203 protein-coding genes and 2 tRNA genes (2 of these 205 only partly in view) are annotated in these 226,376 nt (G+C 66.1%); 78 read left to right on the forward strand and 127 right to left on the reverse strand.

Translation table 11 applies throughout. From position 1 onward, the window contains the following. Both AC5RWX_RS03360 and AC5RWX_RS03365 read left to right on the forward strand, forming a co-directional pair. Positions 1-37, forward strand: partial view of a serine/threonine-protein kinase gene (locus AC5RWX_RS03360; RefSeq protein ID WP_493943415.1) — the end only. The gene continues 1,616 nt to the left of window position 1, outside the view; only the last 37 of its 1,653 coding nucleotides appear in the window; its start codon lies off the left edge, out of view; its stop codon occupies positions 35-37. 46 nt (positions 38-83) lie between these two features. After that, positions 84-2,315 (forward strand): ATP-binding cassette domain-containing protein, encoded by a 2,232-nt coding sequence (locus tag AC5RWX_RS03365; protein ID WP_493943416.1) that lies wholly within the window; start codon positions 84-86, stop codon positions 2,313-2,315. 380 nt (positions 2,316-2,695) lie between these two features. Here AC5RWX_RS03365 and AC5RWX_RS03370 read toward each other — a convergent pair whose 3' ends face one another. From AC5RWX_RS03370 to AC5RWX_RS03400, 7 genes are all read right to left on the reverse strand, one after another. Beyond that, positions 2,696-3,199: a pilus assembly protein TadG-related protein gene (locus AC5RWX_RS03370; RefSeq protein WP_493943417.1), complete on the reverse strand. Its 504-nt coding sequence runs from the start codon at positions 3,197-3,199 to the stop codon at positions 2,696-2,698. After that, the gene (locus AC5RWX_RS03375) at positions 3,196-3,645 is read right to left on the reverse strand and encodes a hypothetical protein (RefSeq protein WP_494077048.1); all 450 of its coding nucleotides are present in this window, start codon (positions 3,643-3,645) and stop codon (positions 3,196-3,198) included. Before AC5RWX_RS03375 ends, AC5RWX_RS03370 begins: the two co-directional genes overlap by 4 nt. Before the next feature lie 79 nt (positions 3,646-3,724). Beyond that, positions 3,725-4,069: a TadE family protein gene (locus AC5RWX_RS03380; protein ID WP_493943419.1), complete on the reverse strand. Its 345-nt coding sequence runs from the start codon at positions 4,067-4,069 to the stop codon at positions 3,725-3,727. A 103-nt stretch (positions 4,070-4,172) separates the two neighbouring features. After that, positions 4,173-4,361 carry a hypothetical protein gene (locus tag AC5RWX_RS03385; protein ID WP_493943782.1) on the reverse strand — a complete coding sequence of 63 codons (189 nt, stop codon included), beginning with the start codon at positions 4,359-4,361 and terminating at the stop codon, positions 4,173-4,175. Positions 4,362-4,455: 94 nt separating this feature from the next. Then, on the reverse strand, positions 4,456-5,397 hold the full coding sequence (locus tag AC5RWX_RS03390; protein WP_493943420.1) for a type II secretion system F family protein: 942 nt from the start codon (positions 5,395-5,397) through the stop codon (positions 4,456-4,458). After that, positions 5,394-6,251 (reverse strand): type II secretion system F family protein, encoded by an 858-nt coding sequence (locus tag AC5RWX_RS03395; RefSeq protein WP_493938710.1) that lies wholly within the window; start codon positions 6,249-6,251, stop codon positions 5,394-5,396. The genes AC5RWX_RS03390 and AC5RWX_RS03395 overlap by 4 nt, the downstream gene beginning before the upstream one ends. Next, a complete protein-coding gene (locus AC5RWX_RS03400; protein ID WP_493938709.1) occupies positions 6,248-7,474 on the reverse strand; it encodes a TadA family conjugal transfer-associated ATPase in 1,227 nt (408 codons plus the stop codon). Before AC5RWX_RS03400 ends, AC5RWX_RS03395 begins: the two co-directional genes overlap by 4 nt. Before the next feature lie 207 nt (positions 7,475-7,681). Here AC5RWX_RS03400 and AC5RWX_RS03405 point away from each other — a divergent pair, with 207 nt between their 5' ends. After that, on the forward strand, positions 7,682-9,493 hold the full coding sequence (locus AC5RWX_RS03405) for an ABC transporter ATP-binding protein (protein WP_493938708.1): 1,812 nt from the start codon (positions 7,682-7,684) through the stop codon (positions 9,491-9,493). A gap of 117 nt (positions 9,494-9,610) precedes the next feature. On the opposite strand, the gene fdhA is transcribed toward AC5RWX_RS03405, so the two are convergent. The 9 genes from fdhA to AC5RWX_RS03450 form a co-directional block, all read right to left on the reverse strand. Next, complete coding sequence (fdhA, locus tag AC5RWX_RS03410; protein WP_493938707.1) at positions 9,611-10,825, reverse strand: formaldehyde dehydrogenase, glutathione-independent; 1,215 nt, start codon at positions 10,823-10,825, stop codon at positions 9,611-9,613. 86 nt (positions 10,826-10,911) lie between these two features. Then, complete coding sequence (locus AC5RWX_RS03415; RefSeq protein ID WP_493938705.1) at positions 10,912-11,682, reverse strand: MIP/aquaporin family protein; 771 nt, start codon at positions 11,680-11,682, stop codon at positions 10,912-10,914. Between the two features lie 348 nt (positions 11,683-12,030). After that, positions 12,031-13,107 (reverse strand): non-hydrolyzing UDP-N-acetylglucosamine 2-epimerase, encoded by a 1,077-nt coding sequence (gene wecB, locus AC5RWX_RS03420; RefSeq protein ID WP_493938704.1) that lies wholly within the window; start codon positions 13,105-13,107, stop codon positions 12,031-12,033. A 27-nt stretch (positions 13,108-13,134) separates the two neighbouring features. Beyond that, on the reverse strand, positions 13,135-13,878 hold the full coding sequence (locus tag AC5RWX_RS03425; protein WP_493938703.1) for a glycosyltransferase family protein: 744 nt from the start codon (positions 13,876-13,878) through the stop codon (positions 13,135-13,137). Between the two features lie 236 nt (positions 13,879-14,114). Next, positions 14,115-15,260 (reverse strand): glycosyltransferase, encoded by a 1,146-nt coding sequence (locus AC5RWX_RS03430; RefSeq protein WP_493938702.1) that lies wholly within the window; start codon positions 15,258-15,260, stop codon positions 14,115-14,117. Further along, positions 15,253-16,365, reverse strand: coding sequence for a glycosyltransferase (locus tag AC5RWX_RS03435; RefSeq protein ID WP_493938701.1), 1,113 nt, complete (start codon positions 16,363-16,365; stop codon positions 15,253-15,255). The genes AC5RWX_RS03430 and AC5RWX_RS03435 overlap by 8 nt, the downstream gene beginning before the upstream one ends. Then, positions 16,362-16,745, reverse strand: coding sequence for a DUF2304 domain-containing protein (locus AC5RWX_RS03440; protein ID WP_493938700.1), 384 nt, complete (start codon positions 16,743-16,745; stop codon positions 16,362-16,364). Before AC5RWX_RS03440 ends, AC5RWX_RS03435 begins: the two co-directional genes overlap by 4 nt. A 4-nt stretch (positions 16,746-16,749) precedes the next feature. Further along, a complete protein-coding gene (locus tag AC5RWX_RS03445; protein WP_493938699.1) occupies positions 16,750-17,415 on the reverse strand; it encodes a glycosyltransferase family 2 protein in 666 nt (221 codons plus the stop codon). A gap of 52 nt (positions 17,416-17,467) precedes the next feature. Further along, complete coding sequence (locus tag AC5RWX_RS03450; protein ID WP_493938697.1) at positions 17,468-18,604, reverse strand: glycosyltransferase; 1,137 nt, start codon at positions 18,602-18,604, stop codon at positions 17,468-17,470. Here AC5RWX_RS03450 and AC5RWX_RS03455 point away from each other — a divergent pair. Both AC5RWX_RS03455 and AC5RWX_RS03460 read left to right on the forward strand, forming a co-directional pair. Continuing rightward, complete coding sequence (locus AC5RWX_RS03455; protein WP_493938695.1) at positions 18,591-18,794, forward strand: hypothetical protein; 204 nt, start codon at positions 18,591-18,593, stop codon at positions 18,792-18,794. The genes AC5RWX_RS03450 and AC5RWX_RS03455 overlap by 14 nt on opposite strands. A gap of 47 nt (positions 18,795-18,841) precedes the next feature. Further along, positions 18,842-19,981, forward strand: coding sequence for a glycosyltransferase (locus AC5RWX_RS03460; protein WP_493938694.1), 1,140 nt, complete (start codon positions 18,842-18,844; stop codon positions 19,979-19,981). Positions 19,982-20,198: 217 nt separating this feature from the next. On the opposite strand, the gene AC5RWX_RS03465 is transcribed toward AC5RWX_RS03460, so the two are convergent. The 5 genes from AC5RWX_RS03465 to AC5RWX_RS03485 form a co-directional block, all read right to left on the reverse strand. Continuing rightward, a complete protein-coding gene (locus AC5RWX_RS03465) occupies positions 20,199-21,377 on the reverse strand; it encodes a glycosyltransferase (RefSeq protein WP_493938693.1) in 1,179 nt (392 codons plus the stop codon). Continuing rightward, complete coding sequence (locus AC5RWX_RS03470; RefSeq protein WP_493938912.1) at positions 21,377-22,408, reverse strand: Gfo/Idh/MocA family protein; 1,032 nt, start codon at positions 22,406-22,408, stop codon at positions 21,377-21,379. The genes AC5RWX_RS03465 and AC5RWX_RS03470 overlap by 1 nt, the downstream gene beginning before the upstream one ends. Before the next feature lie 53 nt (positions 22,409-22,461). Further along, on the reverse strand, positions 22,462-23,556 hold the full coding sequence (locus AC5RWX_RS03475) for a DegT/DnrJ/EryC1/StrS family aminotransferase (protein ID WP_493938691.1): 1,095 nt from the start codon (positions 23,554-23,556) through the stop codon (positions 22,462-22,464). Continuing rightward, positions 23,553-24,173: an acyltransferase gene (locus tag AC5RWX_RS03480; RefSeq protein ID WP_493938690.1), complete on the reverse strand. Its 621-nt coding sequence runs from the start codon at positions 24,171-24,173 to the stop codon at positions 23,553-23,555. Before AC5RWX_RS03480 ends, AC5RWX_RS03475 begins: the two co-directional genes overlap by 4 nt. Positions 24,174-24,237: 64 nt before the next feature. Beyond that, positions 24,238-25,527 carry a nucleotide sugar dehydrogenase gene (locus AC5RWX_RS03485; RefSeq protein ID WP_493938689.1) on the reverse strand — a complete coding sequence of 430 codons (1,290 nt, stop codon included), beginning with the start codon at positions 25,525-25,527 and terminating at the stop codon, positions 24,238-24,240. Positions 25,528-25,682: 155 nt separating this feature from the next. On the opposite strand from AC5RWX_RS03485, the gene AC5RWX_RS03490 reads away from it, so the two are divergent. Further along, on the forward strand, positions 25,683-29,603 hold the full coding sequence (locus AC5RWX_RS03490) for a type VII secretion EssC family protein (protein ID WP_493938688.1): 3,921 nt from the start codon (positions 25,683-25,685) through the stop codon (positions 29,601-29,603). On the opposite strand, the gene AC5RWX_RS03495 is transcribed toward AC5RWX_RS03490, so the two are convergent. Further along, complete coding sequence (locus AC5RWX_RS03495; RefSeq protein WP_493938911.1) at positions 29,575-29,991, reverse strand: hypothetical protein; 417 nt, start codon at positions 29,989-29,991, stop codon at positions 29,575-29,577. The two genes, AC5RWX_RS03490 and AC5RWX_RS03495, sit on opposite strands and share 29 nt — an antisense overlap. 267 nt (positions 29,992-30,258) lie before the next feature. Between AC5RWX_RS03495 and AC5RWX_RS03500 the strand changes: the two genes are divergently transcribed. Continuing rightward, positions 30,259-30,507, forward strand: coding sequence for a WhiB family transcriptional regulator (locus AC5RWX_RS03500; RefSeq protein ID WP_086994524.1), 249 nt, complete (start codon positions 30,259-30,261; stop codon positions 30,505-30,507). Positions 30,508-30,588: 81 nt separating this feature from the next. Here AC5RWX_RS03500 and AC5RWX_RS03505 read toward each other — a convergent pair whose 3' ends face one another. From AC5RWX_RS03505 to AC5RWX_RS03520, 4 genes are all read right to left on the reverse strand, one after another. After that, positions 30,589-32,061 (reverse strand): sensor histidine kinase, encoded by a 1,473-nt coding sequence (locus AC5RWX_RS03505; RefSeq protein ID WP_493938687.1) that lies wholly within the window; start codon positions 32,059-32,061, stop codon positions 30,589-30,591. Between the two features lies 1 nt (position 32,062). Beyond that, positions 32,063-36,895: an NAD-glutamate dehydrogenase gene (locus AC5RWX_RS03510; RefSeq protein WP_493938686.1), complete on the reverse strand. Its 4,833-nt coding sequence runs from the start codon at positions 36,893-36,895 to the stop codon at positions 32,063-32,065. 70 nt (positions 36,896-36,965) lie between these two features. Continuing rightward, positions 36,966-38,288: a CpaE/TadZ family protein gene (locus tag AC5RWX_RS03515; RefSeq protein WP_493938684.1), complete on the reverse strand. Its 1,323-nt coding sequence runs from the start codon at positions 38,286-38,288 to the stop codon at positions 36,966-36,968. Continuing rightward, positions 38,285-38,932: a CpaB family protein gene (locus AC5RWX_RS03520; RefSeq protein WP_493938683.1), complete on the reverse strand. Its 648-nt coding sequence runs from the start codon at positions 38,930-38,932 to the stop codon at positions 38,285-38,287. The genes AC5RWX_RS03515 and AC5RWX_RS03520 overlap by 4 nt, the downstream gene beginning before the upstream one ends. Before the next feature lie 237 nt (positions 38,933-39,169). On the opposite strand from AC5RWX_RS03520, the gene AC5RWX_RS03525 reads away from it, so the two are divergent. Beyond that, the gene (locus AC5RWX_RS03525; protein WP_493938681.1) at positions 39,170-39,385 is read left to right on the forward strand and encodes a helix-turn-helix domain-containing protein; all 216 of its coding nucleotides are present in this window, start codon (positions 39,170-39,172) and stop codon (positions 39,383-39,385) included. 4 nt (positions 39,386-39,389) lie between these two features. Here the strand turns inward: AC5RWX_RS03525 and AC5RWX_RS03530 are convergent, their stop codons facing one another. Further along, positions 39,390-39,950, reverse strand: coding sequence for a hypothetical protein (locus AC5RWX_RS03530; RefSeq protein ID WP_493938680.1), 561 nt, complete (start codon positions 39,948-39,950; stop codon positions 39,390-39,392). Between the two features lie 156 nt (positions 39,951-40,106). Between AC5RWX_RS03530 and AC5RWX_RS03535 the strand changes: the two genes are divergently transcribed. Next, the gene (locus AC5RWX_RS03535; RefSeq protein WP_493938678.1) at positions 40,107-40,847 is read left to right on the forward strand and encodes a LysM peptidoglycan-binding domain-containing protein; all 741 of its coding nucleotides are present in this window, start codon (positions 40,107-40,109) and stop codon (positions 40,845-40,847) included. Positions 40,848-40,885: 38 nt separating this feature from the next. Next, positions 40,886-41,512 carry an Rv3235 family protein gene (locus tag AC5RWX_RS03540; protein WP_493943422.1) on the forward strand — a complete coding sequence of 209 codons (627 nt, stop codon included), beginning with the start codon at positions 40,886-40,888 and terminating at the stop codon, positions 41,510-41,512. A gap of 15 nt (positions 41,513-41,527) precedes the next feature. Here the strand turns inward: AC5RWX_RS03540 and secA are convergent, their stop codons facing one another. The 7 genes from secA to mtrA all read right to left on the reverse strand — a co-directional run bounded on the left by secA (position 41,528) and on the right by mtrA (position 51,518). Then, positions 41,528-44,251 carry a preprotein translocase subunit SecA gene (gene secA / locus AC5RWX_RS03545; RefSeq protein ID WP_493938675.1) on the reverse strand — a complete coding sequence of 908 codons (2,724 nt, stop codon included), beginning with the start codon at positions 44,249-44,251 and terminating at the stop codon, positions 41,528-41,530. 39 nt (positions 44,252-44,290) lie between these two features. Next, positions 44,291-45,547 carry a winged helix-turn-helix domain-containing protein gene (locus tag AC5RWX_RS03550; protein WP_493938674.1) on the reverse strand — a complete coding sequence of 419 codons (1,257 nt, stop codon included), beginning with the start codon at positions 45,545-45,547 and terminating at the stop codon, positions 44,291-44,293. 29 nt (positions 45,548-45,576) lie between these two features. Further along, on the reverse strand, positions 45,577-46,299 hold the full coding sequence (gene hpf, locus AC5RWX_RS03555; protein WP_493938673.1) for a ribosome hibernation-promoting factor, HPF/YfiA family: 723 nt from the start codon (positions 46,297-46,299) through the stop codon (positions 45,577-45,579). Positions 46,300-46,501: 202 nt separating this feature from the next. Then, complete coding sequence (locus tag AC5RWX_RS03560; protein ID WP_493938672.1) at positions 46,502-47,329, reverse strand: ComF family protein; 828 nt, start codon at positions 47,327-47,329, stop codon at positions 46,502-46,504. 108 nt (positions 47,330-47,437) lie between these two features. Continuing rightward, the gene (locus tag AC5RWX_RS03565; protein WP_494096961.1) at positions 47,438-49,165 is read right to left on the reverse strand and encodes an LpqB family beta-propeller domain-containing protein; all 1,728 of its coding nucleotides are present in this window, start codon (positions 49,163-49,165) and stop codon (positions 47,438-47,440) included. Then, complete coding sequence (gene mtrB, locus AC5RWX_RS03570; RefSeq protein ID WP_493938670.1) at positions 49,146-50,840, reverse strand: MtrAB system histidine kinase MtrB; 1,695 nt, start codon at positions 50,838-50,840, stop codon at positions 49,146-49,148. Before mtrB ends, AC5RWX_RS03565 begins: the two co-directional genes overlap by 20 nt. After that, positions 50,841-51,518 (reverse strand): MtrAB system response regulator MtrA, encoded by a 678-nt coding sequence (gene mtrA / locus AC5RWX_RS03575; protein ID WP_493938668.1) that lies wholly within the window; start codon positions 51,516-51,518, stop codon positions 50,841-50,843. A gap of 192 nt (positions 51,519-51,710) precedes the next feature. Here mtrA and AC5RWX_RS03580 point away from each other — a divergent pair, with 192 nt between their 5' ends. The 6 genes from AC5RWX_RS03580 to AC5RWX_RS03605 are packed head-to-tail and all read left to right on the forward strand — an operon-like array spanning position 51,711 to position 58,221. Next, a complete protein-coding gene (locus AC5RWX_RS03580; protein WP_494096962.1) occupies positions 51,711-53,294 on the forward strand; it encodes a glycerophosphoryl diester phosphodiesterase membrane domain-containing protein in 1,584 nt (527 codons plus the stop codon). Continuing rightward, the gene (locus AC5RWX_RS03585) at positions 53,291-53,974 is read left to right on the forward strand and encodes a DUF4129 domain-containing protein (protein ID WP_494096963.1); all 684 of its coding nucleotides are present in this window, start codon (positions 53,291-53,293) and stop codon (positions 53,972-53,974) included. The genes AC5RWX_RS03580 and AC5RWX_RS03585 overlap by 4 nt, the downstream gene beginning before the upstream one ends. Then, positions 53,971-55,236: a DUF4350 domain-containing protein gene (locus tag AC5RWX_RS03590; protein WP_494096964.1), complete on the forward strand. Its 1,266-nt coding sequence runs from the start codon at positions 53,971-53,973 to the stop codon at positions 55,234-55,236. The genes AC5RWX_RS03585 and AC5RWX_RS03590 overlap by 4 nt, the downstream gene beginning before the upstream one ends. Then, positions 55,233-56,258 (forward strand): AAA family ATPase, encoded by a 1,026-nt coding sequence (locus tag AC5RWX_RS03595; RefSeq protein WP_494096965.1) that lies wholly within the window; start codon positions 55,233-55,235, stop codon positions 56,256-56,258. Before AC5RWX_RS03590 ends, AC5RWX_RS03595 begins: the two co-directional genes overlap by 4 nt. 7 nt (positions 56,259-56,265) lie before the next feature. Beyond that, entirely contained in the window at positions 56,266-57,558 is a 1,293-nt protein-coding gene (locus AC5RWX_RS03600) for a DUF58 domain-containing protein (RefSeq protein ID WP_493938662.1), read from the forward strand. Between the two features lie 3 nt (positions 57,559-57,561). Continuing rightward, positions 57,562-58,221: a DUF4166 domain-containing protein gene (locus AC5RWX_RS03605; RefSeq protein WP_494096966.1), complete on the forward strand. Its 660-nt coding sequence runs from the start codon at positions 57,562-57,564 to the stop codon at positions 58,219-58,221. Between the two features lie 35 nt (positions 58,222-58,256). Here AC5RWX_RS03605 and AC5RWX_RS03610 read toward each other — a convergent pair whose 3' ends face one another. From AC5RWX_RS03610 to AC5RWX_RS03630, 5 genes are all read right to left on the reverse strand, one after another. Next, complete coding sequence (locus AC5RWX_RS03610; protein WP_494096967.1) at positions 58,257-59,315, reverse strand: uroporphyrinogen decarboxylase/cobalamine-independent methonine synthase family protein; 1,059 nt, start codon at positions 59,313-59,315, stop codon at positions 58,257-58,259. 1 nt (position 59,316) lies between these two features. Further along, positions 59,317-59,682, reverse strand: coding sequence for a chorismate mutase (locus AC5RWX_RS03615; protein ID WP_493938658.1), 366 nt, complete (start codon positions 59,680-59,682; stop codon positions 59,317-59,319). Between the two features lie 72 nt (positions 59,683-59,754). Then, on the reverse strand, positions 59,755-60,891 hold the full coding sequence (mnmA, locus tag AC5RWX_RS03620; protein WP_494096968.1) for a tRNA 2-thiouridine(34) synthase MnmA: 1,137 nt from the start codon (positions 60,889-60,891) through the stop codon (positions 59,755-59,757). 85 nt (positions 60,892-60,976) lie between these two features. Further along, positions 60,977-62,200 carry a cysteine desulfurase family protein gene (locus AC5RWX_RS03625; RefSeq protein ID WP_494096969.1) on the reverse strand — a complete coding sequence of 408 codons (1,224 nt, stop codon included), beginning with the start codon at positions 62,198-62,200 and terminating at the stop codon, positions 60,977-60,979. A gap of 46 nt (positions 62,201-62,246) precedes the next feature. Beyond that, positions 62,247-62,912, reverse strand: a complete 666-nt coding sequence (locus tag AC5RWX_RS03630) for a helix-turn-helix transcriptional regulator (protein WP_493943431.1) — start codon at positions 62,910-62,912, stop codon at positions 62,247-62,249. 179 nt (positions 62,913-63,091) lie between these two features. Here AC5RWX_RS03630 and AC5RWX_RS03635 point away from each other — a divergent pair, with 179 nt between their 5' ends. From AC5RWX_RS03635 to AC5RWX_RS03660, 6 genes are all read left to right on the forward strand, one after another. Continuing rightward, a complete protein-coding gene (locus AC5RWX_RS03635; protein ID WP_494096970.1) occupies positions 63,092-64,327 on the forward strand; it encodes an NAD(P)/FAD-dependent oxidoreductase in 1,236 nt (411 codons plus the stop codon). Next, a complete protein-coding gene (gene folP, locus AC5RWX_RS03640) occupies positions 64,324-65,268 on the forward strand; it encodes a dihydropteroate synthase (RefSeq protein WP_494096971.1) in 945 nt (314 codons plus the stop codon). Before AC5RWX_RS03635 ends, folP begins: the two co-directional genes overlap by 4 nt. After that, on the forward strand, positions 65,265-66,062 hold the full coding sequence (locus AC5RWX_RS03645) for a pyrimidine reductase family protein (protein WP_494096972.1): 798 nt from the start codon (positions 65,265-65,267) through the stop codon (positions 66,060-66,062). The genes folP and AC5RWX_RS03645 overlap by 4 nt, the downstream gene beginning before the upstream one ends. 191 nt (positions 66,063-66,253) lie before the next feature. Beyond that, positions 66,254-67,180 carry a J domain-containing protein gene (locus AC5RWX_RS03650; RefSeq protein WP_494096973.1) on the forward strand — a complete coding sequence of 309 codons (927 nt, stop codon included), beginning with the start codon at positions 66,254-66,256 and terminating at the stop codon, positions 67,178-67,180. Positions 67,181-67,288: 108 nt separating this feature from the next. Further along, on the forward strand, positions 67,289-67,756 hold the full coding sequence (locus tag AC5RWX_RS03655) for a tRNA (cytidine(34)-2'-O)-methyltransferase (protein ID WP_493943437.1): 468 nt from the start codon (positions 67,289-67,291) through the stop codon (positions 67,754-67,756). A 73-nt stretch (positions 67,757-67,829) separates the two neighbouring features. Then, positions 67,830-68,414: an anti-sigma factor gene (locus AC5RWX_RS03660; protein WP_493938647.1), complete on the forward strand. Its 585-nt coding sequence runs from the start codon at positions 67,830-67,832 to the stop codon at positions 68,412-68,414. A gap of 106 nt (positions 68,415-68,520) precedes the next feature. Here the strand turns inward: AC5RWX_RS03660 and AC5RWX_RS03665 are convergent, their stop codons facing one another. From AC5RWX_RS03665 to AC5RWX_RS03680, 4 genes are all read right to left on the reverse strand, one after another. Then, positions 68,521-69,249, reverse strand: coding sequence for a PIG-L deacetylase family protein (locus AC5RWX_RS03665; RefSeq protein ID WP_494062360.1), 729 nt, complete (start codon positions 69,247-69,249; stop codon positions 68,521-68,523). 23 nt (positions 69,250-69,272) lie between these two features. Next, on the reverse strand, positions 69,273-70,217 hold the full coding sequence (locus tag AC5RWX_RS03670; RefSeq protein ID WP_494096974.1) for an electron transfer flavoprotein subunit alpha/FixB family protein: 945 nt from the start codon (positions 70,215-70,217) through the stop codon (positions 69,273-69,275). A 33-nt stretch (positions 70,218-70,250) separates the two neighbouring features. Next, positions 70,251-71,066, reverse strand: a complete 816-nt coding sequence (locus AC5RWX_RS03675; RefSeq protein WP_493938645.1) for an electron transfer flavoprotein subunit beta/FixA family protein — start codon at positions 71,064-71,066, stop codon at positions 70,251-70,253. Between the two features lie 151 nt (positions 71,067-71,217). Further along, the gene (locus AC5RWX_RS03680; RefSeq protein WP_493956367.1) at positions 71,218-72,729 is read right to left on the reverse strand and encodes a S1C family serine protease; all 1,512 of its coding nucleotides are present in this window, start codon (positions 72,727-72,729) and stop codon (positions 71,218-71,220) included. Between the two features lie 332 nt (positions 72,730-73,061). Between AC5RWX_RS03680 and AC5RWX_RS03685 the strand changes: the two genes are divergently transcribed. Both AC5RWX_RS03685 and AC5RWX_RS03690 read left to right on the forward strand, forming a co-directional pair. Next, positions 73,062-75,134: a TPM domain-containing protein gene (locus tag AC5RWX_RS03685; RefSeq protein WP_494096975.1), complete on the forward strand. Its 2,073-nt coding sequence runs from the start codon at positions 73,062-73,064 to the stop codon at positions 75,132-75,134. A gap of 75 nt (positions 75,135-75,209) precedes the next feature. Further along, the gene (locus AC5RWX_RS03690; RefSeq protein ID WP_493938641.1) at positions 75,210-75,977 is read left to right on the forward strand and encodes a PspA/IM30 family protein; all 768 of its coding nucleotides are present in this window, start codon (positions 75,210-75,212) and stop codon (positions 75,975-75,977) included. Positions 75,978-76,047: 70 nt separating this feature from the next. Here AC5RWX_RS03690 and AC5RWX_RS03695 read toward each other — a convergent pair whose 3' ends face one another. From AC5RWX_RS03695 to AC5RWX_RS03710, 4 genes are all read right to left on the reverse strand, one after another. Beyond that, positions 76,048-77,163 (reverse strand): hypothetical protein, encoded by a 1,116-nt coding sequence (locus AC5RWX_RS03695; RefSeq protein WP_494096976.1) that lies wholly within the window; start codon positions 77,161-77,163, stop codon positions 76,048-76,050. A gap of 155 nt (positions 77,164-77,318) precedes the next feature. Next, positions 77,319-77,392 (reverse strand) — tRNA-Met (locus tag AC5RWX_RS03700). 45 nt (positions 77,393-77,437) lie between these two features. Further along, positions 77,438-80,440: a UPF0182 family membrane protein gene (locus AC5RWX_RS03705; RefSeq protein ID WP_493943444.1), complete on the reverse strand. Its 3,003-nt coding sequence runs from the start codon at positions 80,438-80,440 to the stop codon at positions 77,438-77,440. A gap of 192 nt (positions 80,441-80,632) precedes the next feature. Then, positions 80,633-81,763 (reverse strand): YlbL family protein, encoded by a 1,131-nt coding sequence (locus AC5RWX_RS03710; protein WP_493956370.1) that lies wholly within the window; start codon positions 81,761-81,763, stop codon positions 80,633-80,635. A gap of 276 nt (positions 81,764-82,039) precedes the next feature. Between AC5RWX_RS03710 and AC5RWX_RS03715 the strand changes: the two genes are divergently transcribed. Further along, a complete protein-coding gene (locus AC5RWX_RS03715) occupies positions 82,040-83,473 on the forward strand; it encodes a zinc-dependent metalloprotease (RefSeq protein ID WP_493956371.1) in 1,434 nt (477 codons plus the stop codon). On the opposite strand, the gene AC5RWX_RS03720 is transcribed toward AC5RWX_RS03715, so the two are convergent. Then, positions 83,470-84,132 carry a M48 metallopeptidase family protein gene (locus tag AC5RWX_RS03720; RefSeq protein WP_494096977.1) on the reverse strand — a complete coding sequence of 221 codons (663 nt, stop codon included), beginning with the start codon at positions 84,130-84,132 and terminating at the stop codon, positions 83,470-83,472. The two genes, AC5RWX_RS03715 and AC5RWX_RS03720, sit on opposite strands and share 4 nt — an antisense overlap. A 151-nt stretch (positions 84,133-84,283) precedes the next feature. On the opposite strand from AC5RWX_RS03720, the gene AC5RWX_RS03725 reads away from it, so the two are divergent. Then, positions 84,284-85,357, forward strand: coding sequence for a TOMM precursor leader peptide-binding protein (locus AC5RWX_RS03725; protein WP_493943448.1), 1,074 nt, complete (start codon positions 84,284-84,286; stop codon positions 85,355-85,357). A gap of 35 nt (positions 85,358-85,392) precedes the next feature. Here AC5RWX_RS03725 and AC5RWX_RS03730 read toward each other — a convergent pair whose 3' ends face one another. After that, positions 85,393-87,525 carry an ATP-dependent DNA helicase UvrD2 gene (locus AC5RWX_RS03730; RefSeq protein ID WP_494096978.1) on the reverse strand — a complete coding sequence of 711 codons (2,133 nt, stop codon included), beginning with the start codon at positions 87,523-87,525 and terminating at the stop codon, positions 85,393-85,395. Then, on the reverse strand, positions 87,522-88,469 hold the full coding sequence (gene nudC / locus AC5RWX_RS03735) for an NAD(+) diphosphatase (RefSeq protein WP_494096979.1): 948 nt from the start codon (positions 88,467-88,469) through the stop codon (positions 87,522-87,524). The genes AC5RWX_RS03730 and nudC overlap by 4 nt, the downstream gene beginning before the upstream one ends. 162 nt (positions 88,470-88,631) lie before the next feature. On the opposite strand from nudC, the gene AC5RWX_RS03740 reads away from it, so the two are divergent. Next, positions 88,632-90,032, forward strand: a complete 1,401-nt coding sequence (locus AC5RWX_RS03740; RefSeq protein WP_494096980.1) for a macrolide 2'-phosphotransferase — start codon at positions 88,632-88,634, stop codon at positions 90,030-90,032. A 34-nt stretch (positions 90,033-90,066) separates the two neighbouring features. On the opposite strand, the gene AC5RWX_RS03745 is transcribed toward AC5RWX_RS03740, so the two are convergent. From AC5RWX_RS03745 to AC5RWX_RS03755, 3 genes are read right to left on the reverse strand one after another with little or no spacing between them, the layout of a single operon-like run. Beyond that, positions 90,067-93,423 carry an ATP-dependent helicase gene (locus AC5RWX_RS03745; RefSeq protein ID WP_494096981.1) on the reverse strand — a complete coding sequence of 1,119 codons (3,357 nt, stop codon included), beginning with the start codon at positions 93,421-93,423 and terminating at the stop codon, positions 90,067-90,069. Next, positions 93,420-96,674, reverse strand: coding sequence for an ATP-dependent helicase (locus AC5RWX_RS03750; RefSeq protein ID WP_494096982.1), 3,255 nt, complete (start codon positions 96,672-96,674; stop codon positions 93,420-93,422). The genes AC5RWX_RS03745 and AC5RWX_RS03750 overlap by 4 nt, the downstream gene beginning before the upstream one ends. Beyond that, entirely contained in the window at positions 96,671-97,045 is a 375-nt protein-coding gene (locus AC5RWX_RS03755; RefSeq protein ID WP_493943455.1) for an MGMT family protein, read from the reverse strand. Before AC5RWX_RS03755 ends, AC5RWX_RS03750 begins: the two co-directional genes overlap by 4 nt. 119 nt (positions 97,046-97,164) lie before the next feature. Here AC5RWX_RS03755 and AC5RWX_RS03760 point away from each other — a divergent pair, with 119 nt between their 5' ends. The 4 genes from AC5RWX_RS03760 (at position 97,165) to AC5RWX_RS03775 (ending at position 100,796) form a co-directional block, all read left to right on the forward strand. Further along, positions 97,165-97,863: a 3'-5' exonuclease gene (locus AC5RWX_RS03760; protein ID WP_493943456.1), complete on the forward strand. Its 699-nt coding sequence runs from the start codon at positions 97,165-97,167 to the stop codon at positions 97,861-97,863. Between the two features lie 183 nt (positions 97,864-98,046). Next, entirely contained in the window at positions 98,047-99,039 is a 993-nt protein-coding gene (locus tag AC5RWX_RS03765) for a methionine ABC transporter ATP-binding protein (protein WP_493938626.1), read from the forward strand. Next, positions 99,036-99,770 carry a methionine ABC transporter permease gene (locus AC5RWX_RS03770; protein ID WP_494077073.1) on the forward strand — a complete coding sequence of 245 codons (735 nt, stop codon included), beginning with the start codon at positions 99,036-99,038 and terminating at the stop codon, positions 99,768-99,770. The genes AC5RWX_RS03765 and AC5RWX_RS03770 overlap by 4 nt, the downstream gene beginning before the upstream one ends. A 186-nt stretch (positions 99,771-99,956) precedes the next feature. Next, entirely contained in the window at positions 99,957-100,796 is an 840-nt protein-coding gene (locus AC5RWX_RS03775; protein WP_494077074.1) for a MetQ/NlpA family ABC transporter substrate-binding protein, read from the forward strand. A gap of 99 nt (positions 100,797-100,895) precedes the next feature. Here AC5RWX_RS03775 and AC5RWX_RS03780 read toward each other — a convergent pair whose 3' ends face one another. From AC5RWX_RS03780 to hemE, 9 genes are all read right to left on the reverse strand, one after another. Then, positions 100,896-102,041, reverse strand: a complete 1,146-nt coding sequence (locus tag AC5RWX_RS03780) for an AI-2E family transporter (RefSeq protein ID WP_494096983.1) — start codon at positions 102,039-102,041, stop codon at positions 100,896-100,898. A gap of 167 nt (positions 102,042-102,208) precedes the next feature. Then, positions 102,209-103,543 (reverse strand): glutamate-1-semialdehyde 2,1-aminomutase, encoded by a 1,335-nt coding sequence (gene hemL / locus AC5RWX_RS03785; RefSeq protein WP_494096984.1) that lies wholly within the window; start codon positions 103,541-103,543, stop codon positions 102,209-102,211. 72 nt (positions 103,544-103,615) lie between these two features. Continuing rightward, the gene (gene hemB / locus AC5RWX_RS03790) at positions 103,616-104,590 is read right to left on the reverse strand and encodes a porphobilinogen synthase (RefSeq protein ID WP_494077077.1); all 975 of its coding nucleotides are present in this window, start codon (positions 104,588-104,590) and stop codon (positions 103,616-103,618) included. Next, a complete protein-coding gene (locus AC5RWX_RS03795) occupies positions 104,587-105,507 on the reverse strand; it encodes a uroporphyrinogen-III synthase (RefSeq protein WP_494096985.1) in 921 nt (306 codons plus the stop codon). The genes hemB and AC5RWX_RS03795 overlap by 4 nt, the downstream gene beginning before the upstream one ends. A 2-nt stretch (positions 105,508-105,509) precedes the next feature. Beyond that, complete coding sequence (gene hemC, locus AC5RWX_RS03800; protein WP_494097050.1) at positions 105,510-106,475, reverse strand: hydroxymethylbilane synthase; 966 nt, start codon at positions 106,473-106,475, stop codon at positions 105,510-105,512. Between the two features lie 2 nt (positions 106,476-106,477). Next, on the reverse strand, positions 106,478-107,611 hold the full coding sequence (locus AC5RWX_RS03805; RefSeq protein ID WP_494097051.1) for a ferrochelatase: 1,134 nt from the start codon (positions 107,609-107,611) through the stop codon (positions 106,478-106,480). A gap of 56 nt (positions 107,612-107,667) precedes the next feature. Continuing rightward, entirely contained in the window at positions 107,668-108,375 is a 708-nt protein-coding gene (gene hemQ, locus AC5RWX_RS03810; protein WP_493938618.1) for a hydrogen peroxide-dependent heme synthase, read from the reverse strand. 63 nt (positions 108,376-108,438) lie between these two features. Beyond that, entirely contained in the window at positions 108,439-109,914 is a 1,476-nt protein-coding gene (gene hemG / locus AC5RWX_RS03815) for a protoporphyrinogen oxidase (RefSeq protein WP_494096986.1), read from the reverse strand. A 2-nt stretch (positions 109,915-109,916) separates the two neighbouring features. Further along, positions 109,917-110,978, reverse strand: coding sequence for a uroporphyrinogen decarboxylase (gene hemE, locus AC5RWX_RS03820; protein WP_493938614.1), 1,062 nt, complete (start codon positions 110,976-110,978; stop codon positions 109,917-109,919). A gap of 192 nt (positions 110,979-111,170) precedes the next feature. Here hemE and AC5RWX_RS03825 point away from each other — a divergent pair, with 192 nt between their 5' ends. Beyond that, on the forward strand, positions 111,171-112,502 hold the full coding sequence (locus AC5RWX_RS03825; protein ID WP_494077080.1) for a glutamyl-tRNA reductase: 1,332 nt from the start codon (positions 111,171-111,173) through the stop codon (positions 112,500-112,502). A gap of 63 nt (positions 112,503-112,565) precedes the next feature. On the opposite strand, the gene moeB is transcribed toward AC5RWX_RS03825, so the two are convergent. Continuing rightward, positions 112,566-113,750: a molybdopterin-synthase adenylyltransferase MoeB gene (moeB, locus tag AC5RWX_RS03830; protein ID WP_494096987.1), complete on the reverse strand. Its 1,185-nt coding sequence runs from the start codon at positions 113,748-113,750 to the stop codon at positions 112,566-112,568. Positions 113,751-113,864: 114 nt separating this feature from the next. Here moeB and AC5RWX_RS03835 point away from each other — a divergent pair, with 114 nt between their 5' ends. From AC5RWX_RS03835 to AC5RWX_RS03845, 3 genes are read left to right on the forward strand one after another with little or no spacing between them, the layout of a single operon-like run. Then, positions 113,865-114,485, forward strand: a complete 621-nt coding sequence (locus AC5RWX_RS03835) for a TetR/AcrR family transcriptional regulator (RefSeq protein ID WP_493938611.1) — start codon at positions 113,865-113,867, stop codon at positions 114,483-114,485. Between the two features lie 58 nt (positions 114,486-114,543). After that, complete coding sequence (locus AC5RWX_RS03840) at positions 114,544-114,768, forward strand: DUF3107 domain-containing protein (protein WP_493938610.1); 225 nt, start codon at positions 114,544-114,546, stop codon at positions 114,766-114,768. 5 nt (positions 114,769-114,773) lie between these two features. Then, positions 114,774-115,073: a hypothetical protein gene (locus tag AC5RWX_RS03845; protein ID WP_493938609.1), complete on the forward strand. Its 300-nt coding sequence runs from the start codon at positions 114,774-114,776 to the stop codon at positions 115,071-115,073. A gap of 6 nt (positions 115,074-115,079) precedes the next feature. Here the strand turns inward: AC5RWX_RS03845 and AC5RWX_RS03850 are convergent, their stop codons facing one another. Next, the gene (locus AC5RWX_RS03850; RefSeq protein WP_493938607.1) at positions 115,080-115,415 is read right to left on the reverse strand and encodes a 4a-hydroxytetrahydrobiopterin dehydratase; all 336 of its coding nucleotides are present in this window, start codon (positions 115,413-115,415) and stop codon (positions 115,080-115,082) included. 127 nt (positions 115,416-115,542) lie between these two features. After that, positions 115,543-116,238, reverse strand: a complete 696-nt coding sequence (locus tag AC5RWX_RS03855) for a ferritin-like fold-containing protein (protein WP_493938606.1) — start codon at positions 116,236-116,238, stop codon at positions 115,543-115,545. A gap of 51 nt (positions 116,239-116,289) precedes the next feature. On the opposite strand from AC5RWX_RS03855, the gene AC5RWX_RS03860 reads away from it, so the two are divergent. The 3 genes from AC5RWX_RS03860 (at position 116,290) to AC5RWX_RS03870 (ending at position 120,747) form a co-directional block, all read left to right on the forward strand. Then, a complete protein-coding gene (locus tag AC5RWX_RS03860; RefSeq protein ID WP_494096988.1) occupies positions 116,290-117,876 on the forward strand; it encodes an RNB domain-containing ribonuclease in 1,587 nt (528 codons plus the stop codon). Between the two features lie 325 nt (positions 117,877-118,201). Further along, entirely contained in the window at positions 118,202-119,833 is a 1,632-nt protein-coding gene (locus AC5RWX_RS03865) for a DEAD/DEAH box helicase (protein ID WP_494097052.1), read from the forward strand. Further along, a complete protein-coding gene (locus tag AC5RWX_RS03870; RefSeq protein ID WP_494096989.1) occupies positions 119,833-120,747 on the forward strand; it encodes a DNA-methyltransferase in 915 nt (304 codons plus the stop codon). The genes AC5RWX_RS03865 and AC5RWX_RS03870 overlap by 1 nt, the downstream gene beginning before the upstream one ends. A gap of 130 nt (positions 120,748-120,877) precedes the next feature. Here AC5RWX_RS03870 and AC5RWX_RS03875 read toward each other — a convergent pair whose 3' ends face one another. The 3 genes from AC5RWX_RS03875 to AC5RWX_RS03885 form a co-directional block, all read right to left on the reverse strand. After that, on the reverse strand, positions 120,878-121,009 hold the full coding sequence (locus AC5RWX_RS03875) for a putative transporter small subunit (RefSeq protein ID WP_240691681.1): 132 nt from the start codon (positions 121,007-121,009) through the stop codon (positions 120,878-120,880). A 10-nt stretch (positions 121,010-121,019) separates the two neighbouring features. Then, positions 121,020-122,717: a sodium:solute symporter family protein gene (locus AC5RWX_RS03880; protein WP_494062385.1), complete on the reverse strand. Its 1,698-nt coding sequence runs from the start codon at positions 122,715-122,717 to the stop codon at positions 121,020-121,022. Positions 122,718-123,110: 393 nt separating this feature from the next. Then, positions 123,111-123,974, reverse strand: a complete 864-nt coding sequence (locus AC5RWX_RS03885) for a PHP domain-containing protein (protein ID WP_493938600.1) — start codon at positions 123,972-123,974, stop codon at positions 123,111-123,113. Positions 123,975-124,049: 75 nt separating this feature from the next. Between AC5RWX_RS03885 and AC5RWX_RS03890 the strand changes: the two genes are divergently transcribed. After that, a complete protein-coding gene (locus AC5RWX_RS03890; RefSeq protein ID WP_494096990.1) occupies positions 124,050-125,621 on the forward strand; it encodes an aminopeptidase P family protein in 1,572 nt (523 codons plus the stop codon). Between the two features lie 121 nt (positions 125,622-125,742). Here AC5RWX_RS03890 and AC5RWX_RS03895 read toward each other — a convergent pair whose 3' ends face one another. Continuing rightward, on the reverse strand, positions 125,743-126,696 hold the full coding sequence (locus AC5RWX_RS03895; protein WP_494096991.1) for a YflT domain-containing protein: 954 nt from the start codon (positions 126,694-126,696) through the stop codon (positions 125,743-125,745). Between the two features lie 174 nt (positions 126,697-126,870). Here AC5RWX_RS03895 and AC5RWX_RS03900 point away from each other — a divergent pair, with 174 nt between their 5' ends. From AC5RWX_RS03900 to AC5RWX_RS03910, 3 genes are read left to right on the forward strand one after another with little or no spacing between them, the layout of a single operon-like run. Further along, complete coding sequence (locus AC5RWX_RS03900) at positions 126,871-128,148, forward strand: magnesium transporter MgtE N-terminal domain-containing protein (RefSeq protein WP_493938594.1); 1,278 nt, start codon at positions 126,871-126,873, stop codon at positions 128,146-128,148. After that, on the forward strand, positions 128,141-128,740 hold the full coding sequence (locus tag AC5RWX_RS03905; protein ID WP_493938593.1) for a DUF1003 domain-containing protein: 600 nt from the start codon (positions 128,141-128,143) through the stop codon (positions 128,738-128,740). Before AC5RWX_RS03900 ends, AC5RWX_RS03905 begins: the two co-directional genes overlap by 8 nt. 6 nt (positions 128,741-128,746) lie before the next feature. Next, entirely contained in the window at positions 128,747-129,898 is a 1,152-nt protein-coding gene (locus tag AC5RWX_RS03910) for an Mrp/NBP35 family ATP-binding protein (RefSeq protein ID WP_494096992.1), read from the forward strand. A gap of 72 nt (positions 129,899-129,970) precedes the next feature. On the opposite strand, the gene AC5RWX_RS03915 is transcribed toward AC5RWX_RS03910, so the two are convergent. The 3 genes from AC5RWX_RS03915 to sigE all read right to left on the reverse strand — a co-directional run bounded on the left by AC5RWX_RS03915 (position 129,971) and on the right by sigE (position 132,185). Further along, positions 129,971-130,396 (reverse strand): twin-arginine translocase TatA/TatE family subunit, encoded by a 426-nt coding sequence (locus AC5RWX_RS03915; RefSeq protein ID WP_493956395.1) that lies wholly within the window; start codon positions 130,394-130,396, stop codon positions 129,971-129,973. A gap of 98 nt (positions 130,397-130,494) precedes the next feature. Beyond that, entirely contained in the window at positions 130,495-131,571 is a 1,077-nt protein-coding gene (locus AC5RWX_RS03920) for an anti-sigma factor family protein (RefSeq protein ID WP_494096993.1), read from the reverse strand. Positions 131,572-131,579: 8 nt separating this feature from the next. Then, positions 131,580-132,185, reverse strand: a complete 606-nt coding sequence (gene sigE / locus AC5RWX_RS03925; RefSeq protein WP_493938586.1) for an RNA polymerase sigma factor SigE — start codon at positions 132,183-132,185, stop codon at positions 131,580-131,582. A gap of 303 nt (positions 132,186-132,488) precedes the next feature. Between sigE and AC5RWX_RS03930 the strand changes: the two genes are divergently transcribed. Then, positions 132,489-133,121, forward strand: a complete 633-nt coding sequence (locus tag AC5RWX_RS03930) for an O-methyltransferase (RefSeq protein WP_493938584.1) — start codon at positions 132,489-132,491, stop codon at positions 133,119-133,121. A gap of 79 nt (positions 133,122-133,200) precedes the next feature. Here AC5RWX_RS03930 and AC5RWX_RS03935 read toward each other — a convergent pair whose 3' ends face one another. The 5 genes from AC5RWX_RS03935 to AC5RWX_RS03955 all read right to left on the reverse strand — a co-directional run bounded on the left by AC5RWX_RS03935 (position 133,201) and on the right by AC5RWX_RS03955 (position 137,601). Beyond that, positions 133,201-134,802, reverse strand: a complete 1,602-nt coding sequence (locus AC5RWX_RS03935; RefSeq protein ID WP_494096994.1) for a leucyl aminopeptidase family protein — start codon at positions 134,800-134,802, stop codon at positions 133,201-133,203. Positions 134,803-134,814: 12 nt separating this feature from the next. Next, entirely contained in the window at positions 134,815-134,994 is a 180-nt protein-coding gene (locus tag AC5RWX_RS03940; RefSeq protein ID WP_127511285.1) for a DUF3117 domain-containing protein, read from the reverse strand. Between the two features lie 175 nt (positions 134,995-135,169). Continuing rightward, positions 135,170-136,414 (reverse strand): hypothetical protein, encoded by a 1,245-nt coding sequence (locus AC5RWX_RS03945; RefSeq protein WP_494096995.1) that lies wholly within the window; start codon positions 136,412-136,414, stop codon positions 135,170-135,172. Further along, complete coding sequence (locus tag AC5RWX_RS03950; protein WP_494096996.1) at positions 136,411-136,785, reverse strand: DivIVA domain-containing protein; 375 nt, start codon at positions 136,783-136,785, stop codon at positions 136,411-136,413. The genes AC5RWX_RS03945 and AC5RWX_RS03950 overlap by 4 nt, the downstream gene beginning before the upstream one ends. A 33-nt stretch (positions 136,786-136,818) precedes the next feature. Then, on the reverse strand, positions 136,819-137,601 hold the full coding sequence (locus AC5RWX_RS03955; protein WP_493938578.1) for an LOG family protein: 783 nt from the start codon (positions 137,599-137,601) through the stop codon (positions 136,819-136,821). A gap of 165 nt (positions 137,602-137,766) precedes the next feature. Here AC5RWX_RS03955 and AC5RWX_RS03960 point away from each other — a divergent pair, with 165 nt between their 5' ends. From AC5RWX_RS03960 to AC5RWX_RS03975, 4 genes are all read left to right on the forward strand, one after another. Continuing rightward, positions 137,767-138,585 (forward strand): amino acid ABC transporter ATP-binding protein, encoded by an 819-nt coding sequence (locus AC5RWX_RS03960; RefSeq protein WP_494096997.1) that lies wholly within the window; start codon positions 137,767-137,769, stop codon positions 138,583-138,585. 54 nt (positions 138,586-138,639) lie between these two features. Continuing rightward, the gene (locus AC5RWX_RS03965; RefSeq protein WP_493938575.1) at positions 138,640-139,503 is read left to right on the forward strand and encodes a glutamate ABC transporter substrate-binding protein; all 864 of its coding nucleotides are present in this window, start codon (positions 138,640-138,642) and stop codon (positions 139,501-139,503) included. Positions 139,504-139,570: 67 nt separating this feature from the next. Continuing rightward, positions 139,571-140,266, forward strand: a complete 696-nt coding sequence (locus AC5RWX_RS03970) for an amino acid ABC transporter permease (protein ID WP_493938574.1) — start codon at positions 139,571-139,573, stop codon at positions 140,264-140,266. Further along, positions 140,263-141,126 carry an amino acid ABC transporter permease gene (locus AC5RWX_RS03975; protein WP_493938572.1) on the forward strand — a complete coding sequence of 288 codons (864 nt, stop codon included), beginning with the start codon at positions 140,263-140,265 and terminating at the stop codon, positions 141,124-141,126. Before AC5RWX_RS03970 ends, AC5RWX_RS03975 begins: the two co-directional genes overlap by 4 nt. Before the next feature lie 101 nt (positions 141,127-141,227). Here the strand turns inward: AC5RWX_RS03975 and dapE are convergent, their stop codons facing one another. Further along, positions 141,228-142,316 (reverse strand): succinyl-diaminopimelate desuccinylase, encoded by a 1,089-nt coding sequence (gene dapE / locus AC5RWX_RS03980; RefSeq protein ID WP_493938570.1) that lies wholly within the window; start codon positions 142,314-142,316, stop codon positions 141,228-141,230. A 77-nt stretch (positions 142,317-142,393) separates the two neighbouring features. On the opposite strand from dapE, the gene dapD reads away from it, so the two are divergent. Next, a complete protein-coding gene (gene dapD / locus AC5RWX_RS03985; protein WP_493938568.1) occupies positions 142,394-143,365 on the forward strand; it encodes a 2,3,4,5-tetrahydropyridine-2,6-dicarboxylate N-succinyltransferase in 972 nt (323 codons plus the stop codon). 21 nt (positions 143,366-143,386) lie between these two features. Then, on the forward strand, positions 143,387-144,247 hold the full coding sequence (locus AC5RWX_RS03990) for a hypothetical protein (RefSeq protein ID WP_494096998.1): 861 nt from the start codon (positions 143,387-143,389) through the stop codon (positions 144,245-144,247). A gap of 15 nt (positions 144,248-144,262) precedes the next feature. On the opposite strand, the gene AC5RWX_RS03995 is transcribed toward AC5RWX_RS03990, so the two are convergent. Then, positions 144,263-144,874 carry a hypothetical protein gene (locus AC5RWX_RS03995; RefSeq protein WP_493943486.1) on the reverse strand — a complete coding sequence of 204 codons (612 nt, stop codon included), beginning with the start codon at positions 144,872-144,874 and terminating at the stop codon, positions 144,263-144,265. 181 nt (positions 144,875-145,055) lie between these two features. On the opposite strand from AC5RWX_RS03995, the gene galE reads away from it, so the two are divergent. Then, complete coding sequence (gene galE, locus AC5RWX_RS04000) at positions 145,056-146,069, forward strand: UDP-glucose 4-epimerase GalE (protein ID WP_494096999.1); 1,014 nt, start codon at positions 145,056-145,058, stop codon at positions 146,067-146,069. A gap of 465 nt (positions 146,070-146,534) precedes the next feature. On the opposite strand, the gene AC5RWX_RS04005 is transcribed toward galE, so the two are convergent. The 3 genes from AC5RWX_RS04005 to fdxA form a co-directional block, all read right to left on the reverse strand. Beyond that, positions 146,535-147,818 carry a citrate synthase gene (locus AC5RWX_RS04005; RefSeq protein ID WP_493938560.1) on the reverse strand — a complete coding sequence of 428 codons (1,284 nt, stop codon included), beginning with the start codon at positions 147,816-147,818 and terminating at the stop codon, positions 146,535-146,537. Between the two features lie 162 nt (positions 147,819-147,980). Then, positions 147,981-149,108: a succinyldiaminopimelate transaminase gene (dapC, locus tag AC5RWX_RS04010; RefSeq protein ID WP_494097000.1), complete on the reverse strand. Its 1,128-nt coding sequence runs from the start codon at positions 149,106-149,108 to the stop codon at positions 147,981-147,983. A gap of 5 nt (positions 149,109-149,113) precedes the next feature. Next, the gene (gene fdxA, locus AC5RWX_RS04015; RefSeq protein ID WP_127511272.1) at positions 149,114-149,437 is read right to left on the reverse strand and encodes a ferredoxin; all 324 of its coding nucleotides are present in this window, start codon (positions 149,435-149,437) and stop codon (positions 149,114-149,116) included. Between the two features lie 91 nt (positions 149,438-149,528). On the opposite strand from fdxA, the gene AC5RWX_RS04020 reads away from it, so the two are divergent. Continuing rightward, entirely contained in the window at positions 149,529-149,780 is a 252-nt protein-coding gene (locus tag AC5RWX_RS04020; protein WP_494097001.1) for a putative acetyltransferase, read from the forward strand. Here AC5RWX_RS04020 and AC5RWX_RS04025 read toward each other — a convergent pair. Further along, on the reverse strand, positions 149,768-151,072 hold the full coding sequence (locus AC5RWX_RS04025; RefSeq protein WP_494097002.1) for an MFS transporter: 1,305 nt from the start codon (positions 151,070-151,072) through the stop codon (positions 149,768-149,770). The two genes, AC5RWX_RS04020 and AC5RWX_RS04025, sit on opposite strands and share 13 nt — an antisense overlap. Before the next feature lie 67 nt (positions 151,073-151,139). On the opposite strand from AC5RWX_RS04025, the gene AC5RWX_RS04030 reads away from it, so the two are divergent. Further along, complete coding sequence (locus tag AC5RWX_RS04030; RefSeq protein ID WP_493943495.1) at positions 151,140-151,634, forward strand: ArsR/SmtB family transcription factor; 495 nt, start codon at positions 151,140-151,142, stop codon at positions 151,632-151,634. A 22-nt stretch (positions 151,635-151,656) separates the two neighbouring features. Here AC5RWX_RS04030 and AC5RWX_RS04035 read toward each other — a convergent pair whose 3' ends face one another. From AC5RWX_RS04035 to AC5RWX_RS04050, 4 genes are all read right to left on the reverse strand, one after another. Continuing rightward, entirely contained in the window at positions 151,657-152,157 is a 501-nt protein-coding gene (locus AC5RWX_RS04035) for a hypothetical protein (protein ID WP_494097003.1), read from the reverse strand. Between the two features lie 10 nt (positions 152,158-152,167). After that, positions 152,168-154,090, reverse strand: a complete 1,923-nt coding sequence (typA, locus tag AC5RWX_RS04040; protein WP_493938552.1) for a translational GTPase TypA — start codon at positions 154,088-154,090, stop codon at positions 152,168-152,170. 132 nt (positions 154,091-154,222) lie between these two features. After that, positions 154,223-154,759 (reverse strand): hypothetical protein, encoded by a 537-nt coding sequence (locus AC5RWX_RS04045; RefSeq protein WP_493938551.1) that lies wholly within the window; start codon positions 154,757-154,759, stop codon positions 154,223-154,225. Between the two features lie 134 nt (positions 154,760-154,893). Then, positions 154,894-156,714: an ABC transporter ATP-binding protein gene (locus tag AC5RWX_RS04050; RefSeq protein WP_494097004.1), complete on the reverse strand. Its 1,821-nt coding sequence runs from the start codon at positions 156,712-156,714 to the stop codon at positions 154,894-154,896. Positions 156,715-156,794: 80 nt separating this feature from the next. Here AC5RWX_RS04050 and AC5RWX_RS04055 point away from each other — a divergent pair, with 80 nt between their 5' ends. After that, complete coding sequence (locus tag AC5RWX_RS04055; protein ID WP_493942299.1) at positions 156,795-157,418, forward strand: PH domain-containing protein; 624 nt, start codon at positions 156,795-156,797, stop codon at positions 157,416-157,418. 41 nt (positions 157,419-157,459) lie between these two features. On the opposite strand, the gene AC5RWX_RS04060 is transcribed toward AC5RWX_RS04055, so the two are convergent. From AC5RWX_RS04060 to AC5RWX_RS04085, 6 genes are all read right to left on the reverse strand, one after another. Further along, on the reverse strand, positions 157,460-158,488 hold the full coding sequence (locus AC5RWX_RS04060) for an ABC transporter permease (protein WP_493942298.1): 1,029 nt from the start codon (positions 158,486-158,488) through the stop codon (positions 157,460-157,462). Further along, positions 158,485-160,026, reverse strand: a complete 1,542-nt coding sequence (locus AC5RWX_RS04065) for an ABC transporter permease (RefSeq protein ID WP_493942297.1) — start codon at positions 160,024-160,026, stop codon at positions 158,485-158,487. The genes AC5RWX_RS04060 and AC5RWX_RS04065 overlap by 4 nt, the downstream gene beginning before the upstream one ends. A gap of 209 nt (positions 160,027-160,235) precedes the next feature. Then, the gene (locus AC5RWX_RS04070; RefSeq protein ID WP_494097005.1) at positions 160,236-162,047 is read right to left on the reverse strand and encodes an ABC transporter family substrate-binding protein; all 1,812 of its coding nucleotides are present in this window, start codon (positions 162,045-162,047) and stop codon (positions 160,236-160,238) included. A gap of 389 nt (positions 162,048-162,436) precedes the next feature. Further along, the gene (gene selB, locus AC5RWX_RS04075; RefSeq protein WP_494097006.1) at positions 162,437-164,239 is read right to left on the reverse strand and encodes a selenocysteine-specific translation elongation factor; all 1,803 of its coding nucleotides are present in this window, start codon (positions 164,237-164,239) and stop codon (positions 162,437-162,439) included. A 1-nt stretch (position 164,240) separates the two neighbouring features. Then, entirely contained in the window at positions 164,241-165,575 is a 1,335-nt protein-coding gene (gene selA, locus AC5RWX_RS04080; RefSeq protein ID WP_494097007.1) for an L-seryl-tRNA(Sec) selenium transferase, read from the reverse strand. A gap of 36 nt (positions 165,576-165,611) precedes the next feature. Beyond that, positions 165,612-165,706 (reverse strand) — tRNA-Sec (locus AC5RWX_RS04085). Positions 165,707-165,747: 41 nt separating this feature from the next. Here AC5RWX_RS04085 and selD point away from each other — a divergent pair. Next, positions 165,748-166,761, forward strand: coding sequence for a selenide, water dikinase SelD (gene selD / locus AC5RWX_RS04090; protein ID WP_494097008.1), 1,014 nt, complete (start codon positions 165,748-165,750; stop codon positions 166,759-166,761). A gap of 12 nt (positions 166,762-166,773) precedes the next feature. On the opposite strand, the gene nrfD is transcribed toward selD, so the two are convergent. The 4 genes from nrfD to AC5RWX_RS04110 form a co-directional block, all read right to left on the reverse strand. Beyond that, positions 166,774-167,856 (reverse strand): NrfD/PsrC family molybdoenzyme membrane anchor subunit, encoded by a 1,083-nt coding sequence (gene nrfD / locus AC5RWX_RS04095; protein ID WP_494097009.1) that lies wholly within the window; start codon positions 167,854-167,856, stop codon positions 166,774-166,776. Continuing rightward, complete coding sequence (locus AC5RWX_RS04100; protein ID WP_494097010.1) at positions 167,853-168,851, reverse strand: 4Fe-4S dicluster domain-containing protein; 999 nt, start codon at positions 168,849-168,851, stop codon at positions 167,853-167,855. The genes nrfD and AC5RWX_RS04100 overlap by 4 nt, the downstream gene beginning before the upstream one ends. After that, the gene (gene fdh, locus AC5RWX_RS04105) at positions 168,852-172,151 is read right to left on the reverse strand and encodes a formate dehydrogenase (protein ID WP_494097011.1); all 3,300 of its coding nucleotides are present in this window, start codon (positions 172,149-172,151) and stop codon (positions 168,852-168,854) included. It lies immediately after the preceding gene. A gap of 72 nt (positions 172,152-172,223) precedes the next feature. Next, positions 172,224-172,592, reverse strand: coding sequence for an iron chaperone (locus AC5RWX_RS04110; protein WP_494097012.1), 369 nt, complete (start codon positions 172,590-172,592; stop codon positions 172,224-172,226). 204 nt (positions 172,593-172,796) lie between these two features. On the opposite strand from AC5RWX_RS04110, the gene AC5RWX_RS04115 reads away from it, so the two are divergent. Both AC5RWX_RS04115 and AC5RWX_RS04120 read left to right on the forward strand, forming a co-directional pair. Then, positions 172,797-174,239 (forward strand): amino acid permease, encoded by a 1,443-nt coding sequence (locus AC5RWX_RS04115; RefSeq protein WP_493942514.1) that lies wholly within the window; start codon positions 172,797-172,799, stop codon positions 174,237-174,239. Positions 174,240-174,361: 122 nt separating this feature from the next. Next, positions 174,362-174,877, forward strand: a complete 516-nt coding sequence (locus tag AC5RWX_RS04120; protein ID WP_493943510.1) for a cupin domain-containing protein — start codon at positions 174,362-174,364, stop codon at positions 174,875-174,877. A 16-nt stretch (positions 174,878-174,893) separates the two neighbouring features. Here the strand turns inward: AC5RWX_RS04120 and AC5RWX_RS04125 are convergent, their stop codons facing one another. From AC5RWX_RS04125 to AC5RWX_RS04135, 3 genes are read right to left on the reverse strand one after another with little or no spacing between them, the layout of a single operon-like run. Beyond that, positions 174,894-175,637, reverse strand: coding sequence for an ABC transporter ATP-binding protein (locus tag AC5RWX_RS04125; protein WP_494097013.1), 744 nt, complete (start codon positions 175,635-175,637; stop codon positions 174,894-174,896). Then, positions 175,630-176,739, reverse strand: coding sequence for a FecCD family ABC transporter permease (locus AC5RWX_RS04130; protein WP_493956425.1), 1,110 nt, complete (start codon positions 176,737-176,739; stop codon positions 175,630-175,632). Before AC5RWX_RS04130 ends, AC5RWX_RS04125 begins: the two co-directional genes overlap by 8 nt. Next, positions 176,729-177,862 carry an ABC transporter substrate-binding protein gene (locus tag AC5RWX_RS04135; protein ID WP_494097014.1) on the reverse strand — a complete coding sequence of 378 codons (1,134 nt, stop codon included), beginning with the start codon at positions 177,860-177,862 and terminating at the stop codon, positions 176,729-176,731. Before AC5RWX_RS04135 ends, AC5RWX_RS04130 begins: the two co-directional genes overlap by 11 nt. Before the next feature lie 200 nt (positions 177,863-178,062). Between AC5RWX_RS04135 and AC5RWX_RS04140 the strand changes: the two genes are divergently transcribed. After that, positions 178,063-178,836 carry a DUF6390 family protein gene (locus AC5RWX_RS04140; RefSeq protein ID WP_494097015.1) on the forward strand — a complete coding sequence of 258 codons (774 nt, stop codon included), beginning with the start codon at positions 178,063-178,065 and terminating at the stop codon, positions 178,834-178,836. A 20-nt stretch (positions 178,837-178,856) separates the two neighbouring features. On the opposite strand, the gene AC5RWX_RS04145 is transcribed toward AC5RWX_RS04140, so the two are convergent. The 13 genes from AC5RWX_RS04145 to AC5RWX_RS04205 all read right to left on the reverse strand — a co-directional run bounded on the left by AC5RWX_RS04145 (position 178,857) and on the right by AC5RWX_RS04205 (position 189,182). After that, positions 178,857-179,315, reverse strand: a complete 459-nt coding sequence (locus AC5RWX_RS04145; RefSeq protein ID WP_494097016.1) for a hypothetical protein — start codon at positions 179,313-179,315, stop codon at positions 178,857-178,859. A 46-nt stretch (positions 179,316-179,361) separates the two neighbouring features. Continuing rightward, complete coding sequence (locus AC5RWX_RS04150; protein ID WP_493941565.1) at positions 179,362-179,619, reverse strand: HypC/HybG/HupF family hydrogenase formation chaperone; 258 nt, start codon at positions 179,617-179,619, stop codon at positions 179,362-179,364. Between the two features lie 12 nt (positions 179,620-179,631). Next, positions 179,632-180,174 carry a hydrogenase maturation protease gene (locus AC5RWX_RS04155; protein WP_494097017.1) on the reverse strand — a complete coding sequence of 181 codons (543 nt, stop codon included), beginning with the start codon at positions 180,172-180,174 and terminating at the stop codon, positions 179,632-179,634. Next, positions 180,171-180,290, reverse strand: a complete 120-nt coding sequence (locus AC5RWX_RS04160; protein ID WP_494097018.1) for a DUF6893 family small protein — start codon at positions 180,288-180,290, stop codon at positions 180,171-180,173. Before AC5RWX_RS04160 ends, AC5RWX_RS04155 begins: the two co-directional genes overlap by 4 nt. Then, complete coding sequence (locus AC5RWX_RS04165; RefSeq protein WP_494097019.1) at positions 180,287-181,735, reverse strand: hypothetical protein; 1,449 nt, start codon at positions 181,733-181,735, stop codon at positions 180,287-180,289. Before AC5RWX_RS04165 ends, AC5RWX_RS04160 begins: the two co-directional genes overlap by 4 nt. Continuing rightward, positions 181,732-182,388: a DUF6084 family protein gene (locus tag AC5RWX_RS04170; RefSeq protein ID WP_494097020.1), complete on the reverse strand. Its 657-nt coding sequence runs from the start codon at positions 182,386-182,388 to the stop codon at positions 181,732-181,734. Before AC5RWX_RS04170 ends, AC5RWX_RS04165 begins: the two co-directional genes overlap by 4 nt. Then, positions 182,385-183,038: a DUF5947 family protein gene (locus AC5RWX_RS04175; RefSeq protein WP_494097021.1), complete on the reverse strand. Its 654-nt coding sequence runs from the start codon at positions 183,036-183,038 to the stop codon at positions 182,385-182,387. Before AC5RWX_RS04175 ends, AC5RWX_RS04170 begins: the two co-directional genes overlap by 4 nt. Position 183,039: 1 nt before the next feature. Beyond that, positions 183,040-183,972 (reverse strand): NifU family protein, encoded by a 933-nt coding sequence (locus AC5RWX_RS04180; RefSeq protein ID WP_493941571.1) that lies wholly within the window; start codon positions 183,970-183,972, stop codon positions 183,040-183,042. Between the two features lie 6 nt (positions 183,973-183,978). Continuing rightward, positions 183,979-185,769, reverse strand: coding sequence for a nickel-dependent hydrogenase large subunit (locus AC5RWX_RS04185; RefSeq protein ID WP_493943521.1), 1,791 nt, complete (start codon positions 185,767-185,769; stop codon positions 183,979-183,981). 32 nt (positions 185,770-185,801) lie between these two features. Continuing rightward, positions 185,802-186,860 (reverse strand): NADH-quinone oxidoreductase subunit B family protein, encoded by a 1,059-nt coding sequence (locus AC5RWX_RS04190; protein ID WP_493941573.1) that lies wholly within the window; start codon positions 186,858-186,860, stop codon positions 185,802-185,804. 29 nt (positions 186,861-186,889) lie between these two features. Continuing rightward, positions 186,890-187,732, reverse strand: a complete 843-nt coding sequence (hypB, locus tag AC5RWX_RS04195; RefSeq protein ID WP_493941574.1) for a hydrogenase nickel incorporation protein HypB — start codon at positions 187,730-187,732, stop codon at positions 186,890-186,892. Then, positions 187,733-188,062, reverse strand: coding sequence for a hydrogenase maturation nickel metallochaperone HypA/HybF (locus tag AC5RWX_RS04200; protein WP_493941575.1), 330 nt, complete (start codon positions 188,060-188,062; stop codon positions 187,733-187,735). 103 nt (positions 188,063-188,165) lie between these two features. After that, entirely contained in the window at positions 188,166-189,182 is a 1,017-nt protein-coding gene (locus tag AC5RWX_RS04205) for a HoxN/HupN/NixA family nickel/cobalt transporter (RefSeq protein ID WP_493941576.1), read from the reverse strand. Positions 189,183-189,435: 253 nt separating this feature from the next. Between AC5RWX_RS04205 and AC5RWX_RS04210 the strand changes: the two genes are divergently transcribed. Beyond that, positions 189,436-190,080 carry a dihydrofolate reductase family protein gene (locus tag AC5RWX_RS04210; protein ID WP_493941577.1) on the forward strand — a complete coding sequence of 215 codons (645 nt, stop codon included), beginning with the start codon at positions 189,436-189,438 and terminating at the stop codon, positions 190,078-190,080. Between the two features lie 185 nt (positions 190,081-190,265). Further along, positions 190,266-190,793: a hypothetical protein gene (locus AC5RWX_RS04215; protein ID WP_493941578.1), complete on the forward strand. Its 528-nt coding sequence runs from the start codon at positions 190,266-190,268 to the stop codon at positions 190,791-190,793. 112 nt (positions 190,794-190,905) lie between these two features. Here the strand turns inward: AC5RWX_RS04215 and AC5RWX_RS04220 are convergent, their stop codons facing one another. Together AC5RWX_RS04220 and AC5RWX_RS04225 are read right to left on the reverse strand one after the other, a co-directional pair. Beyond that, positions 190,906-191,469 carry a dihydrofolate reductase family protein gene (locus AC5RWX_RS04220; RefSeq protein ID WP_493943522.1) on the reverse strand — a complete coding sequence of 188 codons (564 nt, stop codon included), beginning with the start codon at positions 191,467-191,469 and terminating at the stop codon, positions 190,906-190,908. A gap of 17 nt (positions 191,470-191,486) precedes the next feature. Then, positions 191,487-191,924, reverse strand: coding sequence for a VOC family protein (locus tag AC5RWX_RS04225; RefSeq protein ID WP_493943523.1), 438 nt, complete (start codon positions 191,922-191,924; stop codon positions 191,487-191,489). A gap of 114 nt (positions 191,925-192,038) precedes the next feature. Here AC5RWX_RS04225 and arfB point away from each other — a divergent pair, with 114 nt between their 5' ends. Continuing rightward, positions 192,039-192,479 carry an alternative ribosome rescue aminoacyl-tRNA hydrolase ArfB gene (gene arfB, locus AC5RWX_RS04230; protein WP_493941581.1) on the forward strand — a complete coding sequence of 147 codons (441 nt, stop codon included), beginning with the start codon at positions 192,039-192,041 and terminating at the stop codon, positions 192,477-192,479. Positions 192,480-192,599: 120 nt separating this feature from the next. Here the strand turns inward: arfB and AC5RWX_RS04235 are convergent, their stop codons facing one another. The 6 genes from AC5RWX_RS04235 to pxpA all read right to left on the reverse strand — a co-directional run bounded on the left by AC5RWX_RS04235 (position 192,600) and on the right by pxpA (position 198,892). After that, positions 192,600-193,991, reverse strand: coding sequence for an MFS transporter (locus AC5RWX_RS04235; protein ID WP_493943524.1), 1,392 nt, complete (start codon positions 193,989-193,991; stop codon positions 192,600-192,602). 687 nt (positions 193,992-194,678) lie between these two features. After that, complete coding sequence (locus AC5RWX_RS04240) at positions 194,679-195,656, reverse strand: 5-oxoprolinase subunit C family protein (protein ID WP_493943525.1); 978 nt, start codon at positions 195,654-195,656, stop codon at positions 194,679-194,681. Then, complete coding sequence (locus tag AC5RWX_RS04245) at positions 195,646-196,545, reverse strand: 5-oxoprolinase subunit B family protein (protein WP_493941876.1); 900 nt, start codon at positions 196,543-196,545, stop codon at positions 195,646-195,648. The genes AC5RWX_RS04240 and AC5RWX_RS04245 overlap by 11 nt, the downstream gene beginning before the upstream one ends. Continuing rightward, on the reverse strand, positions 196,542-197,897 hold the full coding sequence (locus AC5RWX_RS04250; RefSeq protein ID WP_493941886.1) for an acetyl-CoA carboxylase biotin carboxylase subunit: 1,356 nt from the start codon (positions 197,895-197,897) through the stop codon (positions 196,542-196,544). The genes AC5RWX_RS04245 and AC5RWX_RS04250 overlap by 4 nt, the downstream gene beginning before the upstream one ends. 2 nt (positions 197,898-197,899) lie before the next feature. Beyond that, a complete protein-coding gene (locus tag AC5RWX_RS04255) occupies positions 197,900-198,139 on the reverse strand; it encodes an acetyl-CoA carboxylase (RefSeq protein ID WP_493941877.1) in 240 nt (79 codons plus the stop codon). Positions 198,140-198,151: 12 nt separating this feature from the next. After that, positions 198,152-198,892: a 5-oxoprolinase subunit PxpA gene (gene pxpA / locus AC5RWX_RS04260; RefSeq protein WP_494097022.1), complete on the reverse strand. Its 741-nt coding sequence runs from the start codon at positions 198,890-198,892 to the stop codon at positions 198,152-198,154. Between the two features lie 155 nt (positions 198,893-199,047). Here pxpA and AC5RWX_RS04265 point away from each other — a divergent pair, with 155 nt between their 5' ends. Both AC5RWX_RS04265 and AC5RWX_RS04270 read left to right on the forward strand, forming a co-directional pair. Beyond that, entirely contained in the window at positions 199,048-200,556 is a 1,509-nt protein-coding gene (locus AC5RWX_RS04265) for a PucR family transcriptional regulator (RefSeq protein ID WP_493941879.1), read from the forward strand. A 239-nt stretch (positions 200,557-200,795) separates the two neighbouring features. Further along, on the forward strand, positions 200,796-201,398 hold the full coding sequence (locus AC5RWX_RS04270) for a biotin transporter BioY (RefSeq protein ID WP_493941880.1): 603 nt from the start codon (positions 200,796-200,798) through the stop codon (positions 201,396-201,398). Positions 201,399-201,634: 236 nt separating this feature from the next. Here AC5RWX_RS04270 and AC5RWX_RS04275 read toward each other — a convergent pair whose 3' ends face one another. Next, positions 201,635-201,859, reverse strand: coding sequence for a hypothetical protein (locus AC5RWX_RS04275; protein WP_494097023.1), 225 nt, complete (start codon positions 201,857-201,859; stop codon positions 201,635-201,637). Positions 201,860-202,125: 266 nt separating this feature from the next. After that, positions 202,126-202,386 (reverse strand): hypothetical protein, encoded by a 261-nt coding sequence (locus AC5RWX_RS04280; protein WP_493941882.1) that lies wholly within the window; start codon positions 202,384-202,386, stop codon positions 202,126-202,128. 367 nt (positions 202,387-202,753) lie between these two features. Between AC5RWX_RS04280 and AC5RWX_RS04285 the strand changes: the two genes are divergently transcribed. The 3 genes from AC5RWX_RS04285 (at position 202,754) to AC5RWX_RS04295 (ending at position 206,117) form a co-directional block, all read left to right on the forward strand. Continuing rightward, positions 202,754-203,014 carry a hypothetical protein gene (locus AC5RWX_RS04285; RefSeq protein WP_494097024.1) on the forward strand — a complete coding sequence of 87 codons (261 nt, stop codon included), beginning with the start codon at positions 202,754-202,756 and terminating at the stop codon, positions 203,012-203,014. A 168-nt stretch (positions 203,015-203,182) separates the two neighbouring features. Beyond that, entirely contained in the window at positions 203,183-204,454 is a 1,272-nt protein-coding gene (locus AC5RWX_RS04290; protein WP_494097025.1) for an aspartate aminotransferase family protein, read from the forward strand. A gap of 172 nt (positions 204,455-204,626) precedes the next feature. After that, a complete protein-coding gene (locus AC5RWX_RS04295) occupies positions 204,627-206,117 on the forward strand; it encodes an NAD-dependent succinate-semialdehyde dehydrogenase (protein WP_494097026.1) in 1,491 nt (496 codons plus the stop codon). Positions 206,118-206,160: 43 nt separating this feature from the next. Here AC5RWX_RS04295 and AC5RWX_RS04300 read toward each other — a convergent pair whose 3' ends face one another. After that, positions 206,161-206,814 (reverse strand): GntR family transcriptional regulator, encoded by a 654-nt coding sequence (locus tag AC5RWX_RS04300; protein WP_493943785.1) that lies wholly within the window; start codon positions 206,812-206,814, stop codon positions 206,161-206,163. 543 nt (positions 206,815-207,357) lie between these two features. On the opposite strand from AC5RWX_RS04300, the gene torT reads away from it, so the two are divergent. From torT to AC5RWX_RS04350, 10 genes are all read left to right on the forward strand, one after another. Then, the gene (gene torT / locus AC5RWX_RS04305) at positions 207,358-208,503 is read left to right on the forward strand and encodes a TMAO reductase system periplasmic protein TorT (RefSeq protein ID WP_493942478.1); all 1,146 of its coding nucleotides are present in this window, start codon (positions 207,358-207,360) and stop codon (positions 208,501-208,503) included. Between the two features lie 66 nt (positions 208,504-208,569). Then, complete coding sequence (locus AC5RWX_RS04310; protein ID WP_494097027.1) at positions 208,570-210,096, forward strand: sugar ABC transporter ATP-binding protein; 1,527 nt, start codon at positions 208,570-208,572, stop codon at positions 210,094-210,096. Between the two features lie 8 nt (positions 210,097-210,104). Beyond that, on the forward strand, positions 210,105-211,163 hold the full coding sequence (locus tag AC5RWX_RS04315; RefSeq protein WP_494097028.1) for an ABC transporter permease: 1,059 nt from the start codon (positions 210,105-210,107) through the stop codon (positions 211,161-211,163). Then, complete coding sequence (locus AC5RWX_RS04320) at positions 211,160-212,566, forward strand: acetyl-CoA carboxylase biotin carboxylase subunit (RefSeq protein WP_494097029.1); 1,407 nt, start codon at positions 211,160-211,162, stop codon at positions 212,564-212,566. The genes AC5RWX_RS04315 and AC5RWX_RS04320 overlap by 4 nt, the downstream gene beginning before the upstream one ends. Continuing rightward, entirely contained in the window at positions 212,563-213,579 is a 1,017-nt protein-coding gene (locus AC5RWX_RS04325) for a carboxyltransferase domain-containing protein (protein WP_493956452.1), read from the forward strand. The genes AC5RWX_RS04320 and AC5RWX_RS04325 overlap by 4 nt, the downstream gene beginning before the upstream one ends. A gap of 10 nt (positions 213,580-213,589) precedes the next feature. Further along, entirely contained in the window at positions 213,590-214,564 is a 975-nt protein-coding gene (locus AC5RWX_RS04330; RefSeq protein ID WP_494097030.1) for a 5-oxoprolinase/urea amidolyase family protein, read from the forward strand. Next, a complete protein-coding gene (locus AC5RWX_RS04335) occupies positions 214,561-215,343 on the forward strand; it encodes a LamB/YcsF family protein (protein WP_494097031.1) in 783 nt (260 codons plus the stop codon). Before AC5RWX_RS04330 ends, AC5RWX_RS04335 begins: the two co-directional genes overlap by 4 nt. Positions 215,344-215,388: 45 nt before the next feature. Next, positions 215,389-216,063 (forward strand): GntR family transcriptional regulator, encoded by a 675-nt coding sequence (locus tag AC5RWX_RS04340; protein WP_494097032.1) that lies wholly within the window; start codon positions 215,389-215,391, stop codon positions 216,061-216,063. A gap of 29 nt (positions 216,064-216,092) precedes the next feature. Then, positions 216,093-216,305, forward strand: coding sequence for a biotin/lipoyl-binding carrier protein (locus AC5RWX_RS04345; RefSeq protein WP_493941777.1), 213 nt, complete (start codon positions 216,093-216,095; stop codon positions 216,303-216,305). Between the two features lie 175 nt (positions 216,306-216,480). After that, positions 216,481-217,803, forward strand: a complete 1,323-nt coding sequence (locus AC5RWX_RS04350; RefSeq protein WP_494097033.1) for an aminotransferase family protein — start codon at positions 216,481-216,483, stop codon at positions 217,801-217,803. 83 nt (positions 217,804-217,886) lie between these two features. Here the strand turns inward: AC5RWX_RS04350 and AC5RWX_RS04355 are convergent, their stop codons facing one another. Continuing rightward, positions 217,887-219,761 carry a Na+/H+ antiporter gene (locus AC5RWX_RS04355; protein ID WP_494097034.1) on the reverse strand — a complete coding sequence of 625 codons (1,875 nt, stop codon included), beginning with the start codon at positions 219,759-219,761 and terminating at the stop codon, positions 217,887-217,889. A gap of 141 nt (positions 219,762-219,902) precedes the next feature. Next, positions 219,903-221,210, reverse strand: a complete 1,308-nt coding sequence (locus tag AC5RWX_RS04360) for a hypothetical protein (protein ID WP_493943539.1) — start codon at positions 221,208-221,210, stop codon at positions 219,903-219,905. A 547-nt stretch (positions 221,211-221,757) separates the two neighbouring features. On the opposite strand from AC5RWX_RS04360, the gene AC5RWX_RS04365 reads away from it, so the two are divergent. The 3 genes from AC5RWX_RS04365 to AC5RWX_RS04375 are packed head-to-tail and all read left to right on the forward strand — an operon-like array spanning position 221,758 to position 223,793. Further along, the gene (locus AC5RWX_RS04365; RefSeq protein WP_493943541.1) at positions 221,758-222,450 is read left to right on the forward strand and encodes an MSMEG_4193 family putative phosphomutase; all 693 of its coding nucleotides are present in this window, start codon (positions 221,758-221,760) and stop codon (positions 222,448-222,450) included. Positions 222,451-222,474: 24 nt separating this feature from the next. Next, on the forward strand, positions 222,475-223,026 hold the full coding sequence (locus AC5RWX_RS04370) for a DUF3090 domain-containing protein (RefSeq protein WP_494097035.1): 552 nt from the start codon (positions 222,475-222,477) through the stop codon (positions 223,024-223,026). Next, the gene (locus tag AC5RWX_RS04375) at positions 223,026-223,793 is read left to right on the forward strand and encodes an SCO1664 family protein (RefSeq protein WP_493943543.1); all 768 of its coding nucleotides are present in this window, start codon (positions 223,026-223,028) and stop codon (positions 223,791-223,793) included. The genes AC5RWX_RS04370 and AC5RWX_RS04375 overlap by 1 nt, the downstream gene beginning before the upstream one ends. A 339-nt stretch (positions 223,794-224,132) precedes the next feature. Here AC5RWX_RS04375 and AC5RWX_RS04380 read toward each other — a convergent pair whose 3' ends face one another. After that, positions 224,133-226,376 carry the 3' portion of an excinuclease ABC subunit UvrA gene (locus tag AC5RWX_RS04380; protein ID WP_494097036.1) on the reverse strand. Its footprint extends 357 nt past the window's final position, so only the last 2,244 of its 2,601 coding nucleotides appear in the window; its start codon lies beyond the right edge, outside the window; its stop codon occupies positions 224,133-224,135.

Consider the following 226,376-nt stretch of genomic DNA (forward strand, 5'->3'; position numbering starts at 1 on the left):
CGACGAGGTCGCAAAGTCACTGCACCGGACAGAGTAAGGGGTACGCTATGCCGGGCCACAAGCCACAGTCCCCGGACGGAACGATGTTGTACGTACAGCTAGATGGACGTGAATGGAGCTTCGCGCCGTTACAGGTGATCGTCGTGGGCCGGGACGTGGGCTCAGACGTCCGCGTCGATGACGAGCGTGTCAGCCGCGAGCATGTCCGGCTTTGGCATAGCGACGGCGAGTGGTGGGCTGCCGACCAGGCCAGCCGTAACGGCACCTGGGTCGTCGGGGCAGACAGGGCGATGGACGGTCCGGTGCCGCTCACCGCCAGCGGCCTTCAGCTTCGTCTCGGCGCCTTGGATGGACCCGAGCTCGTCCTAAGCACCGAATCGCCCGGGCACCCCACGACACGGCGCGTGGTTACTATCGGGCGGTCGCACTCGTGCGACATCGTCGTAGACGACCCGCTCGCCTCCCGACACCATGCCAGCATTGAGATCGGCGAACTTGCCGTCCTGCGCGATGCCCGGAGCTTCAACGGCACTTTCCTCAACGGCGAACCGCTCCGTTATGACGCGACGCTCAGCCCCGGTGATCTTATCGGCGTCGGGTCAAGCACGCTGACTTGGGACGGGGCCGAGTTGGCCGCACGACCATTGCAGCGTCCCGTGTTCAGCGCACGACATTTGGAGGTCACCACCAAGACAGGCGCGCACCTGATGGACGATGTGTCGATCACCGTACCGGCCGGCACGCTGGTGGCGGTCATCGGGCCGTCGGGCGCAGGTAAGTCGACACTTCTCGGGGCCCTCACCGGGCTCCGTCCTGCCACCCGCGGGCATGTCACATGGAACGGGCGGGACCTTTACACCGAGTACGCCCAGCTCCGGTTCCTCGTGGGACTGGTGCCGCAAGAAGACATCCTCCACAGGCAGCTTACTGTCCGGCGGGCACTCCAGTTCGCCGCCCGACTGAGGCTCCCGCCCGACACGACAGCCGCCGAGCGGGACCAGCGGGTGAACCAGGTCCTCGCCGAGGTGGACCTGACAAACCAGATCGACCAGCGGATTGATTCGCTTTCAGGTGGGCAGCGCAAGCGGACCTCGATCGCCTTGGAGCTACTCACTGCACCCCAACTACTGTTCCTAGACGAGCCCACCTCAGGACTCGACCCCGGCTTGGACAAGCAAGTCATGGGCAGCTTGCGTTCTCTCGCCGATGCCGGCCGCGTCGTGCTGGTGGTCACCCACAGCGTCTTGGCCCTGGATGAGTGCGACCGCGTGCTCGTCCTCGCCCGCGGCGGACGGGTGGCGTTTTTCGGGCCGCCGGCTGACGTGCTCCCCTTCTTCGGGGTGGACAGCTACCCAGCGGCGTTCGCCGCACTCGAGGACCAGACGTGGGTGGGCCGGTACGCGCGCTCCCCCGCCCGCGACGCGTATGTGGGACGGACCGCGGTGGCCGAAGTGCCGGTCCCGGTGGCGGATGCGCCGGCGCCGCCGCGCGCGGCCCCGGTACTCCAGCTTTGGACGTTGATTCAACGTAACATCGCCGTCGTCGCCGCAGATAGGCTTTTCGTTGTACTCCTCGTCGGGATGCCTATGCTGCTCGCGCTAATGGCGCATGCCTTTCCCGGAAGGGCGGGGCTGTCGGTGCGGGAAGCCCAAGGTGATCTTCTTCAGGTCCAGCAGAGGCTTGTCGTCCTCGTGGTCGGCGCCGCGCTCATGGGTACGGCGCTCTCCGTGCGGGAACTGGTTGTGGAGCGACCGATCTACCGAAGGGAACAAGCCGTTGGCCTTTCTCCATCTGCGTACCTACTGAGCAAGGTCGTGGTGCTCGGTGCACTGGTGGCCTGCCAGTGCGTGGTGTTCACCATGCTCGCCCTCCTCGGCCTCCCGGGACCGGACGACGCCCGGATACTGGGTAATGGACGCTTGGAGGTCGCGGTGGCGGTGGCGGCAGTCGGAGTCACAATGACTGTAGCCGGCCTGGCGATCTCGGCCGCCGCGACCTCTACGGAACAAACCATGCCCGCGCTCGTCGCCTTGGTGATGGCCCAGCTCATTCTGTGCGGTGGGCTGTTCAAACTCGCGGGACGTGCGGGCCTCGAGCAGGTATCCTGGCTGCTTCCCGCTCGCTTCGGCTACGCGGCCACGGCGGCCACAGTGGGGCTTGAACAACCTCCTGCGCCCGAGGTCGACGCGCTCTTTGAACCGACCGCCGGGCAATGGCTCATCGACCTCGGTTTGCTCGGTGCCCAAACCCTGGTATTCCTCGCCTTGGCGGGTTGGACGCTGCAACGCTCCGTAACCCGAAACCCGTGGCGCTGACCCTTTGTCCCGCCCTCCCCTAGGTCGCCGTCGCGACTGACTCTTCGCGGCCTAGGTGCATTGTCGTGAGCGAAGCCAGGGGGTCGTATTCCGCCGAATCGTACGGCTCGTGGAGGATAACCTCGGGCTCGGGTGTCTTCATGCCGCGTTGAGCCTTTTGAGACAGCGGGCGCCTTGGAAACGTCGTGCTTTTCGTGGGGCACGAAGCTTATAGCGATGGAGACCATGAGCTACTGAATCTGTGGAGCTGCTGCCGACGAAGATGGCTGCACCCCAGGCGATGACGATCGGCTAAGAGAACCGGAATTGACCCAACCCAACATCCGAGGCGCCCCTCTAGAACATTCACCCTGCTGGCCGCGGCCCTGCCTGCTCGCGCGTCAGCGTCTGAGCTCAGAGCGTGCGTCGCTGAAGACCGTCACCGGGATGCCGGCCGGGACCAGGAAATTGACCACCGGTGGCCGGACCACCGCGCTAAGCTCGACGTGCGCGGTACGCCGCTCTGGGGATCCGGTGCCGGCGCCAACGGTCAGCTGGTCGAATCGCCCGTAGGCTTCAGTCTCGGACAAGTAGCGCAGGACTGATCCCCGCACCGATGCGCCGTTCAACGACGGGACAGGAGCGCCCCCGCCCGTCTCGACGTCGGCCAGGGCGAAAGTATCAGCTGCTGCGAGCGCTGCACCGTCTGCGACGGATAGCAGCTTTTTCCTTTCGACGTAGACGGTGGATGCCCCCATCACCACGGTCAGAATCAGCAGGCTCAGTACGACGAAGCCGATGAGCAGAACCAGTACTTGGCCGCTTTCACCGCTCCTCCCCCGCAGTTTGCTGCCTGCCTTAGGGCCACGTGGAACTCTGGTACCTGCAGGTCTCTTGGCTGTCATCCGTACCGTTCCACGATCTGGGTTGCCGAGGAGTTCACGGTTGCCATGCTCAGTCCAGTGCCGCTGAGCAGCGGCAGCGGCACCAGAATCGAGACTTCCGCCGTGACCAAGGAGCCGGGTTCCAGACACGCACCATTGCCGCAGCTAATCCTGACATTGAGTTGATCGGCGCCAATACCGAAGTCTCCCGCGGCCAAGAGCGCCGCCTGATGTGCTGCTTGACCTCCAGCTGTGGCCTCCTCGGACCCGGCATACACTTTCGCGGCCTGGTCCGCCGCGTTGACGACAGCGAACGAGGCGGCCTGAATCTGCGAAACGGCGATGACGAAATAGACCACCGGCACCAGGAGCAGCGTTCCAAGGAAGACAAACTCAACGACCGCACTTCCCGCTTCCCCGCCTCTGCCGTCGCCCAGACAGTCGCTCAGCCGCCGTCGCAGGCGCATCATCGCGCCCTTCCGACCGGTCGGCGCTTCGGTATGGGCTCGGCGGACCACAGCCCCCGGGCGCCCACCCACTGTGCGGTTAGCGTGGAAGCGCCGCATGACCGTCGACCTCCAAGGCGCCGTGTGGGCCGACCAGTCCAAGCGCTGGGAAGGGTGCCCGGACCGTGACCCGCATGGTAAGCACGCCGGACCGGACGACCTCCTCGACGTGGACATCCTGGGCATAATCGTCGGTCAGCGCTGCGGTGATCAAGGCAACCGTCCGCTCCTGCGCGTCCGCGGCGCCTCGATCTGCCAAGGTTCCATAGCGGGCACCGGACCCTGCGGCGTCGATCAGCGTGTTGCGGACATGCAGGACCAAAGTCAGCTGCATGATCGACACGAAGATCAGGGTGAGGACGCCACCGACCAGCACGAAGTCCACGCTCGCCGACCCGCGGTCCGAGCGATCCTGATCCCCGGGACTACGGCCGACTGCGGATTCGGTGGACTGCTGCAACCGGCGGGCCCTACGACTCGATCCCACGTCAGGGCTGCGTCACGCGACCAATGGCGTCATTGAACAGCCCTTCCAAAGCCGGTTTGGCTAGAGCCAGGATGCCTGCCACGAGGACCGCCGACATTAAAGTGATCATCACCCACCCCGGGACGTCTCCGCGTTCGCCGTCCACGGACCGAACCGACTTTCGAAAGCGATCCAGCCCTCCGCTCCACATCAGCGTCATCATGGCAGCGACCCTAAGCGATAGTTTCGTCATGTCCTCGTTCCTTCCCAGTTAGCGACTTGGCTCATCAGGTTCCATTTGTGCTTCACCACCCGAGATTGATCAACGCGATTCCCGGGAACACGGCAAACAAGACCGTGAGCGGTAAGACGCCGAACACCAACGGGACCATCATGCCGATTTCCTTTTTTCCGGCCGACTCCATCAGATTCCGTTTCGCCATATCGCGCACGTCCTGCGCCTGTGCCCGCAGCACATCAGCCAGCGGGGTTCCGCGTTCAACAGCAACCGTGATCCCGTCGACGAAGCGCACCAGCGCAGGCAAGCGGGTCCGGTGTGAAAACTCCTGCAACGCCGTTAGCACTGGTGTACCGGAGCGGGTCTGGGCGAGCACCACGGCAAATTCCTGAGCCAGCTCGCCGCGAGCGCTGCGGCAGATTCTCTCCAGTGCGCCGGTCGCGCTTTCTCCGGCGCTGACCGCAAGTGCCATCAACTCCGCCAAACTGGGAAATTCCGCCAGCATCTTTGCCTCGCGACGACGAATCTGGGCCGTCAAGAGGGAGTCCCGCAGCATGAACCCGCCACCGGCCAGCCCGACGGTCAGAATCACCGCAAGTACTGGATCCAGCAAGCCTCCTGCCGCCGATGTGATCATCCAGGCGATGCCGATGAGGAAACCGCCCACCGCCCACAGCACTTGCTCGGCGCGAAAATCAACCGTGCTTTGCTTGCTCCCGGCTTGCAGCAACCGCTTTGAGAGCAAGGTCGACCCGTAATTGAATCGCCCCAGCCATGCGACCGAATCCCGGAGGACCGGCCGGAAAATCCGCTCCAAGGGACCGAACGGCGTGACATTTCCCGGCCCGCTGTCCAACAGCCGCGACTTCAGCTCAATCGCCTTGAGCTGCGGTGCAATACGATCGGCAAATCTCGTTGCTCGGAAGAACGGCAACCGGCTGGCCGTCAGCCACAGACCCACCCCGAGGGCAGTGCCGATCAACACAGTCCATGCCCCCGTCTGGTTCATCGGAGTACCCGCTCCTCTTCTGGCAGCGAGCCGATGCGCAGCATGAGGCGGTAACACACCAGCGACACCACCAGGCCGCCTAGCAGGACGGCGGCTCCAGGCGGGGTGTTGTAGGCCGCCACCGCCTCCGGCCTGGTGGCCAACAGCATCAAGATGATCCAGGGGGCAGCAACGGCGAGCCGGGCAGCGTTGACCGTCCACGACTGGCGTGCCTCAAGTTCGCTGCGGGTCCGTGCGCTGTCGCGCAGGAAGTCGGCCAGGGTCCCAAGCAACCTGCCCAGATCGGTACCGCCAACCTCACGCGTCATGCGCAGCGCCTCGACAATTCGGTCAGCCACGGGATCGGCCAGCCTGGCTTTGAGCCGTTCCAGCGCATCGTCAAAATGCCCGCCTGCCCGATAATCGGCCGCGAACCCGCTAAAGGCCGGCCGCAACTCCACCGGTCCGCGTGTGCCCAACTGAACCAGCGCCTCGGGCAGGGACAGTCCTGCTCGGATCGCCGACCGGAGATGGTCGACGACGTCCGGCCAGATCTCGCGTAAAGCGGCGGTGCGGCGGCGCGCCCGCCAACGCACCAGAACGAGCGGAAGCCAGCCTCCGAACAAGCCGAAACAGGCCGCGATCGGGCCCGACGCCGTCAGCGCAAACACGATCAGGAAAGTCGCTGCTGCCATGGCCACACAGCTGGCCAGGAGCGCCCTCGACGAAACCTTTTCAATACCCGCTTGATTGATCAGCAACTGGAGCCGGCCAAGCCGCTTCTGCCGCGGGGGTCTGACCGGCGGTCTTTCCCAGCAAGACCACCAGATCAAAAACAGCCCGATACCACCTACAAGTCCCGCCGCTGCCGTCATGGCACGGGTTCCAGCAGTTGCATGACTTCGTATCCGGCGCGCACAAACTTCTCCTCCGCTGGACTTGCGGAGGGACTAACCTGCAACTGGCCACCCTGCCGGCTGAAAACGGTGGACGTCTCGATGACGCCGTTCTCCACTCGGCGGCCCAGCGAAACAATCTCCACGACCTGCCTCCGGCCGTCAGCCCTTCGGGCACAATGGACGACGAGATCGATGCACGAGGCCACAGTTGGGACCACAAAGGCTGACGAGATGTTCTGACCCGCCAACAGCGGCAGCGTACAGATCTTGGTAATGGCGTCGTGAGCACTGTTCGCATGCACCGTACACATGCCAGGCATTCCGCTGTTAAGCGCCACGAGCATGTCCAGGCTTTCGGCTTCCCTGACCTCTCCGACAATCAACCGATCGGGCCTCATCCGCAGGGCCTCTTTGACCAAGCGCCGCAGCGGTATGGCTCCTTCGCCTTCCAGATTCGGTTGTCGGCACTGGAGTCCGACGACGTCGCGCAGGGGCAATTGCAGTTCGAAGATCTCTTCCACGGTGACAACGCGCTCCCGGCTGCCGATAGCGGCCGCCAGGCAATTGAGCATCGTGGTCTTCCCCGCCTGAGTAGCTCCGGAGACAAGGATGTTCAGCCCGCTGCTGACTGCCGCCCCAAGGAACCGGGATGCTTCAGGCGTCAACGATCCCAGTTCCACCAAGTGCTCCAACCGGGACGCGCGGGCGATGAACTTCCTGATGTTGACGGCCCAGTGTTGGCGGGTGATGTCGGGAATGACCACATGCAGCCGCGACCCGTCTGGCAGGGCCGCATCGACAAAGGGCGAGGACAAGTCCAAACGGCGGCCGGAGGACTTGAGCATCCGCTCCACCAGATCCCGCACCTGCTGTTGCGTGAGCGTCACCGACGTCAGCTCGGATTCGCCGCCTCGGGCTACATACACTTCCGACGGCGAGTTGATCCAGATTTCCTCAATCGAGGGATCGTCCAGTAGCGGCTGCAAGGGTCCGAAGCCGGCCACGGCATCGAAAATGTACTTGCGGGCATGGTCCAAATGCCCGAGCGGAGGAAGGGATCCCAGCAAGGACCGTTCGTCATAGTCGGTCACCGCAGCTTCGACCAGCCGGCGGACCTCCGGACCTTGGCGGGCAGGGTCCAGTCCACGTTGGCGGATCAGTTCGCGGACCTCACCCTCGACAATACGGATGCCATCCATCCGTTCCCCCTTTTCAACCCCCAAGCACAACCGCCCCGCGAAGTTGAGACCGGCGGGCAGCCGCTTGCACTGAACCCTAGGTGACCAATCTTCCGGCGGGCTAGCCCCGGCAGCCGGATTGTGGAAAACCCGTCCCAACTTTCATCAGCCACTGGTCAGAAGGTGCCGCGGGTGATAAAGGCGCGATGCAATAGGCTGAGGGGCAGTATGAAAAGCATCTACGACGTCCTTGTGCCGCTGTTGCGTACCTTGCCGGCCGGCAGCCGGCGTTTCCTCACCGGCTACGGCACGGCGTCCGCGGGGCTGGCCCTGCTGGACGTGGTCGCGCTGGGTTTGATCGCCGCGCTCCTGCCGGCCCTGGTGGGAAGCTCCGACGCGGAACTGCCGCTGCTGGGCAACGTCGCCGAAAACGGCATGGCGCTGCCGATCCTCACCTTCATCTGCCTCCTGATCGTGCTCAAGGGCATTTTGGCGGTGCTGCTGCTGCGCATCGCCACCAAACGCTTCGCCCGCCATGAGGTGGCCATCGGCGACCGCCTGTTTGCCGCCTATCTGGCCTCTCCGTGGGAGAAGCGGCTCGGCCGCAACTCAGCCGAGATAGTCCGGTCGGTCGATGTCGGCGTCGGGATCACGGTCTCCGGCGTGCTGATGCCGGCGATGAGCCTCTTCGGCGAGCTGGGCACGCTGGCCGCGGTCGTCGTCGTGCTTTTTGTGGCGCAGCCGCTGATCGCGGTGGTGACCATGATCTACCTGGGGCTGGTGGCGCTGCTGCTGGCGAAGGTGATCTCGCCCCGCGCCGTGGCGATCGGCCGGGAGAACCGGGAGTGGTCCAACCGGACGGCCAAGACCCTGTACGAGGCGCTGGGCGCGCTCAAGGAAATCACGCTGGCCGGCCGCGGGCCCGAGGTGCAGGAACAGGTGCACGGCACCCGCACCAAGTCCTCGATTGCGCGCGCCGGCGCCATCCAAATTTCGCAGATTCCGCGCTACGTGCTGGAGACCGCGCTGGTCCTGGGCTTCGCACTGCTGGGCGGCGTGGGTTACCTGACCGGCGGACCCGCTGGCGCGGTCAGCGCCGTCGGCCTGTTCGCCGTCGCGGGATTCCGCTTGATCCCCTCGCTGACGCGCATGCAGGCGGTGCAGTCCTCGGTGAACACCAGCGCATCCTTTGCCCGGCAGATCGTCGAAGACATTCACGAGGGCGAAGCCGAAATGAACCGGCAGCGCGATGAGCGCCCGCAGCACGAACTCCCGGACAACGCCGCGGACATAGAGCTCAGAGACGTCGCCTTCAGCTACCCGGGTGCGGCGGCACCGGCACTGCACAACGTGAACATCAGGATTCCGGCCGGCAGCCACGTGGCCTTCGTCGGCGCATCCGGGGCCGGCAAATCAACCATGGTGGACCTGCTCCTGGGGCTCCTCGAGCCGAGCCACGGACACATCATGGTCGGCGGCGAACCGATGGAGTTCGTGCTGGACTCCTGGCGCAGGCGCATTGGCTATGTGCCGCAGGAAGTCTCGCTCTTCGACGCGTCGATCGCACAGAACGTGGCCTTGGCGTGGGACCAAGCCCGGGTGGACTCGGAGCGCGTGACCATTGCCCTGCGCCGCGCACAACTGCTGGACACGGTTTTGGAGCGCGACGGCGGCCTGGACGCCCTGGTGGGTGAGCGCGGCATGGCGCTCTCCGGCGGACAGCGGCAGCGGCTCGGCATTGCCCGTGCGCTCTATGACAACCCCCGGGTGCTGGTCATGGACGAGGCCACCTCCGCCCTCGACACCGCCACCGAGGCGGCCGTAACGACGGCGATCCGGCAGCTGCACGGCGACGTCACCGTCATCACCGTGGCGCACCGGCTGGCGACGATCCGGGACGCGGACATCGTCTTCTTCATGCGCGGCGGAACGGTGGCGGCCGCCGGCACCTTCGACGAGGTGGTGGCCAGCGTGCCGGATTTCGCGGAGCAGGCTGCCCTGGCGGGCCTGGGCAAGAAACCGGTAGACGAACACCGGTAAGAGACGGTCAGCGACGGCAGACCTCAGCCGCGACGGACGGCGACTGCAAGCGTCAGCGGCAGCTGCCCTCGGGCCCCCGACCGAGATGCAGCCGCCGCCGCTTATCTGGAGGGGCGCCTATGCGGCAACCATTCCGTGCGGATCGATCACATACTTCTTGGCCGCTCCCTGGTCGAATTCCCGGTAACTCTGGGGCGCCTCGTCCAGGCTGATCGTGGTGGCATTCACGGCCTTGGAAATGTTGGCCTTATCGGCCAGGATCAGGTCCATCAGCCTGCGGTTGTACCGCTTCACCGGGCATTGCCCGGTGGTGAACGAGAGCGACTTCGCCCAGCCGGTGCCCAGCTGCACACCGATCTGGCCGACCTTCGCGTTCTCGTCGATGCCGCCCGGATCTCCGGTGACGTAGAGCCCGGGGATGCCCAAGGCGCCGCCCACCTGTGTCACCGACATGATGTCGTTCAGCACCGTCGCCGGCGCCTCCTCGGCGTCGGGCCCATGCCCTTTGGCCTCGAACCCGACCGCGTCCACCGCCGCATCAACCACGGGGACGCCGAGGATCTGCTCGATCTTTTCCGGCAACGAGCCTTCCTGGCTCAGATCGATTGTCTCGCAGCCGAAGCTTTCGGCCTGCCTCAGCCGGTCGGCGTTCATGTCGCCGACGACGACAGCCGAGGCGCCCAGCACGTGCGCGGAGAAGGCCGCGGCCAGTCCCACCGGCCCCGCTCCGGCGATGTAGACCGTGGAGCCCGTGGTGACGCCGGCGGTGAACGCACCGTGGTAGCCGGTCGGGAAGATGTCGGAGAGCATGGTCAGGTCCAGGATCTTCTCCAGCGCCTGGTCCCGGTCCGGGAACTTGAGCAGGTTGAAGTCCGCATACGGCACCATCACGTACTCGGCCTGGCCGCCGATCCAGCCACCCATGTCTACGTAGCCGTAGGCCGCGCCGGGCCGGGCGGGGTTCACGTTGAGGCAGACGCCGGTTTTGCCTTCGTTGCACATCCGGCAGCGGCCGCAGGCGATGTTAAAGGGCACCGAGCAGATATCGCCCTCCTTCACGAAGAGCACGTCGTCACCGGTCTCGACCACCTCGCCGGTAATTTCGTGACCGAGCGACTGGCCAACCGGTGCGGTGGTGCGCCCGCGCACCATGTGCTGGTCGCTGCCGCAGATATTGGTCGCTACCAGCTTGAGGATCGCGGCGTGCGGTGCCTTTTGCTGGATTCCCATTTTGTTGGCGACTTCGGAAGGCAGTTCCAGCTTTGGGTAGTCGATCGATTCAACCGCAACTTCCCCTGGGCCCTTGTAGACGACTACACGATTTCCCGTCATGGTCTTTCCTCTCGTTTTTCATCCCGAAACCGCGCTAAAGTCGACGGACCTTGCGCAGCCGCATTTTGTTATTTCTCGACGTGTTTTTATCCTTTGTCGGAACCGGGTTTATCGTCCTTTTCCACCGCTCTTGGCGGTAGGTCGGCGCGTGGCTCGCCCTCGGGGACTTCGCGCGGGCGGACGACCAAATCGTAGGCAACGGCGGCGGCACAGCTGCCGATGAAAGGACCCAGTATGTAGAGCGGGTACTGGGACCATTCGACCGCGCCCCCGAAGATGGACTGCACGAGGTTCGGGCCGAAGGTCCGGGCCGGGTTGAGCGAACCGCCGGTCAGCGGAGCCATGACCAAAATGGCTCCCGCGACAGCGAGCCCGATGATCCAGCCCGCCCAGCCCTTCGGCGCCCGCTTGTCCACCGCCACCGCCATGATCGAGAGCATGAGCAAAAAGGTTCCCACCGCCTCCGCGACAATGCCTTGGCCGTAGGAGACCCCTTCACCCAACGTGGTAGCACCTCCACCAAAGTCCACGGCCTTCGTGCCGAATGACGCAACCAGCAGGAGGCTGCCGACAGTCGCGCCGATCAGCTGGGCCAGGAAGTAGGGAACTACTTCCACCCAGGAAAAGCGTCTGGTCACCGCCAGCGCGAAGGTCACGGCGGGATTGATGTGCGCACCAGAGACCGCCAGGAAGGCGTAGATGGCCACAGCGATGGCAATGGCAAAGCCTAGGGCAATAAACCCTACGCCCGGATAGGTCAGGTCCCCGGCGCCCACAGTCAGCGCCCCCAGCACCGACCCGACCCCAAAAGTCACCAGAATCGCCGTACCGATTACCTCGGCCGCAAGCCGTCGCATTAAGGTCGGAGTCATTTTGCACCATTCCATGTAGCAAACGAGGAAATGTTACGAAAATGGAACGAGGTGGAAGTGCTGAGAGTCTATTCCGGGCTTCCGAAGGGCGTCAATAGGAGCAGATAATTGGCATCCATTAACCAGAACGAGGGAGTGTCCTGCCATGCTGTGCCCCCGGAGCAGCGGCCGGGCGGACTACCTGTCCGGCCGTAGATCCCGGCCAGAGGTCGCGCAAAACGCCGGTCGTGGTGCTCTTGCAGCCAGCTCCGGCAGCCAAGAGCGAAAGTGCTCGCCGGTTGTCCAATACGGTCATGGCCGCTGCAGCGCTATGGCCGTGCGGGCTTTTCGGGTTCAGTCGCCCCGGTATGGATGGGGGCTTTCCAGCAGAGCGGACACGACCCGCACCGCAGCGTGACCGTCTCCGTAAGGCTCGTCATTGGTAGAGATTGGCTGCGGACGCTGCACCGTCCGAGCCAGCTGGGACAGATCGTCGCTCACCAACTGGTTCCAGCCGAGCTCGACTGTTTCCACCCATTCGGTTTCCGGGCGGACGGTGGTACAAGGCGTGCGCAGAAGGAAGGCTTCCTTTTGCAGACCGCCCGAATCGGTGACTACGCCCGCGCTGTTGCTCACGGCGTTCACCAAATCGGGATATGCCAAAGGGGCAGCGACCTGCAGGTTCCCCATGGCGAGATCGATACGGTGGCGCGCAGCCAGACCTTGAAGGCGCGGGTGGGCCAGCAGCAGTACGGGTTTGTCGAGGGAAGCCAGAGACGCCACGATGGCTCGAAGGCGGTCGGCGTCGTCGGTGTTATCCGGTCTGTGAATGGTACACACGTAGTAGTTATGCGGCGTCAGCCCCGCCGGCAGCGCCCGCTTCTCGCGCAATACCCTGTCGCGGACCTGGAAGAGAACGTCGGTCATGACATCGCCTACCCGCAGGCTGCGGGCGCTCAGGCCCTCCGCCGCCAGATGCTTCATGGCTACCTCTGTGGGGGCCAAGAGGAGGTCGGCGGCGTGGTCCGTCAAGACCCGGTTATGTTCTTCAGGCATCCGCCGGTTGAAGGAGCGGAGGCCGGCCTCGAGGTGCGCCAGCGGCAGATGTAGCTTCACCGCTGCAACAGCCGCTGCCAGGGTGGAATTGGTGTCCCCATAAACCAAGACCCAATCCGGCCGTTCCTGCTCCAGCACGCCCTCGATTCCTGCAAGCATGTCAGCTGTCTGTTTACCATGGCTGGCAGAACCTACCCCCAGGTTGTGGTCCGGGACGGGGATTCCCAAGTCGCGGAAGAACACATCCGACATCAGCTCGTCGTAGTGCTGGCCGGTGTGCACAATAACGTGTTCTGCCCGGCCGTTCATGGCTTCCGCGATCGGGGCAAGCTTAACGAACTGGGGGCGCGCTCCGACGACGCTGAGAATCCGCATCCTACAAGCCTACTGGGCTGCAGGTATCTATCCCTGCACTGCGGCGATGGACGCGTACAAATCCACCAACTGCGCGACTGCCTTCCGTGGCGAGTGGTGGGCCTCTATCCAGGAAGTGCCCCCTAGACTGGCTGAAGCTGCCCGAGGATCTGTCAGGACCCAGCGGATCTGTTCAATCAACGCTTCGGCTTCCCCCTGCAGGACCGGAACCGGGGCCGGGTAGAAACCTCGGCCTAGCGGCGACATCGCCACGGGCACGCCCATGGCCACGGCTTGGAGTTCGCTCATGGCCAGGATGCCTGCACTTTGACCGACTACGCAGTGCGCCTCAGCGAGCCACCTGAGGTAACGCTCCTTGGCCATGCGCGGGACCAGACGGACACCAGAGGCGGCGGCTTCGGCTGCCCCGTCGCCCCAGTCCAGGCCCTCGAATTCGACGTCATCGCCAAGCGCCTGGACCAAGGACCGAGCCAAGTCGAGTTGACGGCGGCCCCCTTTGGACGTCTCCCATCGCGAGGCGAAGACGATACGCTGCCGTTGCGAAGGGTTCCAGGCCGGCAACGACTCCGGGTCCACCGGGTTCGCCAAGTAAAGGGCGTCGGGCCGTGCCCTGCGCGCATGGGCAGCCAGGTCCGGCGTGGAGTAGAGCACGGCAGCGGCGTGGTCGGCTCCCCACTGGATGGGCGCATGCCGGGCAGGATCGTAAAACTGCGTCCGTATGTCTGTTCCGTGGAAGTGCAAGACGAAGGGCTTGTACGGGCGGGACCGCACGATACCTACCCGCGATCCCGAATGCACGTGAAGGAGGTCCGCGCCCAGGATGCCGACGGCTCGCCTGACCTGCCATGTTGCTTGACGCAGGGAATTTCGCAACTGCCGTACGTCGCGATCGGGTGGCGGAACATCAAACTGCTTCCAAGGCAACGATTGCTGGCGTGCGTACCGCACCAACGTGCCGCCAACGTCGGCAGCATCGTAAAGATGAAGGACGCGCGGAGATTTAGGTTTCACCCCGCCACTCGCCCGGATGCTGTCATCAAGGCGTGGATAGACGACTCCCACCCCTTGTTCTGGTATTCGGACGACAGTTCCCGCGCTGCCTGGTGTGCGTTCTGTTTCCAGTCATCCACCCGCTCCGGGGTCAAGCCCAGCAGGACTTCCCGCAGGCTTTCGGTCGAGAAGCTGGACGCGGCAACTCCCAGTCCGTGCCGTTGCAGCAGTTCCTCCATGGCCGGCGAAGGCCCAATGATCAGCGCAGTCCTCGCCTGGACGGCTTCAAAGAACTTGTTCGGCAGGGCCTGGGCAAGGTTGAAGTTCGTCGGCGGGAGATAGGCGATGGCCACGTCGTACTCTGCCACGGTATCCACGAGCTTGTCGTACGGGACAGGGTCGCGGAAACGCACCTGTGGGATCTCAGACGCCAGGCGTTTCAGTTCGGCGACGTAGTCGGGCTCATTGGGCATCACGATGAGGTCGAGTTCCAGGTGCTTTGGTGCGTCCCGGAATGCCTCGATGATGTCCTCGATCTTTCGGTAGCGCTGTCCGCCTGCGCTGTGGATCAGGCGCATGGTGTCGGGCGTCTTGCGCGGGGCCTTGTCCACGTAGGGCGCCGCATTGGTCACCACGTCTGCCTTAACGCCGAAGTCGGCTTCGTACTGCCGGGCAATTCCCTTCGAAACGGTGGTGACCGAGGCGGCCTTGCCTAGGTACATGCGGCAGATCCACCGCATGTAGGGAGCCACGAGGACGCGCCAGGCAGGCTTGTCGAAATGCTCTTTCGGCCCGAACTCATGCAGGTCTGCGTGCACGCCGTGAGTACTGCCGAGGCTCACGGCGAGCGGGACGGTGTTCAGGTCGTTGGCAAGGATTGCGTCGAAGTTCCGTCCGCGCAGCAACCGGAACGCTTCGGCCACACCGCCGATGCTCCAGTAAACGTCCGTGTACCGCCGCAGGGCTAAGCGTTGTGGGTCCCGCGGCCATCCCACCAGCTGGTCGTTGATTTGGATATGCTCCGCCACACCGTCCGGCGAGGGCCCGTATCCGCACGTGATGACGTTGTATCGGGCTTTGAAAAGGTTGATCTGCTTGAGTACGCGCGGATCTCGGCGCAACGGTGACAATGAGAGAATCAGCAGGGTTTGGGGCTCAATCACAGGGCCGCCTTTCGTCCGGATCCAAGTAGCGTGCCATAGCCGCCACTACGACAGAGTTGGCATTGGTCCGCAGCGGCGCTTCGCGCCGGACGTTCGCGAGCCAGCGCCGGGTGAAGGTGCGCTGCAGCGCGTTCGCGGCCGCGCGCCGTCGTAATTCAGCCGCTATTGCCGTGCCGGAAGCCGCATCACGCAGCACCAGCAGCAAGCGTTCGTCCGGGGCGCTGAGCAGGCGCGGCGCGCCGGGTGCGGCGGCGGTCAGCGAACGTAAGACGGCGGAAATCGCCTTCCGGTCCTCGGCTTCCCAGGCGAACTCCGCACCTCGGCGGACGGCCGCGCTGATCACGTGGCCGCGCAGCAGCTTCACCGCGATGGCTTCCCGCTGCGCGGCGGGCAGCGCCGGAAACCAGTCCCCGGAAACCAGCGCAGTGACGTCCCGGAACTGGCTGTCCAGCGGCAGCACCGCGGACGTCACGCGTTCGTCTGCGTCCTGCCCCACCAGGTAGGCCGGGGCGTGGGCCGGATAAGCGATTTTCTCGCCGGAGAACCAGAGCCGTAGGCCGAATTCCAGGTCCTCGCCGGTGCGCAGGCTCTGGCTCAGCCGCAGCCCCAGCCGGCTGAGCGCCTCGCGCCGGATCAGTCCCAGCGGCGCGGTCCGGTAGGCCAGCCGGTCGCGCAGCGGATCCACCAGCGGTCCGCGGAACACGCGGGCGCGCGGGGTCAGGATCCGCGGGCCGCCGCGGTAGCGGAGCGGTGCGATGACGGCGGCAGCGCCGGTGGCTCGGGCGGCATCCAACCAGGCGGACACCGCTCCCGGCTCCAGCGTGTCGTCCGAGCCCATGATGCCGACGAACCCGGCCCTCGCCTGGTCCAGGCCATAGTTGAACGGGCCGGCCGGGGACGGAATGCCGTCGGCCAGTTCGAGCAGCCGCACAGTCTCCGGAAGGCCCGCCAGCTGTCCGCGCACTGCGCCGGGATCCATGTTGTGGCACACCACCGTAGCGCCGACACGCCCCGGCGCCGCGGCCAACACGGATTCCACCGCCCGCCTGACGGGCCGGTCCGCGGTGTGCACGGCAATCACGATTTCGGCTTCCGGCACCGTCATGCGCCGCTCCCCGGCCGCGCGGGGTCATCGGGTCCGGCCGCATCCTCCGGGCGCGGCGCTTCATCCAGCGCGATCCGGCGGGCCAACTTGGTAATCCGCTCCTCCAGCTGGCGGGTGCGTTGGAACGAACTGGCCATGAAAATCAGGAAACACACGATCAGTCCGTACAGCACCAGGTCGGTGCCGCGGCCAATGCCCAGCATATTCGCTGCCGCGGTGAGCATGCCCGGGAAGAACACGGACAGCGCCGCCATCACGGCGAAGAGCACCAGCACGATCCGGCGCACCGCCTGGTGACGCGCATTCTGGCCCCCGCGCATCAGCGCCAGCGCGCCGAGCATGACGGCCAGGACCAGGACAATTTGGACGACTATGAGCATGGGTTCACCGGAAGAAGAGGTCTGCGAGGATGTTGACGCCATTGAGCAAGGACTGCCCCTTGGACTTGGAATATTCCGTATAGACAATGTGTACCGGCTGCTCCACCACCCGCGCCTCGAGCGCGGAGAACTGATGGATCAGCTCGGACGCGTGCGCCATCCGGTTCTGCCTCAGATGGATTTTGCGCACCACCTCGGCGGACATCGCGCGCAGTCCGTTGTGGGCATCAGTGAGATGGTAGCCGGTGGACAGCCTGGACTGGACGGCGGCCGTGCGCAGCACCAGCCGCTTGAGCGCCGACACCTCACCCCGGCCGTCGAGGAAACGGGAGCCCAGCACCACGTCCGCCTCGCCGTCCCGGACCCGGTTCAGCATGGCAGCGGCATCCTGCACCCGGTGCTGGCCATCGGCGTCGAACGTGATGACCGCGTCCAACTCCGGGTCCTGCACGGCATATTCGAATCCCGTCTGCAGCGCGGCACCTTGGCCAAGATTCACCGGGTGGACAACGACGACGGCGCCCGCCTTGCGTGCCATGGCGGCGGAATCGTCGCTGCTTCCATCGTCAACGCAGACCACGTGCGGAAAGGTCTGCAGCAACTCCTGGATGACCGAGCCGACAACGGTGGCCTCGTTATACATCGGCACGACGACCCAGCAGCGACTCACCCAGCTAGTATTCCACAACGGGAATGGTCCAGGCCGCCGCGGCACCGGCCGCTCATGGCCGCCGGGGCGCGGGCGCCTGCGCAGCCAGATCCTGATAGTGGCGGTCCAGCTCCCGGGCGCTGCCGGCGAGGCTCCGCTGGTCCACCACGAACTTGCGGGCGTCCCGGCGCATGGCGAGATACTCCGCGCTGCCCAACTGCAGCAGTTGCTGCAGCCCGTCCTGCAGTTGGCGGAAGTCCGCTTCCGGTGCCAGCAGCCCGGTGACGCCGTCATCCAGCATTTCGGGAATGCCGCCGCTGCGGTATGCCAACACCGGCGTCCCGCAGGCCTGGGCTTCCAGCAGCACCAGGCCGGCCGCTTCCCGCGCGCCGCCGGCCTCCTGGCTGGGAGCCACCAGGATATGTGCCTGCTGCATCCAGGAGCGAACACCGGCCCGGTCCTGCCGGCCCACGAAATCAATGTGTGGATGGCTGGCGGCGTGCTCGGCCACGGCGTCGCGCAACGGTCCGTCGCCGATCACGACCAGCCGGTGTCTGGCTTTGCGCGAGACCGCCAGCGAGGCGTCCAGCAGATCCCGGATCCCCTTCTGCATGTTGAGGGTGCCAACAAACAGCACCACCGGCATCTCATCGGACTGATGGCGGGTGGGCACAAAATAATCCGTGTCCACGCCCTGATAGTGCACCTGGATCTTTTCGGTATCGAGTTCCAGGTCCGCTGCCCGCCCGGCCATGTAGTTGCTGACCACCAGCAGCCGGGAACTGTGGGCCGCGGCGGCCAGGACGTTGCGGTGGTGCCACCGTGCCATCATGGTGTCCGCCGGGTTCGCCAGGGACACCAGGTCGGAGCCGTGCATGGTGGTGATCAGCGGGGCTCCGGAAACGGTGGAGGCCTTGACCGCCGGCTCCGACCAGGTAGCGAAGTGCTGGTGGATGAGGTGCGGCTGGAAGCGGGCCACGGCCACGGCCATGGACCGCATGAACGCGGGCATCACCAGCTCGCGGCGGCGGAAGCCCAGCCCCGGGGCCGGGACGAAGTCGGTGACCGGGACGGTGACCGACGGGTCCTCGATCTGGGCCACCAAGGTGAAAACGTGGAAGTCGTGCCGGTCCTTCAGCCGCTCGGCGTGCGCCGTGGCAAAGTACGTTGGCGGAATCCGCAGCGTGCTCTTGGTGATGGCGATCTTCACGAGGCTCCTGGACCTTTTCGGCTGCAGCCGGCTGGATCCGGCTTCCATCGCCATCCTAGCCCGGCGTCCTTCGCGCCAGCTGGGGCATCCGCACCGCGGCAAGGTCAGGGCGCACGGCGGCAGCAGTGTGCGGCGGGTCCGGCGCGCCGGATACCCCGCCGCGCACAGCCACTGGATTGCCGGACGGTAATCTTTCAATGTCCGGCATTCGCCCGGCATCGGTGACAAGGAGCAGTGGTGGCCCAGCAGATCCTGTGTATCTCTTTCTCGGATATCCAGGCCGATTCCCGCGTGCTGCGGCAGCTGAAGCTGCTGGCCGAAGCCGGTGAAGTCACCACGCTCAGCTACGGCGCACGTCCGCCCGGAGCCACCCACCACCTGGAAATCGACGCCTCGCTGCCGTCGCTTCCGCAAACGCCGCTAGGCGTGCTGCTGCTGGCACTGCGCCAGCATTCCGCGGTGGAACTCAGCGCTCCGGCGGTCAAGCAGGCCCGCGCGCTCGTTGCCGGTCGCCGGTTTGACCTGGTCGTCGCGAACGAAGCGCGGGCGCTGCCGCTGGCCCACGCCGTCGCGCAAGGGGCACCGGTCTGGGGCGACATGCACGAGTGGGCGCCGGAGGAACGCTCGCATGTGCTGCCGTGGAAGCTGCTGGTGGCCCCGTATATGCGCAGCATCTGCGCCAAATACCTGCCGCGCACCACCGCGATCACGGCCGTAAACGCTTCCATCGCCCGGATGTACGCGGAGCAGTTCGGCTGCACCGTTGAAGTGGTCCGCAACGCCGGGCCGTTCCGGCATTTGGAGCCGTCCCCGCCGCTGCCCGGAAAGATCCGGCTGGTCCACAGCGGCGCCGCGGTGCCCGGCCGCAATCTGGAAGGCACCATCGAGGCGGTCAAGATGCTCGACGACCGCTTCACGCTGGATCTGTATCTGGTGAAGGCGCGCGACGGCGGACGCTATTGGCAGCAGCTCAAGGACCTTGCCGCAGGCGACCCCCGCATCACCTTCCACGATGCAGTGCCGCCGGAAGAGCTGCCCGCCACCCTCAATGCCTACGACGTGGGGGTCTTCTCGCTTCCGCCGCAGACCATGAACCACCACTTCATGCTGCCGAACAAGTTCTTCGACTTCGTCCAGGCCCGGCTGGCGCTGGTGTTCAGCCCGTCCCCGGAAACGGCAGCCTTGATGAGGACCTACGATCTGGGCGTGGTGACCGAGGACTTCAGCACCGAATCGCTGGCGCGCGCGCTGGCATCGCTCACCACCGAGCAGGTGGACAAGTACAAGGCCAACGCGCACGGCGCCGCCGCAGCATTAAGCTCGGCCGAAGACGAAGCAGTCACCCGCGGCATCCTCGCCGCCGTGCTCACCCCCTGACCCACGGGTGCGCTGGCGCGGGCCTGGCTGCTCAAGCCCGCCCACCTGAACGACTGCGCCGATAATGCCCACCGCCAGCCCGAAAGTGGGCGTTATCGGCAGAGTCGATGGGAGGCGGCAGCCCGTGTGGGAGCCGGCAGCCCGTGTGGGAGCCGGCAGCCCGTGTGGGAGCCGGCAGCCCTTGTGGGAGCCGGCAGCCCGGCGTCTAGCCGGCAGCTCAGCGCAAGCCGAAGGCTTCGGCGGCGTCGGCAATGGCTGCGGCTGCCCGGTTCCCGACGCTGCGCAGCGAGTAGTTCCGCTCCACCCAGTCGGACAGCCGGCGGCGTTCGGCGTCGTCCACGGGCTCTTCCAGCGCAGCGGCCATCGCCTCGGCCACTTGGCCTGCGTCCCAGTCCACGTTCTGCCCCAGCTTGTGGTCCGCGACCAACTGCCGCAGCGGCCCGACGCCGGCGTAGACCACCGGCGCGCCGCAACTGAGCGAGACGAAGGCTTTGGTGGCGAAGGCGAAGTCGTAGCCACGGGCCGGCCGCACCGAGGCGAGCCCCGCAGTGGCGGTGCGCAGCGCGCGGGCGATGGTGCCGCCGTCGGCCGTTCCCATGAAGCGGATGCGCTCCCCCGCCGGTGCCGCACGCCGGCGCAGCTCCTCCAGTTCCACTCCGCCGCCGTACATCAGCAGCCGGGCATCCGGGTAGCGGTCCATGATCTTCAGGAACCCGTCCACGAAGACGCCGGCGCCCTGGATCTCGGACATGGTCCCCGCGTAGACGAAGGTGGGGCCGGGATGCGCATCCCCCGGCCCGGCCAGGCTGAAGGTGTCCGTGTCGATGCCGGTGCCGACCTCTGTCACCTTGGCCCGTCCGCCGGTCAGCCGGGCCAATGCCAGCGTCACGCCGGCGGAGATGCTCAGCACACCGGACGCGCCGGTGATCACCCAGCGCTCCACCGCCCGCAGCACCGCGACGACCCGCGGGTCCACGCCGATCCCGGCCGCAGCATCAGAGCTGACGTCGGCGGAGAAGTAGACGTACGGGCGGCGCCGCAGCGCTGCAGCCAGCCGGACCACCACGCCGGTGGTCGGCGGCGGTTCCACCAGCAGCAGGTCGAACGGTTTCTGCGCCAGTAGGCGGAAGAACAGCGGAAGGTCGAAGCTGGCGTACTGGAGGTAGCCGCGCACGGCGCCGCTGGCATCCCGCAGCACCGGCCAGCGCCGGATCCGGACACCCGCGCCCGAAGCTTCACCCTCCGCAGCGCGAAGTCCCCGCGGCGGCCGGGTGGTCAGCACTTCCACCTCGTGGCCGGCCTCGGTCAGCGCCCGCACGGTGGCGGCCAGCCGGTAGGCGGCGGCGCCGGCTTCCGGGAGGTATATCCGGGTGGCCAGCAGGATCCGCAGGCCCATCAGGCGTGCAGCCCGACGGTGCGGGATTCCTTTGCGCTGGCGATCATGGCTTCGGCCACGCGCAGCGTGTTCAGCCCCTCCCGCATGGTGACGATGCCTGCGGCCGGACGGTCGCCGGCGGCACCGCCGTCGTGCTCCGCAGCCGCGGCACCCGGGGCAGGTTGGGGCAGCAGCCCGCGGTTGGCCAGCACGGCATCGCGGAACGCTTCGTGTTCTACCTTCAGCGGTTCCCGCTTGGGGATGGCCAGGCGGGTGATGTTGCCTTCGGAGACGCCGCGGAAGTTGGCCACGGACTCCCACTCGGTGTTGATGGTGCCGTTTTCGTGGAAGGTCAGGTCGGCGGTCAGGGTGTCGGCCACGAAGGCGCCGCGTTCGCCGGTGACCACGGTGACGCGTTCCTTTGTCGGCGACAGCCAGTTCACCAGATGGCTGGTGATCACGCCGTTGTCCAGCAGGCCGGTGGCCGCCACCATGTCCTCGTGCTCGCGGCCGGTGCGGATGGTGGTGTTGGCGCTGACGGATGCGTAGCCGGCCTGTGCCAGCCAGGCGGTCAGGTCGATGTCGTGCGTGCCGAGGTCTTTGATCACGCCGACGTCCGCGATCCGCGCTGGGAAGGGTCCCTGCCGGCGGGTGGCGATCTGGAAGATCCGGCCGAGTTCGCCGGCTTCCAGCCGTGCGCGCAGCGACTGCAGCGCGGGGTTGTAGCGTTCGATGTGGCCGACGGCGCCGACCAGCCCGCGCGATTCGAACGCGTCCGCCAGCTTCTCGCCGCCGGCAACCGTGTCAGCAATCGGCTTCTCCACCATCGTGTGGATGCCGGCCTCAGCGAGCGCCATCCCGACGTCCACATGCAGGCCGGTGGGGACAGCGCACATGGCGATGTCGATCCCGGCGTTGATCAGTTCCTCGACCCCGGAATAGACCGGCAGGCCGGGCGCTGCGCCGTGCGGGTCGCCGTAGGCGTCGGCGACCGCGACCAGTTCCACGCCGTCGGTTTCGCGGAGCACGCGGGCGTGGTGGCGGCCCATCATGCCCAGCCCGATCAGGCCGGCGCGGAGCACTGTCTTCCCGCTTCCTGCCACGGTCAGGCACCTGCCTTCGCGAGGGCGTTGACCGCGGTGGCGATCCGGTCCAGATCCTCGGCGTCCAGCGAGGGGTGCACCGGCAGCGAGAGCACCTCGGCTGCCGCTGCCTCGGTCACCGGCAGCTCCGCAGTGACGTTGAAGGAAGGCAGCCGGTGGTTCGGGATCGGGTAGTAGACCCCGGAGCCGATGTTGTATTCGTCTTTGAGCGCCGCGGCGAAGCGGTCCCGCTCCCCCGCACCGATCCGCACCGTGTACTGGTGGTACACGTGCACCGCGCCGGCGGCCACCTGCGGCGTGCCGACGCCGGCCAGGTTCTCGTCCAGGAACGCGGCGTTGGCCTGGCGCTGTGCGGTCCAGCTGCCGACCTTGCCGAGTTGCACCCGGCCGATCGCGGCGTGCAGGTTGGTCATCCGCGCGTTAAAGCCCACCAGTTCGTTTTCGTACTGGCGCTCCATGCCCTGGTTGCGCAGCAGCTTCAGGCGCCGTGCCACCTCGTCGCTGCCGGTGGAGACCATGCCGCCTTCGCCCGAGGTCATGTTCTTCGTCGGGTACAGGCTGAACATGGCGAACTCGCCGAACGTGCCTACCCGGCGGCCGCCCAGCGAGGCGCCGTGTGCCTGCGCGGCGTCCTCGAACAGCAGCAGCGCCTTGTCGGCGGCCAGCGCACCCAGCGCCTCCATGTTGGCCGGATGCCCGTACAGGTGCACCGGCATGATCGCCTTGGTCCGCGGCGTGATGGCGGCGGCGACCGCGTCTGGGTCCAGGCAGTAGTGCTCCGGCTCGATGTCCGCGAACACCGGGGTGGCCCCGGTCAGCGCCACCGAGTTGGCGGTGGCGGCGAAGGTGAACGACGGCACGATCACTTCATCCCCGGGCCCGATGCCGGCGGCCAGCAGGCCCAGGTGCAGGCCGGAGGTGCCGGAATTGACGGCCACCGCGTGCCGGCCGTCCAGCAGCACCTGCGAGAACTCCTGCTCGAAGGATGCCACCTCGGCCCCCTGGGCGAGCATGCCGGAGAGCAGCACCGCGTCCACCGCGGCCCGTTCCTCGTCGCCGATGATCGGCTTGGCCGCCGGTATGAAGTCCTTGCTCACTGCTGTTCTCCTCGCGTTTGCTGGCCCATTTCCTGCAAGCTGCCCTCATCCTCCCGGTACCGTTCGCCCGTGCCCGGACACACCCAGACCGCAGGGTCCGCCGGGTCCTGGCCCAGCCGCTGCCCGGCCCGGCCTACCCAGCCGATGCGTTTGGCGGGCACGCCGGCCACCAGTGCAAAGTCGGGCACGTCGCGGGTGACCACGGAGCCGGCGGCCACGGTGGCCCAGGCGCCGATGGTCACCGGCGCCACGCAGACCGCCCGGGCGCCGATCGACGCGCCGTCGCGGATCTCCACGCCCACCGGCGTCCAGTCGTCCGCGCTCTTCAGCGACCCGTCGGGCGAGACGGCCCGCGGATAGGTGTCGTTGGTCAGCACCACCGCCGGGCCGATGAACACGCCGTGGCCCAGCCGCGCCGGCTCGTAGACCAGCGCGTAGTTCTGCACCTTGCAGTTGTCCCCGGCCTGCACGCCGGTGCCAATGTAGGCGCCGCGGCCCACAATGCAGTTTTCGCCCAGCACCGCATCCTCGCGGACCTGGGCCAGGTGCCAGATCTTCGTGCCCTCACCCAGCCGGGCGGAGTCGGCCACATCGGCCGAATCGGCGATGAACGCCATAGGTTCCCTCTTTCCGCTCACGGCCGCAGCCGCCGTCGTCAATTCCGTTCTGCTGCCGGTGCCCTCAGGCCTTGCCGATCACCCGGTACGCCACGCCCGGCCAGCGCTGGGCCGAGCTGATCCGGCGGCCGTCGATGAACACCTTCACGCCGGGCAGGTCGTCCGGGCCCAGCTCCGCGTACGCCGCGTGGTTGGCCTGCACCACCGCGGCGTCTGCCGGCTCGCCCAGCTGGTAGGGGGTGAAGCCCAGGGCGCGGAGTTCCTCGTCGCTGAACAGCGGATCATGGACGACGGCGGTGCCGCCCCGCGCAGTGATCGCCTCCACCGCGCCGAACACCCCGGAAAACGCCGTTTCCTTCACGCCGCCCCGATAGGCCGCGCCGAGGACCACCACGCGGGCGCCGGCCAGATCGCCGTAGGCGCCCTCGAGCAGTCCGATGGTGTAGTCCGGCATGCCGGCATTCGCCGCGCGCGCCGCGGCCACCACCGTGGCCGACGGGTCGTTCCACAAATACAGCCGCGGATACACCGGAATGCAGTGCCCGCCGACGGCGATACCGGGCTGGTGGATGTGGCTGTACGGCTGGGAATTGGACGCTTCGATCACCTGGTAGATATCGATCCCCGCGGTGGCGGCGTAGCGGGCGAACTGGTTGGCCAGCCCGATGTTCACGTCGCGGTAGGTGGTCTCGGCCAGCTTGGCCAGCTCGGAGGCCTCCGCCGAGCCCAGGTCCCAGACACCGTTGCCGCGCGGCAGGTCGGGGCGGTCGTCGAAGTCCAGCACCGCCTCGTAAAACCTTTGGGCCACCGCGGACCCGGCCTCGGACAACCCGCCGATCAGCTTGGGGTACTTGCGCAGGTCCTCGAAGACCCGCCCGGTCAGCACCCGCTCCGGGGAAAAGACCACGTGGAAGTCCTGCCCCTCGACCAGTCCCGAGCCCGCCTCCAGCATCGGCTTCCACCTGGTCCGGGTGGTGCCCACCGGCAGCGTGGTCTCGTAGGACACCAGCGTGCCCGGGGTCAGATGCCGGGCCAGCTCCTGCGTGGCGGCGTCCATCCAGCCGAAGTCCGGCTTGGCCTCGGCGTCGACGAACAGCGGCACCACCAGCACCACGGCGTCTGCGCCGGGCACCGCCTCGGCGTAGTCGGTGGTGGCGCGCAAACGGCCCGCAGGCACCAGCTCGGCCAGCTTGTCCTGCAGTCCCGCCTCGCCGGGGAACGGCTCGGTGCCCGCATTGACCAGGTCCACCACGGCAGCGTTCACATCCACCCCGATGACCTCGTGCCCCTTCGAAGCAAACTGGACGGCCAACGGCAGCCCGATCTTTCCCAGGGCAATGACAGCGATCTTCAAGAGCTAAGGCCTTTTCTCGTTAGGTCAACGTGACGGCCGCTTCCGGCCCAGAGTCAAGCGTATCGCTTGAACCGGATGGCCAGAGGTCCCGCCGGTTATCCACAGCTAGGCCTTCGGAGGGGAAAGCGCCCGGACATTCTGCCTAGGTTCGTGTCATGGTCCTTCATCTGACGCTGGCGGCCGCACCCGGAATCCCGGCCGCCGCGGCCGCCTGGATCGCCGACCATTCCGATGCGGTCTGCGGGTTGGAGTCCGGAAGCAGCGCCGCTCCGCTGGCCGAGTGGCTGCACGGGCAGCTGGCCCGTGTGGGCTTTACGGTGGCCGGCCGCAGCCTGGCTTCACTGACTGCCGGGGTGCACCCGCTGGTCGACGGCGCCGTCGTCGTCTGCGCCCCCGAGGACGCCTGCTTTCCGCGTCGGGATGCTGCTCCGCTGCCGCCGCTGCTGCTGGCCGTGACCGCAGGGCCCGACGCCGGCCGGATGTTCAACCTGCACCGCGGCTGTTCCACTGTTGGCCGACACGCCTGCGCGCTGACGATCGCGGATCCATCGTTGTCCCGGCTGCATGGCTGGCTGGACGTGACCGACCGCCACGTGCTGCTGCGCGACGCCGGCTCGGTCAACGGCATCGTCTGCGGCGGCAAGCGCACCGAGCAGGTGGTACTGGCCGCGGGACGCAGCGCGTGGATCGGCAACAGCCAGCTGCGGCTGGTCGTGGGCAGCGAACCCGGCGAACCGTTCCAGCCGGACGCTGGGCTGGACCTTCCGGTGCCGGTGGCGGAGAAACGTCCGGAACCGCGCAACACCACGACGTTGTTGCTGGCCGGCCTCCCTCTCATCGCCGGCCTGGCCCTGGCCCTGCTGACGGGCATGTGGTTTTTCCTGGTCTTCAGTGCCATGTCGCTGCTGGCCGCCGCGGTGCCCTATACGGCTGGGCGCCGCCAGCGCCGCCGCTACCGGGCGGCAGTGGCCGCGGCGGCGGAAGCCGATGCCCGCCGTCGTCATCTGGCGGCACCGGACGCTGCCGCCCTCACGGTTTCCCTGCTCCGGTCCGCGGCACGGACCCGCAGCCCAGCCAACCGGCCGCCCGTCAACCAGCCGCCTGGGCGCCAGCCACCTCCGGAGCACGTCTGGCTGCGCCTAGGGACGGCCAGCCTGCCGGCACATATCGGCTCGGCCGAGGCACCGGTTGCGGAGCCTCCCCTGCTGGAGAACATTCCGCTCTGCGTGGATCTGCTGGCCGAGCACCGGCTGAGGTTCGAGGGAACAGCGTCGGGGCTGGACGGCCTATTGAGGTCGGTGCTGCTGCAAGTGGCTGCCCGGGCCGGCGGAACGCCGCAGGTGGTCTGCTATGCCGTGCCTGAGCCGATCCGGTCGTCCGCGCGGTTCCTTCCCGGAGTCCAGCTGGCGGAGCGGCCTGGACAACTGGCCGGGCTGCTGTCCGCCGGAAGCGGCAGTGCGGTGCTGCTGGTGGCCGAACGCCATTCCGAGGCAGCCCGGGTGCTGGCGGACTGCGCGGCGCCGGCGGCGGAGCTGTGGTTCGGCGGTCCAGCCGGACCTGGGACGCGGATCGTGGTCTCGGGCGCGGACAGCCGCCTGATCCGCGACGGCGCAAACATCCGGTTTTCGGCCGACCTTGCCACTTCCTTGGTGCTGGATCGCTTCGCGCGGCTGGCTGCGGCGGTTTCCGGCCAGCGCCCGCAGGCCATCGGGTCCGTGCCCGCCAGCTGCCGCCTGCAATCGATGCTCCAGCCCGAACCACTCGCCCAGCGCTGGGCCCGCGGCGACCGGGGTCCCGGCCTGACCGCCCTCCTCGGTACCGGGGTTAACGGCCCGCTGGTGCTCGACCTGGCCGAGCACGGCCCGCATCTGTTGGTCGCCGGAACTACCGGAGCCGGCAAGTCCGAACTGCTGCGCAGTCTGGTGCTCTCGCTGGCCCTGACCAGGTCTCCGGACACCGTCAACGTCCTGCTGGTCGACTTCAAAGGCGGCTCCGGGCTCGGGCCGCTCGCCCGGCTGCCGCATTGCGCAGGACTGCTGACTGATCTGACGCTGGAAGCAGTGAACCGGTCGTTGGCCTGGCTGCAGGCGGAAGTGCGTCGCCGCGAAACGCTGTTGGCCGGCCTCGGCCTCAGTGACATCGCAGCCTGCAAACCGGGAACGTTGCCTCGGCTCGTCGTCGTGGTGGACGAATTCCGGATGCTCGGCGAGGACGCGCCGCAGGCGCTTCCGGAACTAATGCGTTTGGCCACGGTCGGGCGCGCCCTGGGCATTCACCTGGTGCTGGCGACACAGCGGCCGCAGGGTGCCGTGTCCTCGGACATCCGCGCCAACGTCACCGCCATGATTGCGCTGCGGACACAGAATGCGGCCGAGTCGCGGGACCTGCTCGACTCGCCGGTGGCGGCCGACATCCCGGTGACCGCACGGGGCAGGGCCTATCTGCGCATCGGCACGGGAGAGCCCGTGCTGTTCCAATCAGCTGCCAGCATTTTGCCTGGCGCAGGTGCGGCTGCTGTCTTCCAGACCGTGGACGAATGGCTGCGGCAGGAAGAGGAGACAGCGCGAAACGACGCGGACGGCATACGACGGCTCGGGCAGCTGGTGGCGGAAGCCGCCGGCGTCTCCGGCGGCCTGGGCTTAGCGGGAGCCAGACAGCTGCTTCCAGCCCTGCCGTCCAGTCTGGCCGTCTCCGATCTGGCCGTCTCGGATGTGGCCGATGACCGGCTCCCGCTCGACGCAGGCGGGAGCATCGCCGTCGGGCTGCTGGACTTGCCGTCGCGGCAACGGCAGGAGCCCCTGCACTGGTGGCCGGAGCGGGACGGGCATCTGGCCGTGCTCGGTGTCGAGGGCAGCGGGCACCGGGAGTTCCTTCGGGCGCTGGCGGCACAGCTCCTCGGCAGCCCGGCGGAACGTCATTGCTATGTTCTGGACGGTGACGGATCGCTGGGTCCGGTCTCGCGCGCAGAGCGCACGGGTGCTTACGTCGGACCCGAGGACGTCGAGCGCGCGGCACGGGTCCTCCGCCGTCTGGCCGACGAGGTTTCCGCCCGGCTGGGCAGCCTGGCCGCGGCGGTGGATCCGGCCGGACCGGCCGCCGGCGTTCCCTTGGTCCTGCTGGTCAGCGGATGGGGCCGCTGGCTGGGTGGCTTCCGCTCCGGCCGGCTCGGCTGGGCCGAAGACTGTATGCAGGACATCGCCCGCGATGGCCCAGCGACGGGAGTGGCCCTCGCGGTGACCGGCGAGCGGGAGCTGGCCAGCAGCCGGTTCCTGCCACTGATGTCCAACAGGCTGCACCTTCCGACCGGCGCCGGGCCAGAAACCTTGATGAGCTGGCCGCGGCTGCCTCCGATGGAACCGGTGCCCGGCAGGGCGCTGGCCCAAGGGCGGATCGGCGGCGAGGGCGGTGTCTGCCAGTTGATCACCGACCCGGCGGGCACTCCCCCACCAGCCACCGCCCGCACCCGCCCGTTCCGGGTGGAAGCACTTCCTCGATCAGTTCCCGCCAGCGCACTGCCACGCGTCTGGCACGGGAACCCGGTGATCGGCGTGGAAGGCGACGACCTCGAGCCTTCGACGCTGCAGCTGCCGGCCGGCGAGGTGTACCTGGTCCTCGGCCCGGAAGGCAGCGGGAAAACCAACCTGTTGGCCCTCCTGCAGCAGGCGCTCGACGGGCTGCGGCCCTGTTCGGCACCGCCAGACGGCGTCAACGTTGACGGTTTCTGGGCCGGCCACGGCCCGGTGGCGCGGGGTACCGTGCTGCTGGTGGACGACGCCGCCGGCCTCGGCGCCCGGGCCCAGGAAGCGGTCGCCGCCCTGGTTGCTGCCGGCGCATCCGCCATCGCGGCAACCTGCCCCGGGCCGCTGCTGCTGCAGCAGTTTCCGCTGGCCCTGCAGGCCAGGGCCGCTGGGCGCGGCATAGCTTTGTCTCCGCAGGCCGGCGCGGATGCAGATTTCTTCGGGGTCAGGCTCGACGACGGATGGAGACCGCCGGGACGTGCCTACCGGATCGGCTCCGGAAAGGCCGTGCCGTTGCAGGTCGCCCTGGCTACAAAGCGCGTGGAGCGGCACCCTTGATCAGGAAAGCCGTCACCGGCTTGGTCAGCAGCAGGACAAAGGAGGCTCCGGCCGCCGCCAGCAGGATCGGGCCAATCACCACCTGGCCGCCCTGGATCATTGAGATGGCCACCACCACAACGAACACCTGCCACACGAGGGCCGCGGCCCTGGTCCAGCGGTAGCCGCGGAACAGAAAATGTCCGACCACCAGCAGCCAGATGCCGAAGACCAGCATCAGGACCAGCAGGAAGATGCTGCCGGCCATCGACATGGGGGTGTGCGTGGCCAGTCCGTAGCCATACAGTGCGGCTCCCGCCAGCAACGCGAGGGCCTCCAAAACGACGGCTGCGGCAATGACGTTGACGGCCATCGGGCGGGAGGCAGGGCTTGACGACGGGGCAGGCATTGACACATTCGCACCCTACCTTAGATAGTCAGATATCGGCTTTCGGGCCGGGGCCGCACTAACCAACCCTGTGATGAATGACTCACGATCTGCGGCCGCTTAAGTCGGCATGACCCCTTGTTTACGTGGATTTAACATGAAACGCTGGATGGCGAAGCAAAGGGGGCCTGTCTGGCTCCCTTTTCTATGAGTTTGTTCGTGAATGTTTTCACGAAAGCAACCAACCGGATATGAACCGGACACCATTTAAAGGAGTATGTGATCAGCATGGATTGGCGTAGCCGCGCGGCATGCCTGGATAAGGATCCCGAACTATTTTTCCCCGTGGGGAATACCGGGCCAGCACTCCTGCAGATCGAAGAGGCCAAGAGCGTTTGCCGACGCTGCCCGGTAATCGATACCTGCCTGCAGTGGGCGATCGAGTCCGGACAGGACGCCGGCGTCTGGGGCGGTATGAGCGAGGATGAGCGCCGTGCGCTCAAGCGCCGCGCTGCCCGGGCCCGCCGGGCCTCCTGACCCGAACCCAGGTTTCTTCAGAGGCCGCTGCCGATTCCGGCAGCGGCCTCTTGCGTTCCCGGGGGCACAGCATGCTCCGGCTCAGCGGGCCGTGTTGTTGAGCACCAGATCGATCCGCACGCAGGTCCCGCCGCCGTCGCGGGGCGTCCATTCGATCCGGCCACCCAGTTCGCTGGTGACCAGGGTCCGCACAATCTGCAGCCCCAGACCCTCCCGCCGAGGTTCCTCGGGCAGTCCCACCCCGTCGTCTTCCACCGAGACGGTCAGCAGTTCTTCTTCGCCGCGCCTGGACCGCCGAGCAGTCAGCAGGACTGTGCCGTGCCGCCCGGCCAAGCCGTGTTCGACGGCGTTGGTCACCAGCTCGTTGATGACCAACGCCAGCGGGGTAGCGAATTCGCTGGGCAGTTCCCCGAACTCGCCGCTGCGTTCGGTGCGGACGGCTTGGGTGGGCGAGGCGACCTCGGCCGAAAGCCGGAACTGACGCCCGATCAGTTCGTCGAAGTCGACGTTCTGGGCCAAACCCTGGGAGAGCGTCTCATGGACCAGCGCGATCGTTGCCACGCGCCGCATCGCCTGCTCAAGCCCCTGCTTGGCTTCGTCGCTGACCATCCGCCGTGATTGCATGCGCAGCAGGGCCGCCACTGTCTGCAGGTTGTTCTTCACACGGTGATGGATCTCCCGGATGGTGGCATCCTTCGAGACCAACTCCATCTCCCGCCGGCGCAGTTCCGAGACGTCCCGGCACAGCACCAGGGCGCCGAAACGCTCGCGCTCATTCCGCAGCGGTATCGCCCGCAGCGAGAGCGAGACACCATGGGATTCGATCTCGGTGCGCCACGGCATGCGTCCGGTCACCACCAATGGCAGTGTCTCGTCGACCATCCGCCGGTCCTTGAGCAAGGCCGTGGTCACTTCGGCCAGGGAACGGCCCTCCAACGACTCGACGTCGCCGAGCCGACGGAACGCGGAGACACCGTTGGGGCTGGCGTACTCCACCACGCCGTCGGCATCCAGCCGAATCAGTCCGTCTCCGACACGTGGCGCGCCGCGGCGCGACCCGGTCGGAGAGGCGAAGTCCGGCCACAGTCCCAGCGTTCCCATCTTCAGCAGGTCGTAGGCGCACTGTCGGTAGGTCAGCTCCAGCCTGGACGGCATCCGCGAGCTGGACAGGTCCATGTGCGAGGTCACGATGGCCAGGGTCCGGCCATTGCGGACCATGGGCACCGCCTCCACGCGCATGGCCATCTCCGTGGTCCAGTCCGCCTCCGACGACCGTTCAATGGTCTGCGACTCCCGCGCCGCGTCCACCAGCGGCTTCAGGTCCGCACGGATCCGTTCCCCGACGAAGTCGCGGTGGAACACCGTGTGGGTGGTGGACGGGCGCACGTGTGCCAAGGCCACATAGCTGCCGTCCGGCGTCGGGAACCACAGGGCCAAATCAGCGAACGCCAGGTCCGCGATCAGTTGCCAGTCGCCGACCAGCAGATGGAGCCATTCTGCATCGCCCGGTCTGAAGTCGGCGTAGTCGCGGATGGGGTCGGTGAAAATCGCCAAGCTACCGCCGCACTGTCGAACGCATCAGACGCAGAGCCACGGACAAGGAGGCCATGTCGTCGTGCTCGAGCTTGTTCACTTCTTCGAACATGTCCCTGGCACGCTTGATGTTCTCCGCGTTGGCCAGCTCCCACTCGTCGAGCCTGGCTTCCGCCTGCTCCCCTGGCTGGGTGCTTTGCATCACCGCAACGGTGATATCGGTGACCGTGGTGTACAGGTCATCGCGCATGGCGGCCCGGGCCAGCGACTGCCAGCGGTCCTCCCGCGGCAAGGCCGTGATGCGCTCGAGCAGATCGTCCACGGCGAACCGGTCGTAGACGGTGAAATAGACCTGCGCGACCGACTCCACCGGCTCGTCCACCTGCCCGGCGATGCGGGCGACGTCGAGCAGGCCGAAGCTTTCGAACTGCTCAGCCCACTGCCGCGCGATCTCTTCGGGCAGCCCGCGTTCTACCGCGCTGGAGAACCATTCCTGCACCCGTGCCAGGTCGTCACCGCGCAGGTACTTGACCAGTTGGTTGCGCAGTGGATCCATCTGCGGCTTGAACGCGGCGATACCGTCTGCCACCGGCTTACCGCTGTCCACGTGGTGGATGTACCAACGCACCGACCGGTCTAGCAAACGGCGCATGTCCAGGTGGACGGTGCACCACAGGTCCGTGGGGAAGCTGGCCGGCAGCTCGTTGAGCTCCTCCACCAGCTTGTCGAATTCAAAGATCTCCCGCAGCGCCACGAACGCCCGCGCTACGTCGGCCTCCGAGACCGAGGTCTCCTCCATCACCCGGAACGCGAAGGTAATGCCGCCCATGTTGATCATGTCGTTGGCCACCACGGTGGCAATGATTTCCCGCCGCAGCGGATGCCCGGACAGCTCGTCGCCGAACCGCTCGACCAATTCCTGCGGGAAATAGCCCTGCAGCACCCGGTCGAAATACGGGTCGTCGGCCAGATTGCTGGCGCTCAGGGCCTGGGTCAATTCGATCTTCGCGTAGGCCGCCAGCACCGACAGTTCCGGCGAGGTCAGGCCCAGGCCGGCGTCGAGCCGTTCGTGCAGCTCCTCGGTGGTCGGCAGCGCTTCCAGCTGCCGGTCCAGTTCCGCGTGGTTCTCCAGCCAGTCCATCAGGCGTTCGAAGCTCGGGCTCGCCTCGGTGATGCGCTGGCGGTCATTGAGCAGCAGGATGTTCTGGTCGATGTTGTCCTGGATCACCAGCCGTCCGACTTCCTCGGTCATCGAGTGCAGCAGGCCGGCCCGCTCCTCCACCGGCAGTTTTCCGGCGGCGACCATCTGGTCCACCAGGATCTTGATGTTGACCTCGTGGTCGGAGCAGTCGACGCCGGCCGAGTTGTCGATGGCATCGGTGTTGAGGATGATCCCCTGGCTGGCCGCTTCAATCCGCCCGCGCTGGGTCATGCCCAGGTTGCCGCCTTCGCCGATCACCTTGACCCTCAGCTCGTTGCCGTTGACCCGGATGGGGTCGTTGGCCTTGTCGCCGACCTCGGCATTCGACTCGGTGGACGCCTTCACGTAGGTGCCGATGCCGCCGTTGTACAGCAGATCCACCGGTGCCCTCAGGATGGCCTGCAGCAGTTCCGGCGGGCTCATGCTGGTGACCTGCGGATCCAAACCGAGTACGTCCCGGACCTGCTCGGAGACCGGAACCGATTTCACCGACCGCGGGTAGACCCCGCCACCGGCGCTGATTAGCTTGTCGTCATAGTCCGCCCAGGACGACCGGGGAAGCTCGAACAACCGGCGGCGCTCCTGGAAGGAGGCGGCGGCGTCGGGATCCGGATCCAGGAAGATGTGCCGGTGGTCGAAGGCGGCGACCAGCCTGATGTGCTCGGAGAGCAACATCCCGTTGCCGAACACGTCGCCGCTCATGTCGCCCACCCCGACGACGGTGAAGTCCTCGGCCTGCGTGTCGACGCCGAGCTCGCTGAAGTGCCGCTTGACCGATTCCCACGCTCCGCGGGCGGTGATGCCCATTTCCTTGTGGTCGTAGCCGACCGAACCGCCGGAAGCGAAGGCATCCCCCAACCAGTGGCCGTACTCCAGCGAGATGTCGTTGGCGATGTCGGAGAAGCTCGCGGTTCCCTTGTCGGCTGCGACCACCAGGTAGGTATCGTCGCCGTCCAACCTGACCACCCGCTCGGGCGGCACTACTTCCTGTCCGGACTCGGTCCGGACCAGGTTGTCGGTGATATCCAGCAAGCCGCGGATGAAGGTGCGGTAGCTGTCCTGTCCTTCCGCCATCCAGGCGGCGCGGTCCACAGTCGGGTCCGGCAGCCGCTTGGCGTAGAACCCGCCCTTGGCGCCGGTCGGTACGATCACCGCGTTCTTGACCGTCTGTGCCTTGACCAGTCCCAGGATTTCGGTGCGGAAATCCTCGCGCCGGTCGGACCAACGCAGGCCGCCGCGGGCCACCTCGCCGAACCGCAGGTGGACGCCTTCGACGCGCGGCGAATAGACCCAGATTTCGTACTTCGGCCGCGGGAACGGCGCGCCTTCAATCCGCGCGGGACTGAGTTTGAAACTGAAGTACGGCTTGTTCTGGAAGTAGTTGGTGCGCAGCGTTGCCTCGATCAGATTGGCCAGCGAGCGCAGCACGCGGTCGGCATCCAGGGTCGGTACGGCTTCCAGGCCCGCTGCCAGGTCGGCGCGGGCGGCCTCGATCGCCGCCTCGCGGTCGCCGTCGAGATCCGGATCAAAGCTGGCGTTGAACACCGCCAACAGCGCATGGGCCACGGCGGGATTGGCCAACAGCGTGTCGGACACGAACGCGTAGGACACCAGGTTGCCCAGCTGGCGCAAGTAGCGCGTGTAGGCGCGCAGCACTGCCACCTGGCGCCAGTCGATTCCCTCTGCCAACACCAGCCGGTCGAAGCCGTCCGATTCGCTGCGCCCGGTTACGGCGGCGCCGAAGGCGTCTTCGAGCAGGCCGCCGGTGGCAATCGGATCAACGCCGGCAGGATAGCGGAGGCCGAAGTCGTACAGGAAGTAGTCTTCGCCGTCGGCCGTCATGATCTCGAAGGGCCGCTCGTCCAGCACTTCCAGCCCGGCGTTCTGCAGCACCGGCATGATGTTGCTCAGCGACCGCGCCTCGGGCAGGTACAGTTTCAGCCGGGCGTCCGGGGCCAGGACGTCGGTCCTTTTCTCCGGGACGTAGACGTGCAGGACCGGGGCGGCCCCGGCTTCGCCAGCTTCGTAGCTGCGGAAGCGGCTGATGTCCTCGAGCGCGTCTTCCACCTCATAGTCCACCCGGTAGCTGGGCGGGAACGCGTCCCTCCAGTTTGCCGAGAGCCGGGCGGCACTGTCGGCGTCGAAGTTGGCGCGCAGCACCTCGTCGATGCCCTCCGACCAAGACCGCGAGACGTGAGCGAGCCGGCGCTCAAGCTCGGCGGTGTCGACCTTCGGCACCCCGGAATCCCGCTTGAGCCGGATGCGGAAAAACAGTCTGGCCAGGGCGGATTCGGACATCCGCGCCTGATAGTCGATGCTCTGCGGGTCGAAGGTGCGGCGCAGCTCCTCTTCGATCCGCAGGCGGACGGCTGTGGTGTAGCGGTCGCGCGGCAGGAACACCAGCGCCGAGACGAACCTGCCGTAGACGTCCGCGCGCAGGAACAGCCGGGTCCGGCGGCGCTCCTGCAGCCGCAGGATGCCCATCGCCGTCGTTGCCAGCTCGTCCGTGTCCATCTGGAACAGCTCGTCGCGCGGATAAGTTTCCAGGATCGAGAGCAGGTCCTTGCCGGAGTGGGAATCGGGCGGGAAACCGCTGTGCCGCAGCACGGCGGCAACCTTTTGCCGCACAATCGGGACGTTCTTCACTGACCGGTTGTAGGCGCTGGTGGCGAAGAGACCGATGAAGCGGCGCTCGCCGTCGACGTTGCCCTGCGCATCGAAGCTCTTGACGCCGATGTAGTCCAGATACGCCGCGCGATGCACGGTGGAGCGCGAATTCGCCTTGGTGATCACCAGTGCGCGTTTCTCCCGGGCGCGGGCGCGGCCTTCTTCGGTGAGGTGCTGGACGCGGCGTGTCTCGCTGGTGCGGCGCATCATGCCCAGGCCGCTATCCTGACGCACCTGCAGGACGTCTTCGCCGTCCTGGGTGACGAGGTCGTACTCGCGGTAGCCCAGGAAGGTGAAATTGCCGTCGTCGAGCCATTCAAGCAGCGCCTTGGCCTCGTCCAGATCGGGTATCTCCTCGGCACCAGCCACGGAATCCAGCGACGCGGCGACCTGCCGCACCTGCCGGCGCATGGCCGGCCAGTCCTCGACCGAGGCGCGGACGTCCGCCAGGACACGCTTGAGCCCGGCTTCCAGCTCGGCGGCCTTAGCCGGGTCGATGCGGGCGGTCTCCACCGCCATCCAGGATTCAATCCGCAGGACCTTGTCGCTGCCGGCCTCGAACGAGGCCAGATTCGGCAGCGCAGCCGTGTCGCCGCTGGAGACTCCGGCGCTGGCCGGAACCCGCTCCACGCCGGCCAGGTCGTGGCTGTCCCGGTCGCGGGTTGTCACGAAAGTCGGGTGCATAATCATCCGGATGGCAATGCCGTGCCGCACCACTTCCGCGGTGACCGAATCCACCAGGAACGGCATGTCATCGGTGACGATCATGACGACGCTCGCGTCGGGTTCGTCGTGGATCCCGATCACCGGTTGGGCCGGCGGCCGGTGGGCGGCCAGTTCCCGGTGCGCCAGCGCGCGGGAACTAAGCACATCGGGACTGTAGCTGGCCGCGTCCTCCGCTGCCAGGTGCTCGTAGTATTTGGCGATGAATTCCTCATCGTTCGTTGCTGAGCTGGACAGATCCGCCATGCTGGATCCAGTCGACATGTAAAACGCCTCCGATAGGTGTGTCCAAACCGCGCCTTTGCGGTCCTTGCGCAAGCCTAACGCGACGCGTTCAAAACTTCACTTTGACCGAAGTCCGACGGCGGAGTCCCCGCCTGGGTGCCGACAACCTGGTTCCTGCCAACCCGGCAATGGCACGGCGCAGCGCAGAGTCCGGCGCCGACTCCAGCAGGACCGAGCCGCCCAGCAGCGCGGCATCGGCCGCGGCCTGGTCGGCCGGCAGCAGGGCACGGATCTCGCGCACCGGCCCGAACCGCTCCCAGGCCTCCCGCAACTGCGCCTCCGGCCGCGCACCCACTGCTGCCGCCCTGACCTTGTTGAGCACGATCTCCGCGCGCGCCGAAGGAACCGCGTGATCCAGTTCGTCGAGGGCCCGGACCAGCCGCGGCAATCCCACGGCATCGGCGCTGCCGACCGCAAGCACCCGGTCGGCCAGCTCCAGCACCCGCAAGGTGGCTCCGTTGCGCCGCGGGGCCATCGAGTCGAAGCTGAGCTCCTCTTCGTGCTCCAGCGAAAAACCGCAGTCCACCACGACGACGTCCGCCACGCCGCGCGCCAGCTCCAAGACGGTTCCCAAAGCCGATGGCCGGAGCTCCGTCCAGCGGTCCACCCGGGTAATCCCGGTCAGCACCCACAGCGAGGTGCCGGTCACCGCCACCTTCAGGCAGACCCGTTCGAAGGCCTGCCGATCCAGCACCCCCTGGTCCGCCATCCGACAGGCATGGGCCAAGGCCGCAGATTCATCCAGCAGGCCGAGGAAAGCTGCCACGCTGGCTCCGTAGGTATCCGCGTCGACCAGCAGGGCCCGTTGCCCGGCGGCTGCGTATTCGGCGGAGAGGTTTACCGCCACGGTAGTGCGGCCTGGGGCCCCGGCGGGCCCCCACACAGCCACCAGTTCGCCCTTCGCGGCCGGCGGTCCGGGCTGCACCGGGTCGGCATCGCGTGGCTGAAGTGCCCTGGCGGGGTCCGCCAACCCGGCCAGCCCAGGGCTGGCAGCTCCCGCCGCTCCAGCCGGCGGCCCTGAGCCCTGCAACTGCGCGGTGGACTCGGCCACCAGCGCCGCCAAGGCCGCGGGCTGGACCGTTTCCGCACCGGTGCGGACGCCAAGCGCCTCAAGCCGGAGCCGTTCGCCTTCGTCGTCGGTGAGCGCCACCACGGAGACCTCGGCACTGTGCAGCCGCTCCAGCACCGCGCCGTCAAGGTCCTGGGTTTGGCCGGCGACGATGGCAGCCCGGGCCAGCCCGGACTGTGCCGCCGCCAATAATTCCGCCAGCTCGGTGCACCGCCGGACCACCGTCACCGGACCGTGCAGCCGCTCCAGGCCGGAGACGAAGTCCGTCGCCGCCGTACCCAGCGTGAGGACCGGCAGGCTCATGACGTGCCGCCCGGGTTGAGCACCACGTTGATCCGGGCGCCGTTGGCGAGCGCGTGCAGCAGCGCCGGCATAACCTCGTCCCCGACCAGCACATGCAACCGTTCCGCACCGGAGGAGCCGAACGCCGCGGTGGTGTCGGCCAGCTGCGATACCTCGGCCGCGGCCAGCAGCAGCTCTGGCTGGTCGAAGCCGTTCCGGCCGTCGGGCAGGGACACCCAGACGTCCACCCTGGAGCCGGGGCCGGCACCCTCCGGCAGCGGGCTGTCAATGTTCAGTCCGATCGGTTTCCGGTCCAGGTCATCGGCTGTGCCCAGCACCGACGCCGGCAGCAGCTCCCCGCCACGGACCAGCGCAGTGGCGACCGCGCCGGCCGGCAATCCGGATTCAGCGGGCAGATAACGGGCTGCAGCCTCGCCCAGCCTGACGTCCACAACGACCAGGTCCTCAGCGGAGACCGGCTGCCCTACCGCGATGTCCGTTTTGGCTGCCAGCACACCCACGGTCTGGTCAGCACTGGCCACCAGCGCGGAGACCCCGGCCACGGAAGCCAAAACCAGCAGCAGCCCCACCAGCAGCCGTGGGTCTTTCCAGGACGGGCGCTTCAATCGTGGTACCGCGGCTTTTTCCGCGACCGCAGCGCTCATGGATTTTCCCCCCTCCCCGCGCCCGGACGGACAGCGATGATGGCGGTCCGAACCTTTGGTCCGGGACGGCGGGTGGCATCATTCTGGTCGAGCCGGTGCTGCTTGGGAACTGCACCCGCTCGTTCCGGGTGCGATCTGTGGAAAATTGTCCGCGTCAACAGCGAAGCCCAAGCTCCGTCAAACGGCATCAAACGATGCCATAATGGGGAAACCATCCCCGTTCCAAAGGATCTGTACATGCCACGGTTCCTCACTCTGGCCGATGTGGCCGAAGAGCTGCAGATTTCCTCGTCGCAGACCTACGCCCTGGTTCGCAGCGGCGAGCTGCCCGCCATCCAAATCGGCGGCCGGGGCCAGTGGCGGGTGGAGCAGGTTGTGCTGGACCAGTACATCCAGGACAAGTACGCCGAAACCCGGCGGATGATCGAAGAAGCCAAATCGAACGCTGAGTGAGCGCTTAGTCAGGACGTCGCGAAACGAGTGCTGCGATGGCCGTGAACGGCACAGTGAGGACCGAACGGACGCTGGCGGCGCGCCGGTCCTCTCCTGACGGCACGGCGGCGACATCGAAGGAATCAGCCCCTACCCTGTCGATCACACCCTCGGCCGCCACGGCGCCCGAGCCGCCTGCCAGGTAGAGGCCTATCGGGGCTCGATCCCGGCCGAGCCCCCGCAGTGCGGATCCGAGCCCCAGCCGGCGCGCTGCGGACACGTCCGCCACCGAATGCCGGCCCATGCCTTGGATGAGCTGCACGGAAGCCAACGGCACGAGCACGCTCCGCATGCGCTCGTTGAGCACTAGCCAGCTAGATCCCACGTGGGCCAGCGCTCCGCAGAACCTAAGGTCCGCGGCGACGCTCACGCGCAGCTGGGTTCCGAGTTGTCCACGCAGCCTGTTGGCGAGATCCACGGCGGCCAGCTCTATCCGGGCGCGCTCGTTGACCTCGGCTTCCAGCTCCAGCCGGTCCGCGGCGTGCAACTGTGCCTCCAGATCATCGAACAGCGCGTCCCATCGCATGGCGCAAGCCTAAGAACCACTGGTAATTAACGTCAATCGAGCACAAACCTCTTTACACCAAAGGAGGCTTGGTGCCACTATATGGGTTCAAAGCAAATCAAATGGCATCAAACGGCTACAAAGAATAGCAACTGAACTCGATTGAAGGGCCATCCGATGCGCAGAATCGTCTCCGATGTCGTGACCGCCGGCCTCATTTGCGGGAGCGGTGCGGTGCTGGTTCTTGCCGGGGCAGGGTTCGGTTCCGGCTCGTTGTGGCCACCGCACAATTATCAGGACGCTCTGGCGGTTCTCTCCTTCGGCGCCGGTGCCGCCGTGCTGTGCTGGCTTCTTTTCGGCTTGGCAGCTGCGGCAGCCGGCGCCATGCTGGCCAAAACCGGACACCTGCGGCTGGCGGCACTCTCAGCCGCCGCGAGTCCTGCCTTCCTGCTGCGTTTGGCGGGCGCCGTCGTCGGTCTCAACCTGATGGTTGTCCCCGTTGCTCATGGTGCGGCCACGCCGGGCAGGGCTGGAATGCCGGCTTCCACCGCCCCGACAAACGCTGCCTCCACGAATCCCGCGCCGACCAATGCGGGCGTCATCGATCCCCTGTGGCAACCGACCCAGCCTGCCGGTGAGGCTGTAGAACCCCTCTGGCAACCAGCCCCTCCGGCAGCGGCGCCCGGCATCGTCGCCAAGCCGCTCAAGCGGCATGATCCTGAAAGTGCGCGGACCGTAACCGTCACGGCCGGAGACTCTCTGTGGCATCTCGCGGCTGCCGAGCTGGGCCCGCTGGCAACGGACGCGGAGATTGCCGAACGGTGGCCGGACTGGCATGCCGCCAACCGGATGACCATCGGTCATGACCCCTCGCTGATCAGACCGGGGCAAATCCTCGCCGTTCCCCCACCGCGCTAAAACACCGGCGCACTACCCACCAGATGAAAGGGCAGGACATGGACAACGTTCGACGGCTCCCGGCCGCACAGACAGGGGCAGAGCACACGGAGGCCGCTGCCCAGGCGGACGCGCTGGCACCCGCCAGCGGCGCACCCCGGCCGCTGACAGTACGGCGGGTCAATCCGGCTGGGCCCGACGGCTACTTCGCGCCCGTCATCCGGCTGCAGCCCAAGCGACCTGACCCCACCGAAGCGGACCGGCCGGCAGGACCCCTGGCTGTGTCTCCGGTCCAACTGCATCCTGCTGCGGATCCGAAAGCGGAAGCCGAACTGCGCCAGGTGACGGCGACGGCCCGGACCGTGGCGCAGGCCTGCCTGGAAGCAGTCGCCGGCACACGCCCGGTCCAGCAGTTGGCCCGCTGGCTGGATCCCGCCAGCTACGAAAAACTGGTGCACCGCGCAGACATCGTGAAGGCGCACCAGGCGAAACTGCGGTCCGGAGGCGGTGCGCCGCTGCGGCTGCACCGCAGCGCGCTGGTTCGGTCTTCCCGGGTCTGCCGGGCAGCCGAGGGCGCCTACGAAGCGTCACTCGTGGTTGCCGAAGCCCGGCGCGTGCGGGCCATCGCACTGCGGCTGGAACTGGTCCGAGGGCTGTGGAAGGTCACGGCCCTGGAGATCGGCTGACCGCCAGCGCCCGCCCTACTTCCGCCGTTTGCCGCTCTTCGCCGGCCGCTTGTCCTTGGCGGCCTCGGCCTTGGCTGAGCTTTGGCGCTCAACCCGGGTCTCGGCCTCCCCGGAGGCGGTCGGTGCCGTGAACTGAAGCGCGGCAGGGCGCTGCGGAGCTTCCAAACCAGCCGCCATGATCTGCGGCCCGGCTGCCGCGCGGGCGTCCGCCACACCCGGCGCAGTCACCTCGGCGGGCTGCTGAACCTGGACCTCGAGGTTGAAGAGATAGCCGATGCTCTCTTCACGGATGGACTCCATCATCGCCTGGAACATGACGAATCCCTCGCGCTGGTATTCAACCAGCGGATCGCGCTGCGCCATGGCGCGCAGGCCGATGCCTTCCTTGAGGTAGTCCATTTCGTAGAGGTGTTCCTGCCACTTTCGGCCGATCACCGAGAGCACCACGCGCCGCTCCAATTCGCGCATGGTCTCGGATCCGAGAGTCTGCTCGCGCTGTGCGTAGGAGACCTTGGCATCGGAGACGATTTCTGCGCGCAGGAAATCCGCTGTGACCTTGGACCGACCGCCGGCTTCTTCCAACACTTCGTCGATCGTCAGTTCAATCGGATAGAGCTGCTTGAGGTTGGTCCAGAGCTGCTCGTAGTCCCAGTCGTCGCCGTGGCCTTCCTGCGTGGCTTCGTTGACCATCGCGGTCACCACGTCTTCGAGGAAGAACGAGACCTTTTCATGCAGGTCGTCGCCCTCCAGGATCCGACGCCGGTCGTTGTAGATCGCTTCGCGCTGCCGGTTGAGCACGTCGTCGTACTTCAGCACGTTTTTGCGCTGCTCGGCGTTGCGGCCCTCGACCTGAGCCTGGGCGTTCTGGATGGCTTTGGACACCATCTTGGACTCCAGCGCCACGTCGTCGGGCATCCGCGAGGAATTCATGATCCGCTCGGCGGCGCCGGCATTGAACAGCCGCATCAGGTCATCGGTCAGGGACAGGTAGAAGCGCGATTCGCCCGGATCGCCCTGCCGGCCCGAACGGCCGCGGAGCTGGTTGTCGATGCGGCGCGACTCATGCCGTTCCGTTCCCAGCACGTAGAGCCCGCCCAGCGCCCTGACTTCGTCGTGCTCGGCCTGCACTGACTTCTGCGTCGCTTCCAGGACCTCAGGCCAGGCGGCCTCGTACTCCTCGGCGTTCTCGGCCGGGTCCAGGCCGCGGCGCTCCAGTTCAGCCACGGCGTTGAACTCGGCGTTGCCGCCGAGCATGATGTCGGTGCCGCGGCCGGCCATGTTGGTCGCGACCGTGACCGAACCCTTGCGGCCGGCCTGTGCGACGATTGCCGCTTCACGGGCATGGTTCTTCGCGTTCAGCACTTCGTGGCGGATGCCCTGCTTGGCGAGCTGCTTGGACAGGTACTCGCTCTTCTCCACGCTGGTGGTGCCCACCAGGACCGGCTGGCCCTTTTCGTGGCGTGCTGCGATGTCCTTCACCACGGCGTCGAACTTGGCAATCTCGTTTTTGTAGATCAGATCCGGCTGGTCGATGCGTGCCATCGGCTTGTTCGTCGGGATCGGCACTACGCCGAGTTTGTAGGTGCTCATGAACTCGGCGGCTTCCGTTTCGGCCGTGCCGGTCATGCCGGACAGCTTTCCGTAGAGGCGGAAGTAGTTCTGCAGCGTCACCGTCGCCAGAGTCTGGTTCTCGGCCTTGATCTCAACGCCTTCTTTGGCCTCGATCGCCTGGTGCATGCCCTCGTTGTAGCGGCGGCCGGCCAGAATGCGCCCGGTGTGCTCGTCGACGATGAGGACCTCGCCCTTGAGCACCACGTAGTCCTTGTCCCGCTTGAACAGTTCCTTGGCCTTGATGGCGTTGTTCAGGAAACCGATCAGCGGCGTATTCGCCGACTCGTACAGGTTGTCGATGCCGAGGTAGTCCTCGACTTTCTCGATGCCGGACTCGAGTACGCCGACCGTGCGCTTCTTCTCGTCGACTTCGTAGTCTTCGGTGTCCTTCAGCCGCATCACCACGCGGGCGAACTCGGTGTACCAGCGGTTCACGTCGCCGGAGGCTTGGCCGGAAATGATCAACGGGGTACGGGCCTCGTCGATGAGGATCGAGTCGACCTCATCCACAATCGCAAAGTGGTGTCCGCGCTGCACCAGTTCGTCGCGGCTCCAGGCCATGTTGTCGCGCAGGTAATCGAAGCCGAACTCGTTGTTGGTGCCGTAGGTGATGTCCGCGGCGTACTGTTCGCGGCGGGTGGCCGGATTCTGGTTGGCCAGAATGCAGCCGCTGGTCAGGCCGAGGAAGCGGTAGACACGGCCCATCAAGTCTGACTGGTACTCGGCCAAGTAGTCGTTGACCGTCACGACGTGGACGCCCTTGCCGGTGAGCGCATTCAGATAGGCCGGTGCGGTAGCCACCAACGTCTTGCCTTCACCGGTCTTCATCTCCGCGATGTTGCCCAAGTGCAGGGCCGCCCCGCCCATGAGCTGGACGTCGAAGTGGCGCAGCCCCAGCGTGCGGCTGGCGGCTTCGCGGACCGCGGCGAAGGCTTCAGGGAGCAGGTCCTCCAGCGACTCGCCGTCCTGGTAGCGCTGTTTCAGCGTGTCGGTTTCCGCGCGCAGCTCCGCATCCGTGAGGGACTTGAAGTCCTCTTCCAGGATGTTGATTGCATCGGCGTAGCCGCGCAGCTTCTTCAGCGTCTTCTTGTCGCCGGTACGAAGCACACGCTCGAGAATCGTTGGCACTACATTGCTCCCAGTCAGTCGCGCAGAATTCTGGCTAGTTCAGTCTACGTGAGAGACGTCCCGGGCACGGTTTTGGTTCCCCGGGGCCCTTTTCGCTACTTCCCGGGACAGTCCGGCAGCCAGATCGCCCCTGCCCTCAACCACAACGCTCTCCAGCTCCAACCATCCAGCCATGGCGCCGAGCTCGGCTGCCAACTCCGCAGCCGTGCCGGCCGGAGCGTCCTCTTCGCAATGCGCGGAGCGGACCACCAGCCTGCCCGTGCTCCGGTCCGCTTTCAAGTCCACCCGGGCGCACAACCGGTCGCCCAGCAGGAACGGGAGGACGTAATAACCGTAGGTCCGCTTCGCCGCCGGGGTGTAGATTTCGATCCGATAGCGGAAGTCAAACAATTGTTCGACCCGCTGGCGTTCGAAAACCATCGAATCGAAGGGGCTCAGCAGCGCCCGGCCCGTGGCCCGCCGCGGCCGTGCCGCATCGGCATGCAGGTAGACGTCGGCATTCCAGCCGTCCACCCGTACGCGTTCCAGCGTGCCATCGGCCTCCAGCGCCCGCACCGCCCCGGCCGCGGCCCGCGCCGGGACCCGGAAGTAGTCGGCAAAGCATCTGACGGTCCCAATGCCGTGGGCCCGTGCCGCGGCTTCAGTCAGCCGGAGCATCGCTTCTTCCGGATCCGGCCGGTGCCCGGCGTCGTGCGGCGCGGGCAGCACTCTTTCGGTCAGGGTGTAGAGCCGTTCGAATTGCGGTGTGCGCGCAGCAGCGCTGACCAACCCCTGTTCGAACAGTGCCTCCAAAACACGCTTGACCGCGTTCCAGTTCCAGCCCCAGTCGGTCTTGGCCCGAATCTCTTCATGTCCGATCCGGTCTGCCACCGCACGGGCAGTGAGGCCTCCCGAGGAGGCCAGCGCGTTCAGGATCCGATCGGTCAGGTCCTGGACGAGGTCCGGGTCCATTCCGGACGCGCCCACCCAGCGGCGCCGCTGCCACTGGCGGAGATCGGCGAAATCCCCCGGCTTGATATAGCTGGCTTCATGGGCCCAGTACTCGATCATGCGCCGCGGCGCCTTCCCGGCCAGCCGGTGGAGGATGTCGACGTCGTAGCCGCCGAGCCGGGAGAAGAACGGCAGATAGTGCGAACGCACCAACACATTCACCGAGTCGATCTGCAGCAGCCGCAGGCGGTCAAAGGTCCGGCCCACCTGCCTTGCTGTCACAAGACCGGTGGGCCGTTCCTTGGCCAGTCCCTGGGCGGCCAGCGCAATGCGGCGGGCCTGGGCCAGGCTGATGCGGGCTGTCATGCCTTCATATTAGGCAGCCCCGGCGACAGTCAGGCGTTAGCGCGCTCCGGCGAGCGGTAGGCCAGCAACTCTTCACGCGCCTTGGCTTCTTCGGCGCTGCAGTCGGCATCGAGGGTAATCACGCCGTAGGTCCAGCCGCGGCGGCGGTAGACCACGCTGGGCGCATTGGTTGCCTTGTCGATGAACAGGTAGAAGTCGTGTCCCACCAGTTCCATGTTGTCGACGGCATCATCAAGGGTCATTGCCGCGGCCGGGAAGACCTTGCGGCGAATCAGCACTGGGGAGTCTCCCGCAGGGACGTCGTTGTCAATCTCGTAGCCGGTCCGTTCCTCGGCCCGCTCCTCGCGAGCGGCCGCGGAGGCCAGCGTTTCATGCAGTGGGGCATCCGTACTGGCTGGTTCCAGCGTGGCGGTGGCCTGGTGGACGGCGGTCGGAGTATGCCGTCCGTGATGGACCTTGCGGCGGTCCCGAGCGCGGCGCAGGCGCTCCAGAAGCTTGTTGTAGGCGATGTCAAAAGCTGCGAACTTGTCCGCCGCCTTGGCCTCGGCACGGACGACGCTGCCTCGTCCGAGCACGGTGAGTTCGACCGTCATCGAGCTCTCGGCGTTGCGGGCATTGGCTTCTTTGGTGACTTTGGCATCAAGCCGTTGGACCTTGTCGCCCAGTTGCTCGATCTTGGAGATCTTCTCCTCAGCGTACTCGCGGAACCTATCCGAAACAGACAGGTTGCGGCCGTTGATGTTGAATTCCATGGTGCCCTCCATCGTTGCCTAGATGACACAACAGCGACTGAAAGAGAAACTCCTTTCAGCCGCTGAAGACGGGATCCTCCCTTTACGGGAGCCCATACCTCACGTTAGATCACGGATGCTGTTTATTCATCCTTTAGCCGGTTTATATCGAACATTTCCTCCCGATCCCTCCCAGGCGGTCCGCACCGGCTCCCTGCGGCGCTCACGGGGAGGCCCCGCCGGCGTGTCCGGCCGGCGCCGAGGCGGCTGCCAGCACCGCACCGCCCAATGGATGTCCGCCGGCGGCACGGATCGCTCTGGCCAGCTCCGCCATCGTCGCCCCGGTCGTGAGCACATCATCCACCAAGAGGCAGCCGCGCCCTGCGATCAGCGGTACGTATCGCGGCGGCACGGCCATGCTGCCGGCAACATTCCGCTGCCGGGCTGACCTGCCCAGCGACTTCTGCCCGGCCGGGGAACGCCACCGGATCACTCGCCTCCCGGAGCCCACCGGCCGGACGGCGGGCAGCAACTGCAGTCCGGCCGGCAGCAGTCCCCGCCCTTCCAATCGGGAGAGCAGCAGTTGCAGCGGATCATAGCCGCGGCGCCGGCGGGAGATTCCGCGGGTGGGAACCTGCACCAACACCGCGTCAGGGGGCCGTCCGGCACGCTCGGCGGCGACCTCCAAAGCGCCTGCCAGCGCGACGGCCAGCACCGGTGCCAGTTCGGTCCGGCCATGATTCTTGAACGCCAGCACCGCTTGGGACAGTTCGCGCCGGTAGGGTCCGCCCGCCGTTACCGGCAGCGGCCGGCCGGCCTCGTCCAGAGGCAGTGCTTCGGCCGTCTCCTCGACTGCCACCGGGTGCACCGTAGCGCGCCGCAGCCGCTGCCTGCAGGCAGCGCACAGCACGTGATCCGGCGCGCCGCAGACGACGCAGTCGGTCGGCAGCAGCAGCCGTCCGAACTGACCGGACCAGATCCGCAGTGCTTGCGCCGGAGGGCTGAAATACAGCCGGTCCAGGCCGGCTCCCGCCTCCGTCGTCGTCCTCATCACCGTTTTCCTGCCATGCACCAAGCCTTGCCGTCCCCGGCACCCCCGGCCACTGGTGCCGGCGGGATGTGAACGCAGCGGAGGCCACGGCGGCCTGTGGAGGCGAGGCTACCCGGGGAAGGACGGGTCGATGACCAACGGCGAATTGCGCTGCGGGGCCCAACTGTTGCCTACCCGGATGTAGAGCATCTCATTCGTTTGGGCATAAACATCCTGGTCACCGTTGCCGGCGCTGATCTCCACCATGCCTTGCAGGGGCGCGGTCCGCAGGCTGCTGCCGTCCAGGTGCAAAATTTCGGCGGTCACTGCCTCTTCCGCCGAGGACCGCATGACGATGACGGTGTCCTCATCCGCCCACACGCCGGTGTCTACCGGCACGGACGCCTTCAGCCGCTTGGGGGTGGTGATGCCGCGCGGCCGCCCGTCCCGGTCCCGGACCACGCCGGCTATGTACACCGCAGTGCTCTCCCCTTCCCGGGTGATGATCAGAGCCCTGGATCCTTCGCGCGAGATCTGCAGCTCGGTCACCGTCCGTTCGGTCAGCCACTGGGCGCCGACTGCCACCACCTCGTCCGGCTCCTCGATGGAGACCGCGGAGACTCTTCCGCTGGCGTCGCCGGCAGCGGTCCAGGCCCAGCCGAAGGGATCAACACTGGGACCGGTCAGCTCCCTCCCGGACGCCGCTTCCACTACCCTGCGGTCTTTGCCGATCACGTACATCCGGTTGCGCTCGGCGGTCAGGAAGGCGAAGCGCTCCTGGTCCAGCGACATCGCCGGCTCGCGCGGGCTCAGCCGTTCGACCGACGGCAGGCCCTCGGCTTTGACCGGCCGGGATCCCTCGTAGAAGACCAGTTCCTCGTTCAGGATTCCGATCTGCACATTGCCGACGGCCGGGTCTGTCACCGCTGCCTGGAACTGAGGATCGGGTCCGGTGCCCAGGTCCACGTCCCGCTGGTCCACGGTCATCCGCACCGTGGAGACGGTATTGAGCTCGCCGAGCGTCAATTCCAGTTGCTGCTGCATCTGCTGTCGGCGCAGGAACGTGGTGCCGGTCAGGACCTCCGCGGAGAGGTCAACGCTGGCAGCGCCCGATTCGATCGGCACGGCCCGCCGCACCAGCTGCGATCCTTCCGGGAAGGCGCTGATCACCGCGCCGGCCAGGTAGGGTGCCGGCCCCTCCAACATGGCGGCGACGATCGCGGCTGAAATTCCCTGCCGGTTGGCGAACCAGCGCACGTCCGGGACGGCGTAGGTGTACGTAGGGTCATAGAAGTACAGGTTGTAGGGGGAGAACAACGTGCGGAAGTCCACGGTGGACACCATGGTTCCGTCCGGAATGCTGGAAATCCGCCATTCGCCGTCCACCTCCGTCAGTTCCACAGGCAGCGATTCGGTGGCACCATCCTCGGCCTGCGTGCGTACGCCTGATTCGTTAATGGACGTGTCGACTTCGACCTGGAGCACGAATTCGGTTTCGGACGGCGAACCCACGGTCTTCACGACGTTTCGGTACACCAGCGTCCGTTCCACCGGTTGCCATTCGCCCGCCAGGTCCGGGGCCAGGAACTCCCGGGCTATCCGATAGTCGTCCTGCGGCGCCGTGCCCGCCTGGATGAATCCCTCGACAATGTCCTTGGGGTCGGCCCCGGGCGCCGGCCCCGGCGGGTTGAAGGTGTATCCGGTCCCCCGGCTCTCGCCGGAGTCGGACTGGACCGTGGCTACCGGCCCCGACATCGGGATGGAGGAGCAGGAGGCTAGCGCGAGCATGGCCAAGACCATGACGACGACGGCGCGCAGCCGGCTCCCGCGGGCGCGGTCAGCTGGGGTCCGGAACACCGTTTTCCTCCTGCTGTTCAAGAAGTACATTCTCCGCCGCCAGATGCCCATGCATGCCGTGGGCTCCGGCCGGCGGCAGCGGCAGCGGCGAATGCGTCAGCGTGCCGCCGCTGTGCCGCGGCAGGGTCAACCGGAAGCAGGCGCCGTTGCCGGGTTCACCCCACGCTTGAAGCCAGCCGCCGTGCAGCCGCGCGTCCTCGGTGGAGATCGACAGTCCCAGGCCGCTGCCGCCGGTGGTCCGCGCCCGCGCCGGGTCCGCGCGCCAGAAGCGGTCGAAAACCCTGGACGCTTCCATCGGCGTCATGCCGATGCCGTAGTCCCGGACCGCGACGGCCACGGCTTCCTCGGTGGCACCCACGGTGAGTTCCACCGGGTTGCCGTCGCCGTGTTCCAAAGCGTTGACAATCAGGTTCCGCAGGATCCGTTCGATCCTGCGGCGGTCCATGTCCGCGATGCAGCGCGGTTCCAGTGCGATCAGGCGCAGTTCGGAACCGCAGTTGTCGGCCAGCGGCTGCGCAGCGTCAAGCGCGGTGCGGGCGATTTCCACCAAGTCCGTCGGCTCGGCGTCGAGCGCCGCAGCACCGGCGTCGAACCGCGAGATTTCGAGCAGGTCTGCCAGCAGCGCTTGGAAGCGCTCCACCTGGTTGTACAACAGTTCCGCCGAGCGGGCGTTGATCGGGTCGAAGTCCCCGCGCGATTCGTACAGCACTTCGGCGGCCATCCGGACCGTGGTCAGCGGAGTACGCAATTCGTGCGAGACATCGGACACGAACCGCTGCTGCATCTCGGACAAGGTGGCCAATTGCGTAATTTGCTCCTGCAGGCTGCCGGCCATGTGGTTGAAGGACGCTCCCAGCCGGGCCAGCTCGTCCTCGCCGCGGACTTCCAGCCGCTCCTGAAGCTGACCCGCGGCCAGCTTCTCCGACACGATCGCTGCTTGGCTGACCGGGTGCACCACCGCACGGGTCAGCAGCCAGACGATGCCGCCGACCAGGACCAGCAGCAGCGCGCCGCCAATCCAGAGCACCCGGTGGATAAAGTCCAGCGTCTGCTGCACCGAGGAGAGGTCATAGACCAGGTACAACGCGTAGGCGTTGCCCGGCGGCAGCTGCACTTGGGTGCCGAAGCCGATGGCCGGCACATCCCTGTCGCCCACCGGCAAGGCGAGTGCCTGGCGGTACTGGCCGCTGCCGGTGGCAACCTCTTTTGCCAGCCCCTCCGGAATGATGTTGGCGGTGATGGAGGTGTTGGACTGGCTGAACACATAAAGGTTCTGCCCGCCGGGCAGCGGTGTCAGCAGGTAATAGCGCGGGGCTTCCGCACCGGTGCCCTCCAGCAGCTTCAGCGTGTCCCCCACCATGCTGGCCACCGTGGCACGGTCGCTGGCGGAAGAACTCTCGAAGATGGTCTTGACCTGGGACAGGCCGCGCCGGGACTCGGCCTCGGCCTGGTTCACGCGTTCCTGGTACAGCCCGGAGGCGATCTGGCTGGAAAGGAACGCGCCCACGCCCAGAAACGCGAAGGCGGTGAGCAGGACCGCCGCAGTGACCGTTCGGAACTGCAGCGAGCGCCGCCATTTCCGATTCAGGAAGTCGCGGCCCTGCAACGTGGCATGCCAAGCGGCCTCAGCTGCCGCCTTCAGCTTGGCTTTCCACCGGTGGAGAACCGGCTCCACTTACCCTTGGCCGGCCTTGTATCCGACGCCGCGAACCGTGAGCACCACTTCGGGGGCTTCCGGATCGCGCTCGATCTTGGAGCGCAACCGCTGGACATGCACGTTGACCAGCCGGGTGTCTGCGGCATGGCGGTAGCCCCAGACCTGCTCCAGCAGCAGTTCACGGGTGAACACCTGCCACGGTTTCCGCGCGAGTGCCACCAGCAAGTCGAATTCCAACGGGGTCAGCGAGATCTTCTCGTCCCCGCGGTGCACCACGTGGCCGGCAACATCGATCACGACGTCGGCGATCCGCAGCGTCTCCGGGGCCCGCTGGTCGCCCGGGCGCAGCCGCGCACGCACGCGCGCCACGAGTTCTGCCGGTTTGAACGGCTTGGGCACGTAGTCGTCGGCGCCTGATTCCAGTCCGCGGACCACGTCCGACGTGTCCGCCTTGGCCGTCAGCATGACAATGGGGACGTCCGATTCGCCGCGGACCTGCCGGCAGACCTCGATCCCGTCCAATCCCGGCAGCATCAGGTCGAGCAGCACCAGATCGGGCTTGCTGCTGCGGAAGACCTCGAGCGCCTGGGAACCGTCCGCGCAGAACACCGGATCAAAACCGTCGTTGCGCAGCACGATGCCGATCATCTCGGCCAGGGCCTCGTCGTCGTCTACGACCAGAATGCGTGCCTTCATATCTCCTAATTGTCCCCTATTTCACTGAATTCCTGCCGCAACGGCGCACCGGGCGCACCAAAAGCGACCCACGGCCGGCCGCGCTCCGGGATTCTAGGAACTCGCGGACCGAAACTATAGGCTGATGAGAGGCTAACACTTCGCCGACTGCCTCCCGCAGTCGGCCACACAAGATCAGAAAGACGGAACGCGATGAGCCACGGGGCCAACGACGCCGGGCACGACAGCACGGATCCGCAGCGGCAGGGCTCCGGCGGCGCCGGCTCCAGCGACAGCGTGCCGTCCGATCCGGCAGGGCAGCGCCACCATGCCGGTCAGCAAGTGCCGGGCCAGCAGGATACGGCCGGGCAGGATACGGCCGGGCAGCCGCCCTGGGCCCAGCCGGCACCGCCGGCTCAACCGGCGTGGGGACAGCAGCCGGCCTGGGGACAGCAGCCGGTCTGGGGACAGCCGGGACCTGCCGCACAACAACCGTGGGCGCAGCCGGGCCAGCAGACACCGCCCGCCCAGCCCGGATGGAACCAGCAGCAGCCGTGGGGGCAACCCGCGCCCGGACAGCCGTCCGGGCAGCCCATCCAGCCGTGGGGCCAGCCCGCACCCGGACAGCCGTCAGGGCAGCCGGGCCAGTCCTGGGGGCAACCGGCGACTGGGCAGCAGCCCGGCTCGTGGCAGGGTCAGCAAGGCGGCGGCTGGCCGGCGCCCACCGGCCCCGGTCCATACCGCGGTTACGTGGCTCCGCCGAAGCCGGGGGTCATCCCGCTGCGCCCGCTCGGCGTCGGCGAAATCCTTGACGGCGCTTTCCAAGCGGCCCGCAAGAACGCCGCGGCCGTCTTCGGCACGGCGGTGCTGCTTCAAGTAGTGATCAGCGCGCTGGCCTGGCTGGTCGGCGGACTGATCATTTCGGCCTTCGGCGGCCTGCAGGTCATGGCCAACGAGGAACTGACGGATGAATCCGCGCTGGCGTTCGGGCTTTCCATCATCATCTCCTCCTTGGTCCTGGGCCTGTTGTCCAGTGTCGGGGTCCTGGTCCTGCAAGGCGTGCTTGCCATTCCCACCGCCAGGGCGGCGGTCAACCAGAAAACCAGCCTCCGGCTGATGTTCGAACTCGCCAAGGGCCGGATTGGTGCCTTGGCGGGCCTGGGCCTGCTGTATTTGGCCCTGACAGCCTTTGCGCTGGTGGTGATTATCGCCGGCTCGTTCTTCCTGGCCGACCAGCTGGGCGTGTCCTCGGTCTGGATCATTGTGCTGATCATTCTCGCGCTGACGGCGGTCTCCATCTGGATCGGCATCAAGCTGATGCTGGCCCCGGCGGTCATCATCATGGAACGCGCACCGCTCTTCAGCGCGCTCGCCCGGTCCTGGCAGCTGACCAACCGCAGTTGGTGGCGAACCTTCGGCATCATCCTGCTGTGCACCATCATCGTCACGGTGATCACCTCTGTAGTGAGCATGCCGATTTCGTTAATTATTGGGCTGGCCGGCCCGCTGATGGGAGATCCGACGTCGGCCGAGAGCATGCTGTCCACCATGGGCCCGCTCACGCTGGTTTCGATGCTGCTGTCTTCGATCTTCTCGGCGATCGGCTACGCCTTCCAGGCCGCAGTGATCGCGCTGGTCTACATCGACTTGCGGATCCGCCGCGAAGGGTTCGACGTGGTGCTGCTGCGCGAGCACGAAGCATCCGGCGGCCAGGACACCCGCAGCATCCCGGGACTCGGCTCCGGAACGGCGCCCGGTTCCGCGGTCCCGGGTCGAGCCGGGCCGTGGGGGCCGTGACGGTGTCCCCGGGTGCCTTGGCGCTCGCGGCCGCCCTGGTGACCCCGGGCCCGGACGAAGCGCGCGAACTGCTGGTCCGCGAACTGGCCAAGGAGGAATACCAGAACGCCCGCCCCGGTGTATTGGAATCGGTGCTGCAGGGCATCCTCGACTGGTTCGGCGAGCTGATCTCGCAACTGAACGGCTTCAGCCCGAACCTGGGCACGTTGATCCTGGTCTTGGCCGCCCTGCTGTTGATCGGCGCGGCCGTGTGGGTGGTCAAACCGCGGCGCAACGCCCGCCGCCGTGCAGCGGCAGAAATTTTCGACGCCGCCGCCCCCCTCACTGCCGACGAGCACCGCCGGAATTCCCGCGAGGCGGCGGCCCGAGGCGACTGGGACACAGCCCTCGCCGAGCGGTTCCGCGCGCTGGTGCGCTCGATGGAAGAGCGCGTGGTGCTGGATCCGCAGCCGGGCCGGACCGCCGACGAGGCGGCCGCCGGGATTGCTGCTGCCTTCAGCACCGAAGCCAGTCGGCTGCGGAGCGCGGCCAACCGTTTTGACTCAGTGCGTTACGGCAAGGTTCCTGCCACCCGGGAGGATGTCGACCGGCTGGCCGCCCTGGACGATTCCCTGGCTGCGGCGTCGCCGGTAGCTTCCGGGGCCGGGGCCGGCATCCCGCCGCTGGCGGTCCCGCGATGAGCCAGACAGGATCAAGCGCGGCACCGGCTGCGGTTCCCGCTCCCCCGGACGGAAGCTCGGCAAGCGGAGCAGCGGGCCACGCCTCCGGGGCTCGGCCGGAAACCATCGGCGACGGCGGCTCCGTGTGGGCCACGCTCCGCAACCGGCTGCGCCGCTGGAGCTTCTGGCTCGTCTTGCTGGTGCTGCTGTGCGGCGTCGTCGCCCTGCAATTGCTCCGCGGCCCGGCGGCCGACCGTGCCGACCTCTCCCCCGGCAACGCGGCTCCCAACGGGGCCAAGGCCGTGGCCGAAGTGCTCCGCCAGCACGGCGTGCAGGTTGATGCCACCACTTCGTTGCAGGAAACTCGCGACCAGCTCCGCACGCCCGGCGCCACTTTGCTGGTCCATGACCCGGACAGTTACCTCGCGGCGGAGCAGCTGGAACCGCTGAAGGAACAGGCCGACCACATTGTGCTGCTGGAACCCGGGTTCGAGGCACTGCGGGCCCTTGCCCCCGGTGTGCGGGCAGCGGGCGTGGTCCCTGCCGAGGGCGGGAACTTGCCGGCCGCCTGCCGGCTGCCCGGCCCCACCGCAGCCGGTGAGATCACCCGCGGCGGGCTCTCCTACCGCGGCGGCAGCGCAAGGTGTTTCGCCTTCGAAACTGCCGCTGGTGCCGCCGCGCCCTACGTGCTGTCCGACGACGGCGCCACCGTGGTCCTGGGGGCCGGCCAGGTGCTCAGCAACGAAGCCATTGTCCGTGCAGGCAACGCGGCGCTGGCGCTCAACACGTTGGGAGCCACGGACCGGCTGGTCTGGTACCGGGCAGGCCCGCAGGACATGCCGGTGGCCGACACCCCGGTCAACCCGATGAGCCTGCTGCCGGGATGGGTGCTACCGGTATCGCTGTGGCTGATGGCCGTCGGCATCGTCGCCATGTTCTGGCGCGGGCGCCGGCTCGGCCCGCTGGTGTCCGAGCCGCTGCCGGTCCTGGTCCGCTCCGCCGAGACGATCGAGGGCCGCGCCCGGCTTTACCAGAATGCCAAGGCAGTGGGCCATGCCGCGGACAACCTGCGCGCGGCCACCCTGACCCGGCTGGCCGCCCAGCTGCGCCTGCCCGCGGGAGCCAGCAGCGCCGACGTCGTCAATGCGGTAGCACTGAACAGCGCCCGTCCGCGGGCAGAACTGGACCGCCTCCTGCGCCACGAGGCGCCCGGGACCGAAGCCCGGCTGGTGGCTTGGGCCCAAGAACTTCAGCAGCTAGAGAAAGAGGTAACGCACCGATGAGCGAACAGACTGGACAGTCGCAGGCGGCCCAGTACGGCAGCGGCCCCGCCGTGGCCACTCCGCCGTCCGACGACGACCGCCTGCGCCAGGCCCTGCACGACGTGCGCAGCGAAGTGGCCAAAGCCGTGGTGGGCCAGGACGCCACCGTGACCGGGCTGCTGATCGCCTTGCTCTCGCACGGGCATGTGCTGCTTGAAGGTGTGCCAGGCGTGGCCAAGACACTGCTGGTCCGCTCGCTCTCCGCCGCACTGAGCCTTGATACCAAGCGGATCCAGTTCACCCCGGACCTGATGCCGGGTGACGTCACCGGCTCGATGATCTACGACACCCACACCTCCGAATTCCGTTTCCGCGAGGGTCCCGTGTTCACCAACATCCTGCTGGCCGACGAGATCAACCGCACGCCGCCGAAGACCCAGGCGTCGCTGCTCGAAGCCATGGAAGAGCGCCAGGTCTCGGTGGACGGCCTCTCGCGGAAGCTGCCCGAACCGTTCATCGTGGCGGCCACCCAGAACCCGGTGGAGTACGAAGGCACCTACCCGCTGCCGGAAGCCCAGCTGGACCGCTTCCTGCTGAAGCTGACCATGAACCTGCCGGACCGGGACGCCGAGATTGAGATCATCCGCCGGCACAGCCTGGGCTTCGACCCGCGCGACCTGCAGGGCGCCGGGGTGCGGGCCGCTGCCTCCGCCGAGGACTTGGTCCAGGCCCGGGCCGCCGTGGCCCGGGTGGCGATCGCGCCCGAGGTGGTCGGTTACATTGTGGATCTGGTCCGCGCCACGCGGTCCGCGCCGTCCTTCCAGCTGGGCGTCTCGCCGCGCGGCGCCACCGCGCTGCTCAATACCTCCCGGGCCTGGGCGTGGCTGAACGGGCGCGGCTTCGTGACCCCGGACGATGTCAAGGCACTTGCCCTGCCGGCTCTGCGGCACCGCGTCAGCCTGCGGCCGGAGGCGCAGATGGACGGGGTCCAGGCCGACGACGTGCTGCAGAGCATCCTGGCCACCGTGCCGGTTCCCCGCTGAGCGCGCCGTGGCGATTACCGGGCGTTTTGTCCTGCTGGCTCTGGCGGGCATCATCCCGCTGCTGCTCTTCCCGCGGCCGGCCACGGCTCTGTGGTGGTGCCTGCTGTTGGCCGCTGCCGTCGGCGTGGACCTGACACTGGCGCTGTCACCACGCAAGGTGGGGCTGCAGCGGAGGCTTCCGGCGAATGTCCGGCTGGGCGAATCAGTGACGGCACAGCTGCTGCTGGCCAACCATGGCGGCCGCCCCTTGCGGGCCGTGCTGCGCGACGGCTGGCAGCCTTCGGCCGGAGCCGCGAATCCCGACCAGCGCGTGCGGATTTCGCCGGGCGAACGGCGGCTGCTCGAGGTCCAGCTGACGCCGCAGCGCCGCGGGGACCTTCTGGCGCACCACGTGGCCATCCGGTCGCTCGGACCGCTCGGTGTGGCCGCCCGGCAGATCACTATCAGCCTGCCCGGCCGGTTGCGGGTGCTGCCACCCTTTCACTCCAAGCGGCATCTGCCATCCAAACTGCGCAAGCTGCGTGAACTGGACGGGCGCGTGGCGGTGCAGATCCGCGGAGCAGGCACGGAGTTCGATTCACTGCGCGATTATGTTCGCGGCGACGACGTCCGCTCCATCGACTGGCGCGCCACGGCCCGGCGGCAGGCAGTCGTCGTCCGCACGTGGCGGCCGGAACGCGACCGCCGCGTGGTGATTGTGCTGGACACCTCCCGCACCTCGGCCGCGCGGATCGAAGACGAGCCGCGGCTGGACACCGGAATCGAAGCGTCCCTGCTCCTGGCAGTGCTCGCCGAACGCGGCGGCGACCGCGTGGACTTCCTGGCTTTCGACCGCCGGCCGCGGGCCAAAGTCGCCTCCGCGGCCAAAGGCAATCTGCTCAACCAGTTGGTCAACGCCATGGCCCCGCTGGACCCCGAGCTGATCGAAGCGGACTGGTCGCAGATACCTGCCGAAATCCATGCCCTGTCCTCGCACCGGTCCCTGGTGGTGCTGCTCACCGCACTGGATTCCGGCGCGGCCGAGGAGGGGCTGCTGCCTGTGCTGGCCCAACTGACCGCCAAGCACACCGTGGTGGTCGCTTCGGTCAGCGATCCGCACGTGGACAGGCTGCGCAGCGTGCGCGTCACCGCCGATGATACGTTCCGCGCAGCCGCTGCCGAGCGCGCCATGCTGGAGCGGGCCGCCGTCGCTGCGCAGATCCGCCAGCTCGGCGCCGAGGTAGTGGACGCTCCCCCGCACGACCTGCCGCCCCAGCTGGCCGACATGTATATCCGGCTCAAAGCCGCCGGACGGTTGTAGCCCATGCCCACCGCAGCGTCCGTCTACCAAAGGGCCTTGGGAGCCGACTTCGCACGGCTCCAGCCCGAACTGCAGCAGTACTTCTCGCTGGCGCCTGCTGCGGAGAACGACGACGGTGCCACGGTCAGCGGTGTCGGTTCCGGCACATTCGACGTGGCGGGTTGCCCGGTCCCGGCGCTGCGGCCCTTCCTCGGCCTGACCAGCAGCGACAACGCCTTGTTCCCCGAGTACCAGCACAATGTGCCCTTCACCATCGAGAACCGGGCCTCGCAGAATGCCGCCGGCCAGCCGCAGCTGAGCGCGGTCAGAACCCTCCACTTCCACAAGCGGACCCGGATCATGGAGGACTTGACCAGCTGGGATGACAGTCTGGGCACTGCCGTCGGTGCCCTGGGCCGCAGTGGCCGTCTGCTCACAGACGTTATGTGCTCGGTGGGTACCGGCGGCCGAATGCGGATCATTTCGCGCCGAAGCCGCCTGGCTGCCGGTCGCCGCTCGGTCCGGCTTCCGCTCTTGTTCGACGCCGCAGCCTTCACCGAACAATGGTGGGACGAATCCGACCATCGTTTCCGCATCCGCACGAAGGTCATTCAACGCCAATTCGGAACCGTGCTCGAATACGACGGTTCCTTTACCTATTCGGTCCGCGCCTCGTCAGGCTGAAGCCGCACGTCAGCTACACAGCCCGGCTGGCATGCTCATGCCTCTGCGACAACCTGGTTCAGCGCGTCGGCCGTCTGCGTCAACCGCTTGACCACCGAGCGCGCGGTCTCCGGGGTAGATCCGGCCAGCCCGGCGGATGGCGTGATCCTCAGCTGGGGCAGGCGTTTCAACGGCAAGCCCAGCTGCCGCCACGGCCGCACGACTGAATCAACCAGGGCCGTCACCTGCGGAATGCTGCCGACGGCGGGGTCGATCAGGCCAGCCCACACGCGCCGGTCTGCTTCCACCGCGGCGGCGATGGTTTCCCACTGCCGGGTACTCAGCCCGCCGGCGGGGACGGCAAACCCGTCCAAGCCGCAGGCGGCCACCGCCTCCAGGGCTGAATCGGTGGCCGGAATCTGGGCTACCACTTCCACGGCTCCGGCATCGCGCAGGGAGGAAGCCAGCAGGTCCCAGGCAGCGGATGCTTCCGAAGCCGCGACCGAACGCAGGGTTCGGTAGCCGCTGGCCGTGGGAATGGTCCCGGCCAGCACGGCATCGACTTCCGGCTCGTCCAGCTGGACCACCAGTTCCGTGCCTGCCGGCAGCGAGGCCTTGACCTGGGCAAGGTGGCCTGCTGCACCGGCCGCCAGCGATTGGGCCAGGTCGCGCCGGGCACCGGCGTCAATCAGGGCCCGTTCGCCGTTGTGCAGGTGGAGATTGGCCGCCAGGGACATCGGTCCGCGCAGCTGGACTTTGAATTGGGTGCCCGGATGGTCTTCGGCACCAACCACATCGGCCAGCACGTTCAGGTCTGTGCGCAAGGCGGAGACAGCCCGGCGGTGGTCCTGCCCCGGGCGGTCCACCAGCCGCCAGCCATGCGGCTGCAGGTCGATGAAGAGTTCCTCCAGCAATCCTGCGGTGCGCGCAACCGGGTCCGAGCCGACGCCGCGGTCGGGCAGCTCCACCAGATGCGGCAGGTTCGGTTCGCCCAGTTCGCCGCGGATGATCCGGGCCGCCTCGGCCGGATCCGTACCGGGCCAGCTGCCCAGTCCGGTGGCGCTCACCTGGCCGGGCCGGGCCTGCTCAGCGGATGCGTCGGAACCGCCCGCCACGTCAGTTACCGCCGTTGTGCTCGTCGGAGATGGCCTGGTGGTGCCGGATGACCTCGGAGATGATGAAGTTCAGGAACTTCTCGGCGAAGGCCGGGTCCAGATGCGCTTCCTCGGCGAGCCGACGCAGCCGGCCGATCTGGGCTGTTTCGCGGGCGGGATCGGCCGCGGGCAGCTTGTACCGGGCCTTGAGGTAGCCCACCCGCTGCGTCGCCTTGAACCGCTCGGCCAACAGATACACCAAGGTGGCGTCGATGTTGTCGATGCTGCCGCGCACTGCCAGCAGCTCCGCCATCACTTCGGGTGCCACCTGGTCGGAGAGGGAGCTGGCGGTCGGGTCAAAGTCATCGGCAAGGTGGGGCTGGCTCATGTTCCCAGTTTATGGTTCGGCCCGCATCGGCCATGCACCGGTTACTCCTGTGTGAAGTCCGCCAGCGGCGTGTCAGGAAACCTTGGCCGGATCCCAGCTCAGCGAGCGCGCCGAATCAATGGTGGCCTGGCCCAGCACGCGGGTTCCCTGGTAGAGGACCATGGTCTGGCCCGGCGCCACGCCGCGCATCGGCTCGATCAGCGTGACCACCAGCTGCTGCCGGCCGTCGTCGTCGAGTTCCGACTGGGCCCGGGCTGCAACCGGGTCTCCGTGCGCACGGACCTGGACCATGCACTCGAAAGGTGTCTGCGTTTCCACCTCGGGCAGTGGCAGACCGGCCCAGGAAACCTTGATGCCGCGCATCTGGTCCACGGCCAGCAGGTCCTCGGGCCCCACCACCACCTTGTTCTCCTTGGGCCGGATCTCCAGCACGAACCGCGGCTTGCCGTCCGGCGCGGGCCGGCCCAGCTTCAGTCCGCGGCGCTGGCCGACGGTGAAGGCGTTGGCGCCCCCGTGTTCGCCGACCACCTGGCCGTCCTGGTCAACGATGGATCCCGACTCCATCTCGATCTTCTCGGCCAGCCAGCCACGGGTGTCGCCGTCGGAAATGAAGCAAATGTCATGGCTGTCCGGCTTGTTGGCCACGGAGAGCCCGCGCGCCGCCGCCTCGGCGCGCACCTCGGCCTTGGACGGCGTTTCGGCCAGCGGGAACATGGAATGCTTGAGCTGCTCGTGGGTCAGCACGCCGAGCACGTAGGACTGGTCCTTGGCCCAGTCGGCGGCGCGGTGCAGTTCGCGGTTGCCGTGCTCGTCTTCGATGACCTTGGCGTAGTGCCCGGTGCATACCGCGTCGAAGCCCAGTGCCAGCGCCTTCTCCAGCAGCGCGGCGAACTTGATTCGCTCGTTGCAGCGCATGCAGGGGTTCGGCGTCCGGCCGGCGGCGTATTCGGCGATGAAATCGTCCACCACGTCTTCCTTGAACCGCTCGGAGAAGTCCCAGACGTAGTACGGGATGCCCAGGATGTCGCAGGCGCGCCAGGCGTCACGCGAATCCTCGATGGTGCAGCAGCCGCGGCTGCCGGTGCGGAGTGTACCGGGCATCCGGCTCAGGGCCAGGTGCACGCCCACGACGTCATGGCCGGCGTCCACCGCCCGTGCCGCTGCCACGGCGGAGTCCACGCCGCCGCTCATTGCTGCCAGTACCTTCATGAATTCGTTTCCCTACTGATCTGTTGTCTGTGTCAGCCGCAGCGGCACGGTCGTTGTTTGCGCCACCGCGGCCTGCGCTGCGCGCTCAGTCCGCCTGCGTACCGGCGGTCTGGATGCTGGAGACGTGCCCGGCCATCCCGGCCTTTTTGGCCCGCGCATACGCCTCCGGCAGCGCAGCTACCAATGCGTCAACGTCGGCTTCGGTGGTTGTATGCCCGAGCGTGAAGCGTTGTGCGCCACGCGCTTCTTCTTCGCTCAGTCCCATGGCCAGCAGCACGTGCGAGGGCCGCGGCACTCCGGCGGTACAGGCCGAGCCGGTGGAGGACTCGACGCCGGCCAGATCCAGCAGGAACAGCAGCGAATCGCCCTCGCAGCCCGGGAAGGTGAAGTGCGCGTTCCCCGGCAGCCGCCTGCCTTGCTGTTCCGGGTCGGGTGTCCCCCGCAGCACCGCCTCGGGAACGGCGCGTACGACGCCGGCAATGAGTTTCTCGCGCAGCCCCGCCAACCGCTGGGCTTCTTCCGGCAAGTGCCCGACGACGGTCTCCGCCGCGGCGGCGAAGGCGGCGATCGCCGGGGTGTCCAGGGTGCCTGACCTGATGTCACGTTCCTGACCGCCGCCGTGCTGGACGGGAGTCAACTTCACGTCCCGGCGGACCAGCAGCGCGCCCACGCCCACCGGGCCGCCGATTTTGTGTCCGGTGATGGCCATGGTGTCCAGTCCGGAGGCCTTGAAGTCCACCGGCAGGTGCCCGAAGGCCTGGACGGCGTCGGAGTGGACCGGAATCCCGTGTGCTTGCGCGGCAGCAACAATCTCCGCCACCGGCTGGACGCTGCCTACCTCATTGTTGGCCCACATCACCGTGATCAAGGCCACGGCTGCGGGGTCCGCTTCGATTTCCCGCTGCACTGCCTCCACCGGGACCACGCCGTTTGCATCGACCGGCAGCCAGACGGCTTCGGCCCCCTCGTGCTTTTCCAGCCATTCCACCGTGTCCAGCACTGCATGGTGCTCCACCGGCGAACACAGAATCCGCCGGCGCCGGGGATCGGCGTCGTGCCGCGCCCAGTACAGCCCCTTGACGGCCAAATTATCGGCCTCGGTACCGCCGGAGGTGAAAATCACCTCTGACGGGTGGGCGCCGGTTGCGGCCGCGATGGTCTCGCGGGCGTCCTCGACCACCCGGCGGGCACGTCGGCCGGAGCCGTGCAGCGATGAGGGGTTGCCGCTGCGGCTGAGTTCGCGGGTGAGTGCGGCCAGGGCCTGCGCCAGAAGGGGCGTGGTCGCCGCGTGGTCAAGGTACACGGGCACGCCAATATTTTACATGCCCGCCTGCCCGCGCCCCAGCCGAGCCGGATCAAGCGGGCCGGCGCCGGTTGAGCCTGGCACAGCAGAACGGCCCGTCCGGATCGGCGGCGACGCTGTGGTCCTGGTCCGCGCAGCCGGCCAGCATGCCCTCCAGCAGGGCCAGGTTCAGACCGCATACCGTCTGCGCATGGCTCCGGGCCAGCAGGTGGAAGGGGCAGTTCCCCAACGCAAATCCGGCCGCGTCGGGCAGGGGCCGGTAGCCTGCCGAAGCCAGTGCGGCTTCCATGCTGCCCGCGCCGGCCCCGAGCTCCCGGCCTTTGGCCCGGGCAACCTCGGCCACCAGTTCATGCGCCGGGCGCGCCGTCGTGGCCGACTCCTCCACCGCCGTGGCCAGCAGCTCACCGGCCAGGTCATAGGAGCGTTCCGGCACGGACGCCGAGACTTCCGGCACGGCAGCCGTGTACACCTTCGATGGCCGGCCGGAGCCCGGCCCGGACTTGCCGCTGAGTTTGCGGAACTCCACCTTCAGCAACCCGTGCCCGGCCAGTGCGTCCAACTGGAGGGACACGGTGCTGCGCGGCAGCTCCAAGGCGGCGGCGGCTTGGTCCCGGGTCACCGGTTCGCCGCTGAGCCGGACAAATTCGAACAGGCGGCGGCGAACGTCGTCGCCCAGGGCGGTGACGGCCGAAAGTCCGGGCGGCGGCTGATGGGTCATGGCGCTCTTTCCGGTGGCGGATGCATTGACTTCTGCGGAACGAATTTCTAAAGTCGAACATAATCATTTTAGAACATCTGGCCCTGCCCCAACAGGCAGCTGCCGGTGCTTCCATCAGATCGGCAGCTATCGGGGCACGGCCCGCAGAGTGCCCGCCGGCACTTTGAAGGAGCGCTGCCATGGCAGAGAATCCGATCGTCATCGCCGGAGCCGGACTGACCGGCGCTACCGCGGCCGAGGCCCTGCGCGAGGGCGGGTACACGGGCGAACTGGTGCTAGCCGGCACCGAGGACCAACACCCTTATATCCGGCCGCCGCTGTCGAAGGACTTCCTGGCCGGACGCGAGGACGCACAGGCGGCGCTGGTGCAGCCACCGGGCTGGTACGCCGAGCAGGGCGTCCGGCTGTTGCGCGGCACCACGGTGGAGTCCTTCGACCCCGGCGCCCGCACCGTAACGTTCTCGGACGCCACCACCCTTCGGTACTCGCAGTTGCTGCTGGCCACCGGGGCATCGGCGCGGAGGCTGCAACTGCCCGGGGCGGAGCTGGAAGGCGTGCACTACTTGCGCACGCTGGGTGACAGCGAAGCGCTGCACACGGTGCTGGCAGCCGGGAACCAGCGTCTGGTGGTGCTCGGCATGGGCTGGATCGGCATGGAGGTTGCCGCCACCGCGCGCCAACTTGGCAACGAAGTCACCGCCGTGGGGCGCGGCGGGATCCCGCTGGCCTCGGCACTGGGGGGAACCATCGGCAGCATCTTCGCCGACACCCACCGCCGGGAGGGCGTGGTGCTGCGCACGGGACGCTGGCCGGTGGAAATCCTCGGCGAGGACGGCAAAGTCAGCGGCCTCCTCCTGAACGACGGCGAGCGCCTCCCCGCGGATGTGGTCCTGGCCGCCATCGGCGCCGTCCCGAACACGGCAGTGGCCGAGGCTGCCGGCCTGATGGTGTCCAACGGCATCGACACGGACCAGCAACTGCGCACCTCGGCCGAGCATGTCTTTGCCGCCGGAGACGTGGCGCGCGCCTTTCACCCGGTCTACGGTGCACCGCTGCGCAGTGAGCACTGGGCGAACGCCATTGCGCAGGGCAAAACCGCCGCTGCCACCATGCTGGGCCGGGACGTCTCCAACGACGACATCCCGTACTTCTACACGGACCAATTCGGCATCGGGATGGAGTACTCCGGCTATTTCCCGTGGGCAGCAGAGACCGAACCGGTCCTCCGGGGCAGCTACCAGGACCTGGACAAGTTGGAGTTCATCGCGTTTTGGCTCCGCGAGGGCAAGGTGGTGGCAGGTATGAATGTCAACATCTGGGACGTCCAAGAGCCCATTCAAAACCTGATCCGGTCCGGCCGTACCGTGGAGGCCGCGGACCTGTCCAATCCCGACAAGGAGCTGACCAGCCTGTGAGCCAACCGCTGACGGAGCGAACGCCATCCGGCGCCTTCCTGCCCGAGCTAAACCACCCGGTGCACGAGTTCGGCTCCCGCCGGATCGATTTCCGCTCGCAGGTGGCGCTGATGGCCATCGTCAACCGCACCCCGGATTCGTTTTACGACGGCGGCCGGACCTTCGCCCTGGCGGCCGCCATCGATGCCTCGCTGCAGGCAGTGGCCGCCGGGGCGGATTGGGTAGACATAGGCGGCGTTCCCTTCGCGCCGGGGCCGGCCCTGTCCGCGCGGGAGGAAGCAGAACGGATTGTTCCGGTAATCGAAGCCGTGCGAGCCGCGTCGGATGTGGTGATTTCCGCCGACACCTTCGTGCCTGAGGTGGCCGCGGCAAGCATCCGAGCCGGCGCGAATGTCATCAACGACACCACCGGCCTGCAGGATCCGGACATGGCGGCGGTCGTGGCGGAGGGCGGGGCTCACCTGGTCATCACCCATTCGCTCGCCGCTCCCCGCACGGTGTATCCGCGGCCGCGCTACGACGACGTGGTCGACGACGTCGCCGGTTTCCTGCGCCGCAAAGTGGACTTGGCCGTGGAGCTGGGCATCCCCGCGAAGAAAATCATCATCGATCCCGGCCACGACCTGAACAAGAACACCCTGCATTCGCTGGAACTCACGCGCCGCTTCGGCGAAATCGCCGCCCTCGGTTACCCGGCCCTGGCGGCGGTTTCCAACAAGGACTTCATCGGCGAAACACTGGACCAGCCCAAACAGGACCGGCTGTCCGGATCGCTGGCGGCAGCCGTCATCTGCGTCATGAACGGCGCGCGGATCCTGCGCATGCACAATGTTCCCGAAGCCAGCGCTGCCATCCGGATGGCGGAGGCCGTGCTGGGCTGGCGCGAACCGGCCTACCTCAAGCACAACATGGGCGAAGCCAACGAACCGGCGGCGCCGTGACCAGGCCGATCCGGCGCATCCTGCCGCCCGGGCCGGAGCAGGCCACCGACCAGGACCTGCTGGACTGGTACGGCGAGCTTCCCCGGTCCGGTCCCTGGGTCCGGTTCAACTTCGTTGCCAGCCTGGACGGAGCGGCCACCTATGAGGGCCGCTCCGGAACGCTGGGCGACGAGGTGGACCAGCGGGTTTTCCTGCTGCTGCGGCGGCTGGCCGACGTGCTGGTGGTCGGTGCCGGGACCATTCGGGCAGAGGGCTATGGCGGCGAGCTGCTCTCGGCCGAGGCCCAGGGCTGGCGCACCGCGCGGGGCATGAGCCCCCATCCGCCCGTCGCGGTGGTCTCCGCCTCGCTGGACCTTGATCCGGCCAGCGAGTTCTTCACGGCCGCGCCGGTGCGGCCGATCGTGTTGACCAGCGCGGCGTCCCCCGCGACCCGGCGGCGCGCGCTGGAACCGGTGGCGGATGTGGTCGATGCAGGCACCACCCGGGTGGAACCGGCATTGATGGTGAAGGCACTGGCAGCCCGCGGTTACCAGCAGCTGCACAGCGAGGGCGGCCCCACGCTCCTTGGCAGTTTCCAGGCCGCGGGACTGGTCGACGAACTGTGCCTGACCATCAGTCCGCTGCTGGCCGGCGGCACCGGCAAGCGGATTTCGGACCATGTTCCCGGCCAGTCGCTGCAGCGGCTGGAACTGCGGCAGGTGCTGGAGTCAGGGTCCATGCTGCTGCTGCGTTACATCGCAGCGGGCACGTCGACCGGCAGCGGAAGCCTGCCGACCGGCTCCCCGTCGGCATAGCGTCCGCTCCCCGCCGGGCGCAAGGCCCGGCGGAACCTGCGTGCCCGCCAGCGCGTTGACAGCTCAGTGAACCATTCCGTCCCCGCCAGCCGCCGGTGACGCGGCCTGCAGATTGCTGGCGACGGCGATCGGTTCCCGGCGGTTACACTGGGCTTCGCGCAGGACCCCCAGACCCTATAGAGAGGCGGCCGGTGACTCCCCCATCCCACTACGATGCCTTGGGGCTGCCGGTCAATGCCACCCCACAGCAGATCAAGGCTGCATACCGCAGGGCCGCACGCGCTACTCACCCGGACCACGGCGGGGACCCCGCCGAGTTCCGCCGCGTGAGCCTGGCCTATCAAGTACTGAGCAACCCGCAGACCCGGTCCCGCTATGACCGGTCCTACGGTGCTGCGACGTCCCCGGCCGCGCGGACCGACAGCGCCGAGTCCTTCGCGGCGTCCGCGGCGCCCCGGCGGGCACCCGGACAGCGCGGCCCCTCGGCGTCGGACGCACCGGTCTATGTTCCCGACTATGGCTCCGCCGAGGCCTCCACCGGTCTGGCGGAGAACATTGCCCGCCAGCGAATCCACGGCGTCCCGCGCAAGCGCGGAATCTTCGGCGCCGGCGCCAGATTGCGCCGCGAGGCGCTGAGCGTGCAACTGATCAGCCGGCAGATATTGCCCGCCATTCCGTCCGCGCGGCTGGTCAACGGCCTGCACTCACCGGCCGACAACGGCTTCATTGACCATGCGCTGCTGGCCGGCTACCGGTTGGCGCTGATTGATTCGATGCTGCTGCCGCGGGGTAACTTCCGCTGGGACGGGTGGACCTTGCACAAGGACGGCCGGGTGGTGGAACTGCCGCGGCTGGCACCGGCGGTGCGGCGGATGCAGGAGCTGTTCCCGGAGCTGAATGTCACCGGCTGGATTGTAATCCATTCCGCCGATGGGAATCTGCACGAACCAGTGATCGACTACACGCGCGGGTACGATCCCGACGGCCTGGCGCCGGTGCACGTGGTCAACGCTGCCCGGCTGGTGCGCGAAGTCAAGCAGTTCCTCTCCTCCGGGCCGGCACCGAACACGGTCCATGTCCCCTCGCTCGCCCGGCTGCTGGCCGGCATGCACAGCTGACCGGCGCCGGGGTTCCCTCAGCGCGGAACGGCGCAGGACGGTGCAGGCCGGTCCGGGACGGCCCAGGCCGGTCAGGGACGGCGCGCCGGCGCGCTTAGGATGGAGTCCGTGTTCCGCATCCTCTTCTACACGCCCGAAATCCCCGGCAATACCGGCAACGCCATCCGGCTGGCCGCGGTCACCGGAGCCGAACTGCACCTGGTTGAACCGCTGGGTTTTAATTTCGAAGACTCCAAACTCCGCCGTGCCGGCTTGGACTACCACGACCTGGCCGTGGTCCACGTCCACGCCGATCTGGAGGCGGCCTGGCAAGCCCTGCAGCCGGAACGGGTCTTCGCTTTCACGTCCGACGGCGAGACCTCCTACACGGACGTCTCCTACGTTCCCGGCGACGTGCTGATGTTCGGCCCCGAGTCCGTCGGGCTGCCGGATGCGGTCAAGCAGGATGCCCACGTGACGGCCCGCCTGCGCCTGCCCATGCTGCCGTCGCTGCGGTCGCTGAACCTGGCCAACTCGGCTTCTATCGCCGTCTATGAAGCCTGGCGGCAGCACGGCTTTGCCGGGGCGAAGCTGTAGCGCGGGCTAGGAAAAAGCAGCGTGTCGGCGGCGGAGAAGCTGCCCCGCTCGGGGACCGATAGACTGGCACCCTATGGATACGCCACAGCCATCTGATCGCCTGGCCAGCCCTGAGAACTCTGAGGGGAACGACTACGCAGCAGCGGATGCGGACCATTCCGTGCTGCACGCCGACCAGTTGACCGGCGGAACTGACGAGGACGTGCGGCGGCCGATGCCGCCGGTGACCAAGTGGCTCTTGTTGGCGCTGGCTGCCATCGTGGTGATTATCGGGGTTATCGCGGTGGCCGGAGCCCTCGGCGGAACCTCCGATAAGGACGTCACCGGCGCTCCCGACGTCGTCACCAGCCAGCAGGAATTCGAAGGCGGCGGCACCGTGGACGCCTCGGTCTCGCTGGGCAAGAACGCTGCTGTCCTGACCTTCAACGACGTCGCGGCGTCCGAGGGGCGCACCTACCAGGTCTGGCGGGTGCCGCTGGACGGCTCCGCACCGGTGTCGGCCGGCACGATTGATGCCGCGGACATCACCGCCGGCAACCCGGTGGTCATCGACGGCATCTCCACCTCACGCGAACTGGCCGTCTCGGTTGAGGCACCTGGCGGGGCCGAGTCCCCCACCCTGCCGTTCGCCGTCGTCATTCCCACCCCGGCAGGCTAGCTGCCGCCGTCAGGATCCTGCGCCGCCCTCCGGCGGCGCAGTGCCCTCGGCGGTGCAGGGCCCCGGGCGGCGCAGGCCCGCGGTCGGCCGGCCAGCCCGCGCTGCCTCAGAATCCGGCGATGGTCTCCGGCGTGTTGATTCCCACCACGTGAAAAGCCTCCGCGCTGCGGCCTGCGGGGAGGCCGCCGCGCGCGCCGTTCTCCGCCAGGTTCTGCCGCACACGGGCGTCCATGGCGGCCAGGTCCGGGTGCTGGCTTGCGTGGATCCGGATGGCTGCCAGTTTGGTGTCGACCCAGTCTGTGATGTCCACGAAGTGGTTCTCCCGTTCCCGGGGGCCGCCGTAGAACCACAGATAGGGCACCTTGTAGGCTGCCAGCCCTGCCTCAAGCAGTTCCGGATAGGCGTACGGGTTCTCCACCGCCGGGTAGATCGCACGGGTCACGATCTCACCGCAGGCCAAGTGGTCCGGGTGGCTCTTTTGGATCCGGTCCCAGGCCCGCTCCGGGTGCATGGACAGTACGATGTCGGGACGGATCTGCCGCATCAACGCCACCGTCTGCCGGATCACGTCGTGGCTGGGTTCCAGATAGCCGTCGGGCTGGTGCAGGAAATGCAGGTCCGTTACGCCGGCCAATGCGGCTGCCTTCGCCTGCTCGGCCGCCCGCAGTTCCACGATGTCGGCCCGCTGGTCGTCGTCGAAGCCGCCGGCGTCGCCGTCGGTCATGATGCAGTAGCTCACCTGCACGCCCGCGGCTGTCCAGCGGGCGATGGTGCCTGCCGCACCAAAGTCCAGGTCGTCCGGATGTGCAGCGAAAACGAGGACCCGTGCTGGCATGAACTCCGCAGCAGTCACCGCGGCTAGCCCTTCCGCCGTCGGATCTCGGCGGCGGCCTGTGGCAGCACTTCAGCCAGGTCGCCAACAATGCCGAAGTCGGCAATCTCGAAGACCGGGGAGTCTGCGTCGTTGTTGACTGCCACAATCACCTTGGCCGTCTGCATGCCGGCCTTCTGCTGAATGGCGCCGGAGATCCCGGCGGAGACATACAGCTGCGGCGAGACGGTCTGGCCGGTCTGGCCCACCTGGGCCGAGTGCTCGATCCAGCCGGCGTCGGTGGCGGCCCGGGATGCGCCCACCGCGCCGCCCAAGGCATCGGCCAGGTCCTCGATCGGGGAGAAGTCTCCGCCGGTGCCGCGGCCGCCGGCCACCACCACGCGGGCCTCGGTCAGCGCTGGTCGGCCGCTTGCTGCTTTCTCCGCGCGGTGGGTGATGCGGGCCGCAGGACCGAAGTCCCCGGCGTCCACCGTTGCCACCTCCGGCACCGCTGCCGCGGCCGCGGGCGCCTCGGTGACGGCGTTGGCCTTCACGGTGATGATCGGCGTCCCTCTGCCAACCTGTGCCTGCACCATGTAGGCACCGGCGAGCACGCTCTTGGTCACGGTCAGGTCGGCCGAGACGCCGATGGCGTCGGTGATCACGCCGGAATCCAACTTGATCCCGGTTCGGGCGGCAATTTCCTTGCCTTCGAACGTATTGGGAAGCAGCACGGCTGCCGGGTTGGCCTCGCGGGCGGCAGCGGCCACAAACGCGGCCTTCGGTGCCACCAAGGCACCGTCCAGGTCCGTGGACGGCCGGTAGATGGTGCCGACGCCGTATTCGCCGAGCGCGGTCCGGACGGCGTCGGTAAGGTCCCCGTTGAACGCTCCGACCGGCTCGCCAATGCTGCGCGCCAGCGTGAGCAGTTCCAGCTGGGCCTTGTGCAGGGCAGGGCCCGGATGATCGATGAAGACAAGAATTGTAGGCATGGTGCCGGTATCCTTCGCGGTTTCCGTGGCGGACTAGAGCAGGTTTTGGGCGGCCAGGAAGTCCACCAGGCGGATGCCGGCGTCGCCCTCATCGTTGATGATGGTTCCCTGCGATCTCGGCGGGCGCGCTTCAGCCGTCCGGACGGCTGTCCAGGCGCCGGCGGTGCCGACCTCGGAGGGCTGGATGCCCAGATCCGCCAGCGTCACGGTGGCGACCGTCTTTTTCTTGGCCGCGATGATGCCCTTGAAGTTCGGGTAGCGCGGTTCGTTGATCTGGTCGGTGACGGACACCAGCGCCGGAAGTTCGGCTTCGAGGCTGTCGGCATGGGTGTCCCCGTCGCGGCGGGCACGGACCGTGGTTCCGTCCACTTCCAGGCTGGCGGCAAAGGTCAGCTGCGGCAGGCCCAGGCGTTCGGCCAGCTGCGCCGGAACCAGCGAGGTCTCGCCGTCGGTGGACGCCATGCCGGTGAGCACCAGGTCGATGTCGCCGAGGCTGCGGATGGCCGCAGCGAGGACCAGTGAGGTTCCGGTGGCGTCGGAGCCGGCCAGCGCGTCGTCGTTCACATGCAGGCCTTCGGTGGCGCCGATCTGCAGGGCTTTCTTCACTGCAGTGGCTGCTGCTGCCGGGCCCATGGTCAGCGCAATGATCCGGTTGCCCGCCTTCGGCCCGCCGCGCTCCTCCGCCAACTGCAGGGCGGATTCAATGGCGTATTCGTCCAGCTCGGACAGGATGCTCTCGGACCGGTCCACCGTCGCCGGATCGCCGGTCAGGTGGCGGTCGAACTGGGCGTCCGGTACATATTTGACCAGCACCACGATGTTCAAGGCTGTGCCTGCTGCTTTTTGCATCCTCGCTGAACTTCCTTCCGCCGTCCACGGCCCGCGCGGGTGTTGCGGGTCGCTGCAAACACCCTAACCTTACCGGGAACGCCGCGTCGGTAAACACTTGCGGCCCTGCCGTCAGTGGCAGGGCCGCAGGTACGTCGCGGAACTGGAGAGGTCAGGCTTTGCCTTCGCCCAGGGTCACGTCGGCGGTATGGGTCTCGCCACCGCGGAGATAGGTGACCTGCACGGTGCTGCCGGCGGCATGTTCACGGATAGCGGCGGTCAAGGACTGGCTGTCCCCGATGACACGGTTTTCCACTCCGGTGATGACATCGCCCTTCTGCAGCCCGGCCTTCTCCGCTGGCGAACCCTTCACCACTTCGACCACGTCGGCGCCGACCGAGAACTGCGTGTTGCCGGAGGAGTTTCCGGAGGCCTTGGCGGTGACCGAGACGCCGAGCATGCCGTGGCTGGCGGACCCGTCCTGGATCAACTCCTGGGCAACCCGCTGTGCGTAGTTGCTGGGAATGGCGAAGCCGACGCCGATGCTGCCGCTGTCCTGGCTGGCGGACGCGATGGCCACGTTGACGCCGATGACCTCGCCCTTCGTGTTCACCAGTGCGCCGCCGGAGTTGCCGTGGTTAATGGCTGCGTCGGTCTGGATCACGTTCAGGAAGATACTGCCCTGGTTTGCAGACTGCTTCTCGCCTGGGAACTGGAAGTTGAACTGGTCGCCCGGGCTGGGCTGGGCGCTGTCGCCGGAATTTTCCGGAACCGCCGAGGAGGAGACGCTGATGGTCCGGCTCAGCGTGGACACGATCCCGTCCGTGACTGTGCCCGCCAGGCCCAGCGGCGCGCCGATGGCGATGGTGGTGTCGCCGACGTTCAGTTTCCCGGAGTCGCCGAACGCCGCCGGCGTGAGGCCTTCGGCGTTGATCTTGATCACGGCCAGGTCCGAAAGCGGGTCGGTGCCCACCACCTTGGCCTTGTGCACGTTGCCGTCGCTGGTGCGTACCTCGACGTCGGGGTTGGACGTCTGGCCGCCCAGCGTCACCACATGCGTGTTGGTGAGGATATGGCCCTCGGTATCCAGGATGATGCCGGATCCGGAACCGCCGGTATTGCCGCTGGCCACCGAGATCGTCACGACGCTCGGCGAGGCTTTGGCCGCGGCCGCGGTGATTTCGTTGACCGAGTCGGTGTTGTTCACGATCAATTGCTTGGGCGCGCTGCCGGTCATCGAGGTGCCGGCAGAACCATCGACCAGTGCCTGCGACCCCACTGCCACGCCGCCACCGGCCAGACCCGCAAGCAGCATGCCGGCAATCAGCGTCCCGGTGCCGAAACGCTTCTTGGTGCTGACCGCGGCCTGCTGCCCGCCGCCATAGCCGGGAGTTGTCCCGTAGCCGTGGCTGCCGTAGCCGCCGTGGCCGGATGACGTGTCTTGGCCGTGGCCGTACTGGCCAAAAGTACCCGGCGAGTACTGGCCGTATTGAAGCGTCGGGGCCGCCTGCGTCTGTTCCTGTGCCGGGACCTGCCGGCCTGCATCAGGTGCCGTCGAACCGATCTGCTCGGTGTCGTTGGCAGCGGACCGCTGCTCCCCGGCTCCGAACGCCGGCGGGTTCTGCGGCTGCGGCGGTACTGGCCGCGCCGGCCGCTGCTCCGGTTCCTGGTTCTTCTCAGTCATGGCAGGTCCTTTCTTGGTCTGCAGTCCACTATGCACGGCATCGCTGGGATAACGTCGAACGTTTCCTGAAAGGTGTCTGGGAAGCAGCCGGATGCGTACGACAGCGGCGCCCGCCGCGTCGCAGGGCGCCACCTACCGGTGGAGTGCAGCCTGAAGCCCTTGGTTTTGGTGCATCGGCGGCTGCCGCGTTCGCCGCAGGCGGAGGGCGTCGGTGGACTGCGCTTAATACAGGACCATAGAATCACAATGGCGGAGCCGCCCCGTTCGGGGCGGAACCATGCTGACGAGCCGGGGCACCACGGCCCCAGTTTGTGTTTGCCGAAGGGACCTTTATGCGTTCACCGTTCAGGCGTCTGGCGGCCATAGCCGGCCTGACCGCAGTCTTCCTTGCGCCCGCTGCACTGGCGTACGCTGTGCCTCCGGTCGACTTTCCGCCAGGTGAGTTTGTGGTGGACCAGGCCGGTGTGCTGGGTGCCCGCACGGGCGAAGTCGAGGACGCCGTGCGTGAATTGCAGCAGTCCGAAGGCTTGAGCGTCTACATTGTGTACGTCGACGAGTTTACCGACCCGACGGCCCCCCAACAGTGGCTGGATGGCACCGCCAGATTGAACTCATTCGGCTCCGTGGACAGCATCCTGACCGTTGCCGTGGACAGCCGCCAATATCTTTTTGAATCTGCGCGCGGCAATCCCGCCAAGCGGCACGACCAGGAGATCGCCCAGTCCATCGGGCCACTGTTGGGCCAAGAGCAGTGGGCGGACGCAGCCCTCACCACGGTGGCTGCGGTCAAGGACGCTGCCACCGGCGGCACCGGATCGGTCAAATCCGGTGGCGGCGGTGTCTCGCTGGCCCCGGTGCTGCTGATCGGCGCCGTGCTGGTGCTGGGCGGCGGTGCGGCCCTGCTGTACTCCCGGTCCAAGCGGAAGAAGGACCACCGCCGACAGCCGCAACTGGTGGCCGGCGCGGACGGCCGTCCGATCGACCCGCATGACGCCATGTCCGTGGCGGACCTGCGGAAGAAGGCCGGAAGCCTGCTGGTGGCCGCGGACGACGCCATCAAATCCAGCGAGCAGGAACTGGGCTTCGCGATGGCACAGTACGGCGATGAAGCAGTCCAGCCGTTCCGCGAGGACATCACCGCGGCAAAGTCCCACATGATGGAGTCCTTCAAGCTGCAGCAGCAGCTGGACGACCATATTCCAGACACCGAAGAGGAGCAGCGGGCCTGGCTGGGGGACATCATCCGCCGTTGTGAAGCAGTCAATGATTCCTTGCAGGCACACAAGGAAGACTTCGACGCACTGCGGGAGCTGGAAAAGACCGCACCGCAGGCACTTGCGCAGGCACGCGCTGCTGCGCAGGAAACCCGCGGCCGGCTGGACGACGGCACGGCGCGGCTGGAGGAGCTCCGTGCCCGCTATGCCGACAGTGCGCTCCAACAGGTCACAGACAACATCGACCAGGCCGGAGAACGGCTGGATTTCGTCGAGAACGCAGCCACCACCGCCCAGGCCAAGCTGGACGAGGGAGACCGCAGCGCGGCCGTGATCGCTGTGCGTGCCGCCGAGGAAAGCCTGCACCAGGCCAACATCCTGCTGGAGGCCATCGCCAAGACAGCCAAGGACCTCGACGACGCCCGCACCGGCATGGAGCGGACCGTCGCCGATGCCGCCCAGGACATCGCCCAGGCCAAAGCCATCCTGGCGACCGGGCAGCATCCTGAGCTCGCCGGGCCGGTGGCCGGCCTGGAGGCAGCCCTGTCCTCGGTTCAGCAGCAGGTCGCCGGTGGACGCATTGATCCGATCATGATGGCGCAGCGGCTCGAGCAGGCCATGGCGCCGCTGGATGCCTCGCTCTCGGGCATCCGGGACAGCCAGGACCGCAACCGGCGTGCCCGGGAGGCCCTGCAGCACGCCATCATGTCGGCGCAGGCCCAGATCTCCGGCACCTCCGATTACATCCAAGCCCGACGCGGCGGGGTCCGCAGTGAAGCCCGAACGCGGCTGGCCGAGGCCGAACGGAATCTCGACCATGCGCTGGCGATCGCGGACTCCGATCCGGAGCAGGCCCTCAATTACGCCCGGCAGGCCAATGCCCTGGCCCAGCAGGCCAGCCAGATGGCCCAACAGGACGTGGACGGCTTCGGCGGCATGGGCGGCTTCGGCGGCGGAGGGATGTTCGGTGGCCGGGGTGGCGGATTGGGCGGAGCCATCCTCGGCGGCATCCTGATCGATTCCATCCTGCACGGCGGCCACGGCTCGCACGGCAGCGGCGGGTTCTTCGGCGGCGGAGGAGGTGACGTTTTCGGCGGCGGCGGATTCGGTGGATTCGGCGACGGCGGCGGTTTCGGCGGCGGCTTTGGCGGCGGCTTCGGTGGCGGAGACGGGGCCGGCGGCAGCTTCTAGACCAGACAGGCTGGGCAGCCGACCGGCTGCCCAGAAGGCAAACAGTTCGAGTAACCCAGATCGAAAGGCATCACCGTGGTAAAGCACTCCATTTTCGGCCGCATCGCACAACTGGCCAAAGCGAACATCAACTCTCTCATCGATCAGGCCGAGGACCCGCAGAAAATGCTGGACCAGATGGTCCGCGACTACACGAACAACATCGCCGAAGCCGAAAGCGCCGTCGCACAGACCATCGGCAACCTGCGGATGCTGCAGGACGACTACAACCAGGACCTTGAGAACGCCAGCAGTTGGGGCAACAAGGCATTGGCCGCCAGCCGGAAGGCCGACGAATACCGTGCCTCGGGACAGCCGGCCGATGCCGAAAAATTCGACAACCTCGCCAAGGTAGCGATCCAGCGGCAGATTTCCTCCGAGAACGAAGCCAAGGGCGCCGAGCCGACCATCGCGTCACAGACCGAGATCGTCGAAAAGCTCAAGCAGGGCCTCAACCAGATGAAGGGCAAGCTCAATGAGTTGCAGAACAAGCGCGACGAACTGATTGCCCGTTCCAAGACCGTGCAGGCCCAGACACAGGTGCACGACGCCATCAAGAGCATCGACGTTTTGGATCCCACCAGCGAAGTCGGCCGCTTCGAGGAAAAGATCCGCCGCGAAGAAGCGAGGGTCCGCGGCCAGGCCGAACTTGCTGCCTCCAGCCTGGATGCCCAGTTCGAAAGCCTGGAAGACCTCGGCGAACAAACCGAAGTGGAGGCAAGGCTGGCCGCCCTGAAGGCCGGCAGCAGCACCGCGCCCTCCTCACTGGAGGCCGGCAAGGAAGCGACCTCGGAAACCTACTGACCCCAACCGCCTGAGGCACATTGAAGGGCTCCGGCCGCACCTGGCGAAGGTGCGGCCGGAGCCCTGTCGTTTAGCGGCGAGGCTTCACGGCCTGAAGGAAGCGGTGGCTTGCGCCGCGCCCCGGTCGGTCCGGGACCTCCCGGGCGCGGCGGAGCGCCTGCGGATTGAAATGCCGCGGCCGGTGCAACTCTGTCTCCAGCGGGCCGGTCTTCGGCTCCCGCAACACTGCCTCTCCCCCGTCCCGCTGCGGCAGCGGACGACGGCGAGGGCGCACCGAGGACCCCGGCGCAGGCCTTGCGGCTGACGACGCTGCAGCGACCGGGACAGCAGCAGCGGTGCCGCTCGATGACTCTTCTTCGCTTCTGGGCCGCGGCTTACGCAGCAGGAGCCAGCCTGTCAGCGCTGCATAGGCAGCCGGGATCAGCCACACCGGGAAGGCCTCCAACACGTCTATCAGCAACCCGTGGACCCCGTGGGCGGCGTCGATCAGGCGGTCTTCGACCTTGGTCCCTGAGGCGTCCCGCGCGGCGAAGAAGGCGTAGTAGGCCGTGCCCAGCCCGGCGAGCAGGAGCAGGTACCCTTGCGCCTTGTGCACCACGGTTCCACCGGCGGGCCATCGCCGCCCGGCAGCACCCCCCAGCCACGACGCGGCGGCACAGAGAAGGCCGAACCCGGCGACCAGGCCGAGGAGGTACGCGGCGATTTCCACCCCGGCGGCTCCCACACCGGCTCCCCGCTCTCCTTCCATTTCCGCCAGCAGTTCCGGAAGTTGCGGGGCCAGCGAAGCCAGTCCGGTCACGGCCCCGGCGGCTACGAGGCCGCCGAGCCGGATGCTTATCCCGCCAAGCGGTGACGCTGCTTGCAACAGCGGCACACGGCCGCCGGCGACCAGGAAGGATGCCAGCAGCACGATCAGCATCCCTGTCCCGGCGGAGACATAAGCCAAGGCAGCAGCCGCGGACGCCTGGCCGCCGGTGGCCAACAGCGCCACCGAGAACGAGGCAGCGTAGCCGCCGGTCAAGGCCAATGCCGCGGCGGCAGACCAGCGCAGGCCTGCTGACGTTGGGATGCCTGAAGCTCGGGCGGCGACCATGGCAAGCCATACCGGTAAGAACAGCAGGCTGCATGGATTGAATAAGGCTGCTACTCCGGCGGCGAGGGCATAGCTGGGCACTGATTCAAGCATGGGATAAACAGCGATCTTTCCAGGGGAAAATCGGAAACGGGTGAAACCATTCTATCCGCCCGTGTTCCACGCCGTGCCAGCCTGGGTTCCGCGCAGTGGGCCGGGCACGCAAAAGCCCCGCCCGATGTGACATCGGACGGGGCTTTCACCTGTCGTTGCGGGGAGAGGATTTGAACCTCTGACCTCTGGGTTATGAGCCCAGCGAGCTACCGAACTGCTCCACCCCGCGGCGCAGTGAATACATTACCGGCCGCGGGATGGTGAAGCAAATCGGTCATTTGCCCTCGGTTGCCTGCGGAGACGGCTGCGCGGTGGAGCCGCCGGCGCCGCCATCTGGGGCGGCTCCGGAGATGGCCCCTTCGGCGTCGATCGCATCCTGGAGCGCCTTCTGCAAGCGCTTCTGCGCTTCGCCGTAGGCTGCGAAGTCACCCTTGGCCAACGCTGCTTGTCCGTCCTGGATTGCCGTACGGGCCGTCTGCAGCGCTGTCTGCAGCTTTTCCTCGGACGTGGTCGTGGTCGGAGCCGCCGGCGTTGACGGTGTCTCACCGACGTTGCCTTGGTCGCCGGTGGTGGCACCCGAATCGCCTTGGAAGACCTGGTCCAATGCTTCGGAGAGCGTCGGAGCAAAGCCCACTGACTCGCCGAAGCTGACCAGCACGCGGCGCAGGATCGGGTAGGAGGAGGCGCCCGAGGACTGGACGTAGACCGGCTGCACGTACAACATGCCGCCGCCGACCGGGAGGCTGAGCAAGTTGCCGTTGATCACTTCGGACGCACCCTGGCGCAGCAGGTTCAGCGCCTGCGACACTTCGGTGTCCGAGTTGAACAGGTTCTGTGCCTGGCCGGGACCTGGCACCGTGATGTCCCGCGGCATTTCGAGCAGCCGCATGGTGCCGTAGTCTTCCGCCTTCTCTCCAGCCTTACCGGTACCGGCATCGGCGTTGACGGACAGGAACCCGTACAACACGTTCCGGGCCGGCTGGCCCGGCGGCGTGAACGGAATGAACGGAGTGGTCAAGGAGAACGAGGCCTGGTCCTGGTTGGGCATCCTCAGCGACAGGTAATACGGCGGCTGCTTCACCGACGAACCCTCGCCCAAGGTCGGGTCTGCGGGGACGCTCCACGCGTCCGAGTTCTCGTAGAACTGGCCGACGTCGGTCACGTGGTAGCGGGTGAGCAGTTCACGCTGCACCTTGAAGAGGTCCTCGGGGTAGCGAACGTGGGCCATCAGGTCGGCCGACATTTCGCTGTACGGCTTGATCGTGGTCGGGAAGACTTTCTCCCAAGCCTTGAGCAGCGGGTCGTGGTCATCCCAGGCGTACAAGTCCACCGAGCCATCGTAGGCGTCGACGGTTGCCTTGACGGAGTTGCGGATGTAGTTGACGTCCTCGGCGGGCAGGGCGACAGTGGCCCCTTCCCTGGTGGTCGAGTCGGTCGTTGCTGATTCCAGCTGCTGCGGCGTCGAGTACGGGAAAGCCTTGCTGGTGGTGTACGCGTCGACGATCCATTTCACCCTGCCGTCCACGATCGCCGGATAGGCGTTGCCGTCCACGGTCAGGTAGGGGGCCACCTTCTCGACACGTTCGCGGGGGTTGCGGTCGTAGAGGATCTGGGACTCGGAGTTGACGGCATCGGAAACCATCAGGTCGGTGGACTGGAACTTCAAGGCGTAAACCAAGCGGTTGAACCAGTTTCCGATGCGCGGACCGCCGTCGCCGTCGAAAGTATTCCGGGTGTCCGTTTCGGCGTTGGCGCTCTGCGGCCTGTCGATCTCGATCGGGTTGCTGCCCTTGGGTGCGCCCACAATCGAATAGTCCGGCGACTTTTCGCCGAAATAGATCCTCGGCTCATAGCTGGAATCGTTGGCCAGCTTACCCTGGGTCGGGATGCCGGAGAGCAGGAAGGAGGGTTTCCCGTCGGGTTCGACCCTGGAGCCGGCGGCTGCCACCACACCGTAGCCGTGCGTGTAGAGCAGGTGCTCGTTGACCCAGCCGGCCGGCACGCCCGCGGTATTCAGCTCACGGACGGCGATGACGGTGTCCTGCACCTCGCCGTCGATCTTGTAGCGGTCCACGTTGAGGGTCTTATCGAACTGGTAGTACTGCCGGAACTGTTCCAACTGGGCAAACGCATCGGAGACCAGGTTCGGGTCCAGCAGGCGAATGTTCGCCGTGGTTTCCGCATCCTTGCGGAGCGCACCGGCTTCAGCCTCCAACGTTGCCTTGTAGTTGGTGGACTCAATCTTGTCCAGCCCATAGGCCAGTTGAGTCAGCGCGATATTGCGTTGAATGTAGTCGGCTTCGACCTTCTGTTCGTTGGGTTCCACCTGGAAACGCTGCACGATCCACGGGTAGACGCCGCCAGCCAGAATCGCCGTCACGATGAGCATCGCGGTGCCGACGATCGGCAGGCGCCAGCGTCCGACGAACGCGGAAACGATGAACAGGATGGCCACCAGGATGGCGGCGACGGCCAAGATGGCCTTGGTGGGAATCACCGCATGGACGTCCGTGTACAGCGCCCCGGTCCACTTCCCGGCGTCGGACTGCACGGTGGCGTATCGGTCCAGCCAGTAGTTGATGCCCTGCAGGATCAGGAAGAGCGCGGCGAAAACTGCCACGTGGATTTTGGCAGCCGTCGAGGCAAAAAACCCCTTGTCCTCCAGCCGGATGCCACCGTAGAGGTAGTGGGTGAGCAGCCCGGCAATGCCGGCGATCAGCACCACGCTGATCAAGAAGCCGTTGATGAAACCCAGGAACGGCAGCGTGTTCATGTAGAAGCTGTAGTCCAGGCCGAACTGCGGATCGGCCTGGCCGAACGGCTGCTGGTTGAAGAACAGCAGCACGGTTTGCCATGCCGTCGCGGCGGCGGTGCCGGCGAAACCGGCGAGGACCACCGGGATGCCGATCATCAATAGGCGGCGCACCGGTTCCAGCTGCTGCTGGTACCGGTTCAGATTGTCCTGCAGTGAGCTGTCCGGCGCGTACACCGGGCGCGACCGGTAAGCCACCCGGAGGCTGAAGTAGACGGCAAGGCCCATGACCAGGAAGGCAATCAGGAAGATGGCGATCCGGGTGCCGTTTTCTTTGAGAAAGACTTCCAGGTAGCCCAACTGGTTGTACCAGAGGATGTCTGCGTAGATCTGGGAGAAGAAGACGAAGCCGACCACCAGAACAGCCACCACAATCAGGGTGGGTACCAGTGCGGAGCGCTTCTTGCCAGGATTGCTGGGCGGTGTTGGCCGGTCCCCGTAGGACCGGTCTTGTCCGAACGTCACTCGTTACCTCGTTATTTGCGTGTTTAGCGTCGCGACGAACCCGCCGCTGCCGGGGAAACACCCCCTAGTACCACGAACGGACGTCTCGGAGGGTTCCTGCCCCATTCTGCCTTGTCAGCACCGGCGCGGGCGAACCGCTGCCGCGGCCAGCCCTTTACTGTTGCCTGAATGTGACCCCCCAGCTGAAACGAATCAGCCGCAGGCAGGCAAGGATGAGGCGTCCCCGCCTTCGCCGACCAGCGTCACGGCGTGGACGGCGTCGTCCAAGGTAGCCACCGAAACCACCTGCAGGCCGTCGGGAACATGGCCGGCAACCTCAGCGCAGTTGGCCTCCGGTGCCAGGAACACGGTAGCCCCGGCTTCTGCCGCGCCCAGCAATTTCTGCCGGATGCCGCCGATCGGTCCGACGGTGCCCTCGGCGTCGATGGTGCCGGTCCCGGCGAAGTGCTTGCCGCCGGTCATCTCCCCTGGGGTCAGGGTGTCGATGATGCCCAGCGCAAACATCATGCCGGCGCTGGGGCCGCCCACGTTGTCCAGTTGGATCTTCACCTTGAACGGGAAGTCGAATTCAGTCCCCAGCAGGACCCCCAACTGGTAGACGCCGTCGTCGTTGGCCTTGGGAGCGACATCAACGGTTTCCTGCCGACCGTCGCGGGTAATGCCCAATTCCACCGGGGCACCCTCACTGGCATTGAGCTCCTCGCGCAGCACGTCGATGCCGGTGACCGGCCGGCCGTTGACCGTCCGTATGGTGTCCCGCGACTCCAGCTTCCCGGCTGCCGCGGCGTCCGGAGTGAAGTCGGCCACCGACAGCGTCTGCGAGTACTTCACATCCAGCTGAGTCAAAGCTGCCGCGACTGAAGACTCCTGCGACGACGCCATTAACGCAGCGTTCTGCTGTTGAATATCGCTTTGCGTCACGTTCGGCGGATAGACCAGGTCGGTGGGAGCGACGCTGCGCTGCGGGTTCACCCAGGCGGCCAGGACCTGCAGCATGTTGACGTGCGAGTTGGGTCCGCCCTCCACGTACACCGTTGTGAGGTCCAGGGCGCCGGAAGTTTTATACGTCTGGTGGTCCGGAACCTCGATGAGCGGCGTTCCGGAGACCTCGCCGATGGTGTTGATCGCCGGACCCGGCGTTTCGATGACGTATCCCGCCGGCAGCGCCAGTCCTACCGCCCCGGCCACAACGGCCACGACTGCAGCGGCCGCCATGACCGGCCCCCTGCGGTCCTTGGGCCGCGGCGCCGGCTGCGGGCCTGCACCGCCGCCCGCCCAGCCGGATGCGCCGGGCTCAGTGCCGTTGCTGGTGGACTGTGTCACCTGATGTTTTCCCTCTGCAGCTCTTCGGGTCGACGCAGACGGTACTGCCGCCTCGTGGCGCTGGTGGCGCCTGCTCTAGCGTACGCCGTCGGCCTGGCATTGGCGGTGCCAGGCTTGCTCGGCCTAGAGCGAACTGCATGACCTCCGGCGCGACAAGGAATCCCGGCTGCCGGTAACGTGGGAGTGACGCAACACCCCGGGCACAGTCCCCCGCCGCCTCCCCGGCAGCCGCTGCGGCCCGTGCCCGTTCCAACCCCTCGAGGACCGGTGGTAGTGATGACCCCCAAGCAGCCAGATGACGACGCGCAGGATCCGCTGTCGGAGATGTTCGCGCGGCTTTTCGGCGGTCAGGCAGGGGACATAGATCCCGCGGCCATGGCGAAGGCCGCAGGACTGCCCTCCGACCCCAACGCCCTGGCCCAGATGTTCCAGCAGGTCCAGGCCATGATGAACGCCCCATCCGAAGGGCCCGTCAACTGGAAACTGGCGCATGAAAATGCCCGCAAGGTGGCGGCTTCGGACAGCGACCCGTCGGTGTCCGCGCAGCAGACCCGGGCTATTGACGAAGCGCTCCGCCTGGCCGAGATGTGGCTCGACCCCGCCACAACAATTCCCGGTACGGGTGTCATCGGCCGCGCATGGTCCCGAGCTGAATGGGTCGAGGCGACGTTGCCCACCTGGAAGCGGCTGACGGAACCGGTTGCCAACAGCATCGCGTTCGCGCTGACCTCTGCGCTCACCGAGCAGGTACCGGAAGAGATGAAGCAGATGCTCGGCGGGGCGCATTCCATGCTGCAGAACCTGGGCGGCGCGATGTTCGGCATGCAATTGGGCCAGGCTGTCGGCGCCCTGGCCAAGGACGTGGTCAGTTCCAGCGACATCGGCGTTCCGCTGGTGGAGGGAAAGATGGCGTTGCTGCCGGCCAACGTCAAGTCCTTTGGTGAAGGCCTGGACATTCCTGCGCAGGACGTACTGCTCTTCCTGGCCATCCGCGAGGCGGCACACACCAGGTTGTTCACGCACGTGCCCTGGCTGTCCGGCTATCTGCTGGGTGCGATCGAAAGCTATGCGCGCGGCATCCACATCGATATGGGGCGGATCGAAGAAGTGGCCCGCAATATCGACCCCAGCAACCCCGAATCCATGCAGCAGGCGCTCTCGCAGGGTGTCTTCATGCCGCAGCGCACCCCGGAGCAGGATGCCGCGCTGATCAAGCTGGAAACAGCCCTCGCGTTGGTCGAGGGCTGGGTGGATGAACTCACCGCCAGCGCCGCGGCCAACCTGCCGTCCGCCCCGGCGCTGCGCGAAACGGTCCGGAGGCGCCGCGCTACCGGGGGCCCGGCTGAGCACGCGTTCGCTGCCTTGGTCGGCTTGGAACTGCGGCCTCGCCGGTTGCGCGATGCTGCGGCCCTCTGGGCGGCGCTGAAAGAGGAACGCGGGATCGAGGGGCGCGACGACGTCTGGAACCACCCGGACTTGTTGCCCACGCCCGAGGACCTGGACGATCCGGCTGGCTTCAGCGCCCGCCGGAAACTGCTCGACGCCTCCGAGGCCGAAGTCGATGAGGCGCTGCAGAAACTCTTGAGCGGCGGATTCGATGGGCAGCCGGACGAGGGCAGTTCCCCGGAACCGGACGGAAGCCCCGACGGGGACGACAACGGTTCAGCAGAGGGCGGTCCGGACGACTCCGGAAACGGAGACCGCAGCTAGCCGTCGCTTTCGTTGGCTCCGTCCACCGCGTCGTCGTCCTGCAGGCCGCGTCCCATGGCAAAGGCCGCACCTGAGAGGAAGGCCTTGGCCCGTTCCAGCTGCGGGTAGGGCTGCAGCAGCCGCCAGAAACGCGGCCCGTGCCCAGCCTCCAGCAGATGCGCCAGCTCGTGCAGGATCACATAGTCCACCACCCAGGCGGGCATCTCTTTGATCTTGTCGGAAATGCGGATGGTGCCTCGGGCCGGTGTTGCCGATCCCCAGCGGTCGTTCTGGTTGGACACCCAGCGGATGCTTTCCGGCACCGCATCGCCTGCCAAGTAGCGCTCCGACAGCTCGGCCGCGCGCCGGGCCAGCTCGGTGTCGTTGGTAGCCGTGCGGCCTGCCGGACGTGCGCTGCGGGTTTCGAGCTTGGCCAGCATCCGCCGCACCCACTCCTGTTCCTGCGCCTGCGTGAAGTGGCCGGGAATGGAGATCACGGCAGCCCCGTCCCGCCACGCGGCCGAGACCGTCCGGCGGCGGCGCGCGGAGCGTTTGACCACCACGGGGGCACCGCTGGCTGTGGTCAACGGCACGCGCTCTCCGGTGCCTGCCACCAGCGGCACCGGCCGCGACGGTGCCGCTGAACCGCGGGATTTCTGCGTCTGTTCTGCTCGGGACATGCGTTGAGGTTACCGGGTGGCTCCGACCGCCCGCATCCACCCATCGGCGCTGCCCCGTTTTCTGTGGATAACCTTCGGGCACCGGCCGGCGGCATGCCAGCATGGATTACCAGCTCGATCCCGGTCCCGGGCAAACGGCAAGGAGGCGGCCATGGCTCAGCTGAAACTCAATCCCGGCCTGCGCATGGTCGAATTCGCTGCGGGTACCGTGCAGTTCGGCCTGGGGGCCGGCGGGCTGGTGATCGAAGGAACCGGGGAATCGGACCGGCAGTTCCTGCGCCGTCTGCGTCAGGGGTTCGAATCCTCCGAGCTGGACGCGGTGCGCACGGGTTGCGGGCTGGATGTCGAACGGGCCGCTTTGCTGCTGGCAGCGCTGGCGCCCGTGCTGGTGCCGGATTCCGGCGGGGAACGTTTGTCCGGCTTGCGCGCGGACCGGCTGGCCCCGGACGCGCGCCACTGGTCTGCGGTCTACTCGGCGGACAGCGAGGGGTCGCTGGCCGCGCGGAGCCGCTGCGTGGTGCAGATCATCGGGCTGGGGCGCACCGGTGCAGCGTTGGCCACCGCCCTGACCGCCGCCGGCGTCGGCACCCTCCTGCTGGAGGATCCGGCCGTGGTGAGCCCGGCGGACGTTGGCTCGGGCGCCTTCCGGATCACCGACATCGGCCTCACCCGGGGACAGGCTGTCCGGCGCGCGGCCCGCCAGATCGATCCGACGGTCGCCTGCCACCTCTTGCCGGGAACGACCGCGGAGCAAGGGGCTGCCGGCATCTTTCCACGGGCGCTCAACTTGGCCATCTACCTCGACCGCGATGTGGCGGACCCGCGGGTCGCGGCGGCGCTGATGAGCCGGGGCCACCCGCACCTGAGCGTCCTGGTCCGTGAGCACGACACCCTGATCGGGCCACTGGTGGTCCCCGGCCAGACCAGTTGCCTTGGCTGTGTGGAGCTACATCGGGCGGATGCCGATCCGACGTGGCCGGAGGTCGTCGCCCGGCTGACCGGCACGCCGGGCAAAGCGGCTTCCCGGACTCCGGCCGACGAGGTATCGCAGTCGGTAGCCGCCGCCGGTTTGGCCGCCATCCAGGCCCTGCTGTTTTTGGACGGACGAAACCAACCTGGCAGCTTTTCCGCCGTGCTCAAGCTTGAAAGCGGCGACGGCAGCGTTTCCCGGCACCCCTATCCGCCGCATCCGGACTGCGGCTGCGTGCTGGCTGCGGCGTCCTGACACCGGTCCGTGGCTGCAGAACCCTGCCGACGGACTCAGTTCGCGGCCAGGATCCGCAGCACGTCCTCGCCGTAGCGCTCCAGTTTCGCGGGTCCCACGCCGGCCAGCTTGGACAGCTCGGGCAGCGACTGCGGCCTGGCCTCGGCGATCGCCACCAGCGTGGCGTCGGTGAAGATCACGAAGGCCGGCATCGACGCATTGCTGGCGGTGTCCTTGCGCCACTCGCGCAGCGCCTCGAACGTCGACTCCTCGTAGGTGGGAGGACAGTTGTGACACCGGCCGACCTTGCGCTCCGCCCCGCTGTTCAGCAACGTTCCGCATACCCGGCAGACCGCCGGCGCGGCCTGCTTGCGGCGTGCCGGGCGCTGGCCGGACACGCTCCGCACCGATGATGACGAGGCCGGCCTCAATCCATCCAGGAACCGGGAGGGCTTGCGGTTGGCGCGGCCGCCCGGAGTCCGTGCCAGCGACCAGGAGAGTGCCAGATGCTGGCGGGCACGGGTGATGCCCACATAGAGCAGGCGGCGTTCTTCATCCACTGCTTCATCAGTGTCGGCGAAGGAGATGGGCATCAGTCCCTCGCTCAGTCCGACCAAGAAGACCGCGTCCCATTCCAGGCCCTTGGCCGAGTGCAGCGAAGCCAGGGTGACGCCCTGGACTGTGGGCGCGTGCTGTGCCGCTGCGCGTTCATCCAGCTCGGCGACGAAATCCTGCATGGTGAACACGCCGCCGGCTGCCGAACCGCGGGCGGCGTCCAGCTCCTCGGCCAACCCCACCAGCGCGGCCAATGATTCCCAGCGTTCACGCACTGCCCCGCCGGCCTGCGGCGCTTCGCGGGTGTAGCCCAGGTTAGCCAGCACATCGCGGACCAATTGCGGCACGGGCTCGGTTCCCGCGGCGCGGGACGAGGCGCGCAGCTGCAGGATCGCGTCGCGGACCTCCCGGCGCTGGAAGAACCGCTCGCCGCCGCGCAGTTGGTAGCCGATGCCGGCACTGGCCAGCGCCTGTTCGTAAGCCTGCGACTGGCCATTGGTCCGGAAGAGCACGGCAATCTCGGCGGCGGCGACCCCGTCGTCAAGCAGACCGCGGATGCGCGTGGCCACCTGCGCCGCTTCCGCCTCGTCGTCGGCACATTCGGTGAAGGACGGCTCGGGTCCCGCCGGGCGCTGGGCGATCAGCTCCAGCGGCGTCGGCCAGCTGTCCCCGCCGCGGGACGGCTGCCGGGTGCGGGCGGCCAGCAGCGAGTTGGCCAGCTGCACCACCTGGGGTGAAGAACGGTAGTCCCGCACCAGTTTCACCACATCGGCTCCGGGGAAGCGTTTGGTGAACTCCAGCAGATGGCGCGAGTTCGCACCGGTGAAAGAGTAGATGGTCTGGCTTGCGTCTCCGACCACGCACAGTTCGTCGCGGTCCCCCAGCCACAGGTCCAGCATCCGCTGCTGCAGCGGCGAGACGTCCTGGTACTCATCCACCACGAAGTGCCGGTACTGGTCCCGCACGGCGGCGGCGACCTTCGGGTCTTCCTGGAGGATCCCCACGGTGATCAGCAGGACATCCTCGAAGTCGATGATGTTGCGGTCCGTCTTCACGTCCTCGTACGCCTGGTACAGCCGGGCCACCGTGGTCAGGTCGTAGCCTGCCGGCGCTGCACGACCGGCCGCCCGGCGGACATAGCTCTCCGGCGTCAGCATGGAGACCTTGGCCCACTCGATTTCGGCGGCCAGGTCACGGATCGCAGCACGGTCGGTGGTCAGCCGCAGGCGCCGGGCCGCTTCGGCGATGACGCTGGCCTTGTGGTCCAGCAAACCGGGCAGCGAGCCACCGACCGCCTGCGGCCAGAAATACTGCAGCTGGCGCAGCGCCGCGGCATGGAACGTGCGGGCCTGCACCCCGCCGACGCCCAGGTCGCGCAGCCGCGTGCGCATTTCGGCGGCCGCCCGGGCCGTGAACGTGACCGCCAACACGCGCTGCGGCTGATACACCCCGGTATGCACGCCGTAGGCGATCCGGTGCGTGATCGCCCGCGTCTTGCCGGTGCCCGCTCCCGCGAGCACGCACAGCGGGCCGGCCAGGGTCGTGGCCACCTGGCGCTGTTCGTCGTCCAGCCCGGACAGGATCTGCTCTTCGAGGCTGCCCTCCGGACGGGGCGCGGCCACCGAAGCGCTCATTGCCCGGCCTGCGGCAGAGCGCCGCCGTACCAGTGCTCGATCATGGCCCGGGCAATGGAGAGGTCGCCGGCCACCTGGACCTCGTTGGCCGCCAACGCCGCTGCCAGTTCCTTCCTGCTGAACCAGCGGGTGTCAAGGATCTCCACACCGTCCGGCACCGACGCCGAGTCTGTCGCCACCGCGGTGAAGCCAATCATCAACGACGCCGGGAACGGCCAAGGCTGGGACCCGAGGTACGCGGGCGAATGCACCACCACACCGGATTCCTCCTCGACCTCCCGAACCACTGCTGCCTCCAGCGACTCTCCCGGTTCAACGAATCCGGCCAGGGTGGAATACCGGCTGGCTGGCCACGCGCTGTTGCGGCCCAACAGCAGCCGGTCGTTCTCGTCGATCACCGAGACGATGATCGCTGGGTCGGTGCGCGGGAAGTGTTGGCTGCCGTCGGCGGGGCAGCGGCGAACCCAGCCGCCTTCTTCGATCTCGGTGCGCTGCCCGCAGCGCGGACAGTGCGTGTGCGCCAGGTGCCAATTGGAAATGGCCGCGGCTTCAACGAACAGCCCGGTGTCTTGGGCCGAAAGCTGCCCTGCCACATCGCGCAGGCTCAGCCACTCGCCGTCGTACTCCGCCAATTCCGTGCCTTCAGGCAGCACGGACAGCACGATGTCCGTGCCGACCGGCACATCCGCCCCTTCCACCGCCCGTCCAAGGTAAATGGACAACTCGGTGGCGGCCCGTTCGCGGCTCGGGAGCAGCACGATCCGGCCGCCGCGGACCAGCGTTTTGCCGTCGGCGATGAGCATCACATAGGTGGTGTCGCCGCCCCAGATGCCATCCAGCAAGCCGGGATGGCTGCGCCGTTCGCAGCCGCGGTCCATGGTGGTGCGCGCCAGCATCAGCTGGCCCAGCGGCGGGAACCCGGCGGAGGCGGTGCTAAGACTCATGTATCTACCGTACTCACCGCGGAGCCCGGACCGTTATTCGGGCCGCGGCAGCTGTGGAATGCACGACGGCGGTGCGTTCCGGTGCCGCCAGCGTCATCGTTCCGGCGACTCGCCGCGGCCGTGGACAGGCAGCCGGTACCGGATGCACGTACGGTGGACTACGTGAGAAAGACACCTCTGGAGCTGGCGGCGATAGCCAGCGCGGCCGTACCCGGGTTGGCGCCCACGGGCGTTGCCGGTCTGCCAGACGATGCAGCGGATTTCCAGTCCGCCGTGCTCACCGATTCGGCCGGCAAGCGGTGGCGGGTGCGTTCACCGAAACACGCCGAAGCGAGTATGCGACTGGAAACGGAGTTGCTGGTGCTCCGGGCCTTCTCCCCTGCCATCCGGGCAGAGCTGCCCTTCCAGGTGCCCACCGTCGCCGGCACCGTCCAACAGTCCGAGCTGCGCACGTTTGTCTACAACCACGTGCCCGGCAGCACCTTCGCGCTGGAGGCGCTGGTCGCGTCGGGTGCCTCCGTACCGGTGTCGATCGGACGGACAACCGCCGGCATCCACGACCTTCCGGCGGCCATGGTCGACGCCGCCGACCTGCCCAGTTACACCGCCGACCAATTCCGCCAGCGGAAGCTCAACGAACTGGACCAGGCCGCCACCACCGGCAAGATCCCGCCCGCGCTGCTGCGCCGCTGGGAGCACGCCCTGGAAGACGTGGCGCTGTGGAAGTTCAACCCGTGCGTGGTGCACGGTGACCTGCACGAAGACAACCTGCTGGTCCATGACGGCAGCGTTTCCTCGGTGACCGGCTGGACCGATCTGCGCATCGGCGACCCGGCCGATGACTTTGCCTGGCTGGTGGCCGTGCATGAGCAGTCATTCGCCGACGTCGTGCTGGAGTCCTACCGGAAGTACCGCAAGGATCCGGTGGACCCGCACCTGATGCGCCGCGCAGCGCTGGCCGCTGAATTCGCTCTGGCGCAATGGCTGGTCCGCGGACTGGCAGCAAACGATCAGACCATGGTCGATGAAGCCGTGGAGATGCTGAACGAACTCGAATCGGACGTAGCAGAGCACGGCGGCCAGCCGATCAGTGTCACCGCTCCCCCGCCGCCCGCCGCTCCCCCGACGCTTCCCGCGGCTGCGCCGGGCGCCCCGGAGCCGGAGACCGCCGCCGGCCCGGCGGCAGAGGCACGGGCTGGCAAGCCAGCGGACGCCAAGTCACTGGACGCCGTTACGGACGAGGCCGAGGCATCCGGTTCCGGCGCCGATTCCACAGCGGACGGTACGCGTCCCACCAACACGGACAGTCCCCGCGTGCATCTCTCCAGCGGTCCCGGCCAGCGGAAGGTCACCCTGCTCCCGGTGGAAGATCCGGCAGCCGATTCCGCTGCGTCGACGGCGCCCACCGGCCGGCCTGCTAGCCAGGCACCGGGCAGCCAGGAGAGCGACCGTCCGGAGAGCACCAGTCCGGACGGGACGGAATTTGCGGAGGGAGCAGGCGCGCCGGGAACCGGCCCTGCGTCCGTGGATACCACCGCGTTGCCGGTGATCAACCAGCCGTGACCGACGCCGCTGTCGCCGAGACCGGGCTGCCCTTCTAGGCGTAGGCCCGTAAGACGGCTGCTTCCAGTTCCTCCTCACCGGCGAGGTCGTGCGGCCTCACCAGCCGGTCCTGGGCAACGTAGTAGAACGCGGCCTTGACCTGGTCCAGATCAAGACCGTGCAACCGGGCCCACGCCAGCCGGTAGACGGCCAACTGCACGGCTTTGACGGTCAACTGCCGCCCCGTCGGCGCTGTGCCGGTCTTCCAGTCAATCAGGTCCCAGCAGCCGTCGGCATCGCGGAAGACGGCGTCGATGCGCCCGCGCACCACGACGTCGCCGACCCGGGTCTCCACGGGCACTTCGATGGCTGCCGGCACCCGGTTGGCCCATTCGGAGTCCTTGAACGTCTTGATGAGCCCGTCCAGGTCGTAGGCCTCGTCGATGTAGGAGTCGGCCGCCGCCGGATATTCCTCAAGGTCCAGCATCCCTGTGGTGCCGAAGTATTCCTCGATCCAACCGTGGAAGGCTGTTCCCTTGCGGGCTGCCATGCCGGGCTTGCGCGGCACCGGACGGCGCAGCCGCCGAGTGACTTCGTCCGGATCGTCGGCCAAGTCCACCAGCAGCGATGCGGAGATGTGTGCCGGCAACTGCACTTCTCCGGCAGTTGGCGCGGCGTTGTGCCGCTCCAAGAGCAGTCGGGCTTCATGCGCCCACGAGGAATCCGCAGGAGGTTGGCGGTCCTGTGCCATGGATTCGAGTACAGCTTGGGCTGCCTGTTCCATGGCCGCGCGGCGGCCGGCACGTTGCCGCTGCGGGACGCCGTTGCGGTAGACCCGCGGCCCTTCCAGGGGGTCGAAGGGCCACAGCGCCGTTTCCATCTCAGCGCGGAACGGATTCTCCGGTCCAAGATCTTGGTCCTGGACCCAGTGCGCCACCTGCACCGTACCGGGTTCGCTCTGCGATAACTCATGCAGTTCGGCCAGGAAGACAGAAACCGCTGTTGGCTTGACCTTGCTGCCGGACCAGCCAGCGGAGCTGCAGACAAGCAGGTGCTTGGCCCGGGTATAGGCGACGTAGGCCAGCCTGCGCTCTTCGTCTTCGCCGTGCGCTTGCACATCCGCTTTATAGTCCGCTTCCGCGTTCAGCCAGGACAGTTGGTCCGGCTGATCGGTGTCCCACTGGGGCAGATCAAAGCGGTCCCCTCGCAACGGCCAGGGCAACGCCGCGTGGCCGCTGCTCCACCGGCTGTCCGACGACGACGGGAAAGCGCCGTCGTTGAGCCCAGGCACAAAGACGGCGTCCCACTCCAGCCCCTTGGACGCGTGGACCGTGAGCAACTGCACGGCATCGTGCCGCACCTCCACCTGAGCCATGTCCAGGCCGCCTTCCTCGGCGGCGGCGGCTTCCAGCCAGGCGAGAAAAGCCAGCAGGTCAACGCGTTGCGACGTCTGCATGAACGCGGCCGCAGCGTCGTGGAAGGCATCAAGGTTGCGCCGCGCCTGATGGATGCTCTGGCCGGGTTTCGAAGCGACCTCGATGTCCAGCAACATGGTGCGCTCCACTTCACCCAACAGCAGCGTCAGGTCATCGCCGATGAAGCTGCGGAGGTAGCGGACCTCGTCCGCCAAACGGGTCAGCCTCTCAAGCGCCACAGGCGTCAACGAGCGTCCGTAGCGGGAGGTCCAGCCCGGCCTGGGCAGCCGGTCGAGCGCCTCAATCAGGGACGCAGCCTCGGCCAGATCGTGTTCGACGACAGTTTCCGCAGTCGGCTCATTGCGGTCAAGGTCGGGAGCTTCGCCGGCCTGGACGGCGCTCAGGCGCTTGCGTTCCAGAAAGCGCGACCAGTCAGCCAAGGCCATGAGGTCGGCGGGGCCGATCCGCCAGCGGGCACCAGCCAGCAACCGCATCAGTGCGTCGGAGCGTCCCGGATCCGCCAGGACCCTCAGCATGGCCACGAGGTCCACAATGTCGGGCTGGGCCAGCAGACCGGCCAGCCCCACGATTTCGTAGGGAATGCCCCGTTCCTCCAGCGCTTTAGCGATGCCGGGGATCTGGGCTCGCCGCCGGCACAAGACCGCGGCGCTGACCTGCTCTGCCCTGCCTGTTTCCGGGTCCCGGGAGAAGACCGTCATTCTGGCTCGTTCGATCGCATCGGCAAGGGCGCTGGTTTCTTCCGCCTCCGTCGCATACCGCCCCAATGCCACTGTTCCTTCCGTGGCTCCGGGCCGGGGTCGCAGCGGCGGGACGCTGATCCGGCCTGGGCGCGGCCGGTTCGGGTCTTCCCTGTTCAGCGGGGCGGATATCCGGTTCGCCATCCGCAGGATGTTTTCACTGTTGCGCCAGGCCACCGTGAGGAAGCCCGCCGGAGCGGGCGCCCGGCGTCCGTCGTCGTCCACCAGCGGGAATTGCTCTTGGAAGGCGAAGAGCTGGCCGGCGGAAGCGCCGCGGAAGCCATAGATGGATTGGTTGGGGTCTCCCACTGCCGTCACGGCATGCCCGTCGCCGAACAGCTCGGAGAACAACACCATCTGGGCGTGGGAGGTGTCTTGGAATTCGTCGAGCAACACCACTTTGTAGCGACTGCGTTCGAGTTGGCGGGCCTGCGGCACTTCCCGGGCGATGCGCGCCGCCAGCGAAACAAGATCGCCATAGTCCAGCACGCCGCGTTCCCGCTTGGCCCGGTTGTAAGCGGCGGCGAGGCCCGCCACCGTGATCCGCGTCCGCAGCCGGTCCAGCAGTTTCCGCACGTCCTGCTTGGCTGGCTTGGTGCTGCCGTCGACATAAGGCAGCGCGGCAATCCGCTCCACCTCGGCGGCCAGGTAATCGGCCGCCTGCTCAGGAGTCACCAGGTGCTCCGAGCATTCCCCGGCGAACTGCATCACCGAGCCGACCAGCGTTGACTTGGCGGCCGTCAAGTGCTCGATGGGTCCGTCGTAGGCTTCCACGCAGTGGCTGGCAAGTTGCCAGGACTGCGCTGTGCCCAGCAAGACCACGTCGCGTTCGATGCCCAGGCGCAGCCCGTAGTCGCTGACCAGGCCATTGGCGTAGGAGTGATAGGTGGAGACCTTGGGCTCCACGAACCCGGCAGCGTTGTCTGCCTCCTGCGGCAGCAGCCCCTTGCGGTCCAGCCTGGCCAGCTGGGCGCGGATCCGGGCGGCCAGTTCCCCGGCGGCTTTTCGGGTGAAGGTGACGCCGAGGATTTCGTCCGGCCGGACGAGGCCGTTGGCCACGAGCCAGACGACGCGGTCGGCCATGGTTGCTGTCTTGCCCGATCCGGCGCCGGCAATGACCAGCAGGGGCTGCATCGCGGAACTGATGATGGCGGATTGTTCGGCGGTGGGCAGATGCTGGCCCAGCAAACCGGCGAGTTCTTCCGGGGTGTAAGTGGTGGTAACCGATCCGATGCTCATTCGGTGACCTGCCTTCCTTCTGCACACAGGGGACAAATTTCCGGTGCCCGGCAGCCGTGGCCGCCGTTCCGGGAGCGCTGCGGATCGTGCCGGGCTTCGAATTGCGCGGCAGACATCAGGGCTGCCGCCTCATGGATCATCGGCGTCGCCCAGTCTTCGCCGTCGGCCAGGCTTTCCTGCTGTTGGACCTTGACCGATTTCAGGTCCTGCCCGAGTTGAACCAGGGAGGCGCCGCCGGCGGCCGGTTTGTGCCCGGAAAATCCTCCGGCCGCCACCGCCGCTTGGTAGCTTCCGAGCTGGGGGTGCCGCTCCAGCTCCGCTTTGCTGGGGGCCGAGCGGCCCGTTTTCAGGTCCACGATGTGCAGGCGTCCATCGGCGTCCAACTCCAACCGGTCCACTTGTCCGCGCAGTCTGGCCACGCGCTCGGGACCTTGCAAATCCACTGAGAAGTCTTGCTCTACGCCGAGCAAGCTGCGGCCTTCCAAACGCATCTGGACGACGTACTGGGCCAGCCTGCGGACCATGCCTTCGGCCCGGTTGAAGTCCAGCCTGCCTTCCCAGTTTTGCTTCATGCCCAACTGTGGCCAGCGGCGGACGAGTTCCGCCACGTATTCGTTCCCGGTGCCCTCGGGAAAGTCCTGCGCAATACCGTGGACCAAGGTGCCCAGGCTGCGGGCAAAATCGGTCGCGGCTTCGCCGCCGGCGGCCTGGATGAACCAGTCCAGCGGGGACTTCTGGACAGCCTCCACCTTCGACGGGGATACCGGGACAGGTTCCCCTTCCGGCACCACCGGTGCCGTGCTGCTCAGCGGCAACAGTCCCCACCAGTCGCGCGGATGCGCACCGGGTACCGGCACCGGGCTGGCCGCCAGCATTGCCAGGACTGCCGCAGCGTCAGCAGCTTGTTCCGGACGGTCCGTTGCTTGTTGGGCCGCCTGCCGAAGTTCCGCAGCCAACGCCCGCACCGTGCGCGGCCGGAGTACTTCGGTGGCCGGCCGGGGGCTTTCCGGGTCCAGCCAGGGGTCGACCAGATCCAAGAACTGGGACGGTTGGGCATCTTCAGATTGCACGGCCGTACAGATCAGCCGGCGTTCGGCGCGGGAGATTGCGGTGGAAAAGCTGCGCAATTCGTCGTACCGGATCTCGCGCAGCCGGGATACCGCGTCGATCCGCCGCGCTTCCTCGGCCCCGTGTTCCAGGACGTCGACGAACTGGGTGCTGCCCAACAGTTCGCCGCGCAGCCGGGTATTCGGCCACACTCCTTCCTGGAGGCCCGCCACGATGACCAGCGGCCAGCCCCGGCCGGCCGCCGAGGCTGGAGTGAGCAGCTCAACCGCTTCGCGCACCTGGGCCCGCGGCGCCAGGTTGTCCATCGGCAGTTCCTGGTTCAGCAGGTACTCCAGGAACTGCCGCGGGCTCGAGCCCGGGAGCTGGTCGACATACCGTTCGGCCGTCTGGAACAACGCCATCATGGCGTCGAGATCCCGGTCGGCCCGGACGCCGGCCGGTCCGCCTTGCAGCGCCTGCGCAGCCCAGCGGTCCGCCAGCCCGGCTGCGGACCACAAGGCCCAGAGCACCGTCTCCGCGTTGGCTCCCGGCGCGGACGCCGCCTCCCGGCCGGCTTGGAGCATCCGCGCGACCCTCCGCGCGGCTCCGCCTTCCCGTCCGAGGGTGCTCAGGAACGCAGCGTCGCCCAGCGCCTCCACGAGCAGCGCATCGCTGGACCGGCCCCCGCCGCCCAACAGCTCTTCGCGCCGCAGTGCTTGGCGCAGGCGGCGCAGGTCGATTGCCGTAGCGCCCCCGATCCTGGAGGTCAGCAGGGCAACGGCGGTGTCGGCGGTGAGCAGGTCCGGATCGAGCACCATCGCCAACGCATCCAGCAACGGCCGGACCGCCGCTTCGTCGCGCACTGCGGTTTCAGCCACCGGAACTTTGACCGCAATGTCTTGGCCCGTGAGGTAGCGAGCGAGGGCGGAGAGCTGGCCGCCGGTCCGGACGATGACGGCCATCTCACTGAGCCTGTACCCCTCGAACAACCGGGCTTCCAGGATCCGCTGGGCAACATAGCGGTGCTCATGGACGGGCGAAGCCACCACGTGCGCACTGGCGGAAGGCGCGTCATCCTGCACCGCGGCAGCGCGGCCGGGGTCGGCACCGGCTCCGGCTTCAGCCCCAGGATGGACGAGGTCGCGGGCGCGGTGGGCACCGGCAACCTGGGAGATTCTGGCCGCGGTGGATTGCCAGGAGGCCGCGACTGCGGGCGCCATCCGGTGCGAGGTGGTCAACACCAGCGTCTGCAGGGGTTTGTCCCGGGTGCCGAGGAGTCCCGGAAGTTGGCCGATCACATCCGGCCGGGCGCCGCGGAAGCCCTGGACGACTGTGTCCGGCGAGGCGGCCAGCACGGCGTCCTGTCCCTCGACGAGCAAGGCCAGCAGCTCGAAGACGGCGGGATTGGCTTCCTGCAGGTCGTCAGCCAGGATCAGCTGGAGACGGCTGCGCTCCCGGTCGAGGAGTCCCGGATGCTCCAGCAACAGCTGGCGGGCCGATGTAATGATGCCGGCTGGGTCGAAGGCCTCCGGCATTCGGAGGTCGATCAGGTCCCGGTATTCGCGGTAAAGCTGTGCCGCCGCGACCCAGTCCGGGCGGCCGCACTCAACGCCCAGTTGCTCCAGCTGCGCGGCGGTACTGCCGTACTCGGTTAACCGGTCGAATAGCTGGCGGATCTCCTGGCGAAAGCCGCGGGTACCCAACGCCTGCTGCAGGTCTTCCGGCCAGCCGGCACCCTGGCCATAGCCGGCACGGTGGCCGGCCAGCAGTTCCGCGATGATCTGGTCTTGTTCGGGCCCGGACAACAGTCGGGGCGCCCGTTCGACCAGCGGCAGCAGCCCTTCCACGCGGGCCCGGCGGATCAGGTCGAAGGCGTAGGCAGACCACGTCCTGGCCAGGGAAGTGCCCAGACTGCGGTCCAGCCGGGCGGTCAGGGCATCCCGCAGACGCGAGGCGGCCAGCCGGTTCGGGGCCATGAAGAGCAAACCCGCCGGGTCCAGCCCGGTTTCTTCCACGCGGCGGACCGCGTGCTCCACCAACGCGGTCGTCTTCCCCGTGCCCGGGCCGCCGAGCACCAGCACCGGACCACAGCCGGCAGGCAGGCCGATGACTTCTGCCTGGTCCTGGCTCGGCAGCGGGGCGCCGGCGGACTTGGTCTCGGGCCGGACCAGCCTCAGCCCGGCCGGCGGCTTCGTCTGCATCATGCGCCCATCCCATCAGTCGCCTCGGACACTTTGCGCCGCAGCCGCTCGATCGCGGCGAAATCTTCGTCGTGGGGCATCCAGCGGGCCTGGGCCATGCGCACCTTAGCCGGTCCGGCAGCCGGCTCGGCCAGCGGGGTCCCTTCCCGGCGGTAGTGCATCACCGCCCGCGCCATCAGCTCATCGGGCAGAGAACCATTGGCACGGATGATCCGCCACCAAGGAGCCGCATTCCCATGCAGGGACATGATCCTGCCGACCAGCCGGGGCCCGCCCGCGTCGAGCAGTTCGGCGACGTCCCCGTACGACAGCACGCGGCCGCGCGGCACGAGCGCTGCGAGGTCCAGCACCGCCTCCACCACCGCTTCCCGCATTACACCATTGTAATTTGGCCTGCCCATGCTGCCCTACAGCAAGGCACCGGGGCCCAAAGTTTCCCGCGCGCCGCTGCGCCTCCCCGGTTTCGTCCGACCCGGCCGCTACGGTTACCGGCATGAACAGCTGGCATAAACGTCCCCGGGCCGCCTTCGATGTGGAAACCACGGGCCGCGATCCGCATACGGCTCGGATCGTGACGGCTTCCCTGGTCCTGGTCGACGAAGCGGGCCGTCCCGTGCAGGAGCGTGAGTGGCTGGTAGACCCCGGCGTCGACATTCCCGCCGAAGCGGCCGCGATCCACGGGGTCAGCACGGAGCGTGCCCGCGCCGACGGCCTCGATGCAGCCACCGCCACGGCCGGGATCGCCGAGGCACTGGCCGGCTTCTTTGACGCCGGCATTCCCGTCATGGCCTTCAACGCCGCCTACGATTTCACCGTGCTGGCCAATGAATGTTCGCGGTACGGCCTGCTAGCCCCGACCGCAACGCCGGTGATCGATCCGTTCATTCTGGATAAGCAGATGGACCGCTACCGGCGGGGGAAACGCACTCTGGTGGCGCTGTGCGAACTCTATGGCGTGCGCCTGGAGGCTGCGCACACGTCGGCGGCCGATGCGCTGGCAACTATCGGAGTCGCGGATGCCCTGGCCCGCCGCTACTCAGGGCTGTGCGTCGACGCCGCCGAACTGCATGAACGGCAAATCGGCTGGTGCGCGCAACAGGCCGCCAGCTTTCAGGAATGGCTGCGGCGCACTGACCCGGAAGCAGTCGTAGACGGCGTCTGGCCCGTCCGCTTGATGCCGGTGGCCGTCTGACGCTTCCCTCTGCAGCAATCCTGCCGCAGCTGTTGAGCGCTCGAGTGTCAACTTCGGGTCGTCGTATGACGCAACCTTTGGTCGAATTCCGGCGCGCTGGCCCGGCTGTCATAATTAAGACTCTGCGGCGGCGCATGCTATGGCGGCCGCCGATGCTTTCTGAGTTCAACTCCCCGAGGTTTCATGATCACCGTTACCGACCTGCGCAAGGTCTACCGCCAGGGCAACCGCGAAGTGGTGGCCCTCGACGGCGTCAGCCTGTCCGTTCCCAAGGGGTCCATCCACGGCATCGTCGGCCATTCCGGAGCCGGAAAGTCCACCCTGGTACGGTGCCTTACGCTGCTGGACAGCCCGACGTCGGGCTCGGTATCAATCAATGGGGCGGAACTCAGCGCAGCCCGGGACGCCGACCTCAGAACGGCCCGGCGGCGCATCGGGATGATCTTCCAGCATGCCAATCTGATGGATTCGCGCACCGCCGCCGACAACGTGGCGCATCCCTTGGAGATCGTCAAGACGCCCAGGGCAGCGATCCGCGCAAAGGTGGCCGAACTGCTCAAGCTGGTCGGATTGGAGGGGTTCGAGAACGCCTATCCGTCCCAGCTTTCCGGCGGCCAGCGCCAGCGCGTCGGCATTGCCCGCGCCCTCGCCTCCGATCCCGACGTCCTGCTTTGTGATGAGCCCACCTCGGCGCTGGACCCGAAGACCACCGATGAAATCCTGACACTGATCCAGGATCTCACCCAGCGGCTGCAGCTGACCGTGCTGGTCATCACGCACGAGATGCAGGTCATTAAACGCATCTGCGACTCCGTCTCGCTGCTGGAGGCGGGCCGGATCGTCGAACATGGCCCGCTGCGCAACGTGGCGGCCGATCTCGGCGGCCGCCTCTCGAGCACGCTGCTGCCGCTGCCGCCGGCGGAAACGAACGGCAGCGGCACGGTGATGGAAATCCTGTATTCGGGCGACAGCGCGTCGGAACCGGTGCTCACCGGGGCCGCACGCACCTTCGGCATGGACCTGAACGTGCTGGCCGGCAGTGTGGAGTCGTTGGCCGGCACCCAGTTCGGCCACCTCCGCATCCAGTTGCCGGCCGGGGCAGACACCGCTTCCCTCGCCCGGCACTTGACCGGCCAGGGCGTTGCCGTACGCGTCGTCCAGGAAGAGACAGCATGAACTTCATCAATGAGCTGATGACCAATCCGGCCATCACCAAGGCCCTGCCCAAGGCCTTCGGCGAAACCTTGCTGATGGTGGGTGTCTCGGGTTTCTTTGTTCTGCTGATTGGGCTGCCGCTGGGCATCTTCCTTTACACCAGCTCCCCGGGCGGCCTGCGGCCCATGCGGCTGACCAACCGGATCGTGTCCGATGTCATCGTGAACATCACCAGGTCCATTCCGTTCGCCATCCTGATGATCGCGCTGATCCCGCTGGCCCGGGCGATCACCGGCACGTCGATCGGCGCTCTGGCGGCCTGTGTCTCGCTCACCATCGGCACGGTGCCGTTCTTCGCGCGGTTGGTGGAAACCGCCCTGCGCGACGTCAGCTCCGGCAAGATCGATGCCGCGACGGTCATGGGCTCCACCCGGCTGCAGATTGTGGCCAAGGTCCTGGTTCCCGAAGCGTTGCCCGGGCTGGTCGCCGCCCTGACCACCACGGTGGTCACATTGGTCGGCTACTCCGCCATGGCGGGCCTCACCGGCGGCGGCGGCCTGGGCCAGCTCGCCTATAACTACGGCTTCCAGCGGTTCGACACCACGGTCATGATTGTCACCATCGTGATCATGGTGGTCCTGGTCCAGCTGATCCAGTGGACCGGGGATGCCGTGGCCCGGCGCGTGGACCACCGCAGCGCAGCCCAGGCCGGCAGCAGGAAACGCCGGCACGAGCCCGTCACCGCTGTCTGAACCGTCCTTCGGCCGGTTCAGAGACACAGTTCAGGAACACTCAGTTCAGGGACAATGCCGTCCCGCTCCCCCATGCTCCCGCCGGCCGTGAGGCCGCGGAGGAATGCAGCCAGTAGCCGCTAGCTGCACCATATCCGGGATGGGCCGTCTTCGGCTGCCCCGGTTAGTTGAAAGGAACGCACGCAGATGCGTAAAGCACTAACCCTCATTGGTACCGGCCTGGCCGCGGCCTTGGCGCTGACGGCTTGCGGTGGCTCTGATTCCACCCCCAGCGCTGATGCCACGCTGGATCCGGCCAATCCCACAACGATCACGGTGGGCGCCACCCCGGTCCCGCAGGGACGGATCCTGCAGTTCGTGGACGAAAATCTGGCCAAGGATGCCGGCATCGACCTGGACATCAAGGAATTCACCGATTACCAGACCCCGAACATCGCCCTGAACGATGGCTCACTGGACGCCAACTATTTCCAGCACCTGGCCTTCTTTGACCAGCAGGTGGCCGACAAGGGCTACGATTTCGAACACGGCGAAGGCATCCACATTGAGCCGTACGCCGGATTCTCGTCCAAGCACAAGAGCGTCGAGGACATCCCCGAGGGCGCTACCATTGCGGTCACCAACGATCCGGGCAACCAGCCGCGCGCACTGAAGATGCTCGAAGCCGCGGGCCTGCTGAAGGGCATCGAGGATGATTCGGCGGCATTGACGCTGACCGACGAGCAGAACCCCAAGGGCCTGAAGTTCGAGGAGAACCAGCCCGAAATCCTGGTCCAGCTGATCGACGACCCGAAGATCGACCTGGCCATCATCAACGGCAACTTCATCCTGGATGCCGGCCTGAACACTGATGATGCGGTGATCGTCGAATCGGCCGAGAACAACCCGTACGCCAACTTCCTGGTGTGGAAGGCCGGCGACGACAACCCGGCCATCGCCAAGCTCGAAGAACTGCTGCACAGCCCGGACGTGAAGAAGTTCATCGAGGAGACCTGGCCCAACGGCGACGTGTTCCCCGCCTTCTAAAATCCCCGTAGCTGACCGCTGAACCCAGCGGCTGCAACGGGCGAGGTCCCCGGAAGCTTCGGCTTCCGGGGACCTCGCCTTTTTTAATCGCCTTCTTGGTCAGCGCGTCTCTGACCGGCTCCGCTGCCGGACCGGCTCCGGATGCTCGCCGGAGTTTCGCCCCGTCATGACCTGGATGACCACCCAGGACACCGCCGTCACCGGCACGGCCAAGACTGCACCAATGATGCCGCCCAGAATGGTTCCTGCGGTCAGAGCCAGCAGGATCACCAGCGAGTGCAGGCTCACGGAGCGTCCCATCACCACCGGCTGCAGGAAGTTGCCTTCCAACTGCTGCACCACGATGACGACGGCGACCACCACCAGCGCGGCCACCGGGCCATTCGCCACCAGCGCCACCAGGGTTGCTACGATGCCGGCAACCGTGGCACCGACGATCGGGATGAATCCGCCGATGAAGATCAGCACCGACAGCGGCAGCGCCAGCGGAACCTGCAGGATGAACAGTGCCAGGCCGATGAAAAACGCGTCGACTGCGGCGACGGTGGCGGTCCCCCGCACGTAGCTGCCCAGCACGTCCATGGCACGCGATCCGGCCTCTTCCAGCTTGGGCCGCCGGGCCGCCGGGAACCAGCTGAGCAAAAAGCCCCAAATCCGCGGACCGTCTTTGAGGAAGAAGAACAGGATGACGGCCATCAGGACCGCCCCGGTGATGATTTCCGCCGCGGTGGACAACCCGCTGAGGGCGCTGCGTCCGGCGGCAGCGCTGGTCAGGAAGTCCACCACCGAGGCCAGGGCTTCGTCAATCTGCCCTTGGCTCACCGGCAGCGGGAAGTTGGCCATCATTTCCTGCAGCTCCAGCCAGCCCTCGTTGGCGGAGCGGACCAATTCATCCGATTCGCTGCGGACCGCAAAGACGATTCCGGTGACCACCCCGCCGAGCACCACAAGGATCCCGAGGAACGCCGTGGCCGTGGCCAGCGCCGGGGACCAACCCCAGCGGCGCAGCAGCCCCACGACCGGGCTCACCGCCGCGGCCAAGATCAAGGCAATCAGGAACGGGATGACCAGCAGCCGCAGCTGCAGCAGCCCGTAGATCACCACCACGGCCAGCGCCAGCGCCAACAGCAGCTGCGCCGAACGGGTGGCCGTGCGGCCCAGGCCGTCCGACCACATGGACCGCGGCGGCACTTGGACGGCGACTTCCGGAGCGGTGCCTGCACCGCCGTCGTGCGTTTCCTGCATTTGCCCGCGCCTGGACAACAGGCCCATCTGCACTCCCCTGGTTTGACGATTCGGCACTACGGTCCCACGCGGGGACCGGTTTCTTCACCAGTCTGCCATGCCGAGGTCCGGCCCGGGCACGGCGGAGCGTGCCCGGCGCTGTCCGGCGCCGGGCCTCGCCACGGGGGTCAGGCCGTTGGTTCCGCCGCCGCGGCGGCCCGCGCGGCCGCCGGGAGGGCCGCAAAGATCTTGTCCATAGCGGCGTCGTCATGCGCGGCGGACAGGAACCACGCTTCGAAGACCGACGGCGGCAGGTAGACGCCGGCGTCGAGCATCGCGTGGAAGAACGGCGCGTAGCGGAACGCCTCCTGGGCCTGCGCATCGGCGTAGTTGCGGACGCCGTTGGCCGAGGTGCCGAAGGCCACGCTGAACAGGTTCCCGGCGGTCTGGATGCTGTGGTCCACTCCGGCCTCGGACAGGGCGGCGGACAGCGCGGCCTGCAGGTCGCGCGAGCGGGAGTCGATGGCCGTGTAGACGTCCGGCGTTGCGGCAGTCAGCGTCGCGACGCCAGCCGCCATGGCAATCGGGTTGCCGGAGAGCGTACCGGCTTGGTAGACCGGGCCCACCGGGGCCAGGTAGTCCATGACGTCTGCGCGGCCGCCGAGGGCAGCCACCGGCATGCCGCCGCCGATGACCTTGCCGAAGGTCAGCAGGTCCGGCACGAACGGATCGGTTGTTCCCTCGGCTCCCCCGGTCAGCCCCCAGTAGCCGGCATAGCCGGTGCGGAAACCGGTCAGCACCTCGTCCAGGATCAGCAGCGCCCCGTGTTCGCGGGTGATCCGGGACAGGGCCGCGTTGAAGCCGTCGGCGGGGGTGACCACGCCCATGTTGGCCGGTGCGGCCTCGGTGATGACGGCGGCGATCTGGCTGCCGCGGGCGGCGAAGACCTCTTCCACGGCGGCGATGTCGTTGTACGGCAGCACCAGCGTCTCGGCGGCGGTGGCCTCGGTGACGCCGGCGGAGCCGGGCAGCGCCAGCGTGGCGACCCCGGAACCGGCAGCGGCCAGGAGCCCGTCCAGGTGGCCGTGGTAGCAGCCGGCGAACTTCACCACCAGGTTGCGCCCGGTGTAGCCGCGGGCCAGGCGCACCGCGGTCATGGTCGCTTCGGTACCGGTGGAGACCATGCGCAGCCGCTCGACGGCGGAGACCCGGCCGACGACCAGGGCGGCCAGCTCCGACTCCGCGGGCGTGGACGCGCCGAAGGACAGGCCGCGGTCCACCGCGGAGTGCACGGCGTCCAGCACGGCGGGGTGGGCGTGGCCCAGCAGGGCCGGCCCCCACGAGCAGACCAGGTCAACGTACGCGCGGCCATCGGCGTCGGTGAGGTAGGCGCCCTGGCCGCTGACCATCATCAGCGGGGTTCCGCCGACGGAGCCGAAGGCGCGCACCGGCGAGTTCACGCCGCCGGGCATCAGCTGGCGGGCGCGTTCGAAGAGCTCCTCGGAGCGGGCGGCTTCAGTCATGGTCTTGGTTCCTTTCGGCACAGCTTCAGTCCGCTGCGGTGTGGTGTCCGCAGCGCCAGGGAGTTGGGATGGTTACTTCAACCAGCGGGCCAGTTCCGGGGCCCAGTAGGTCAGCACCATGTCGGCACCGGCGCGGCGGATGCCGAGGACGGATTCCAGGATGGCGGCCTTCCGGTCGATCCAGCCGTTGGCCGCGGCCGCCTCGATCATCGCGTACTCGCCGGAGATCTGGTAGGCGGCCACCGGCACCGGGGACATTTCCGCCACGTCGGACAGGACGTCCAGGTAGCTCATCGCGGGTTTGACCATGATGATGTCGGCGCCTTCGGCCAGGTCCAGCTCCACTTCGCGGACGGCCTCCCGCCGGTTGGCGGCATCCATCTGGTAGGTCCGCCGGTCTCCGGTCAGCTGCGAATCCACGGCTTCGCGGAACGGCCCGTAGAAGGCCGAGGCATATTTGGCGGCGTAGGCCAGGATGGAGGCGTCCTGGTATCCGGCCTCGTCCAAGGCCTGGCGGATGACTGCCACCTGGCCGTCCATCATGCCGGACGGACCCAGCACGTCGGCTCCGGCCGCCGCCTGGACCACAGCCATTTCGGCGTAGATCGGCAGCGTGGCGTCGTTGTCCACGGTGCCGTCCGGAGCCAGCACGCCGCAGTGCCCGTGGTCGGTAAATTCGTCCAGGCACACGTCGCTCATCACCACGAGGTCATGGCCCACCTCGGCCTTCACATCAGCGATGGCGCGGTTCAGGACGCCGTCGGGGTCCACTCCCGCGCTGCCGACCGCGTCGCGCACGGCGGGAATGCCGAAAAGCATGATGCCGCCCAGCCCCAGTTCCACGGCTTCGGCGGCCGCCCGCTTGAGCGAGTCCGCGGTGTGCTGGACCACGCCCGGCATGGACTGCAACGGGACCGGTTCGCTGATGCCTTCGCGGATGAACGCCGGCAGGATCAACTGGTTCGGGTGGGTGCGGACCTCCGCCGTCATCCGGCGAATCGCTTCGGTGGCCCGCAGTCGACGGGGCCGGTGGTAGGGGAAGCTCATGGCGTTCCTTCCGTTTCGGTTGGCTGGCGCTCCAAGGTGTGTGCGAGCGCGTCGGCAATGCCCGACGGGGTCGGTTCGGCAGCGGTCGCCGCGATCTCCAGCCCCAGCTCGGCGGCCTGCCGTGCCGAACTGGCGCCGATGGCGATCAGCCGGAGCCCGGACGGCCAGGGGTCAAGCAGTCCGGCCACTCTCCTGGTCACGCTGGGCGAGGTCAGAACGACGGCGTCGACGCGGCCGTCGAGTGCGCGGCTGCGGAAATCGGCGGCCGTGATCACTTCCAGGCCATCGGCACGCTCCCGGGAGGCGATCTCCAGTGGCGCCGTCAGCCGGAGCTCCGGCCGGGCCGGGTAATCCACGGTTCGGTAGGCGGTCACGGGCAGCACCTGCCAGCCTTTTGCCATCAGGCCTTCGAACACCGTGGGGGCGGCGATGTCCGCCTGCGGCAGGAGCACCGTCATCCGCTCCGTCGACCGGCTCGCGTCTTCGGGCGGAAGCGGCCAGGCGTCCACCAGACCGACGGCGTCCATGCTGCCGGGCGGAACCAAGTCCACCGAGAGTCCTTCTGCCTCAAGCGCCCGGGCGCTCGGGGTGCCCACGGCGGCCACCTTGGTGTCCCCGACCAGGGCGGCCAGGCTGGTTGCGCGCTCCTGAGCGCACGCTTTCAGCGCGCGCACCGTGGTGATGCTGGTAATCACCAACCAGTCCACCTTGCGCTGGGCCAGCAGGGTGAGGGCTTCGTCCAGTTCGCCCGGCTTGTCGGTCCGCTCGAAATCGATCAGGGGCAGGACGCTGGCCGACGCGCCCCGCCGGAGCAGTTCGGCGGCCATTCCGGCTGCCCGATCCGGCGTGCGCGGCAGCACCACCCGCAGCCCGTGGAGCTGGTTCTCCGGCGCCCCGCGCTGCCGCAGCAACGCCATGGTCAGTGGCCAGCCTGACTCATCAAGTCGCCGGCGCCCCGGCCGAGCAGCTCTTCAGCCAGTCGGGCGCCCAGCGCCACAGCGTCTTCCGAACCGGCTGCCTGCACCTGCTGCTCGCCGTGCAACAACCGGCTGCCGTCGGGGCTGCAGACCACTGCCTTGAGCACCAAGGTGCCGGCGTCGACCCGTGCCAGCGCGCCCACCGGAGCACTGCAGCCCGCTTCCAACCGCGCCAGCAGCGAGCGTTCGGCGGTCACCGCCAGGCGGCTTTCCGCGTCGTCGTAGTCAGCCAGCGCGCCGGCCAGCGCCGTGCCGGCCGCGGCGTCGGCCACCCGGCACTCAACAGCCAAGGCTCCCTGCCCGGGAGCGGGCAGCATGACCGACGGATCCAGCAGTTCCGTCACATGCTGGGTGCGGCCCAGCCGCGCCAGTCCGGCGGCGGCGAGCACGACGGCGTCAAGATCTGCGTGCTTTCCTTCCACCCTCGCTTCACCGGTCAGTCCCTTGACCCGTCCCAGCCGGGTGTCCACGTTGCCGCGGATATCCACCACGTCCAGGTCGGGGCGGGCGGCGCGCAGCTGCGCCGCCCGGCGCGGCGAACCCGTGCCCACTTTGGCCCCGTCCGGCAGTTCGGCCAGGGTCAGGCCGTCGCGGGCGCACAACGCGTCCCGGACGTCCACGCGTACCGGAATGGCTGCGATCTGCAGGCCCTCGGCCACGCCGGTGGGCAGGTCTTTGAGCGAGTGCACGGCCACGTCGCAGCGGTCATCCAGCAGCGCCTCGCGCAGGGCGGCGGTAAACACACCGGTGCCGCCGATCTGGGCCAGCGGTCCCTTGAGCACGTCGCCTTCGGTCTTGATCCGGACCAGTTCGTACTCCAGCGCTCCCCCGGCGGCCAGAGCCTCGGCCACCGTGGTGGTCTGGGTGACGGCCAGGGCGCTGGCGCGGGTACCCACGCGGACGGTCACGGTCATGGTTGCGTCACCCCGACGGTTGAATCCATCCCCGCGACGGTCGGCTTTTCGCCGCGGCGGTTGGCACAGCAGCCGGGCATGCAGACGTCCATCCACGGGCCCAGCGCGGTCAGTGCCGGGCGTTCCGCCTGGTGCTGGTCCAGGGTCCGTTCGCAGACGAGGTCCACCAGCCCCTCGACGAATTTTTGGTGCACGCCGGGCGTGGGGATGCGGGCTGCGGCCAGGCCGAGGGTGCGGCAGGTTTCCAGCGCCTCGGTGTCCAGGTCCCAGACCACCTCCATGTGGTCGCTGACAAAGCCCAGCGGGACGATGACAACGCCCTTGATGCCTTGCGCCGGCAGTTCCTCGATCGCGTCGTTGATGTCCGGTTCCAGCCATGGCACGTGCGGTGCGCCGGAGCGGGACTGGTAAACCAGCGACCAGGCGACGCCGGCAGCTTCCGGTACCCGGTCCAGCACCGCGCGGGCGGTGGCCAGGTGCTGCGCCACGTAGGCGCTGCCGCCCTCGTACTCCACACCGCGCGGGCCGGCGTTCTCGGCGTCCGCGACCGGAATGGAATGGGTTGCAAACAGGATGTGGACCGGTGCGTCCGCTGCGCCCTGCGCGGCCAGATCGGCCCGCACCCGGTTCAGGCCCTCGGCCAGCCCGTCCACAAACGGCTCCACGAAGCCCGGGTGGTCGAAGTACTGGCGGACCTTGTCCACTTCCAGCTTGCCGGCCAGCCCGGTTTCCACCAGTGCCATGCCGAAGTCTTCGCGGTACTGCCGGCAACTGGAGTAGCCGGAGTAGGCGCTGGTGCTCACGGCCAGCACGCGGCGGTGGCCGGCGTCGTAGGCTTCCTTGAACACGTCGGCGATGTAGGGGTCCCAGTTCCGGTTGCCCCAGAGCACCGGCAGGTTGATGCCGCGGCGGGCCAGCTCTGCTTCCAGGGCGGACTTCAGCGCACGGTTCTGCGCGTTGATCGGGCTGATGCCTCCGTTGGCCCGGTAGTGGGTGGCGACTTCCTCAAGCCGTTCGTCCGGGATGCCGCGGCCGCTGGTGACGTTGCGCAGGAACGGAAGGACGTCGTCCTGGCCTTCGGGCCCGCCGAAGGAGGCCAGCAGCAGGGCGTCATAGTTCTTGGGCTGCATGGTCCCGTCGGGAGCCACGCCCGCACGCGGGTCGAAGGTGGAGTCGGCTGGCTGGCTCACCGCAGCACCTCGGCGATTTCGGCCGTGCTGATCCGCTTGCCGGTGTAGAACGGGATCTCTTCTCGCACGTGGTTCCGGGCGTCCGTGTAGCGCAGGTGACGCATCAAATCCACCAGGTCGATCAGCTCGGGAGCTTCCAGGCCCAGGATCCATTCCCAGTCACCCAAGGCGAACGATGCAACGGTGTTGGCGAGCACCTGCGGGAAGTCACGGCCAAGCATGCCGTGGTCGCGCAGCATCTTGCCGCGCTCCTCGGCCGGCAGCAGGTACCACTCGTAGGAGCGCACGAACGGGTAGACGCAGAGCCAGGCCTCCGGCTCTTTGCCGAGCGAGAAGGCCGGCGCATGGTTCTTGCTGAATTCGGCGTCGCGATGGACACCCATTGCGGACCAGACCAGCTCGGTGGCGGCGAACAGCCCGGTGCGGCGGATGGTGCGGACCGCTGCCTGCAGCTCGTCCGGCTGCGGGCCGTGCAGCCAGATCATCACGTCGGCATCTTCACGCATGGCGGAAACATCGTAGGCGCCGCGCAGCGTGACGTTGCGGCCGGCCAGTTCTGCAACCGTGTCATCGAACGCTGCCGCGGCGGACGGATCGACCGGCCCACCGGTGCGCTTGAAAACCGTCCAGAGGGTGTAAAACAGCTCCTCGTCGGTGCCGCCGGCGGCGGGGGTTGCTGACTCTGACTTTACCGATTGGCTCATGCTTACCAGTCTGCCTTCTGATCGTAATTAACCGAAAACTTTACTTCTACACATTGTAGAAGATCAGGCTGCGGGTTGCAGCCGGGCGGCGAGCTCCCGCGAGCGGCGGCGTGCATCGCCCACTACCGCCACCAAACCGGTGCCCGCGAGCCACGCGCCGGTCACGTCCACCCCGGTATGGGCGGCCAGTTCGCGGCGTACTGCAGCCACGCGGTCGCGGTGCCCCACCGTCGCGGACGGCAGCGCACCGATCCAGCGCACCACCTTCCAGCCCACCACGTCGTCGTCGCCGATGCCCACGCCCATCAGCGAGCCGGCATCCGCCAGCGCCTGCCGGTAGAGCTCGTCGTCGGTCCAGCCGGTGAAATCCTCCGCACCCTGCTGCCCCACCGCGCGACCGTAGGACAACCGCAGCACGTGGCTGCCCGGACCGGCATCGTCTGCCAGCCACTGCCACTTGGCGGTGGCATGGGTGAGCGCCTTCGCCTTGACGTTCCGCACCGACGGCGCCACCAGCAGACCCGTGCCGCGCGGCATCGCGTCCAGCTCCGGCAGGTCCACCACCAGCGTCACCAGGGCCACCGAGGGACCCGCTTCGGGTTCCAGCCCGGCCAGGCCCGGCACCGTGCCGGCCAACAGGCGGGCCGCGGCGCCTCCGTCGGCGGCCATCATCACCGCGTCCGCCGTGAAGGTGCCCGCCGCCGACTCCACCGACCACCCGCCGTCGTACTGGGTGACGGACGTGGCCGCCGCGCCGGCATGCAGCGAGACGTGGCGGGTCTTCAGATCGGCCAGCAGGGCCTCGGTCAGCCGTCCCATTCCGCCGGCGATGCCGGCCACGTTGGAGCCGGCCGGGGCGGCCTTGCGGATGGCACCTACCGCGGCAGTCAGCGACCCGTGCGAGGCCACCGAGGCGCGCAGCCCGGGCATCACCGAATCCACTTCCAGCACATCCGGATCCGCCGAATACACCCCGCCGACCACCGGCGCCACCAGTTTCTGCAGCACGGCATCGCCCATCCGGGTGCGCACCAGCTCGCCCAGGCTGAGCTGCTCGCGGCGCAGCAACGATCCCAGCGGCATGACCTTGTCGCCGGAGGCGCGCAGCGCGGCCCGGCGCCCGATGGCCCGCACCACGTCCGGATCCGAGGGGTCCGCCGGGATCCCGAGTACACCGGTCTTCGGCAGCCGCTGCGCTCCGTCCGGCAGCTGGATCCAGGCGCCGGCGGGGTTCGGCTGCACCAGATCGGCACCCAGCCCCAGCTCGGCGACCAAGTCGGAGACCACGCTGGAGCGGGTGGCGAACGATTCGGCGCCGGCGTCGAGCGTCAGCCCGCCGACTTCGTGCCGCGTCACGCAGCCGCCGAACCGGGGGCTGCGCTCCAGGACCGTCACGTCGACGCCGGCCAGCGCCAGTTCGCGCGCGGAAACCAGGCCGGCTATTCCGCCACCGATAACGACGGCGGTGCTCGGTTTGGGCTTCCGCCCGCCCTGCCGCTCGGGGCGGCGGGATTCGTGCTGGTGGGCGGGGTGCTGCATGGTTACGGCGCCACCGAGTGGATCAGTTCGACCACGCGGGTCAGTACCTTCGGGTCCGTTTCCGGCGGCACGCCGTGGCCCAGGTTGACCACATGGCCGGGAGCGGCGCTGCCGGCGGCCAGCACATCGCGGACATGGGACTCGAGCACCTCCCACGGTGCCGACAGCAGCGCCGGATCGATGTTGCCCTGCAGCGGCGTGCGGCCGCCCAGCCGGCGGTTCGCCTCGTCCAGCGGCAACCGGTAGTCAACGCCGATCACGTCGGCGCCGACATCGCGCATGGCGACGAGCAGCTCGGAGGTGCCGGTGCCGAAGTGGACCAGCGGGACGCCCAGGTCGCGGACATGGTCAAGCGCCCGGATCGACGCCGGTGCCACCCGCCGCCGGTAGTCGGCCAGCGACAGCGAGCCGGCCCAGGAATCGAACAGCTGCCCGGCGCTGGCTCCCGCTTCCAGCTGGGCGCGCAGGAACTTGCCGGACGCGTCGGCGGCCCAGCCAGCCAGGGCGTTCCAGGTCTCCGGGTCCGCATGCATCATGGTGCGCGGGCCCAGATGGTCGCGGGACGGCCGGCCCTCCACCATGTAGGCCGCGAGCGTGAACGGCGCGCCGGCGAACCCGATCAGCGGCTTCTTGCCGAGCTCCGCCACCGTCAGCCGGACGGCTTCACGGATCGGCTCCAGCGCCTCGTCCGTCAGCTCCGGCAACGCCGCGACGTCGGCGGCGGTGCGGACCGGGGCACCCAGGACCGGCCCCACGCCGGGAACGATGTCCACATCCACCCCGGCCAGCTTCAACGGGATGACAATGTCGGAGAAAAAGATTCCGGCGTCCACATCGTGGCGCCGCACCGGCTGAAGCGTGATCTCGGAGGCAAGTTCCGGTTTCAGGCAGGCATCAAGCATGGCGATGCCCTGGCGTGCTTCCCGGTATTCCGGCAGTGACCGCCCGGCCTGCCGCATGAACCAGACAGGACGGCGGCTCGGCTTGCCGCCGCGGTAGGCGGTGATCAGGTCGGAATCAGCGGTACGCCCGTCCAGCAAAGGATGGGAAGCATTCAGTGTCATGACATAGATTCTCATCCAGCGGCCGCACTTCTGGCCAACCCGGAGGAACGCCACCCCGCCGCCGGCCCGGCTTCCGCCAGGCCGGAGTGGGCAATCTCACCGCCGCCGCTGCGGCCGATGGCAGGTTAACACAGGGTTAATGGGCGAAGCTTGAATGAGCTGAGGCTTCCTTCCCGCTAAGATAGAGGCGCTGTGGTCTTACTTTCACTCGTTGCAACCCATTCCAAGGTCGATCTGGAAACTGTGGCCCGCCTGAGCGCCGGCACCTCCCAGATCGATACAGGCGTGCTCGCAGACGGATCCCCGGTCTCCGGCGCCGTTGTCCTGGCCACCTGCAACCGGGTGGAAGTGTACTGCGAGGCCGAGAGCGAATCCGATCTGGAATCCGCGCGCGCCGCCATCATCGAACAGATCAGCCGCAGCTCGGGCCTGGACGAATCACTGGTTGCCGACTCCTTCGACCTGAATACCGGCGAGGATGTTGCCCGCCACTTGTTCGCCGTCGGGGCCGGCCTCGACTCGGCCGTCGTGGGCGAACGCGAGGTGGCCGGCCAGGTGCGCCGGGCGCTGATCGAAGCACAGGAGAAGGGCACCGCCAGCGGCGGACTGGTCCGCTTGTTCCAGACCGCGTCCCGCACAGCCAAGGATGTCGGCACGCAGACCGCCCTCGGCGGCCGCGGACTCTCGATCGTTTCCGTCGCCCTCGACCTGGCCACGGATCTGGCTGCCGACAAAGACTGGTCGGGCAAGCAGGTTGTCCTCTTCGGAACCGGCGCGTATGCCGGAGCCACCATGGCGCTGCTGCGCGAGCGCGGCTGCACCCAGATCAGCGTCTATTCCTCGTCCGGACGTGCCGAGGCCTTCACCGACACCCGGGGCGGCACCCCGTTGACCCATGCCGGACTGGGCCCGGCCATCGCCGCCGCCGACGTGGTCATCGGATGCAGCGGCGGCGACAACCAGGTCAGCGCTGACCGCGTGGCCGACGTACGCACCGGCGTCGACAAGCCGCTGACCATTATTGACCTGGCGCTGAGCCACGATTTCGACCCCGCCGTTGGCAACCTCGAGGGCGTGGAACTGATCACCTTGGAATCCGTGCGCATGGCCGCGCCAGAGGAGCAGGCGGAATCGGTCCAGCAGGCGGCGGAAATCGTGGCCACGGCAGCCCGCAGCTTCGAAGCCAGCCAGCAGGCACGCAGCGTGGACTCGGCCATTGTGGCACTGCGCAAGCACACCATGCAGGTGCTGGAGAACGAATTGGAGAAGGTCCGCTCCCAGCACGGCTGCACCGGCCCGGCCCAGGAAGTCGAATTCGCCATGCGGCGCATGGTCAAGCAGCTGCTGCACCTGCCCACCGTGCGGGCGCGCGAGCTGGCCGCCAACGGCGAGCAGGACCGCTACATTGCCGCGCTGGAAGCGCTGTACGGAATTACCGTGGAGGAGCCGGCGTTGCCGGCAGCCGCGGATGCCGCCTCCTGTCCCGTGGCAGTGCTGCACGACGACGACGCAGCCACCGCCTGATCCGCCGCTTCAGGACACCCGCTTCAGCACGCCCGGCCCGGCCTGAGGTTACCGGCAGGGGCCTCAGTACACCGGCTTGGCTGGCTCTACGTCCCTGACCCACGCCAGGATTCCCCCGTCGAGGTGGGACACCCGCGTGTAGCCCTGCGCCAGCAGGCTCTCCAGCACTTCGGAGGAGCGGACTCCCGACTTGCAGTGGAAAACCAGGTCCTGCTCCCGCGGCAGGTCATCAATGGCCTCGCCGGAGAGGATCCGGGCCTTCGGGATCACCACCGCACCGGGAATGCTGACTACCTCATGCTCGCCGGGCTCCCGGACATCAATCAGCTGGAAGTCCCGCTTGCCGGCGTCGCGGTCGGCCAGCATCCGGGACAGGGTGCGGGCGTCCACGGCGTGGTCGCTGTCCACTTCACGCGCCGGCGCCACTCCGCAGAAAGCCTCGTAGTCGACCAGCCGGGTGATCGGCTCGGCGTCCGGGTCCTTGCGCACTTTCAGCTCACGCCAGCTCATCTGGAGGGCGTTGAAAACCAGCACCCGGCCCAGCAGAGTCTGCCCGATCCCGGTGATCAGCTTGATCGCTTCGTTCACCATCACCGAGCCGATCTGCGCGCACAGCACACCCAGCACGCCGCCCTCGGCGCACGACGGCACCGAGCCGGGCGGGGGCGCCTCCGGGTAGAGGTCGCGGTAGTTCGGGCCGTGGGCATCCCAGAAGACGCTGACCTGTCCGTCGAATCTCAGGATGGAACCCCACACGTAGGGCTTGCCCAGCAGCGCGGCGGCGTCGTTGACCAGGTAGCGGGTGGCGAAATTGTCCGTGCCATCCAGGATCAGGTCATAGCCGGAGAAGATGTCCAGCGCGTTGCCGGAGTCCAGCCGGACCTCGTGCAGCACCACGTCCACGCCGGGGTTCAGTGCCAGAATGCTGTCCCGGGCCGAGGCTGCTTTGCTGCGCCCCAGGTCGGCCATGCTGTGGATGACCTGCCGCTGCAGGTTGCTGGCCTCCACGTCGTCGTCGTCCACAATCCCAATCCGGCCCACACCCGCTGCGGCCAAGTACAGCATGGCCGGTGAGCCCAGGCCGCCGGCACCGATCACCAGGACCTTGGCGTTCTTCAGCCGTAGTTGGCCCGTCATGCCGACTTCCGGAATGATCAAGTGCCGCGAGTACCGTTCGGTCTCGTCTTTACTGAGCGTTCCCGCCGGCTCCACCAGCGGCGGCAGCTGCCCGGGTTCCTGAGTGGTCATTGTTCCAATCTACGCCGCTGAACCATGACTGGTGCGTAAACTGGTCGGGACTGACACCTACTGCATTGTGGCGCCACGGCACTGACCGCGCGCCGGAAGAGGCCGTGTACCGCCGTGACTACAGAACCCCGCCCCGCTGCCAGACCCACCCGCCTGCCCCGGGAGGAACGGCGGCGCCAGTTGCTGCAGGCGGCGCACGAGGTGTTCGTGGCCAATGGATACCACGCCGCGGCAATGGACGAGATCGCCGACGCAGCACACGTGAGCAAGCCGGTGCTCTACCAGCACTTCCCGGGCAAGCGCGAACTCTACCTGGCGCTGCTCGACCACCACTTGGAATCGCTGAACGCCATGTTGATGGCGGCCTTGAATTCGACCACCGACAACAAACTGCGCGTGCACGCCACCATCCGGGCCTACTACCAGTTCATCGCCCAGGACAGCCAAGCACACCGGCTGGTCTTTGAATCCGATCTGAACAACGATCCCGATGTCAGCTCCCGGTTGGAGGACTTCAACGCGAGACTGGCCAGCGCCATCGCCGATGTGATCGCCGAGGACACCAAGTTGTCCGAGGTCGAGGCGAAGCTGCTGGGCCGTGCTCTGGCCGGCATGGCGCAGATCAGTGCGCGGCACTGGCTGCGTGCCGGCGGCGACCTTGACCAGGATGCCGCCAGCGAACTGATCTACCGTTTAGCTTGGCGCGGAATTTCACGCTTCCCGAAGGAACCCTAGGATAGATTCGCCAGTAGGGAACCTACCCGCAACAAGCATTCAAGCAGGAGGCATCAGCGTGGAAGTCAAGATCGGCATGCAGAACGTCGGCCGTGAAATCGTGCTCGATTCGTCGCAGTCCCCGGACGAAGTGGCCGAGATTGCCAGCAAGGCGATGAACGGCGGTGCCGAACTGCGCCTGACCGATGCCAAGGGACGCCTGGTCATCATTCCGTCCAACGTGCTGGCCTACGTTGAAATCGGCGCCGAAGGTCCGCGCCCGGTCGGTTTCGGCGCGCTCTAGCCGTCATGGTCCCGCTGGTCCTGCTGGTGCTGGTAGCCGCCGCCGTCGGCTTCACGGCTTGGGCTGTGGATTCACGCCGGAGCGCCTACGGCGTGCTGCTGCTGCCCGGCCTAGCGGTGGCCGCGGCGGTGCTGCTCTGGTTCATCCTGATGGCCGCAGGCGTGGCTTCCGAGCCCGGCGTGCATTACCTGTCCTGGCTGCTGCCCATGGCGGTGTCCGTTCCGGCTGCCTGGGCCGGTGCCTGGCTGATCGGGCGCCGACGGGTGCAGCGGGACACCGAGCGCCTGACCGCTCTGCTGGGCTGAGCCGGGCTACCCCGGGTAAGCCTCCGGGTCCGCGTCGGCGGACAGCTTGCGCGCCAACACGCTGACGGCTGCCGCCGCGGAGATGTCGCGCGTCGTGACTTCGGAATCGGCGTCGTGCGAGGTGAACCGCAGGAAAACCTTGTTGTACCGCCAGTCCAAGTCCGGATGGTGCTTCTGCTCCTCGGCAAGATCGCCCACGGCGGCGATGAAATTCAGCGCCTCGCGCCCGTTGTCCAGCGTGAAGACGCTGACCAGCGCTCCACCTGCATAGCGCCACTGCGGCAGCCCGAGGAGCTGCCGGTCGATCTCCTCGCTGCTCAGCACGTCCTTGGCACGTCCCACGTTGTCCTCCCGGTCTGCTGCACGGCTAGGTTTGGCCGCCTTGGCACCGCAACGAAGCCAGCGCGTGCTGCCGAACGGCGGCCACCGTCAGCCTACCGGCGATCCCACCGGCTTTGAAGGGTTCCGCTCACGCCGTCAGGCCCAGGTCGTTCATCCGCCGGGAGTGGTTCTTGGTTAGCTGCGCAAAGAGTTCTTCGGTGGCCCGCGCCTGCCGGTCCGGATCCTGTCCACGCATCAGCTCGCTCAGCACGGCACGCTCAATCCCGATCCGCTGGGCCTGGGTCAGCGCCTCGCCGACCAGGCGGCGCCCCCACAGCGCCAGACGCGAGGACAGGCGCGGATCGTCGGCCAGCACCTGCTTGAGCCGAGCAGCGATCATGGAAATCTGTTCGGTGTTTTCCTTGATCCGGGCAACCAGCTTCTGCGTCTCGTCGTCGAGCGCTCCGGCGATATGCAGGTAGAAGTCGCCCAGCACGCCGTCGGTGACGTAAGCCTTCATCAAGGATTCGTACCAGTCGGCAGGCCGCGTCCGGTCATGGAAAGCATCAATGGAGGGCTGGAACGGGGCCATCGCACTCTCCACGTCAACGCCGAGTTGCTCCAGTTGCGCTGCCACTGCCTCGAAATGTTCAAACTCGGTCACGGCAAGCCGCCCCACCGCGGCCCGGTCGTGCAGGGTGGGCGAAAAGCGGGCGTCGGAGGAAAACCGTTCGAAGGCAGACAATTCGCCGTAGGCCATGACGCCGTACAGGTCGATCAGGAATTGCCGGCGGCGGTCGGAGTCCTCTCCGGCCGCCGCGGGCACGGTGCTCTCGGTGCTCATGAATTCAAGGGTAGCGTCCCATTTCGGCCCGCCTGCCGTTAGGCTAACCGTGTGCCGTCCCCGCATTTGGATTCGCAGGTCAATGAGTCCCAGCATCTGCTGGCCCGGGTGCTGAATGACCTGCGGACAGAGTTCGACCTGCCGCAGGAATTCGACGCGGGCGCACTGGCCGAAGCGGAGGCCGCCGTTGCCGCCCATCAACTGCCGGAGACCGATCTGACGTCGCTGGAGTTCGTCACCATCGACCCGCCGTCGTCTACTGACCTGGATCAGGCCATGTACATCGAGTCGAGCGGGGACGGTTACACGGTCTGGTACGCGATCGCCGACGTTCCGTCCTTCGTGGCGGCCGGCGGGGAGCTGGATGCCGAAACGCGGCGGCGAGGTCAGACGATTTACGCACCGGACGGGCGGATACCGCTGCATCCGGACGTCATCGGCGAACAGGCCGGGTCGTTGCTGGCGGACCAGGTGCGGTCGGCCTATGTGTGGCGCTTTGAGCTCGACGCCGGTGCCCGCGTCACCGCTGCCACGGTGGAGCGTGCGAAAGTGCGGTCCCGGGCCAAGTTGAACTATGAGCAGGTCCAGCAGGACATCAATTCGGGCGACGCGGCCCCCACCCTGCTGCTGCTGAAGGAGGTCGGCCTCAAGCGCGTAGAACTGGAACGCGAGCGAGGCGGTGCCAGCGTCAATGTTCCGGACCAGGAAATTGCCCACGACGGCCGGCACTACTTTATTGTCACCAAACCCCCGCTGCCGGTGGAGGATTGGAACGCGCAGATCTCGCTGATGACCGGGATGGCCGCGGCAGAGATCATGCTCGAGGGGAAGATCGGCATCCTTCGCACGATGCCGGGCCCGGATGCCGAGGCCGAAGCCCAGTACCGCCGGCAGACCGAGGCCCTTGGTTTTCCGTGGCCGCAGGACATGGCCTACGGGGACTACCTGCGCAGCCTGGACACCACCGATCCTCAGCAACTGGCCCTGATGCATGCGGCCACGACGCTGTTCCGCGGTGCCGGTTACACCCCGTTCGACGGCGAAGTGCCTGCCGAACAGCTCCAGGCAGCCATAGCCGCACCGTACGCCCACACCACCGCTCCGCTGCGCCGGCTGGTGGACCGGTTTGTCTTGGTGATCTGCCACGCCCTGTGCGCCGGTGAACCGGTGCCGCAATGGGCGCGGGACGCACTGGATGAGTTGCCCAAGCTGATGGCGGCCTCCGACCAAGTGGCAGGCCGGATGGACCGGGCCGCGCTGGATGCGGTGGAAACCGCGCTGCTCAGCCACCGGGTCGGCGAGGAGTTCGACGCCGTCGTCATTACCGGTTCCCGCAGCCCGGGCAACGGCAATGGCAATTCAAACGGCACCGGAAACGGCAGTTTAAACGGCACCGGAAACGGCAGCCAAGCCAACCGCAACGGCACCGGAAACGGGAAAGTCCTGGTGGCAGGCCGCGGCAAAGGCAACGGAAACGGCAATGGCGCCCAGGAACCCTATGGCGTGGTCCAGCTCAGCGATCCGCCGGTCACCGCCCGCTGCTCAGGAGTCCTGGAGGCCGGCGCCACGGTGCGCGTCCGCTTGGCCGTGGCAGACATCGAAGAACGGCGCCTTCGCTTCGAATTGGCCGACGGATAACTTCCCTCGGTGCGCCGACAAGCCCGGTTTGCCCATCACCGGTAGACTTGATCGTGTAGTACTGGATGCCCGGTCGTTGATTGAGTGATTTGAATCCATCAACAGATCAGCCCCTACGCGATCTTAAACCTTCTGGTTGCCTTCCCGGCCGGCCAGGAAAGCAGTTGTTAGCCCGCGATCGGCTTCCACTGGTTGCGCCACGCTTCCGCTTTGTTCCGCTGCCGCATCATCTATGGCAGGACCGTTGAGCACCGGCGGCGTCGGCGCCTGAATGAACGGTATGTAATTGAACACTGACAACATCCAAGTGGGCGGCGAACAGCTCATCCACGCTGACAACAGCGCCGAAGAACTCGCCGTGGAGGCCTCGCTGGCCTCGGACGAACGCCCGCACGAACTGCCCAAGCAGACCTTCGCCGATTTCAATGTCCGCGCGGACATTGTGCGTTCGCTTTTCGACGCCGGCATCACCCATCCCTTCCCGATCCAGGCCATGACCCTGCCGGTGGCCCTGGGCGGCCACGACATCATCGGCCAGGCCAAGACCGGCACCGGTAAGACCCTGGGCTTCGGTATCCCGGCCCTGCAGCGGGTCGTTGGGCCGGATGACGACGGCTACGACAAGCTTCCGGTTCCGGGCGCGCCCCAGGCCCTGATCATCGTGCCGACGCGCGAACTGGCCGTCCAGGTCAGCAACGACCTCACCACTGCGTCCAAGCAGCGCAATGCGCGCGTTGCCGTCATTTACGGCGGCCGCGCCTACGAGCCGCAGATCGAGATGCTGCAGCGGGGCGTGGAGGTCGTCGTCGGCACCCCGGGCCGGCTGATTGACCTGCACCGGCAGAAGCATCTGAGCCTGAAGAACGTCCGCATTGTGGTGCTGGACGAGGCCGACGAAATGCTGGACCTGGGCTTCCTGCCCGACGTCGAGACCCTGTTGGCCGCTACGCCGGCCGTTCGCCAAACTATGCTCTTCTCCGCCACCATGCCGGGTCCCGTCATCGCCATGGCCCGGCGGTACATGACCCAGCCGACGCACATCCGTGCGGCGGACCCGGACGACGAAGGCATTACCAAGAAGGACATCCGCCAGGTTGTCTACCGCGCGCACAGTCTGGACAAGTCCGAGGTGGTGGCCCGCATCCTGCAGGCCGAAGGCCGGGGCCGGACCATCATCTTCACCAAGACCAAACGCACCGCTGCCAAGTTGTCCGAGGAACTGGTGGACCGCGGCTTCGCCGTCGCCGCCATGCACGGCGATCTCGGCCAGGGTGCCCGCGAGCAGGCCATGCGCGCCTTCCGCAGTGAGAAGGTCGACGTCTTGGTTGCCACCGATGTTGCTGCCCGCGGCATCGACGTGGAGGACGTGACACACGTCATCAACTACCAGTGCCCCGAAGACGAGAAGACATACCTGCACCGGGTGGGCCGCACCGGCCGCGCCGGCAACAAGGGCACCGCCGTCACGTTTGTCGACTGGGACGACATGCCGCGCTGGGGCCTGATTAACAAGGCGCTGGGTCTGGACGTTCCGGAGCCGCAGGAGACCTACTCCTCGTCGCCGCACCTGTTCACCGACCTGAACATCCCCGAGGGCACCAAGGGCCGTCTGCCGCGCAGCCAGCGCAAGCTCGCCGGCATCGACGCCGAGAAGCTCGAAGACCTCGGCGAGACCGGAAAGCGTCCCTCGCGTTCCGGCGGCCAGCGGCAGGACGGCGGACGTGGCGGTTCGCGTCGCGCCGCTGCGCACCAGGGCGGCCCGCAGGGCCGATCCGACTCGGGCAACCGCCGGCAGCGCCGCAGCGGCGAGGAAGTCTCGGCCGAGAGCACGGCCGAGACCACGACCGGCGCCTCCGCCGAGAAGCCCCGCCGGAAGCGGTCGCGCACCCGCCGCCGCAACGGCGAGGTCGTCACTGAGGCGGCCAAGCAGGGCACCGACGGCGCCAGCGGGAAATAGTGGCCGACGCCCTGTGGACGCAGGACGGCGGCTCGCTGGTAGTCAGGGCGGACAACGCCGACTTCCTGCCCACGCTGCCCGACGGCGCTTTCACCATGATCTATCTGGACCCGCCCTTTAATACTGGGCGGGTCCAGCGCCGGCAACAGACGTCGATGGTCCGCAGCGCCGACGGCGAAGGTGACCGCATCGGCTTCAAGGGAAGGTCCTACCAGACGGTCAAAGGCACGCTCGCCAGCTACGACGACGCCTTCGACGACTACTGGTCGTTTTTGGAACCGCGTTTGTCCGAGGCCTGGCGGTTGCTGGCCGACGACGGCACGCTGTACCTGCACTTGGACTACCGCGAGGTGCATTATGCCAAGGTGCTGCTGGACATGCTGTTCGGCCGCGAGAGCTTCCTGAACGAGATTATTTGGGCTTACGACTACGGCGCCCGGGCGCGCAATCGCTGGCCGGCAAAGCATGACAACATCCTCGTCTACGTGAAGAACCCCAAGGCCTACCACTTCGACAACACCGAAGTGGACCGCGAGCCCTACATGGCGCCGGGCCTGGTGACGGCGGAGAAGGCCGCGCGCGGCAAATTGCCCACCGATGTCTGGTGGCACACCATCGTCTCCCCCACCGGCCGGGAGAAGACCGGCTACCCCACGCAGAAGCCCGAAGGACTGCTGCGCCGGATGGTGGCCGCCAGCAGCCGGCCGGGCGACTGGGTACTGGATTTTTTTGCCGGCTCAGGGACGCTCGGCGCGGTGGCAGCGGGTATGGACCGGCGGTTCGTGTGCGTTGACCAGAACCCGCAGGCCATCGATGTGATGCGCAAACGGCTGGGTGACCATGCCACGGTCATCGACGCCGACGAGGCAGCCGTCGTCGTGGCCGGCGAGGCAGCTGTGCTGCCGGCTACCTGACACAGCGTCAGCGGTCGTCCGGCACCGGCAGAACGTCAAAGCAGCCTGGATGAAAGCGGGGCCCGGGACCAGTTCACGAACTGGTCCCGGGCCCCGCCATCGTTATGGCAGAGGGTTAGGCGGAAGGCAGCTAGATGATGCTGCGGCCTTCGCGGCGGGATTCGGCCCACTCCTTGAAGAAGCCGCGGGAAATGACATACAGCGTGCCGGCCACGATGACCGGCCAGATGAGGACGTAAACAGTCAGGAGCAGAGTCTCCATGAAGGTCTCCTTACTTCAGGGCCGCGGTATGGCCCGCGGCTTCGGAATCGGTAGTGGAGGTTGCAGGCTCGCTGGGGTCGAAGTCGCCGATCCGCTGCTTGATGGTGTCGAAATCGAAGTCCATGGTGCTGCGTGCCGACATCAGGTAGCACACCACGGTGCTGACCGCGTAAGCGACCAGCGACCCGCTCAGCACGGCGTAATCGTGCAGGTTCCCGATCGCGAACGGGGCCGCGATGACGGCGCCGGCAGCGGCGATGATCTTGGCCCACCTGAGCCCGAAGAAGCCAAAGGCCATCAGGCCCAGCACCACGCCGATGCCGATCACGGAGATGACGTCAAAGAAGATGCCGGCCGCGCCGTCCATCGGCAGCCAGCCGAACCGCACCGGCAGGAAAAACGCCAGTGCCACCAGCACAGATACCGTGAACGCCTTGTTAGTGACCTTCTCCCAGTAGAAGCTGGCAATCACCGGGAAGACCAGCGCGCCCCACAGGGCTCCGACAAAGACCAGCAGATCCAGGATGCTCATCTGCCCGCTGGCGAAGTAGAGCGCGGCCGCGGTGGCCACGATCATGGTTACTCGACCCACCAGGAGCATGGTCTTGGCGTTGGCCTTTCCCTTGCCCACGGTCTGGCCATAGATGTCGGCCATCATGATCGATGACAGTGCCGAAAGGTCCGAGTCGGCTGTTGAGGAGAGCGCGCCGATGATCATGATCAGGAAAACACCAAGCAGGATCGGATGCAGGTACGTGGAAGCCATTTGCGGGATCAGGTTGTTCAGATCGCCGCCAGCAGGAGCCAGGCCAAGGTAAAGGGCCATGACACCGAGCATTCCGATGCCGATCACGGTGGCACCGTAGCCCACGGTGGCGGTGACGAAGGTTTTCTTGATCAGGTCCTCACGCACGGCGAAGAGCCGCTGGGCAATGGTCTGGTTGCCAATGGCATAAGCCAGCACGGCCGCGATGTAGGGAGCGCCCTGGTTCAGGAAGGCCTCGCTGGAGAAGAAATTCGACTGCTCCGGCGTCAGGTTCTGCGCGCCCGCTTCAAACATCCCCGGTCCGCCGGCCGCAAAGAAGACCGCAGGGATGATCACGACGACGGCGCCCAGCATGGCCAGCACCTGGGCAAAGTCGGTCAACACTGAAGCACGGAATCCCGACCAGAGGGTGTAAAGCAGCACGCCGGCTGCCACGGCGATGACGCCCTGGCCGAAGCTGAACGGAGAGAGCAGCGCCACCAGCGCGCCACCGGCGATGAAGTTGGAGGTCAGGCTGATCAAACTGCCAACCACGTTGGAGCCGGCCAGCATCAACTGGCTGGAACGGCCGTGGCGGACGTACATGACTTCCGCCAGCGTGTGCGCCTTCGGTGCCACCGCACGGATCCGCCGGCCGAAGGGGTAGATGAACAGGATCATCAACGCTCCCCAGAGGCCGTAATGGATCGGCCCGGAGATACCGTAGGTATAGCCCGAGGTAGCCGACGCATACATGGACGACGCCCAGATCCAGGTGGCCGTCATGCTGGCCGCCGAGATGCCGAATCCCAGCTTGTTGCCGGCGGTCATGTAGCCGTCGGCGTTCTCTTTCTTTTTCCCGATGAGGGCAGACATCAGGAGCGTGCCTCCATAGAACAGCACGAGCAGCAGAATCACGGTCCAGCCGCTGAGTTGGTAGAAATCCGCATTGTCCTGCGTCATTCCATTCCTCTCGTTCACGGCCGGCCCACCGGATGCCAGCCAGACTAAGTGCGCGCCGAGCGATCAGGCTCGATTGCCATGTAGTCCGGCACAGTGCATCGGACCGAGGAACCCGGTGGAGGATTCGAAGCGCGCTGTCCCGCCCGGAACTGACCCGGACCTCAAAGGCCGCCGCGCGTTCGCGGCACAAAAATGACGGCGCATCGTCTCGCGCCGTCCTGCACAGGCAGTTGCTGTCGGTCAGTCAACTGCGGGACATGGGATGCCCGTCGGGACAGTTTTTCCGGATCTCAGACATCGGAAACTTGCCCGGAGGAGCATCAAGTGCAGCACGACTCTAACAGTTTTGACCTCTACTGCCGAGTAACGGCCATGACCAAGCCGTAACCCCATTTAGCGGGCGAGGCGTCCTGGAAGGTAGGCGACCGTGCCGGTGCCGAGCGACAGGATGCGGTCCAGCATCGCCGGATCGGTGGTGTTTTCGCCCAGCCGGTTCGGCTTGCCGGCACCGTGGTAGTCGCTGGATCCGGTGACCAGCAGATCGTGCCGGGCTGCCAGTTCGCGCAGCTTAAGCCTGCCCACTTCAGGGTTGTCGCGATGGTCGATCTCCACGCCAGCCAGGCCGGCGTCGATCATGTCCTTGATCACGGCGTCGCCGACCACGCGACCCCGGCCGCTCGCCACCGGATGCGCGAAGACCGGCACTCCCCCGGCTTCCCGGACCAGCGCGACGGCGGTGACCGGGTCGGGGGCGTAATGGGATACGTAGTAGCGCGAATGGGAGGTCAGGATCTGCGCGAAGGCTTCGCTGCGGTCGGACACGATCCCGGCCGCCACCAAGGCGTCGGCAATGTGCGGCCGGCCGATGGTTGCTCCATGGCCGACGCGCTCAGTTACTTCCGTCCAGGTGATCGGGAAGTCCTCGGCGAGTAGCTCCACCATGCGTTCGGCCCGGGTCAGACGGGCGTCGCGGGCCTTGTTGATCTCGGACAGCAGTCCGGGATGGCTTGGATCCTGCAGATAGGACAGGACATGCACACTGATCCCCTCCACCGTCCGGCAGGTGACCTCCATGCCCGGCACAAACCCTATGCCGGCCTCGACGGCGGCGGCACGTGCCGTGTCCCACCCGGCGGTGGTGTCATGGTCGGTCAGCGCCACCACATCGAGGCCGGCGGCAGCAGCAGCCCGTATCACTGCGGCGGGCGGCTCGGTGCCGTCGGAAACCGTGGAATGCGTGTGCAGGTCGATCATCACAGCACCCAATTTACGCCAGGACCTCCGCGGACGGCGGATGTTGGCAGCATCTTGGGCCGGTGAGACGATGGACCGGTGAGTACTTACCAGACCGAAAACGCCTCGCAGCAGCCTGCCGGAGAGCAGCCGCTGGAAGACCGTGTCAACAACCGCTCCCAGCGCCCTGAATCGGATGCCTTCAAAGAATTTATGGGCAGCCACTGGGCGCCGGCCGACTCGTCCGCCGTCGGGCAGTCAGCCGTGGCGCCGTATGCTGCGCGCCGCCGCCGTGCGCTGTCCGACCAGTTCCAAGGCGAACGCCTTGTCATTCCGGCCGGTCCGCTGAAGGTCCGCTCCAATGACACCGACTACCGCTTCCGCCCGCACTCAGGCTTCGCGCACCTCACCGGCTTGGGCCTGGACCATGAACCCGATGCAGTGCTGGTCATGGAGCCCACCGAGCCAGGAGCGGGCGACGACGGCGGCCACCACCGCGCCACGCTGTATTTCCGCCCGATGTCCGGCCGCGATTCCGCCGAGTTTTACGCGAACGCCCGCTACGGCGAGTTTTGGATCGGGCCCAGGCCCACGCTGGAGGAACTGAACCAGCGGCTTGGCTTGCCCACCGCGGATCTGGGCGAGCTGGAAGTTGCGATCACCAAGGATGCCGGCGTCGTCCACGTCGGTGGCATGCGCATCCGACTGCTGCGCGAAGTCGACCTGAACGTGGACGCTCTGGTCGACACCTCCCGGATCAACACGGGCGTGGACTTGGAGGAGTCCGACCAACTCGACGGCAAACTCGCCGAAGCGTTGTCCGAACTGCGCCTGCTCAAGGACGAGTGGGAAGTCGAGGAGATGAAGAAGGCGGTGGCGGCCACCGTCAACGGCTTCCACGAGGTGGTCAAGGTGCTGCCGCGGGCGCTCACGCACGAGCGCGGCGAACGCGTGGTGGAGGGAGCCTTTTTCGCCAGGGCGCGTGAAGAAGGCAACGACCTGGGCTATGACACCATCGCCGCCAGCGGAAACAACGCGACCATCCTGCACTGGATCCGCAACAACGGACCGGTTAAGGCGGGCGACCTGCTGCTGCTGGATGCCGGCGTGGAGGCCGACTCGCTCTACACCGCTGACGTGACCCGCACGCTTCCGGTCAACGGCACGTTCACCGACATCCAGCGCAAGGTCTACCAGGCGGTTCTCGATGCTGCCGACGCCGGTTTCGCCGCCGCGCAGCCGGGCGTCAAGTTCCGTGACATCCACACCGCCGCCGTCACCGTGCTCGCCGAGCGGCTGGAAGAATGGGGCTTGCTGCCCGTCCCGCTGGACCAGGCCCTCTCCCCCGAAGGCCAGCACCACCGGCGCTGGATGCCGCACGGCACCAGCCACCATCTGGGCCTGGATGTCCATGACTGCGCCCAAGCGAAGCGGGACCTGTACCTGGACGGTGTGCTCACTCCCGGCATGGTGTTCACGATCGAGCCCGGGCTGTACTTCAAGGAAGAGGATCTGGCGGTACCAGCCGAATACCGCGGCATCGGCGTGCGGATCGAGGATGACATCCTGATGACCGCCGACGGTCCGGTTAATCTCTCATCGGCCCTGCCGCGCAGGCCCGAGGACGTGGAATCCTGGATGGCCGGCATCTACGGCACGTCCGGCGACTGAACCGGACGGCCGGCAGCAGCCGGGCCCGGACAACGCACAAGGGGTCCGCCGTGAGAAACGGCGGACCCCTTGTGCGTTCCGGTGATGGTGGCCGGAGGCTACGTGCCGGAGCGGCAGGAGGCTACAGGCCGGAGCGGCCTTCGCCGGCGGAGGAATCGTCATTCCGCTCCGGATTTTCCGGGCTGACCTCGGTCTGGGACCCTTGGGGCTGCTGGTTGCTGCCCTCGGGCTCAGCCGGGCCCGCCTGCTGCGCCGGGGCCGCCGCCTGCGCCGAACCCGCCTGCTGCACCGGGGCCGCCTGCGGTTCGGGCGTCACGCGTATTCCATATTGCGGGCGGCCGTCCGGCAAATCCGGGTAGCGTCCGCGCACCGGCTGTCCGGACGCGGGCTGCCCTTCCGGCTGGGCCTGGCCGGGCTGCGCTGCCGGGGCGTTGACGCCCTGCTGGTACGGGTCCTCTCCCCACTGGGCGGGACGCTCCGGCGCTTGCGGCTGCTGGCCGAAGGGCGGCTGCTGGCCGTAACCGGACGGAGGCTGCTGGCCAAAGGGCGCCGGTGCCTGGTTGACCGGCTGTCCGGGACGGGCGGTCCCAGCCATCGGCAGCTGCGCGGCCAACCGGCGGGCTTCCTGCGCCACCTCGGTAGCAACCACCACGTCATAGCTGGTGGCAATAACCTGATTGGTGGATGTGAAGTCCCGTTTGCCGCGCTGCAGTGCGTAGGAAATGATGCCGAACAGCATCCAGAAGGCTGCGCCCATGGCCATCGACGAGATCAGCAGCACATACGTTTCGCCGCCACCAAACAGCATCAGCAGCAGCCCGACGAACAGGCCGAACCACGCACCGGTGGCCGCCCCGGAAAGGGCCACTCGGGGGTAGCTGAGCTTGCCGGTGACCCGCTCGACCGTCTTCAAGTCATTGCCGACGATGGTCACGTGCTGGACGGGAAACTCTTGGTCCGCCAGGTAGTCCACCACTTTCTGGGCATCCAGATAGGACCGGTAGTTACCGATCAGCTCGCCCTGTGGAAGAGCACGGTTAAGGTCCCGGGAATCTGTGCGGCCAAGCATCGACATACCCTCATTGTCGCTGATATACGCGGCAGATGGCCCGGGTATCGCTTCAGGTGAACGCGCTACCCGGGATTTGCCCGCCGCGGCGCCGCCGCGGCGCACGTCATTCGGACACCCGGTCCCACACCGAGGATTGCCGGATCCCGAATTTTGGGGCCCAGCACGTAGCCTAAAGGGGTGAGCACAAAAACCAACCGCGTCTTCGTCGCCCGGCTGCTGGGCCTGGATGTCTTCGACCCGCTCGGGGACCGCCTGGGTCGGCTGCGCGACGCCGTTGTTCTGGATTACGGCCCGGCCAAGCCGCCGCTGGTCGTTGGTTTGGTCGTGGAGGTGCCCGGCAAGAAGCGGGTGTTCGTCCCGATGACCCGTGTCACCTCGATCAATGCCGGGCAGATCATCTGCACCGGGCTGGTCAACCTGCGCCGATTCGAACAGCGCGGCGCCGAAACGCTGGTAGTCGCCGAAATGTTCGATCGACGGGTCACGCTCGCCGATGGCAGCGGTGATGCCACCATTCTGGACATCGGCATGGAGCAGTCCCGCGACGGCGACTGGTATGTGTCCCAGCTCTTCGTCCGGCGCGGCTACTCCAGCTCGCCGCTGCGCAGCCTGCGCCGCAACGAAACGTTGATTGTGGACTGGCAGGAGGCCTTCCAAGGCGCCCGCCACGAACCGCAGGCCGCCGCCACGTTCGTGGCCAGCCATGAGGACCTCAAGCCCGCCGACTTTGCCGAGGCGCTGCATGAAATGACGCAGAAGCGCCGGCTCGAAGTCGCCAGCGAGCTCCAGGACGACCGGCTGGCCGACGTCCTCCAGGAGCTGCCGGATGACGACCAGGTGCAGATCCTGACGTCGCTGGAGGCGGAGCGTGCCGCCGTCGTGCTCGAAGAAATGGACCCGGACGATGCCGCGGACCTGCTGGCTGAGCTGCCCGAGGATCAGAAGGAAGCGCTGCTGCAGTTGATGGAACCGGAGGAAGCCAAAGACGTCCGGCGGCTGCTGGAGTACGAGGAGAACACGGCCGGTTCCATGATGACTCCGGTGCCGGTGATCCTGCCGCCGGAAGCCACCGTGGCCGAGGCGTTGGCCCACGTGCGCCGCGAAGAGCTCACGCCGGCGCTGGCATCGGCCATTTTTGTCTGCCGGCCGCCGCTGGAAACACCCACCGGAAAATACTTGGGCGTGGTCCATATCCAGCAGTTGCTGCGCTTTCCACCACCGGAGGCGCTGGGCAACATTGTGGACACGGATTTGGAACCCGTGCTGGACCAGACCGACGTCAGCGACGTGGCACGCACCTTGGCGACCTACAACCTGAACGCCCTGGCGGTGGTCAACAGGGCCGGCCGGCTGGTTGGTGCCGTGACCGTCGACGATGTGCTTGACCATCTGCTGCCCGACGATTGGCGGGCGCAGGACGACTCACCCGTGATTGGAGGCGGACGCGTTGGCTGAGAAGACAGACCGCAAACTCAAAGTCGCCGGACTCGACACCCCACGTGAGACACGCACCCGCCTGCTGACCCGGATCAGGCCCAATCCGGATGCCTTCGGCCATGCCACAGAGAACTTCGCCCGCTTCATGGGCACCCCGCAGTTCCTGATGTGGATGTCCGTCTTCTGCGTGGTCTGGCTGGCGTGGAACACCTTCGGCCCGGAGTCGCTGCGGTTCGACAGCGCGGCGCTGGGCTTCACCGCGCTGACCTTGATGCTCTCACTGCAGGCCTCCTACGCCGCTCCGCTGCTGCTGCTGGCGCAGAACCGGCAGGACGACCGCGACAAGGTCTCGCTGCAGCAGGACCGGCAGCGCGCCGAACGCAATCTGGCCGACACCGAGTACCTGACCCGCGAGTTGGCAGCGCTGCGCATCGCCATCCGCGAAGTGGCCACCCGTGACTTTGTCCGCAGCGAACTGCGCTCGGTGCTGGAGGAACTCATGGACGACGAGTCCGGCGAGGAACGCCGCCGCGGCCGGCGCAGGCCCTCCGACGCCACCGCTGCCTTGCCCAAGCTGCCGCAGGCCCAGAACGGCGTCCAGGAGTACTGAAGAGACATGGCTGATCCATACACGTTCGAACTACCGGATCCGGCAGCCGTGAGACGCGCGCTGGCCACGGTGATCGACCCGGAGCTTCGCCGGCCGATCGCGGAACTGGGCATGCTCAAACACGTCCGGATTGACGACGCCGGACGGGTCACCGTGGGCGTGCTGCTCACCATTGCGGGCTGCCCGCTCCGCGGCACCATCACCACCGACGTCGAACAGGCGCTGGCGCCGGTTCCCGGAGTTTCCGCGGTGCAGGTGGAACTTGACGTGATGACGCCGCAGCAGCGCAGCGAGCTGAAGGAACAACTCCGCGGCTCGGAACGGGGCAACCCGTTCGCCGACCCCTCCTCGCTCACCCGCGTCTACGCCGTGGCCAGCGGCAAGGGCGGCGTGGGCAAGTCCAGCGTGACCGTCAATCTCGCCTGCGCCATGGTCGCTCAAGGACTGCGGGTGGGCATCATTGACGCCGACGTTTACGGGTTCTCCGTCCCCGGGCTGCTGGGCATCACGCAGGCCCCAACCCAGGTGGACGAGATGATCCTGCCGCCGGTGGCGTTCGGTGTGAAGGTCATCTCCATCGGCATGTTCGTCGCGGACAATAAGCCGGTGGCTTGGCGGGGGCCCATGCTGCACCGTGCCCTGGAGCAGTTCCTGACCGACGTCTACTTCGGCGACCTGGATGTGCTGTTCCTGGACCTGCCGCCGGGCACCGGGGATGTGGCCATCTCCGTGGCGCAGCTGCTGCCGTCGTCGCAAATCCTGGTGGTGACCACCCCGCAGACCGCTGCCGCCGAAGTGGCTGAACGCGCCGGCGCCATTGCCTCGCAGACCGGGCAGCAGGTGGCGGGAGTCATCGAAAACATGTCCTGGCTTCGGCTGCCGGACGGGTCGAAGATGGAGGTCTTCGGCGCGGGCGGCGGCAGGACGGTCGCCGAACGGCTCTCCGCGGTGCTGGAGACGCCGGTACCGCTGCTGGGAAGCATCCCGCTGGAACCGGCGCTGCGTGCCGGCGGCGACGCCGGCCGGCCGATCGTCTTGGATGGGGACGACGACTCCGGAGAGGGAGTAGCCGCGGAGGAACTGCGGCGGATTGCCGCGGAACTGGCAGCGCGTCCGCGCGGGCTGGCCGGACGCCCGCTGGGCGTCACTCCCCGCTGAAGCCTTTCCGGTGGCGGCGCCGTGCCCTGTCATGCGTGGTAGTGCACGAGGACGGGTGCTGCGCTGACTGGATCAGGTCGCCTCGGAATCAAACGGAGCGGGTTCGCCGGCGGCAAGCTGTACTGCCGGCTTGGCGGCCGGACGTCCGGGCGCCCGTGAGCCGTTGGAGGCTGCGGTGCCGGCCGCCGACGCTGCAGCCGCGGCCACTGCCGGTGCCGCCGGCGCTGGGCGCGGCGCTTCGTCGTCGTCATCCAAGAGCGCTTCTTTAATGATCCGGCGGGGATCGTATTGCCGCGGATCCAGCTTCCGCCAGTCCATGTCCACAATGTCGTCGCCGACTTCTTCACGCAGCTGTTCCTTGGCGCCGGCGGCCATGGTTTTCAACTGCTTGACGAAGCGGGCCAATTGGGCGGCATATTCGGGCAACCGCTCAGGACCGAGGATCACCACGGCAAGGATTGCCAGGATGATCAGTTCTGAGCCGTTGATTCCAAACACGATTGAAGATTACCCGTTCGTCATGCCGGACAGCCACTTGGGGCGGCATTCCGTCCTTGCGTGTGGTCCTGCGTCATTCCGCCCGCCCCGGCCGCGCATCATCTGGACGACGAGGGGCTGACCATCATTCCCAGCCCGCGGATGATGCGGCTGAGCGGATCGTCGGCTGGAGCCGGCTGGGGCAGCTCCAGCCGGGAGTTTTCCGTCAGCACCACTTGGTTAACGGCTTCCGGCATCTGCGCCAGCGGAAGGTCGGACCGCAAGGTATAGGTCACGTCCTCGGAGTCGAGGACTACCGTCCACTCCTTACCGCCGCGCATCCACATGGCGCGATCCAGTCCGGCGACTTCCTGGAAACCGTCCATCGTTACGGGATGCCCAGTGGTGGCGTTCAGCGGCGGAGCGGCTTTTGCCGTGCCCGATTTCTGCCCGCTGGTGGCCATCCGCCGCTGCTCGGTGACGACCACCCGGTGGCTGCCATCGCTCAGGTCCAGCTTGACTGCCGGCTGGCCGCCCACGAGCAACTGTTCCGCGCTTTGCAGGCGGTAGCCGAGCCCCACCAGCATCGGGCAGGTCCAGCCGTTTCGGCGCAACGCCTCCAGTCCGGAACTGTCCAGGGCGACCGGCCGAGCGACGGCGGCCTCCGCTGACACCGGCGCCCAGTCCGCCCCGGCGGCTGGCCCCGAGGACGCGGTCTGCGCCTCGCCACCCAGGACGTAGGCTGCAGACAACATCAGGACGGCGCAACCGGCCAGGACGCCGCCCACCACGGCCACCACGCGCGCGGCGGGTTTGCCCGGCGAAACGGTAGGTGAGACAGGTGCGGCGGTAGGCAGGAAGGCGGCACCATGAACCATGGAGGTGGACCGGCCCGCCGCCGCGCCGGACCGGTCGATCCGTGAGGCGGCCGGCCGGCGCCCGGCGGCCCGCGTTTCGGTGGGCTTGGCCCCAGCCGCTGGCCTTTCGGGCTGGCTACAGCGCAGGATGCGGGCGGTCAGGTCCTCGCCAGGTGGCGGCACGTCCATGGAGCGAAGACGCTCCTGGATCTGGCGGTACTCGTCTACGCTGCGGCGGCAGCGCTTGCAGCGTTTCAGATGGCGTTCGAGGGCAGGACGGCGATCATCGGAAAGTTCGCCGTCCAGATACTCCGCCAGCTCTTTTTCCGGGTGGAGCATTGCAACGATCAGTGGGCTCCGGCGATCCGGGGCAACTTCAGGCGGGGGCGCTTGCCGCCCGGGTCCCGGTGCGCCAGCTTTTCACGGAGCATGGTCCTGCCGCGGTGGATGCGCGAGCGGACAGTTCCCAGCTTGACGTCAAGGGCTGCGGAGACCTCCTCGTAGGACAACCCCTCCAAGTCGCAGAGCACGACGGCGGCGCGGAAGTCCGGGGGCAGCTCTTCCAGTGCGGTCTGGACATCGATGTCGAGGTTGTTGAATTCGAAGCTGCGCTCGGGGCCGGGGTCCTTGCCGGGCAGCCGGGCCTCGGCTTCGTCGCTAAGCCCGTCGAAACGGATCCTGCTCTTGCGCCGGGCCTGGTCCAAAAAGAGGTTGGTGGTGATCCGGTGGAGCCAGCCATCCAGCGTGCCGGGCTTGAAGGTATCCAGCGAGCGGAAGACCCGGACGAAGACTTCCTGGGTAAGGTCCTCGGCGTCGTACCGGTTTCCGGTAAGCCGGAACGCCAACCGGTAGACTTTTGCGGAGTGATTGCGGACCACTTCTTCCCAGGTCGGGGCAACCCACTGGTCGGGGCCGGCCGCTGCATCCGGCGCGGCGCCCTGAAGCTTCGTCATCGTAGTGCCCCTTCCACGGCTCGTCCCGCCTGCCGCCCACCGTTCATGATGTCCGGGAATGCGGCGCGCTTGCTGCCGGTCTGGCTATCGGCGTCCCGGGTAACCATCTTTGCCCAGAAAACTGGGAGAATTCTGTAAACAAGCTGCGCGAACCCCGCCAACCCGGCCTGGTTCCGCCGCTCTTGCCTGCCACGGCCCTGGATCCCGCAGCATGCGCGGAAATCAGGCTATTTCTGGCAGTAGGCTTGGCACTGCGGCCCTGGGCCGTTCCCCTCCAAGAACTTGAAGAGAAAGCGATGATCCATGAGCGCCGACAAGCAGACGAGTTGGTCCTACACGGAGGGGCTTCCCGCCGAGGATGACGTCCTGCTGCGCGCCCGGGAACGTTCCTACGAGCTGGGAGTGGCAGCCGTCGGACCCGGTGTGGGCGCGGCCTTGACTGTCCTCGCCGCCGGGAGCAAAGCGCAAACCGTGGTGGAAATCGGTTCCGGCGCGGGCGTATCGGGAGTCTGCTTGCTGCGCGGACTGCCCCCGGCCGCGGTGCTGACCACCATCGACGCAGACGTGGACCATCTGCGGGCCGCCCGCCAGGCTTTTGTCGATGCCGGGATCCCGGGCAATCGCACCCGCACCATCTCCGGCCGCGCATCGGATGTGCTGCCGCGACTGACGGACAATGCCTATGACCTGGTCTTTGTCGATGCCGACAAGCCCTCCTACCCGCTGTACGTGGAGCAAGCGGTCCGGCTGCTCAAGCGTGGCGGCATGCTGATAGTCAACGATGCGCTGGACCATGACCGGGTCTCGAACCCGGCCATCCGCGAAGAGTCCACCACCACGCTGCGCAAGGTCGGCAAGGCTATCCGCGAGAACGACCAGCTGGTGTCCACTATCCTGCCCACCGGCGACGGGCTGCTGCTGGCCGTCAAACGCTGACGCCCCGAGGCGCCTGCCACCGGCGGGGTTGCGTGGCGGCGCCTCGGGCACCGGCGGGCTGGGGTGGTGGCGCGCCGGCCTAGCCTCGGTAGGAGCGCAAAAAGGACAACAGCAGCCGGGCACCGTAGCCGGTGGCGCCCTTGCTGACTTCGGCCTGGTCGGAGTCGGCACGGGCCGGGCCGGCGATGTCCAAATGAATCCACGGGGTCCCGCCCACGAACTCACGCAGGAACAGCGCCGCAGTGATCGATCCGCCGCCCACCTTCGACGTCTGCGAAGCAATGTGGGAGATGTCGGCGATGCTGGACTCCAGTGCGAAGCGGTACTCGGCCGCCACCTCGTCCAGCGGCATCTGCCAGACCCGTTCCCCGGTAGCCTCGCCGGCGGCTTCAAAGGTGCGCAGCAGGCTGGGCTGCGTGCCGTAAAGCGCGGCATGCCGCTTGCCCAGACCCAGGGAGGCGGCACCGGTGAGGGTCGCGATATCCACCAGGACGTCGGGCTGCAGCCGGGCCGTGGCGTAGGCGAGTGCGTCGGCCAGCACCATGCGGCCTTCGGCGTCGGTGTTGCCGATCTCCACCGTGGTGCCGTTGTAGACGGTGACCACGTCGCCCGGCCGGTAGGAGCCGGCGCCGATCGAGTTCTCGGCCAAGGCGAGCAGCCCGGTGACGCGGTGCTCCACCCCCAGCTCCGCAGCAGCAGCCAGCACCGCCATGACGACGCCCGCGCCCGCCATATCGGTCTTCATCGGAACCATGGGTTCGCGCGGCTTGAGCGACAGCCCGCCGGTGTCGAAGGTGATGCCCTTGCCGACGATCACGATGTGTTTGGTGCCCTTGCCGGCGCCTGCCGGCGTGTAGTCCAACTGGACCAGCCTGGGCGGGGTCGGGGACGCCGATCCCACCGCCAGCAGTCCGCCGAAGCCCTCGGCGGCCAACTGGTGCTCGTCCCAGACGTGGATACTCAAGCCACTGGCTCCGGCGAGCCGCGTGGCCTGGCCTGCCATCCACTCCGGGTTTTTCACGTTGGAAGGCATGCTCGCCAGGTCCCGGGCCAGCCAGGTGGCACGGGCAGCGGTGGCGGCAGTGGCGGCCACCCCGTCGGACAGGCCCGTGACTTCCAAAACCGCCGCCATCGGCTTTGGCGCGGCTGAGGCACCCGCACGCGGGGGGCGGTAGCCGCCAAGCAGGAATCCTTCGACAAACGCCTGCTGTAACTCTTCTGGCAAACTGTCGACGGCGGTGGTGCGCACCTTGTCGGTGCCCATGGTCGCCCGGGCCAAGGCGGCTCCGGCCTTGCGCAGCTCAGTGGGGCTGCCGCTGCCCAGCCCAATCAGGACCAGACGCGAGGGCAGCCCTTGGGCGTGCGGCGGTGCCGGCACTGCCAGCACGTCGCCGGCCTTGCCAGAGATCCCGTGGACCTCAGCCAGGGCCACAACGTCGACGCCGAAGTCCGCCGCCGCTTCACCTGCGCCGTGGCGCGGCTGCGGCGTGGCCCGCTCGGCGCTGCCATCACCGGCGGCAATCGGCACGGCAACAACCGTGACCCCGCCGGCGCCCCGGACCGGCGACTCTCCGCGGCCAAGTCCGGGGACCGCCTGGACCAGCGCCATCGGCGGCTCCGCCAGGGTCGACTCGAGATGGTGGGCGGTGTGTTCCGCTGCGGTGGCGGGAACGCGGCTCACAGCAAACGGTTCCTAGCTCGCGACGTCGCTGGTGACGCCCAGCAGGCAGTCTTTGAGGTTGCCCGCTTCTTCGGCGTTGAGTTCCAGTACCAGACGCCCGCCGCCGTCGATGGGAACCCGCAGGATGAGGCTGCGCCCCTCCTTGGTCACTTCCATCGGACCGTCACCGGTACGCGGTTTCATCGCAGCCATCTGGGAATTCCCTTCCGCCATGGGGCAGGGAGATCCGTGATCGCCCTGCCCGCCAACCTCACATCAACGGCCTTCATTTGCGTGGCCGCCATGTCCAACCACTTCCTATTATCGCGTACATCACAACCGGGTGCTAATTCCGTCCCGGCGTGGTGCGGCGGACAGGCCTCTGTCGCTACGGCGGATAGTCCCCGCCGCCGGGTAGTTGCGACCAGGACCAGAGCCAGGTGACCCACACAATCTGCCCCGCCAGGAACATCACGGCCAAGCAGATGCGGTAGGCCCGGCTGGGCGAGACGAAGGCTGCCGCCAAGGCCAGCGGGAAGAGCGGAAGCATCAGCCGGAATGTGCTGGTCTGCGGGTGCAGGAAGGCGAGCAGGTAGCCCAGATAGCAAACGCACCACAGCCTCAAGTCTGCACCGATGCTCCGGGCCGGTGCGCTGCACAAGAACCAGGCTGCCGCGGCGACCAGCAGCAGCGGCGCCATCATGCCGCCCAACGGCCCGAACAAGTGCACGCCCATGTCGAACCACGGCCTGAACAGGACCAGGTCCTCTCCCCGCCAGGCAGTCTCCGTGTCGGTATACGCGGTCAGCTCCCCGGTGACCGACCAGGCCAACACCGGCCAGGCCACGGCGGCGGCACAACTGACCAGCGCCAGCGCTGCTACCCGGAGAAACTCCGGGGTCTCCAGCGGGTCCATCCGTCGCCGCTTGATCCGCCACAGCAGGTGCAGGCCGGCGAGCGCGGCGAACGGCACTCCCACCGGCCGGGACAGGCACATCAGCACCACTACCGGAATCGCCAACAGGTACTTCCGCTGCAGCAGCAGCAACAGCGCTGCAGCCAGCAGCGCCAGGTTCAGCGATTCCGCATACGGCACCTGGAGGATCGGCGAGACCGGAAAGACCGCCACAAACGCCACACCCCAAAGTGCGGTGCCGTGCGGCGCGAAACGGCGGAAGAGCTTGAAGATCACCAGCACGGCCGCGAAGCCGGCGATCGTGGCAACCAGCGGGGCCAGCACGTGCCAGCGCAGCCCGGTGACCGCCGCCAGGCCGCGGACAATGCCAGGGAAGAGCGCGTAGAACGCCCATTGGTTCTCCACGGCCCGCCCGTCCAGACCGCGCGGAATATCCGCCGGATAGCCTTCCACATAGACCTGCTGGTACCAGGCGCTGTCCCAAATGCCGATGAAGGAGAGATAGTCGGGATGCGCGTCGGTCCACGGATTGGAGCCTTGCTGACGGGCCACTGCGAGGAACACCAGCAGTGAATACACCCGCGACAAGGCATAGAGCAGGGTGACTTGGACCCACCACGGCCACCCGGCGACCCGCTGGCGCCAGAAGTAAAACTCGGCGTTCACGGCCTCCCGCAGCACCCGCGCCCGCGGAAGACGGTCCTGCACCCGAGTCATCCTTCCCGCTCCGGGTGAGCACCGCCGTCGTGCTGTGGCTGGCTCAGCTGCCGGATCAGGCGCTCCTTGGCGCCCAGCTCGGCCCGCAGGACCTCCAGCACTTCGTCCACTTGGTCCATCCGGTAGCCCCGCAACGCAGTGGAAAACCGCAGGCTGTCCAGGTCCTCGGCGCGCGGATGTTCGGGCAGCAGCACTGCCGGCAGCCGCGCCTCGTGCTCGCTGAGTCCGTGCAGGGCTGCCACCTGCCCGGCTTCCCAGCCCTCGCCGGCGTCTTCGTCTCCGGTTGCCTTCTTCCGGCCCCAGCGTCCGGACGCGGCAACAGCAGCCACGCCTGCGACGGCGATGGCAAGGAAAACCAGAAATACGCTCACAGGACCATCGTGCCAGAGGGTTGTCCGGCTGGCTTAGAAACCGGTGCGGGCAGACAGCCCGGAGACGATGTGCTGGACTGCCTCCTCGGCCGTGTCCACCACGCTGATCAGGTCCAGGTCGACCTCGGAGATCATCCCTTCGGTCAATAGAGTGTTGCGGATCCAGTCGATCAGCGGCGACCAGAAAGCGGTGCCAACGAGCACAATCGGGAAGGACGTCACCTTCTTGGTCTGGACAAGCACCATGGCCTCGAACAGTTCGTCCATGGTCCCCAGGCCGCCGGGGAGCACGATGAACCCCATCGCATACTTGACGAACATGGTCTTGCGGGCGAAGAAGTACCGGAAATTGATGCCCAGGTCCACCCAGTCGTTCAGCCCTTGCTCAAACGGCAACTCAATGCCCAGCCCCACGGAGACCCCGCCGGCCTCGCTGGCCCCCTTGTTGGCCGCCTCCATTGAACCCGGCCCCCCGCCGGTGATGACAGCGAAGTTCTGCCGGACCAGCAAACGCCCTATCTCTTCCGCGATGGCGTAATGCTTGGTGCCCGACTTGGTGCGGGCGGAGCCGAAGACGCTGATTGCGGGGCCAAGATTGGCCAGGGTGCCGAAGCCTTCCACGAACTCACTCTGGATCCGCAGCACCCGCCAAGGATCCGTGTGCGTGAATTCCGCCCGGTCCTTGGTGTCCAACAGGTACTGGTCGGCCTGCGGGATGTCCGCTTGGCCGCGCCGCAGTTCCACCGGCCCCTTAAAACGGACCTTCGGAGCGCCGGGGAGTTGGGACGGCAGCGGAACATCTTGCTGGTTTGTCATTTCCCAAGGCTACAGATCCGGCGGACATCGGGGCAGTTTTTCCATCGATTCGGCTGAGGATTCGGCGTGTTTGGTACTTCTGGGGCAGGTTGCTCTTGAATCACGATTGCGACCGGCGGGGGCGGAATGCATTGCTTGAAAGGAATCTTTCGCTAGATTCGTTTCATGACCAGTGACGAATCGCACAGTGAAACGCCGTCTGCTGCTCCGGCGGCGGTAACCGGAGCCAGGTCTGCCACCCCGACGGGTCAGCCGCTGGTCTCCTTGAAGAACGTCAACAAGCACTTCGGCGCCCTCCACGTGCTGCAGGACATCAACCTGGAGGTCACCAAGGGTGAAGTGGTGGTGGTGATCGGGCCGTCAGGCTCCGGCAAGTCAACCCTCTGCCGGGCGATCAACCGGTTGGAAACCATCGACGACGGCGAAATCCTCATCGACGGCAACAAGCTGCCGGCCGAGGGCAAGGCGCTGGCCAAACTGCGCGCCGACGTCGGCATGGTGTTCCAGTCCTTCAATCTCTTTGCCCATAAATCGATTCTGGAGAACGTGACTCTGGGCCCGATCAAGGTCAAGGGGATGAAGCAGTCCGAGGCCAAGGACCTGGCGATGGGCCTGCTGGAGCGGGTGGGCGTGGCCAATCAGGCGCAGAAGCTGCCGGCGCAGCTCTCCGGCGGCCAGCAGCAGCGCGTGGCGATCGCCCGGGCGCTGGCGATGAAACCGAAGGTGATGCTCTTCGACGAGCCCACCTCGGCGCTGGACCCGGAAATGATCAACGAAGTGCTGGACACCATGGTGCAGTTGGCAAAGGAAGGCATGACCATGATCGTGGTCACGCACGAGATGGGCTTCGCGCGCAAGGCGGCGGACCGGGTGATTTTCATGGCCGACGGCAAGATCGTGGAGCAGTCCACGCCGGAAGAATTCTTTACCAACCCGCAGAGCGACCGGGCCAAGGACTTCCTCGGCAAGATCCTCGAGCACTAAACCCCTTACACACCTGGCCCCTCACTGAGGGGGCCGACAACGCAAGGAGAAAACATGCGAAAGACCCGTTATGGAATAGCTGCCATGGCAGCCGGAGCCGCGCTCGTGCTGTCCGCCTGCGGCGGCGGTGGCGGCAATGCCGGTGGCGGCGGCGGTGAGGCCTCCGGCGGCGGCGGCGGGGGCGACACCGTCCGCATCGGCATCAAGTTCGACCAGCCCGGCCTGGGCTTCAAGAAGGGCAATGAATACGCCGGCTTCGATGTGGATGTAGCCAAGTACGTGGCCAAGGAACTGGGCTACCCGGAGGACAAGATTGAGTTCGTCGAGTCCCCCTCCGCCAACCGGGAGAACATGCTTGCCAACAAGCAGGTGGACATGATCTTCGCTACGTACTCGATTACCGATGAGCGGAAGAAGACCGTTGACTTCGCCGGTCCGTACTTCGTGGCCGGCCAGGACCTCCTGGTCCGCGCGGACGACAACTCCATCACCGGCCCTGACTCGCTCAACGGCAAGAACCTGTGCTCGGTCACCGGTTCCACCTCGGCGCAGCGGATCAAGGACGAGCACGCCTCCGGCGTGAACCTGGTCGAGCGGCCCAGCTACGCAGAATGCGTCACCGCCATGCAGGGCGGCCAAATCGACGCCGTCACCACCGATGACATCATCCTGGCCGGCCTGGCCGCGCAGCCGAACAACGCCGGCAAGTACAAGGTGGTCGGCAAGCCGTTCTCCGAGGAGAGGTACGGCGTCGGCCTGCCCAAGGGTACCGACAAGTGCGCCGACATCAACGCCGCCATCAACAAGATGGTCGACGACGGAGCTTGGGAAGAAGCCTTGAAGAAGAACACCGAGGGTGTGGACTACAGCTACAACACGAAACTGAACCCGCCGAAGCCGGGCAAAGCCTGCGCCTAGCAATAGTTGCTGTGGGGCGGGGATTTCCCGCCCCACAGCATGACTTGCCTCTTCCCACCGAAAGGGGATGGACAGTTTGTCCGAGTATTTCCAGAGCTATCTGACGGCGCTGGAGAGTTACGACGTCATCGGTGCCTTGTGGGTGAATATCCAGCTAACCTTCTGGGCAGGTTTGGGCTCCTTGGTGCTGGGAACCGTCCTGGCGCTGATGCGCATCTCGCCAGTGCCGAGCTTCCGCTGGGCAGGCGCGGCCTACGTCAACGTTTTCCGCAATACACCGCTGACCATCATCATGACCTTCTGCATCTTGGTCCTCGTGTTCCAGTTGCAACTGAACCTGTCCAGCGACTTCGACTTCAATTTCTTCCTTTGGGCCATTGTTGGGCTGTCGGTTTACCATGCCGCCTTCGTCTGCGAAGCGATCCGCAGCGGCGTCAACACCGTGCCGCTGGGCCAGGCCGAAGCCGCCCGCGCCATCGGCCTGAGCTTCCTGCCGGCGGCGCGGATGATCATCCTGCCGCAGGCCTTCCGCGGCGCCGTCGCCCCCTTGGGCAACGTGCTGATTGCACTCACCAAGAACACAACGGTGGCGACGGCAGCATCGGTCGCCGAAGCCGCCGGCCTGATGAAGACCATGATCGAATTCCGGCCAGATGTCATCATGGCCATCTTCGCCACGTTTGCCGCCGGTTTCATCATTATCGTGATACCCATCGGGCTGTTGACCACATGGCTCTCCACGAAACTGGCGGTGGCACGATGAACATCAGACAAAGCGTCCTCTTCGACGCGCCCGGGCCCAAGGCCCAAACCCGGATCACCGTAACCAACGTCGTCGGCATCGTGATTTTCCTGGCTGCCGCCTTCTTCGTACTGAAGGCCCTCAACGACAAGGGGCAATTGGCCCCTGAGCTGTGGACCCCCTTCTTGACCGGGGAGGTCTGGCAGTTCACTATTCTGCCGGGCTTGATGAACACCTTTAAGGCCGCAGCGGTCGCGATCGTCACGTCGGTGGTCTTCGGCTTGCTCTTTGGCGTGGGCCGGCTTGCAGCCAACCCCGTGGTCCGGCTGGTGTGCGGCGTGATCGTCGAATTCCTGCGGGCCGTCCCCGTGCTGCTGATGATGATTTTCTTCTGGCTGCTGTTCGGCCAGCTGCAGGTCGGCACCCCTGCGGACATCCCGTTCTATGCCGTGGTCGTCGCGCTGACTTTGTACAACGGCTCGGTCATTGCCGAACTGGTCCGATCGGGCGTGTTCGGCTTGCCCAAGGGCCAGCGCGAAGCCGGCATGGCCATCGGCATGACCCGCAGCCAGTCGCTGCGGAACATCGAATTGCCCCAGGCACTGGTGGCTATGCTGCCGGCCTTGGTCAGCCAGTTCGTGGTGATCCTGAAGGACTCTGCTCTCGGTTACATCATCAGCTACTCTGAGCTGCTCCGGTCCATGCAGATTTACGGCTCCGCCGGCCCGATCCTGCAGTCGCTGACAGTGGCAGCGGTCCTTTTCATCATCATCAATTTCGCACTGTCCTGGCTGGCCAATTGGCTGTCGCGTTTCCTCAGCAGCCGGACCTCAGGCAAGACGCAGCCGCTCACTACCCAGCCGATGGCCGTCAAGGTCTGATACCGGCTCAGCGTATGCGGCGAAAGACAAAGGGGAGGGTGCCTGGGCGCCCTCCCCTTCATCATTGCTCCGCGAGCCGGACCCCGGGCTCTGCCGCGATGTCAGTCCGCCAGCCAGCGTCGCAGCGCCGCCAGACATTCACGGACGGCCTCTGCGGAAACATGTTCGTTGTCGGTGTGCGCCAGCAGCGCATCGCCGGGGCCGAAGTTGACCGCCGGAATGCCCAGCTCGCTGAAGCGGGCGACGTCGGTCCAGCCGTATTTGGGCTTGGGCTCCGCCCCCACGGCGGCAACGAAGTCAGCGGCCGCGGGATGGTTCAGACCCGGACGGGCTCCCGCCGCAGCATCGGTGCGCACCACGGTAAAGCCCTCCAGCAGGTTGCGTACGTAGCGCTCGGCGTCCTCGGGCGACTTGTCGGGGGCGAACCGGTAGTTGACTTCCACCGTGGTGCTATCCGGGATGACGTTTCCGGCCGTGCCGCCATTGATCTTTACGGCGTTCAAGCTCTCGCGGTACTCCAGCCCGTCCACCGTCACGGTAGCGGGTTCATGGTCGCGGAGCCGGGCCAAAATCTCCGCAGCGGCGTGGATCGCGTTGATCCCCATCCAGGCCCGAGCGGAATGCGCTGCTTGTCCGACGGTGCAGACCTCGAACCGGGCGGTGCCGTTGCAGCCGCCTTCCACGGTTCCATTGGTTGGTTCCAGCAGGATCGCGAAGTCGCCCTGCAGCAACTGCGGGTGGTTGCGTACCAACCGGCCCAGTCCGCTCAGCGAAGCTTCAACTTCCTCGTGATCGTAGAAGACGTAGGTGATGTCACGGCCCGGCGCGGTGAGTTCGGCGGCCAGGGCCAGCTGCACGGCTACGCCGCCCTTCATGTCGGTCGCACCGCGCCCGTAAAGCACGGTCCCGTCCCACTCCGACGGCACGGTACCGCGGGAGCCGGCCACTGCCGGCAGCGGCACGGTGTCCAGATGCCCGGCCAGGATGACCCGCTCGGCGCGCCCCAGCTGGGTGCGGGCTACCATGGCGTCGCCGTCCCGGACCACCTCGAGGTGCGGCAAGGCGCGCAAGGCGTTTTCGACGGCGTCGGCCAGCGCCGTTTCGTTCCCGGAGACGCTATTGATGTCGATCAGCGCCGCGGTCAGGTCGGCGACGTCGGCGGTCAAGTCAAGGGCGATGGTGGAAGTCACTTCCCCAGCTTAGCCAGCCGACCCGCGGCTCCCTCAAAGTACCTGATGCGACAGGCGCGCTCGGTAGACTTGAAGCCATGACTGAGAGCACCCCGGCTGTAACCGCGCCCCGCACCGCCTATGGCACCGGCCTGGCCACTGTCACCGACAGCGGCGCCGTCCTCGATGTCTGGTATCCCGCTCCGGCCTTGGGTACCCCTCCGGCCGGCCAGGACGCCGAGAACGACCTTGCTGCCGATGCCGCCGACGGCGCGGACGCCGACCGCGGCACCCATCTTGAGGTGCTCAGCCGCAGCATCGATTTGGACGCCCCTCCGGCGGACACCGCGGACGCCTACCTGCGCCTGCATCTGCTCTCCCATCGCCTCGTCGAACCCAACTCGCTGAACATGGACGGCGTCTTCGCCCAGCTGGCCAATGTGGTGTGGACTAATTTCGGTCCGTGCGCCGTGGAAGGGTTCGAATCCGTTCGCCGCCGCCTGCGCCGCCGCGGGCAGGTGACTGTGTACGGCGTGGACAAGTTTCCCCGCATGGTTGATTACGTGATCCCCTCCGGCGTGCGGATTGCTGATGCCGACCGCGTCCGGCTGGGCGCTTATCTGGCTGCCGGCACCACCGTGATGCATGAAGGCTTCGTGAACTTCAACGCCGGCACGCTGGGAACGTCGATGGTGGAAGGCCGCATCTCCGCGGGCGTCATCGTGGCGGACGGTTCCGACGTCGGCGGCGGCGCCTCGATCATGGGCACGCTCTCCGGCGGCGGCAAGGAACGGATCAGCATCGGTGAGCGGGTCCTGCTGGGCGCCAACTCCGGAGTCGGCATCAGCATCGGCGACGATTGCGTCGTCGAGGCCGGCCTTTACGTTACCGCCGGCACCCGGGTCAGCCTCCTCGACGTCGCCAGCGGGGACCACCGCCAGGTCAAGGCTGTGGAACTCTCCGGCATGTCCAATCTGCTGTTCCGCCGCAACTCCACCAGCGGCGCCGTGGAAGTCCTGCCGCGCAAGGGCCAGAGCGTGGAGCTCAACGCGGTCCTGCACGCCAACTAGCAGCACGCTCACGCCACCGCCATGTCCAGGGCAGCGCGCACACGCCGGAGACGCAGCTTGATCAGCCTGACCGTCCTGCTGGCACTGGTTGGCGGCGCCGTGTACTTCGCCGCTACCGCTATTGACCGCAGCCAAACCCTGGTCAGGGAGCGGTGCACCGCCGTCGTGGGCTCTGAAACGTTTGAACTGGCGCCGGACCAGGCTGCCAACGCCGCGCTGATTTCCGGAGTCTCCATCGAGCGCGGGCTGCCCGCACGCGCAGCGTCGATCGCCCTGGCGACGGCCATCCAGGAGTCCAAGCTGCGCAATATCGATTATGGCGACACGGCCGGCCCCGACTCCCGCGGATTGTTCCAGCAGCGGCCGTCGCAGGGCTGGGGCACCGAAGAGCAGGTGCAGGACCCGGTGTATGCGGCCAACAAGTTTTACGAAGTGCTCGAACAGGTTCCAAACTATGAGTCGATGCCGGTGACGGACGCCGCCCAGACGGTACAACGCAGCGCCTATCCGATGGCCTACGCAGACCACGAGGCCGAGGCCAAGGCCTTCGCTTCGGCACTGACCGGCCACTCCCCTGCCGCCCTCAACTGTGTGCTCAAGGACGCCGAGACGCCCGGCGACCCGACCGCGGTGATGGCACAGCTGGCTGCCGTGCATCCCGGCTTGGACATGGCCGTCGCCGGACGCGAGCTCCGGGTGGCCGCCACCGATGAGCGGGGATGGGCTGTTGCCCAGTGGGCCGTCGCGTCCGCTAAGCAGCTTGACCTGGAATCGGTCTCCCATGCCGGCTTGAGCTGGCGGCGCGGCGACGGCGGCTGGGTCGCCGCCAATACCGACTCCGGTTATGTGGTGGTGACCGTGGCGCAAGGCACCGAGGCCTGAACCAGCCCGACGGCGTCAGACCACCAGCTCAACGATGGGCTGCACATAGCTGCGGAAGGTGGTTTCGTCGTCCATCAGCGTCTGGGACATCAGGATGCGGTCCGGTTCCACGAACCAGGCGCGGGGCTCGCACAGCGGAAGCTCGATCAACTTCAGCTCAAAAGACCGCGCCGCACGCCCCAGTTCCATCTCCCGGTCCTGGACCAGTTCACGGATCAGCCCTGACTTGCCCTTGGCTTCACGCTCCTGCGCCAGCTTTGCATACTCGGCCATCCTGGCTCGTGACCACGTCATGGCTGCACCGAAATGGGCTTGAAGAAGCCGCTGCAGGGCCGGGCTGCCGGCAAAGGCGGGAAACGATGGCGGAGCCAGCTTGGTGGCGTTTCCGGGACGTTCCCGGACCAGATCCTCCCACCACTGTTCCCACTCGCCGCGCAACGCTGGGAGGCCGCCGACGTCGGCGGTCAGCTGGCGTGGATCGGCGATGCGGACGGTGGGCAGCACCGGTGAGACTGCCGGTGACCCGGCACCGGCCAGACCGGCGACGTCACGAAGATACAGGGCCAGCAGCATATGCCCCGAGGTGTCGGCGGTGACCCGCCACCCCGGTCCACCTGTATGGTGCATCCGGTCCGCATCCTTTCGCTCACCAGCGAGAGCAGCGCAGGCTAGACGCTCCCGCTGCGACGTGCGCCAGGGTCTCGCTGCTGCCGGTAGCTCAACTCTAGACCTAGCCGTCCAGCCCCTCCAGCAGGCCCGGGAACGGACACGGCCGAGCCAACTGGGCCGGACTACTAAGCTGGGAGGCATGAGAATTCTGGTCACCGGAGGAACCGGCTTCATCGGCTCGCACACCACCCTCGCCCTGCTGGAGGCCGGCCACGACGTGGTGGTGCTCGACAATCTGGCCAATTCCAGTCAGGAGTCGCTGCGCCGGGTCCAGCAGCTTGCGGGCAGGGAAGCCCGGTTCCACCACGTCGACCTCCTGGATGAGGCCGCGTTGAACCGCGTGCTGGAGGCCGAAGCGGTGGACGCCGTGATCCACTTTGCCGGCCTGAAGGCCGTGGGCGAGTCGGTGGAGAAACCGCTGCACTACTACCACAACAACGTGGGCGGGACGCTGAACCTGCTCCGGGCGATGGATGCCCACAACGTGCGCACCATCGTCTTCAGCTCCTCTGCCACCGTCTACGGTTCCACCGAGGAAGTGCCGTTGACCGAGAAGTTGCCGCTGGACGCGATCAACCCCTACGGCCGGACCAAGGAGCAGATCGAAGACATCCTGTCCGATCTGGGCGCCTCCGACCGCCGCTGGCACGTGGCCCTGCTGCGCTACTTCAATCCCGTGGGCGCCCATGAGTCCGGACGGATCGGCGAGGATCCGACCGGTGTACCGAACAACCTGCTGCCGTTCGTGGCCCAAGTGGCCGTGGGCCGCCGGGACAAGGTCCGGGTCTTCGGCAGCGACTACCCGACGCCGGATGGCACCGGCGTGCGCGACTACATCCATGTGATGGACCTGGCCGCCGGCCATTTGGCCGCTCTGGACTTCATCGCGCACCGGTCCGGGGTGCGCCGCTGGAACCTGGGCACCGGCAAGGGCTCGTCCGTGCTGGAAGTTCTGGCCGCGTTCGGCAAGGCGGCGGGGTTCGACATCCCGTACGAGCTGGCCGACCGCCGCCCCGGCGACGCCGCCGTCAGCTACGCCGATCCCTCTGCTGCGCTGGCCGAACTTGGCTGGTCCGCGGTGAAGAATCTGGAACAGATGTGCGAGGACCACTGGCGCTGGCAGAAGAACAACCCGAACGGCTACGCCAGCTGACCCCGGAACTGCCAACCGTCGGGATGAGGTTTCACGGACTAGGCGCGCGTGCAGCGAGGTCAGGGTATAGCGTCCACCTCGGGGGCAGCAGCCGGTGATCTCGCGTCGAGATTACCCCTTCTCTGCGAAGTGATCTGTTGCAACCGGTGATCTGGCGGAGAAACCCTGACCTGGCGCGACGGCTCGCACGTCCACCGGCTACGCCAGCTGACTCGGGTTTGATGGAGCAGGGTGTCATCGACGCGCTTAGCCGTTCGCAGCTTCCCGACCTTCGCAAGCTCAGGCCGGGTCCCTCGCTGCTCTCTTGCGCTCGTTCCTCGCTCGGCGATGCGCGCTTACGATAACACCCTGCTCCTCCCGGATAAACCAACGGCCCCCGGATTGCTCCGGGGGCCGTTCCGCGATTAAGGCGGGGTGGTCTCCACGCGCTCGCTGGCGCTCGCTTGGTCGACCACCGGCGGGGGCCTAGCGGGCCGGGTACTGGCGCTCTTGGGCACCCGTGTACAGCTGGCGCGGGCGGCCGATCTTGGTCTGCGGATCCTTGATCATTTCGCGCCACTGGGCAATCCAGCCGGGCAGGCGGCCGATGGCAAACAGCACGGTGAACATCTTCTCCGGGAAGCCCATGGCCTTGTAGATCAGGCCGGTGTAGAAGTCCACGTTCGGGTACAGCTTGCGCTCGATGAAGTAGTCATCCGCCAGCGCCTTCTCTTCCAGGCGCATGGCGATGTCCAGCAGCTCATCGTTGCCGCCGAGCTTGCCCAGGATCTCGTGCGCCGTGGCTTTGACCAGGCGGGCGCGCGGATCGTAGTTCTTGTAGACGCGGTGCCCGAAGCCCATCAGGCGCACGCCTTCTTCCTTGTTCTTGACCTTCTCCATGAACTGCTCCGGGGCCTGGCCGCTGGCCTGGATCTGGCGGAGCATGTTCAGCACGGCCTCGTTGGCGCCGCCATGCAGCGGCCCGAACAGGGCGTTGATTCCGGCGGAGACGGACGCGAACATGTTGGCGTTCGAGCTGCCCACCAGACGCACCGTGGACGTGGAGCAGTTCTGCTCGTGGTCTGCGTGCAGGATCAGCAGCAGGTCCAGCGCCTTGACCACGGTCGGGTCCAGCTCGTAGGGCTCGGCCGGCAGGCCGAAGCTCAACCGCAGGTAGTTCTCCACCAGGTTCATGGAGTTGTCCGGGTACAGCAGCGCCTGACCGATGGACTTCTTGTGCGCGTAGGCGGCGATCACCGGCAGCTTGGCCATCAGGCGGATGGTGGAAAGTTCCACCTGCTCGTCATCGAACGGATCCAGCGAGTCCTGGTAGAAGGTGGACAGCGCGCTGACCGCGGAGGACAGCACCGGCATCGGGTGGGCATCGCGCGGGAACCCACCGAAGAAGCCCTTCAGCTCCTCATGCAGCAGCGTGTGGCGGCGGATCTTGTGGTCGAAGGTTTCCAGCTCGGTGGGCGTGGGCAGTTCGCCGTAGATCAGCAGGTAGGACACTTCCAGGAAGGACGAGTGCTCGGCAAGCTGCTCGATCGGGTAGCCGCGGTAGCGGAGCACACCGGCGTCGCCGTCGATGTAGGTGATGGCAGAGGTGGTCGCCGCGGTGTTCATGAATCCGGGATCGAAGGTGACGGCGCCGGTCTGCTTGAGCAGCTTGGATACGTCATAGCCGTCGTTGCCTTCGGCCGCCTTGAGCCGTGGGAGTTCGAGTTCGCCGCCATCAAAGTGCAGCGTGGCACCGGTGCTCTCAGTCATTGAGTCCCCTTCAGGAGGTTTAGAAGCTAACGGCACGCCGGGCGCTTGTAGCACTGAGCATGCACATACTCGGGTAAAACGCTACCCGCACAGTCACCGATATATCTAATCCGGGACTCACATTTTTGTTCACATCCACAGTCAGCGGCCGCCTGCGCAAGGTCAGGAAAGCCGCTCGACGGCGGCGTCGATGCGTTCGTCGCTGCCGGTCAGCGCCACCCGGACGTAGCCGTTTCCGGCTTCGCCGTAAAACACCCCGGGACCGATCACGATGCCCAGTTCGGCAAAGCGGCCCACGGTTGTCCATGTATCTTCTCCCGCGGTCCCCCACAGGTACAGCCCGGCCTCTGAATGCTGGATCTGCAGACCGAACTTCTCCAGCGCCGGCAACAGCCGCTCCCGCCGGGCCCGGTACAGGTCCTTCTGGGCCTGCACGTGCGCGTCGTCCTGCAGCGCGGCACGCATCGCGGCCTGCACCGGGAACGGCACGATCATGCCCGCGTGCTTGCGGCTGTTGATCAGGTTGGGCATCAGCTCCGGGTCTCCGGCCAGGAAGGCCGCCCGGTAGCCGGCGAGGTTCGATTGTTTGCTGAGCGAATAAGTGCACAGCAGGCCCTGGTGCGAGCCCTGCGCCACCGCGGGATCCAGCACGCTGGGAACGGTCTGTCCGCTGCGCGCAGTGTCCCACCTGCCCCAGCCCAGTTCCGCGTAGCATTCGTCGGAAGCGACGACGGCGCCGAGCCTCCGGGCGTCCTCCACCAGGGCGCGCAGTTGGTCCTGGTCGCGGACAATGCCGGTGGGGTTTCCCGGCGAGTTGACCCACACCAGCTTCACCCGGCTTCTGGTCTGCGGGTCCAGGTCGGCCAGGCTGTCGGAGGCCACCGGGGTGGCTCCGGCCAGGATGGCGCCGATGTCGTAGGTGGGATAGGCCACGACGGGCCGCACCACCACGTCGCCCTCGCCCAGTCCCAGCAGCGTGGGCAGCCAGGCGACCAGTTCCTTGGAACCGACCGTGGGCATGATCGCCTCCGGGTCCATTCCGGGAACATTGCGACGGCGGGCAAACCAATCCGCTATCGCTTCGCGCAGTTCGGCGGTGCCGTGCGTGGTCGGATAGCCCGGGGCGTCGGCCGCCCCGGTCAAGGCCTCGCGGATAACGGCCGGAGTGGGGTCAACCGGCGTGCCGATGGACAAGTTCACTGCGCCGCCGGGGTGCTCTGCCGCCTTGTGCGCGTAGGGTGCCATCGCATCCCAGGGGTACTCCGGCAGTTGCAGGCCGAAAGAACTCATCGAGTTCAGTCTTGGTTCTGCGGCGGAAGCGCGGCAATCAGCGGGTGGTCCTTGTGCGTGTTGCCCAGCTTGGCGGCGCCGCCTGGGGAGCCCAAGTCGTCGAAGAATTCGACGTTCGCCTTGTAGTAGTCGGCCCACTCCTCGGGAGTGTCATCCTCGTAGTAGATAGCCTCCACCGGGCACACCGGCTCACACGCACCGCAGTCGACGCATTCATCCGGATGGATGTACAGGGACCGTTCACCTTCATAAATACAGTCCACCGGGCATTCTTCAATACATGCCTTGTCTTTTACATCCACGCACGGCTGTGCGATTACGTACGTCACGTCCGTCAGCACCTTTCTGAACAGTTAGCCCTAGCGTATCGCTTGCGACCATTATCTCCCCAGCCGGAGGCCGCACCTCTAGGATGGTCACGTGATCCCCGCTACTGCCGCCGCCTTCCTTGCCTCGGCCACACCCGGAACGCGGGTGGTGGTCCGCTACCGGATTGATGGCGGGTTGACGGACGCGCTGGGTGAATTGCTGGCAGCGGATGCCGACAGCTGCACGGTCAGGACGGCGCGGCGCGGCGACATCGTTGTCCCGCTGTCCGCGGTGACCGCAGCCAAGCAGGTACCGCCCGCACCGCCGCGGCGCGGCCCGCGGGCCCGCGGTCAGGCCTCGTAGCTGTCCGGCAGCTGGCGCAGGGACCACAGCGGCGAGAACAGCACCGGCGCCGCCGCGAGGAAGGAGCCGGCTGCACCGATCCACAGGGTGGGCACCAAACCGATGAACTGGCCCAGCACGCCGGCCAGCAGCCCGGCGAGCGGCAGCACGCCGTACACCACAAACCGGATTGAGGCGTTCATTCTCCCTAGCAGCCGGGGCGGGCACACCCGCTGGCGCATGGTCACCTGCATCACGTTGTAGACCAGCGAGCAGAAGGAGAGGCCGGCCTCGCCGACCACCAACAGGACCAGCGCCGAGGTGTTGTCCGGCATCAGCACCGACAACGGCATCGCCAGCAGGAAGACCGCCGAGGCGATGCTGGCCAGCGGAATCAGGGCTCCCTCACCGGTTACCCTGGCCAACCTGGGCGCCGCCACCGCGCCCAGCAGTCCCCCGGCCGCAGCCACCGAATAGACCAGCCCCAGCGAGCCCGCTCCCAGGCCCAGCTCGCGGAGCACCAGGAGGGGAAAAAGCGTGGACGCCAAACCCGCAAAGAAATTCGTGAGGCCCGTGCAGGCAGCTATCCGGCTGATCAGCGGATGCCGTACCACGAAGCCCAGCCCCTCCTTGATTTCGACGGCCAGCGGTCGCCGGTCGTGCCGGGACGCACGCGCTTCTCGGTCCCGGGTACGGGCCAGGAACAGCGCCGAGAAGAGATAGCCCACGGTGTCCGCCAGGAACAGCAGCGGTGCCGCGATCACCTGTAGCAGACCGCCGCCCGCCGCCGGCCCGCCCATCCTCGCCAACTGGGCGGTGCTCTCCAGCTTCGAATTGGCCTCCGGAACCTGTTCGTTGCGCACCAGCACCGGCACATAACTCTGGTACGCCACATCGAAGAACACGGTGGCGATGCCCAGCACCCCCGCTACCGCGAACAGGTGCCACATCTCCAGCGAGTCCATCCACCACAGCAGCGGCACGGACAGCATGGCGGCGGCCCGCACCAGGTCCGCCGTGATCATCACCTGCCGCTTAAGCCAGCGGTCCACCCACGCTCCGGCCGGCAGCCCCATCAGCAGGAAGGCTGCAGTGGCACTGGCATTGAGCACGCCCAGATGGAATTCGCTGGCGCCAAGAATGACCACCGCGAGCACCGGCATGGCCAGATGACCAATCTGCACCCCGAATTGGCTGATGGTCTGGGCTGACCAGAAGGCGGTGAAGTTTCTGTCCCGCCATAACGACGGCGGTGCTCCCCGCAGCGCGGAAGGTTCGGCTTCGGCAGCATCCGGGGCAGGCGGCTCGGTCACCGTCACAGTCTCGGCCAGCGATTGGGGAAAGTCAATCATTATGCCGGCGGTGCCGTATGCTGGAGGCATGCCTTCGGATCAGGACCTGCAAGCCACCGGGCGGGCGCTCAGCTCACCGGTCAGGCTGCGTATTCTCCGGCTCTGCCTGCACCGGTCCCGGACCAACAAGGAAATCGCGGAACTGCTCGGCCTGAATCCGGCCACGTCGCTGCACCATGTGCGCACACTGCTCAACACCGGCTTTTTGGAGGCCGAGGCGCCGCGCAAGGGCAACCGGGGCGCCAAGGAAGTCCCCTACCGGGCAACCCGGATGTCCTGGGGCGCCAAGATGCCGGACGCGGCACCCGTGCTGGTGGAGACCTTCCTGCAGGAGATCGAAGGGCTTGCCCCGGACGAGATCGAAACGACGCGAATGGGCATCAAGCTGAACGACGCGCACCGCAAGGAGATGCTGGCGAAGATCCATGCCATCTTTGAGGAGTACGCGATGCTGCCCGCCGACGAAGACGGGACCGCAACCTCAATCTTCATGGCCCACCATCTGGACCAAACCGCCAACTGAGCACCACCCGCCCGCGGACGGATCAGGCTTTGGCCGGCCGCGGTTTCAGCGCCCAGATGCAGACCAGCATCGCGGCAAGCGTGGCCGGAACCAGTCCGATCATCCAGATCCGGCCCGCCACAGCAATGGGCAGTTCCACCGCTGCGGAGGTCCCCGTGACAATCAGAGGCTCGGTTCCCGGGGCCAAGGCCATCAGGCCCACAAGAACGTACGAGAGAACACCCGTCAGGCCGGCTATCAAGACGTTGCTGGCCTTGAGCCCGGCCCAGACCATCACCGCGAGGGCGAACAGCAGAGCGGCTGCGGCTCCCCACGGATAGCTGGCGCCCTCCGCATAGAGAATCTGCGAGTGCAGGGCCGTCCCCACGACCGCCGTCACCACCGCACCGAAAACAGCGGTGCCCCAGCCCTGAAAGGGGGGACGCCGCCGTCGTGCCTCACGCCGTTCCGGCGCCTGGCCGGGTTGGTTAAGAGCGGAAGGCAACCCGCCGTGGTCTCCGGCGGGTTGCCTCTGCTCTGTCATACGGTCCAGTTTATGCCCTGGCGCGCGCCCGGGCGGCCTTGAGCCGCTCGTTCGCGTCCAGGACCAACTTGCGGATCCGGATCGCCTCCGGCGTGACCTCGACGCACTCGTCCTCGCGGGCAAATTCGAGCGACTCTTCCAGCGTCAGTGTCCGCGGCGGCGTGAGGTTCTCGAAGCTATCCGAGGAAGCGGCACGCATGTTGGTGAGCTTCTTTTCCTTGGTGATGTTCACGTCCATGTCATCCGCGCGCGAGTTCTCGCCGACGATCATGCCTTCGTAGACCTCCGAGGTGGGCTGCACGAAGAAGGAGCCGCGCTCCTGCAGGTTGATCATCGCGAACGGTGTGACCACGCCGGCGCGGTCGGCCACCATCGAACCGTTGGTGCGGTATTCGATCGGCCCGGCCCACGGCTCGTAGCCCTCGGAGATGGACGCGGCGATGCCGGCGCCACGGGTTTCGGTCATGAACCGGGTGCGGAAGCCAATCAGGCCGCGGGCCGGAACGATGAATTCCATCCGGACCCAACCGGTGCCGTGGTTGGCCATATTGACCATGCGGCCCTTGCGGGCGGCCATCAACTGGGTCACCGCGCCGAGGTATTCTTCGGGCACGTCGATGGTCATGTGCTCCATCGGCTCATGCACCTTGCCGTCGATGGTCTTGGTGACCACCTGGGGCTTGCCCACGGTCAGCTCGAAACCTTCACGGCGCATCTGCTCCACCAGGATGGCCAGTGCCAGCTCGCCGCGGCCCTGGACCTCCCAAGCGTCCGGACGCTCGGTCGGCAGCACCTTCAGCGAGACGTTGCCCACCAGCTCCTTGTCCAGCCGGTCCTTGACCTGGCGGGCGGTCACCTTGGCTCCCTTGACCCTGCCGGCCAGCGGCGAGGTGTTGATGCCGATGGTCATCGAGATGGCCGGATCGTCCACCGTAATGAGCGGCAGCGGCTGCGGGTTCTCGGCGTCGGTCAGGGTTTCACCGATGGTGATGTCCTCGATGCCGGCGACGGCGACGATCTCGCCCGGGCCCGCTGATTCGGCCGGAACACGCGTCAGTCCCTTGGTGGCCAGCAGTTCGGAGATCCGGACGTTCTTCAACTGGCCGTCCTGGCGGGCCCAGGCCACAGTCTGCCCCTTCTGCAGGGTGCCGTTGTAGATGCGCAGCAGCGCCAGGCGGCCCAGGAACGGGGAAGCGTCAAGGTTGGTCACGTGGGCCTGCAGCACGCCGTCCGGGTTGTAGGACGGGGCGGGGACGTGCTCCATGATGGTAGCGAACAGGGGCTCCAGGTCCTCGTCCTCCGGCAGGGTGCCGTCGGCGGGCTGGGTCAGCGAGGCGCGGCCGGCCTTGCCGGAGGCGTAGACCACGGGAACGTTGAGGACGGCGTCCAAGTCCAGATCGGGGACTTCGTCGGCCAGGTCGGAGGCCAGGCCCAGCAGCAGGTCCATCGCTTCGGCAACGACGGCGTCGATGCGGGCGTCCGGACGGTCGGTCTTGTTGACCACCAGGATAACGGGGAGCTTGGCGGCCAGCGCTTTGCGCAGCACAAAACGGGTCTGCGGCAGCGGGCCCTCGGAAGCATCAACCAACAGGACCACGCCGTCCACCATGGACAGGCCGCGCTCCACCTCGCCGCCGAAATCGGCGTGGCCCGGGGTGTCGATCACGCTGATGGTGATGGTTTCGCCCTGGGCGGCCGGACCGGAGTAGAACACGGTGGTGTTCTTGGCCAGGATGGTAATGCCCTTTTCACGTTCCAGTTCCCCGGAGTCCATGACGCGCTCTTCGGTTTCGCCGTGGCTGGAGAAGGCACCTGTGTGCTTCAGCATGGCGTCCACGAGGGTGGTCTTCCCGTGGTCGACGTGGGCTACGATGGCGACGTTGCGAAGGTCGCTGCGAACGGCGCTCTGCGTCGATGCGGTGGTTTCAGACATGCGGGATTACTCTTCCGTGGATTACATGGAACCTGGGCCTAATATCGGACAGCCAGCGCCGTGCCCGGATGCGGGTAGGCACTCCATTGTAATCCGCCGTGCCACTGATGGCCTAACGGAGACCTCGAGTTGTTAGGCCAGCTCGCCGAGTTTGGCCTTCCAGAAGGCACGCCAGTGATCGAGCTGCTCCACCGACTCCAGCCGTTCATGCTGCAGGCCGACGGAGGACTTGCCCGCTGCCTTCTCGTAGATGTGCACGTTGACCCGGGACCCGTCAGCCAAGCCGCAGCGCCAGTAGCGCCATTTTGCGGTGTCGCTCAGCTCGGGGCCGCGGGTCACCGCGATGCCGGAGAATTCCTCCGCGCCGCCAACCGCGGCAACCCACATGTCCCGCGCCTGGTCCATGCTGCCGCGGACCGTCTTGCTCACCGAGGTCTGGAACTCGCCGTCGCAGTCCTGGCCCGGCTGGCGGCGGCCGATCTGCTGTTCGAAGGCCACTGTCGCCGACTGTGCCCACCACCCCTCGGCCAGGCCGGACTCATCTAAGGCACGGGCGATCTCCTTGTGGCTGAGCGTTGCGGCATCGATGCCGGCCAGGAAGTCCTCGACCTTGGACCAGCTGGAGCCGATGCCTTTTTCGATCGCCTCGATGTTGATGCTGCGAACCACTGACACTCCTGACGTGAACGATGGCCCGGCCGGTGCGATCAACTGAGGCACCGGCCGGGGCGGGCTGAACCCCTGCCCGTCACTGCGTCGTGGGCAGGGGCGCCACACTATGGATAGCGGAATTCCTGGTTGCTTCAGTCGCCGGCGGCCAGCAGCAGGGCCCGTAGTTCGCGGCGTTCGCGCTGCTTCTCGGGATCTGGCAGCGGCACCGCCGCCAGCAGCCGCTGGGTGTACAGTTCCTGCGGGTTGCGCAGAATCTCGTCCCGGGTGCCCTGCTCAACGATCCGGCCGTGCCGCATAACGCAAATCCGGTCCGCCAACACGTCGATGACAGCCAGGTCGTGTGTGACGAACAGGCAGGCGAAGCCCAGTTCCCGCTGCAGGTTCTGGAACAGCTCCAGCACCGTGGCTTGGACCGACACGTCCAGTGCGGAGGTGGGTTCGTCCGCCACCATCAGTTTGGGCTCCAGCGACAGTGCCCGGGCGATGCCGACGCGCTGCTTTTGGCCACCGGAGAGTTCGTGCGGATAACGGTTGCGGTAGGCGCGCGGCAGCTCCACCTGGTCCAGCAGCGCCTCGATCCTCCGCTGCAGGGCGCCCCCCTTCGCGACGCCGGCCAAGTACATGGGCTCGCCAATGCTTTCGCCGATCGGCAGCCGCGGGTTCAGCGAGGACGAGGGGTCCTGGAACACCATGCCCACCTTGCGTCGCAGCGCGTGCAGTTGCTTGGGCCGCGCGCCGGCGATTTCCTGCCCCACCACGCGCAGCGAGCCCTCCGCGACGGGCAGCAGCCCGACGGCGGCGCGTCCGATGGTCGTTTTGCCCGAGCCGGACTCCCCCACCAGACCGACAACTTGACCGGGGAAGATGGACAGGTTGGCGCCTTCCACTGCCCGGAAGGCCGGGACGCGCCCCTGTTTGGGATATTCGATGGCCACGTTGGCCAGTTCAAGCACGGCATCGCCGGTTGTCACTCCGTGGCGTGACTGTGCCAGAGCTTCGGCGTTCTCACGTTCGCGCCGTTGCAGTTCGGTTTCGTTGATACTGAGTGAGGCTCCGGTCGCCGCGGCCAAGGCCGCTGTTATGTCCACTTCGGCGTCGTTGTCGGAGCCGCCGCCCAAGTGCGGGACGGCGGCCAGCAGCGCCTGGGTGTATTCATGCTGAGGATTGTTGAAAATCTCCACCGCGGTCCCGGTCTCCACGATCCGGCCGCGGCGCATCACGGCGATCTTGTCCGCCAGGTCGGCCACCACGCCCATGTCGTGGGTGATCAGCACAATCGCGCTGTCCAGCTTGTTGCGCAGATTGCGCATCAGATCCAGGATCTCGGCCTGAACCGTGACGTCCAGCGCAGTGGTGGGTTCATCGGCAATGAGCAGTTTCGGATCGCAGGAAAGCGACTGGGCAATCATGGCGCGCTGCCGCTGGCCGCCGGAGAGCTGGTGCGGATAGGACCGGAAGGCCTTTTCCGGGTCGGGCAACTCGACCAACTCCAGCATCCGCAGCGCCCGCTGCTTGGCTTCTTCCGGGGAGATCGCGTTGTGCAGACGCAGCGTTTCCACGATCTGGAACCCGATGGTGTACACCGGGTTCATCGCCGTCATCGGTTCCTGGAAAATCACGGCCACGTCATTGCCGCGGACCTGCCGGAGCTTGGAGCCGCTCAGGCCGAGGATTTCGCGTCCGTTGAGCTTCACGCTCCCGGTGGCGCGGCTATTGGAGGGCAACAGGCCCAGCAGCGCCATGGAACTGGCGCTCTTGCCGGAGCCGGATTCGCCCACGATGGCGAGGACCTCGCCTGCTTTGACGTCGTAGGTGAGGTTGATTGCGGCCGGCACCCATTCCTTGTCCACGCCAAAGTCCACGCTGAGGTTGGTGACCTCCAGGACGGGTGCTGAACCGCGGGCCGTCTCCACGCTTCCTGCCGGCAGCGTCGGATCGATGATTTCGGTCATAGCTGGTGATTCCCTTCCAACCTGTCGCAGTTGGTTGATGCTAGTGGAGAACTGGTCGCCAGTCCTGAAACTATGGGGGAATGACAACGTCTGCTGCTGCCAGCTTTACGGTCTTCCGTCCGCGCTCGGCCATCTGGTTCACCGGCGTCGTCTGGGCGATCGTGGCGGTCAGCCTCGTGTCCTCGGTGCTTAGCCACGGGCCGGGCAGTCTGCTCGGTTCTTGGCCACTGCTGACCATCGCTTATCTGACCTGGTGGCTGGCTTGGTACCCCGTCGTCGTCATCGCCGACGACGGCGTGGTGCTGCGCAATCCGGTCCGGACCCTCTCCGTCCCCTGGAACGCCTTGGTAACGGTGGACACCAAGTACGCGCTGACCTTGGTCACGCCGCGCGGGAAGTACAGCTCGTGGGCTGCTCCGGCTCCCGGAATGTTCGGCGTCCACCGCGCCCGCACCGATCACGTGCAGGGACTTCCGGAGACCACCTACGGGCCGGCGCAGTCGATCCGCCCCGGCGATCTCGCCAATTCCGATTCGGGGGCGGCAGCCTACCAGGTCCGGAAACGCTGGGCGGAACTTCTGGCCGCGGACAGGATCAGCATCGGCGAAGCCGACAACGCCCCGGTAGGCCGCACGCCGAACTGGGCGGTGCTCGTCACTGGAACCGTCCTGGTACTGCTCAGCGCCGTAACGCTGGCCCGCTGAGCGGCACCGCAACTGGCCGGGAAGGCGTCGGGTGTGCATCTCTAGACGCCCGTTGTCTGGGTGGTTCCGGTCTCCGGGTGGGCGGAAACCGCAGCCGCCTTCGCCCGCTTGGCATTGAACTTCTTTTGCCGTGGGTCGAATGCGTCGCGCAGCCCATCGCCGATGAAGTTGATGCACAGGCAGATGGCCACAATGAACAGACCCGGCCACCAGAACAGCCACGGACGGGTCTGGAAGGCTTCCTGGTTCTGGCTGATCAGCAAGCCCAACGACACGTCCGGCGCCTTCACACCCATCCCGATATAGGACAGGCTGGTCTCCAGCAGGATCGCTGCAGACATGCTCAACGTCACCGAGACGATGATGACGCCGACGGCGTTCGGCAGGATGTGTTTGAAGATAATCCGGGCGTTGGAGGCGCCGGCGATCCGTGCAGCGTCGACGAATTCCCGCTCACGCAGGGAGAGGAATTCGGCGCGCACCAGACGTGCCAGCCCGGTCCACACCACTGCGCCCACAAAGAGGCCCAGGAAGTACGGCTGGACGTCGGCGCCGACGGAGCGGCCGGCCACCTGTCCCATCACGGCGGCGATGATGATCAACGGAATCACGATCACGACGTCAGTCAGCCGCATCAGCACCGCTTCAGTCCAGCCCCGGAAGTAGCCGGACAATGCCCCGACCACGACGCCGATGGCCCCGCCCACTATCCCGATCAGGAACATGACCGCCACTGAAACCTGCACGCCGCGCATGGTCTGGGCAAAGGTGTCGCGACCCAACCGGTCCTGGCCGAACGGGTGCTCGCCCAGGCTCACGGGGAAAAGCTGCAAAGTCGGTCGGCCGCCATTGACCAGGTCATTGACGCCGTTGTGCGTGTACTTCCACCAGCCCGGCAGTCCGAACATTCCACTGGATGAGTAGGCGACCAGCAGGATCAGGGCGAAAAGCACCAGGCTGATCACTGCAGCCGTATTCCCGAGGAAACGCTTCCGAACAATCTGGCCCTGGCTGAGCCCCGCCTTGGTTTCGTCGGTTGCGGCTACAGGCTTCGTTGACGTGGCACTCATGCCTTTACCCTCACTCGCGGATCAAGCGCGGAGTAGACCAGGTCCGCGACTAGGTTGAAAACCAGAGCCAGAATGCCGGTGATCAGGAAGACACCCATCACCGGATTCGGATCGGTCCGGGCCAGGGACAGGACGAACAGCTGACCCATGCCGGCAAACGCGAACACCTGCTCGGTAATCACGGCACCGCCGATCAAACCGCCGATGTCGAAAGCGACGATGGTGGCGATGGGGATCAGCGCGTTGCGGAAGGCATGCCGCATGACCACTGTCCGTTCGCTCAATCCTTTGGCCCTGGCGGTGCGGATGTAGTCCATGTTCATGATTTCCAGCATGGAGGAGCGCGCATAGCGGCTGTAGGACGCGAGTGAGATCAGCAGCAGTGCCACGGTCGGCAGCAGCAAGTGGGTGAAGGTATCCAGCCCGTGGACCCAGTAGTCCCCTTGCAGGTTCGGAGTTTCGGATCCGATGGTGGCAATCGGCCGCCCGTTGATCCTGCCGTTGCTGAAGTAGGCCGGCCAGGCCTGCATGAACCGGTCCAGCAGGATGACGCCGCCGACCAGGAACGAGGTGATGGCAGCGGCGTTCATGCTCTGGCGGCGGTCGTAGCCGCCCATCAGCCAGCCGACCGCCAATCCCACCAAGATGGTGGCAAGGGCCAGCAAGAAGATCATCAGCCCGGTGGCCTGCGCCAGGAGCGGTTGGATCGGGAAGTAGACCACGACGCCGATGCCCACGGAGATCAGCGCCGCGTAAAGGGCTTTGCGGTTCTTCAGGCCTGCAGCCAGCAGCGTGACGCCGAAAGCGATTCCGATGCCGCAAATGACAATGACGACCAAGCCAAGGCCCGGGGTCTTGAACCAGTTCGTAACGGACAATGCCCACATCACCGCGGCGGCCAGCAGGAAGCCAATCCCTGCCATCCCCAGTTTTCTCAGGTAGCTTCCTTTGGCGCAGACGAACCACACGGCGCCGCTGACGACGCCGATGATCAGGATCGATGACAGTGGAATGTTTGGGTCCCGGAGGAAATTGTTGAACCCAATAGCGCCGAATTCCTTCAACAATACGGCGACCCAGAACACGGGAAGGGAAAAGAAGAGGAAAGCCATAAAGGTGACGCCGTAGTCCAAGGCGCTGTATTGCCGCAGTGCGGTCATAATGCCGAGCGAAACCCCAATGACGATGGCGAGCACCGCCGCTGCCGTCACCAGGAGAATGGTCATTCCCATCGCCCGCCCCAGGGCTTCGGTGACCGGCTGGCCGTTCAGTGCATAACCCAAATCGCATTGTCCCGCGAACGGAATGACGCACTTGGCCGCGCCGGCCAGCCAGCCAAAGTACCGGATCGGCGCCGGGGTGCCGAGGTCCAGCAGGGCGATCCGCTGCTGGATGAGCTGCTCTTTGTTAGGCGAATTGCTTTCCCGCAGGTCATGCAGCGGATCACCCGACAGGGCCGTTAGTTGGTAGACCAGGAAGGAGGCACCCAGGAGAATAAGCACGGCAGTGAAGAGCCGCCGCACAATGTAGGTCACCATAGCGTTTTTCAACCTCGCTGAAGTGGTTCTGGAAGTCTTGCGGATCCCTCGGTGTCACAAATGAGAGTAGTGCAGTCCCATGCGGAGAACTATTGGGAAAAACCAACTACTTGTGGCAGGAATTGGATCGTAAAAGCTGCAAGACGTCGGGACCGAGGTGCTCAGGTCCCGACGCCTTGCGTGCCTTTACTCAGGATCAGGCGGGGAGGTTACTGCTTAACCTTCCACTCCCAGAAGTTCCAGAAAACGCCCGTCTGGTTCGGCTGGTACTTCACGCCTTCGATGCGGTCACTGTTGTACGCATCGAGTCCCACGGACTGGAACAGCGGGAGACCGTAGAAGGAATCCCAGACGTGCTTGTCGATCTGCGTTACGAGCTTGTCCTGCTCCGCCTTGTCGGTGGTGACGATCAGCTCGTCCATCAGCTTGTCGGCTTCCGGCTCCGAGAAGCCGTTGAAGTTGGAACCGGAATTCGTCTTGAAGATCTGAGGAACACCCGCGACACCGACGCCGGGTGAGGTCCAGCCGAAGATCGTCGCATCGTAGGTTCCGTTGCCCAGCGCAGCACCCCAGTCGGAGGCGCCCAAGCCGCCGTCGACAATCTTGAAGCCTGCCTTTTCGGCGGACTCCTGAATCAGGGCGAAGGCGTCGGCGCGGTTCGGGTTGTCCTTGTTGTACATGATCCGGACTTCCGGGGTGGCGCCGTTGAGCAGCTTCTTGGCGCCCTCGATGTCCGCTTCCTTGTAGTTCCCGGAGCCGTTGCTGGCGGCGGATGCCTCGTAGGCATCTTGGGCCGGCACGAAGAACTGCGAATCAAGCGGTGCGGCGTCCGCCTTGAGCGGCTTCACGATCCGGTCGACGATCGCCTGGCGGGGAATGGCCTTCATGAAGGCCTCGCGGACGCTGGCTTCCTTGAACACACCCTTGTAGTTCAGGTCGATGTGGTCGTAGGCGAGCTGATCCTCGACGTCCACGGTGACGCCGTCAATGCCTTGCAGCAGTTCAACGGTGTCGGCCGAGGGCTGCGGGGCGATGATGTCCACTTCGCCGTTCTTCAGGGCACTGACCTGGTCCGGAGCGGCACCGATGAAGCGGATGGTCACTTCGTCAACGTTTGGCTTCGGTCCGAAGGTGTAGGACTCGTTGCGAACCAAGGTGATCGACTGGTCCGGGGTGATCGAATCAACCACGAACGGACCGCTGGAGAGGTACAGCGACTCGTCGGTCGGCAGCGACTTGGTGTCGAAGCCCGTATTCCAGAAGTCCGCGACGGCCTTCAGATCCTTGTTCTCCTTGGCCGGATCATCGGGGTTTCCGCGCTTCAAGCCCTGGATGAGGTCGACAAGCGCCTGCTCATCGGCCAGGCCCGCCTTTTCGGCCAGCACATGGGCCGGCAGGCCAATGCCACCGTCGTTGAGGCCGCCGAAAGCAATCTCCCAGTCAGCGAACGGCTTGGAGTACGTCAGTGTGATCGACCGGCCGTCATCGCCGATCTCGGGCATTTCAGTCAGCCCCAGACCACTGGTGTCGCCGGCGAAGTCGAAGTAGTTCGTTCCGCTGGTGACGTTGCCTTCCTCGTCGGTCTTGGCGTCGTTGGCATAGCCCGACTCGACCAACCAGTTCAGCAGCAGGTCTCCGGCGTCAACCGCGTTGCCGTCCGACCATTTCGCGCCTTCGTTCACGGTGTACTTCACCACGAGCGGGTCATCCGAAACCTTCTCATACGTTCCGAACTCTTCGTTCCGGACCACTTTGAGCTGGTTGTCAACGTAGTAGAAACCGCCGTGCGTCATGTAGGCGATCTTGCCGTTGATGTCGACGTTGCCCGTGGCGGAATCCGAGTTGAATGAGCTAAAAGCGTTGGTCTCAGCGACGCTGATTGAACCGCCGGCCCCGGCCGCGGTGGACTCGCCCGAGCCTTCGGGGGAAGAATTTCCGCCGCCCGAAGTCGCGCAGGCGCTCAGGGCCAGGGCTGCAACAGCCGCGACACCAATAGCTTTGGAAGTACGTCCGAAACGCATTCCGCCTCCTTGTTTCTGTCTCTGGAAGGTCCCCGGCAGTGCTGCCGGGGACGGACATACACCCCGTCGCCTGAAGTTCAACGAGCTTCCCGCCGAACGTGGCATGTCTCACACGCATTAGAGCGTAAACCGGAACCCACCGGGTTGGGTATAAAAACTTCGCTTCAGATCCGGTTGTTACCGAGATGCAACCTTGAGGCCACGGCCCGCCTGCGTTGGAGACCTGGCCGTCACGGGGACGCTACATCGGAAATAGTCCGGAAACACAGGGAACAAAGCGGCTCCGCTGTGTGGGGCCGGCCGGAAAGACAGTTGCCTGAGACAAACTTTAGTTATCGGCCGCTAACTGAATTTCGCGGAGGCTGACACATTCGACTGGCTGCCGACGGCTATCCCTGAGCCGGACGCACCAGGGTGCGGTGACCGGAGTCGAGGCGCCGGGTCCAGCCCAGCGCATCGAGGTGTTCCAGCAGCGGGACGGCCACACGTCTGGTGGTGGCGAGGGTTTGGCGGGCTTCACTGGTCGTGAACGGCTGCGGCAGCCGAGCCAGTTCGCGCATCGCCATCGCCGGTGCTTGCGGAAGCAGGACCACGCCGCCCGCCAAACGCAGCAGACGTCCACTCCGCTCGGCAGCGGCAAGCTCGCGGTCGCCTAATCCGAGATTCTTCAGGTCATGAGCCTCCGGCGCGGCAAATGGTTCGGCCCTCAGCCCCCTCTCCACTGCGCTCACCGCGGCCTCTGCCGGCCCCAGATCGCTGCGTGTTCCCGGAAGGCGGATGAAGCCGCCGTCGTGCTCCAGGCCTGCCTCGAGCACGACCGCGTCCAGCAATGCTTCGCCTTCGGGCCCCAGCAACTCTCGGGCAGCTCCGCGGGACAAGCCGGCCGACAGCGGGTCCTTCTGAGCACGTTCCTGGACCGCCAGCCGCAACCGCTGCTGCCAGGCTTCGAAGACCGGCCTATGCACCCACCAGTCACCAAATGCCTGCACTTGGTCGGGGACGTTTCCGAGGGAAGCAACGCCCATGTCCCGCAACTGTCCCACGCGGACGGCACCGCGGCGGGCGACTTCGATCAGCGCGTCTCCATCGGGTGACATGCCCGCGAGGCTGTGCGCCCGCTTGGCGCTGTCCCCGCGGCGTGTAAGGGCCGGCGGGTCAACGTCAAGGATTTGCACGCCCGCCGACACCGACCGGCTGCCTGTTGTCCGAAGCACCAGGCGATCCCCGAGCTCAAGCGGCAGTTGCCGATCGAGGGTGAGCCTCGCATGGTCGCCGTCGAACGACCGCAGCCGGCACGGCACCGCGGCCGTGCCAATATGCGCGATCAGTTCACGCGGAGCGTCGCCGAACGGCGTCCCCATGGTCCGGCGGACGTCGATCGTGTCCACAACCGGCCAACTGTCCCCGGAGAGAAGGACATCGCCGCGGTGCACGGCGTCAGCGGGCACACCAGAACGCAGATTGACGGCCACACGGCTGGTCGGACCGAGAGAGGGTACCGCGTGATTGCGGGTGTGCAGGGAGCGGACAGCTACCGGGCGGGCCTCCTGATGGCCGTGAAGGCGCAACCGGTCCCCCTGGCTCAGGGTGCCTGCCGTCAGGGTCCCGGTGACCACCGTGCCGGCACCGCTGATGCTGAAGGAACGGTCAATCCATAAGCGCATCCGGGCCGTGGGGTCAGGGCGCGGTACCGAGTCCAACGTCTGGTCCAGCACACGGCGCAGGTCATCCAAGCCGGTCCCGGCAACCGCGGACACGGTGACCGCCGGGGCGTCGTGCAGCCCGGTGCCGGCCAGTTCGGCGCGCACCCGCGCAAGGACTTCGTCGGTGCGCTCCAATGCGCGGTCGCTGCGGGTCAGCACCACCACCCCGTGTTGGATGCCAAACGCGGAGATGGCGTCGCGGTGATCGCTGGATTGCGCCTGCCAGCCCTCATCGGCGGCGACGACGAAACACACGACAGGGACGGGCCCGAGGCCGGCCAGCATGTTTCCGAGGAACCGCTCGTGGCCGGGCACATCCACGAAGGCTACGTCCCGGCCGGACGGCAGCCGGGTCCAGGCGAACCCCAGGTCTATGGTCAGGCCGCGGCGCCTTTCTTCGGCCCATCGGTCGGGCTCCATTCCGGTGAGTGCGCGCACGAGGGTACTTTTGCCGTGGTCGACGTGCCCGGCGGTGGCCACCACGAACATCTCAGCAGCCTTCGGCTCTCGGCCGGGAATCCACGTGCGCAAGTGCCGAGCGCAGCGCGGCAGCCAAGCGCTCGTCGTCGTCCTCTGGCACGCAGCGCAGGTCGACGAGGCAGGCACCGCCGTGGACCCGCGGCAGCACCGCCGGGTTCGCCGTGCGCAGCCGGCGGGCAACCTCTTCGGGCAACTGGACTGCCCACCCCGGCAGCGGTACCCCGGGGGCTCCCCCGCCGCCGACCCTTCCGGCGTGTTCGACCAACTGGCCGCCGGTGGCATCAGCCAGGCGCTGAGTGCGCTCCCGCAGCCTCACCGGATCGGAGTGCAGGGCCGCGGCCACCGGCGTCTGTTCGCCGACGACGGTCGCTTCCAACGCGGCCAGCGTCAGTTTGTCCGCGCGTACCGCCCGCGCCAGCGGATGGCGGGCCAGCCGGGCCAGCACGTCGGCACGTCCCAAAACCAGCCCTGCTTGCGGGCCGCCCAGGAGCTTGTCCCCGCTGGCAATGACGACGTCGGCCCCGGCGGCCAGCGCGCCGGAGATGTCCGGTTCCTCGGGCAGCATGGGGTCCGGCGCGAGCAAGCCGCTGCCGAGATCCACGACCAAGGGAATTTGATGTTCGTCGGCAAGGGAGCGCAGCTGGCCGATGCCGACGCCCGAAGTGAACCCGCTGACCCGGAAATTGCTGGGGTGCACTTTCAGCAGGCAGCCGGTCTCCGTACCGATGGCCGCGGCGTAATCCGCCAGGTGCGTCCGGTTGGTGGTCCCGACCTCGCGCAAGCGGGCACCGGTCGATTCAATCAGCTCCGGAAGCCTGAAACCCGCCCCGATCTCGACGAGTTCACCGCGGCTGATCACCACCTCGCCCCCGGCACCGGCGAGCGCGGTGGTGGCCAGCACCAGGGCCGCGGCGCCGTTGTTCACCACCAGGGCGTCTTCGGCAGCCGGACAGGCGTCCAGCAAAGCCTGCCGTGCACCGGCCCCGCGCCGCGACCGGCCGCCGGTGGGCAAGTCCATTTCCACGTCAACATAACCTGCCGCCGCGAGCAGCGCTTGCCGGGCGGAATCGGAGAGCGGAGCGCGTCCTAGATTGGTATGGACAATGACCCCGGTGGCGTTCAGGACCGGCCTGAGTGAAGAGGCTGTGCGGGAAGCTACCGTGGTCAGGACCATCGCCTCAACGTCACACGGGGCTAGATCGCCGCGGCGCGCCTGTTCTTGCACGTCCCGCACGGTAGAACGAATCACATCATCGCCGAGCCGGCCCCGTGCGTGGCGAAGCTCGGGATGGGCAAGCAGCTGGTCGGTGCGCGGAATGTACCGGCGCGGGTCGTTCTGGCCCACGGCCCCTCCTTCGGCGCGTCATGGGAGCTGCTGTGTTGGCGGAAGCGGACGGGAATCGAACCCGCCAGGCCGAGGTACTCGGCCTCACCGGTTTTGAAGACCGGGGGGCCCACCAGGACCCGGACGCCTCCAAGTGCATGCTAACACCGCCCGTCGCTCCTATGCTGGACCCATGAACACGATCGCCGGCGTGACGAAAGAACCCGCGGAAGCCGTCCGGCTCACGACGTACGCGCACGGCGGAGGCTGCGCTTGCAAGATTCCGCCCGGTGAACTCGAGGACGTTGTCCGCGGCTTGACCGGCCAGGCCGACCCCGGGGTCCTCGTCGGGCTCGACAACGGCGACGATGCTTCCGCGGTGCAGGTGGGCGAGGATCTCGCAGTCCTCTCGACGGCGGACTTCTTCACGCCCGTGGTGGACGATGCGTATGACTGGGGCCGGATTGCGGCAGCGAACGCCCTTTCGGATATTTATGCCATGGGCGGGCGGCCGATCAGCGCGATCAACCTGGTCGGTTGGCCCCGCGGCGTCCTGCCGATGGAACTGCTGACCGAAGTGCTGCGCGGCGGCCTGGATGTGGCTTCGCAGGCCGCGTGTCCGGTGACCGGCGGGCACTCGGTCGACGACCCGGAACCGAAGTACGGGATGGCAGTCACCGGAATCGCCGCACCCGGGCAGCTCATGCGCAACGACGCAGCCACGCCGGGGCTGCCGATCACGCTGACCAAGCCGATCGGTCTGGGCCTGCTCAACAACCGGCACAAACAGACGGGTGAGGTCTTCGACGAGGCGATCGCCGTGATGACTCGGCTGAACCGGGATGCAGCGGACGCAGCACTGCGCAGTGGCGTCCGCGCAGCAACCGACGTCACCGGCTTCGGACTGCTCGGCCACCTCTACAAGATGTGCCGCGCGTCCCGGGTGGGTGCGGTGATCGACCGCGCCGCGGTGCCCCTCGTCGCCGGCGCCCGGGAAGCACTCCGGGACGGCTACATCTCCGGAGGGACCCGACGCAATCTGGAATGGGTGCGCCCACACCTGCGGACGAGCGCAGGAATTACCGAAGATGATCTCCTGCTGCTGGCGGATGCGCAGACTTCGGGCGGGCTGCTCGTGGTCGGCGAGCTGCCGGGACACCCCGTTGTGGGGCAGACAGTTGCAGGGTCCGGGATCGAAGTGCGCTAACGCTCCCCCGGCTTAGCCGGCGGTGGTGATCGAATCGTGCACCACGCCGGCTTTCCGCCGCGCAGCGAGCCGCCTCTTCTGCGGTTCGATCGTGTACCGGGGGTCCTCGGTGGACCGGATGCCGGCACGCAGTATGCCGAACCGGGTCAGCGCCGAGGCGGCCAGCAGGGCCAGGCCGCAGGCCGCCGCAACCGGCCGGTTCCTGCCCCCGGCCAGGACTCCGATGCCGCCGGCGGCTGCCAGCCGCTGACTCCATACGAGCATTTGTCCGGGAGCCCCCTCGCGGAGAGGTTCGGCCGCCACCGGGTCCATGCGGTTTTCCATCGCCCGGGTGGCGATCAGATCACCGGCAACCCCCAGCACTGCGAGCGCCCGGGCGGGTCCGGCTTCGTGGACCGGGGTGGTGATCATGGCGAGTCCGGCTGCGGCGAGACTGGCAGAACTCACGAAGACGAAGGGCAGGTCTTCGCGAGCGGCGTTCCAGGTCGGGTTGGCGGTGTCGGAGAGCAGAACCGCGGTGTAGGCGGAGAGCGGCGTGGCGAACAACGCCGCTTCCATGCCCGCCGGCCCCTCAACCGCGCGCAGCAGCCCGCGGAGCGGTCCCAGCGGGAGCCGTGAGCCGGACAGGCGGTCGATCTCGGAAGCTGCGGAGATTCCGACGCCGGCGCTGAACGCTGTGAGGATCCACGAGCCCAGGCTCATCGGCGACGTGGGCTTGATGGTGCGCAGCATATTGAGGAAACGTTCAGGCCTGCCCAGATCGGCGACTAGCGCGGCAGCGCCAATCCCCACTGACGCCAGGGCGGCCAGACGGCTGTTGCGGCACAGCACCGGCCTGCCCGTGAGCTGCCCGCCGAGTCCAAGCAGCGCGGAGCCGCCGGCCACGCCGCCCAGGAAGAGGTAGGCGCCTATCGGGTCGCCCCACGGCGGCGGTTTGACCACGGGCCGGCCGTAGTAGGAGGTGAACTCCGGCTCCGGAACCATCGGCATTTCAGCAGAGCCGTCGCCGGTTCCCGTGCGCCGCCGTTTACCCCCTCGCCTGGACCGGCGGGGCGGTTCGGGCGGGCGGTAATTGTCGAACTCGGAGATGCTCAAGAGCGGTCTCCCGCCAGGAAGGCCGCAGCGGCCGCCGCCAGCATGCCGGCAGCGGCGATCCCCGCCCGCTTGAACATGCGCGGCAGGTCGGCGGTGGGCACGCGCGGATCCGGCGGCAGACCGTATACCTCTGGTTCATCAAGCAACAGGAACACCGAACCTGTGCCGCCGACACCGTCGGCGTCGTTGGCGCCATAGAGGCGCGCCTCGGTCAGCCCCTGCGAGTGCAGCTCGGCAACCCGCTCTTTCGCGGTGCTCACCAGTTCCTCGCGCTCGCCATACTTGATGGAGGTGGTCGGGCAGGCCTGGGCACAGGCTGGAGTCTGGCCATCGACCATCCGGTCGTAGCACAGCGTGCATTTCTGCGCGACGCCGACGTTGCGCTTCGGCGCCTGCTCCCCCGGGGTGAAGTCGCGCTGCGTCTTCGGTGCTGCGGTGCCGTCGCTGCGCCGCTCGATCACGCCGAACGGGCAACCGGCTACGCAGGTGCCGCAGCCGTTGCAGACATCGTCCTGCACCACAACAGTGCCGTGCTCGGTGCGGAACAGCGCACCGGTCGGGCACACGTCGAGGCATCCGGCGTTGGTGCAGTGCTTGCACACGTCGGAGGACATCAGCCACCGGAAATCGGGCGTATCGGGGGGTGTCGTATCCACGCCGGACGGCTTCTCCGCGACATGGGAGTTTCCCGGCGGTCCAATGCCGGGCATGCCGAGGCTGACGAGCGCACGCCCTGATTCGCGTGCCTGTTCAATGTGCTCGCGGTCCTGCTCGATGAAGGCAACATGCCGCCAGGTGTCAGCCCCCAGCGCGCCGGTGTTGTCGTAGGAGGACTCAAGCAGCTCGTACTGCGAGTCGTGGGGGTTGCGGTTCCATTCTTTGCAGGCCACTTCGCACGCTTTGCATCCGATACAAATCGAGGTGTCCGTGAAGAACCCCTTGCGCGGGTGTCCGGTGTGCGGGATGTGTCCCGGAGCTTCGGTCAACTGGTTCATTTAGCCTTCCCTCGTTGAGTCGTCGCCCAACAACCGGTTGGGATCGGTGACCTTGTCGCTGCCGGTCTCGGGCGTTACACCGGCGCGGGCCTGGTAGTCGGCGACCAGGGCAAGAAGCGCCGGCCCCTGTGGCCGCCGGCCCGGGAAAATGTCGCATGATCCGGCCTTGGACTCCTGAATCTGTACATTCGGATCAAGTGTCACCCCCAGCAGATCGTTGGCTGCGTCACCGCTGACGACGGCGTCATCGCCGACTCCCCAGTGGTAAGGCAGCCCAATCTGATGCATGGTGCGGCCGCCCACCACCAAGGGCCTCATCCGTTCGGTCACGAGCACTCTGGCCTCGATGGCAGCCCGCGGCGAGACGATGGTCGCCCATCCGTAAGGTTCCAGTCCACGTTCGGCCGCCAACTCCGGGGACACTTCGCAGAACATCTCCGGCTGGAGCTCGGAGAGGTACGGCAGCCACCGGCTCATCCCGCCGGCTGTGTGGTGCTCTGTCAATCGGTACGTGGTGAAGACGTAGGGGTAGATGTCCGACCCGCGGGCGCCGGCACTCGGCGCACTGAGGTTGTCTTCGCGCGGATAGATGAGTCGGGCCGGGTTTTGTTGTTGTCGATAGAGCGGGTTGGCCACCGGGGACTCCTGCGGCTCATAGTGGGTCGGCAGCGGACCGTCCACCATGCCTTTCGGGGCGAACAGCCAGCCCTTGCCGTCGGCTTGCATGATGAAGGGGTCGTCCCCCGCCAGCGCGGCGGCGCCGCCGAGGGAAATATCCGGACGGCTTCCCGGTGCGCGGTCCAGGGGGAAATCGGGGACGTCCTCGCCCGTCCACCGTTGCTGCTCCGGGTCCCACCAGACGTACTTCTTGCGTTCGCTCCACGGCTTGCCCTCGGGGTCCGCCGAGGCGCGGTTGTAGAGAATGCGCCGGTTGGCCGGCCAGGCCCAGCCCCATTCAGCGGCGACGGGCCCTTGTTCCTGCCCGGGCTTTCGGTCCGCGGCGTGGTTGATGCCGTCCGCGTAGACACCGGTATAGATCCAGCATCCGCCCGCCGTCGAGCCGTCGGCGCGCATCTCGGTGTACGAGGAGAGCGGCTGGCCGGCCTTGGGGCCAGTGAGATGGCGGCCGTTGATTTCGGCGAGCACCGCCTCGCCGTCCGGCTCGCCGTGTTCGTCGGTGGGATAGTCCCAGGTCAGGTCCAGCAGCGGCCGGTCCCGTTCATCGGTCGAATCCGCCAGCTTGGCCCGGAGGCGTTTGCCCAGCTCGTAGAAGAACTGCAGTTCGCTCTGGCAATCACCCGGCGGCCGGACTGCCTGGTGCCGCCATTGAAGCAGCCGCTGGGTCTGGGTGAAGGAGCCCGCCTTCTCCACATGAGTCGCGGCCGGCAAGAAGAAGACTTCGGTGCCGATATCCTCGGTACGCAACTCCCCCGAGGCAATTTCAGGTCCGTCCTTCCACCACGTCGCCGTCTCAATAAGGTTCAGGTCGCGCACCACCAGCCACTTCAAATGGGACATGCCCAGTCTCTGCATCCGGCCATTCGCGGAGCCGATGGCAGGGTTCTGGCCGAAGACAAAGTAGCCTTCCACCTCATCGTCAAGCATGCTCATCACGGTCTGGTACGTCCCGTGCGGACCGTTGATCCGCGGAAGGTAGCCGTAGCCCCAGTCCGACGCTTCGGTGGCCGCGTCGCCCCACCAGGCCTTGAGCAAGCTAATGGTGTAGGCGTCGGCATCGGTCCAGTAGCCCTTCTGCTCCTTGGATGAAATGCCGTCGAGGTAATCGCGCAGTGTCTCCATCTCGGACTTTGGCATGGGCAGGTAGCCGGGCAGCAGGTTGAACAGTGTCGGGATGTCGGTGGAACCTTGAATGCTGGCATGCCCGCGCAGCGCCATGATCCCGCCGCCTGGACGGCCCATGTTGCCCAGCAGGAGCTGCAGGATCGCCGCTGTCCGGATGAACTGGGCACCCACCGTGTGTTGCGTCCAGCCAACGGCGTAGGCAAAGCAGGTGGTCCGGTCACGGCCGGAGTTCTCCGTCACCGCCCGTGCGAGGTAGTCAAAATCCTCGAGCGAGATACCGCAGGCGTCCCGGACCATTTCCGGGGTGTAGCGCGAGTAGTGGCGCTTCAGGATTTGGAACACCGTCCGCGGGTGCTCAAGCGTTGGGTCCTGCTCGAAATCAGGGCGTCCCAGGGGCGGCCCGCCGCTGCCGTACTGGTGTCCGGCGGCGCGCTCCGCGGTATCCGCGCCGTGTTCGTGTCCGTCGGCTTCTTCTGCCTGCGGTTTCCGCTCGTAGGCCCAGGAAGCCAGGTTGTACTGGCCGGTTTCCAGTTCGAAACCGGAGAACAGGCCGCCCAGATCCTCAGTGTCACGGAAGTCTTCGCCCACCAGCGTTGCCGCATTCGTATAGGCCAGGACATATTCCTTGAACCACAGATCGTTGCTGATCACATGGTTGATCAAGGCACCCAGCAGAACGATGTCCGAACCCGCGCGGATCGGAACATGTTTGTCGGCCACGGCGCTAGTGCGGGTAAACCGCGGGTCCACGTGGATCACCTTTGCGCCGCGCGCCTTGGCCTCGGTCACCCACTGGTAGCCAACGGGATGGCATTCGGCCATGTTGGAACCCTGGATGACGATGCAGTCGGCATTGGCCATGTCTTGGAGCGATTGCGTCGCTCCGCCGCGTCCAAACGAGGTTCCCAAACTGGGAACCGTGGCGGAGTGTCAAATGCGTGCTTGGTTTTCGAGCTGGATGGCGCCCGCCGCGGTGAAGAGCTTCTTGATCAGATAGTTCTCTTCATTGTCCAGGGTTGCCCCGCCCAGCCCGGCGATGCCCATGGTCCGCCGGAGCGGTCGGCCGTGCTCATCGTTTTGCTGCCAGTTGTTCCGGCGTGCTGCCAGGAACCTGTCGGCCACCATGTCGACGGCGGTGTCCAGGTCAAGGTGCTGCCAGTCCTTGGCATGGGGTGCCCGATACAGCACCTGCGTCTGCCTGCCCGGCGCGTTGACCAACTGCTCGCTGGCTGATCCCTTGGGGCAGAGCCGGCCCCGGGAAATCGGCGAATCCGGGTCGCCTTCGATCTGGACGACCTTCTCGTCCTTGACGAAGACACGTTGGCCGCATCCCACTGCGCAATAGGGGCACACGCTTTGCACCACACGGTCCGCGGTGGACGTCCGGGGAGTGATGTCGCGTGTCCGCGGCGACGTTACGGCCTCGCCCCGGCCGAGCGAATCACTCGACCTGAGCTGCCGTACAACGGGCCACTCCAGAAAGCTGAACCGCGACATGCGCCCACAGTAACCCAAACGATGCACGGACAACAGGGGTGCGATGGCGGGAACCCGGCCCCACCAGAGGACCTACATCCACAGCACGCCGTCTTCCCGGAATTCCCGGATACGGTGGGCGATCATCCGTCCGAGCAACTCGGCGGGAACGGGTTGCCCGTAGGGAAGCTGTATCGATCCCTTACCGGTTCGGAAATCCGTCAGCTCGTCGGCGAACGCCGCCCGGGTGCTCGGGGTGAAGACGAAATTCGCGTGCTGCTGGTACCCGGCAAAAGCGAACATAATGGTGCCGTCGAGGGAGTACGCCGGAGAACCCCATTTCAAGGCTTCGGTGGCTTCGGGTACCTGCCCGCGGCTCAGCGCCCGAAGCTCGTCCAGCAGTTTACGGGCATCCTCGGGGAACGTGGCCAGGTATTCGTCTACGGTCTTTGGCTTCTCCACGGTTTGACGCTACCGCTGCCGTCCACCACGACCAAGCCTCGAGATCGTCACCGGCCGCCGGAATTTGTGGGTGAGGCCCGGCAAACTATTCCCAGCAGGCGGCGCGCGGTCCATACTCTAAAACGTACAGGGCATCCGCACGGCGGAGCCGCCCCTGGCGCAGGGTTCCGGCGGCAGATGCAGGCTCGAACATCGGAGTCCGGCATGTCTATTTGGAGCGGTTCCCAATCCATTCTCAGGCGCAAGCCGATTACAGAATTGGTAGAGGAGAGCGGGGAAAGCCATCTTTCCAAAAGCCTGGGCCTGTGGCAGCTGACCGCGATCGGCGTCGGCGGGATCATCGGCATCGGCATCTTCACCTTGGCAGGGCTGGTAGCCAACGGCGGCCCCGACGCGGCGCCGGTCGGCCCGGCCGTGCTCATTTCCTTCCTCATCGCCGGCCTGGCCAGCGCGGCGGCCGCACTGTCGTATGCAGAATTCGCAGGCATGATCCCGTTTGCCGGCTCCGCGTACACCTATGGCTATGTCTCCCTTGGAGAGCTCATTGGCTGGTTTATCGGCTGGGACCTGCTGTTGGAATATACGGCCATTGTCGCCGTCGTCGCCATTGGCATCTCCGGCTATTTCAGCGCCTTTATGGAAGGCATCGGCATCCAGATCCCGGCGTGGATGCAGGGCACCGGCGACACGGTCGAGGGCGGCGTGGTCAATCTGCCGGCCATTCTGGTATGCCTGCTGATTGCCTGGATCCTCAGCCGCGGGACCCGCACCTTCGGCCGGTTTGAAGTGATAGCGGTTGGGCTGAAGATCGTGCTGATCCTCTTCATTATCGGCTTGGGCTTCTTCTACGTGAACCCTGACAACTACACCCCGTTCATGCCCTCCGGATTCGGTTCGGTGCTGGCCGGGGCCGCCACCGTCTTCTTCGCGGTCTTCGGCTATGACGCGATGAGTACCGCGGCGGAGGAATCGGTGGACGGCAAGAAGTACATGCCGAAGGCGATCCTGCTGTCGCTGGGAATCGCGATGACACTCTATGTGCTGGCGACCCTGGTGCTGACCGGCATGCAGAACTACACGGACATCAGCCCCACGGCGGGGTTCGCGTCCGCCTTTGAGTCGGTCGGGCTGCCGGCCGTGGCCACGATCATCGCAGCCTTCGCCGTGGTTTCGATTCTGACCGTGATGCTCACCTTCCTGCTGGGCGTCACCCGGGTGTGGTTCTCGATGAGCCGCGATGGGTTGCTGCCCTCGTGGTTCGCGGCGACGGACCGCCATGGCACCCCGCAGCGGGTGACCTGGATCGCCGGCGGCGCGGCAGCACTGCTGGCCGGGCTGTTCCCCATCCGGGTCGTGGCGGATCTGACCAACATCGGCATCCTGGCCGCCTTCGTTGTGGTCAGCGTGGCCGTGATCGTACTGCGGCGCACCCGGCCGGATGTGCCACGGTCCTTCCGGCTGCCGCTGATGCCGCTGGTTCCTGCCTTCGGCGTCCTGTCCTCCCTGTTCCTGATGCTCCAGCTGCACTGGGAAACCTGGCTGCGCTTCGTGATCTGGCTGATCATCGGCATGATCATCTACCTGCTGTACAGCCGCAAACACTCGCTGATGAACCCGGACAGCCCGCGCCACCGGGCCGTACAGTGAGCTGGCTGCCCGGACCCGTACGCGGTCTAGTTATCGCATGCTAGGGGCGATCGGCGGGCGGCATCTGAGGGGGTCGGCTGAAGAAGCGGAAAAGTACATCGAGTGAGAAAGGGTGTCCCGTCATGGGCGCTGAGGAGGCTCCACGGCTCACCGTCGTGCAGCCAGGAGAAGGACGCCAGGGCAGCCTTGGAAGTATCGGGGTTGTCTTCAAACTGTTCGGCGAACACACCAACGAGCAGGTCTCGATCGTGGAGCACCCGTTCCCGGTCGGGGCTTTGGTTCCGCCACACCTGCATACGCGTGAGGATGAGTACTCGATCGTGCTTGAAGGCGAGATCGGATTCCGCTCCGGGGAGCGCGAGGCGGTGCTGGGCGCCGGGGGCTACATCACGAAGCCGCGCGGCGAGCTGCACACCATGTGGAACGCCGGCAAGATTCCGGCGAGGATGATTGAAGTGATTAGTCCCGCCGGCTTCGAGCACTTCTTCTGGGGTGTGGCCGATCAGCTGGAAGCCGGCGGACCACCCGATCCGGAGGCCATTGGCAAACTGGCAGCCGAATACGGTCTTCAGTTCGGCGAGGCGCCGTGGTTGCCGGGGATCATCGCCCGGTACGGCCTGACTCCTCCGATGGGCTGACGGGACCGGCCACGGGTCAGAGCCGTCCGTAATGAACAGCGATGATGCGCCGTTGGATGTCTCCGTCGGAATACAGGAGTGTGCTGACCGGAACGCCGTACAGTGCGGAGAGCTCCGTGTCGGTGAGCAGCTCTTCCGCCGTCCCGGTTCTTGGCCCGGATTTACCCATGAGTACGACCCGGTCCGCTAGGTACAGCGCGTGGTCGGGGTGGTGCGTGCTCAGCAGTACGGTCATGCCGTCAGACCTAAGTTCGCGCAGCAGCGCCAGAATGCGGGCCTGGTTCTTCAGGTCCAACCCGGTGGCGGGCTCGTCGAGAACCAGCACCGGGCAGCCTGTGGCGATGGCGCGGGCGACCAGGACCAGTTGCTGCTCGCCGCCGCTCAGAGTGGGAAACAGCCGGTCCTGTAGTCCGGCGATGCCGATCCGGTCCATCGCTTCCAGTGCCGCCGCTCGATCGGCCGGTCCGGGCGAGCGGAAAAAGCGAACCTGCCGGGCCCGCCCCATCAGCACCATCTCCAGCGCGGGGTAGGCGAAAACGCTCCCGTGGGCCTGTGGCACGTAACCGGCATCCCCGTCCCGGCGGACAACGCCTTCCACCGGCGACAGCAATCCGGCTGCGCAACGCACCAGTGTGGTCTTTCCGCTTCCGTTAGGGCCCAGCACGGCCGTCGCGGTGCCGGCGGGCACTTCGAAGCTCACACCGCGGAACGTCCATGTCCCCGGGCTGTAACCGAACCCGACGCCGTCCAGTTCAAGCACTGTCCCAGATCCTGTCCCGGTTCCGGCGCAAAAGGACGAAGAACACCGGGGCGCCGATCAAGGCGGTCAGCACTCCGAGCGGAATCTCCCCGGCGGTCAGCGTCCGGGCGATGGTGTCGATCACGATGAGGTAGGTTCCGCCGAGCAGGAACGTCACCGGCAGCAGCACACGGTGGTCGGGCCCCACCCACATGCGCGCGATATGCGGGATGACCAGGCCCACCCAACTGACCGCTCCACTGACGGCTACGGCACCTGCGACCATCAGCGCCACGGCCACCAGCACCACCCAGCGCAGCGTCCCGGGGCGCAGTCCCAACGCGGCCGCGTCGTCGTCGCCCAAGGAGAGCACGTTGATCCGCCAGCGCAGAGCCAGGAGTACGACGGCGCCGAGCAGGACCGGGATTGCCGCCACCAGCACTTTCGCGAAGGTAGCGGACGCAACGCTGCCGAGCAGCCAGAAGACGATGGCCGGCAGCGTGGTGTCCGGATTTGCGATGTAGGTGATGAAGGCGACGAGGGCGGAGAAGAAGGAGCCAATGACTACCCCGCCCAGCACGATCATCAGCAGCGGCGTCCCGCCGCGCCCGGAGGTGATCAGGAAGAGCAGGACGAGGGCGACGAGTCCGAAGACGAACGCGCCGGTGACCAGCAACAGCGAACCCAAACCAAGCAGCAGGACCAAAGCGCCGCCAAAGGATGCGCCGGCTGACACGCCGATAATTTCGGGACTGACCAGCGGGTTGCGGAAGATCGCCTGCAGGGCAGCCCCGCCGATCGACAACCCGGCCCCCACCAGCAGGGCGAGCAGGACCCGGGGCAAGCGCACCAGCACAACGACGCTTTCTTCTGTGGGGCTGACATCGGGGGCCGCGGGGAAGAGTTGGGCGGCGAGGATCTGCACTACATGCCACAGCGGGACGTCGTAGCGGCCCACCGCCAGTGCCACCAAACCGGCGACGGTCAGCAGGCCGGCGGAGAGGGCGATAGGTGCGAAAATGGACGGGCCGCCGGACCGCTCGCGGGTAACCCGGCGTTCTGGTGAGCGGCCGGCCGCCTTTCGCCGTTTTTTCGACCGCGGATGGGCCGCCTCATCCAGCATTGAACTGCTGGTAGTTGGCGGACTGGCGGTTCTGCTCGGCCCAGAGGATCCGATCGATATCCGCGGCGGTGGGCCGATAGTTGTAGAGCATCCGGTAGTAGTCGGCAATCTTGCCGCGCAACGTGGCCTGCTGTTGCGGGAAGGCAATGTCGCTCAGCCAATGCCACATGAGCGGCGATTCCTGCCCCGGCGGATCCCAGCGGTAGCCGCCGAGCGGCACCTTGTAGACCCGCTTGGACCGGACCGCGGCGACGTCCTTCCAAACCGGGTCGGAGTACACGTCCTGCGGCATGGCGTCGTCGAAATTGCCCAGCAGAATGACCTCCGGATCCCAACGCAGGACTTGTTCCACGTCCAGTCCCACCATCCCGGTACCGGGCAAGGCGTCCTCGCCGGTGGCGGGATTGGTGCCACCTACCAGCTTGATATAGAAGTCGTTGTAGGTCTTGGCGGCCGCCACCTTGAGGCCGCCCGAGAAGCGGTTGAAGTACAGGATGCTCGGCCCGGTACCGTTGCGTCCGGCCGCGAGTTTCTTGACCTCCGCGAGTTCGCGGTCACTGTGCTCCTTGATTTCTGTGGCCCGTTCCGGCTTCCCGAGCATGGCGGCGAACATTCGGATCCACGCGTCCACGTCCTCCTGTTGGCCGTTGTTGACCAGGCCGATCACTTTCAGCCCGGCGTTTTCCAAGGGAGCCACCAGTTGGGCATCGCTCCATTGGATAACGACGTCAGGGTTCAGCGCCCGGATGCTCTCGACGTTTGGCGTGAAATCCTGCGTGGCGATTTCGTGTGGAAGCTCCAGCGCCCGCGGGAAGATCTTGCCGAGGATGCCGTCGCGCATTGCCACCCAGGATGCGTTATGCATGGCGGCCAGGTGGTCGGCGCCGCCGTCCACTGCCACCAGCAGCGAGGCCGCCGGCATCGGAATGGTCACCACGCGGGTGACCGGCCGGTCGAAAGTGACAGTCCTGCCCTGCTGGTCACGGAAGCTGATGCCTGCAGACGTGCTGCCGCCGGTCTGCACCTGGGAGGAGTTGCCGGCACCGCAGCCGGCTAGAAAGGCCACGCCACCGCCCAGCCCGATGGCCTGCAGAATTGACCGGCGGTTGATCTCTGCGGTCATGGGCTCGCTCCCCGGATGCTGTCGCATGGCGCCACTTCGGCTTCAGGGTCGCTGAGGCCGCGGTACTTCGGCTTAGCGGTGCTTCGGCTTAACAGCATCGCCCTCGGCATCAGGCCTGTCAACGCCTCGATCATCTTCCTTGCCGGTGTGTCAAGCCCGGTGCTACCGTCGAAGCACGCATTAGCAGAAGGTGGCACATCATGGTCATCGACGGCGCCCAGTTGTTTGTCCGTTATGCTTACCCGCCCAATGCCCGGGGCAGCTGCGGTCCGCCGGACAGCGACGCCCTTCTCCACTACGGACAGACCGGAATCACGGACCAGGGGCTCCGCGAACTCGCGAAAGGATTCGCCGGAGCGTACCCGTACCTGGAGCTCATCGCCGGGTCAACCGGCATTCAGGATCCGTTGGATCGTCGCGTTGTCGAGGCCTACTGGGTCGGCAATAGCTTGTTGGATTCCGTGGGGATTCGGAACATGGGCAATTCCATGGAGGACCGTTTCCGCGCTCGCACCGGCCAGCAGTTTCCGCACCTGGTGGAAGGGGTCCTGGCCGGCGGCGTTCCCCACCACAGCTTCCATGTCTTCGAGATCTACCCCTGGCTGGGTCTGCTGCGGGACGAACGCAGGTACGCCACGGCGCTCAACGTGCTCGACCGGTGCCGAATCCGCTGGGGACAGGTTTGCGGAATCGCCGGTGACGAGGCGGTGGTCCGCTCGCCCCAGCTGGTCTGGGACGGCACGTTCCTTTCGGTCGGAGATCCGGTGGTCGAGACCGCGAAATTCGCCGTGGCGGGAACGGGGTTCGTGGAGCAACTCAAGGTCGGGGATGTCGTCTCGCTTCATTGGGACTGGGTGTGTGACGTCCTGACCCCGCGGGGATTGCGGCAACTGCAGCACTTCACCGCCCGCCACCTGGAGATCGCCAACAAGGGCGTCGAGCATCGGGGCGCGGCGATCGCGCTCGAACGTTAGCCCGGATGGCAAGCCAGGCTCTACGGCGCCTGGGGAGCGGCCTCTCCCGATTCCTCGTCGCGATCAACGTCCGTGGAGTCGCGAGTCGTCGACGTGCCCGTCGGACGCTCGGACGGTCCCTTGGTCCCGGTGTCCACCCGGCCCGGCTCTTTACCGTCCTGCGTGACCACTTCTTCGCCGCCGCGGGTGATGCTCACACCGACCCCTTCCGGAGCCATCTTGGCGTCAGCCGGGGTCTCCTCCGGCCCGGGTTGCTCAGGCTCTTTCTCAGGAGGTTCGCTGCCCCACGCGCGGGCGGTACCCTCGGCCGGCTCATTGCGTTCCGTGCTCCTGCCCTCGTACGGCGGCACGGCGCTGCCGCCCGTATCCGTTTGCCCACCGGGCGCAGGGTTCGTGCCTTTGTTGAAGTCGTTGCCCAGCCGGTCGGTCTCGGGCTGTTCTTCCTGTTCACCGGACCCGGACGGTGGTTCCTCATACATGGTGTCCTCCTCGATAAAAGTGCTGTTCAGTTCCAGCCTGCGTGGTCTAGGGCAACTCGCTCCCGGATTCCCGCTCGCGCCCCATCAATTCGAGGCCGGTCATCGCCTGCTCCGCACCCTCAGCGTCCACCTTTTGCAAGGCGAAGCCCATGTGGATCAGGACCCAGCTGCCGGCTGCCGGCGGACCGTCGTCCAGCAGCCCGATGTTGATTCTCCGCTCCGCCCCGGCGACATCCACGAGGGCGAGCTGGTCGCCGTAGCCTTCGACGAGTTCGATGACCCGCCCCGGTATTCCTAGGCACATGGCGGTACCTCCTTAGCTGGGATCGGGAACGTTTTCTTCAAGGAGCGTGACGACGGCGGCCACCGCCTTCGGGACTGCCGCAGCTACCGCCGGCGAAAGCCCGATGCCTTCCGTCGTATCGGCCGGCACACAGCCGATCACGTAGGTTGGCGGCAGTGTGCCGCCAAGGGAACGAAGCCTGTTCAACACGGCCGCGGGATCCATGCCGTGCGGGTCCAACGGCCCAGCTTCCGCAAGGTCTTCTACACCGACTTGCAGGATCTTGATGCTCCCCGGTTCGGCACCGTGCGCGTCCGGAGGGACAGTATCGACCAGGACCAACGCGTCCACGCCGGCCAGCAGGTCGTATGCCAGATGCATCCCTCGGATTCCATAGTCGACGACGTGCACACCCGGCCGGGCGCTGCCGGCGGCCGTGGCCAGGCGCCGCGCGACCTCTGGCCCGAAGCCGTCGTCGCGCAGGAACATATTGCCGACGCCGGCCACCAAAGTGCGGCCGGTGAAAGCCGTTGCGGCACCGCCGGCGGCTGCGCGTGGTTGGAGCCGGCCGTTCACATGCGGCTCAGCTTCAGGTAGCGCCGGAGGTCCGGGAGCGACCGCAGCCCGACGTAGACGAGGCCGAGCGCCACGACGGAAAGCATGCCCATGGTCACCATGCCTAGTGCTTTCATGATTGGTTTTCCCTTCCACGCTGGGTTTCTGCCTGCCCGCCGGACGGCGCAGGATCAAGAGGCTCCAGTTCGTCCGGCGCGTAGTAGAAGGATCGGCCGTAGCCCTCGTGCAGGTCCGCTGCCGGGTCCTGTTCGAAGACCAGGCCAATATGCGTGCTGCCGTCGACGTCGAAATGGACGCTGGTGACCCTGGCCTCCAGCCCGGCGAAGAAGAGGTCCTGGGCATCTGCCCGCCGGCCCGGTTTGACTCGTACCCGGCTGCCGCGGGCGACCGGGACGTTTCCGATCAGCACGGCATCCTCGTCGGGATGGACGCTGGCGTCCGCCGCGGGATCCCACCACGGAAGGCTCTCGGGTCCGCTGCTCCCTGCCGATCCTGCCGCCGGCTCTTCGATGAGCGTGGGGAAGACCGGGGCGCGCGGATCGCGCAGGACGCCGTGCAGCTGCTGCAGTTCCTCGGGCGACATCGCGCCGCAACGGTCGATCACCGCTGCCGCCCGCGGATCAGTGGACCGGGCCTCCGCCTTTTCCTCTTCCGTGAGGGTCAGCACCCGCAGGGTGAGGATCTCGTCGATTTCCGTCGAGTCGTAAAGCTCCACCGAGCTTTCCGGGGCGACGGCGGGATGGTCGTAAAGAATGATGGGCGAAATGAGCAGCACATCGGTCTGCCCTTCGGGCCCGGCGAGGACCGGCCAGCAGCGATGCTGTGTGCAGGACCGGGCAACGGCTCGTGCCGCGTCCGGCGGCTCGAGCAGGGAGAGGAAATCCCCGTCCTGCAGGGTCAGCAGAGCGTGGGTTCCGATGAAGGACAACGCGATGGCGTCCTGTTTGTCAGCAACTCCCGGTGCGTCCGGAGCGGGGCCGAGGTTCTCCGCGGTGACGCGCAGCCGGATGACCCCGTCCGCGTGTGGCGTCGGGTGCAGCCTGACCTCTCCACGGAGCCGGCGACGGCCGCGCACGATCCGGCCGGCCACCTGCCCGGCGCTGTCGGTGAGCAATTCCGTGTCCTGGCCGGCCGGCACGTCGACCGACAGCACCAGCCCGTCTCCCTGTGGTCCGGCGAGGCCAGCGAGCGCAAACGGCCCCAGAACAATTTCCTGCTCCACTGCTTCGTCCCAGGTCAGCCAGCGGGTGGCGCCCACGGTGAGCTCTCCCACGTTGCTGAACGCGCCGTCGTCGCACTTTTCCTGTACGGTCCGGGTCTGCAGCTGGAGGAAGCGCAGGTGCACCTCCACCGCTGCCTTCGGGCCGGCCTTGAGCAGGCAGTCCGCAAACATGAGCGGTTCTTCGCCGTGCCCCGCCGCCGCGGCATCGGGCGGGCCGAGGATACCGAACTGCCAGCGTGCCTGGTTCTTCCGGGACGACGCGCGGTACGGGTAGAGCAGGTACCCCTCGTAAAGGACAGCATCGGCGACGGCGCGGGCCAGGCTCAAACCCATGTTCATCGCGGCGGATCACCCACAACGTCTGCCGCGGCACCGGCCAGCAGTGCCTCCATGGTTGCCTCCCAGGAGGTGAGCCCCCGGACTGCCTTGAAGCGGGCCAAGGATGCGAGCACTTCGCGGTCCAGCCGCAGCCAGCCGGTGTTGGGGAAATACAGGTCCATCAGCCGGCGCCACACCTCCACCGGCAACAGATACGAAGCCTCAAGGTCCCACGACACCTGTTCCACGGTGAACCCGGTCTCGCCTCTGGTGAAGACGGTGCCGGAGAACAGCAGTTCCAACGGGACGGTGCCCTCATCCAGGGCGTGCAGGTACTTGGCCGCCGCGACCTCGAAATCGAAGGAACAAGGAAGCGGCAGATCCACCTCGGTGCTGCCGGTGAATCCCTGGACGAGGGTGGCGCACTGCAGCCAGAGGAAGGACTTGAGGGTCGAGGGCCAGCGGCCGCGCTCACCGAAGAGATCCAGCAGTCCCGTTTCCTCACTCGGACCATAGCCGCGCCGCTGCGGCAGAATACGGATCTGGCAGCGCAGGGCGATCGCGTGGACGACGGCGCCGCTGGACTCGCCGACGCGCAGCCGGGCCGTCAGCTGGGGAGCCGCAGCGTAGGGCTCGGGCTGGATATCAAGCACCGTGAAGGACAATCCGGTCACGGCGGACCTCCCTGCCCCGCGCCGCCGCGGTCCCCGGGCACCGGCCGGCAGCGGCTCCTGACGTGGTCGAAAAACATGCTGATTTGCTCGCGGGACTGCTGTCCGCCGTCAAACCCGCGCCAAACCCGGCGCAGCTGGCCCACCAGTTCATAGCAGGCGTCCACCGGAACCAGATAGCATTCGGCCTGCGCCCGCTCGGGTCCCGGACCACGGATCAGCAGCGCCTCGGTATCAGCGACAGCGGCGGACAGGCTCGGGTTGCGTGCCAATACCGCGCCCCACGCCTCCAGCGGGAGTTCGGATTCGGTGGCTCCCGCGGGGCCCGGATAGAAGGCGACCGTGCGCGCCAACTTGGAACTGTAGAAGAACAAGGCCAGGCCCACCGGGATTTCGAGCTCCTCCCACTGGCCGGGGCCGAGGTCGAAATCGGGGAAGGAGAGGTAGCGGTCGGGCACGGCACGGTACCGGAGCCGTGCGGAGGCGTCCGTGAAGAGCAGGTAGCACGGTCGGCAGGTGCACAGCATGGCGCGGCTTTCCACATCGACGACGTGCTGGTGTTCGTCGCTGATGGGTTCGCCGCACATCTCGCAGCGCTCCCCGCTGGCAGTCCGCTTGGCGGCTGCGATGCTGCGCAGCAGCGCGATATCCATCTCAGCCTCCGTGCCCGGCGGACTGCGGGATGGCCACGCTCATCACGCCGCCGCGGATCAGCAGCGGCAGCGGATCCAGGTGCATGGCCTTATCTTCCAAACAGATGCCGGCCTGCCGCACGTCGAAGTGGCTGCGGCAGGACGGGCAGCGCAACAGGCCGCCGCCGACCGGTGCCGCGAGTGCCCGCTGCAGCGCCGCGCCTTCCAGCGAGCGGGTGCAGCGCGGGCAGTAGTCGCGGTAGGCATACACGTCCTGCCCGGTCCGGCAAGCCAGCAGGGAATAGCCGCCGACCACGAAGCCCGCGACCTCCCCAGGTTCCAGCTCGGCGAGCTCGGGCAGCGGCTCCCAGGAGCCTGCTGGCTGCTCCCGGGAGCCATCGGGCTCCCTGTTCAGCCGGACCAGCAGCGCGTCCACGGGGATCACCGCAGGCGAGGCGGCGGCCCGTTCGGCCTCGACTACCTCAATTGCCGCGACTTCCGGGGCAGCGGCTTCGATCGCCTCCTCCACCGCGTACTTGAGGGTAACGGACGACGACGGGCACCCCTGGCAGGTGCCCAACAGACGCAGCCGCACCACGCCGTCGTCGTTAATGGCCAACAGTTCCACGTCGCCGCCGTGCGAGCCGAGGTAGGGGCGGACGCTGTCCAGCGCCGCGGCAACCCGGGTCTGAACGTCCTGCGGGTGCAGCCCGTGGATGAGCAGCACCGCGGACACCAGTTCATCTGCGGTGAGTGCCTGCATGGTGGCGGGATCGAGCGCTCCGCGGTCCTTGAGGATCTCCAGCATCCGTTCCAGTCCCGCTCCGTACAGGTCGGCCACCTCGCGGACCAGATCCTCCGCGCGTTCGCGGGCGACGGCGCCGCCAGCCCCGAGCGCGTCCAGCAGCGTGCCGATGCGGTCACCGATCTGGCGCGGCTGCTCCACCGCTGGCATGGCAGGTCACTCGCCGGTCATCGTCTGGGTTGGGGAGTGCAGTTTGTCCAGGGTCTGCCCCTTGCCCAGGTACATGTGGACACCGCAGGGCAGGCAGGGGTCGAAGCTGCGCACCGTGCGCATGATGTCGATCCCCTTGAAGTGCTCGCGGTCGTTCTCCTCGAAGATGGGTTGCCCCTGGACCGCGTCCTCGTAGGGCCCGGAGATGCCCTGGGAATCCGTCGGGCTCGCGTTCCACGGGGTCGGCGGGTACGGGTGGTAGTTGGCGATCTTCCCGTCGCGGATCACCATGTGGTGCGAAAGCACGCCGCGCACCGCCTCGGTGAAGCCGCAGCTGAAGGCCTCGTCAGGGACCTCGAAGGTTTCCCAGGTCTTGGTCCGTCCGGCCCGGATCTCTTCGAGCGCCTTCTCGGCGAAATGCAGTGCGGCCGCGGCGGCGTAGGCCTGGAAATACGTGCGGGCCCGGTTGCGCTCCAGCGTGTTGCTCCATTGCGGGGTGTGCCATTCGAAAGAGACCGGCCCCTTGAGCGCGGTCTTGGGCAGGTTGATCTGCACACTGTGGCCGGTGGCCTTGATGTAGCCGATGTCCACCAGCCCTGCCAGCGCCGTCGACCACAGCCGGGCCAGCGGGCCGCCGCCGGTGTCCAGGGCGAGGTTGTCCGTGCCATCGAACCAGCGTGGGGACATCACCCAGCTGTACTTCTCCGCCAGATCGCGCTTCTGCGGCTTCGGATTGGTGTGCTGGTTCCATGGATGCCGGCGGTCCACCGGATTGCCCAGCGGATCCTGCGTCACGAACATTTCCTGACCTTCCCAGTCCTCGTAGTACGACGAACCGAGCATGATCCGGATTCCGAGGTTGATCCGGACCAGGTCAGTGGTCACCAAATTTCCATCGACAACGACGCCGGGGGTCACGAACATCTTCCGGCCCCAGTCCGTCATGTCCTTGTACTCGAAATTGCAGACATCGGGATCCTGGAAGGCACCCCAGCAGCCGAGCAGCGTGCGGCGCAGGCCCACTTGCTCGTAGCCGGGCAGGGCCTCGTAGAAAAAGTCGAAGAGGTCGTCGTGCATCGGCACAACCTTCTTCATGAACTCCACGTAGCGCATCAATCGGGTGATGTAGTCGGTCATGAGCTGGATGGTCGCCACCGTGCCGACGCCACCTGGGTACAGCGTCGACGGGTGGACGTGGCGTCCCTCCATCAGGCAGAACATCTCACGCGTGAGGCGGCTGACCTGCAGGGCCTCCCGGTAGAACTCGCCGGTGAACGGGTTCAACGAGCGCATGATGTCGGCGATCGTCCGGTAGCCGTGGTCAGGTTCGTGCGGGGCGCGGGTGTTCTCCGCCTTCGCCAGCACACCGGGGTTGGTTTCGGAGACCATCTTTTCGCAGTAGTCCACGCCGACGAGGTTCTCCTGGAAGATGTTGTGGTCGAACATATACTCGGCCGCCTCGCCCAGGTTCACGATCCACTCGCCCAGATGCGGGGGTTTCACGCCGTAGGCCATGTTCTGGGCATAGCAGGAGCAGGTGGCATGGTTGTCGCCGCAGATGCCGCAGATCCGGCTGGTAATGAAGTGGGCATCGCGAGGATCCTTGCCCTTCATGAACAAGGAATAGCCGCGGAAGATCGAGGACGTGCTGCGGCACTCAACCACCTGGTTGTTTTCGAAATCAATCTTGGTGTAGATGCCGAGGCTGCCGACGATCCGGGTGATGGGGTCCCACGCCATCTCGACAAGGTTGCCGCCTGTGCTGCTCTGGGCAGGCGTTGGAATAGTGGAGGTCATTTTCTTCGCCTTGTCTGGAAGGGTCCGGTCGGTTACCAAGTGCGTCGGGCACCGGTCAGGAGTTCACGCCCGGGCGCACGCCACTTGGGTTCCTTGTCCAGTGTGTTGGCCGTGATGCCGCGGAGCGCCTTGATCGCCGCTCCGTAGGGACGCACGGCGTTGGTTGAAAGCTTGCCGCCGGGCGGTTCGTCCATGAACGGCATGAACTTGTCCGGGAATCCCGGCATCGTGCAGCCGATACAGATACCGCCGACGTTCGGGCAGCCGCCGAGACCGTTCATCCATCCCCGTTTGGGGACGTTGCACTTGACCACGGGCCCCCAGCAGCCGAGCTTGACGATGCACTTCGGCGACCCGTACTCCGTGGCGAAGTCGGCCTGCTCGTAGTAGCCGGCGCGGTCGCAGCCTTCATGGACCGTCTTGCCGAACAGCCACGTGGGGCGCAGCGCCTCGTCCAACGGAATCGGCGGTGCCTGTCCGGTAGCTTGGTAAAGCAGATACGTGATGGTTTCCGAAAGATTGTCCGGCTGGATGGGGCAACCCGGGACGCAGACGATCGGAATGTCGGCCTTGGATTTCCAGTCGTACCCCAGGTAGTCGGGCACGCCCATGGCCCCGGTCGGATTGCCGGCCATCGCGTGGATGCCGCCGTAGGTGGCGCAGGTACCGGCCGCGATGATCGCGGTGGCTTTCGGTGCAAGCCGGTCCAGCCATTCACTGGTGGTGATCGGCTGCCCGGTCTCCAAATCGTTGCCGAAACCGCACCAGTAGCCTCCGGGATCGTGGAGCTGCTCGTTCGGGATGGAGCCTTCGACCACCAGGACGAACGGCTCCAGTTCACCGCGGTCCGCCTTGCGGAACCACTCGAGGAAATCGTCGGCCCCTTCCTGGGGTCCGCACTGAAAGTCGATCAGCGGCCAGTGCATCGCGATGTTGGGCAACCCGGGCAGCGCGCCGAGCGCGATCTCCTCGACGCTGGGCTGGGTGGCCGCCGTCAGCGCGACCGAATCGCCGTCGCAGCTGAGCCCCGCGTTGATCCACAGCACGTGGATGAGAGCTTCTTCAGCCTGCAAGGATGTTTCGGTAGGCATCATTGCCTCTTTCAGAGCCCGCAAGGGGCTCAGTGAGCGTCGGTAGTCAAGGACCCGGTCAGGGTTTCCGGCTCGGGTGCGTCGCCTTCGAGCCACTGATACCAGCGGGTCAGTCCCTCGCCGGTGGTGGCCGAAACGACCATGAATTCGGTGCGCGGATTAATCTGGCGGATGCGCTCCAGGCACGCGCTGATGTCGAAATCCACGTACGGCAACAAGTCCGACTTATTAACAATCACCAAGTCGGCTGCCATGAACATCTGCGGGTACTTCTGCGGTTTGTCATCACCTTCCGTTACCGAAATGATCACCACCTTGGCGGCTTCGCCCAGATCGAAGAGCGCCGGACAGACGAGGTTGCCGACGTTCTCGATGAACACCGTCGACTCCATAGCCGGGTTAAGGGCATCCAGTCCTCGGCGGAGCATGTCGGCATCGAGGTGGCAGCCGGCCCCTGTGTTGATCTGGATGACCGGCCGCCCAAGGGCGCGGATGCGGTCGGCATCCAGCGACGTTTCCTGGTCGCCTTCGATGACGCCGGCCTGCAGCCGGTCGCCGAGTTCCTGAAGCGTGCGGACCAGCAGCGTGGTCTTGCCTGCGCCGGGCGAACTCATCACGTTCAGAGCGCGGATGCTCCGGCCTTCCAGCCAGCCGCGGTTTCGGGCGGCCAGCAGGTCGTTCTTCGCGAGCAGATCCTGCTCAAGCACAAGGGTTTGCGGACCGCCGTCAGCATGCTCATGATCATGGGTATGGGGACCAGCGTGGTCATGGGGATGGCTGTGGTGATGCGGATGCTCGTGGCCGGCCGCCCCGATCTTGACCCCCGCCACGCGCGTGTTCTCGGCGTCGCCGCAGCCACAGGTGGTACACATCTATGCCACCTCCACCGAAGTCACCGTCAGTTCACGGCCTCCGAGGATTTCCACGTCGGCACTGCCGCAGGGGCACAACAGAATCAGATCATCCAGCGGGAAATCGCGCTTACAGTCACGGCACCGCCCGCGGCCCCGGGGCTCATCGATAATGAGCTGCGCTCCGGCCAACGTTGTGCCGGCGGAGGCGACTTCAAAGCAAAAACGCATAGCGTCCGGCAGCACACCTGAGAGCGTCCCAATGCGAAGATTCACGAGGGTAACCTGCCGATCACCTGTTCGGTCCAAAACGGCGTCGATGAGGCTTTCCGTAAGTGAGAGCTCGTGCATAGTCTGCCACCTCGTGCACTCAAATGTAGGCGTGTAGGAGACAAAGCGCAACCATCCGCTTGACTCATCAAAGATGCCCGTGTACAGGCTCTCGAAGGGGTATTCAGTCCGGCAACGAGTAGCGGGCCTCGACGTTGCCCAGCTTCCAGTACGCGACCGCGGCCAGCCAGGTTGTCGCGAACAGCGCGCAGATCAGGAAGCCGAAGTTCTCCAGATTCACGGAAGCGACCCAGGCAACAGGACCGCTATGGAGCTGCATTCTCTCGGCCAGCAGTCCCATGAGTCCTACTCCCCCGACGAGGAAAGCCACCATGACCGACGTGCCGGTGACCATGAGGTTGTAATACACCTTCCGGACCGGGCGCGCGTATGCCCACTGGTAGGCCCGGTGCATGAAGATGCCATCGAGCGTGTCGAACAAAGTCATGCCGGCGGTGAACAGGATCGGCAGCACCAGAACCACATACCAAGGTGCGGCCAGGGCAGCGCTGCCGCCGATCACGAACAGCCCAATCGTGGTTGCAGTATCGAACCCCAGCCCGAACATTAAACCGATGGGATAGATCTTCCAAGGCCGGTCGATCTGTCGGGCCAGCGGCCCCAATACCCGGTTAAGGAGTCCGCGGTTTTGCAGCAGGTCATCCATTTCAGCTTCGTTGTATTCGCCACTCCTGAGCTGACGGAAGACGCGGGCAATCCCGATGAACGAATACAGGTTCAGTGAACCGATCAGTAGCAGGAACAATCCGGAAACGATCACGCCCCAGGCTCCGGTGATGGAAGCGAGCAACGACTCGCTGTCGGATATCTGGTCGGCCAGCAGATTCAGGCCGGCGGCCAGCAGCGTCACTGCAACGACGACGACGGTCGAATGTCCCAAGGCGAACCAGAACCCTACGGAAACCGGCCGGCCACCCTCCCCCACCAGCTTGCGCGTGGTGTTGTCCACCGCCGCAATGTGGTCGGCGTCAAACGCGTGGCGCGCCCCCAGAATGAAAGCCGTAAAGGCCAGTCCGAGGCCAAAAGGCGCCCGGTCGGCGAGTTCGTACTGCCCTGGCAGCACGACGGCGAAGAACATGCCCCACCCGGCGAGCATCAGGAAGGCAATCACCAGGGCCATGCCCCAGATAGGGCGCCGGCTGCTGGGTGCCTGTCTTTGGAGGTGACGTTTCACGATTTCCTGCCACTCCAACCGCATGACGGCTTGGTCTAGGGAACATCAATCGAGCACCTCCGCCCAGAATGAGACGGCGTATCTTCCGTGTCAAGAGCTGGTAGTTTGCCTGGGGAAGGTGCACCGAATGCGCCTTGACGAGCTCGGAACCTCCAGTATCGTGAGTGCCATCTACAAGCACGCATGACTTGGAGTACCGATGGCCGTTCGCGTTGACCTCAACATCTCGCTCGACGGGTTCGCGACGACGACGGATCAAACCCCCGAGAACCCGATGGGCGAAGACTGGTCGCGCCTGGTCGACGCGTACGTTGCCACCCGGACCTTCCGCCAACGCGTCTTACACGACACTTCGGGCAAGGGCACGACCGGCGTGGACGACGAGTATGCGAAGGCGTACTTCGCCGACGTCGGAGCAGAGATCATGGGCGCGGGGATGTTCGGCCTGCACAATTTCCCTGATGACCCCAACTGGCGAGGCTGGTGGGGTGATGAGCCCCCTTTCCGGGTCCCGGTTTTCGTTCTCACCCACAGCGCCCCACGGCCGTCGATCGAAATGACCGGCGGCACGACGTTCCACTTCCTCTCCGCAACGCCGCAGGAGGCGCTCGACCGGGCACTGGAAGCTGCCGGCAGCCAAGACGTTCGCGTGGGCGGCGGAGCAACCGTCGCGCGCGACTTCCTGAGGGCCGGACTCGTCGACCAGCTCCACGTCGCGATCGCGCCGATCATCCTGGGCAGCGGTATCCGCCTCTGGGACGATCTGCGAGGCTTGGAGTCTGGCTACAACGTCACCGCTGAGACGGCCGAGAGCGGCACCATCCACCTGACATTCCGGCGATAGGCCACAACCTGCCGCACCGGCGTTCGTTCGCGGTGTGATAGCGACCGCGTTGAATACGGCGCATCTCGTGGCCGCTTACCGATACGTGCTCTCTTGCCCGGGTAAATCCCAAGGCGGCGAGACGAAAATAAAGGATGGTCGCGCCCGAAACACCGATGCGCACTCCGAAGAGCACATTGGAGCGCATGTCCGACCACGCCATCTGGTGGATGCCCATCGTGGGCCTGTTGCCTGCCAATATCCTGCTCCCGAAAGCGGATTTTGGCTCCCGCATCCTTTTCAGCCTCGTGGTAATCGGCCTCGTCGAGGCCCTGTTGTTCCTTGCAGTAACGCGCGACAAACTCAGGCGTTTGGCCACGGACATCGAAGAACACGGAATCATTGAATGCCTTGTCCGCTTCCCACATGCTGTGCCCGGGTCACTTCGCGACCGGTGGGCACCCGGGTCGGCTCAGCTCAAACCAAACATCATTGTTTTCAGAGAGGGCAACGTCATTGAACCGTTTGGCTTGGACCAAGTCATCGGGACGCCCCGAGTTCTCAAAGTCCAGTCATTCCCCGAGCACCGTGTGCTGCCTCCGCAGAGGCGAAAAGAGCTCCGAAGGAACCGGCGGGTGGTGAGCATCCAGACCAGCGACGGTGAAGTGGAATTGGCAGCGGACCAAATGAGCCTCGAGTCCTTGGAGCGACTTGTCTACGGAAACGAACCGTAGTGACGAGCCATCGCCGAGCAGCCGGTCGATTGGTAGTCAGCCTGCCTATCGCTTCCAGCCTGTCCCACACCTGGGTGCGCAGAAGTTCCAACCAGACGGTCGCGGCGCCGCCTCAACGAGGCTGATATCGCAGATACGCGGTGCCGTTCTCGAAGATTCGGTGCTCGGCGAGGCCCAGATCGAGCTTCACGTCGTCGGGCAGCGAGCGCAGACCGCCGCCCACCATCTTCGGAACCACGAAGAACCGAAAGTCGTCAACCAGGCCCGCACGGATCGCGTCCGCCGCAACTGTGGGCCCGAAGATTTCGACTACCCCCTTCGCCCGCTCCACGACGCGCTGCAGCTCGACCAAGCTCAGGTCCGGCACGATGCGGGCCCGGTCCGAAGTGAGCTGTTGGTGCGTCATTGTCGACGACGCCACGACCTTATCGATGTCCCGCCAGCGCCTGGCGAACTCCCGCTCGGCCACGGGACGGTCCTCGGCGTCCGGGTAGCTGTCCCAATACCCCATCAATGCATAGGTCCTCCGACCGAGCACCTCGGTGGAAACCTCGGCCAGGCGTTCGAGGTGGACAGCAAAAACCGCCTCAGTCGGGGCCGTCCACAGGAAGTCGCCGTCGGCGTCGGCGACGTAGCCGTCGATGGACACGGTAGCGACGTAGGCGAGGGTTCCCATCGCCGTTCCGCCCCTCGTTAGTTCTTCTTCAGTTCCTCAGCGAGCATCACGATGATGCCGCTGGGACCGCGGACATACGTCAGTCTGTAGACGTCCTGATAGGTCGCCACCCCTCGAAGCGGCCTGCAGCCGTGCTTCGCGGCTATCTCAAGGGCCTTGTTTAAATCATCGACTGAGAATGCGACGCGGTGCATGCCAATCTCGTTGGGACGAGTCGGCATCGACTCGATCGCTTTGGGGTGGAGGTATTCAAAGAGCTCAAGGCGACCGTGACCGTCCGGAGTCTGGAGCATCGCGATGTTGGCATGGTTGTCATCAAGTCCGACGGCGGTGTCGGTCCACTCACCACTGACCGTGTCGCGGCCGACAACTGTCAGACCGAGGTCGGTGAAAAAGGCGATCGCTGCTTCGATGTCTCGGACGGCGATACCAACATTCTCAAGTTTGATGGCCATGCGCGACATGCTAGCGAGCCGAGAGATTTGAAAGAAGCCCCCTGCCAGCCCAGCCTTGGCTGGTTCCGCCCGTTACTGGTCGGGACCCCCTCGGAGTTGCGGCACAATGATCGTGTGAACGACCTGCTTGTAGCCCCGGGACCCGGCGCTCCCCGCGGCCTCCGGGTGCCGGCGGGAGAACTGGCCGAGCAGTTCTCGCGAGCCTCCGGGCCTGGCGGCCAGAGCGTCAACACCGCCGATTCACGTGTGCAGCTCAGTCTGGACCTAGGTACGACAACAGCACTGAGCGAGGTCCAACGCGAACGCGCCATCGGCCGACTCGCCGAGAGAATCACGGGCACGGTGCTTACCATCAGCGCCTCCGAGTACCGTTCCCAGCGGCGCAACCGGACTGCTGCGAGACAACGCCTCGCCGCACTTCTGCGAGACGCGGTGGTTCCCCCTGTCGTCCGGCGATCGAGTAGGCCCACGAGTGGCTCGCGGCGTCGTCGGCTCGAGGAAAAACGTAGGCGTTCCGAGACGAAGCGCAACCGCATGCGCCCAGGACACGACTGACCGGCCTGCTTGCCCGCCTAGGCCGGCTCTCGCTCAGACGCTGCACTCAAGCGGCGGCGCATCAGCGCGAGCCCGACGAAACACGCGCTGGTGTCACAATTGGCAACCGGCAGGTTGTCGTCAGACGTCGTGGGGATGATCCTCAAGTATTGCCTCAAGCGGCGGCTTGGCGGCGAGCATCAGCAGACCGGAAACCAGGGTTCCCAACGCTCCCACCCACAGGGCAGCCGCACCGGTTCCCGCCCCTGCTGCCACAACGGTGAACAGAGCGCCGCCAAGGATGGTCCCGGGCTGGCTCATGGCGCCGATGAACGAGGTGCCGGTGGCCCGGCAGCTCACGGGATAGCACTCGGCCATGAAGTACTGGATCGCCGCGTAAGGGCCGACCAGGAAGAACAGTCCTGCACCGTAGGTCAGAATGATCATTCCTGAATTGGCGGCCAAGGGGCTGAGCATGATGCTGAAGCAGATCCCCGAGATGATCCAGCCGACGACGATGGTCGGCTTGCGGCCGATCTTGTCCCCGAGCCAGCCGTGGAAGACGTAGCCGAAGTAGGCCAGCCCGTTGATGACGATCAGCAACCAGAACGCCGTGGTTAGCTCCACGCCCTTGGCGTTCTTCAGAACGGAGGTTCCGAGGATGCTGAAGATCGCGATGCCAAAGAAGTTGATGATCCAGGCCAGCGAGAGAACGATGGTGTTTCGGCGCAGGTGCGGTGCCCAGATGCGCTTCAGGGGTGCCGTGGAGGAGTGCTCCACCCCGTAGGCGTGGGCCAGGGCGTGGGCTTCGTCGCGCTGTCCATGCTTCTCGAGCTGCGTGAGGCGGTTATGCAGTTCGAACTGCGGGGTTTCCCTCAGCTTCTTTGCTATGACCCACATGATGATGGCTGCGGGGACACACGCCATCAGATACAGGGGCCGCCAGCCGAAGGAGGGCAGGAAGATCAGAGCCAGCGTACTGGCCAGCAGGAAACCCAGCGGCCAGCCGCCCTGAATGAAGGAATAGTGGAAGCCCGGGCGCCGGCGCCGCTTCTCGTCCTCGGTAACCTGGTAAACCTCGTTCATGTAGGTCGCGTTGACCGCCTGCTCCGAAAAGCCGAGCCCGCCGAAGGACCGGATGAAGACCAGGAGTGCGTTGCTGATGAAGCCCAGGCCCGCAGGGATCAGCGATGTCAGGCCCGAGACAACGGCGGTACCGCCGATGGTGGTCATCATTCCCCGGCGTCGTCCGAGGCGGTCAATCACGGGGCCGATGCCGAAACACACGATAGCGGTGCCCACGGCAATCCAGGTATTGATGGCGTAGGCTTCGGGAGCGGTCCAGCCGAACTCGTCCTGCATGGCCGGCAGCAGCGTGCCGAAAAGCCCGAAGTCAAAGACGGCGATGGTCCAGGCGAGCAGTGCCAGGACGGTGGACGTATTGGTGGTCTTCTTCGAGAAGGAAGGGAAGCGCCGCTTCTCATCCTGGGTGGGGGTACTTAGGTCAACACTGACCTGACGAGTGCTGCTCACGGGCTTGCTTCCTTTCGCGGCGAGCGCCTGATGAAGGAATCGGCGATCTGTTCGAACGTGAGCCGACCGACGCCGTTGTTGCTGCTAATTTTTCGACGAGCCGTAGGAGTGAGGCGGAATGGGCTGCCTATGGCCGGGGAAGACCGGGACGCTGGTCGGCTTCAGGTGCAGGAAGAAACGTTTCCTGTAAAGGCTTTGTGCCATATGTGACGACGCCGTCCGAACCTCCAACGGTTAGGATCCCTTGAGAAGCGCGCCGATTACGCGCACTAGGAACAAGGATGAGACAGCGCTTTCTAGCAGTTGCTCCCCCGCAGGCGGGGTAGTCAGCGGCTTCCTCGTCCTCCGGGAGGGGATCGGGATGCGATGGTTCCTCCCGTTGCCAGCAGCACGTGCGCTTCGCTGGCGTTCTGAGGGATCATGGGCTGCTCCCAATGCGGCTAAACAGCTGGTACTCGGAACGGCTGCCGCTCCACGTTCTATAACGTTCCCCCAGAGCCTTCCGGCCCTCTTTCTCCTACCCAATCGGGTTAAGGTGGCCATTACTCTACGATGTGGTGGAGGTCACGTCAATATCACGCGTCCGGCTAACTTCACTAGCGGCGGTCCGACCGTGCCCGGAGAATGCATCAGAACATGTAGCAAACCGGCTGCCTGGCGGGTGCAGTAAACCGGCCTGCCGATTTGTCAGTCCCCGCTGCCCCATAACCTGGCGCGTAGCGACCGCTGCTGCGCCCTGGCTTCCAGTGCCTCATCCATGCCCACCCTATGGAAGCGGGTCTCGGTCCCCGGCGCGCTGCGTGCCAGCAGATCCATGTCCGCGCTGATAACCGTGGCCACCATGGCGTAGCCGCCGCCCGAAACCGCGTCCCGGTGCAGCACAATCGGCTCCTTGCCGCCGGGGATCTGGATGGATCCGACGGCGTAGCCGGCGTCCACGATGTTCGACGGGTCCGACCCGGCGCCGAAGGGCTGCCGCCGGGGCTCCCATTCCACCTCCGGCCCGGAATAGCGCAAGCCGGTGCGGTCCGCCACCGGTGTGAGGGTCCAGACGGCGCCAAGCAGCGTTTCCATTCCCTGTGCCGTCAACCGGTAGTCGTACAGCCCGGGCATGACCCGGACGGAGACCTCCTTCTCGAATACCGGGCGGAGCCCGGGATCGATCTCCTGCGGTGGTTCCCACCTAGACGGTGCGGCGCCGTTCCCGACGGGGACCAGGTCACCGGCCCGCAGCGGCCGGCCGCCCAATCCGCCGATTCCACCGAGCCCGTAGGTGGAACGGCTGCCCAGGACCACCGGCACGTCGACCCCTCCACGGACGGAAATATAGAAGCGGGTCCCGCCCTTGAGGATGCCGAAGGAGACCTCGTCGCCGGCTTCCAGTTCCAGCCGCGACCATTGTCCTCTGGCCTCGCCGTTGACTTTGACATCCACCGGCGCACCGGTGACCGCGATGACCGCCGCATCATCCGTACGGAATCTGGGGCCCATATAGGTGCACTCCAGCACAGCTTCAGCAGGGGTATTTCCAGCCAGCGCGTTGGCCATCTCCGCAGACAGCCCGTCCATCGCGCCGCCTTGCGGAATGCCGACGTTGTAGTACCCGAAGCGGCCCTGGTCCTGGACCGTTGTGGCCAGACCAGGTTCAAGGATCTCAAATGCCATTGAGCCGCTCCAATATCTCCCGGTTGTATTCGGCCGGTTGCTCCAACGCCCGCTGCAGATCGAACTGGACCGGCGCTTGCCGGTACTTGAAGGTGCCGGCCTCGACTTCGTCCTGGATCTTCCGGTATTCGGCCTCGTCCACGGGGCGGAACTTGACGATGTCGCCGGGCCGGAAAAAGATCATGAAATCCTTGAAATCCGGCAGCGACTGAGCCGGATCAAATATTGGCGCCGCTGCAATGCCGAACATCTGATAACCGCCGGCGCCGCGGACGGAGTAGATGCAGGCGAAGCACCCGCCATGCCCAACGGTCAAGGCAGGGGTGTCGGTCCGGGGACTGAGGTACTTCGGCACTTCCAACTGCTGGTCCTGCGGAACAATCTGGAACATGAAGGGCAGGCCAGCTACAAAGCCGACCATCGACACCAGCCAGGGCGAGCCGTAGTGCCGCCGGATGAATTCGTCGACCGAGGACAGGCCGTTCTCTTGGGCGGCGAACTCGAGGTCCGTTCCCTCCGGGCGCTGGTGGCTGGACCTGAACCGGGCAGCGGTCTCGTGGGTGTAGGGATCGTTGTACCAGACGGGGACTTCGACCAAGCGGGTGTCCAGCGTGGGATGAGTGGTCCGGGCGACCGTCTCCTCGATCCGCCGTACCCTCTCCTCCAGCTCAGCGGGAGGCAGGGCATCCGGATCGAACCGGATCAGCAGCGAGGCATTTGCTGGGCAGATATCGGTGATGCCGCCAACCTTGTCCGCGCCGAGCAGGGACGCCATGGCGTTGGACCGGAAGTTCGCGGCAAGGCTCATGGCCTCGTCGATTTCCACGAAGAGGTACTCGTCCCCACCCCAGGTATACCGGGCGGCAGCCCCAGCGGCTGGGGCGGTCATGCCGCACCTCCCAGCAGTTCCGGCGTCGTCTCCAAGAATTTCGAATGATGCTCCACGTCCCGCAGTTCCGGCCGCTGGATCAAGGTCTGGAGCAGGGGCAGGGTGGTCTTGACTCCTTCCACATCCACCTCACCCAGCGCCCGCACGGACCGCGCGATGACTTCGTCCCGGCTGGCGTCCCAGACAATGAGCTTGGCCAGCAGTGAGTCGTAGAACGGGGCAACGACCGAGCCTGCCACGAACCCGGAGTCGATCCGCACCCCCGGCCCGCCCGGCCAGTCCAGGCGATCCAGGGTGCCGGGGCTGGGCATAAAGTTGTTCGACGGATCCTCCGCGTTGAGCCGGAATTCGAAGGCGTGGCCCCGGAACTGGACTTGATCCTGGGACAGAGGCAGCTTTCCCTCGCCGGCGACGAGTAATTGTTCGCGCACCAGGTCCAGGCCGGTGATCATCTCGGTCACCGGATGCTCCACCTGAAGGCGGGTGTTCATTTCGATGAATGCCGCCTCATGCGATTCCGGATCGTAGAGGAACTCGACCGTCCCGAGGCCCCGGTAGTGGCATTCGCGGGCCAGCTCCACCGATGATTGCTGGATCCTTTCCCGGACCGCGTCGGGCAGGGCCGGGGCAGGTGCCTCCTCGAGGATTTTCTGCTGGCGCCGCTGCATCGAACAGTCCCGGTCCCCCAGGTGGATGGCGTCCTGGCCGTCCCCGAGAACCTGCACCTCTACATGCCTGGCCCGGCCCAGGAACCGCTCAAGGTAAACATCGGCGCTGCCGAAGGCCGCCCTGGCTTCCGCCTGGGCCACCTCAACCGTTGCGATCAGCTCCTGCTCGGATGCGACCAAACGGATGCCACGGCCGCCGCCGCCGGCCGATGCCTTGACCAGCAGGGGATACCCGATCTCCCGGCCTTCGGCGATGAGGTCCTCGCCATGTCCGACGGCGCCCTCGCTGCCCTGCAGGATTGGTACACCCGCCCGCCGGGCTGCGTCCCGCGCCCGCGCCTTGTCCCCCATCAGCTCGATGGCATCGGGCGAAGGACCGATCCAGGTCAAACCGGCCTCGATGGCGGCGGCCGCGAAAGCCGCATTTTCGGACAGAAACCCGTAGCCCGGGTGGACGGCGTCGCACCCGCTCTCCAAAGCGGCGGAAAGCACCGCGGACTGGTCCAAATAGCTCTTGGTGGCCGGGGCCGGGCCGACAATCCTGTACTCGTCGGCCAGTTGCGCCGCGTGGGACTTCTCATCTGGTTCGCTCGCCGCCACGACGGTTCGGATGCCGAGCTCCCGGGCGGAGCGGATGACCCGGACCGCTATCTCGCCCCGGTTGGCAATGAACAGCCGTTCCATCGTCACCCCTCGCTGACTGTCGCTATGGCTTCCCCGGGATTCACCGTGCCACCGTCCTCAATATGGAAATGACCAATCGTGCCGGCGGCATCACTGCGGACCTCTGTGAACTGCTTCATGACTTCAACCATGCCGACGGTTTGGCCGACCTCGACATGGTCGCCTTCGTTGACGTAGGGCTCCTTGTCCGGTCCGGGCTTGCGGTAGAAAATGCCGGGCAGCGGCGAGAGGATGTCAGCCACGGGGAACCCCTTTCAGGAGGTGGTGGGATCGGCAGTGGAGGTGTGTGCCGACAGCGCTTCGCGCACCGCCGCCGCTACCTCGACGGCGTTCGGAGCATCCGAGTGCACACAGACACTTTCAAAACTGATGTTAAGCAGCGTTCCATCCACCGCTTCAACCACCCCCTCGTTCAGAACCCGGCGCACGCGGTTCCCTGCCGCCTCCGGATTGGTGGGTTCGGGCCGGCGCTGGATCAGCAGTTCACCCCCGGGGCCATAGTTCAAGTCAACGTACAGTTCCCCGACGAAGGGAACATCGAACTGGTCGCATACCTTTTGGTGCTCAGTTCCCGCCAGGCCGTAGAAAGGAACGCTGTACAGGGCTGCTACTCTCGCCGCGGCCTCCATGAGCCCGGCGTCGCGGGCAAGCATGCCGTAAAGCGAGCCATGCGGCTTGATGTGATTCAACTCCAGGCCGGACCGCTTCAAAAACGCCGTCAGCGCCCCGACCTGATACAGGAGCAGTGTCTCCACCTCCGCGCCGGTCAGCCTCATCTCACGACGGCCGAATCCCACCAGGTCTGGCAGTCCGGGATGGGCCCCGATCTTCACGCTGTGTTGGCCGGCAGCCTCCACGCTCGCGGCCATTGTGTCCGGATCCCCTGAATGGAAACCGCAGGCAACGTTGGCCACGTCGATGATGTCCATGAGTTGAGCGTCATTGCCAAAGGAATGCAGGCCAAGGGATTCGCCCAAGTCCGAGTTAAGTGTCAAACGTCGACCCGCTGTCACAGATTGCGGCATGGCACCCACCCTATGGGCCTCCTTGTCCGGCTTGGAAGTAGGCAGTCGCCCAACATCGGGCCTGCCCAACTGGGCAACGCGCACATAAGCTTGAGGCAGGTGCAACCAAAGGAATCCTCGTGATCGTGGCTGACTTACTCGCGGACACTGCCCTCCAGTTGCGCCTCCATACGCCGTCCTCCCCTGATCGGCTTGATCGCAGAATCAGCTGGTGCGCACCGACGGAGATCATGGATCCCACGCCGCTCCTCACCCCGCACGTCCTCCTGCTCACCAACGGCATCGGCATGAACACCGAGGACGCCCGGACCTGGTCCGCCTACGTCGAGCGGCTTGCCGGCGTTCCCGTTGCGGCTATTGCCTTCGGAACGGGAACCGCCCATCACTTCCTACCGCCAGGCTTGGTCGAGGCGGCCACCTGCTTCGACGTTCCCCTCTTGGAAATACCCCACTTTGTCTCCTTCCTGCAGGTCCATCGCCACATCACGAATGTGCTGCAGGCCGAACACTTCACCGTACGGACCCGGTCATGGGAACTCGCGGAAGCCTGCTCCCGGCATGCAGCCACAGCATCTCCTGTGCGCAGGATGCTCGGCGAGGTTGAAAAGGCAGTCGGGGGTTCGGTGGCGATAATCGACGGCGGCGGTTCCGTCATCGCCCAATCGCCCGGCACTTCCCCTTGGACCGACGAGGACCTGCGCCGGGCTGCAGCCAACGGTGACGATGACCGAAGTGTCCCGCTCCCGATGGGTGGCGGTGACTCGTTCCAGCTTGTCGTTCGCGGAAGCACCCGGGACGAATCCCTGGCTGCCCTGCTGGCGCCGGCGGCCTCCATCATGGCGGTGCAGCTCAGAAGTGCCCTAAGAACGGCGTCCCACCGGCAACCCCAGCTTCAATCGCTGCTCGCCCAAGCCGGCGACTGGCAGGAGATAGCGGGGCAGGAATTCGCGCGCACCTTCCGCTCGACCGGCCTGGACGACAAACGCCCGACGCTCGCGGTAGTGGCAGCGCTGGCTGAAGATGGCCTGGCGAATGTCTGGAAGATACGCCTGATGCTTCAGGAGGCATTCCAGGTGCTTCGGATCGTTGTCTTGGACGGCACTGTCGTCGCGTTGGCCCAGCGGCCAACCCCGGACCTGCTTCAGGCCGCCAGGGGCGAGAGCCTGGCGTCGTCCCTGAGGGAGAACTTCCGATCACTGGCCCGGAATCAGGCAGTGGTACTCAAGGGTCCTTGCGAGAGCCTGGACGAGTTGCGCCTGGGTATTTGCGCTGCGACTGAGCTGGTACACCACGTAACGGAACCGGTGACGGCTCCCGAACTCAGTATCGATGCCCTGTTGGCCGCCGCTGCCGGCCACGGAGCACTCGCCGGCGCCCGCAAGCTCCTCTCGCCTATCGTGGCCCACGACCACAAACATTCAGGACACCTCTTGGACACGCTCAAAACGTATCTGGACAGCGACTGCCAGCCATCACGGGCGTGCGAGAAACTCTTCATCCATCGAAACACCCTCGCGCAGCGGCTTCGGAAGCTTGAGTCCCTGCTCCGGCTGCGTCTGGACACGCTCGAAGGACAGATGACCTGCCTCATGGCGGTACGCCTAACCGAAGGCCAGAGCGCCCGCTCCAAGTAGGAGGCCCATGTCCGGCGTTCAGCCGCTGGCGAGCAACAGAACGTTAGCCTCGGGACATCGCTGGAAACCTTCGCCTGCGCTCTGATCCGCCCGGTGGCAGGACCAAGTACCGCGGACGCTATGCGTAGCGCCCTCTTGGCAGCATGGTCAGGAGGCTGTATCTTGCTGGGACCTGCGGCCATAGGTCGCAACACCCAAACCACGGCCGGTACGGCAACACCGTTTAGATAGGCGTAGACATGAGCTCCTTAACACTCGTTCGCCAGGGCGTTCTGGCCGACGCCCTCGTCCCGAGCACTGCCCTGGCCAACACCGCCCTGGTGGTCGGTGGCGCCGGCCTGACCGCTGTGATGGCGCAGCTGGCCGTGCCGCTGTGGCCGGTCCCGATCACCGGCCAAACCCTGGCCGTGCTGCTGGTCGGCAGCACCCTCGGCCCGGTCCGCGGCATGCTGGCGATGGCGCTGTACTGGGTGGCCGGTGTCGCTGGCATGCCGGTGTTCTCCGAGGCCTCCTCCGGCGTGGCCGCTGCCGTCGGCCCGACCGGCGGTTACCTGGTGGGCTTCGTGGCCGCCGCAGGCCTGACCGGCTGGCTGGCCAAGCGCAACTGGGACAAGAAGTTCCTGGGCGCCACGGTCTCCTTCCTTGCCGGCACCGTGATCACCTTCGTCTTCGGCATGGCCTGGCTGGCCATCTCGCTGGGCGCCGATCTGCAGCAGACCCTCGAGTGGGGCCTGTACCCGTTCATCATCGGCGGCATCGTGAAGTCCCTGATCGCGGCCGCGGCCATGCCAGCCGCCTGGAAGCTGGCCGCCCGGCTGCCCAAGGACTCTTCCCGCGCCTAGCGGTCAGCGGCGGGCTCCACGCCCGCCGAACATCTTCCCAGCACGGCGCCGGTGCCCGCCCTCCAGTGGATCCCTCGGTCAGCGGCTCGCTTCTCTGCCACCTAGCCCGTGATACCGAGTCCTTACTAGTCAGGGACGGACGACCCCGGGGCCCCGGCCGGACTCGTCGTCGTCGCCTTCGAGGAGCAGTCCGCGCTGGTCGAGCACGTACAACAAAATGAAGGCCGGCACGATCATCAGCATGGCGAGACCGGCCGCGACCAGCCGGCCGTGATCGTGCCCGACGGCGCAGCGGCGGGCGAGACCGTGAGCGTTTCGGGCAGCAGGTAGTTCAACTGTGCGACACCCCAGGCCATCACGAGGGCGCCGGCCGCGGCGATCGCAGCCAACCGCGCTCCGCGGCGGGGTCGGCCGCCGAGCAGGAAAAGCGCGCCGACCCCGGCAACCGCCGAGATGATCACCAGCGGCAGGGCGCGCGGGGTGAGTCCTCCTAAGACCTAGCTGGCTTCGCTGCGTACGACGAAGAGACCGACCAGCGCGACGGCTCCAGCACTCCGGCATGGAGGCCGCGATCGGATTCATTTGCCGTTAGAGGGTCGATCACTCGAGGAGATGCCATGTCAGCAACGAGGATGGCCGGACTACCGAAGTGCGGCTTTGCCGGCGTCTGCGTTGCGGTCACCAGGACATGGACCCGCAAAGCCTTTCACAAGATCGAATAGAAGCGTTAGGGTGTCATCTTGTTCGCCAGTTCGTGCTTCTCCGGGGTTGCCTCCGGCGGCAGGTGTGGCCTGACATTGTTGTCGAACCAGGCGTCGTGCTGCGAGGCAGCCTCCCAAATTTCCACAACAATCATTCCGTCTTCGCTCTCATAGGCGTAATGGGCTTGGAATCCGGGGGTGCCCATGAGTTTGTCCCCAAGAGCTCCTGCGATGTCTTCGTACTGTTGGCGGGTCAGACCGGGCACAGTTTGGACCAGAACAGTCATGGCGGACTCCTTGATAAGCGACTGCCGGCCGGGCGGACGGATTCCACGGACAAGGCCGGCACAGCCGAAGCCTACGCCGCTAGCGGCGGCTGCGACAGGGCTGAGTGGTGCCCCGCGGGCTGCGCCGGCACCCTCATGCACAGGGGAAACCACCCGTCTGATGGCTCTTTGGTGCTCGTCCAGCCCGGCCGTTTCAGGGAGCGCAGTACGTGACGCATGATGTCCGCAGTTGCACGGGGCGCTCAATGCAACTGCAAGCGTTGCCTAGTGCAAATTGACTTCACGGTCTAGGGTGAGCGGGTGAGGACCTTCGGAAGGGACCTGAATGTTTACCCTACGTATCGAACATCCGGTTAGAAACTTCCGAATGTGGAGACAGGCGTTCGACAGGGATGTGCTGGGCCGATGGGCTTCGGGTGTCAGATCCTACAAGATATCCCGCCCCCTGCATGAGACCAACCACGTGCTCCTGGATCTCGATTTCGATACCCAGGAGGCCGCCGCGGAATTCCTGTCCCGGCTAAGAACAGACCTTTGGGAGGGCAGCCCCATATCCCAAGCTGTGACTGGGGAGCCCAAAACCCAAATGATCGAGACCGTTGCCAACGAGACTTCCGCTGCCCCCTAATCCCGAAAGCGGAACGGACGCTGCTCAACGACCGCCGCGAAACGGGGAGTAGGCACTCCCTCTCGATAATCGCACCGGGAATGTGCTCAGACTGGCGATGTCCTTCCTGACACTAGCCCGATCGAAGATTGTTGACAATAGGATAATGCGACCTTCATCATGGGACGCATGACTTCCCTTAGCCCTCTGTTGAAGCAAGCGACCCCACTGGTGGTCGATCACGCCCTGGGCAGTTGGATCCACGCAACTGATGGAAAGTCGTATCTAGATTTCACTACCGGCATCGGTGTGACGAGCACGGGCCATTGCCATCCGCGGGTAGTGGAGGCCGCTCGCGATCAGGTGGGAAAGATCATCCACGCGCAGTACACCACCGTGATGCACAAGCCCTTGCTGGCACTGACCGAGAAGCTTGGTGAGGTACTGCCCGCAGGTTTGGATTCGCTGTTTTACGTCAATTCCGGATCGGAGGCGGTCGAGGCTGCAATTCGTTTGGCCAGGATGGCCACGGGCCGGCCAAACATTGTAGTGTTTCAGGGCGGTTTCCATGGTCGGACGGTAGCGGCGGCGTCGCTCACCACTGCCGGAACGAAGTTCTCTGCAGGGTTCTCCCCGCTGATGTCCGGGGTACACATGTCCGCCTTCCCGTATGCCTACCGGTACGGCTGGGATGAGATGGCCGCAGTGGAATTCGCATTGAAGGAACTGGATTACCTCCTCCAGACCCGCACCGCGCCCAACGATACGGCAGCATTCCTGATCGAGCCGGCCCTCGGTGAGGGTGGGTACCTGCCCACCCCGCCGGCGTTCCAAGAGGGACTGCGCGAGCGGGCCGACCGACACGGCATCCAGCTGATCTTCGACGAAGTCCAGACGGGGGTGGGCCGGATGGGCATGTTCTGGGGACACGAGTACTCCACCGCCACTCCGGACATCCTCATCACTGCCAAGGGCATAGCCTCCGGTTTTCCGATCTCCGCCATCGCCGCTTCCACCGAACTGATGTCCAAGGGCTGGCCCGGGTCCCAGGGCGGAACCTACGGCGGGAATGCGGTCTCTGCCGCCGCTGGCGTCGCCACCCTCGATGTCATCCGTGACGAAGGGCTGGTGGAGAACTCACGGATCCGCGGCGAGCAGCTCCAGACCGGACTCAAAGAAATTCAGGCCCGCTTCCCCGTCATTGGCGACGTCCGCGGCAAGGGCCTGATGCAAGGCATTGAATTCACCGCCGAAGACCACACCCCCGACACCGCCACCGCAGCAGCAGTCCAGCAGGCCACCACCAACCATGGCCTGCTCACCCTCACCTGTGGCCCCGCAGGCAACGTCGTCCGCCTCATCCCCGCCCTCATCGTCACCGCCGAAGAAATCACCACCGGCCTCGAACGCTTCGAAAACGCCATCGCCACCGTCACCGGGGCCGTTTCCGCGAAACGTTAAGCCCACCATGACGGATGCTGTTCGCTCCCCCGCAGGCCCATCCGGCACCCGCCGAACAGGTCCGCCCGATGCCGGTTTCCCTGGCGTGCTTGCATGCCTGGCATCCGCGGGCGTGGCTTACGAACCCAGCGCCGGCCTCCCCCTTCCCTTGTAACCCAGAAAAGGATCACTGATGAGCCTTCAGTCAGCAGCCTCCCGAACTTCGCAAAAGGCGCTTGACGCCGTCGCAAAGGTCAGCACGAACCTCTACATTGACGGAGAGTGGACCGAAGCATCTTCCGGCGCCCGGTTCGATGTCATCAATCCTGCTACCGAGGAAGTCATCGCCAGCGTGGCCGATGGCGGCCCCGAGGACGCACGCCGCGCGATCGAAACCGCCGGCCGGGTCCAGAAACAGTGGGCCAAAACCCCGCCCCGGGAGCGAAGCGACATCCTGCGTCGGGCCTTCGACCTAATCATGGCCCGCCAAGACGAACTCGCTTTGATTATGACCACGGAGATGGGCAAGCCCTTCGCCGAGTCCAAAGGCGAGGTGGCGTACGCCGCCGAGTTCTTCCGCTGGTTTTCGGAGGAGGCTGTCCGCATTGACGGAGATTTGACCACCACCGGCGACGGCAAGAACCGCATCCTCGTCTCGAAGGAGCCAGTAGGACCCTGCGTCTTGGTGACACCATGGAACTTTCCGCTGGCGATGGGCACCCGGAAGATCGGCCCTGCCATAGCGGCCGGCTGCACCATGGTCTTCAAACCCGCCAACCTCACTCCCCTGTCTTCGCTGGCACTGGCGGACGTCCTGGCAGAGGCTGGCCTGCCCAAAGGTGTTCTGAACGTGGTGACGACCTCCAGAGCCTCCGACGTGGTCACCCCATGGATGGAAAGCGGCATTGCCCGAAAGGTGAGCTTCACCGGGTCTACCGGAGTGGGCATCCGCTTATTGGAGCAGGCTGCCAAAAACGTCATGCGTTCTTCCATGGAACTGGGCGGGAATGCTCCTCTTATTGTCTTTGAAGACGCGGACTTGGACCGCGCCGTTGAGGGCGCTTTCGCTGCCAAGATGCGGAACATGGGTGAAGCCTGCACCGCCGCCAACCGAATTTTCGTCCAGCGCACCGTCGCTTCTGACTTCTCTGTCCGCCTCGCGCAGCGGCTGAGCGCCCTGAAGGTCGGCGACGGCGCAGTGAGCGGCACGGAGGTCGGCCCCCTCGTGGAGGAAAAGGCTCTCAACAAGGTCCAAGAGCTCGTCAATGACGCCGTCGCCAAGGGAGCCAACGTGGTTTGCGGCGGCTCCCGCCCGAAGGGCAGCGGCTACTTCTACGCCCCGACGGTACTGTCCGATGTCAGCGCCGACGCGGCGCTGATGAGCGAAGAAATTTTCGGCCCGGTGGCGCCCGTCATCCCCTTCGACTCCGAAGACGAGGTGGTGCGGTTGGCGAACGATACCCCGTGGGGCCTCGCCAGCTTTGTTTTCACCCAGGACCTAGACCGCGCCTTCCGCGTCGGTGAGGAGCTGGAGTCGGGCATGGTCGGCCTTAACACAGGCATCGTCTCCAACCCAGCGGCACCGTTCGGTGGCATCAAAGCCTCCGGTCTGGGCCGCGAAGGCGGACGCGTGGGCTTAGATGAATTTTTGGAGATTAAGTACATGGCCATCCCGCGGGTTTAGGGAGCGGAGCCGTCCTTAAAAGCGTGCGGAAACCCAAGGGAAATCAAGGGATCAGCCGCATCAGCGCGTCCTCCATGTGCTCGGCCATAAGCTTCTCAGCGAGGTCTGAATCTCCCTTGGAGATAGCTTCAGCGATGCCTTTGTGCTCGGCTATGCGCTTGTCTGCCGTAGCGTACGTACTTTTCAGGGCGTTGAGGCACATCCGGGTTTCCGTCAGCAGAGTGTCGTGCATCTTCTTCAGCCGAGGGCTGCCGGCGAGCTCAACCAACAGGGCATGGAAGCTCATGTCCGCTTCAGTCATAGCTTCGCCGTTGGGGCTTTCCACCGCATCCTCCATAGCCTGCACGGCTTTCATTAGCTGAGCCCCGTTGCTCTCCGGGTTCGCGCTGGCTACGCGACGGATGGCGGCTGCTTCAACCGCGGTTCGGGCCAGGTAGATATCCCGGAAATCGTCCTCGTCCATGCTGACGACGAAGAGGCCCCTGTTCCGATAACTAACGAGAAGCCCTTCCTGGGTGAGTCGCTGCATGGCCTCCCGCAGGGGCCCCCGGCTGACTCCCAGCTCTTTAGCAAGCTCGGCTTCACCTAGTTGGACGCCTGGAGCGAAGTCGCCTCGGGCGATTGCATGACGGATACGGCGGGCAATAATGGCCGGCGTAGGCTCCTGCACTATTGGGTCAAGCACGCCCCTTTTCATCCTGATCTCCATCCTTGCTGCATAAGCTTCACCAACTGTTTTTGGTTGAGCTGAGGAAGCTTCGCTGTCCGTGTCTCATGTCTTTAGTCGACAATCTCATAGTTTACGGCTTGCTGTAAGCCCGACCTCCGTCTCGTGCCGGTGGACATCCCGGGCCAGTAGTTCGGCACGGAGTCTTCACTGCCTCCTCAGCCCGGTCAGCCCGTCGGCAGATTTTGCAGAACCGGCCTTGGCCCACCGCAGGCTAACCGGCAGCCGCCCATCAACTACGCGCGCCTGCCGCTGCAACTCATCGTCACCCCCAGCACTGGTCCACCTACCGTCGTGCTTAGCAACCGATTTGGCTGGGGCAGGCACGCCCTGATGGGGACCGCGCTGACGTAGCTACCGAGCCCAAAGCAACGCAAGGAAACAGCGAAAAAAGTGTTGATGTGATCCAGATCGCGGACTATGCTGGCACCACGGCTGCAGATTGTGAACAAAAGGCAATCGACCGAATGTGCATCTGTGGCCGCCTTCGGCCATCGGCACAGGGAGAAACACATGAAGCTGAACAGGAAAGCCAATACCATCGGAGCGCTTGCACTGGCGGCCACCCTGGCGCTAACGGGGTGCGGGGCAATGGGCGGCTCCGGGAATGGTCAGACAGGGGAGGCCACAGGCTCCGGCTCCGGGCAGAACTGGAGTACGCCAGCCCTCAATACGGCCCTGAACGGCAAGACGACCCAAACCACCTATACGCCCATCGCGAAGGACAAAATCAACAAGAAGTGGAAGATCTGCGTCCTGTTCCCTCATATGAAGGATTCCTACTGGGCTGCAACGAACTACGGGACCCTGACCGAGGCACAGAGGGACAACGTTGAGTACAGCATGTTTGAGGCTGGAGGCTACACCAACCTCGACAAGCAACTAAGCCAGATGCAGGACTGCATCAACGGCGGCTATGACGCGATTATTCTCGGCGCCATCAATGCAACGGGCGTATGTCCCCAGGTGGCTGCCGCGCTGGAAAAGAAGATTCCGGTGGTGGACTTCATTAACGGGACGGACTGCCCCGAGTCCAAGGACAACCCGCTCTTCTCCCACGCACTCGTCAGCTTCCACGACCTGGCAGTGACGACGGCCAAGTACATCATCAATGACACCAAGGGGTCACCCGCCCAGGTTGGCTTCTTCCCCGGGCCGGAAGGCGCCGGATGGTCCGACGCAGCAGTCAAGGGTTTCCAGGACACCATCAAAGGAACCAACGTCAAGATCGCGGAAATGCGGCGCGCCGACCCAGGCCTGGAGATCCAGCAGAACCTCATTGAAGACACGCTCAAGGTTCATCCCGAAATCACCCACGTCGTTGGAGTTGATATTGCTGCCGAAGCCGGGGTGAATGCGGTGCGGGACACCAACATGACCGGGAAAGTCGACGTCTACGCCTTCGACATCATCCCGCCCGTATACGACGCGATCAAAGCCGGCGACGCCGTAGGCTCGCCCACTGACTTCACCACCATCCAGGGGCGCATGGCTATTGACCAAGCCGTGCGCATGCTGGAAGGCGAGAAGCTGCAGGCGCCCACGTCCGGACCTGTGCCCAAGATGATCACCCAAAAGAACGCCGCCGACGTGCCCTACACCGAGATGTTCGCGCCGCGGGACTTCAAGACGGTGACCAGCTGGACTCCGAATAGCTGATTCATCCGCCCGGGGCCAGGGGCCCCGGGCGGATGCCCGTTTCGTGGGCACCCGCATCGGAAGGAAGTGAAGCTGGCATTGGAACAGCATTCGATCGTTGCACTCAGCCATATCATCAAGACGTTCGGGCCCGTGAGGGCGCTCAAAGGGATGTCGCTCGACCTTTACCCCAGCGAAGTGCACATCCTGCTGGGCGAGAACGGCGCGGGAAAATCAACGCTCGTGAACATCCTCCTCGGCAACTACCAGCCCGACAGCGGGACGATCACCGTCCGGGGCTCGGAGGTTGCCCACCATTCCCCCGCAAATGCGCGCAAACTGGGCATCAACGTCGTGCTGCAGGATTTCAGCTTGGCCCCGACGCTGTCCGTAACCGAAAATCTGTTCCTCGGCCGTGAGCTGAAAACCTTCGGGTTCGTGAACCGTGAAAAAATGCGGGCCATTGCCCGGGAAAAAATCGCTCAGCTGGGGGCAGCGATCGACCCGGACGCGGAGGTTGGGACGCTGCCCAGGGCCGAACAGCAGCTTGTGGAGATCACCAAAGGGCTGCTCGGGACGCCGGGAATTCTCCTTCTCGATGAGCCCACGGCTGCCATCAGCGAGCGGGAAGCCGACCGCCTATTCAAAATCATCGACCGGCTCCGGGACGAAGGCTGGGCACTTCTCTACATCACTCACCGTATGGAGGAAGTCCGGCGCCTCGGCGACCGGGTCACCGTGATGCGGGACGGCACGTTCATTTCGACCCATACCCTCGAGGAGGTCTCCGAAGAGCAGCTGATCACCGACATGGTCGGCCGGGAACTCGCGGCCGTGTATCCGGAAAAAACCGAAACCGCAGGGGAACCCCTGCTGGCGATAGAGGACATATCTACAGCTGACGGAAAGGTCACCCAGGCATCCCTGCGGGTGTGCCAGGGCGAAATTGTGGCCGTAGCCGGGCTCGTGGGATCGGGGAAAAGCGAACTCGCCAAGGCCGTCTTCGGTCTAATCCCCTTGTCCAGCGGTTCCGTCTCCGTCAGCGGAAGAACATTCACCAAGCCCAACCCTCGCCAGATGATCCAGTCGGGTATCGGCTTCATGCCTGAGGACCGCAGGCGGGAAGCTCTGGCGCTTGATCTCAGCGTGCAGGAGAACGTTGCGCTCGAAGTCAACCGGACCAAGAAGTACAGCACCCTGGGACTTCTCCACGGAGCAAAGATTCGTACCCTCGCGCAGGCGCTGGCCGAACGGCTCGATATCCGGCCGCGTTCGGTTACCGCGTTGGCCCGGGCACTGTCTGGCGGCAATCAGCAGAAGGTCGTTCTGGCGCGCGCCCTGACCCGGGACCGGAAAGTTTTCGTGGTTTCCGAGCCTACTTCGGGCGTGGACGTTGGGGCCCGCCAGGAAATTTACGCCAACCTGCGCAAACTGTGCAACGACGGCGCCGGCGTCCTCATGGTCTCATCCGACCTCGAGGAGGTCGTGGGGCTCGCCGACCGGGTCTATGTGATGAACGGCGGGCGTGTGCAGGCGGAGCTCGTGGGCGATCAAATCACAAACGAAGCCGTTGTCGCTGGTGCCTTCGGGCATGCAGTAGGCGCGCAAGCTTAAGGACTGCCATGTCAACAACCGAAGTGAAAAGCCCGGCCACTGCCGTCGGCGGTGGAAAGAAAGTAAACCACCAGTACTGGCTCAGGTTCTTCAGCAGCGTCGGACCGCTTCCGCCGCTGCTGGTTGTGATGGTGGTCGTCTTTGCCTTGGCGAATAACCGCTTTTTGGAGCCAGACAACCTGCTTTCCGTCTCCCAGCAATCCGTCACGCTCCTGCTGATTTCCCTAGGACAGATGCTCGTACTGGTAACCGGCGGATTTGATCTGTCCGTAGGGGCAACCGTTGCGCTGGCTTCCATTGTTTCTGCCACAATGATGCAGAAAGTCTATGGCGGCATACCGGAATTCGCCGGCCAGTCGATGATCATGGGTTTCGTCGTCTGCATCGCGGTCGGACTCGTCGTCGGATTGGCCAACGGCCTCGGCGTCGCCTTCCTGAAGGTCAACCCGTTCATCGTGACACTTGCGACCGCCACCATCGTCACAGGCATCACGCTGGTCTACAGCGGCGGAGCCACCGTATCCGGCCTGCCACGGGAGTACATCGTCGGCCTTGGCTCGGGCTTCACCATGGGCATACCCAACCTGGTTCTCGTAGCACTGCCGATCGTGGCGATCGTTTTCGTTGCACTGAAATGGACGACCTTCGGCCGCCACCTGTATGCCATCGGCGGGAATGCACTGGCAGCGAAAACCGCGGGCATCCAGGTGCGGCGGAACCTGATAGCCACCTACGTCATCTGCGCCATCCTGTCCTCCATCGCGGCCTACCTCCTGACGGCCCGCAGCGGCTCGGGGCAACCGACCTTTGGAGGCGCCTTTGCCCTTCAATCCATCACCGCTGCCGTCATCGGCGGTGCTTCGCTCCAAGGCGGCCGCGGTGGCGTCGGCGGCACCGTCCTGGGAGTCATCTTCATCATGCTGCTGGGCAACGGGATGAACTTCATGCGGCTCGATACCAACATGCAGAGCATCGCCTTGGGGTTAGCGCTCGTTCTCGCGGTCCTTGCGGACCGTTTCCGTGCCTCGGCCAAGGCGCGCCTCATCGCCAAAGGAGTCAGCTCATGAGCGCGCCCGTATTTGAATCCCTCATGGTCACCAACCGGGGTGAGATCGCCCGGCGGATCATCCGCACGGCGAATGCCATGGGAATCCGGACCATCGCCGTCTGCTCGGACGTGGATACAGAACTGCCCTTCGTGAAGGAAGCCTCGGAATTCGTCTCCCTCGGACCGGCCAACCCGGCCGAATCCTACCTGAACGTCGACAAACTGATGGACGCTGCCCGAACTGTCCGGGCTTCGGCCATCCACCCGGGCTACGGTTTCCTCGCCGAAAACACCGGCTTCGCCCGGCGGGTTATCGACGGCGGCATCGCGTGGGTGGGGCCTTCGCCGGAATCGATGGACATGGTGGCGGACAAAATCAACGCCAGAAACCTGATGCAGGCCGCCGGCGTGCCGGTGGCGACAGGATCAGCCGAACCGGTGAGCGACGCCGCAGAGGCAGTCAAGATCGCCAATGCTGTCGGTTATCCGGTCATTGTTAAACCATCCGGAGGCGGCGGCGGCATCGGAATGATAGTTGCCGGCAATGACGAAGATCTGAAGGCAGCCTTCGATACTGCACGGTCGCGTGCAGAGCGCTTTTTCGGGGACTCGCGGATCCTCATTGAACAGTTCATTCAGCACGCCCGCCACGTCGAGGTCCAGATCCTCGGGCTCACCGATGGCAGGGTCATAGCGCTCGGAGAGCGAGACTGCTCGGTTCAGCGCCGCCACCAAAAGGTCGCCGAGGAGTCGCCGTCTCCGGGAATAACACCGGAACTTAGGTCCCGGATGCTGGACGCCGCGGTAAGAGCGGGGACAGCCGTCGGGTACCGAAATGCCGGCACCGTCGAATGCCTGGTGGATCCGGTGCGGCAGACCTTCGTTTTCCTGGAGATGAACACCCGGCTGCAAGTAGAGCACCCTGTCACCGAAGCCGTGTTTTCCATCGACCTTGTCGAGGAACAACTCCGCGTCGCCGCCGGCCAGGACGTTAGCTTCGACGCCGGAAACCTTCAAACGACAGGACATGCCATAGAGATGCGGGTCTATGCCGAGGACCCCAAACGCTTCCTGCCATCGCCCGGGCGCATCAGTGAGTGGACGGAACCAACAGGAGAAGGTGTCCGGGTCGACAGCGGTTACGCGGCCGGCAATACCGTGACCACGGCCTACGATCCACTTCTGGCAAAACTCATCGTGAGTGGGCAGGACCGGGAAGAAGCACTCGCACGCGCCCGGTCCGCCGTCGCAACGTTCCACGTGTCGGGGCTAAAAACCAATCTCCCCTTTTTCCAGATGCTACTGAACGATCCTGCCTTCAAGTCAGGCCGCTACAGCACCGGCATTGTGGCCGATGTACAGAAGCGGGCTGCCGAGTCGAAAGCAAAGGATGAGACAAGTCAGGAGGAGCACGCAAGATGAAGCCTTACGAGGCCTCCAACCAGCACCTCTCAGAACAGTGGGCAGGGGTACCATCCGCACTTTACGAGCAACGGGCGGCTACTGACGGCAAACCCTCGGTCACGTACCGGCTGGCGGGCGACAGTTATCTCTTGGTTGAGTTCGGTGACATGGATTTTGACCTAAACCTCAACTTCTTTGTCCACAACATCAACAGCGAGTTGAACCAGTCCCGCCCTCCGGGACTGGTTGAAACATCCCCCGGTTTCCGTTCGATACTGCTCTCCTATGACCCGGCGAAAACAAACGTCGCAAATCTGGTTCTGGCACTGGACGATACCTACGACAGGGCAGCCGCTACGGAAAACATGGTCCTTCCCAGCCGAAGAGTTAATCTTCCTGCTGCGTTTCACGATTCGACGTCCAGAGCAGCTGTAGCCCGTTACGTCCGCAGCATCCGTTCGGACGCCCCCAACTGTGTGAACGACAACAACGTCGATTACACGATCACCTACAACGGGCTTCGGGACGTTGACGAGCTGATTGACATCGTCACAGGGACGGACCTCTGGGTCGGCTTCATCGGGTTCTTCCCCGGACTACCCTTCACCTTCCCGTTGGATCCGAGGAAGGTCCTCTTCGCTCCCAAATACAACCCGACACGTACCTGGACAGCGGAAGGAGCCATCGGTCTCGGCGGACCGTGCTACTCGATCTACCCCGTGGAATCGCCGGGCGGCTACCAATTGCTCGGCAGGACGCTGCCCGTGTACGACATCCAGCAGCGCAACCCTGCTTTCGCCCAGTCGCCTCTGCTGCTGCGCCCATGCGACCGGATCAGATTCCATGCCGTTTCCGAGCAGGAACTGGCGGATGCCTTCGAAACCGTCCATCGGGGCGACTACGTCTACGACATACAGGACGAAGACTTTGACGTCGCCACCTATAACACCTGGTGCGCCTCGCTCGTCGCCGAAGCTGCAGAATTTACCACCAAGCGGGATACCGCTGCCGCGGCAACCGCCGTCCCGTGAGGAGCCACCGATGTCCATTGAAGTTGCTCAACCCGGGATCCAGACAACAGTCCAGGACTGGCCTGGACGAATCGGAATGCTCTCGCGCGGTTATTTTCCCGCCGGTCCGATGGATGATTTCGCCTTCCGGCTCGGCAATGTCGCAGTCGGCAACAGCCCTGACGCTGCCGGTTTGGAAATCACATTGGGCAAGACCAAATTCCGGTTCCGGTCCCCCGCCACCGTGGCAGTAACCGGCGCCGCCGGAGAAGTGACGGTCGACGGCAGCCCGGTGCCACAGTGGGCCGCCGTCGACGTTCCCGCAGGTGCCGAACTGAAAATTGGTCTGGCGGCATCCGGGTTCAGATTCTATCTGGCCGTTAGAGGTGGAATCGATGTGCCCCAAATCCTCGGTTCCCGGTCCACCTACACCATGGGTTCCCTTGGAGGGGTTGAAGGGCGGGCGCTTGTTAAGGGAGACGTACTGGACATCGGAAACTCGGGTACCGCGCCTGTAGCGGAACTGCCTCAGGAACGGATCCCCGAGTATCAGCACGACTGGGATCTGGAAGTCGTACCAGGGCCATTTGCTACGCCGGAGTTCGTCACGGAATCGGACGTTGAGGACTTCTTTGCACGGTCCTGGACCGTTGACCAGAATTCAAACCGTACTGGTATCAGGCTGGACCCTGCGAGGCTGCAATGGGCCCGGTCGGACGGCGGTATTGCCGGCGGACATCCATCCAATATCCTCGACACCGGCTACCCTCTCGGCGGAATCAATCTCAACGGCGATACTCCCGTGATCCTCGGACCTGACGGGCCCACATCCGGCGGCTTTGTCGTATTCGGAGTCGTACCGAAGGCGAGCCTGTGGAAGACCGGCCAAATGCGGCCGGGGACCGACACGATCCGGTTCAAACCAATTTCCATCGATAACGCATACGCATTGGACGAGGAACGTTCCGTGCTCATGTCTGCAGCAGCAGGAGGGACCGGACAATGAACCCAGCCATCGAAATCAACTGCGACATGGGAGAAGGCTACGGCCGCTGGCGTTTCGCGCCGGACGAAGAATTCATGCCCTATATCAGCGCCGCTAACATCGCCTGTGGCTTCCATGCTGGCGATCCGAGAATCATGCGCCGCACGGTCCGCGCGGCAGTCGACCAGGGCCTCCAGATTGGAGCGCACGTCTCGCTGCCGGACCTTCTGGGCTTCGGACGACGACGAATAGCGGTCTCGGCGGAAGAGCTACAGGACTACACGCTGTATCAGATAGGCGCCCTGAAAGGCTTCGTGGAGGCCGAAGGGTCGAAACTTTCGCATGTGAAACCGCACGGGGTCATGTATCTGATGTCGCTGGAAGACGAAGAGCTGGCCGAAGCCGTCATCGCCGCCGTCGCGGAAATAGACAGCTCGCTCCCTCTCTACTGTTTCGACAAGCGGCACACGGAACTCGCCGCCCGTTACGGCGTCCGGCTAGTCCAGGAAGGATTTGTCGACCTCGGCTACGACGACGCGGGCAACCTTCTCATCGAGCGGGAAAAGCAGGCTTGGGACCCCGCGCTTGTGTCCTCACGCGCCATCAGGTTTGTGCGGGAAGGGAAAGTGGCCACAGTGTCGGGGCGAGATCTCGACATCTCCCCGGAAAGCATCTGTCTGCACGGGGACGCACCGAACTCGGTGGAGGTTATTCGCACAGTTTGGCAGTCCCTGCAGGACGCGGGCATATCTGTGCGTCCGTTGACGGAAGGCGAAAACTCAGCGACGGAACCGGGCTAAACCTTATGCGTATCGAACCGACCCCGGAAGGATAGGAGCAACGAGTTGAGTGAGCCGGTACTGGAACCGATCCTCATCGACGGGACGGTGGACACCATTGTTAACCGGCTGCGGGGCGCTATCGAAAGTGGCGCCTACTCCCCCGGCCAACAGCTGCGGGAAACCAGTCTTGCCCGGCAGCTGAACGTCAGCCGTTCGCCGGTGCGCGAAGCAATGCAGCGGCTCATACAAGAAGGTCTCCTGCACCGGGTACGCAACCGCGGGGTTTTTGTCCTAGAACTATCCGAGGCGGATATGGATGACCTATCCGTCGCGCGTCAGTCAGTTGAAAAGACAGCAGCGGAGGAGCTGGCGAAGAATCCAAGGAAAGAGATCTTCGACGAACTTCACAACGTCATTGTCGACATGACGTCAGCCTCCGAATGCGGACGGCCCTGGTCGGATCTGGTCGACTTGGACCTGGCGTTTCACACGGTCTTGGTCGGGAGCCTCGGCAACAAACGTCTCTCGGTCTTTTACCAAACCCTCCTCACCGAAACGCGCCTGTCGCTAATGATGCTGGAGAAGTCGTATCCCCAACCAAAAGAGATAGCGGCCGAGCACCAGGAACTCCTCGCCAACCTGAAAGGAGGAAACATCGCGGACCTGGACGAGCAAATTAAACAACACATGGACCACACGAGCCAGCGCCGTCGATTCATGATAAACACATCGCCTTAAAAGCCCGGTTTTCCGAGGAGGAACGCAAATTGAGTGAAGTACGGTCGGATCTGGCTGCGAACGTCTGGAAAATTCTCGTGACGCCCGGAGCGTCTGTGGAGGAAGACGAAACCATCATGATCCTCGAATCCATGAAAATGGAGATTCCAGTTGAAGCCCCCGAATCCGGCGTTGTCGCGAACATCTCCGTGTCCGAAGGGGACGCTGTCGCGGAAGGACAACTACTCGCCGTCCTCGACTAACCGGGCGGGCAAACACACACTCCAGAACGCCCACGTCCAACTTCGCCTGAACGAGCTGAATCCGCTCATCGCGCAAGCAAGCGACGCGCAGATCGGCCAGCTTACGAGGCACAGGGCAGTCCGGAGGCGACTTACCAAGAAATTGCTCTATTGGCCTGCCTAGGAGAACAAACAAATGGCTACCGAAGCAACCGTTCTTACCCCGACGAACCGTCCAAAGCGCTCAGGCGAGGCACTATGGAGTGCCCAGGCGCACATGCCCTCCGTCCTGCAACACCGCATCGTCATTACCGAAGGGAGCGGCGCGTACCTCACGACCTCGGACGGACGCCGCTTGCTCGACGCCACCGCCGGACTGTGGCACGCAAACATAGGCCACGGAAGGGAATCAGTGGCGAAAGCGGCTTATGACCAGATGTGCAAACTGGAGACTTACCACGTATTCGGCCGGTTCGCGAACGACGTAGCACTCTCCCTCGCGGACCGGATCGTGGCCATGGGTCCGATGCCGGCCGCCAAAATGATTTTCAGTAGTGGCGGGTCGGACTCCGTCGACCTGGCCTGCAAGATCGCCAGGCGTCACTGGCAGCTTGAAGGCATGGCGGACAAAAAAACCATCCTCAGCCGGACTTACTCGTACCACGGGCTCCATGCCTTCGGTACGAGTATCGCCGGCCTCGACTTTAATCGTGAGGGCTACGGCGCTGGTTCGCTCGTCCCCGAGACTGCCCTGGTTCCCACAAACGATATTGAAGGCGTTAGGACCGTCGTCGACGAAATCGGCCCTGAGAATATTGCCGCCATTATCACCGAACCAATCATAGGCACCGGAGGGGTAATTCCGCCGGCCACCGGATATCTTGAAGGACTGCAGGAAATCGCTCAAAGAAATAACATTCTTTTGATCGTTGATGAAGTCATCACCGGATTCGGCCGGACAGGCTCCATGTTCGCCTCCCAAAGATTCCATCTCGAGCCCGACATGATTCTGCTAGCCAAGGGAATTACATCCGGTTACGCTCCGCTGGGGGGCGTCCTCGTCTCCGACCGGATCTGGGGACGCTTTTATCGAGGGCAGGACGCCCCCGTCCTGAGGCACGGCATGACGTATTCGGGCCACGCAACAGCTTGCGCGGTTGCACACGCAAACCTCGCCATCCTCGAGAACGAACAACTCGTTCTGCGGGCCCAGGAACTTGAATCCGTCCTCGATAAGGCCCTTGCCCCTCTTGCCTCACATCCTCTCGTGCAGGAAGTCCGCAGCGGCGTTGGATTTCTCGCCGGCGTCCAGCTTGCACCCGAGGCAGAGGCCGAGGCTGTAGCCAACTCCTGCATTGACAACGGCGTCGTCGTGCGGCCGCTGCGCGGCAACACCCTCCAAATCAGCCCCCCATTCGTTGTGGAAGACGAGGATGTTCACCTGATCGCGAAGACTATCGGGCAGGTCCTGGACGCAGTCACTAGTACTCCCCCGCCGGCATCATCTGGGCCAGCGTAGACAAACAAGACGAGGAAATTTTCCACGTTGATAACGGTCGAGATGGGGAAGGCTCACTCCTAAGCCCGAACCGGGGTTGTGTCTCAGCCCAAAACTTCGTCGACATAGCACCAGCGCCACGACTCACCCGGTTCGACGCTGCGCATGACCGGGTGCCCCGTGGTGCTGTGGTGCCGGGCCGCATGCAGGCCGGGGGACGAATCGCAGCACCCGACGTTGCCGCATTCCAGGCACAGGCGCAGGTGGACCGGCGTGGTTCCTTCGGTGAGGCAGTCGAGGCACTGCGGGTCGGCCGGAACCGGCCGGTCCGGTGCCGGGCCCAGGTGCCCGCATCCGGCCGCCACCTCCTGAGGTGCAGCCAAGAACGCCCCATGGCGGGTTCCGCACTCGCCGATCGCGGCGTCGAGCATGGATTCTTCAACATCCAACCGCTCCAGCACCTCATCCACCACCTCGGCAGGGTAGGCACCCGTTCCGCGAAGTTCCAGGACTTTGGCCCGTTCGGCGTCCAGCATGGCCACCCGCAACTGCGCATAGCGGCGGCTGGGGGTGCGGATTTCGGTTTCCGGCCGGCCCAGCCGCTCCCAGGCTGCCAAGCTGCGCTCCTGGGTCCGGCGCTCCAGCATGGCCAGGACTTCCGGCGGATCCTCTGGCACAGCGGCCGTGCGCAGCTTCTCCAGTCCTGCGGCCACGGTCTGCTGGAGCATCGAGGCCTGGGTCAGCGCGTCCTCCCGGGGGTCTGGACCATGCAGTCCCAGCCTGCGTACCAGCCAGGGCAGGCTGAACCCTTGCAGCACCAGAGTTCCGCCCACTACGGTCAGGGCGGCGAGGACGAGGACCTGGCGGTGGGGTATGTCTTGCGGCAGGACCAGGGCCGCTGCCAGGGTCACCACACCACGCATCCCGGCCCACGAGACAACGGCGGGTACCTGCCAGCCCGGAACTGGGTCCGATCGCCTGATCCGCGGGATCAGGCGCGGGAGATAAATGGCGGGAAATACCCAGACCGGGCGCAGGACCAGTACCGCAAGGAGCACCACCGCGCAGGTCCACCAGGCGCGCCCGATGCCGAGCGGGTCAGCGTTCGCGGCATCAATGATCGACCGCACCTGCAGCCCGATCAGCAGGAAGACGGAATTTTCCAGCAGGAACTGTACGGTGGCCCAGTTGCTGCGCTGGCTCAACCGGGATGCACCGCCGGGCATGGCGGGACTCCGGGTGCCGATGATGAGTCCGGCGACGACAACCGCCAAGACGCCGGAGGCATGGATTCCCTCGGCCGGGATGAACGCCACGAAGGGAGCTGCCAGCGACATTGAGGTATTGATGGCGACATTTCGTACCCTCCTGCGGATCTGCAGCAGCAGCCAGGCAGCAGCCGCTCCGGCCGCTGCTCCGCCGACCACCGCGAGCAGGAACTCCAGTCCGATCTGCAGCAGGGTGACGCTGCCGGCTATCGCGGCGATCGAGGCCCGCAGTAGGACCAGTGCTGTTGCATCGTTGACTAGCGACTCGCCCTCAAGGATGTTCACGATCCGCCGCGGCATGCCCACCCGCCGGGCGATGGACGTGGCGGCCACGGCGTCAGGTGGCGCGACCACGGCGCCGAGGGCAAACGCGGCCGGCAACGGGACGTCGGGCAGCAGCCACCAGACCACCAATCCGGTGGTGACGGTAGCGAAGATCACGTAGCCGACCGAGAGCAGTCCGATCGACCGCTTGTTGGCCTGGAACTCCACCACCGAGGTGCGCAGTGCTGCCGCATAGAGCAAAGGCGGCAGGATCCCGATCAGGACGATGTCCGGGATCAGGACCACGGTTGGAATGAAGGGCAGATAGGATCCCGCTACGCCGGTCAGCACCAGCAGGAGCGGGACGGAGACTTTTAACCGGCGGCCGAGCGCGCTGACCGCGCAAACCACCGCCACCAAGGCCAGCAGGCCAACGGCGACGTCCATGAACCTATTCTGGCAGGATGCTCCGGTCAGCGGGGGAGCGCACAGCAATTCCGCGGCACTTGAGCTCGGAGTCATTCACGTCAACAAGCAGAGATTTACGGGTCGTTCCTGAGCGAGGCGCGTCCGTAATCGCTTCTTGAGTCAGCCTGAGTGAAAGACGTGTTGACCATGCTCGTAGACATCAACCGGGCCGTCGTCAGAAACCTTGATTGCCAGGCCACAAATGCTCGCGTTCCACGCCGCGGTGCTCCTTGCGCCATGAAACCGCTTGAGATCCTGACGTCCCGCCGCAGCAAGCGCTGCAGGGCTGGGTTCGGTGATCATGCTTGCGACGTCGATGATCCTACCGTGATCGTCCAGGATCACGGCGCCGTCAATACCGGAGGCCGCTTGCAGCACTCTGATGGACGTCGGGTCCCCCAAGACGCCGCCCGACACGGACGACCGGAGGGTGCGCGCAACTCGGTCCGGGTGCGCATGGTCTGGAACGATCTCGGACGGATCTACGTCGGCGTCCAAGAAGACAAAGAGCGATCCGCGACGTTCGTACCTGCATCCCGCCACAAGCCGTAGCGCGTGTTCGGCAACATCAGTGCCCAGACGGGCTTCCAGTAATCGCCTCAGCACGCCCCAGTCCTGATACAGCCAACTGCCCCGTGAATTGATAAAGGTCACTCCTGTCGACAGTGCGAAGTGGATGTCGCCGGACGGCGACGCAGAGAGGATGGAAGTGTCCGTCCGGAGAAATCCGTACAAACCTTTCAGACCCTCGACAGGGGCCAGGACATCTGAATCTTCCCATTCCCCGGAAGTGTCAGCGAAGCCCTGGGCGGCACCGCTTTGACCACCGGCGACAAGTGCAAACTTGCCGTTCTGTAAGAATGCCTTCAGCCATTTCTCATTGAGAAGAGCTTGCTCGAACGAAAGCGGTTGATGAAACGGATGGAATCGAGCATTCGCGCGTTTGGCGAATGCGGGCAAATGCTTGGCCAGCACCACGTTCCCCGTGAACCGAGAACCTTCGTATGTTTGGCGCGCAGCGGCCTCGAAGATCCTGATCCATCGAAGAAGTTGCGTGGTCGAGAACGGCGACAAGCGAGCCGCAGCCCGCAAGAACTGAGTCGCTGCCAACGCACTCCATAAGTCCTGTGCCTCTGATACATCACCTACAACCTGCAGGTCCGCTCGGAAGACCGACAAAACTCTCTTGAGCAGACGGATTTCATTCGGCGAAGCTAGCCGACCGGCCGGGAGGCCAAGGGTAACTGTCTCTCGATGATCGGCCGAAGCAACCCACGCCTCATAACGACCGTCAACCACGTGCGCGAAGCCCACACGCTCTGCGCTCGGTGGCGCGTTCTCGGTGCGTTCAATGGACCAACCTTGGACAACCTCGTTGAGCAAGTTGGCCAATTCGGCAGCAAGGTCGTGGGTCGTCAGAACGGGCATGTGGCAACCGCGGGTTGTCGACGCGCCCGATCATTATCTTTAGCGTCGAGACTGCGACGATCCAATGTGGACCTCCGTCGTTGCCTTGCGCTCGTTAGGCGCGTCGTGCAGCTTCTACCGGAACGAAGTAGCCAAATCCTCCACGGCCAACACTGGGTGATGCCGTGCTTTTCACACTACTCCCCTCACGAGATGTTAGAGCGCACAGCTGAATTCAACCACTTCACGTAACCGAATAACCCGCTTATACAGGTGCTTATTCTCGGCGTAGCGAATGCAAGGGCGGAATCGGTGGCAGCGCATTCATTTGGGGATGGGGCGGACAAGGGAATAGCCCCACCCCCGCGTAATGCACGTGAGCTGGGATAAATCCTGCACTCAACACCGGGGTCGGGCTGCACAGCCGGACGCCGGCGCCGGCACAAACGGGGCAACTTGGCTCATGGCTACCTTCCATCGCGGCATGCTTGAAATGTTCGGCCAGTGTTCTCTCTGCCTTTTCCTATGCAGTTCACACCGCCGTCGAGCGGGTGGTTAGGCTGGGTGGATGGCGACAGTTCTTCTCGTGCGGCACGGCCGCACCACAGCCAACGCCACTGGACTGCTGGCCGGTCGGGCAGACGGCGTCTGCCTGGACCAGGTCGGGCTCGACCAGGCAGCCCTGACCGGAGACCGGCTCGCGGCCGTGCCCGTAGTCGGGGTGGTGTCGAGCCCTTTGGAGCGTTGTCGGCAGACCGCCCAGTTCATCCTCGATCGCCAGGCTGGCTCGCCCTACGCGCCGATCGATCTCGATCTCACCGAGTGCGATTACGGCGAGTGGCAGGGCCGCCCGATCAGTGATCTCGCGACCGAGGAATTGTGGCCGGTTGTGCAGTCGCAACCGTCCGCCGTCGTCTTTCCCGGCGGTGAATCTCTGGCCTCGATGCAGGCTCGGTCGGTGGCAGCGATTCGACGCCGCGATGCAGCCTTTGAGACGGAGCACGGGCCAGGGGCCGTGTGGGTGGCGGTGAGTCACGGCGACATCATCAAGTCAATCCTCGCCGACGCGCTTGGCATGCACCTTGACCTGTTCCAGCGTATCAACGTGGGTCCGGGGTCCGTATCGATCGTAAGTTACGGCGTTAGTCGACCAAGCGTCTACGCGACCAACACCGACGCCGGTGACCTGTCGTGGCTGTCGAACGGCATCCGTTCTGCCGATGCGCCGGTGGGCGGCGGTGCAGGGCAGCAGGCGCCGTGAACCTCATAGGACTAAAATACTGACATGCCTACACGTGTTTACGAGTTCGCCTGGCCTGATCGGGTCGTCGTTGGCACCATAGGCGTTCCGGGGGCGCGTACGTTCTATTTGCAGGTGCGTGCGGGGACGGAGATCGTGAGTATCGCCCTGGAGAAGCAGCAGTCGGCTCTGCTGGCAGAGAAGATCGACGAAATTCTCGACCAGCTCATGGCCGTCGAGGGCAACCCCTTCAGCATTCCCCCAAGTACTCCCATTGAACTTGTTGACAATGACCAGCTCGAGGCAGTCCAGGAGCAATTTCGCACCGGCTCCATGACCTTAGGTTGGGACCCGACGACGGCGCAGGTCGTGATAGAGGCCTACGCCATTACCGATGTTGATGCCGACGACGACGAAGCGCTTGATGTGGGCGGTGCTGACGCGGCCGAAATGCTGCTGGTGCGAATGCCGGTCGGCACCGCCCGCGCGTTCGCCAAGCGCACCCGTGAGATCGTAGCCGCCGGACGTCCGACCTGCCCACTCTGCGGTTACCCGATAGACCCCGACGGGCACATCTGCACCCTTCCCGAGGCCTGATGCCAGCGCCGGACTTGGTGACCGCCGAGCTGACGCTCACCGGCCGCATCACGACGGCTTCAAACGCGACATTTCTGGGCAGCATCGGCGACGTGGTGGTCGTCTATAAGCCGATAGCAGGGGAAACTCCGCTGTGGGATTTTCCGCGCGGCACCCTGGCTCACCGGGAGGTGGCCGCCTACCTGGTCTCGCAGGCCTTCGGCTGGGACATCGTGCCGCACACCTGGCTGCGCGATGGTCCGCTGGGTGAAGGAATGGTGCAGCTCTGGCAGGAGCAAGACCCCGCCCAAAGTGCCGTGGACCTGGTCGCGGCGGACCAGGTGCCGGAGACGGGCTGGAAACACGTTCTCAAAGGTCGAGATGAGAACGGACAGGTGGTCGCCCTGGTTCACGAAGACTCGCCGGCGCTTAGACGCATGGCGGTGTTCGACGTCATCGTCAACAACGCCGACCGCAAAGGCGACCACATTCTTGCCATGACGGACGGACGCCGGCAGGGTGTGGACCATGGGCTGACCTTTCACCGTGACCACAAGTTGCGCACCGTGCTGTGGGGATGGCTGGGAGACGCTCTAACCGCCGAGGAATGCGAAGGCATAGACCGTGTCAGTGAAGGACTGCATGGTGGGCTGGGCCGAGACCTAGCTGACCTGCTCAGCGCCGAAGAAATAGCGTCGCTCGCCGCGCGCTGCGCCCGGTTGCGCTTGGCAGGTCGGTTTCCGGCTCCAAGCGGGCAGATGTCTGCGGTGCCTTGGCCGCTGTTCTAGCTCGTTATGCTTGTTCCCCTGCCCGGGCCCGCCATGCAGGGAGGCCTGATTCTAACCAGCTGCACCTACTAAAACCTAGCGGGTACATGCCAGTGAGGCACCACCGCTGTCCGCTGCAGCTGGCGCTCGCCTTGTACTACCCAACTGGTTGTCCAAAGGCCAAATTTAGTTTCTCCAAGACGGGGCTCAGCGGCCTGTTCCTCGTGGCCTTCGGCCTGCCGAGTGCCGTCGAGCTGGTGCGCCTCATAGCGGCGCCAGTGTGCGTGCTGCGTGCCAGGCACGCATTTAAGACATAGAGCAGCCTAGGACCGTTTTCGAGAAGCTATTATCACTGTCTTTTCAGGGTTGTCTTTGGCGTGCGGCTGCGAGGTATGGCGCTGTCCGGCTCCTTGTGGAGCGCGCGACCACGGCTGGTGTTCCTGCGGCGATGATCTGGCCGCCGCCGTCGCCACCGGCAGGTCCCAGGTCGATCACCCAGTCAGCGCCCGCCACCACGTCCATCTCGTGTTCGACCACGATCATGGTGTTGCCGGCGTCGACGAGCCGATGCAGCTGCGCCATCAGAAGCTGGACATCGGCGGGGTGCAATCCTGTGGTGGGCTCATCCAGCAGATAGAGCGTGTGGCCACGCTGGGCGCGCTGCAGTTCGGTGGCGAGTTTGATGCGCTGGGCCTCGCCGCCGGAGAGCTCGGTGGCGGGCTGGCCCAGCCTCAGATATCCCAGACCCACCTCGCGCAGGGTCTGGAGGCTGCGCGCGGCGGTGGGGACGTCGGAGAGGAACTCGGCGGCGGTGTTCACCGTCATGGCCAAAACATCGGCGATGTTCTGGCCGCGGTAAGAGACCTCCAGCGTTTCCGGCTTGTACCGCGAGCCGTGGCACTCCGGGCAGGGCCCATAGCTGCCGGGCAAGAACAGCAGTTCCACGGCCACGAATCCTTCCCCCTGGCAGGTCTCACAGCGGCCCCCGGGCACATTGAAGGAAAACCGTCCGGCGTCGAAGCCCCGGGCGCGGGCCTGGTCCGTGGCGGCGAATTCCTTCCGCACGGCGTCGAAGAGTCCCGTGTAGGTCGCAAGGTTGGAGCGCGGAGTGCGACCGATCGGCTTCTGGTCGACCTTCACCAGCCGGTCCAGCTGATCCAGCCCGGAGACGGATCCCAAGCTCAGCGATCTGCCGGGGTTCCAGGCTGCGGAGCCTTGGTCCTTCGGCGCCGGATCCCCGGTGGCGTCGGCGTCCAGATGCAGCCGGGCGCCGACCGCCTCGCCGAGAACTTGACTGACCAGCGTCGACTTGCCTGAGCCGGACACACCGGTGACCGCGGTCAGCACCCCCAGCGGGAAGTCGGCGTCGAGCTTGCGCAGGTTATGCCGGCTGATGTCCCGCAGTTCCAGCCAACCCGCTGCTTCCCGGCGTGCACCACTGCTGCAGGGACCGTCGGCGGCCAAACCGCCATCGGCCGTCCCACCGGAACCGTCCGGGAACAAGAACGGCCTCGTCACGGACTTGTGGACCTCGGCGAGGCCAGCTACCGGGCCGCTGTAGAGCACCTCGCCTCCTCCTTCACCGGCGCGCGGACCCACATCCACCAGCCAGTCCGCGCGGCGTACCACATCCATGTTGTGCTCCACCACGAACACGGAGTTGCCGGAGGACTTGAGCTGCTCCAGGACGGCGAGCAAGGGTTCGGCGTCGGCGGGGTGCAGACCGGCCGAGGGCTCGTCGAGCACGTAGATCACGCCGAACAGCCCGGAGCGGAGCTGGGTGGCGATCCGAAGGCGCTGCATCTCCCCGGGAGAGAGCGTGGGGGTGGAGCGGCCCAGGGCGAGGTAACCCAGCCCCAGGTCCAACAGCACGGTGATCCGCAGCAGCAGGTCCCGGGTAATGGCGACGGCGACCTCGTTGCCTTCGCCTGAAGACTGCTTGCGCGAGGCGGTACCGGCTGCTGTGAGTTCCGTGGTGGGCCGGATGATTTCGGCCAGTTCGGTCATCGGCAAGACGTTGAGCTCGGCAATGGTTTTTCCGGCGAAGGTCACGGCCAAGGCCTCTGCCCTGAGCCCGCTACCGCCACAGCGCGGACACGGTCCGGTCTGCATAAAGCGCAGCACACGGTCGCGCATGGTGGTGCTTTTGGAGTCGGCCAGGGTGTGCAGCACATAGCTCCGGGCGCTCCAGAATCGGCCCTTGTACGGCTTGGCGACGCGGTCACGTTGCGGCGTCACTTCTACCACGGGCTGCTCTTCGGTGAAAAGGATCCAGTCGCGGTCCTTCCTGGGTAACTTCCGCCAGGGGGTTTCGATGTCGTAGCCGAGGTGGGTAAGGATGTCTCGCAGGTTCTTGCCCTGCCAGCCACCGGGCCAGGCGGCGATGGCGCCGTCGCGGATGCTGAGGGAGGGATCAGGGACCAAGGAGGCCTCGCTGACGGTGTGCGCGAGGCCCAAGCCGTGACATTCCGGGCAAGCACCGGCCGCAGTGTTCGGGGAGAAGGCGTCCGAGTCCAACTGACCGGCGCCCTCCGGATAGCTGCCGGCACGCGAGAAAAGCATGCGCAGCGAATTGGACAGCGTGGTGACAGTGCCCACGGTAGA

Source organism: Arthrobacter sp. SPT-J7, assembly GCF_059089965.1.

What these genes read in the sequence shown, in the direction of transcription:
- AC5RWX_RS03365 (WP_493943416.1), top strand. Translation starts at nt 84, where the DNA reads ATGTTGTACGTACAGCTAGATGGACGTGAATGGAGCTTCGCGCCGTTA.
- AC5RWX_RS03370 (WP_493943417.1), bottom strand. Translation starts at nt 3,199, where the DNA reads ATGACAGCCAAGAGACCTGCAGGTACCAGAGTTCCACGTGGCCCTAAG.
- AC5RWX_RS03375 (WP_494077048.1), bottom strand. Translation starts at nt 3,645, where the DNA reads ATGCGCCTGCGACGGCGGCTGAGCGACTGTCTGGGCGACGGCAGAGGC.
- AC5RWX_RS03385 (WP_493943782.1), bottom strand. Translation starts at nt 4,361, where the DNA reads ATGTGGAGCGGAGGGCTGGATCGCTTTCGAAAGTCGGTTCGGTCCGTG.
- AC5RWX_RS03390 (WP_493943420.1), bottom strand. Translation starts at nt 5,397, where the DNA reads ATGAACCAGACGGGGGCATGGACTGTGTTGATCGGCACTGCCCTCGGG.
- AC5RWX_RS03395 (WP_493938710.1), bottom strand. Translation starts at nt 6,251, where the DNA reads ATGACGGCAGCGGCGGGACTTGTAGGTGGTATCGGGCTGTTTTTGATC.
- AC5RWX_RS03400 (WP_493938709.1), bottom strand. Translation starts at nt 7,474, where the DNA reads ATGGATGGCATCCGTATTGTCGAGGGTGAGGTCCGCGAACTGATCCGC.
- AC5RWX_RS03405 (WP_493938708.1), top strand. Translation starts at nt 7,682, where the DNA reads ATGAAAAGCATCTACGACGTCCTTGTGCCGCTGTTGCGTACCTTGCCG.
- fdhA (WP_493938707.1), bottom strand. Translation starts at nt 10,825, where the DNA reads ATGACGGGAAATCGTGTAGTCGTCTACAAGGGCCCAGGGGAAGTTGCG.
- AC5RWX_RS03415 (WP_493938705.1), bottom strand. Translation starts at nt 11,682, where the DNA reads ATGCGACGGCTTGCGGCCGAGGTAATCGGTACGGCGATTCTGGTGACT.
- wecB (WP_493938704.1), bottom strand. Translation starts at nt 13,107, where the DNA reads ATGCGGATTCTCAGCGTCGTCGGAGCGCGCCCCCAGTTCGTTAAGCTT.
- AC5RWX_RS03435 (WP_493938701.1), bottom strand. Translation starts at nt 16,365, where the DNA reads ATGACGGTGCCGGAAGCCGAAATCGTGATTGCCGTGCACACCGCGGAC.
- AC5RWX_RS03440 (WP_493938700.1), bottom strand. Translation starts at nt 16,745, where the DNA reads ATGCTCATAGTCGTCCAAATTGTCCTGGTCCTGGCCGTCATGCTCGGC.
- AC5RWX_RS03455 (WP_493938695.1), top strand. Translation starts at nt 18,591, where the DNA reads ATGGCGATCTTCACGAGGCTCCTGGACCTTTTCGGCTGCAGCCGGCTG.
- AC5RWX_RS03465 (WP_493938693.1), bottom strand. Translation starts at nt 21,377, where the DNA reads ATGGGCCTGCGGATCCTGCTGGCCACCCGGATATACCTCCCGGAAGCC.
- AC5RWX_RS03470 (WP_493938912.1), bottom strand. Translation starts at nt 22,408, where the DNA reads ATGATGGGCCGCCACCACGCCCGCGTGCTCCGCGAAACCGACGGCGTG.
- AC5RWX_RS03480 (WP_493938690.1), bottom strand. Translation starts at nt 24,173, where the DNA reads ATGGCGTTCATCGCCGATTCGGCCGATGTGGCCGACTCCGCCCGGCTG.
- AC5RWX_RS03490 (WP_493938688.1), top strand. Translation starts at nt 25,683, where the DNA reads ATGGTCCTTCATCTGACGCTGGCGGCCGCACCCGGAATCCCGGCCGCC.
- AC5RWX_RS03495 (WP_493938911.1), bottom strand. Translation starts at nt 29,991, where the DNA reads ATGCCTGCCCCGTCGTCAAGCCCTGCCTCCCGCCCGATGGCCGTCAAC.
- AC5RWX_RS03500 (WP_086994524.1), top strand. Translation starts at nt 30,259, where the DNA reads ATGGATTGGCGTAGCCGCGCGGCATGCCTGGATAAGGATCCCGAACTA.
- AC5RWX_RS03510 (WP_493938686.1), bottom strand. Translation starts at nt 36,895, where the DNA reads ATGTCGACTGGATCCAGCATGGCGGATCTGTCCAGCTCAGCAACGAAC.
- AC5RWX_RS03515 (WP_493938684.1), bottom strand. Translation starts at nt 38,288, where the DNA reads ATGAGCCTGCCGGTCCTCACGCTGGGTACGGCGGCGACGGACTTCGTC.
- AC5RWX_RS03520 (WP_493938683.1), bottom strand. Translation starts at nt 38,932, where the DNA reads ATGAGCGCTGCGGTCGCGGAAAAAGCCGCGGTACCACGATTGAAGCGC.
- AC5RWX_RS03525 (WP_493938681.1), top strand. Translation starts at nt 39,170, where the DNA reads ATGCCACGGTTCCTCACTCTGGCCGATGTGGCCGAAGAGCTGCAGATT.
- AC5RWX_RS03530 (WP_493938680.1), bottom strand. Translation starts at nt 39,950, where the DNA reads ATGCGATGGGACGCGCTGTTCGATGATCTGGAGGCACAGTTGCACGCC.
- AC5RWX_RS03535 (WP_493938678.1), top strand. Translation starts at nt 40,107, where the DNA reads ATGCGCAGAATCGTCTCCGATGTCGTGACCGCCGGCCTCATTTGCGGG.
- AC5RWX_RS03540 (WP_493943422.1), top strand. Translation starts at nt 40,886, where the DNA reads ATGGACAACGTTCGACGGCTCCCGGCCGCACAGACAGGGGCAGAGCAC.
- AC5RWX_RS03550 (WP_493938674.1), bottom strand. Translation starts at nt 45,547, where the DNA reads ATGACAGCCCGCATCAGCCTGGCCCAGGCCCGCCGCATTGCGCTGGCC.
- hpf (WP_493938673.1), bottom strand. Translation starts at nt 46,299, where the DNA reads ATGGAATTCAACATCAACGGCCGCAACCTGTCTGTTTCGGATAGGTTC.
- AC5RWX_RS03560 (WP_493938672.1), bottom strand. Translation starts at nt 47,329, where the DNA reads ATGAGGACGACGACGGAGGCGGGAGCCGGCCTGGACCGGCTGTATTTC.
- mtrA (WP_493938668.1), bottom strand. Translation starts at nt 51,518, where the DNA reads ATGAAGGCACGCATTCTGGTCGTAGACGACGACGAGGCCCTGGCCGAG.
- AC5RWX_RS03580 (WP_494096962.1), top strand. Translation starts at nt 51,711, where the DNA reads ATGAGCCACGGGGCCAACGACGCCGGGCACGACAGCACGGATCCGCAG.
- AC5RWX_RS03590 (WP_494096964.1), top strand. Translation starts at nt 53,971, where the DNA reads ATGAGCCAGACAGGATCAAGCGCGGCACCGGCTGCGGTTCCCGCTCCC.
- AC5RWX_RS03595 (WP_494096965.1), top strand. Translation starts at nt 55,233, where the DNA reads ATGAGCGAACAGACTGGACAGTCGCAGGCGGCCCAGTACGGCAGCGGC.
- AC5RWX_RS03605 (WP_494096966.1), top strand. Translation starts at nt 57,562, where the DNA reads ATGCCCACCGCAGCGTCCGTCTACCAAAGGGCCTTGGGAGCCGACTTC.
- AC5RWX_RS03615 (WP_493938658.1), bottom strand. Translation starts at nt 59,682, where the DNA reads ATGAGCCAGCCCCACCTTGCCGATGACTTTGACCCGACCGCCAGCTCC.
- mnmA (WP_494096968.1), bottom strand. Translation starts at nt 60,891, where the DNA reads ATGAAGGTACTGGCAGCAATGAGCGGCGGCGTGGACTCCGCCGTGGCA.
- AC5RWX_RS03630 (WP_493943431.1), bottom strand. Translation starts at nt 62,912, where the DNA reads ATGACCCATCAGCCGCCGCCCGGACTTTCGGCCGTCACCGCCCTGGGC.
- AC5RWX_RS03635 (WP_494096970.1), top strand. Translation starts at nt 63,092, where the DNA reads ATGGCAGAGAATCCGATCGTCATCGCCGGAGCCGGACTGACCGGCGCT.
- AC5RWX_RS03660 (WP_493938647.1), top strand. Translation starts at nt 67,830, where the DNA reads ATGGATACGCCACAGCCATCTGATCGCCTGGCCAGCCCTGAGAACTCT.
- AC5RWX_RS03665 (WP_494062360.1), bottom strand. Translation starts at nt 69,249, where the DNA reads ATGCCAGCACGGGTCCTCGTTTTCGCTGCACATCCGGACGACCTGGAC.
- AC5RWX_RS03670 (WP_494096974.1), bottom strand. Translation starts at nt 70,217, where the DNA reads ATGCCTACAATTCTTGTCTTCATCGATCATCCGGGCCCTGCCCTGCAC.
- AC5RWX_RS03675 (WP_493938645.1), bottom strand. Translation starts at nt 71,066, where the DNA reads ATGCAAAAAGCAGCAGGCACAGCCTTGAACATCGTGGTGCTGGTCAAA.
- AC5RWX_RS03680 (WP_493956367.1), bottom strand. Translation starts at nt 72,729, where the DNA reads ATGACTGAGAAGAACCAGGAACCGGAGCAGCGGCCGGCGCGGCCAGTA.
- AC5RWX_RS03685 (WP_494096975.1), top strand. Translation starts at nt 73,062, where the DNA reads ATGCGTTCACCGTTCAGGCGTCTGGCGGCCATAGCCGGCCTGACCGCA.
- AC5RWX_RS03695 (WP_494096976.1), bottom strand. Translation starts at nt 77,163, where the DNA reads ATGCTTGAATCAGTGCCCAGCTATGCCCTCGCCGCCGGAGTAGCAGCC.
- AC5RWX_RS03715 (WP_493956371.1), top strand. Translation starts at nt 82,040, where the DNA reads ATGACCCCCAAGCAGCCAGATGACGACGCGCAGGATCCGCTGTCGGAG.
- AC5RWX_RS03720 (WP_494096977.1), bottom strand. Translation starts at nt 84,132, where the DNA reads ATGTCCCGAGCAGAACAGACGCAGAAATCCCGCGGTTCAGCGGCACCG.
- AC5RWX_RS03725 (WP_493943448.1), top strand. Translation starts at nt 84,284, where the DNA reads ATGGCTCAGCTGAAACTCAATCCCGGCCTGCGCATGGTCGAATTCGCT.
- AC5RWX_RS03730 (WP_494096978.1), bottom strand. Translation starts at nt 87,525, where the DNA reads ATGAGCGCTTCGGTGGCCGCGCCCCGTCCGGAGGGCAGCCTCGAAGAG.
- nudC (WP_494096979.1), bottom strand. Translation starts at nt 88,469, where the DNA reads ATGAGTCTTAGCACCGCCTCCGCCGGGTTCCCGCCGCTGGGCCAGCTG.
- AC5RWX_RS03745 (WP_494096981.1), bottom strand. Translation starts at nt 93,423, where the DNA reads ATGAGCATCGGATCGGTTACCACCACTTACACCCCGGAAGAACTCGCC.
- AC5RWX_RS03750 (WP_494096982.1), bottom strand. Translation starts at nt 96,674, where the DNA reads ATGATGCAGACGAAGCCGCCGGCCGGGCTGAGGCTGGTCCGGCCCGAG.
- AC5RWX_RS03755 (WP_493943455.1), bottom strand. Translation starts at nt 97,045, where the DNA reads ATGCGGGAAGCGGTGGTGGAGGCGGTGCTGGACCTCGCAGCGCTCGTG.
- AC5RWX_RS03760 (WP_493943456.1), top strand. Translation starts at nt 97,165, where the DNA reads ATGAACAGCTGGCATAAACGTCCCCGGGCCGCCTTCGATGTGGAAACC.
- AC5RWX_RS03765 (WP_493938626.1), top strand. Translation starts at nt 98,047, where the DNA reads ATGATCACCGTTACCGACCTGCGCAAGGTCTACCGCCAGGGCAACCGC.
- AC5RWX_RS03770 (WP_494077073.1), top strand. Translation starts at nt 99,036, where the DNA reads ATGAACTTCATCAATGAGCTGATGACCAATCCGGCCATCACCAAGGCC.
- AC5RWX_RS03775 (WP_494077074.1), top strand. Translation starts at nt 99,957, where the DNA reads ATGCGTAAAGCACTAACCCTCATTGGTACCGGCCTGGCCGCGGCCTTG.
- AC5RWX_RS03780 (WP_494096983.1), bottom strand. Translation starts at nt 102,041, where the DNA reads ATGCAGGAAACGCACGACGGCGGTGCAGGCACCGCTCCGGAAGTCGCC.
- hemL (WP_494096984.1), bottom strand. Translation starts at nt 103,543, where the DNA reads ATGACTGAAGCCGCCCGCTCCGAGGAGCTCTTCGAACGCGCCCGCCAG.
- hemB (WP_494077077.1), bottom strand. Translation starts at nt 104,590, where the DNA reads ATGAGCTTCCCCTACCACCGGCCCCGTCGACTGCGGGCCACCGAAGCG.
- AC5RWX_RS03795 (WP_494096985.1), bottom strand. Translation starts at nt 105,507, where the DNA reads ATGGCGTTGCTGCGGCAGCGCGGGGCGCCGGAGAACCAGCTCCACGGG.
- AC5RWX_RS03805 (WP_494097051.1), bottom strand. Translation starts at nt 107,611, where the DNA reads ATGCAGCCCAAGAACTATGACGCCCTGCTGCTGGCCTCCTTCGGCGGG.
- hemQ (WP_493938618.1), bottom strand. Translation starts at nt 108,375, where the DNA reads ATGAGCCAATCGGTAAAGTCAGAGTCAGCAACCCCCGCCGCCGGCGGC.
- hemG (WP_494096986.1), bottom strand. Translation starts at nt 109,914, where the DNA reads ATGCAGCACCCCGCCCACCAGCACGAATCCCGCCGCCCCGAGCGGCAG.
- hemE (WP_493938614.1), bottom strand. Translation starts at nt 110,978, where the DNA reads ATGACACTGAATGCTTCCCATCCTTTGCTGGACGGGCGTACCGCTGAT.
- moeB (WP_494096987.1), bottom strand. Translation starts at nt 113,750, where the DNA reads ATGACCACTCAGGAACCCGGGCAGCTGCCGCCGCTGGTGGAGCCGGCG.
- AC5RWX_RS03845 (WP_493938609.1), top strand. Translation starts at nt 114,774, where the DNA reads ATGGTCCCGCTGGTCCTGCTGGTGCTGGTAGCCGCCGCCGTCGGCTTC.
- AC5RWX_RS03855 (WP_493938606.1), bottom strand. Translation starts at nt 116,238, where the DNA reads ATGAGCACCGAGAGCACCGTGCCCGCGGCGGCCGGAGAGGACTCCGAC.
- AC5RWX_RS03875 (WP_240691681.1), bottom strand. Translation starts at nt 121,009, where the DNA reads ATGGAGACTCTGCTCCTGACTGTTTACGTCCTCATCTGGCCGGTCATC.
- AC5RWX_RS03880 (WP_494062385.1), bottom strand. Translation starts at nt 122,717, where the DNA reads ATGACGCAGGACAATGCGGATTTCTACCAACTCAGCGGCTGGACCGTG.
- AC5RWX_RS03895 (WP_494096991.1), bottom strand. Translation starts at nt 126,696, where the DNA reads ATGTCGATGCTTGGCCGCACAGATTCCCGGGACCTTAACCGTGCTCTT.
- AC5RWX_RS03910 (WP_494096992.1), top strand. Translation starts at nt 128,747, where the DNA reads ATGGCTGATCCATACACGTTCGAACTACCGGATCCGGCAGCCGTGAGA.
- AC5RWX_RS03920 (WP_494096993.1), bottom strand. Translation starts at nt 131,571, where the DNA reads ATGCTCCACCCGGAAAAAGAGCTGGCGGAGTATCTGGACGGCGAACTT.
- sigE (WP_493938586.1), bottom strand. Translation starts at nt 132,185, where the DNA reads ATGACGAAGCTTCAGGGCGCCGCGCCGGATGCAGCGGCCGGCCCCGAC.
- AC5RWX_RS03930 (WP_493938584.1), top strand. Translation starts at nt 132,489, where the DNA reads ATGAGCGCCGACAAGCAGACGAGTTGGTCCTACACGGAGGGGCTTCCC.
- AC5RWX_RS03940 (WP_127511285.1), bottom strand. Translation starts at nt 134,994, where the DNA reads ATGGCTGCGATGAAACCGCGTACCGGTGACGGTCCGATGGAAGTGACC.
- AC5RWX_RS03945 (WP_494096995.1), bottom strand. Translation starts at nt 136,414, where the DNA reads ATGACTCGGGTGCAGGACCGTCTTCCGCGGGCGCGGGTGCTGCGGGAG.
- AC5RWX_RS03955 (WP_493938578.1), bottom strand. Translation starts at nt 137,601, where the DNA reads ATGACAAACCAGCAAGATGTTCCGCTGCCGTCCCAACTCCCCGGCGCT.
- AC5RWX_RS03960 (WP_494096997.1), top strand. Translation starts at nt 137,767, where the DNA reads ATGACCAGTGACGAATCGCACAGTGAAACGCCGTCTGCTGCTCCGGCG.
- AC5RWX_RS03965 (WP_493938575.1), top strand. Translation starts at nt 138,640, where the DNA reads ATGCGAAAGACCCGTTATGGAATAGCTGCCATGGCAGCCGGAGCCGCG.
- AC5RWX_RS03970 (WP_493938574.1), top strand. Translation starts at nt 139,571, where the DNA reads ATGGACAGTTTGTCCGAGTATTTCCAGAGCTATCTGACGGCGCTGGAG.
- AC5RWX_RS03975 (WP_493938572.1), top strand. Translation starts at nt 140,263, where the DNA reads ATGAACATCAGACAAAGCGTCCTCTTCGACGCGCCCGGGCCCAAGGCC.
- dapD (WP_493938568.1), top strand. Translation starts at nt 142,394, where the DNA reads ATGACTGAGAGCACCCCGGCTGTAACCGCGCCCCGCACCGCCTATGGC.
- AC5RWX_RS03990 (WP_494096998.1), top strand. Translation starts at nt 143,387, where the DNA reads ATGTCCAGGGCAGCGCGCACACGCCGGAGACGCAGCTTGATCAGCCTG.
- AC5RWX_RS03995 (WP_493943486.1), bottom strand. Translation starts at nt 144,874, where the DNA reads ATGCACCATACAGGTGGACCGGGGTGGCGGGTCACCGCCGACACCTCG.
- galE (WP_494096999.1), top strand. Translation starts at nt 145,056, where the DNA reads ATGAGAATTCTGGTCACCGGAGGAACCGGCTTCATCGGCTCGCACACC.
- AC5RWX_RS04005 (WP_493938560.1), bottom strand. Translation starts at nt 147,818, where the DNA reads ATGACTGAGAGCACCGGTGCCACGCTGCACTTTGATGGCGGCGAACTC.
- dapC (WP_494097000.1), bottom strand. Translation starts at nt 149,108, where the DNA reads ATGAGTTCTTTCGGCCTGCAACTGCCGGAGTACCCCTGGGATGCGATG.
- AC5RWX_RS04030 (WP_493943495.1), top strand. Translation starts at nt 151,140, where the DNA reads ATGCCTTCGGATCAGGACCTGCAAGCCACCGGGCGGGCGCTCAGCTCA.
- AC5RWX_RS04035 (WP_494097003.1), bottom strand. Translation starts at nt 152,157, where the DNA reads ATGACAGAGCAGAGGCAACCCGCCGGAGACCACGGCGGGTTGCCTTCC.
- typA (WP_493938552.1), bottom strand. Translation starts at nt 154,090, where the DNA reads ATGTCTGAAACCACCGCATCGACGCAGAGCGCCGTTCGCAGCGACCTT.
- AC5RWX_RS04050 (WP_494097004.1), bottom strand. Translation starts at nt 156,714, where the DNA reads ATGACCGAAATCATCGATCCGACGCTGCCGGCAGGAAGCGTGGAGACG.
- AC5RWX_RS04055 (WP_493942299.1), top strand. Translation starts at nt 156,795, where the DNA reads ATGACAACGTCTGCTGCTGCCAGCTTTACGGTCTTCCGTCCGCGCTCG.
- AC5RWX_RS04060 (WP_493942298.1), bottom strand. Translation starts at nt 158,488, where the DNA reads ATGAGTGCCACGTCAACGAAGCCTGTAGCCGCAACCGACGAAACCAAG.
- AC5RWX_RS04065 (WP_493942297.1), bottom strand. Translation starts at nt 160,026, where the DNA reads ATGGTGACCTACATTGTGCGGCGGCTCTTCACTGCCGTGCTTATTCTC.
- AC5RWX_RS04070 (WP_494097005.1), bottom strand. Translation starts at nt 162,047, where the DNA reads ATGCGTTTCGGACGTACTTCCAAAGCTATTGGTGTCGCGGCTGTTGCA.
- selB (WP_494097006.1), bottom strand. Translation starts at nt 164,239, where the DNA reads ATGTTCGTGGTGGCCACCGCCGGGCACGTCGACCACGGCAAAAGTACC.
- selD (WP_494097008.1), top strand. Translation starts at nt 165,748, where the DNA reads ATGAACACGATCGCCGGCGTGACGAAAGAACCCGCGGAAGCCGTCCGG.
- AC5RWX_RS04100 (WP_494097010.1), bottom strand. Translation starts at nt 168,851, where the DNA reads ATGAACCAGTTGACCGAAGCTCCGGGACACATCCCGCACACCGGACAC.
- AC5RWX_RS04115 (WP_493942514.1), top strand. Translation starts at nt 172,797, where the DNA reads ATGTCTATTTGGAGCGGTTCCCAATCCATTCTCAGGCGCAAGCCGATT.
- AC5RWX_RS04120 (WP_493943510.1), top strand. Translation starts at nt 174,362, where the DNA reads ATGGGCGCTGAGGAGGCTCCACGGCTCACCGTCGTGCAGCCAGGAGAA.
- AC5RWX_RS04130 (WP_493956425.1), bottom strand. Translation starts at nt 176,739, where the DNA reads ATGCTGGATGAGGCGGCCCATCCGCGGTCGAAAAAACGGCGAAAGGCG.
- AC5RWX_RS04135 (WP_494097014.1), bottom strand. Translation starts at nt 177,862, where the DNA reads ATGACCGCAGAGATCAACCGCCGGTCAATTCTGCAGGCCATCGGGCTG.
- AC5RWX_RS04140 (WP_494097015.1), top strand. Translation starts at nt 178,063, where the DNA reads ATGGTCATCGACGGCGCCCAGTTGTTTGTCCGTTATGCTTACCCGCCC.
- AC5RWX_RS04145 (WP_494097016.1), bottom strand. Translation starts at nt 179,315, where the DNA reads ATGTATGAGGAACCACCGTCCGGGTCCGGTGAACAGGAAGAACAGCCC.
- AC5RWX_RS04150 (WP_493941565.1), bottom strand. Translation starts at nt 179,619, where the DNA reads ATGTGCCTAGGAATACCGGGGCGGGTCATCGAACTCGTCGAAGGCTAC.
- AC5RWX_RS04160 (WP_494097018.1), bottom strand. Translation starts at nt 180,290, where the DNA reads ATGAAAGCACTAGGCATGGTGACCATGGGCATGCTTTCCGTCGTGGCG.
- AC5RWX_RS04165 (WP_494097019.1), bottom strand. Translation starts at nt 181,735, where the DNA reads ATGAACATGGGTTTGAGCCTGGCCCGCGCCGTCGCCGATGCTGTCCTT.
- AC5RWX_RS04175 (WP_494097021.1), bottom strand. Translation starts at nt 183,038, where the DNA reads ATGGATATCGCGCTGCTGCGCAGCATCGCAGCCGCCAAGCGGACTGCC.
- AC5RWX_RS04180 (WP_493941571.1), bottom strand. Translation starts at nt 183,972, where the DNA reads ATGCCAGCGGTGGAGCAGCCGCGCCAGATCGGTGACCGCATCGGCACG.
- AC5RWX_RS04185 (WP_493943521.1), bottom strand. Translation starts at nt 185,769, where the DNA reads ATGACCTCCACTATTCCAACGCCTGCCCAGAGCAGCACAGGCGGCAAC.
- AC5RWX_RS04190 (WP_493941573.1), bottom strand. Translation starts at nt 186,860, where the DNA reads ATGCCTACCGAAACATCCTTGCAGGCTGAAGAAGCTCTCATCCACGTG.
- hypB (WP_493941574.1), bottom strand. Translation starts at nt 187,732, where the DNA reads ATGTGTACCACCTGTGGCTGCGGCGACGCCGAGAACACGCGCGTGGCG.
- AC5RWX_RS04200 (WP_493941575.1), bottom strand. Translation starts at nt 188,062, where the DNA reads ATGCACGAGCTCTCACTTACGGAAAGCCTCATCGACGCCGTTTTGGAC.
- AC5RWX_RS04205 (WP_493941576.1), bottom strand. Translation starts at nt 189,182, where the DNA reads ATGGCCCTGGTGATTGCCTTCCTGATGCTCGCCGGGTGGGGCATGTTC.
- AC5RWX_RS04210 (WP_493941577.1), top strand. Translation starts at nt 189,436, where the DNA reads ATGGCCGTTCGCGTTGACCTCAACATCTCGCTCGACGGGTTCGCGACG.
- AC5RWX_RS04215 (WP_493941578.1), top strand. Translation starts at nt 190,266, where the DNA reads ATGTCCGACCACGCCATCTGGTGGATGCCCATCGTGGGCCTGTTGCCT.
- AC5RWX_RS04220 (WP_493943522.1), bottom strand. Translation starts at nt 191,469, where the DNA reads ATGGGAACCCTCGCCTACGTCGCTACCGTGTCCATCGACGGCTACGTC.
- AC5RWX_RS04225 (WP_493943523.1), bottom strand. Translation starts at nt 191,924, where the DNA reads ATGGCCATCAAACTTGAGAATGTTGGTATCGCCGTCCGAGACATCGAA.
- AC5RWX_RS04240 (WP_493943525.1), bottom strand. Translation starts at nt 195,656, where the DNA reads ATGGCATTTGAGATCCTTGAACCTGGTCTGGCCACAACGGTCCAGGAC.
- AC5RWX_RS04245 (WP_493941876.1), bottom strand. Translation starts at nt 196,545, where the DNA reads ATGACCGCCCCAGCCGCTGGGGCTGCCGCCCGGTATACCTGGGGTGGG.
- AC5RWX_RS04250 (WP_493941886.1), bottom strand. Translation starts at nt 197,897, where the DNA reads ATGGAACGGCTGTTCATTGCCAACCGGGGCGAGATAGCGGTCCGGGTC.
- AC5RWX_RS04270 (WP_493941880.1), top strand. Translation starts at nt 200,796, where the DNA reads ATGAGCTCCTTAACACTCGTTCGCCAGGGCGTTCTGGCCGACGCCCTC.
- AC5RWX_RS04280 (WP_493941882.1), bottom strand. Translation starts at nt 202,386, where the DNA reads ATGACTGTTCTGGTCCAAACTGTGCCCGGTCTGACCCGCCAACAGTAC.
- AC5RWX_RS04285 (WP_494097024.1), top strand. Translation starts at nt 202,754, where the DNA reads ATGTGGAGACAGGCGTTCGACAGGGATGTGCTGGGCCGATGGGCTTCG.
- AC5RWX_RS04290 (WP_494097025.1), top strand. Translation starts at nt 203,183, where the DNA reads ATGACTTCCCTTAGCCCTCTGTTGAAGCAAGCGACCCCACTGGTGGTC.
- AC5RWX_RS04295 (WP_494097026.1), top strand. Translation starts at nt 204,627, where the DNA reads ATGAGCCTTCAGTCAGCAGCCTCCCGAACTTCGCAAAAGGCGCTTGAC.
- AC5RWX_RS04300 (WP_493943785.1), bottom strand. Translation starts at nt 206,814, where the DNA reads ATGAAAAGGGGCGTGCTTGACCCAATAGTGCAGGAGCCTACGCCGGCC.
- torT (WP_493942478.1), top strand. Translation starts at nt 207,358, where the DNA reads ATGAAGCTGAACAGGAAAGCCAATACCATCGGAGCGCTTGCACTGGCG.
- AC5RWX_RS04315 (WP_494097028.1), top strand. Translation starts at nt 210,105, where the DNA reads ATGTCAACAACCGAAGTGAAAAGCCCGGCCACTGCCGTCGGCGGTGGA.
- AC5RWX_RS04320 (WP_494097029.1), top strand. Translation starts at nt 211,160, where the DNA reads ATGAGCGCGCCCGTATTTGAATCCCTCATGGTCACCAACCGGGGTGAG.
- AC5RWX_RS04325 (WP_493956452.1), top strand. Translation starts at nt 212,563, where the DNA reads ATGAAGCCTTACGAGGCCTCCAACCAGCACCTCTCAGAACAGTGGGCA.
- AC5RWX_RS04330 (WP_494097030.1), top strand. Translation starts at nt 213,590, where the DNA reads ATGTCCATTGAAGTTGCTCAACCCGGGATCCAGACAACAGTCCAGGAC.
- AC5RWX_RS04335 (WP_494097031.1), top strand. Translation starts at nt 214,561, where the DNA reads ATGAACCCAGCCATCGAAATCAACTGCGACATGGGAGAAGGCTACGGC.
- AC5RWX_RS04350 (WP_494097033.1), top strand. Translation starts at nt 216,481, where the DNA reads ATGGCTACCGAAGCAACCGTTCTTACCCCGACGAACCGTCCAAAGCGC.
- AC5RWX_RS04355 (WP_494097034.1), bottom strand. Translation starts at nt 219,761, where the DNA reads ATGGACGTCGCCGTTGGCCTGCTGGCCTTGGTGGCGGTGGTTTGCGCG.
- AC5RWX_RS04360 (WP_493943539.1), bottom strand. Translation starts at nt 221,210, where the DNA reads ATGCCCGTTCTGACGACCCACGACCTTGCTGCCGAATTGGCCAACTTG.
- AC5RWX_RS04365 (WP_493943541.1), top strand. Translation starts at nt 221,758, where the DNA reads ATGGCGACAGTTCTTCTCGTGCGGCACGGCCGCACCACAGCCAACGCC.
- AC5RWX_RS04370 (WP_494097035.1), top strand. Translation starts at nt 222,475, where the DNA reads ATGCCTACACGTGTTTACGAGTTCGCCTGGCCTGATCGGGTCGTCGTT.
- AC5RWX_RS04375 (WP_493943543.1), top strand. Translation starts at nt 223,026, where the DNA reads ATGCCAGCGCCGGACTTGGTGACCGCCGAGCTGACGCTCACCGGCCGC.